207 protein-coding genes, 10 tRNA genes, 1 other RNA gene and 4 pseudogenes (1 of these 222 cut by a window edge) are annotated in these 230,686 nt (G+C 67.3%); 101 read left to right on the top strand and 121 right to left on the bottom strand.

What is annotated here, in order from left to right:
* Positions 1–252: 252 nt before the first annotated feature.
* Positions 253–897: a cupin domain-containing protein gene (locus OXG33_05830; protein ID MCY4113448.1), complete on the top strand. Its 645-nt coding sequence runs from the start codon at positions 253–255 to the stop codon at positions 895–897.
* A gap of 196 nt (positions 898–1,093) precedes the next feature.
* Here OXG33_05830 and OXG33_05835 read toward each other — a convergent pair whose 3' ends face one another.
* The 8 genes from OXG33_05835 to OXG33_05870 all read right to left on the bottom strand — a co-directional run bounded on the left by OXG33_05835 (position 1,094) and on the right by OXG33_05870 (position 8,896).
* Complete coding sequence (locus OXG33_05835) at positions 1,094–2,134, bottom strand: NADP-dependent oxidoreductase (GenBank protein ID MCY4113449.1); 1,041 nt, start codon at positions 2,132–2,134, stop codon at positions 1,094–1,096.
* A gap of 285 nt (positions 2,135–2,419) precedes the next feature.
* On the bottom strand, positions 2,420–3,304 hold the full coding sequence (locus OXG33_05840) for a sugar phosphate isomerase/epimerase (protein MCY4113450.1): 885 nt from the start codon (positions 3,302–3,304) through the stop codon (positions 2,420–2,422).
* Between the two features lie 3 nt (positions 3,305–3,307).
* Complete coding sequence (locus OXG33_05845; GenBank protein ID MCY4113451.1) at positions 3,308–3,997, bottom strand: RraA family protein; 690 nt, start codon at positions 3,995–3,997, stop codon at positions 3,308–3,310.
* Between the two features lie 325 nt (positions 3,998–4,322).
* A complete protein-coding gene (locus OXG33_05850) occupies positions 4,323–5,174 on the bottom strand; it encodes a phytanoyl-CoA dioxygenase family protein (protein ID MCY4113452.1) in 852 nt (283 codons plus the stop codon).
* Between the two features lies 1 nt (position 5,175).
* Complete coding sequence (locus OXG33_05855) at positions 5,176–6,084, bottom strand: phytanoyl-CoA dioxygenase family protein (protein ID MCY4113453.1); 909 nt, start codon at positions 6,082–6,084, stop codon at positions 5,176–5,178.
* The gene (locus OXG33_05860; protein MCY4113454.1) at positions 6,081–6,449 is read right to left on the bottom strand and encodes a hypothetical protein; all 369 of its coding nucleotides are present in this window, start codon (positions 6,447–6,449) and stop codon (positions 6,081–6,083) included. The genes OXG33_05855 and OXG33_05860 overlap by 4 nt, the downstream gene beginning before the upstream one ends.
* Before the next feature lie 196 nt (positions 6,450–6,645).
* The gene (locus OXG33_05865) at positions 6,646–7,551 is read right to left on the bottom strand and encodes a phytanoyl-CoA dioxygenase family protein (protein MCY4113455.1); all 906 of its coding nucleotides are present in this window, start codon (positions 7,549–7,551) and stop codon (positions 6,646–6,648) included.
* A gap of 37 nt (positions 7,552–7,588) precedes the next feature.
* Positions 7,589–8,896 (bottom strand): ArgE/DapE family deacylase, encoded by a 1,308-nt coding sequence (locus OXG33_05870; protein MCY4113456.1) that lies wholly within the window; start codon positions 8,894–8,896, stop codon positions 7,589–7,591.
* A gap of 151 nt (positions 8,897–9,047) precedes the next feature.
* Here OXG33_05870 and OXG33_05875 point away from each other — a divergent pair, with 151 nt between their 5' ends.
* Both OXG33_05875 and OXG33_05880 read left to right on the top strand, forming a co-directional pair.
* Positions 9,048–10,139 carry a sialidase family protein gene (locus OXG33_05875; GenBank protein ID MCY4113457.1) on the top strand — a complete coding sequence of 364 codons (1,092 nt, stop codon included), beginning with the start codon at positions 9,048–9,050 and terminating at the stop codon, positions 10,137–10,139.
* A gap of 317 nt (positions 10,140–10,456) precedes the next feature.
* A complete protein-coding gene (locus tag OXG33_05880; GenBank protein ID MCY4113458.1) occupies positions 10,457–11,209 on the top strand; it encodes an aldolase/citrate lyase family protein in 753 nt (250 codons plus the stop codon).
* A gap of 98 nt (positions 11,210–11,307) precedes the next feature.
* Here OXG33_05880 and OXG33_05885 read toward each other — a convergent pair whose 3' ends face one another.
* Positions 11,308–12,267, bottom strand: a complete 960-nt coding sequence (locus tag OXG33_05885) for a hypothetical protein (protein ID MCY4113459.1) — start codon at positions 12,265–12,267, stop codon at positions 11,308–11,310.
* A 383-nt stretch (positions 12,268–12,650) separates the two neighbouring features.
* On the opposite strand from OXG33_05885, the gene OXG33_05890 reads away from it, so the two are divergent.
* On the top strand, positions 12,651–13,460 hold the full coding sequence (locus OXG33_05890) for a c-type cytochrome (GenBank protein ID MCY4113460.1): 810 nt from the start codon (positions 12,651–12,653) through the stop codon (positions 13,458–13,460).
* A gap of 11 nt (positions 13,461–13,471) precedes the next feature.
* Here the strand turns inward: OXG33_05890 and OXG33_05895 are convergent, their stop codons facing one another.
* The 8 genes and pseudogenes from OXG33_05895 to acs all read right to left on the bottom strand — a co-directional run bounded on the left by OXG33_05895 (position 13,472) and on the right by acs (position 19,787).
* On the bottom strand, positions 13,472–14,536 hold the full coding sequence (locus OXG33_05895; GenBank protein ID MCY4113461.1) for a Gfo/Idh/MocA family oxidoreductase: 1,065 nt from the start codon (positions 14,534–14,536) through the stop codon (positions 13,472–13,474).
* Between the two features lie 75 nt (positions 14,537–14,611).
* Positions 14,612–14,923, bottom strand: a pseudogene (locus tag OXG33_05900) (redoxin domain-containing protein).
* Positions 14,924–14,941: 18 nt separating this feature from the next.
* Positions 14,942–15,712 (bottom strand): excalibur calcium-binding domain-containing protein, encoded by a 771-nt coding sequence (locus tag OXG33_05905; protein MCY4113462.1) that lies wholly within the window; start codon positions 15,710–15,712, stop codon positions 14,942–14,944.
* Positions 15,713–15,781: 69 nt separating this feature from the next.
* Complete coding sequence (locus tag OXG33_05910; GenBank protein ID MCY4113463.1) at positions 15,782–16,339, bottom strand: cytochrome c; 558 nt, start codon at positions 16,337–16,339, stop codon at positions 15,782–15,784.
* Between the two features lie 52 nt (positions 16,340–16,391).
* Positions 16,392–16,706 (bottom strand): annotated as a pseudogene (locus OXG33_05915) (redoxin domain-containing protein).
* A 15-nt stretch (positions 16,707–16,721) separates the two neighbouring features.
* On the bottom strand, positions 16,722–17,066 hold the full coding sequence (locus OXG33_05920) for a hypothetical protein (GenBank protein ID MCY4113464.1): 345 nt from the start codon (positions 17,064–17,066) through the stop codon (positions 16,722–16,724).
* 70 nt (positions 17,067–17,136) lie between these two features.
* The gene (locus tag OXG33_05925) at positions 17,137–17,703 is read right to left on the bottom strand and encodes a cytochrome c (GenBank protein ID MCY4113465.1); all 567 of its coding nucleotides are present in this window, start codon (positions 17,701–17,703) and stop codon (positions 17,137–17,139) included.
* Positions 17,704–17,789: 86 nt separating this feature from the next.
* Complete coding sequence (gene acs, locus OXG33_05930) at positions 17,790–19,787, bottom strand: acetate--CoA ligase (GenBank protein ID MCY4113466.1); 1,998 nt, start codon at positions 19,785–19,787, stop codon at positions 17,790–17,792.
* 143 nt (positions 19,788–19,930) lie between these two features.
* Between acs and OXG33_05935 the strand changes: the two genes are divergently transcribed.
* Genes OXG33_05935 through OXG33_05945 form a run of 3 tightly spaced genes read left to right on the top strand, consistent with a single transcriptional unit; the run spans position 19,931 to position 23,022 of the window.
* Entirely contained in the window at positions 19,931–20,851 is a 921-nt protein-coding gene (locus tag OXG33_05935) for an SMP-30/gluconolactonase/LRE family protein (GenBank protein ID MCY4113467.1), read from the top strand.
* Positions 20,852–20,905: 54 nt separating this feature from the next.
* The gene (locus OXG33_05940) at positions 20,906–21,154 is read left to right on the top strand and encodes a MoaD/ThiS family protein (protein MCY4113468.1); all 249 of its coding nucleotides are present in this window, start codon (positions 20,906–20,908) and stop codon (positions 21,152–21,154) included.
* A 2-nt stretch (positions 21,155–21,156) separates the two neighbouring features.
* Positions 21,157–23,022: an aldehyde ferredoxin oxidoreductase gene (locus OXG33_05945; protein MCY4113469.1), complete on the top strand. Its 1,866-nt coding sequence runs from the start codon at positions 21,157–21,159 to the stop codon at positions 23,020–23,022.
* A 13-nt stretch (positions 23,023–23,035) separates the two neighbouring features.
* Here the strand turns inward: OXG33_05945 and OXG33_05950 are convergent, their stop codons facing one another.
* Positions 23,036–24,004, bottom strand: coding sequence for a L,D-transpeptidase (locus OXG33_05950; protein MCY4113470.1), 969 nt, complete (start codon positions 24,002–24,004; stop codon positions 23,036–23,038).
* 181 nt (positions 24,005–24,185) lie between these two features.
* A complete protein-coding gene (locus OXG33_05955; protein MCY4113471.1) occupies positions 24,186–25,031 on the bottom strand; it encodes a DUF6159 family protein in 846 nt (281 codons plus the stop codon).
* A 396-nt stretch (positions 25,032–25,427) separates the two neighbouring features.
* Here OXG33_05955 and OXG33_05960 point away from each other — a divergent pair, with 396 nt between their 5' ends.
* The 4 genes from OXG33_05960 (at position 25,428) to OXG33_05975 (ending at position 28,930) form a co-directional block, all read left to right on the top strand.
* Positions 25,428–26,282: a hypothetical protein gene (locus OXG33_05960; GenBank protein ID MCY4113472.1), complete on the top strand. Its 855-nt coding sequence runs from the start codon at positions 25,428–25,430 to the stop codon at positions 26,280–26,282.
* A 76-nt stretch (positions 26,283–26,358) separates the two neighbouring features.
* Complete coding sequence (locus OXG33_05965) at positions 26,359–27,342, top strand: ATP-binding cassette domain-containing protein (protein ID MCY4113473.1); 984 nt, start codon at positions 26,359–26,361, stop codon at positions 27,340–27,342.
* Complete coding sequence (locus OXG33_05970) at positions 27,342–28,142, top strand: ABC-2 family transporter protein (protein ID MCY4113474.1); 801 nt, start codon at positions 27,342–27,344, stop codon at positions 28,140–28,142. The genes OXG33_05965 and OXG33_05970 overlap by 1 nt, the downstream gene beginning before the upstream one ends.
* Positions 28,139–28,930: an ABC-2 family transporter protein gene (locus tag OXG33_05975; GenBank protein MCY4113475.1), complete on the top strand. Its 792-nt coding sequence runs from the start codon at positions 28,139–28,141 to the stop codon at positions 28,928–28,930. The genes OXG33_05970 and OXG33_05975 overlap by 4 nt, the downstream gene beginning before the upstream one ends.
* Here the strand turns inward: OXG33_05975 and OXG33_05980 are convergent.
* From OXG33_05980 to moaC, 3 genes are all read right to left on the bottom strand, one after another.
* Positions 28,927–30,621: a DUF4349 domain-containing protein gene (locus OXG33_05980; protein ID MCY4113476.1), complete on the bottom strand. Its 1,695-nt coding sequence runs from the start codon at positions 30,619–30,621 to the stop codon at positions 28,927–28,929. The two genes, OXG33_05975 and OXG33_05980, sit on opposite strands and share 4 nt — an antisense overlap.
* 132 nt (positions 30,622–30,753) lie before the next feature.
* Positions 30,754–33,210 (bottom strand): DNA gyrase subunit A, encoded by a 2,457-nt coding sequence (gene gyrA / locus OXG33_05985; protein ID MCY4113477.1) that lies wholly within the window; start codon positions 33,208–33,210, stop codon positions 30,754–30,756.
* Entirely contained in the window at positions 33,211–33,723 is a 513-nt protein-coding gene (gene moaC / locus OXG33_05990) for a cyclic pyranopterin monophosphate synthase MoaC (protein ID MCY4113478.1), read from the bottom strand.
* A gap of 403 nt (positions 33,724–34,126) precedes the next feature.
* Between moaC and OXG33_05995 the strand changes: the two genes are divergently transcribed.
* From OXG33_05995 to OXG33_06035, 9 genes and pseudogenes are all read left to right on the top strand, one after another.
* Positions 34,127–34,330 carry a hypothetical protein gene (locus OXG33_05995; protein MCY4113479.1) on the top strand — a complete coding sequence of 68 codons (204 nt, stop codon included), beginning with the start codon at positions 34,127–34,129 and terminating at the stop codon, positions 34,328–34,330.
* Between the two features lie 4 nt (positions 34,331–34,334).
* Positions 34,335–35,675 (top strand): annotated as a pseudogene (locus OXG33_06000) (ATP-dependent Clp protease ATP-binding subunit).
* Between the two features lie 294 nt (positions 35,676–35,969).
* Positions 35,970–36,488: pseudogene (locus tag OXG33_06005) on the top strand (AAA family ATPase).
* A 21-nt stretch (positions 36,489–36,509) separates the two neighbouring features.
* Entirely contained in the window at positions 36,510–36,839 is a 330-nt protein-coding gene (locus tag OXG33_06010; protein MCY4113480.1) for a hypothetical protein, read from the top strand.
* A 274-nt stretch (positions 36,840–37,113) separates the two neighbouring features.
* Entirely contained in the window at positions 37,114–37,605 is a 492-nt protein-coding gene (locus OXG33_06015) for a phosphoribosyltransferase family protein (GenBank protein MCY4113481.1), read from the top strand.
* Between the two features lie 97 nt (positions 37,606–37,702).
* A complete protein-coding gene (locus tag OXG33_06020; GenBank protein ID MCY4113482.1) occupies positions 37,703–38,590 on the top strand; it encodes an acetyl-CoA carboxylase carboxyltransferase subunit beta in 888 nt (295 codons plus the stop codon).
* Between the two features lie 12 nt (positions 38,591–38,602).
* Entirely contained in the window at positions 38,603–39,613 is a 1,011-nt protein-coding gene (locus tag OXG33_06025; GenBank protein MCY4113483.1) for an acetyl-CoA carboxylase carboxyltransferase subunit alpha, read from the top strand.
* A 51-nt stretch (positions 39,614–39,664) separates the two neighbouring features.
* Positions 39,665–40,534, top strand: a complete 870-nt coding sequence (locus OXG33_06030) for a metallophosphoesterase family protein (protein MCY4113484.1) — start codon at positions 39,665–39,667, stop codon at positions 40,532–40,534.
* A 120-nt stretch (positions 40,535–40,654) separates the two neighbouring features.
* Positions 40,655–41,428: an SDR family NAD(P)-dependent oxidoreductase gene (locus OXG33_06035; GenBank protein ID MCY4113485.1), complete on the top strand. Its 774-nt coding sequence runs from the start codon at positions 40,655–40,657 to the stop codon at positions 41,426–41,428.
* Here OXG33_06035 and OXG33_06040 read toward each other — a convergent pair.
* Complete coding sequence (locus OXG33_06040; protein MCY4113486.1) at positions 41,425–42,369, bottom strand: aldo/keto reductase; 945 nt, start codon at positions 42,367–42,369, stop codon at positions 41,425–41,427. The two genes, OXG33_06035 and OXG33_06040, sit on opposite strands and share 4 nt — an antisense overlap.
* 122 nt (positions 42,370–42,491) lie before the next feature.
* Here OXG33_06040 and OXG33_06045 point away from each other — a divergent pair, with 122 nt between their 5' ends.
* Positions 42,492–43,418 carry a dihydrodipicolinate synthase family protein gene (locus tag OXG33_06045; protein MCY4113487.1) on the top strand — a complete coding sequence of 309 codons (927 nt, stop codon included), beginning with the start codon at positions 42,492–42,494 and terminating at the stop codon, positions 43,416–43,418.
* 146 nt (positions 43,419–43,564) lie between these two features.
* Here OXG33_06045 and OXG33_06050 read toward each other — a convergent pair whose 3' ends face one another.
* Positions 43,565–43,969, bottom strand: coding sequence for a hypothetical protein (locus OXG33_06050; protein ID MCY4113488.1), 405 nt, complete (start codon positions 43,967–43,969; stop codon positions 43,565–43,567).
* A 206-nt stretch (positions 43,970–44,175) separates the two neighbouring features.
* Between OXG33_06050 and OXG33_06055 the strand changes: the two genes are divergently transcribed.
* Together OXG33_06055 and OXG33_06060 are read left to right on the top strand one after the other, a co-directional pair.
* Complete coding sequence (locus OXG33_06055; protein ID MCY4113489.1) at positions 44,176–44,409, top strand: hypothetical protein; 234 nt, start codon at positions 44,176–44,178, stop codon at positions 44,407–44,409.
* A complete protein-coding gene (locus OXG33_06060) occupies positions 44,406–44,792 on the top strand; it encodes a type II toxin-antitoxin system death-on-curing family toxin (GenBank protein ID MCY4113490.1) in 387 nt (128 codons plus the stop codon). The genes OXG33_06055 and OXG33_06060 overlap by 4 nt, the downstream gene beginning before the upstream one ends.
* A gap of 77 nt (positions 44,793–44,869) precedes the next feature.
* Here OXG33_06060 and OXG33_06065 read toward each other — a convergent pair whose 3' ends face one another.
* The 4 genes from OXG33_06065 to OXG33_06080 all read right to left on the bottom strand — a co-directional run bounded on the left by OXG33_06065 (position 44,870) and on the right by OXG33_06080 (position 49,984).
* Complete coding sequence (locus OXG33_06065; GenBank protein MCY4113491.1) at positions 44,870–45,952, bottom strand: oxygenase MpaB family protein; 1,083 nt, start codon at positions 45,950–45,952, stop codon at positions 44,870–44,872.
* 132 nt (positions 45,953–46,084) lie between these two features.
* Positions 46,085–48,262 carry an MMPL family transporter gene (locus tag OXG33_06070; GenBank protein MCY4113492.1) on the bottom strand — a complete coding sequence of 726 codons (2,178 nt, stop codon included), beginning with the start codon at positions 48,260–48,262 and terminating at the stop codon, positions 46,085–46,087.
* 349 nt (positions 48,263–48,611) lie between these two features.
* A tRNA-Val gene (locus OXG33_06075) sits at positions 48,612–48,685 on the bottom strand.
* Positions 48,686–48,694: 9 nt separating this feature from the next.
* On the bottom strand, positions 48,695–49,984 hold the full coding sequence (locus tag OXG33_06080; protein MCY4113493.1) for a molybdopterin molybdotransferase MoeA: 1,290 nt from the start codon (positions 49,982–49,984) through the stop codon (positions 48,695–48,697).
* A 78-nt stretch (positions 49,985–50,062) separates the two neighbouring features.
* Between OXG33_06080 and OXG33_06085 the strand changes: the two genes are divergently transcribed.
* The 3 genes from OXG33_06085 (at position 50,063) to OXG33_06095 (ending at position 52,427) form a co-directional block, all read left to right on the top strand.
* Positions 50,063–50,500 carry an archease gene (locus tag OXG33_06085; GenBank protein MCY4113494.1) on the top strand — a complete coding sequence of 146 codons (438 nt, stop codon included), beginning with the start codon at positions 50,063–50,065 and terminating at the stop codon, positions 50,498–50,500.
* A 144-nt stretch (positions 50,501–50,644) separates the two neighbouring features.
* A complete protein-coding gene (locus tag OXG33_06090) occupies positions 50,645–52,027 on the top strand; it encodes an RtcB family protein (GenBank protein ID MCY4113495.1) in 1,383 nt (460 codons plus the stop codon).
* Between the two features lie 328 nt (positions 52,028–52,355).
* A tRNA-Asn gene (locus tag OXG33_06095) sits at positions 52,356–52,427 on the top strand.
* Between the two features lie 94 nt (positions 52,428–52,521).
* On the opposite strand, the gene OXG33_06100 is transcribed toward OXG33_06095, so the two are convergent.
* On the bottom strand, positions 52,522–54,069 hold the full coding sequence (locus OXG33_06100) for a beta-N-acetylhexosaminidase (GenBank protein MCY4113496.1): 1,548 nt from the start codon (positions 54,067–54,069) through the stop codon (positions 52,522–52,524).
* 263 nt (positions 54,070–54,332) lie between these two features.
* Between OXG33_06100 and OXG33_06105 the strand changes: the two genes are divergently transcribed.
* Positions 54,333–55,940: a sialidase family protein gene (locus OXG33_06105; GenBank protein ID MCY4113497.1), complete on the top strand. Its 1,608-nt coding sequence runs from the start codon at positions 54,333–54,335 to the stop codon at positions 55,938–55,940.
* Positions 55,941–56,056: 116 nt separating this feature from the next.
* On the opposite strand, the gene OXG33_06110 is transcribed toward OXG33_06105, so the two are convergent.
* From OXG33_06110 to OXG33_06120, 3 genes are all read right to left on the bottom strand, one after another.
* Entirely contained in the window at positions 56,057–58,114 is a 2,058-nt protein-coding gene (locus tag OXG33_06110; protein MCY4113498.1) for an ABC transporter substrate-binding protein, read from the bottom strand.
* A 402-nt stretch (positions 58,115–58,516) separates the two neighbouring features.
* On the bottom strand, positions 58,517–60,490 hold the full coding sequence (locus tag OXG33_06115; protein MCY4113499.1) for an ABC transporter substrate-binding protein: 1,974 nt from the start codon (positions 60,488–60,490) through the stop codon (positions 58,517–58,519).
* Positions 60,491–60,649: 159 nt separating this feature from the next.
* The gene (locus OXG33_06120; protein ID MCY4113500.1) at positions 60,650–61,531 is read right to left on the bottom strand and encodes a sugar phosphate isomerase/epimerase; all 882 of its coding nucleotides are present in this window, start codon (positions 61,529–61,531) and stop codon (positions 60,650–60,652) included.
* Between the two features lie 545 nt (positions 61,532–62,076).
* Here OXG33_06120 and OXG33_06125 point away from each other — a divergent pair.
* Positions 62,077–63,168, top strand: a complete 1,092-nt coding sequence (locus OXG33_06125; protein MCY4113501.1) for an ATP-dependent 6-phosphofructokinase — start codon at positions 62,077–62,079, stop codon at positions 63,166–63,168.
* 27 nt (positions 63,169–63,195) lie between these two features.
* Here the strand turns inward: OXG33_06125 and OXG33_06130 are convergent, their stop codons facing one another.
* Both OXG33_06130 and OXG33_06135 read right to left on the bottom strand, forming a co-directional pair.
* Entirely contained in the window at positions 63,196–63,903 is a 708-nt protein-coding gene (locus OXG33_06130; protein ID MCY4113502.1) for a thymidylate kinase, read from the bottom strand.
* A complete protein-coding gene (locus OXG33_06135) occupies positions 63,900–64,802 on the bottom strand; it encodes a thymidylate kinase (GenBank protein MCY4113503.1) in 903 nt (300 codons plus the stop codon). Before OXG33_06135 ends, OXG33_06130 begins: the two co-directional genes overlap by 4 nt.
* A gap of 104 nt (positions 64,803–64,906) precedes the next feature.
* On the opposite strand from OXG33_06135, the gene OXG33_06140 reads away from it, so the two are divergent.
* The gene (locus tag OXG33_06140) at positions 64,907–66,382 is read left to right on the top strand and encodes a CYTH and CHAD domain-containing protein (GenBank protein ID MCY4113504.1); all 1,476 of its coding nucleotides are present in this window, start codon (positions 64,907–64,909) and stop codon (positions 66,380–66,382) included.
* A gap of 95 nt (positions 66,383–66,477) precedes the next feature.
* Here the strand turns inward: OXG33_06140 and OXG33_06145 are convergent, their stop codons facing one another.
* From OXG33_06145 to OXG33_06170, 6 genes are all read right to left on the bottom strand, one after another.
* Positions 66,478–67,893 (bottom strand): hypothetical protein, encoded by a 1,416-nt coding sequence (locus tag OXG33_06145; protein ID MCY4113505.1) that lies wholly within the window; start codon positions 67,891–67,893, stop codon positions 66,478–66,480.
* Between the two features lie 183 nt (positions 67,894–68,076).
* Positions 68,077–69,501 carry a hypothetical protein gene (locus OXG33_06150; GenBank protein MCY4113506.1) on the bottom strand — a complete coding sequence of 475 codons (1,425 nt, stop codon included), beginning with the start codon at positions 69,499–69,501 and terminating at the stop codon, positions 68,077–68,079.
* 146 nt (positions 69,502–69,647) lie between these two features.
* Positions 69,648–71,114: a sulfatase-like hydrolase/transferase gene (locus tag OXG33_06155; protein ID MCY4113507.1), complete on the bottom strand. Its 1,467-nt coding sequence runs from the start codon at positions 71,112–71,114 to the stop codon at positions 69,648–69,650.
* Between the two features lie 28 nt (positions 71,115–71,142).
* Complete coding sequence (locus OXG33_06160; GenBank protein ID MCY4113508.1) at positions 71,143–72,342, bottom strand: GNAT family N-acetyltransferase; 1,200 nt, start codon at positions 72,340–72,342, stop codon at positions 71,143–71,145.
* 36 nt (positions 72,343–72,378) lie between these two features.
* Complete coding sequence (locus tag OXG33_06165) at positions 72,379–74,157, bottom strand: family 10 glycosylhydrolase (protein ID MCY4113509.1); 1,779 nt, start codon at positions 74,155–74,157, stop codon at positions 72,379–72,381.
* A complete protein-coding gene (locus tag OXG33_06170; GenBank protein ID MCY4113510.1) occupies positions 74,147–75,952 on the bottom strand; it encodes a family 10 glycosylhydrolase in 1,806 nt (601 codons plus the stop codon). Before OXG33_06170 ends, OXG33_06165 begins: the two co-directional genes overlap by 11 nt.
* A gap of 113 nt (positions 75,953–76,065) precedes the next feature.
* On the opposite strand from OXG33_06170, the gene OXG33_06175 reads away from it, so the two are divergent.
* The 3 genes from OXG33_06175 (at position 76,066) to OXG33_06185 (ending at position 77,594) form a co-directional block, all read left to right on the top strand.
* Positions 76,066–77,016 carry a hypothetical protein gene (locus OXG33_06175; protein MCY4113511.1) on the top strand — a complete coding sequence of 317 codons (951 nt, stop codon included), beginning with the start codon at positions 76,066–76,068 and terminating at the stop codon, positions 77,014–77,016.
* A gap of 410 nt (positions 77,017–77,426) precedes the next feature.
* A tRNA-Trp gene (locus tag OXG33_06180) sits at positions 77,427–77,503 on the top strand.
* Positions 77,504–77,506: 3 nt separating this feature from the next.
* A tRNA-Leu gene (locus OXG33_06185) sits at positions 77,507–77,594 on the top strand.
* A 15-nt stretch (positions 77,595–77,609) separates the two neighbouring features.
* Here the strand turns inward: OXG33_06185 and OXG33_06190 are convergent.
* Positions 77,610–77,840 (bottom strand): hypothetical protein, encoded by a 231-nt coding sequence (locus OXG33_06190; GenBank protein MCY4113512.1) that lies wholly within the window; start codon positions 77,838–77,840, stop codon positions 77,610–77,612.
* 57 nt (positions 77,841–77,897) lie between these two features.
* Between OXG33_06190 and pyrF the strand changes: the two genes are divergently transcribed.
* Both pyrF and OXG33_06200 read left to right on the top strand, forming a co-directional pair.
* Positions 77,898–78,773 (top strand): orotidine-5'-phosphate decarboxylase, encoded by an 876-nt coding sequence (gene pyrF / locus OXG33_06195; protein MCY4113513.1) that lies wholly within the window; start codon positions 77,898–77,900, stop codon positions 78,771–78,773.
* Positions 78,770–78,994 carry a DUF951 domain-containing protein gene (locus OXG33_06200; GenBank protein ID MCY4113514.1) on the top strand — a complete coding sequence of 75 codons (225 nt, stop codon included), beginning with the start codon at positions 78,770–78,772 and terminating at the stop codon, positions 78,992–78,994. Before pyrF ends, OXG33_06200 begins: the two co-directional genes overlap by 4 nt.
* Here OXG33_06200 and pheA read toward each other — a convergent pair.
* Positions 78,991–80,109 (bottom strand): prephenate dehydratase, encoded by a 1,119-nt coding sequence (pheA, locus tag OXG33_06205; GenBank protein ID MCY4113515.1) that lies wholly within the window; start codon positions 80,107–80,109, stop codon positions 78,991–78,993. The genes OXG33_06200 and pheA overlap by 4 nt on opposite strands.
* A gap of 102 nt (positions 80,110–80,211) precedes the next feature.
* Positions 80,212–81,387 carry a glycine C-acetyltransferase gene (locus OXG33_06210; GenBank protein MCY4113516.1) on the bottom strand — a complete coding sequence of 392 codons (1,176 nt, stop codon included), beginning with the start codon at positions 81,385–81,387 and terminating at the stop codon, positions 80,212–80,214.
* A gap of 250 nt (positions 81,388–81,637) precedes the next feature.
* On the opposite strand from OXG33_06210, the gene OXG33_06215 reads away from it, so the two are divergent.
* The 5 genes from OXG33_06215 (at position 81,638) to OXG33_06235 (ending at position 86,674) form a co-directional block, all read left to right on the top strand.
* Positions 81,638–82,477, top strand: coding sequence for an inositol monophosphatase (locus tag OXG33_06215; GenBank protein MCY4113517.1), 840 nt, complete (start codon positions 81,638–81,640; stop codon positions 82,475–82,477).
* A gap of 43 nt (positions 82,478–82,520) precedes the next feature.
* On the top strand, positions 82,521–82,820 hold the full coding sequence (locus tag OXG33_06220; protein MCY4113518.1) for a cyclic-di-AMP receptor: 300 nt from the start codon (positions 82,521–82,523) through the stop codon (positions 82,818–82,820).
* A gap of 85 nt (positions 82,821–82,905) precedes the next feature.
* Positions 82,906–83,253, top strand: a complete 348-nt coding sequence (locus tag OXG33_06225) for a hypothetical protein (protein ID MCY4113519.1) — start codon at positions 82,906–82,908, stop codon at positions 83,251–83,253.
* A 74-nt stretch (positions 83,254–83,327) separates the two neighbouring features.
* On the top strand, positions 83,328–84,347 hold the full coding sequence (locus OXG33_06230) for a hypothetical protein (GenBank protein ID MCY4113520.1): 1,020 nt from the start codon (positions 83,328–83,330) through the stop codon (positions 84,345–84,347).
* Between the two features lie 119 nt (positions 84,348–84,466).
* A complete protein-coding gene (locus OXG33_06235; GenBank protein ID MCY4113521.1) occupies positions 84,467–86,674 on the top strand; it encodes a copper resistance protein CopC in 2,208 nt (735 codons plus the stop codon).
* Between the two features lie 166 nt (positions 86,675–86,840).
* Here the strand turns inward: OXG33_06235 and OXG33_06240 are convergent, their stop codons facing one another.
* Entirely contained in the window at positions 86,841–87,641 is an 801-nt protein-coding gene (locus tag OXG33_06240) for a glucose 1-dehydrogenase (GenBank protein MCY4113522.1), read from the bottom strand.
* 58 nt (positions 87,642–87,699) lie between these two features.
* Positions 87,700–87,846 (bottom strand): hypothetical protein, encoded by a 147-nt coding sequence (locus OXG33_06245; protein ID MCY4113523.1) that lies wholly within the window; start codon positions 87,844–87,846, stop codon positions 87,700–87,702.
* On the opposite strand from OXG33_06245, the gene OXG33_06250 reads away from it, so the two are divergent.
* Positions 87,836–88,984: an MFS transporter gene (locus tag OXG33_06250; GenBank protein ID MCY4113524.1), complete on the top strand. Its 1,149-nt coding sequence runs from the start codon at positions 87,836–87,838 to the stop codon at positions 88,982–88,984. The two genes, OXG33_06245 and OXG33_06250, sit on opposite strands and share 11 nt — an antisense overlap.
* A gap of 50 nt (positions 88,985–89,034) precedes the next feature.
* Here the strand turns inward: OXG33_06250 and OXG33_06255 are convergent, their stop codons facing one another.
* Positions 89,035–89,295 carry a hypothetical protein gene (locus OXG33_06255; protein ID MCY4113525.1) on the bottom strand — a complete coding sequence of 87 codons (261 nt, stop codon included), beginning with the start codon at positions 89,293–89,295 and terminating at the stop codon, positions 89,035–89,037.
* A gap of 484 nt (positions 89,296–89,779) precedes the next feature.
* On the opposite strand from OXG33_06255, the gene OXG33_06260 reads away from it, so the two are divergent.
* Both OXG33_06260 and OXG33_06265 read left to right on the top strand, forming a co-directional pair.
* The gene (locus OXG33_06260; GenBank protein MCY4113526.1) at positions 89,780–90,589 is read left to right on the top strand and encodes a hypothetical protein; all 810 of its coding nucleotides are present in this window, start codon (positions 89,780–89,782) and stop codon (positions 90,587–90,589) included.
* A 38-nt stretch (positions 90,590–90,627) separates the two neighbouring features.
* Positions 90,628–91,383: a hypothetical protein gene (locus tag OXG33_06265; protein ID MCY4113527.1), complete on the top strand. Its 756-nt coding sequence runs from the start codon at positions 90,628–90,630 to the stop codon at positions 91,381–91,383.
* A gap of 109 nt (positions 91,384–91,492) precedes the next feature.
* Here the strand turns inward: OXG33_06265 and OXG33_06270 are convergent, their stop codons facing one another.
* Positions 91,493–92,911: a hypothetical protein gene (locus tag OXG33_06270; GenBank protein ID MCY4113528.1), complete on the bottom strand. Its 1,419-nt coding sequence runs from the start codon at positions 92,909–92,911 to the stop codon at positions 91,493–91,495.
* A gap of 290 nt (positions 92,912–93,201) precedes the next feature.
* Positions 93,202–93,795, bottom strand: a complete 594-nt coding sequence (locus OXG33_06275) for an NYN domain-containing protein (protein MCY4113529.1) — start codon at positions 93,793–93,795, stop codon at positions 93,202–93,204.
* A 443-nt stretch (positions 93,796–94,238) separates the two neighbouring features.
* Here OXG33_06275 and OXG33_06280 point away from each other — a divergent pair, with 443 nt between their 5' ends.
* Positions 94,239–95,042, top strand: a complete 804-nt coding sequence (locus OXG33_06280; protein ID MCY4113530.1) for a hypothetical protein — start codon at positions 94,239–94,241, stop codon at positions 95,040–95,042.
* Between the two features lie 525 nt (positions 95,043–95,567).
* Here the strand turns inward: OXG33_06280 and OXG33_06285 are convergent.
* From OXG33_06285 to OXG33_06310, 6 genes are all read right to left on the bottom strand, one after another.
* Positions 95,568–97,220, bottom strand: a complete 1,653-nt coding sequence (locus OXG33_06285; protein MCY4113531.1) for a thiamine pyrophosphate-requiring protein — start codon at positions 97,218–97,220, stop codon at positions 95,568–95,570.
* A 52-nt stretch (positions 97,221–97,272) separates the two neighbouring features.
* The gene (locus tag OXG33_06290) at positions 97,273–98,427 is read right to left on the bottom strand and encodes a Xaa-Pro peptidase family protein (GenBank protein MCY4113532.1); all 1,155 of its coding nucleotides are present in this window, start codon (positions 98,425–98,427) and stop codon (positions 97,273–97,275) included.
* 82 nt (positions 98,428–98,509) lie between these two features.
* Positions 98,510–98,947, bottom strand: a complete 438-nt coding sequence (locus OXG33_06295; GenBank protein MCY4113533.1) for a lipocalin-like domain-containing protein — start codon at positions 98,945–98,947, stop codon at positions 98,510–98,512.
* A gap of 30 nt (positions 98,948–98,977) precedes the next feature.
* Entirely contained in the window at positions 98,978–99,688 is a 711-nt protein-coding gene (locus OXG33_06300) for a hypothetical protein (protein ID MCY4113534.1), read from the bottom strand.
* Between the two features lie 13 nt (positions 99,689–99,701).
* Entirely contained in the window at positions 99,702–100,604 is a 903-nt protein-coding gene (locus OXG33_06305; protein ID MCY4113535.1) for a toast rack family protein, read from the bottom strand.
* A gap of 6 nt (positions 100,605–100,610) precedes the next feature.
* Positions 100,611–101,042, bottom strand: a complete 432-nt coding sequence (locus OXG33_06310; protein MCY4113536.1) for a PspC domain-containing protein — start codon at positions 101,040–101,042, stop codon at positions 100,611–100,613.
* A gap of 133 nt (positions 101,043–101,175) precedes the next feature.
* Here OXG33_06310 and OXG33_06315 point away from each other — a divergent pair, with 133 nt between their 5' ends.
* On the top strand, positions 101,176–101,838 hold the full coding sequence (locus OXG33_06315) for a peptidylprolyl isomerase (GenBank protein MCY4113537.1): 663 nt from the start codon (positions 101,176–101,178) through the stop codon (positions 101,836–101,838).
* A gap of 301 nt (positions 101,839–102,139) precedes the next feature.
* On the top strand, positions 102,140–102,706 hold the full coding sequence (locus tag OXG33_06320) for a peptidylprolyl isomerase (protein ID MCY4113538.1): 567 nt from the start codon (positions 102,140–102,142) through the stop codon (positions 102,704–102,706).
* A gap of 44 nt (positions 102,707–102,750) precedes the next feature.
* Here OXG33_06320 and OXG33_06325 read toward each other — a convergent pair whose 3' ends face one another.
* Entirely contained in the window at positions 102,751–103,680 is a 930-nt protein-coding gene (locus OXG33_06325; protein MCY4113539.1) for a hypothetical protein, read from the bottom strand.
* A gap of 103 nt (positions 103,681–103,783) precedes the next feature.
* Positions 103,784–104,707 carry a hypothetical protein gene (locus OXG33_06330; GenBank protein MCY4113540.1) on the bottom strand — a complete coding sequence of 308 codons (924 nt, stop codon included), beginning with the start codon at positions 104,705–104,707 and terminating at the stop codon, positions 103,784–103,786.
* Between the two features lie 267 nt (positions 104,708–104,974).
* Between OXG33_06330 and OXG33_06335 the strand changes: the two genes are divergently transcribed.
* From OXG33_06335 to OXG33_06345, 3 genes are all read left to right on the top strand, one after another.
* Positions 104,975–105,679 (top strand): HAD family hydrolase, encoded by a 705-nt coding sequence (locus OXG33_06335; protein MCY4113541.1) that lies wholly within the window; start codon positions 104,975–104,977, stop codon positions 105,677–105,679.
* A 13-nt stretch (positions 105,680–105,692) separates the two neighbouring features.
* The gene (locus OXG33_06340) at positions 105,693–107,081 is read left to right on the top strand and encodes a GNAT family N-acetyltransferase (protein ID MCY4113542.1); all 1,389 of its coding nucleotides are present in this window, start codon (positions 105,693–105,695) and stop codon (positions 107,079–107,081) included.
* Positions 107,082–107,194: 113 nt separating this feature from the next.
* Positions 107,195–108,010 (top strand): class I SAM-dependent methyltransferase, encoded by an 816-nt coding sequence (locus OXG33_06345; protein MCY4113543.1) that lies wholly within the window; start codon positions 107,195–107,197, stop codon positions 108,008–108,010.
* Between the two features lie 46 nt (positions 108,011–108,056).
* On the opposite strand, the gene OXG33_06350 is transcribed toward OXG33_06345, so the two are convergent.
* On the bottom strand, positions 108,057–109,247 hold the full coding sequence (locus OXG33_06350; protein MCY4113544.1) for a GNAT family N-acetyltransferase: 1,191 nt from the start codon (positions 109,245–109,247) through the stop codon (positions 108,057–108,059).
* 100 nt (positions 109,248–109,347) lie between these two features.
* Between OXG33_06350 and OXG33_06355 the strand changes: the two genes are divergently transcribed.
* Both OXG33_06355 and OXG33_06360 read left to right on the top strand, forming a co-directional pair.
* Positions 109,348–109,773, top strand: a complete 426-nt coding sequence (locus tag OXG33_06355) for a ribose ABC transporter (protein MCY4113545.1) — start codon at positions 109,348–109,350, stop codon at positions 109,771–109,773.
* 290 nt (positions 109,774–110,063) lie between these two features.
* Positions 110,064–111,062, top strand: a complete 999-nt coding sequence (locus tag OXG33_06360; GenBank protein MCY4113546.1) for a hypothetical protein — start codon at positions 110,064–110,066, stop codon at positions 111,060–111,062.
* A gap of 26 nt (positions 111,063–111,088) precedes the next feature.
* Here OXG33_06360 and OXG33_06365 read toward each other — a convergent pair whose 3' ends face one another.
* Positions 111,089–111,937: a sugar phosphate isomerase/epimerase gene (locus OXG33_06365; protein MCY4113547.1), complete on the bottom strand. Its 849-nt coding sequence runs from the start codon at positions 111,935–111,937 to the stop codon at positions 111,089–111,091.
* Between the two features lie 255 nt (positions 111,938–112,192).
* Here OXG33_06365 and OXG33_06370 point away from each other — a divergent pair, with 255 nt between their 5' ends.
* Both OXG33_06370 and OXG33_06375 read left to right on the top strand, forming a co-directional pair.
* Complete coding sequence (locus OXG33_06370) at positions 112,193–113,128, top strand: aminoglycoside phosphotransferase family protein (GenBank protein MCY4113548.1); 936 nt, start codon at positions 112,193–112,195, stop codon at positions 113,126–113,128.
* 188 nt (positions 113,129–113,316) lie between these two features.
* Positions 113,317–115,053 carry an ABC transporter ATP-binding protein gene (locus OXG33_06375; GenBank protein MCY4113549.1) on the top strand — a complete coding sequence of 579 codons (1,737 nt, stop codon included), beginning with the start codon at positions 113,317–113,319 and terminating at the stop codon, positions 115,051–115,053.
* A 93-nt stretch (positions 115,054–115,146) separates the two neighbouring features.
* On the opposite strand, the gene OXG33_06380 is transcribed toward OXG33_06375, so the two are convergent.
* From OXG33_06380 to OXG33_06410, 7 genes are all read right to left on the bottom strand, one after another.
* Positions 115,147–115,974 carry a methyltransferase domain-containing protein gene (locus OXG33_06380; protein ID MCY4113550.1) on the bottom strand — a complete coding sequence of 276 codons (828 nt, stop codon included), beginning with the start codon at positions 115,972–115,974 and terminating at the stop codon, positions 115,147–115,149.
* A gap of 25 nt (positions 115,975–115,999) precedes the next feature.
* Positions 116,000–116,854, bottom strand: coding sequence for a TauD/TfdA family dioxygenase (locus tag OXG33_06385; GenBank protein MCY4113551.1), 855 nt, complete (start codon positions 116,852–116,854; stop codon positions 116,000–116,002).
* Positions 116,855–116,938: 84 nt separating this feature from the next.
* Positions 116,939–118,234, bottom strand: a complete 1,296-nt coding sequence (locus tag OXG33_06390; GenBank protein MCY4113552.1) for a sialidase family protein — start codon at positions 118,232–118,234, stop codon at positions 116,939–116,941.
* 96 nt (positions 118,235–118,330) lie between these two features.
* The gene (locus tag OXG33_06395; GenBank protein ID MCY4113553.1) at positions 118,331–119,179 is read right to left on the bottom strand and encodes a phytanoyl-CoA dioxygenase family protein; all 849 of its coding nucleotides are present in this window, start codon (positions 119,177–119,179) and stop codon (positions 118,331–118,333) included.
* A 72-nt stretch (positions 119,180–119,251) separates the two neighbouring features.
* The gene (locus OXG33_06400; protein MCY4113554.1) at positions 119,252–119,821 is read right to left on the bottom strand and encodes a GrpB family protein; all 570 of its coding nucleotides are present in this window, start codon (positions 119,819–119,821) and stop codon (positions 119,252–119,254) included.
* The gene (locus tag OXG33_06405; GenBank protein ID MCY4113555.1) at positions 119,814–120,347 is read right to left on the bottom strand and encodes a GrpB family protein; all 534 of its coding nucleotides are present in this window, start codon (positions 120,345–120,347) and stop codon (positions 119,814–119,816) included. The genes OXG33_06400 and OXG33_06405 overlap by 8 nt, the downstream gene beginning before the upstream one ends.
* Positions 120,348–120,387: 40 nt before the next feature.
* Positions 120,388–121,152, bottom strand: coding sequence for a phytanoyl-CoA dioxygenase family protein (locus OXG33_06410; GenBank protein ID MCY4113556.1), 765 nt, complete (start codon positions 121,150–121,152; stop codon positions 120,388–120,390).
* Positions 121,153–121,320: 168 nt separating this feature from the next.
* Here OXG33_06410 and OXG33_06415 point away from each other — a divergent pair, with 168 nt between their 5' ends.
* Positions 121,321–121,965, top strand: coding sequence for a peptidylprolyl isomerase (locus OXG33_06415; GenBank protein MCY4113557.1), 645 nt, complete (start codon positions 121,321–121,323; stop codon positions 121,963–121,965).
* A gap of 141 nt (positions 121,966–122,106) precedes the next feature.
* Here the strand turns inward: OXG33_06415 and OXG33_06420 are convergent.
* Positions 122,107–122,182 (bottom strand) — tRNA-Phe (locus OXG33_06420).
* A gap of 202 nt (positions 122,183–122,384) precedes the next feature.
* Here OXG33_06420 and OXG33_06425 point away from each other — a divergent pair.
* Both OXG33_06425 and OXG33_06430 read left to right on the top strand, forming a co-directional pair.
* Complete coding sequence (locus OXG33_06425; GenBank protein ID MCY4113558.1) at positions 122,385–122,621, top strand: hypothetical protein; 237 nt, start codon at positions 122,385–122,387, stop codon at positions 122,619–122,621.
* A complete protein-coding gene (locus tag OXG33_06430) occupies positions 122,618–122,950 on the top strand; it encodes a hypothetical protein (protein ID MCY4113559.1) in 333 nt (110 codons plus the stop codon). Before OXG33_06425 ends, OXG33_06430 begins: the two co-directional genes overlap by 4 nt.
* A gap of 31 nt (positions 122,951–122,981) precedes the next feature.
* Here the strand turns inward: OXG33_06430 and OXG33_06435 are convergent, their stop codons facing one another.
* From OXG33_06435 to OXG33_06450, 4 genes are all read right to left on the bottom strand, one after another.
* Positions 122,982–124,400, bottom strand: coding sequence for a hypothetical protein (locus OXG33_06435; GenBank protein MCY4113560.1), 1,419 nt, complete (start codon positions 124,398–124,400; stop codon positions 122,982–122,984).
* Positions 124,400–124,738 (bottom strand): hypothetical protein, encoded by a 339-nt coding sequence (locus tag OXG33_06440; GenBank protein MCY4113561.1) that lies wholly within the window; start codon positions 124,736–124,738, stop codon positions 124,400–124,402. The genes OXG33_06435 and OXG33_06440 overlap by 1 nt, the downstream gene beginning before the upstream one ends.
* An 879-nt stretch (positions 124,739–125,617) precedes the next feature.
* Positions 125,618–125,794 (bottom strand): hypothetical protein, encoded by a 177-nt coding sequence (locus OXG33_06445; GenBank protein ID MCY4113562.1) that lies wholly within the window; start codon positions 125,792–125,794, stop codon positions 125,618–125,620.
* Positions 125,795–126,191: 397 nt separating this feature from the next.
* A complete protein-coding gene (locus OXG33_06450; GenBank protein MCY4113563.1) occupies positions 126,192–130,082 on the bottom strand; it encodes a cadherin domain-containing protein in 3,891 nt (1,296 codons plus the stop codon).
* A gap of 288 nt (positions 130,083–130,370) precedes the next feature.
* Between OXG33_06450 and OXG33_06455 the strand changes: the two genes are divergently transcribed.
* On the top strand, positions 130,371–131,057 hold the full coding sequence (locus OXG33_06455; protein ID MCY4113564.1) for a hypothetical protein: 687 nt from the start codon (positions 130,371–130,373) through the stop codon (positions 131,055–131,057).
* Positions 131,058–131,143: 86 nt separating this feature from the next.
* Here OXG33_06455 and OXG33_06460 read toward each other — a convergent pair whose 3' ends face one another.
* From OXG33_06460 to OXG33_06470, 3 genes are all read right to left on the bottom strand, one after another.
* On the bottom strand, positions 131,144–131,290 hold the full coding sequence (locus OXG33_06460; protein MCY4113565.1) for a hypothetical protein: 147 nt from the start codon (positions 131,288–131,290) through the stop codon (positions 131,144–131,146).
* Positions 131,291–131,321: 31 nt separating this feature from the next.
* Positions 131,322–131,397 (bottom strand) — tRNA-Val (locus tag OXG33_06465).
* A gap of 61 nt (positions 131,398–131,458) precedes the next feature.
* Entirely contained in the window at positions 131,459–132,322 is an 864-nt protein-coding gene (locus tag OXG33_06470) for a prohibitin family protein (protein MCY4113566.1), read from the bottom strand.
* 151 nt (positions 132,323–132,473) lie between these two features.
* Between OXG33_06470 and OXG33_06475 the strand changes: the two genes are divergently transcribed.
* Positions 132,474–133,757, top strand: a complete 1,284-nt coding sequence (locus OXG33_06475; GenBank protein ID MCY4113567.1) for a hypothetical protein — start codon at positions 132,474–132,476, stop codon at positions 133,755–133,757.
* Between the two features lie 15 nt (positions 133,758–133,772).
* On the opposite strand, the gene OXG33_06480 is transcribed toward OXG33_06475, so the two are convergent.
* The 5 genes from OXG33_06480 to OXG33_06500 all read right to left on the bottom strand — a co-directional run bounded on the left by OXG33_06480 (position 133,773) and on the right by OXG33_06500 (position 139,838).
* On the bottom strand, positions 133,773–134,030 hold the full coding sequence (locus OXG33_06480) for a ferredoxin family protein (GenBank protein MCY4113568.1): 258 nt from the start codon (positions 134,028–134,030) through the stop codon (positions 133,773–133,775).
* Between the two features lie 127 nt (positions 134,031–134,157).
* A complete protein-coding gene (gene glgP / locus OXG33_06485) occupies positions 134,158–136,740 on the bottom strand; it encodes an alpha-glucan family phosphorylase (GenBank protein MCY4113569.1) in 2,583 nt (860 codons plus the stop codon).
* Positions 136,741–136,837: 97 nt separating this feature from the next.
* The gene (locus OXG33_06490) at positions 136,838–137,500 is read right to left on the bottom strand and encodes a metal-dependent transcriptional regulator (protein ID MCY4113570.1); all 663 of its coding nucleotides are present in this window, start codon (positions 137,498–137,500) and stop codon (positions 136,838–136,840) included.
* Positions 137,501–137,553: 53 nt separating this feature from the next.
* Complete coding sequence (locus OXG33_06495; GenBank protein ID MCY4113571.1) at positions 137,554–138,657, bottom strand: ABC transporter ATP-binding protein; 1,104 nt, start codon at positions 138,655–138,657, stop codon at positions 137,554–137,556.
* A gap of 65 nt (positions 138,658–138,722) precedes the next feature.
* Positions 138,723–139,838, bottom strand: coding sequence for a zinc-binding dehydrogenase (locus tag OXG33_06500; protein ID MCY4113572.1), 1,116 nt, complete (start codon positions 139,836–139,838; stop codon positions 138,723–138,725).
* Between the two features lie 92 nt (positions 139,839–139,930).
* Between OXG33_06500 and OXG33_06505 the strand changes: the two genes are divergently transcribed.
* Positions 139,931–141,706, top strand: coding sequence for an SLC13 family permease (locus OXG33_06505; GenBank protein ID MCY4113573.1), 1,776 nt, complete (start codon positions 139,931–139,933; stop codon positions 141,704–141,706).
* A gap of 3 nt (positions 141,707–141,709) precedes the next feature.
* Here OXG33_06505 and solA read toward each other — a convergent pair whose 3' ends face one another.
* On the bottom strand, positions 141,710–142,858 hold the full coding sequence (gene solA, locus OXG33_06510) for an N-methyl-L-tryptophan oxidase (GenBank protein MCY4113574.1): 1,149 nt from the start codon (positions 142,856–142,858) through the stop codon (positions 141,710–141,712).
* 56 nt (positions 142,859–142,914) lie between these two features.
* Here solA and OXG33_06515 point away from each other — a divergent pair, with 56 nt between their 5' ends.
* A complete protein-coding gene (locus OXG33_06515; GenBank protein ID MCY4113575.1) occupies positions 142,915–143,799 on the top strand; it encodes an MBL fold metallo-hydrolase in 885 nt (294 codons plus the stop codon).
* Here OXG33_06515 and OXG33_06520 read toward each other — a convergent pair.
* From OXG33_06520 to sthA, 6 genes are all read right to left on the bottom strand, one after another.
* Entirely contained in the window at positions 143,796–144,407 is a 612-nt protein-coding gene (locus OXG33_06520; GenBank protein MCY4113576.1) for a hypothetical protein, read from the bottom strand. The genes OXG33_06515 and OXG33_06520 overlap by 4 nt on opposite strands.
* A gap of 33 nt (positions 144,408–144,440) precedes the next feature.
* Positions 144,441–145,334, bottom strand: coding sequence for a polyphosphate kinase 2 (gene ppk2, locus OXG33_06525; GenBank protein MCY4113577.1), 894 nt, complete (start codon positions 145,332–145,334; stop codon positions 144,441–144,443).
* 164 nt (positions 145,335–145,498) lie between these two features.
* Complete coding sequence (locus OXG33_06530; protein MCY4113578.1) at positions 145,499–148,060, bottom strand: hypothetical protein; 2,562 nt, start codon at positions 148,058–148,060, stop codon at positions 145,499–145,501.
* Between the two features lie 245 nt (positions 148,061–148,305).
* On the bottom strand, positions 148,306–148,749 hold the full coding sequence (locus OXG33_06535) for an NUDIX domain-containing protein (protein MCY4113579.1): 444 nt from the start codon (positions 148,747–148,749) through the stop codon (positions 148,306–148,308).
* A gap of 168 nt (positions 148,750–148,917) precedes the next feature.
* A complete protein-coding gene (trpS, locus tag OXG33_06540; GenBank protein ID MCY4113580.1) occupies positions 148,918–149,979 on the bottom strand; it encodes a tryptophan--tRNA ligase in 1,062 nt (353 codons plus the stop codon).
* A gap of 72 nt (positions 149,980–150,051) precedes the next feature.
* Positions 150,052–151,482: a Si-specific NAD(P)(+) transhydrogenase gene (gene sthA, locus OXG33_06545; protein ID MCY4113581.1), complete on the bottom strand. Its 1,431-nt coding sequence runs from the start codon at positions 151,480–151,482 to the stop codon at positions 150,052–150,054.
* Positions 151,483–151,632: 150 nt separating this feature from the next.
* Between sthA and modA the strand changes: the two genes are divergently transcribed.
* The 5 genes from modA to OXG33_06570 all read left to right on the top strand — a co-directional run bounded on the left by modA (position 151,633) and on the right by OXG33_06570 (position 156,197).
* Positions 151,633–152,400, top strand: coding sequence for a molybdate ABC transporter substrate-binding protein (modA, locus tag OXG33_06550; protein MCY4113582.1), 768 nt, complete (start codon positions 151,633–151,635; stop codon positions 152,398–152,400).
* A 22-nt stretch (positions 152,401–152,422) separates the two neighbouring features.
* Positions 152,423–153,229, top strand: a complete 807-nt coding sequence (locus OXG33_06555) for an ABC transporter permease (protein ID MCY4113583.1) — start codon at positions 152,423–152,425, stop codon at positions 153,227–153,229.
* Positions 153,226–154,311, top strand: a complete 1,086-nt coding sequence (locus tag OXG33_06560) for an ABC transporter ATP-binding protein (protein MCY4113584.1) — start codon at positions 153,226–153,228, stop codon at positions 154,309–154,311. Before OXG33_06555 ends, OXG33_06560 begins: the two co-directional genes overlap by 4 nt.
* 74 nt (positions 154,312–154,385) lie before the next feature.
* Entirely contained in the window at positions 154,386–155,471 is a 1,086-nt protein-coding gene (locus OXG33_06565) for a three-Cys-motif partner protein TcmP (GenBank protein ID MCY4113585.1), read from the top strand.
* Positions 155,472–155,474: 3 nt separating this feature from the next.
* The gene (locus OXG33_06570; GenBank protein ID MCY4113586.1) at positions 155,475–156,197 is read left to right on the top strand and encodes a phage Gp37/Gp68 family protein; all 723 of its coding nucleotides are present in this window, start codon (positions 155,475–155,477) and stop codon (positions 156,195–156,197) included.
* Between the two features lie 21 nt (positions 156,198–156,218).
* Here the strand turns inward: OXG33_06570 and OXG33_06575 are convergent, their stop codons facing one another.
* On the bottom strand, positions 156,219–157,301 hold the full coding sequence (locus OXG33_06575) for an LLM class flavin-dependent oxidoreductase (GenBank protein MCY4113587.1): 1,083 nt from the start codon (positions 157,299–157,301) through the stop codon (positions 156,219–156,221).
* Between the two features lie 166 nt (positions 157,302–157,467).
* On the opposite strand from OXG33_06575, the gene OXG33_06580 reads away from it, so the two are divergent.
* Entirely contained in the window at positions 157,468–158,151 is a 684-nt protein-coding gene (locus OXG33_06580) for a DedA family protein (GenBank protein MCY4113588.1), read from the top strand.
* A gap of 10 nt (positions 158,152–158,161) precedes the next feature.
* Here the strand turns inward: OXG33_06580 and OXG33_06585 are convergent, their stop codons facing one another.
* On the bottom strand, positions 158,162–158,542 hold the full coding sequence (locus tag OXG33_06585) for a RidA family protein (protein ID MCY4113589.1): 381 nt from the start codon (positions 158,540–158,542) through the stop codon (positions 158,162–158,164).
* Positions 158,543–158,873: 331 nt separating this feature from the next.
* Here OXG33_06585 and OXG33_06590 point away from each other — a divergent pair, with 331 nt between their 5' ends.
* A complete protein-coding gene (locus OXG33_06590) occupies positions 158,874–160,037 on the top strand; it encodes an amidohydrolase/deacetylase family metallohydrolase (GenBank protein ID MCY4113590.1) in 1,164 nt (387 codons plus the stop codon).
* A gap of 18 nt (positions 160,038–160,055) precedes the next feature.
* Here the strand turns inward: OXG33_06590 and OXG33_06595 are convergent, their stop codons facing one another.
* The 6 genes from OXG33_06595 to OXG33_06620 form a co-directional block, all read right to left on the bottom strand.
* On the bottom strand, positions 160,056–163,445 hold the full coding sequence (locus OXG33_06595; protein MCY4113591.1) for an error-prone DNA polymerase: 3,390 nt from the start codon (positions 163,443–163,445) through the stop codon (positions 160,056–160,058).
* On the bottom strand, positions 163,442–164,998 hold the full coding sequence (locus tag OXG33_06600; GenBank protein ID MCY4113592.1) for a DNA polymerase Y family protein: 1,557 nt from the start codon (positions 164,996–164,998) through the stop codon (positions 163,442–163,444). The genes OXG33_06595 and OXG33_06600 overlap by 4 nt, the downstream gene beginning before the upstream one ends.
* Complete coding sequence (locus OXG33_06605) at positions 164,886–165,689, bottom strand: hypothetical protein (protein ID MCY4113593.1); 804 nt, start codon at positions 165,687–165,689, stop codon at positions 164,886–164,888. The genes OXG33_06600 and OXG33_06605 overlap by 113 nt, the downstream gene beginning before the upstream one ends.
* A gap of 401 nt (positions 165,690–166,090) precedes the next feature.
* Positions 166,091–167,341, bottom strand: a complete 1,251-nt coding sequence (locus tag OXG33_06610; GenBank protein MCY4113594.1) for an ABC transporter permease — start codon at positions 167,339–167,341, stop codon at positions 166,091–166,093.
* Positions 167,338–167,994 carry an ABC transporter ATP-binding protein gene (locus OXG33_06615; GenBank protein ID MCY4113595.1) on the bottom strand — a complete coding sequence of 219 codons (657 nt, stop codon included), beginning with the start codon at positions 167,992–167,994 and terminating at the stop codon, positions 167,338–167,340. The genes OXG33_06610 and OXG33_06615 overlap by 4 nt, the downstream gene beginning before the upstream one ends.
* Before the next feature lie 74 nt (positions 167,995–168,068).
* Positions 168,069–170,918, bottom strand: coding sequence for an efflux RND transporter periplasmic adaptor subunit (locus tag OXG33_06620; GenBank protein ID MCY4113596.1), 2,850 nt, complete (start codon positions 170,916–170,918; stop codon positions 168,069–168,071).
* A 155-nt stretch (positions 170,919–171,073) separates the two neighbouring features.
* Here OXG33_06620 and OXG33_06625 point away from each other — a divergent pair, with 155 nt between their 5' ends.
* Positions 171,074–171,952, top strand: coding sequence for an aldo/keto reductase (locus OXG33_06625; protein MCY4113597.1), 879 nt, complete (start codon positions 171,074–171,076; stop codon positions 171,950–171,952).
* Here the strand turns inward: OXG33_06625 and OXG33_06630 are convergent.
* Positions 171,949–172,872, bottom strand: coding sequence for a hypothetical protein (locus tag OXG33_06630; GenBank protein ID MCY4113598.1), 924 nt, complete (start codon positions 172,870–172,872; stop codon positions 171,949–171,951). The two genes, OXG33_06625 and OXG33_06630, sit on opposite strands and share 4 nt — an antisense overlap.
* Before the next feature lie 225 nt (positions 172,873–173,097).
* Between OXG33_06630 and OXG33_06635 the strand changes: the two genes are divergently transcribed.
* Positions 173,098–174,756, top strand: a complete 1,659-nt coding sequence (locus OXG33_06635) for a thiamine pyrophosphate-binding protein (protein ID MCY4113599.1) — start codon at positions 173,098–173,100, stop codon at positions 174,754–174,756.
* Here the strand turns inward: OXG33_06635 and OXG33_06640 are convergent.
* Positions 174,737–175,819: a zinc-binding dehydrogenase gene (locus OXG33_06640; protein MCY4113600.1), complete on the bottom strand. Its 1,083-nt coding sequence runs from the start codon at positions 175,817–175,819 to the stop codon at positions 174,737–174,739. The two genes, OXG33_06635 and OXG33_06640, sit on opposite strands and share 20 nt — an antisense overlap.
* Before the next feature lie 107 nt (positions 175,820–175,926).
* Between OXG33_06640 and OXG33_06645 the strand changes: the two genes are divergently transcribed.
* The 12 genes from OXG33_06645 to OXG33_06700 all read left to right on the top strand — a co-directional run bounded on the left by OXG33_06645 (position 175,927) and on the right by OXG33_06700 (position 187,566).
* Complete coding sequence (locus tag OXG33_06645; protein MCY4113601.1) at positions 175,927–176,646, top strand: response regulator transcription factor; 720 nt, start codon at positions 175,927–175,929, stop codon at positions 176,644–176,646.
* Positions 176,647–176,657: 11 nt separating this feature from the next.
* Positions 176,658–178,031: an ATP-binding protein gene (locus OXG33_06650; GenBank protein ID MCY4113602.1), complete on the top strand. Its 1,374-nt coding sequence runs from the start codon at positions 176,658–176,660 to the stop codon at positions 178,029–178,031.
* A gap of 147 nt (positions 178,032–178,178) precedes the next feature.
* A complete protein-coding gene (locus OXG33_06655; protein MCY4113603.1) occupies positions 178,179–179,246 on the top strand; it encodes a PstS family phosphate ABC transporter substrate-binding protein in 1,068 nt (355 codons plus the stop codon).
* Positions 179,247–179,485: 239 nt separating this feature from the next.
* Entirely contained in the window at positions 179,486–180,352 is an 867-nt protein-coding gene (gene pstC, locus OXG33_06660) for a phosphate ABC transporter permease subunit PstC (GenBank protein MCY4113604.1), read from the top strand.
* On the top strand, positions 180,349–181,230 hold the full coding sequence (gene pstA / locus OXG33_06665) for a phosphate ABC transporter permease PstA (GenBank protein MCY4113605.1): 882 nt from the start codon (positions 180,349–180,351) through the stop codon (positions 181,228–181,230). Before pstC ends, pstA begins: the two co-directional genes overlap by 4 nt.
* Positions 181,231–181,271: 41 nt before the next feature.
* Positions 181,272–182,081, top strand: coding sequence for a phosphate ABC transporter ATP-binding protein PstB (pstB, locus tag OXG33_06670; GenBank protein MCY4113606.1), 810 nt, complete (start codon positions 181,272–181,274; stop codon positions 182,079–182,081).
* 14 nt (positions 182,082–182,095) lie between these two features.
* Positions 182,096–182,848 (top strand): phosphate signaling complex protein PhoU, encoded by a 753-nt coding sequence (phoU, locus tag OXG33_06675; protein ID MCY4113607.1) that lies wholly within the window; start codon positions 182,096–182,098, stop codon positions 182,846–182,848.
* A gap of 141 nt (positions 182,849–182,989) precedes the next feature.
* Positions 182,990–184,204: a glycosyltransferase gene (locus tag OXG33_06680; GenBank protein ID MCY4113608.1), complete on the top strand. Its 1,215-nt coding sequence runs from the start codon at positions 182,990–182,992 to the stop codon at positions 184,202–184,204.
* Positions 184,205–184,225: 21 nt separating this feature from the next.
* Positions 184,226–185,065 (top strand): sugar phosphate isomerase/epimerase, encoded by an 840-nt coding sequence (locus OXG33_06685; GenBank protein ID MCY4113609.1) that lies wholly within the window; start codon positions 184,226–184,228, stop codon positions 185,063–185,065.
* 108 nt (positions 185,066–185,173) lie between these two features.
* Positions 185,174–185,776 (top strand): hypothetical protein, encoded by a 603-nt coding sequence (locus OXG33_06690; protein MCY4113610.1) that lies wholly within the window; start codon positions 185,174–185,176, stop codon positions 185,774–185,776.
* A 68-nt stretch (positions 185,777–185,844) separates the two neighbouring features.
* A complete protein-coding gene (locus OXG33_06695) occupies positions 185,845–186,828 on the top strand; it encodes a zinc-binding dehydrogenase (GenBank protein MCY4113611.1) in 984 nt (327 codons plus the stop codon).
* A 234-nt stretch (positions 186,829–187,062) separates the two neighbouring features.
* Complete coding sequence (locus OXG33_06700; GenBank protein ID MCY4113612.1) at positions 187,063–187,566, top strand: hypothetical protein; 504 nt, start codon at positions 187,063–187,065, stop codon at positions 187,564–187,566.
* Between the two features lie 249 nt (positions 187,567–187,815).
* Here OXG33_06700 and OXG33_06705 read toward each other — a convergent pair whose 3' ends face one another.
* The 3 genes from OXG33_06705 to gltX form a co-directional block, all read right to left on the bottom strand.
* A complete protein-coding gene (locus tag OXG33_06705; protein ID MCY4113613.1) occupies positions 187,816–188,130 on the bottom strand; it encodes a hypothetical protein in 315 nt (104 codons plus the stop codon).
* 300 nt (positions 188,131–188,430) lie between these two features.
* On the bottom strand, positions 188,431–189,528 hold the full coding sequence (locus OXG33_06710; protein ID MCY4113614.1) for a GNAT family N-acetyltransferase: 1,098 nt from the start codon (positions 189,526–189,528) through the stop codon (positions 188,431–188,433).
* Between the two features lie 7 nt (positions 189,529–189,535).
* Complete coding sequence (gene gltX / locus OXG33_06715; GenBank protein MCY4113615.1) at positions 189,536–190,993, bottom strand: glutamate--tRNA ligase; 1,458 nt, start codon at positions 190,991–190,993, stop codon at positions 189,536–189,538.
* Between the two features lie 426 nt (positions 190,994–191,419).
* Between gltX and OXG33_06720 the strand changes: the two genes are divergently transcribed.
* Positions 191,420–192,250, top strand: coding sequence for a hypothetical protein (locus OXG33_06720; protein ID MCY4113616.1), 831 nt, complete (start codon positions 191,420–191,422; stop codon positions 192,248–192,250).
* An 88-nt stretch (positions 192,251–192,338) separates the two neighbouring features.
* Positions 192,339–192,470 carry a hypothetical protein gene (locus tag OXG33_06725; protein ID MCY4113617.1) on the top strand — a complete coding sequence of 44 codons (132 nt, stop codon included), beginning with the start codon at positions 192,339–192,341 and terminating at the stop codon, positions 192,468–192,470.
* A gap of 174 nt (positions 192,471–192,644) precedes the next feature.
* Here the strand turns inward: OXG33_06725 and OXG33_06730 are convergent, their stop codons facing one another.
* Positions 192,645–193,190 (bottom strand): NUDIX hydrolase, encoded by a 546-nt coding sequence (locus OXG33_06730; GenBank protein MCY4113618.1) that lies wholly within the window; start codon positions 193,188–193,190, stop codon positions 192,645–192,647.
* Complete coding sequence (locus OXG33_06735; GenBank protein MCY4113619.1) at positions 193,187–193,918, bottom strand: HAD-IA family hydrolase; 732 nt, start codon at positions 193,916–193,918, stop codon at positions 193,187–193,189. Before OXG33_06735 ends, OXG33_06730 begins: the two co-directional genes overlap by 4 nt.
* A gap of 65 nt (positions 193,919–193,983) precedes the next feature.
* On the opposite strand from OXG33_06735, the gene OXG33_06740 reads away from it, so the two are divergent.
* From OXG33_06740 to OXG33_06765, 6 genes are all read left to right on the top strand, one after another.
* Positions 193,984–194,057, top strand: a tRNA-Gln gene (locus tag OXG33_06740).
* A 179-nt stretch (positions 194,058–194,236) separates the two neighbouring features.
* Positions 194,237–194,815, top strand: a complete 579-nt coding sequence (locus OXG33_06745; protein ID MCY4113620.1) for a nicotinamidase — start codon at positions 194,237–194,239, stop codon at positions 194,813–194,815.
* A gap of 12 nt (positions 194,816–194,827) precedes the next feature.
* Positions 194,828–196,168, top strand: coding sequence for a nicotinate phosphoribosyltransferase (locus OXG33_06750; protein ID MCY4113621.1), 1,341 nt, complete (start codon positions 194,828–194,830; stop codon positions 196,166–196,168).
* 83 nt (positions 196,169–196,251) lie between these two features.
* Positions 196,252–197,196, top strand: a complete 945-nt coding sequence (locus OXG33_06755; protein MCY4113622.1) for an aldo/keto reductase — start codon at positions 196,252–196,254, stop codon at positions 197,194–197,196.
* Positions 197,197–197,421: 225 nt separating this feature from the next.
* Positions 197,422–198,531: an amidohydrolase family protein gene (locus OXG33_06760; protein ID MCY4113623.1), complete on the top strand. Its 1,110-nt coding sequence runs from the start codon at positions 197,422–197,424 to the stop codon at positions 198,529–198,531.
* Positions 198,532–198,721: 190 nt separating this feature from the next.
* A complete protein-coding gene (locus OXG33_06765) occupies positions 198,722–199,096 on the top strand; it encodes a Rieske (2Fe-2S) protein (GenBank protein MCY4113624.1) in 375 nt (124 codons plus the stop codon).
* Between the two features lie 143 nt (positions 199,097–199,239).
* On the opposite strand, the gene OXG33_06770 is transcribed toward OXG33_06765, so the two are convergent.
* The 3 genes from OXG33_06770 to OXG33_06780 form a co-directional block, all read right to left on the bottom strand.
* Positions 199,240–200,346: a Gfo/Idh/MocA family oxidoreductase gene (locus OXG33_06770; protein ID MCY4113625.1), complete on the bottom strand. Its 1,107-nt coding sequence runs from the start codon at positions 200,344–200,346 to the stop codon at positions 199,240–199,242.
* Positions 200,347–200,416: 70 nt separating this feature from the next.
* Positions 200,417–200,493, bottom strand: a tRNA-Pro gene (locus tag OXG33_06775).
* A 29-nt stretch (positions 200,494–200,522) separates the two neighbouring features.
* Entirely contained in the window at positions 200,523–201,572 is a 1,050-nt protein-coding gene (locus tag OXG33_06780) for a glycosyltransferase family 2 protein (GenBank protein MCY4113626.1), read from the bottom strand.
* A 33-nt stretch (positions 201,573–201,605) separates the two neighbouring features.
* Between OXG33_06780 and OXG33_06785 the strand changes: the two genes are divergently transcribed.
* Positions 201,606–202,508: a PD-(D/E)XK nuclease family protein gene (locus OXG33_06785; GenBank protein ID MCY4113627.1), complete on the top strand. Its 903-nt coding sequence runs from the start codon at positions 201,606–201,608 to the stop codon at positions 202,506–202,508.
* Here OXG33_06785 and secG read toward each other — a convergent pair.
* The 11 genes from secG to OXG33_06840 all read right to left on the bottom strand — a co-directional run bounded on the left by secG (position 202,467) and on the right by OXG33_06840 (position 213,097).
* A complete protein-coding gene (gene secG, locus OXG33_06790) occupies positions 202,467–202,688 on the bottom strand; it encodes a preprotein translocase subunit SecG (GenBank protein ID MCY4113628.1) in 222 nt (73 codons plus the stop codon). The genes OXG33_06785 and secG overlap by 42 nt on opposite strands.
* A 279-nt stretch (positions 202,689–202,967) precedes the next feature.
* Complete coding sequence (pdxA, locus tag OXG33_06795) at positions 202,968–203,948, bottom strand: 4-hydroxythreonine-4-phosphate dehydrogenase PdxA (protein MCY4113629.1); 981 nt, start codon at positions 203,946–203,948, stop codon at positions 202,968–202,970.
* A 141-nt stretch (positions 203,949–204,089) separates the two neighbouring features.
* Positions 204,090–205,304, bottom strand: a complete 1,215-nt coding sequence (locus OXG33_06800; GenBank protein MCY4113630.1) for a hypothetical protein — start codon at positions 205,302–205,304, stop codon at positions 204,090–204,092.
* A 3-nt stretch (positions 205,305–205,307) separates the two neighbouring features.
* Entirely contained in the window at positions 205,308–206,579 is a 1,272-nt protein-coding gene (larA, locus tag OXG33_06805; protein MCY4113631.1) for a nickel-dependent lactate racemase, read from the bottom strand.
* 160 nt (positions 206,580–206,739) lie between these two features.
* Entirely contained in the window at positions 206,740–207,564 is an 825-nt protein-coding gene (locus OXG33_06810; GenBank protein MCY4113632.1) for a fumarylacetoacetate hydrolase family protein, read from the bottom strand.
* Positions 207,565–207,636: 72 nt separating this feature from the next.
* Positions 207,637–208,416, bottom strand: a complete 780-nt coding sequence (locus OXG33_06815) for an alpha/beta hydrolase (protein ID MCY4113633.1) — start codon at positions 208,414–208,416, stop codon at positions 207,637–207,639.
* Positions 208,417–208,513: 97 nt separating this feature from the next.
* On the bottom strand, positions 208,514–208,840 hold the full coding sequence (locus OXG33_06820; GenBank protein MCY4113634.1) for a hypothetical protein: 327 nt from the start codon (positions 208,838–208,840) through the stop codon (positions 208,514–208,516).
* Complete coding sequence (locus OXG33_06825) at positions 208,840–209,088, bottom strand: YtxH domain-containing protein (protein ID MCY4113635.1); 249 nt, start codon at positions 209,086–209,088, stop codon at positions 208,840–208,842. Before OXG33_06825 ends, OXG33_06820 begins: the two co-directional genes overlap by 1 nt.
* A 3-nt stretch (positions 209,089–209,091) precedes the next feature.
* Positions 209,092–209,379, bottom strand: a complete 288-nt coding sequence (locus OXG33_06830; protein ID MCY4113636.1) for a hypothetical protein — start codon at positions 209,377–209,379, stop codon at positions 209,092–209,094.
* A 15-nt stretch (positions 209,380–209,394) separates the two neighbouring features.
* Positions 209,395–211,809 carry a transglutaminaseTgpA domain-containing protein gene (locus tag OXG33_06835; GenBank protein MCY4113637.1) on the bottom strand — a complete coding sequence of 805 codons (2,415 nt, stop codon included), beginning with the start codon at positions 211,807–211,809 and terminating at the stop codon, positions 209,395–209,397.
* 4 nt (positions 211,810–211,813) lie between these two features.
* Positions 211,814–213,097: a DUF58 domain-containing protein gene (locus OXG33_06840; GenBank protein MCY4113638.1), complete on the bottom strand. Its 1,284-nt coding sequence runs from the start codon at positions 213,095–213,097 to the stop codon at positions 211,814–211,816.
* Between the two features lie 192 nt (positions 213,098–213,289).
* Between OXG33_06840 and OXG33_06845 the strand changes: the two genes are divergently transcribed.
* The 4 genes from OXG33_06845 (at position 213,290) to OXG33_06860 (ending at position 215,957) form a co-directional block, all read left to right on the top strand.
* Positions 213,290–213,377 (top strand) — tRNA-Ser (locus OXG33_06845).
* Positions 213,378–213,402: 25 nt separating this feature from the next.
* Positions 213,403–214,557: an amidohydrolase family protein gene (locus OXG33_06850; protein ID MCY4113639.1), complete on the top strand. Its 1,155-nt coding sequence runs from the start codon at positions 213,403–213,405 to the stop codon at positions 214,555–214,557.
* A 54-nt stretch (positions 214,558–214,611) separates the two neighbouring features.
* Positions 214,612–215,700 carry a tRNA 2-thiouridine(34) synthase MnmA gene (mnmA, locus tag OXG33_06855; GenBank protein ID MCY4113640.1) on the top strand — a complete coding sequence of 363 codons (1,089 nt, stop codon included), beginning with the start codon at positions 214,612–214,614 and terminating at the stop codon, positions 215,698–215,700.
* Entirely contained in the window at positions 215,700–215,957 is a 258-nt protein-coding gene (locus OXG33_06860) for a hypothetical protein (protein ID MCY4113641.1), read from the top strand. Before mnmA ends, OXG33_06860 begins: the two co-directional genes overlap by 1 nt.
* On the opposite strand, the gene OXG33_06865 is transcribed toward OXG33_06860, so the two are convergent.
* Together OXG33_06865 and OXG33_06870 are read right to left on the bottom strand one after the other, a co-directional pair.
* On the bottom strand, positions 215,923–216,585 hold the full coding sequence (locus tag OXG33_06865; GenBank protein MCY4113642.1) for a glycosyltransferase family 2 protein: 663 nt from the start codon (positions 216,583–216,585) through the stop codon (positions 215,923–215,925). The two genes, OXG33_06860 and OXG33_06865, sit on opposite strands and share 35 nt — an antisense overlap.
* On the bottom strand, positions 216,582–217,367 hold the full coding sequence (locus OXG33_06870; protein MCY4113643.1) for a glycosyltransferase family 2 protein: 786 nt from the start codon (positions 217,365–217,367) through the stop codon (positions 216,582–216,584). The genes OXG33_06865 and OXG33_06870 overlap by 4 nt, the downstream gene beginning before the upstream one ends.
* An 86-nt stretch (positions 217,368–217,453) precedes the next feature.
* Here OXG33_06870 and OXG33_06875 point away from each other — a divergent pair, with 86 nt between their 5' ends.
* A complete protein-coding gene (locus tag OXG33_06875; GenBank protein MCY4113644.1) occupies positions 217,454–218,275 on the top strand; it encodes a sugar phosphate isomerase/epimerase in 822 nt (273 codons plus the stop codon).
* On the opposite strand, the gene selA is transcribed toward OXG33_06875, so the two are convergent.
* The gene (gene selA / locus OXG33_06880) at positions 218,272–219,627 is read right to left on the bottom strand and encodes an L-seryl-tRNA(Sec) selenium transferase (GenBank protein ID MCY4113645.1); all 1,356 of its coding nucleotides are present in this window, start codon (positions 219,625–219,627) and stop codon (positions 218,272–218,274) included. The genes OXG33_06875 and selA overlap by 4 nt on opposite strands.
* The gene (locus tag OXG33_06885; protein ID MCY4113646.1) at positions 219,617–220,768 is read right to left on the bottom strand and encodes a 2,3-bisphosphoglycerate-independent phosphoglycerate mutase; all 1,152 of its coding nucleotides are present in this window, start codon (positions 220,766–220,768) and stop codon (positions 219,617–219,619) included. The genes selA and OXG33_06885 overlap by 11 nt, the downstream gene beginning before the upstream one ends.
* Positions 220,769–220,940: 172 nt before the next feature.
* Between OXG33_06885 and cysK the strand changes: the two genes are divergently transcribed.
* From cysK to OXG33_06910, 5 genes are all read left to right on the top strand, one after another.
* Positions 220,941–221,870, top strand: a complete 930-nt coding sequence (gene cysK, locus OXG33_06890) for a cysteine synthase A (GenBank protein MCY4113647.1) — start codon at positions 220,941–220,943, stop codon at positions 221,868–221,870.
* Positions 221,871–221,902: 32 nt separating this feature from the next.
* Positions 221,903–221,986 (top strand) — tRNA-Ser (locus OXG33_06895).
* Between the two features lie 380 nt (positions 221,987–222,366).
* A complete protein-coding gene (locus OXG33_06900; GenBank protein ID MCY4113648.1) occupies positions 222,367–223,551 on the top strand; it encodes an iron ABC transporter substrate-binding protein in 1,185 nt (394 codons plus the stop codon).
* A 21-nt stretch (positions 223,552–223,572) separates the two neighbouring features.
* Positions 223,573–225,216 (top strand): iron ABC transporter permease, encoded by a 1,644-nt coding sequence (locus OXG33_06905; GenBank protein ID MCY4113649.1) that lies wholly within the window; start codon positions 223,573–223,575, stop codon positions 225,214–225,216.
* Positions 225,217–225,260: 44 nt separating this feature from the next.
* Positions 225,261–226,580: a DegT/DnrJ/EryC1/StrS family aminotransferase gene (locus OXG33_06910; GenBank protein MCY4113650.1), complete on the top strand. Its 1,320-nt coding sequence runs from the start codon at positions 225,261–225,263 to the stop codon at positions 226,578–226,580.
* On the opposite strand, the gene OXG33_06915 is transcribed toward OXG33_06910, so the two are convergent.
* The 3 genes from OXG33_06915 to OXG33_06925 form a co-directional block, all read right to left on the bottom strand.
* Positions 226,549–227,388, bottom strand: coding sequence for an alpha/beta fold hydrolase (locus OXG33_06915; protein ID MCY4113651.1), 840 nt, complete (start codon positions 227,386–227,388; stop codon positions 226,549–226,551). The two genes, OXG33_06910 and OXG33_06915, sit on opposite strands and share 32 nt — an antisense overlap.
* Complete coding sequence (locus OXG33_06920; protein MCY4113652.1) at positions 227,385–228,452, bottom strand: aminotransferase class I/II-fold pyridoxal phosphate-dependent enzyme; 1,068 nt, start codon at positions 228,450–228,452, stop codon at positions 227,385–227,387. The genes OXG33_06915 and OXG33_06920 overlap by 4 nt, the downstream gene beginning before the upstream one ends.
* Positions 228,453–228,941: 489 nt before the next feature.
* Positions 228,942–229,649, bottom strand: coding sequence for a hypothetical protein (locus OXG33_06925; protein MCY4113653.1), 708 nt, complete (start codon positions 229,647–229,649; stop codon positions 228,942–228,944).
* Positions 229,650–229,982: 333 nt separating this feature from the next.
* On the opposite strand from OXG33_06925, the gene ffs reads away from it, so the two are divergent.
* Positions 229,983–230,243: signal recognition particle sRNA large type (ffs, locus tag OXG33_06930), an RNA gene on the top strand.
* 37 nt (positions 230,244–230,280) lie between these two features.
* Positions 230,281–230,686 carry the 5' end (the start) of a DNA polymerase III subunit gamma/tau gene (gene dnaX, locus OXG33_06935; protein MCY4113654.1) on the top strand. It continues 1,172 nt past the right edge of the window, so only the first 406 of its 1,578 coding nucleotides appear in the window; it begins with the start codon at positions 230,281–230,283; its stop codon lies beyond the right edge, outside the window.

Here is a 230,686-nt window from a genome sequence, read left to right on the forward strand (position 1 = left end):
GGCGGTGCCGAGGCCCTTCCCCACGCGCCCCGCCCCCAATAATTCAAAGGTCTCCTCAGGGAGAGGGCTGGGGTGAGGGGTCTTGCCTCGTCCTCCGCGTCCCCTCCGGCATTTCGGCCGAGAACCTGCCCTCGCGCCCGTCCGGTCCCCTCTCCATCGATGGGAGAGGGTTAGGGTGAGGGTGATCCGACGTGGGGCGCGGGATGTCGAACAATTGTGCGAAGTTCTCCACTTGGAAGGAGCCGCTTAGCCATGCCACTTGAAGTCTTCGACTATCGCCGAGATATCAAGAACGTCGTCATCACGCCCGAAGTCCGCGCGCGCTTTCTGCGCTTCGAGCCGGGCGACGTGGCCACGCGCCACAGCCACGACCTGGGCGCCGAGGTCTTCTTGATCATGCAGGGCCGCGCCGAGTTCGAGATCGAGGGCGAAACCGCGGTCCTGGGGCCGGGCGAGCTGTGCTTCGCCGGTCGGGACGAGATGCACCAGGTGCGCGTCGTCGGCGACGAGCCGGTCATCATGTATCTCTCGGTAACGCCGCATGTCGAGCCGACGCACACCATGTACGCCGAGGACGGATCGCGTCTGCCGCCCAAGTACGGTCATGCGACGAGCGAGGAGCGCGCCGAGCACGATCCGTCCGCGGGGATCTCCACGGCGGACCTTGCCCTCGAGCACTTCCGGGCATCGCGGGAGCTGGCCCGGCTCGCCCGCGAGACCGCCGCCCGCCACGCCGCGCGCACCGCCGAGATCGAGCAGCTGTCGACAACCGGTGACGACGCCGGCGCCAAGGCCATCGTGGACGCCATGTGGCCCGACACCTACGCCACCCTCAGCGCCGTGGCCCGCGTCGAAGTCGCCTGGAACGAGCTCGCCGCGCGCGTGGACTCGGGCTAGCTGCTCTCTCCGCAACGTTTGTTGACGGCAAGCGTCTACCGGCATCGGAATCGAGAATCCGTTCGTGGTGAGCCCTTCGGCAGGCTCAGGACAGGCTCTGTCGAACCACGCCCTTCGACAGGCTCAGAGCCTGCCCTGAGTTAACCGAAGTGGCGAGCGAACGCGGTTCACGGAGCGGTCTAGTGGAGCCGCCCGCTCATTGCGACTCGCGGACCGACACGTCTTCCGAACTCACCCGAACCAGCTGCTTGCCGGTGTTTTCGCCGGTGAACAGCCCCACGAACGCCGCCGGCGCGTTCTCGATGCCCGCCACGATGTTCTCGCGGTAGGTGAGCTGGCCGGTCGTGACCCACTCGGTGAGCGCGGCCATGGCCTCAGGGTCGCGGTCCTCGAAGTCGTTGACCAGGAATCCCTCCATGCGCGCGCGGCGGCTGTGGAGGGTGCGCGAGTGCGGCGGCACCGGCGCAAGCTCTCGGGAGTGGTACTGCGAGATTGCGCCGCAGAGGGCGATGCGGGCGTGGAGATTGATGCGCCGCAGCAGGGCCTCCAGCACCTCGCCGCCCACGTTTTCAAAGATCACGTCGATGCCGTCGGGGCAGGCGCTGGCGAGCCCGTCGTCCAGCGGCTGGGTGCGGTAGTTGATCGCCGCGTCGAAGCCCAGCTCGTTGACCAGGTACATGCACTTGGCGTCGCTGCCGCAGGTGCCCACCACGCGGCAGCCCTGCAGCTTGGCGATCTGCCCGGCGGCGCTGCCCACGGCCCCCGCGGCGCCCGTGACCACCACGGTGTCGCCCGCGCGCGGTCGCGCCACTTCGAGCATGCCGTAGTAGGCCGTCAGGCCGGGCATGCCCAGGATGCCGAGCGCGGTCGAGAGCGGTGCGGCGTTACGGTCGATGATCTCCAGGTGTTCCAGCGTCGTGACGGCGTATTTCTGCCACCCGAACTCACCGCGCACGATCTCGCCCTCGCGCAGTCGCGGGTCGCTGGAAAAGACCACCTCGCCCACGCCCTCGCCGATCATCACCTGGCCGAGGGCAATCGGCTGCCCGCGCAGCGGCCTCCTCCACAGGCGCCCGCGCATGTAGGGATCGACGGAAACGTAGATCGTGCGCACGAACACCTCGCCGGCCGTGGGCCGCGGAATCGGCGACTCGACGATCTCGAAGTCGTCAACCCGCGGCACGCCCGTCGGCCGGCGGGCCAGGACGACCTGGGTGTTGGTTGGGGTGGCTGTCACGGAATGCCCCTCACCCTAGCCCTCTCCCGCAGGGAGAGGGGATAAGACCGGCCCGCCAGCGGTCGCTGGTAGGGAAGTCCCTATAGGAGACCTTGGTGTAGTCCTGCCGGCATTCCGGCGGAGGCCGGAATCCAGTCCGGTTGAATCTGGAGGCGCCTCGGACGCTCGGCGTCGGGCGGGTCGCAGATCCGCCTCCACCGGACTTCCCAAGGGTCTCATCGAGGGAGACGGGACAAGACCTGCGCGAGGCGACTGCTGCATGGAATCCCCAAGCGGCCCGGCAGACTACGCGACGCTCGCCAGACGCCGCTGCAGGTCCACGCCGGCCTCGATCTGGCCCATGAACTCGCGCGTCGACGTGAGCACGGTGCGCCAGTCGGGCTTGGCCGGCACGCAGTCAATCGAGAGGTAGCCCTCGTAGCCAATGGCGTCGAGCACGCGCACGATGTCGCTGAAGTCGAGATGGCCGGTGCCGGGCATCTGGCGATTGCTGTCGGCCAGGTGGATGTGCATGAGGTGCTTGCCCGCGGTCCGCAGCGCCTCCGTGACCGGACCGTCCTCGATGTTGAGGTGGAAGAAGTCGGCCACGATGCCCAGGTGATCCGATCCCACCGCCTCGACCACCGCGACCGCTTCGACGACCGAGTTCATGAACCCGGCGTAGCCCTCGAAGCGATTGACGGGCTCGATGGCCACCGGCACGCCCACGGTCTCGGCGTGAGCCGCGATCTCGCGCGCCGACTGCTCGAACTGATGCCGAAGCTCCGCTAGCGGCCTGGTGGTCACCGGGTACTCGGGCACGAACGACACCGCGCAGATCTCGTATACGGGCGGCTCGTCCAGCGTCGCGCCCAGGTCCAGGCAGCGCTTGGCGTAGTCGACGGCGTAGCGGCGCTTCGACTCATCGCTCGACGCCAAATCGCGCTCCTCGCCCGCGTGCCAGCCGCCCCAGGCCCCGAGCAGCGAGGGAACGCTCAGCCCCAGGTTCCGCGCCTTGTCGACCACGGCGTAGAACAGCGCCTCGTCGATACGGTCGGGTTCGGCGTCCAGGTCGACGCCGTCGTAGCCTGCCTCGGCCACGGCGCCCAGCACCGTGTCCGGGTCCTCCCACACCTGTCCGCCGGGGCTGCTCGCCAGCGTCGCCAGCACCACCGAGTACTTCAGCGCCATGGCTCAGTGCCCCATCTTGGAGAGCGCCTCGTCCACCGAGGCATTCGGCCCGATCAGCGCGTCCATGGCCGCCCGCTCCGTGACGCGCACGTGCTCGATCTGGGCGGGAAGGTCCGCCGCAGCCGCCAGCGGCACGTTGAGCAGGCCGTTCACGTCGCCGTGGATCAGGTCGCCCGGCTCGACCACCATGCCGTCGATCTCGATCGGAATGTCCATCGTGATGCGCCGCGGGTTGCCGTGGGAGACCGACGTGCCCGCCGCGAAGCACGGAAAGCGCATCTCGCGCATTTGGTCAATGTCGCGAATGGCGCCGTCGGTGACGAATGCCACAGCGCCAATGGCGCGGTAGAGCGTGGCGGCATAGTCGCCGAACATTGCGGCGCGCGCCTTGTGCGGGCCGACGTCCTGCACCACGACGATCGCGGGCTTGGGGGCGGCGGCCAGCAGCTCGGCGAACTCCCGCATGCCACGGCCCACCTCGATCGGGCCGGGTCCCGTGGTGTCGATCTGCGCGGTGACGGCGTAGCCCAACGTCACGCCAAGCTCCGGGTAAATGCAGCGCACCTTCGATCCGGCAAAGCCGACCCGGTGGTCGCGCACGCCCAACTCTTCGATGGCGTTCGACACCGTGGGGCTGTCGGCGGCCTTCAGCGCGGCAAAGGTGGTTTCGTCGAGCGGCCCGGATACCGACATGGCGGCTCCCTCGGTGGGCTGGCGCTGCGGGTCGATGCTATGCGCGGCGAAGTGTCAGCGTCAACGTGGGGGGCTTTGGCCAGATTGCTTACCTCAGCACTAGTCGGCCGAGTGCGCCGCCAGTCTTCACCCTCACCCCGACTCTCTCCCATCCAGGGAGAGGGAGCCGGACCGTGACCCGGCCATGGATCCTCCATGAATTTGCGCCCCATCTCTATCACTCCGAGGCTCGGCGAGGAATCTAAGGGGCCGGTAGCGGCCACAACGTCCTTAGATTTCTCACTCCGTTCGAAATGACATGTCCAGTGGCTCGCCGCGGCCCGTCCTAGTACGCCGCGATGTTGAGGACCGCCTGTTCCTCCGGCGTCAGGGCCTCGATCTGCTCCTGGCTCATGCCGCGGAAATGCGTATTCGGCGGGACCCCGGCTTCCTGTCCCCAGAGCTTCCGCTCCTCCAGCGACATTTGCGCGCGCATCTCCGGGGGCATGTAGCGATAGGAGTCGTTGAATCCCTTTACCCACCAGCGTTGGAAGAACAGGATCAGCGAGTAGCGCGGCCCGTCGCCGCGGTTGGTGCCGCCGGTGTGCCACAGGCTGGCGTCCCACATCAGCACCGATCCCGCCGGCGCCTCGGCGATCTTCCATCCGGGCGGCAGCGACACCGAGTCCTCGGGCGGAATCTCGTTCGTGAGGTGAGACCCCGGCCAGACCACCGGCCCGCCGGTCGTCGTGGAGAACTCCGTCAGGGCCCAGGCCGCCTGGATGCCCAGCGCATAGTGCCGCCCGCCCACGAACGGCTTGACCGTGAAATCGCTCCAGTCGGCGTGCAGGTTGCCCCCGAAGCGTTTGTGGTCCTTCTCGCCGGTCGGCATGGGCACGCGAATGGTGACGTCGTGGGCGAACATGTCGTTGCCCAGCACCCGCCGCGCCACCTCAATCGGGGCCGGGTAGCGCAGCGGCAGGCCGTGGAAGTGCCGGTGCTTGGCCTGCGCGTTGAACACCATCCGCAGGTTGGCGCTCTGCAGGCCGTATTTGCGCCCGATGGTCTCTTCGGAGGCCAGCGTCTCCTCGATCGCCGCGACCGAGGAGTCAATTTCGTCCTGCGGCAGCACACGCTCCAGGATGGTGTAGCCGTCGCGCTCGAGCTCGGCTGCGTGCCGCTCGATGTCCCAGCTCATGTCACCAGATGCGCGCGGCGCGCCGATTCCCTCGATCGGTCATGTCGCCGGGCACGCCGTAGCGGTGGCGGTAGCGCGTGCGCTCGATCGCCTCGGGCGTGGCCTTGTTCTCCGGGATGTCGCCCGGCCAGCCCTGGCCGCCCAAGTATTGAAACTCGTCGGACTTGCCGCAGAGCCAGAAATACATCTCGGCGGCGTCCACGCAGTCCCGCATCAGCTCCGAGTGGCGCAAGGTGTCCACCACGAAGTCCGCGAACTCGATGTCGAAGTGCGGCTCCTGGATCCAGTCGCGCCCGGGGTCCTCCGTGCGCCAGTAGTTGTACTTGAGCAGGTTTCGAATCCCGGTCGGCGCCGTGCGCGCCCCGCGCCGGTGCCAGATGTTGTAGGACGTGAGGAAGATCGAGCCCGCCGGCGCGGCGGTCAGCACGCTGCCCTTGATCGCGTCGTAGTGGGCCATGTGCTTCTCGCGCTGGTAAAGGAAGTGCGAGCCCGGCAGCAACTCCGTCGGGCCCATTTCCGGCGGCACGTCCTGCGGGTAGTAGAACACCTGGAGGTAGTTCACCTCCGGGCCATAGCGTGAGCCGCCGTCCCGGTGCCAGTCCTGCGGATGCCGCGGGGCGGTGCCGCGATGGTTCGACATCAGAACGGGCAGCGTGAAGTTGTCGCCGAGCAGCGAGCGCACCGCCCCGGCCGCCGCCGGATTGCAGATCACGTTCTCGATGAACCAATCCTCTTCCAGGATCTCCGAAGGTTCCGAGATCGGATGGTCGTCGAGGTAGGCCATCGCCCGCTGGTTGATCTCGTCCGGCACCACGCCTTCCAGAATCCAGTAGCCGTTGCGGCAGAACCAGATCACGTCGTCGTCGGTCATGGTGGGCGCGCAGGAGTAGGTGCGCTTGGTCAGCGTCATGCGGTCGCCCTCCGTTCCAGGATGAACTCGCAGGACAGCCCGTAGGTGCGGCCCTCGTCCATCAGCAGCGACAGCTCGGGGAACTTGACCACGCGCCAGCCGTCGTTGATGGCATCCAGGACGGTCTTATAGGGCCAATCCTCGGGCGGGGGCAGGGGATAGACCACCTCGCCGTCGCGGATCATGCGCATGCCGACCACGTCCGACACTTCAGAGGTCTTGGCCGCCTGGAGATAGAGCAGGTCCCAGCGCCGCGGCTTCTCCTTGCCGACGGCGTCCTCCAGCTCGCGCAGGCGCTCCTCGGTCAGCCGCCCTTCGCGCAGCTCGTCGATGCACTGCTGAACCATCTGCCGCAGGTCCTTCATCAGCAGACCTCCGCCGTTCGCGCCGTGGCGCTCGCGCCTCCCATCCTAGCTCGCGCGTGCCGCATGTTTTTGGAACCCCTCGGCAACCCTTCGTCGTTCCCGCGGGAGGAAACCTTTGCGAAATCCCTCCGTCATTCCGGCGGAAGCCGGAATCCAGTTCGGTCGAACCTGGAAGTCGGCGGCGGTTACCCCCACCTCATCGGACGCGCCCTGGTGGCCGCTCCCGTCGATCGGTGATGTCGCCCGGCACGCCGTAGCGACGGCGGTATCTGGCACGCTCGTCGGTGCCGGGCTCGGGCTTGGTCAGCAAAATGTCCGCGGGCCACGACTGACCGCCCAGATAGTGAAACTCGTCGATCTTTCCGCAGAGCCAGAAATACATCTCGGCGGCGTCTACGCAATCTCGGACCCCGTCGGCGAACCGCAGCCCGTCGACAACGAAGTCCGCCGACGCGACGTCGAACTCCGGGTTCACGATCCAGTCTCGCTGCGGGTCGGCGGTGCGCCAGTAGTTGTACTTGAGCAAGTGGCGCACGCCGGCCGCCGCCGGCGCCGTGCGGGCCGCCCGGCGGTGCCAGATGTTGTAGGCGGTGATGAAGATCGAACCGGCCGGCCCGGAGGTGAGCACGCCGCCCTTGATCGCCCCGTAGTGCGCCATGTGCTTTTCCCGCTGGTAGAGGAAGTGTGAGCCCGGCAGCAGCTCCGTGGGACCCATCTCCGGCGGCACGTCCTGGGGGTAGTAGAAGACCTGCAGGTAGTTGAGCTCCGGGCCATGGCGTGAGCCGCTGTCCCGGTGCCAATCCTGCGGCTTGGCCGGGCCCCGGCCGCGGTGGTTGGCCATCAGCGTCGGCAGGGCGAAGCCGTCTCCCAGCAGCGAGCGCACCGCCCCGGCGGCTGCGGGGTTGAGAATCACGCCATCGACGAACCAGTCCTCTCGCAGGATTTCAGTGGGTTCCCCCTTCGTGTTCGACGCCAGATAGTCCAGCGCTCGCCGGTTGATCGCGTCCGGCACGGCCGCTTCGAGAATCCAGTAGCCGTTGCGGCAAAACCACACCACGTCCTCATCCGTCATCGCGGGTTCGCAGGAGTGGGTGCGACTCATGCTGGGCGCCTCCGTCCGCTGGAGTTTGCCGCCGAACCTATGATGCGACGCCGCACCACTCGACGATCGCCAGCGCGTAGATCTTGGCGGCGTCGATCAGCTCGTCGATCTCCACGTGCTCGTCGGGACCGTGGGCCACCAGCAGGCTCCCCGGGCCGATGGTGATGGCCGGAATTCCCGCGCGGTTCAGGAACGCCCCGTCGTCGACGGCGGCGAAGCCGTAGTACGGCGCTTCCGTGCCGAACACGCCGGAGTAGGCCGCTTCGAGGGCCTTGCAAATTGGCTCGTCCGGCGACACGTCGAACGGCGGCCACCACAGCAGCCACTCGACCTTGGGTGGGTTGTCCCGCAGCCACGAATCCGTGGCCGCCACGCGCGCGATGTGAGTCTCGATCTCGGCCCTGACGTCCTCCACCGGCTCCTGCGGCGGATGCCAGATGGCGTACTCCACCCGGCTCTCTTCAGAGATCACGAACGGCCCGTTCGGACCGCCCTGCACGAGGCCCGGATAGATCGTGAAGTGCCCCGGTCGCTTGAACATCGGGTGCGACTTGGTTTGGCCCCACTCCTCCTCCAACTGGCGCAAGCCGTCCATGATCAGCTGGGCCTTGTCGATGGAGGACACGCCGATGGCCGCGCCGCCGCCGCCCGCGCGAATCAGCTCGTCGCGCATCGAGGCGTGCACCGCCCGGCCCTTGATCGTCATCGCCATGTAGAGCAGGCCCGGAGAGGCCGGGATGATGCCCAGGCGGTGGGGCGGGCCCGAGGCCTCGGCCACGATCGCCGCATCCGCCGTATAGCCGCGCTCGATGGCCGCGCCGGTGCCGGCCTCGGTGTTCATCATCTCCTCGCCGACGACGAACTCGAGGATCACGTCGCCCTTCGGGTGCAGGCCCGCCTGCAACACCGCGCGCAACGCCGTCAGCGTGGCGGCGTTGCCGCCCTTCATGTCGCACGAGCCGCGCCCCCAGATCTTGCCGTCGATGACCTCGCCGCTCCACGGACCGGCCGTGCTCCAGTTGGCGTCCGGTCCGGGAGGGACCACGTCCACGTGACCGTTGAAGAGCAGCGAGCGGCCACCCCCCACGCCGCGGAGCGTGCCCGCCAGGTTGGCGCGGCCCTCCTCCGCTTCCCACAGATCGGTCTCTAGGCCCGCGGCCTCCATGAGCGGCTGGCAGAACTCGTTCACGCGGGTCTCGCCGCCGCGCGCCGCCTCCTGGTCGATGCCCGGATAGGTCGGATTCACCGACGGAATGCGGACAGTGTCGATGGTCATTTGGACCAGGTCGTCGGCCAGCGCATCCACTTCGGCCAACACACGCTCGCGGATCTGGGGCTCGGTCATCGCGGTGACTCCTCGGCTCAGCATTTCGTTGGCCGCATGGTAAGCGCTTGCCGCGCCTGCGAACGTCGATCTTTGGTCTGAATCAGACGGGTGCGCCGGGCGCTACCATCGACGCCCGGCGATTCCTCCGTGAGCAGAAAGCGAGCGCCACATGGCTGCCAAGACCATGCCCAGCGACCACGAAGCCCGGTGCCGCGGGCGCTACGAGCTGCCCGGCGTGACGATCCAGGTCGAGAACACCATCACGCTGATTCCCGAGCAAGACCGCTTCTGTCCGGCCGGATTCCTGTTCAACCTTCGCGATGGCCGCCTGATCACGGGCAACGTTCCCTCGGAGGACGGCGCGATGACCTGGCGCGCGTCACCGGACGCGGGCCAGACCTGGGAGCCGGCGCCGGCATGGCCGAGTTGGCACGTCTATCAGTTCCCCGACGGCGAGTTGGTCGGCCTCGAGGGCTCCGAAGAGCCCTGGCTCGGCACGACGGATAGATCGGGCGTGTACCTGGGTCGCGCCTTCCGTTCGACCGACGGGGGACAAACGTTTGCCGCGGAGACGGTGGAGATTTCCGGCATTCCGCAGCTCGTCGAAGGTGAGAGCGAGCGCTGGGGATTCCACGTGGACTCCTACGTCGATCACAACATCGTGGCGCTCGGCGACGGCAGCCTGCTGGCTGGCGCGCACGGGCGATTTACGGGCCATCGCAAGTACAGCACCTATGTGGTGCGCTCGACGGACCGAGGACGGAGCTGGCACTTCCGCGCCACGGTGGCGTCGGACCTGACGCCGGACGACCACGTGCGGATCGAGGGCTTCGACGAGCCGGCGCTACTGACCCTGCCGAACGGCGAAGTGCTGTGCTTCATGCGCAGCGGGGGGCGCTACGACGCGCGCTATTCCCCGCTGTACCTGAGCCGCTCGGCGGACGACGGGCGCACCTGGAGCGTGGCCGATCCCATTGCCGACCGCGGTGTCTGGCCCAATGCCTGCCGCCTGGACAACGGTGTGCTGGCGGTGATCTACGGACGTCCGGGCGACTGGCTGGCGTTCAGTCTGGACGATGGCCACACCTGGATCGGGCATTTCTGCCTGCATCTGGGTCCGCAGCCGTGGGACTGTGGCAGCTACGACTGGGTCGAGGCGGTCGCCCCTGACACGCTGCTGGCCGCCTACGGTCGCACCGACCCGAATAACCCTCGCATGAGCGAAGTGTCCGGGACATTCATCACCGTCACCCGCACCTAGCGGAGCCGTCAGCTTGCCCAGTGGCGTCCCGGAAGCGCGCCTGACTAACGCTGCCGGCGGCCGGTGCGCCTGGCTTTTTATTTCGTAGTCGAAGCAACTGCCCGAACGTGCCAAAAAACCCCCGTCCCAAGGTGGGAGCTTGGTGAAACTCCGACCAATTGCGGACGCCCCAGGGCCGAATTGGACGGTTCTAAGTCGGTATCTGGCGTGAATTCCCGCCGTCCACGACATTCGGCACGCGGGCAACATGCAGCGCCCGCATGCCTTACGCTGGCGGCCGCCGGTCCGTCGTTGATCAACCACAAGGACTCGTGAGCATGGCCGAACTTCGACCGAACCGCATCAAGCGCAAGCTCGCCGAGGGCGGGGTGGCAACCGTTCCGGCTGGCGTGAATACGCCCGACATGATCGATCTCATGGGGCCGTGGGGGTTCGACGGCTTCTGGATCGAGGCCGAGCACGGGCCGGTGGACTTCGGAGATATCGCCGACCTCACGCGCGCCTGCGACCTTTGGGGCGTGACGTCGATCGTGCGCGTCAACCGCGTGGAGCCCGGCATCATCTACCGCACCCTCGACCAGGGGGCACAGGGCATCGTGGTGCCGCACGTAAATACGGCGGACGAGGCGCGGCAGATCGTCGACGCCGCCAAGTTCGCGCCCATCGGTCATCGCGGCATGTTCGGCTCGCGCCAGGGCTACGGCGTGGACGACTACCTGAACAAGGCGAACGACGAGACGCTGATCGTGATCCTCGTCGAGGACATTCGCGCGGTCCACAACCTGCCCGAGCTGCTCGAGGTCGACCACATTGACGTGTTCTTCGTCGCGCCTTCCGACCTGGGCCAGAGCATGGGGATTCTCGATAGCACCGCGCCGGAAATTCGCGAGCTGACGGAGAAGACGATCCGCCAGATCACCGCCGCCGGTCGGGTGGCGGGCACGCTGGCCTTTTCGTCGGACGCGGCCCACTGGATCGACGTCGGCGCCCGCTTCCTGCACCCGCCCTGGACGCCCTGGCTGGAGGCTGGGGCGCGGGAGTTTCTCACGAGCGCGGGCAACGCCCCCTAGGGCGGGCGCCGCCGCTCGGAAGCTCCTATCGATTCGCGCACTCGTAGGGGCGGGTTTCAAACCCGCCCGTCCGACCCTCGGTTTGGGGACGTCGGCCGCTACGGCACCCGCGCCGCTGGCCACACCGGGTGCAGGGCATACCAGCTGCGATAGCCGTAGCCGACCATTTCCGTCAGCACATCCGCCATGCGTTGCACGCCTTCCTGCAGGCCGGCGCTCGAGCGGTCGAGGTCGCGCAGGTGGATGGCGCGCCCGAAGTAGCCCTGCACCCTCCCGTCAGGTAGACGCCGGGTAAAGGCGGGCATCAGCGGCGCGCCGCTCATGATGCTCAGCAAGGCGGGTCCCTTGGGGAGAATGGCCGTCTCGCCGCACAGCTGCACGGGCACGCCGTCGCCGATGATTACTCGGTCCGCGGCCAGGCCAACGGCCTCGTTGCGGCGCAGCGCCCGGAGCAGCGGGCGGGCGGCCTCGCGCTCGTCGTGCACCTCGATCTTTGCCTGTCGTCGGATCATCGCGAAGACACGCCCCAGCCAGTGCGGCCGCAGCCGTTCACCGGCGGACGAGATGGGCGCGTGTCGCCGTCTCAGCTCGCGGGCGGCGATCTCAAAGCTCGCGGCGTGCATGCTCACGATGATGGCGCCCCGCCCGGCATCGAGCGCCGCCGCCAGCTCCGACGAGTCGATCTCGACGCGGCGGTGGCGTCGCCACCAATCCGGCCAGAACATGGTGAAGTACTCGACCAGATAGCGGCCGTAGCTGGCGTAGACATCCCCGGCCGCGGCGTGCACCTCTTGCGCCGAGGCCGATGGGCCCATGGCCACGGACAGGTTGGCGCGAAGCTGCCGCGTTCGACGGCTGCCCCAGGCGTACACGCGGCGTCCCAGCCAGGCGGCAGCCGCATCAACTAGGCGCGCGGGCAGGATCGCCACGAGCAACGTGATAGCGAGCAGGAGCGCCGTCGCCGAATAGGACACGACCGTCCCGATCCGCTGCACCCCCTGACCGAGGATGTTGCGAGAGACGATCGCCAGATTCCGCTGCGGAGACTGTTCCGGCACGACCAAAGCGACCTCTGCTGCCTGCTGTGGGCACTTACGTACGGCAACGGCAGAATTTACCAGTCCCGCGCGATACTCTCTCGCCTATGCGCCGCGCGACGAGACTGCAGGACACATTCGCATTGGCCAGACGACGGTTTCCCGAATGTCGGTGACTCGCGCGTTGTGTGACCCGACGCGTGCGTAGATTCGACAGCGGTCGTCGAGACACAGGCAAGCGCCGATCGAATGGTCTGCTGAGCAACTCTCGGAGAGCGGGCTTGGTCGTCGCGTTGGGCTTCCTGTGCCTGGCATGCGGAGAAGCCTCAGCGCCGCCTGTGGCGGCCACGCCAGACGCCTCGCCCGCCACATCTGCGCCCGCGACCGCGCCAACGCCGACGACCATGGCCAGGCTCGCACCGACACCCACGGTCGAGCCTGAGCCAACGCCTATGCCGGAACCCACGCCGACCTCGACACCAGTGCCTACGGCGACGCCCGCGCCGACGCCGGAGCCCACGCCGTCGCCGGAGCCGTCACCCACACCCAGCCCCACGCCGACGCCGGCAGTCACACCAGCGCCGACGCCCACACTCGAAGCCACGGCGGCCCCGGAGCCCACACCGACACCCGAGCCGTCGCCCACGCCAACGCCGGAACCCACCCCCACGCCCGCGCCGACCGCGACACCGACGCCCGAACCTACGCCAACGCCCGAACCCACCCCGACTCCGTCGCCGACGCCAACACCGGTACCCACTCCGACACCGACGCCGGAACCTACGCCGACTCCCGTGCCCCAACCCACGCCGACGCCCACGCCGGAACCGACGCCGACTCCACAGCCCACTCCGACCCCCGTGCCGCAACCCACCCCAACGCCTACGCCCGAGCCCACGCCCACTCCCACCGCGGCGCCAGCCGATCCGGCCTTGGGCGCGACGCTGGTCCGCGCGATTGGCTGCGAGGCGTGCCACAGCGCCGACGGTTCCGACGGCACCGGGCCCACGTGGCAGGGCGTCTACCTCAGCCGGGTCACGCTGGCCGACGGCTCAACGGTCATCGCCGACGACGCCTATCTGCTGCGGGCGATCGTGGACCCCAACGCGGAAGTCGTCGAGGGATACGAAGCGGGCCTGATGCAGGCCGACCTCGACACGTTGCTCTCCCGAGAAGAGCTGCTGGCGATCGTGGCCTATATCAAGTCGCTGTAGCCCCGACCCGCCTACGCGTCGCTGATCGGCAGCGTGATCCGGGCGTTGCCGGCGTGCTGCGAGTGCAGCGCGGCCAGCAGCACTTCGACGACCTGACGCGAGGTGCGACCGTCCATCGAAGGCCGTCCGCCGTGGTGGATCAGCTGCACCATTTCGTCGACGCAACCGGCGATGTGGCCCAGGGTGTACTGGGGTCGGGGAAGGCTGCGCTGATTGAAGTCGCCGCCGTTCTTGACGACGACGGTAGCGTTGCCCGAGTCGTCGACGCGCACGATCCCGGCGGTTCCCAAGACCTCCAGCGAGAATACCTGCGGCATGGTTTTGCACATATTCCAGAAGGCGCGCACGCCGTTGTCGAACTCGACAACCACTGACATCGCGGGGTCGGTGTCGGGGTCGTGGCCGCCGTCGCTGGCATAGCGCGGGGGGTAGTCCTCGAACCCGGCTTCCGCGATCCCGTAGACCGCGGTGGGCGTGCCGCCGGCGAACCATAGGATGGTGTCGAACATGTGGGTGCCGTTGCGGAACAGCATCGCGCGCGGACCGCCCTGATTGGCAACAATTCGTTGCACCTCGCCGATTTCGCCGGACGCGATCACCTCCGCCACCTGCACCCACGGGAACATCCAGCGCCGCGTGTGATCCACCAGCATGGGGACGCCTGCGGCCTCGACGGCGGCGATCATGCGGTCGGCGTCGGCCAGCGTTGAGGCGATGGGCTTTTCGCAGACAATCCCGCGCACGCCGGCGTCGACCGCGTCGACGACGATTTGCGCGTGCCGGTCGTCAGGGGTCGCCACGCTGATCACGTCCAACTGCTCGCGGGCCAGCATTTCGCGGTAGTCGGTGTAGCCGCGCACGTCGGGCAGCGCGTCGCTCCAGGTGCGGTGAAAGTCGTCCAGCTTCTCGGGCACGATGTCGCACACCGCCACCGGCTCCGTGCCGGCGATGTGGTGATAAGCGGCGACGTGCGAATGCGGCATATCGAAGCCGGTGCCCGGTCCCGGCCCTGGCGCGGGGCGCTTGGCCCCGATGCCGGTCAGGCCGACCACGCCGGCTCGCAGCGGATTATTCATGGAGATTTCCGTCGGTGAGACCGGCGGCGATTGTAGGCGCGTGGCCCACGGCGCGCAGCGGGCGCCGCTAGACGCCTACAGCGCGTCGATGGCCGCCAGGATGTCGGCGGATGTGATCAAGTCGTAAACGCCGCTGTAAATCGACTTCCAGGCCACGTTCCCGTCGAGATCGACCAGGAATGCCGATCCCGTGGCGAGGCCGTCGCCGAAGTGATTGAACACGCCGTAGGCCCTGGGCACGTCACCCGCGATGTTGTAGAGCACCGGGAAATCGAGCCCGATTCGCTCAATGATGCCGGCGGTGTCTTCCAGCGAGTCGGTGCTGATGGCCAGGATTTCCACGCCGCGCGATTGGAATTCCTGGTAGTTGTTCTGCAGCTCCACGAGCTGCGTGCGGCAAGCCGTTCACCAGAACGCGCGGTAGAACACCACCACCACCGGCTGCTGTCCCTGGAATGCGCTCAGGGTGTACTGCGGTCCTTGGGCGCTCGGCAGCGAAAAGTCGACGGCGGCTGCCCTGGCGGGGGCCGGTGCTGACGTCGGGGTCGGGGTTGGCTGCGGTGTGGGCGTCGGTTCCGGCGTAGGGGTCGGTTGCGGCGTCGGCGTGGACGCAGCCGTCTCGCAAACCACGCCGTCGCCGTCTCGATCCGTCATGTACTCATACGCGGGATGGTCGCTCCTGACCGGGGCAATCCCGTGCGCGCGCGCTTCGGCGCATGAGATCCGACCGTTGCCGTCGTCGTCATAGAGGTCGAGCGCCGTCGGCGCGGGGGTTGGAGTTGGTGTGGGTTCCGGAGCGGGCGTGGGCGTCGGCTGCGGCGTTGGCGTCGGCGTGGGTTGGGGTGCGGGCGTCGGAGTCGGCGCCGCCGTCGGTGGCGGCGCTGGAGTGGACGTGGGTGCGGGCGCCGGGGTCGAGGTCGGTTCGGGAACAGCCGTGGGCGTTGGCGCCGCGGCGATGACTACTACCGGAGTGGGCGCGGGAGTAGCGGTGGGCGTCGGCGGGCTGGTTGGTGTTGGCGCGGGTGGCGGCGGCGCAGGAGTGTCCGTTGGCGCCGGCGGCGGAGTTGCGGTTGCCGTGGGGGCCACCTCGGCGGCGGGCTCCACGGGCTCGGCGGCTTCGCCGCACGCAGCCAGGACGACCGCCAACGCGACAACAGCAATGATCCCGACGCGCACCCGGATTCTCCCGACGCTACTTCCCTCGAATTCTACGTCGGAGGCGAGGCCATGGTTTGCCGTGGCTGCCTAACAACTGCCCTTTCTAATGAACTCAATGAGCTGACGGATCTCCTCTTCCGTCAGGTCGGAAAACGCCGGCATGCCATTGCCGCCCTCGGCAAGCTGCGAGCGAATGCGGTCCTCCGGCAGGTCCTCTGGAGTGCGGCAGGCAAGCGCCGGGCCGATGCCGCCGCTGAGGTCTTCACCGTGGCAGACGGTGCAGCCCTTGGCGATGAAGACCTGATGTCCGGGGGAAAGATCCTCACGAGGGGGCGGCGTCGGCGTGGGTGTCGGCGTGCCGATCGGGGTCGGTGTCGGGGTTGGAGGGGGTGTGGGAGGTAGCGGGGTGGGCACCTCGTCCGCCGGACGGGCTGTGGGCGAGGGCTCGAGGGGAGGCGCGATTCGACCCGGTGGGACCATGGCCAGCGAGTGGGCGATGACGGGGGTCGGTTCCGGCGTGGGCACAAGGAGTGAAAGGCGGCTCGATTCGCCGCAGGCCACGACGCCAACAAGGATTACGCCGCTCAGCAGCGCACATATGGCGCGCCCGAGGCGCGCGGCTCGGCGAGACCCGGTGACCTTCACTTGCCTGCGACGCTCCGCTGAGCGGAGCGGCTCGGATTGCGGCGCCGTCGCTCTACAGCTCGTCGATGGCCGCCAGGATGTCGCCCGACGTGATCAGGTCGTGAACGCCGCTGTAGATCGACTTCCAGGCCAGGTTTCCGTCAAGGTCGACCAGGAACGCCGACCCGGTGGCGAGACCGTCGCCGTAGAGATTGAAGATCCCGTATTCGCGGGGAACGTTGCCCTCGATGTTGTAGAGCACCGGAAACTGAATGCCGATCCGCTCCACGATGCCGGCGGTGTCTTCGAGCGAGTCCGTGCTGACGGCGAGGATTTCCACGCCGCGCGCCTGAAACTCTTCGTAGTTCTTTTGCAGCTCCACGAGCTGGGTGCGGCAAGTCCCTCACCAGAAGGCGCGGTAGAAGACGACGACCACCGGCTGCTGCCCGGCAAACGAGCTAAGCGTGTACTGCGGGCCCTGGGCGCTCGGCAGCGAGAAGTCCACGGCGGCCGCCCGCGCCGGGGCCGGCGGCGGGGTCGGCGTGGCGGCCGGCTGTGGCGCCTGCGTGGCAGTCGGCTGCGTCGTTGGCGTGGGCGGAGGCGCGGGAGTGTCCGTGGCCGTGGGCAGTGCGGGGGCCGCGGTTGCCGCGGGCGCGGCCTCGGCGGCCGGTTCCGGCGGAGCGGTGGTGTCGCCGCACGCCGCTAGGACCACCGCCAACGCGATGACCGCGACAATTCCGGCTCGCATCATGGCTTTCCCTGCGGGTCGCCCCTCGGATTCTACGCCGAGCGCGCGGCCGCGCATTGTCAATTTGATCTCAGGAACTGCGAATAAACTCGATGAGCTGAACGATTTGCTCTTCGGTCAAGTCGGGAAACGGCGGCATGCCGTTGCCGCCCTCGGCGAGCTGCTGGCGAATGCGCTCCTCGGTTAGATCGTCAACCGTCCGCTCCGCGAGAGCCGGTCCGATGCCGCCGCTCAGGTCTTCGGCGTGGCAGACGGTGCAGCCATTGGCGATGAAGAGTTGATGGCCGGGGGGCAGGTCGCTGGGCGGCGGCTCCGCCGGAGGCGGCGGGGGCGTCACACCCCCGTCCACGGCCGGTGTCGGCGTCTCGATCACGACGGGAGTTGGCGCCGCGAGGGTGATCACCGCCTCTGGCGTGCGCGGGGGCGGCGCCGGGGCCAAGTTAGGTGCGGTCCGTCCCGCTGGGACCATGGCCAGCAGTTGGGCGACGGCCGGGGTCGGTTCAGGGGTGGGCGCGAGACCTGAGAACCTGCCCGATTCGCCGCAGGCCGCGACTACGCCGGCGAGGATGGCGCCGCCCAGAAACGCGCAAATGGCGCCCCCGAGGCGCGCGATTCGTCGGGACCCGATGACTTGCATTGACCTGCGTTGCTCCGCTGAACGGCGCCGCTCCGATCGCGGCGCCGGCGCCATGGTATTACGTCGGGCGGGTTGCTTCAGCGCGGCTATTCCTCGTCGCCCCGCAGGTGTGCCAGCACCGTCAGATCTTCGAGCGTCGTGGTGTCGCCCACCACCTCGCGGCCCGCGGCGATATCGCGCAGCAGCCGGCGCATGATCTTGCCGCTGCGCGTCTTGGGCAGCGCGTCGGCGAACCGCAACTGCTTGGGCCGCGCGAAGCGTCCCAGCTTCTCGCCAACGTGCGCCGTCAGTTCCGCGTGCATCTCGTCCGAGGTGTCGATGCCGCCCCGCAGCGTGACGAATGCGGCGATGGCTTCTCCGGTAATGGGATCCGGCGTGCCAACCACCGCGGATTCGGCCACGGCGGCGTGGCTCACCAGGGCGCTTTCGACTTCCGCCGTGCCGATGCGGTGTCCCGAGACGTTGAGCGTGTCATCGACGCGTCCGATGATCCAGAAATAGCCGTCCGAGTCGCGCACGGCCCCGTCGCCGGTCAGATAGCGACCGGGGAACTTGGCCCAATACTGCTCGATGAAGCGCTCGGCGTCGCCGTGCTCGCCGGGGTGGCCGGCAACGCCCCATCCATCCTTGTAGATGCCGCGCAGCATCCCCGGCCAGGGACGATTCAGCACCAGCAGGCCGCGCGTGCCGTCGGGCAGCGCCTCCCCTTGCTCGTCGACGATCTGTGGCTCCGTGCCTGGGAACGGCAGCGTGGCCGAGCCGGGCTTTTGGGCAATGGCGCCCGGAAGCGGCGTGATCAGGACGCCGCCGGTTTCCGTCTGCCACCACGTATCCACGATGGGGCAGCGCCCGCCGCCGATCACGCGGTGGTACCAGAGCCACGCGTCGGGATTGATTGGCTCGCCGACGGTCCCGAGCAGCCGCAGGCTGGTGAGGTCGTGGGCGTCCGGGTGCTCATCGCCCCAGCGAACGAAGGTACGGATGGCCGTGGGCGCCGTGTAGAGCACCGTGACCTTGTATTTCTCGACAATGGCCCAGAACCGGTCCTCTTTAGGCGCGTTGGGGGCGCCCTCGTAGATCACGCTGGTGGCGCCGTTGCCGAGGATGCCGTAGACGATATAGCTGTGCCCGGTGACCCAGCCGATATCGGCGGTGCACCAGTAGATGTCGTCGTCGCGCAGGTCGAAGATCAACTTGGCCGTGGTGGCGGTATAGACCATGTAGCCCGCCGTGGTGTGCACCACGCCCTTGGGCTTCCCCGTGGTTCCGCTGGTGTACAGGATGTAGAGCGGGTGCTCGGCGGGCAGCTCTTCCGCGGGGCACTCGTCGGACTGACCCGCGATGGCGTCGTCCCACCAGACATCGCGCCCCTCGACCCAGTCGATGTCGTTCTCGCAGCGCCGCAGCACGACGACGTTGCCGACCGACGGGCAGGAGTCGTCTGCCAGGGCCGCGTCCACGTTGGCTTTCAGCGGGATCACGCGACCGCGCCGCCAGCCGCCGTCGGCGGTGATCACCAGCGAGGCGCCGGCGTCGTTCACCCGGTCGCGAATGGCATCCGCGCTGAACCCGCCGAACACGACGCTGTGGACCAGGCCCAGCCGCGCGCACGCCAGCATGGCCACCGGCAGCTCCGGCACCATGGGCATGTAGAGCAGCACGCGGTCGCCGCGCTCCAGGCCAAGCGCGCGCAGGGCGTTGGCAAACCGCTGCACGTCGCGCAGCAGGTCGGCGTAGGTGATGACGCGCGTGTCGCCGGGCTCGCCTTCCCAGTAGAAGGCGACGCGTTCGCCGCGACCGGCGGCCACGTGGCGGTCGACGCAGTTCACGCTGATGTTGGTGGCGCCGTCCACGAACCACTTGGCAAACGGCGGCTCCCACTCCAGCAGCGTCGTCCACGGCTTCATCCACTCGAAGCCGTCCGTGATTTCGCGCCAGAAGGCCTCCGGCTCTTCGAGGCTGCGGCGATACAGCTCGCGGTACTGCTCCATCGAGCCGACGTGCGCGTGCGCGGCGAAGTCCGCCGGCGGCTCAAAGAGCTGGGACGCCTCGGAAGATTGGTGCGAAATCTGGTCGGTTGTCATACGTCATGCCGCCGTGATGGAGAGGCGCCGACAAGAGGCTAGGAGCGCCGCCGAAAGCCTGTCAACCGCTTGCCGTGTCGCGCACCTTGCCTCCCGTCGGGCATCATCGGACCTACACCAATTGGCAACGCGTGAAGGTTGGCATGGCGCACAGTTTCGTCGACGAGAAGCACGCGCTCGCGCTCGAGGATCGCAGCGGGCGGCTGCACGAGCTGCTGGCGCCCGGGGCGCGGTTCGAGCGCATCGCCAGCGGCCTTGGATTCACCGAAGGCCCGGTCTGGCGCGGCGATCATCTGCTCTTGAGTGACATCCCGAACGACCGCATCTGCCGCTGGCGCGAGCTGCCGGAAGGCCCCGAGCTCACCACGTTTCGCGCGGGCAGTGGCTCGACCAACGGACTCACGCTGGACCGCGACGGCAATGTCCTGGCCTGCGCCCACACCGCGCGAGCGGTGCTGCGCTTCGACGCCAACGCGCAGCCGGATCCCATCGCCGCCTATTTCGAGGGACGGCGGCTCAACAGCCCCAACGATCTCGTCGTTCGCCGCAACGGCGACATTTACTTCACCGACCCGCCCTATGGCATCGATTCGCTGGGTCCCGACGCCAAGGAGCAACCGGTAAATGGGGTGTATAGACTTTCGCCGGACGGCTCGATCGCGCTGGCGACCGATCGGTTCGTGCGACCAAACGGGCTGGCCTTTTCGCCCGATGAATCCGTGCTCTACATCGGCGACTCGGGCGGACCGCGCGACGTGTGGGCGTTCGACGTGGAGCAAGACGGGTCGCTGACAAACCCACGGCAGTTCGTGGACATGGACGCGCACTCGGCGCCGAACAATCCGGACGGAATGAAGTGCGACGCGGAAGGCCGGCTGTGGAGCACGGGTCCGGGAGGCGTTTGGGTCGTTGAGCCGGATGGGACCGTGTTGGGGGTGATCGTGACCCCGGCACGCCCTTCGAACCTGGCCTGGGGCGGGCCGGGGTGGAGCACGCTGTTCGTCACCGCGCAGACATCCGTGTATCGCATCGAGACGGCGGTGCGCGGCCGGTCGGTGCCCTAGCGCCGGGTCCGCCGGTGCTGTCGGCGTCAGGCCGGAGGGAGAGGATGGTGCACGATGACGCCGCCGCTTCGTGTGCGTGTGCGACCCTACGCGGACCTTGCCCGCTACTTTCCGGGCACCGGCGCGGTGCGGGAGGTTGACGTGCCGGCGGGAGCCACGATCCAGGATCTCCTCGAACGCTTCGGCGTCGATGCCGAGCCGCGCCTCACGCTTGGCCTGAACGGCGAGCTGGCGCAGCGTGACGCCGCGCTGGCGCCTGGCGACCTGGTCGACATCCTCGTCCCGATGTCGGGCGGCATGTAGTCATGGCACGCTCCGCCGGCTCGACGCGCCGGCGCTTCCTCCGCGTTGATCTGACCACCGGCCGCGTGCGGGTCGAGCGACCCGGGCATGACTTCATGCGGCTGCACATGGGCGGGCGCAACGTCATCGCCCACACGCTGCTTTCGGAAGTCCCACCGGGGATCGACGCGTTCGATTCCGAAAATCGCCTCGTGTTCGCGCTCGGCCCCATCACCGGCGTTTCCGTTCCCGGGGGCAGCCGTCACAGCGTGGGCGCCAAATCGCCGCTCACTGGCCTCTTCGGTGAGTCCGAGGCCGGCGGGTATTGGGGCGCCGAGCTCAAGCGGGCCGGCTGGGACGCCATCATCGTGCAGGGGCGGGCGGCGCATCCGGTATATCTCTGGGTCCACGGCGACGAGGTCGCGCTGCGCGACGCCCGGCCGCTGTGGGGCAAGTTGACTGGACCGGTGGAAGACCGAATCCGGACGGAACTCGCCGACCCACAGGTGCGCGTGGCCCAGATCGGTCCTGCCGGCGAGAACCTCGTGCGATTCGCCTGCGTCGTCCACGACCTGAATGAGGTGGCCGGTCGAACCGGCCTGGGCGCCGTGATGGGATCGAAGAACCTCAAGGCCATTGCCGTGCGCGGCACGCAGCCGGTGTCCGCGGCCGATCCACGGGCGATTGCCGGGGTGGCGCGCTGGGTGGCCCAGGAGACGCTCGCGCCCGGTGGTGAGCACCATCGGCTCCACACGTGGGGCACCGGCGCCATGGTCAAATCCAAGCTGCTGGAGGGCCACCTCGTGGCTCACAACTTCCGCGACGGCCGGCTGCCGGGCGGTGACCAGGTGGACGCCCTGGCCATTCAAGATCTCACCGACCACGAGATGGATCGCTGCTACGCGTGCTCCGTCCGCTGCAAGAAACGCGTCAGGGTCAGGCGTCCCGACCTCGAGGTCGATCCCAAATACGGCGGTCCGGAGTACGAGACGATGGCCGCCATCGGCCCCAACACCGGCGTGGTCGACGTCATGGCCGTCTGCAAGGGCCATGAAATGCTCAACGCGCTGGGCATGGACAGCATTTCCTGCGGCGCGACGATCGCGTGGGCCATGGAGATGGTCGAGCTCGGCCTGCTGGATGAGCACCGGCTCAACGGCGAGACGCTGCGTTTCGGATCCGCCGACGACTTGCTGCGCGTGATCGGCAAGATCGCTAGCCGCGAGGGCGTGGGCGACCTGCTGGCCGAGGGCTCGCTGCGAGCGTCGCGCACTCTCGGCGCGGATGCCGAGGCGAGGGTCGTCCACGTCAAGGGGCTCGAGGTCGCCATGCACGATCCGCGCGCGATGCCCGAGATGCGCCGCAACTACCCGGTCACCCCGACCGGCGGTGACCACACCGGCGCCGCGGGCAAGCGCTCCGGAATTCGCAACACGGTCGGTCTATGCCACTTTCTGCAATACGACGAGGCCACGACCCTGAGCCTGCTGAACGCAGCCACGGGCTGGGACGTCTCACCGGACGAGCTGCACGCGACCTTCGAGCGCGGCGTCACCATGGCGCGGCTCTTCAACCTCCGCGAAGGACTAAAGCCGGAAGACGACCGGCTCCCGGACCGCCTGCACGAGCCGCTGCGACAGGGGCCGCTGTACGACCGTCGGCTCAGCCGGGACACCGTCAGGGACGACGTGAGGGCCTACTATCGCGACCACGGCTGGGACCCGACGACCGGGCGCCCCTATGCCGACACCGTCGAATACCTCGGACTTGGTTCGCTTGCCAAGGCGGCGCAAGCCACGGAGTTCGTCGCGGAGCGCCGCGAGCCGATTCCGGCCGGACGACGGCCCTACGCGCCACAGCCTGAGGAGGTCGGCGCCATAGGCGAATAGGCGGCGGCGAGCGTTAGTGGTGCACGGTCACCGGCGTGCCGTTCGCACAGAAATCCCACGCCCACTGCGAGTCGTGGAGCCGCATGTTCACGCAACCGGCGCTATACACGCTGCCGAACGCGTCATGCCAGTAGGCGTAGTGAAACCCGATCCAGCTTTCGGTGAAATATTGGACGTGCAGCACGTTGGGCACGTCGTACGTCTTGACCGTGCTGCCGTTGGAAATCAACCTCGCGCGCTCGATCCGCCAGAAAATCTCGAAATCGCCGGGCGGGGTGAAGTCCGGTGGCAGCCCGGTTGAGATCAACGCTTCGTATACCGGTTGGTCTTCCGCGAAGAAGGTCGTGACTTGCCGCGTGAGATCGACTTCCGCCCGGCGTTCCGACGGATAAATCGACCGTGTCGGCCAGTGCGCCGCGTCGTAGGGCGGGGCGATCATTGACTGCCTGACGGGGGCCAAGCGTATCCCGCGCGATTCAGCGACGTATACGCCCACTGGATCTTGGACGAGGCCTTGAGACGTATCCCGCCAGATTGAGCGGCTGAAGGCCTGGCGCAATCCGCTGGTGGTCTCAGCGCCCCAAAGAACCGGAAAGCCAAACGCGAAGACACCGCCGCCCTCGCGGAACGGCTCCCAGAACTCAAGATGGACTCCGCGATTCGTCTGCGGAAACCACCACGCGTATTCGTGCGGTTGATCCGCGGACACCTGTTGCAGCGCCCAGGCGGTTCCCAGGTTAAGTGGGGTGACGCCGAGCGGATCGCGCGTCCAGGCGTCGGTTCGCAGCGCGCCGCGCTCGAAGTATTGGATCTGCTCGCGACCGTACGTTAGCGGCTCGGTGATCGGCCATCCTATCGACGACTCGCGGCCGTATTGCAGCCACCAGTCAAGGATTCGGCCGGAAATGTGGTGACCGGTCTCGTGGATGTAGACCACATGGGGGTGGGGCTCAATTGACTCTTCGGCACTGGCCGAAGACACAAGGCCGCCGGCTGCCACGGCGCCACTGCCGGCCGCTAGCGCAAGCAGCCGGCGTCGCCCGATTCGAGGACCCTGCGGCAAGTCCGTCTACTCCTGCAAACTGCGCGGCTGGCCGATCACGGCCAGAACGGCAAAGCCCGGTACAAAATGATAACAGGCTCCGCGAAGGACCGGCTTCCGGCTAGAACGGCCGATAGGGTCGGGCGCCGCTCTGGTATGCCCCGGCCAGCGAGTCGCGCGTGAAGTCCTCGGGCACGCGACCGTCCGCCACGTAGCCGTACAGCGCGGCCTTGAAGATGCCCTCCAGCGCCGTCACGATCGCCAGGGCGAGTCCAACGGTTGCCACGCCCACTGCGATGCCCACCGGAAGACTGACGGCGGCCACCAGGATGGCGGGAAGGGCGCCGATCAGCGCGGCGACGAACCCAAGAATGCCGAAGCCGATGTTCGACGTGACCTGCTCGCCCCACGTGCGCTTGAACAGCGAGCCGGAGCTGCGGATCGCCGCGATCGGACCCAGACCTTCCGCGACGACGATGGGTACCACGAAGTAGGTCAGATACGCCCAAACGCCACCGATCAGCGAGAGCACGATCTGTCCGAGCATGTTGTCGCGCGACTGGCTGCGGAGCACCTGCAGGATCAGACCGACGGTCGCAGAAATGAGCGCCCATCCCAGGATCTGGGGGAGGCGCTTGTTCGCCATGCGCAGGCCGTCGCCGACCGTCGGATCGCCGCCGGCCAGGCGAATCATCGCGGCCCCGATGAGCGCCGAGTTGAAATAGATGACGACGAACGCCAAGAGGAAGTAGGTCACGGCCAGCAGCGCGATGTCCACTTCGGAAGCACCGGACCCGGCCAGGCGGTCCACGGTGCCGAGGCCGGACCCAACGCCCATCATCAGCCCGGCCAGAATCACCAGGGCCACGGTCGACATCACGGGAAACAGCACGAGTTCCCGGTCCTTCTTGAGGACCGCCCAGCTCATCTTGATGAGCTCCCACGTGCGCCCAATGGTTTGGAACATGTCTCAGCCCGCCGTGCGAATCAATTGACTAAGGATAAGACTTCCGACTCGTCATGTGCGATTTGCGGCTGAAATGCAGCGGACCCGGGCGGCGCGAACGCCACCCGGGCCCGCGGTCGTCGCCGCGCCTAGGCCGAGACCTCGGACGCCGATTCGCGACGCAGCCGATGCGTGACAAGCGCCGCTGCGGCCGCGATCGCCAGCACGAGCACCGCCACCTTCTTCTTCACCGCACACCTCCATCGCCGAGCCGCCTGCCGTGGCGGCCAGCAGTCTCCCTCAACCCTACGCCCACGCGCGGCGCGGCACCGTGGCGAAGGGCACATACGCGCCGACGGTTCGCGGTCGGGCGACCCGCTACGCTGCGCACGGCGGCCACGGCCCTGGGAGAACGGCATGCGCGTTGGATCGGGTGACTTCACCTACGACTATGTAGACGGCTGGCTCAAGCTCCCGCCCGACTGGAGCCTGGGCTGGATCGGCAGCATTGCCACGGACCGCTTTGGCCACGTCTTCTGCTTCAATCGCGGCACGCGTCCCATGACGGTGCTTGGTCGTGAAGGCGAGGTCATCGGCCACTGGGGCGACGCGGAGCTCTGCTACGCCCACGGCGTCTTCATGGACCGCCACGAGCGGCTCTGGCTCACCGATCAGCTCGCGCACGTGGTCTGGATCTACGGCACCGACGGCACACTGCAGGGCCGCCTGGGCTACCCGTATGTGACCAGCGAATCCGCCGGATTGTTCAATCAGCCCACGAACACCTTTGTCACCGACGACGGCGAAATCTTCGTCTCCGACGGCTATGGGGATACCAAGTGCCACCGGTTCGATGCCGCCGGACGGCACCTCCTGACCTGGGGCGAACGCGGGACCGGGCCGGGCCAGTTCGCGCTGCCGCACGGCATCTGGGTGACGCGGGACGACCGGGTGCTGGTGGCCGACCGCGAGAACGACCGCATCCAGGTCTTCGATCGCGATGGGGCCTACGTCACCGAATGGGGCGATATCCCGCTGCCGAGCGACTTCTACGTCGACGAGGACCGTGGCGCCATTTTTGTCAGCGAGCTCAATCGCGGCATCACAATCTTCGATTTCGACGGCAAGGTGATCACACGCTGGGCCCAGGAACGCATCCCGCCGGGTCGGATCGGTGGACCGCACGGCATCTGGGTGGACGACCAGGGCGCGATATACGTGGGCGAAGTCGGAGCCGACAGCTACCTGCACAAGTGGGTGCCCGCGCGTTAGCGCACCGGAGCCTCGGCTGACCGGCAAGCCTGGCGTGAGGCGCTAGGCTCGGGAGTCGCCCGCTTCAGGGGTCTGCATGTCCGCCGACATTCGTGTGCGCAACCTGGTCAAGCACTACCAGGTCGCTGATCGTGAGGGCGGCCTGCGTGAGTCCTTGCGCAGCGTCGTGCGACGCCGCCATCGGTCCGTTCGCGCCGTCGACGACATCACCTTCGACGTGCAGCCCGGCGAAATCGTCGGCTTCCTTGGGCCCAACGGCGCGGGGAAGACCACGGCGCTCAAGCTGCTGAGCGGGCTGCTGCATCCGACGGACGGCGAGGCGGCGGTGCTGGGCTTCACGCCGTGGGAACGCCGGCGCGAGTTCCTGTCGCAGATCACGCTTATCATGGGGCAGCGCCAGCAGCTCTACTGGGATCTGCCGGCCCTGGACACATTCCTCGTCAACAAAGCCGTGTTCGGCTTGCAGGACGCCGCCTACCAGGAGTCGGTCGACTTGCTCGTCGATCTGCTGGATCTCGACGAGGTGCTCACCAAGCCCGTGCGTCAGCTCTCCCTTGGCGAGCGAATGAAGGCCGAGCTGGCGGCCGGCCTCTTGCACCGTCCGAGGGTCTTGTTTCTCGACGAGCCGACCATCGGGCTCGACGTCACCATGCAGCAGCGCATCCGCGACTTCGTCACGCGCTACAACGCCACTACCGGCGCCACGATTCTGCTCACCAGCCACTACATGGCCGACGTGAAGGCGCTGGCCGAGCGCGTGGTGGTGATCGACCACGGAAAGCTGCTCTATGACGGCCCGCTCTCCGGTCTGATCGACCGCTACGCCCCCCACAAGACCATCACGCTGCACCTCGAGCGCCCGGTCAATCGTGCGGATGTCTCGGCCTACGGCGAGGTCGTTTCGGCCGACGACGTGCAAGTCAGCGTGCGCACCGACAAGGCGCAGGCAGCCTCGGTGACGGCCCGCATGCTGGCGGAGTTGCCGGTGGCCGACCTGAGCGTCGAGGACCCGCCCCTGGAGTACGTCATCGACCAGGTCTTCCACCGGCGGGAGTCGTGATGCGCTCCCGCACGCTGGCGGGATTCGCGTCGCTGCTGCGCGCAGAGTTGGCGGACCTCTTCCAGTACCGCATCGAGATGTTCCTGTACGGCCTCTGGCAAGTGGTCAACCCCATCATCTACCTGGTCATCTGGTCAACCGTTGTCGGCAGCGGAGACATTGCCGGCTACGACCGCGACGACTTCGTCCTCTACTACCTGGTGTTCATGGCCGTGTCGCACCTCACCCTGGCCATCGAGGTCTACACCATGGCGCCCAGCATCCAGACCGGAAGGCTCTCCCCGCACCTGCTGCGCCCGCTGCATCCCTTCTGGCGCGCGGGGGCTCTCAACATTGCCTACAAGGCCGTGAACCTGATGTTTCTCGTGCCCATCTGGGTCGGGCTGGCGCTGATTCTCCGCCCAGCCTTCGAGCCGGATTGGCTAGGCATTGCGCTCTTCCTGCCGTCCATGGTCATGGCGGCCTCGATCTCGTTCCTCATCGGGTCGTGCTTCGCCATGTTCGCGTTCTGGACCACGCGCTCGATGTCGTTCTGGGATATCTGGATGAGCCTGACCCTCCTGCTCGGCGGCCAGGTTGCGCCCGTGGCCGTGCTTCCCGGCGTGCTGCAGCAGGCCGCCGTGATGCTGCCGATGCGCTACACGGTCGGATTCCCCATCGAGGTGGTGCTGGGACGTGTCCAGGGCGCGGAGCTTGCCGCGGGACTGGCGATCCAGGCCGGATGGACGGTGGCCGCCATGGCGGCCTTTGTCGTGCTCTGGCGAGCCGGCGTCAAGCGCTATGGGGCGGTGGGCGCATGATCGGGCGCCTCGCCCGCATTGCGGGGGCGTACTTTCGCTCGGCGCTGCAGGAGGAGTTTGCCTACCGCGGCGACTTGTTCGGCAACGTCATCCGCAGCGTGCTCAATCTCGGAACCGCCATCGGCGGCGTGATCGTGATCTTTACCCACACCGAGACGCTGGGCGGCTGGACCCTGGGACAGACGCTTTCGCTGCTGGGGATATTCGTGTTCGTCAACGGGTTCGTGGCGATGTTCATGTCGCCGAGCCTCAACCGGGTCGTCGAGGAAGTGCGCGAGGGCACGTTCGACTACGTGCTGATGAAGCCCGTGCCGGCGCTACTTCTGGCCAGCGCGCGGCGCTTTGCCGTCTGGCACGTCTCCGACATCGTGCTCGGGGCCATCGTGCTCGGCGTGGCGCTGGCCGGCCTCGACGTGCGCGCGTCCGGCTGGGGCGTGGTGCTGTTCGTGGCGCTGCTGGCTTGCGGTGTCGCGATCGTCTACGCCATCTGGCTGGCGTTGACCACGCTGGTGTTCTGGTTCGTGCGCGTGGCCAACGTCACCATGATCTTCAACCTGTTCTTCCAGACCGGCCGCTACCCCATCGAGGTCTACCCGTTCTGGCTGCGCCAACTGCTGACCTTCGTATTCCCGGTGGCGTTTGTCACCACGGTGCCGGCGCAGGCCGTGACCGGGCGCGACCCATCGTGGCTGGTATGGGTCGCGCCCGTCATCGCCGTCGTCGCGCTGCTGGCGGCCACGAGATTCTGGCGCTTCGGACTCAGCCGCTACACCAGCGCCTCGAGCTAGGACGCGCGCCGCCGCCGCACCGCGCGCACGCCGGCAATCAGGACTGCCACCACGACCAGGATCGGTCCGCCGATGATGGCGATGGTGAGTCCGGCGTCGGCGGCCCACTGGGCGAAGCGACCCAGCCGATCGACGCTCTCGCGGGCCGTTGAACCGGGGTTCCAGACATCGCGGTCGGCCACGTCCTCCGGCAGCACCGTCAGGAACGTGGTGCTTGTGTTGTCGACGTCGGCGCGGTCCGGCTCGTCGGACGTGATCGTCGTGTCGGTCTGCAGCCGCCCCGAGTCGGCCTCCACCCGCGCCACGTAGGTCACGAGGTCGGACAAGCCTGGGGCAATCCGCGGAAACTCCCACACGATCGTGTTGCGCGCGTCGTCAAATCGTCCGCCGCCGTCGGCGCGTACAAACTGCATGCCGTCGGACAGGCGCTCCTCGAGGCGCACGCTGCGGGCGTCGGTGTTGCCGGAGTTGCGGTACTCCAGGGTGTAGGCCACGTCCCGCCCGACAGGCACGGCGGCCGGACCGTCCTTGAAGATGGCCAGGTCCACGTGGAACGTCAGCGTGGCCTCGACGCGGTTGTTGGCGCCGTCGCTCTCCGGGCTGGATGTCGAGACCTCGGCGCGCGCCTGCATGTCAAGCGCCTCGCTCTCGAGCCTGACGTCGCTGCTGAGGAAGCGCGCCTCGCCCGGGCCGAGCCGGTCGATCGTCCACGACACCGTATGCGCGGCTGCGCTGTAGACGCCGCCGTCACTCGCGGCCAGGAAGATCATGCCCGGGTCCAGCCGATCGACGACCTCCACCTGCTTGAGGTCCACCGTGCCCTCGTTCCACACCGACAGGCTGAGGCTCGTGGAGTCATGCATTCGGAAGTGGCTGGGGACCTCGCGCATCACGATCAAGTCCGCTGCCGGATGCAGGCGCAGCACGATCGTCGCCAGCGAGGTTTGGTTGGTCAGCACGTTGAGCTGGCCCTGAAGCACCTCGATGCGCTCACGCACATCCGTGAGCTCGCGCTGCACCTCAATGGTGTCCTGCACGCTCTGTGCCCGGGTCAGAATGTCCAGCAGCTGCTGCTCCGCGGCGGTGGCGTTGCGCAGCCGGGCGGTCAGGTCGGTGTACTGCGCCGTGACGTCCTGGCTGCGGATGTCCTCGTCGATCACCTCGGCGCCGACATTGCGCAGCGCGGCCAGCGTGGCATCGAAAGTGGCGACGGGCACGCGCACGGTGATGGTGCTCACGCGCCGCGGGTCGTCCTGCTGGATGTTGGATGCGGCGACGAACGCTCCGGAGATGCCCGCCACGATGTCTTCGACCTGGGTCACCGCGTCTGCAAGCTCGGCGACGACGACGCTCAGAGTGCCGGTCCGGATGATCTGGCGCTCGACCACGCCGCTTTCGAGTGACATCGGCGCGCTGTCGAGCGACTGCGGCGCGGCTGCCGCCGGCATTGCCGCCGGTGCCGGCGCGGCCGTCACCATCCGCTCCACCACGACCTCGACCGGCACCTCTTTGATGACCTCGACGGGCACCTCGCGCACGACCATGGCCTCCGATTCGGCAGCCATGGCCATTGCCGGCTCGGCCATCGCTCGGTCGTCGAAGTCAAGCGATTCGGCTGAGCTCTCGGCCTCGCCGCACGCCGTAAGCGCAAAGACGATCAGAACGATGAATGCCGCTCGAAAGCGCTGCATGGAGACTTCCCATCGTGTCGAGACGATCATCCGGTCCTTAAACACTACGCGCAGCGGAAACGAAACGTTCCCTCTCGGCTCAGCGAATTCGCGGACGTAGCCAGCGGGACGGTCCGAGGGCGACCCGATCGGTTAGTCGGAATCTCCGTCGCGGCCGTCCGCCAGCCGAGCCACGTGCAGCAGCTCCACGTCGTCCTTCATGCGCATCACGATCACGCCCGCGGCGGTACGGCTGAGCGGCCGCACTCCCTTTAGGCTGCAGCGAATCACCTGCCCGTCGGACGAAACCAGTACGATCTCCTCGTCCGGGCTGAGCAACGTGCGAGCGTCCGCAACGGGGCCAGTCTTCTCGTTGAGGCCTATCGCGCGCAGGCCTCGTCCGCCAGGGCCTTGAGGACGGTGCAAGAGAAGTCGGAACTCCGACACACGAGTCTTTTTGCCGTAGCCGTTGCGGGTAACCAGCAGCACGTAGGCGTCCTGGCGCGCCAAGTCCATGGCTGCGATCTCATCGTCCTTAGCGAGCCTGATGGCGCGCACCCCGCCGCTCGTGCGGCCGCTGGCGCGCACAGCTTCGAGACGAAATCGAATAGCCATCCCCTGCCGCGTGAAGAACATCACGCTGTCTTCTTCGGTGGCCAGGCGCACCCAGGCCAGCTCGTCGTCGGGATCTACTCTCATGGCCAGCAGGCCGTTACTGCGTACGGTGACGAACTGGGTAAGCGGGCTGCGCTTGACCTTGCCGCGGCGTGTTCCGAACACCAGGTCCTCGCCCGCCTCGAAGTTTGGAATGGCCAGGACGGCCGTGGCCGTTTCGCCCTGCTCGATGGGCAGCAGGTTGATCACGTTGATGCCCTGCGCGTCGCGGCCGTGCTGGGGAATTTCATAAGTCCGCAGCCGGTAGACCTTGCCGCGGTTGGTGAAGAACAGCAGGTAGTCGTGCGAGTTGGTGATTAGGAAGTGCTCGACGATCCCGCCCGCCTTGCTGCGGAAGCCGATGATTCCGCGACCGCCGCGGCCCTGGCGGCGGTAGGCGGTCGCTTGCACTCGCTTGACATAACCATTGGACGACAGCGTAACCAGGCAATCCTCGTCGGCCACCAGGTCGGCGTCCGAGAAATCGCCGCTCGCGCCGGCCAGGATCTCGGTGCGGCGCTCGTCGCCGAAGCGATCCACCACCTCGCGGGTTTCGGTCCGAATGATCTCCCGCACACGGTTGGCGTCGGCCAGGATGTCCTCCAGGTCGGCGATCTCGGCCCGCACGGCCTCAAGCTCATCAAGGATGCGCTGCCGCTCCAGTCGCACCAACCGGCGCAGCTGCATGTCGAGAATCGCGTTGGCCTGCGTCTCGGAAAGTTCGAATCGACGCATGAGCTCGTTTCGTGCGGATTCCGTGTCGGCGGCGGCGCGAATGCACTCGATTACGTCGTCGATGTTGTCCAGCGCGATGACGTAGCCCTCGAGCAGGTGCTCCCGGACGCGAGCCTTTTTGAGATCGAATTCCGTCCGCCGGCGGATCACATCCTTCCGGTGCTCGATGAATAGCTCGATCATGCGCTTGAGCGTCAGCTGCTCGGGCCGACCGTCGACCAGGGCCAGCATGTTGATGCTGAAGGTGGATTGCAGCGACGTGTGCTTGTAGAGCTGGTTGAGCACGGCCGAGGGCCGGGCGTCACGCTTCAACTCGATCACCGCACGCATGCCGTGGCGGTCGGACTCGTCGCGGATGTCCGAGATTCCCTCGATGGTGCTGTTGCGCACCAGGCCCGCGATCCGCTCGATCAGCGTGGCCTTGTTGACCATGTAGGGCAGCTCGGTGACGACCAAGGCCATGCGCTCGCCGCGGACCTCTTCGATCGTGACCCGGGCCCGCACCACCACGCGACCCCGGCCCTGCCGATAGGTGTCCTGGATGTCCTCGGCGCCGACGATGATCGCCGCCGTTGGGAAATCCGGTCCCTTCACGAACTTCATCAGGTCGTCGCGGCTCGTGTCTGGTTCGTCGAGCAGGTGCTGGATCGCCCGGCCCACCTCGCGCAGGTTGTGCGGCGGGATGCTCGTGGCCATCCCGACGGCAATGCCCGTCGAGCCGTTCAGCAACAGATTGGGCACCACGGCCGGCAGGACTTCCGGCATTTCGGCCGTCCCGTCAAAATTCTCGACGAAGTTCACTGTGTCGCGATCGATTTCGTCCAGCATCTCGGCCGACACCGCCGTCAGCCGGGTCTCGGTGTACCGCATGGCGGCAGCCGGATCGCCGTCCACCGAGCCGAAGTTGCCTTGGCCGTCCACGAGCGGGTAGCGCAGCGAAAACGGCTGCGCCATGCGCACCAGCGTGTCGTACAGCGCGCCGTCGCCGTGGGGGTGATATTTCCCCATCGTGTCGCCCACCACGCGCGCCGCCTTGCGAAATCCCGCGTTGGGCGCCGCCCCTAGCTCGTCCATCGAATAGAGGAGCCGGCGTTGCACCGGCTTGAGCCCGTCGCGCACGTCGGGAATGGCGCGCGCCATGATGGTGCTCATGGCGTAGTCGATGTACGAGGCTTCCATCTCCTCGGCGAGCTCGATGGGCATGAGGCGGTCGTCGGTCACTTAGCTCTCCCTCACCGGCTGCTCGGCGGCCTGAAAGTCGCCGCTCGCGCCACCGGACTTTTGTATGAGGCGCACGTCGCGCACGGTCATCGCGCGGTCGACGGCTTTGCACATGTCGTAGACCGTCAGCGCGGCGACGGTGACGGCGGTCAAGGCCTCCATCTCCACGCCCGTGCGGGCAGTGGTGCGCACCGTGGCTTCGATGGCCAGCCCCGGCGGGTCCTCCGCGGGATCGATGGCCAGGTCAATGCCGCTCAGCGGCAGCGGGTGGCACAGCGGAATGAGGTCCGGCGTGCGCTTGGCCGCCATGATCCCGGCCACCCGCGCCACGCCCACGACATCGCCCTTTGGCAACGACGACTCGCGGCCGTCCAACTGCGCGCGAATCATGGCCAGCGTTTCGGGCTGCATCTCGATTCGCGCCGCCGCCACCGCCACGCGGTCGGTCTCTGGTTTTGCGCCGACATCCACCATGCGCGGAGCCCCGGCACCGTCGAAGTGCGTCAGCCCCATGCGTGCTTGGTGGACTCCCTTGGACGCGATGAACCGGCCGAATTCTCCCGGGACCAATTCTATCAGGTTGGCCGCGGAAATCGGCATCGCCCGGCGCTTGGCGGCGGCGCCGCGCACGAGAGCCGGAGGCGACGATTGGCGGCCTGGCGGCGAGCCCATGAATTGTCGGGATTTTGTTGCTGCAAACGCCCCCGTAGGCGGTGCGGGTCACCTTCCCAGGTCCGCATGGCGTAACTCGGAAAGCCGGATGCTCACCGCTGCCGGCGGCCCGAGGGTCGTACGCCCCGCCGCGACGCGGGCGGTCCTAGCGGGCGGCTCGGGAACGCGTGTGGTCGGCAGGCCCGCGTTGACACGCCGACGGCGCGCTACCTAGCATCCGCGTGGGACTCAGGCGATGGCGCACATGCACGACGACACAAACGACCAGACCGATCGCCCACAGGGCGGGTCCATTGTCGGCCAGAGCGGACAGGGCGTTGTCGGCTACGCGCTGGTCGCCGTGGCATTCGTAGTCGTGCTGGTTCTGGTAATGACGACCCTGGGCGATAGCATTGGGGAGGGTCTCGACAGCCTGTTGGAGACCATCTCCCAGCCATTCACGAGCTAGCGGCGTGGAATCAACCCGAGACGAATACGAACCTGTTGAGTACCTGCGGCGCCTGACGACCAAGGGCCGTCGGATTCTCGCCCAGGCGGAGCTCGAGGCGACCAACCTCGGGCACTCGGCCGTGGGCGCCAATCACCTGCTGCTGGCGATTCTCGCCTCGCCGCAGACCGCGGCGGCGCGCATCTTGCGTGAAGCGCAGGTCGACGTGCTCAAGCTGCGCGAGGCGGTGGTGGAGGCCTTGGGTCCCGGGGACGACCAGGATCCCGGCCGGCGACCGCTGGGTCCCGGCGGCCGCAATGCGCTTCGCGCCGCCGCGCTGGAAGCCGAACGCACGGGCGTGCGGTTCATTGGCACCGAACATCTGCTCTTGGGCGTGCTGGCTCACCACGGCCGGTTGGCCGGCGAGAGCCTGCGCCAGGCCGGCGTCGACTTTCGCTCGATTCGCCGACGCATCGAGGCGTCCTATCGTCCCGGTCGCGTGGGAGGCGGCGGGCGGCGAGCCAGTCGCCGCGGGCGCCGCCGGGCCAAGAGCCTGTTGGCCGAGTATGGCCACGACGTCACGCGCGCTGCCGCGAGCGGTGATCTCGATCCGGTTGTCGGTCGACGGGCCGAGATGGACCGCATGATCGAAATCCTGGTGCGACGCACCAAGAACAATCCAGTGTTGGTGGGCGATGCGGGAGTCGGCAAGACGGCCATCGTCGAAGGACTGGCGCACCGTATTCGGGAAGGCGACGTGCCGCCCGACCTGCGCAAGGGCCGCATTGTGGCGCTCGATTTGGCCGCGACCATTGCCGGCACCAAGTATCGCGGTGAGTTCGAGGAACGCGTGCAGGGCGTGATTGCCGAGGCTCGCGGCGATCCCAACGTCATCCTCTTCATCGACGAAGTGCACACCGTCGTCGGCGCGGGCGGCGCCGCGGGTTCGCTCGATGCGGCCAACATGCTCAAGAGCCATCTCGCGCGCGGCGAGCTGCGGCTCATCGGCGCAACCACCTGGCGCGAATACCGCCGCCATATCGCCAACGACAAGAGCTTGACCCGGCGGCTCCAGCCCGTCGATGTCGGCGAGCCTGATGACGAGGCGGCGGTCGCCATCGTGGAGGGCCTGCGACCTGTCTATGAGCAATACCACGGCGTGCAGATCAGCGACGAAGCTCTGGAGGCTTCCGTGAGCATGTCGCGGCGCTACCTGACCGAACGTCAACTTCCCGACAAGGCCATCGACCTGATTGATGAAGCGGCCGCCAAGGCCAAGGTGGCCCGCCTCACCGCCCCCGAGCGCCTGCGGCAACTTGAACGGCGCCTGGACGACTTGGCGTCGACACGGGCTGACCTGGGCGTCGATGGGCAGCCCGAGCAAGTCCTTGAGCTGGCGGCGGCAGAGGCGCAGCTGCGCGAAGAACTGCGCGACGAACGCCGTGCCTGGGAGGCCGAGGCGCGTGCCAATACTCCCATCATCGGTATCCACGAAATCGCCGGCGTCGTGTCGCGCTGGAGCGGCGTCCCCACGCCTACCCTCATCGAGGCCGAAGCCGAGCGCTTCCTGGCCATCGAGTCGATGCTCCAGAAGCGTGTCGTGGGGCAGGACGAGGCGCTCAACGAGCTCGGCCGCTCGCTGCGTCGCGCGGTGGCGGGCATGCGTGATGAGCGCCGTCCCATCGGCTCGTTTCTCATGATCGGCCCCACCGGCGTCGGCAAGACCGAGACGGCCAAGGCCGCGGCTGAATTCGTGAGCGGCGACGAGCACAAACTCGTGCGCGTGGACATGAGCGAGTTTGGCGAGTGGCATGCGGTGTCCCGTCTCGTCGGGTCGCCGCCCGGATACGTGGGGCACGATCAGGCAGGCGAGCTCACCGAGTCCGTGCGCCGCAATCCCTTCTCCGTCGTGCTGTTCGACGACGTGGAGAAAGCGCATCCCCGGACGCTGCACATGATGTTGCAGATCATGGAGGACGGTGTCCTCACCGACGCGAACGGGCGTACGGTCGACTTTCGCAACACCATCATCGTGATGACATCGAACCTTGGCGTGGAGGAGTCGCGCGGGCCGAAGATTGGCTTCGGCTCAGGGCCGACGCAGCAGGCCGGTGAGCGCGCGGCGTTTGAGTCACGCATGCGCGAGCATGCGCGGCGCCATCTCCCGGCGGAGTTTCTCAACCGCATCGACCGGCTGCTGATATTTCACGATCTCGGTGAATCCGAGCTGCGCGAGATCGCGCGACGGCTCCTATCGGCGGCAATCATCCGAGCGCGGGCGGTCGGGCTTGAGTTGCACGTCACGTCCGAGGCCTTGGACTACGTGGTGCGCGTAGCTGCCGACCGGAACCAGGGCGCGCGCCCGGTGCGACAACTCGTGAGCCGCTACGTTGACGAGCCGCTGACCGAGCACGTCGTTGACGGCGACGGCGCCGAGAGGGAATTCGAGCTGCGCGTTGTCGACGGCGAGCCCGCCGTCGTCCAGATCCAGCGGGCCGACGCCGAGGCGGCGCCCGCGCCGCAGGGGTGACCCAGACCGGCGGCGCGTCCGGGGCGGGTCAGGCGCCTCGAAGCTGAAGCCAGTTGGCGAGATGGCCCGGGCTCTCGGGCGCGGGCTTGCGGACATCATCTTCCCGCCCGTCTGCGCCGGGTGCGGAGCGCTTGGCGACGGCATTTGCGACGTTTGCCTTTCTCAGCTCGAACCCCTACCGCGTCCCTGCTGCCGCCAGTGCAATCGGAGGCTGGAACACGGTGACCAGTGCGCCGCATGCCGTCACCAGCAACGGCGAATCGACCAGGTGTTCGTGCGCTATCCGTACGAGACGCCCGTGCGCGATGCGATTCTGCGCCTCAAGTTTCGCAACAAGCGATACCTCGCCGGGGCGCTGGCACGGGTCGCGGCGGAGGCGCTGTCCAGCCCGCCGGATATCGATGCGCTCGTTCCGATTCCGCTGGGTCCCGCGCGAGAACGTGAGCGCGGCTTCAACCAAAGCGCGCTCATCGCGGCTCAATTGACCGAAATGCTGGCGGTGCCGGTGCTGGACCAGCATCTAATCCGCCACCGCGATACGGTTCCCCAGACCTCGCTGGTGCGGGAAGCCCGCTGGCGAAACGTGATTGGCGCGTTCACCTGCCTGCACAACCTGAGCGGCGCCCGTGTGCTGCTCGTCGACGATGTGGCGGCAACCGGAGCAACGCTCGATGCCGCGGCCCGAGCGCTGCGACGTCGCGGCGCGACCTGGGTTGGGGCGGTGGTGGCGGCGCGACCGCCGCCGGATCGCCCGCTCGCGCCATGAAGCCATCTATCCACACCCTGTTGATATACTCCGCGGTCTAACTCCGGGGGGCGTGCGGCCATAACTCTTTGCCGCGACCCGCGTTTCAGACTGTGTGATGCCTGTGCGTGACCTCCTTGCCGGCCGTCGGCGCGGTGGCGTCCCAGCCGATCTCTGGGTCACGTGCCGCAAGTGCGGCGCCATGCATTACCGTCCGGAGTTCGAGGCGGGGCTGCACGTGTGCACCCGCTGCAACTACCACGACCGCCTGACGGTCGGCCAGAGGCTTGATCTCCTCTTGGACGACGCCGAGGGCTTCCGGGAATTGGCGGCGGATGTGCTGACGTCCGATCCGCTCAACTTCTCCAGGCCAAGCGGGCGCTACCCAGACCGCGTGGCCAAAGCCCAGGCTTCCACCGGGCGCTCCGAGGCCGTCGTGTGCGGCGTGGGGCACATCCAGGGCCACGAGGTGGCGGTGGGAGTCATGGAATTCGGCTTCATCGCCGGCAGCATGGGCGGGGCCGCCGGTGAGCGCATCGCCCGGCTCTTCGAGCTTGCTCAGGAACGGCGCATTCCGCTGGTGATGGTGACCTCGTCCGGCGGCGCCCGGCAGGACGAAGGTGTCTTTGCCTTGATGCAGATGGCAAAGACAACCGCCGCCGCCGCGCGTCTTGCCGCTGCCGGGGTGCCCTATATCGCACTCATGGCAGATCCCACCCTGGCCGGCGTGACGGCCAGCTTCGCGGCAGTTGCCGACATCATCATTGGCGAGCCGGGCGCCACGATTCGCTTCGCGGGCTCGCGCGTCGTGCAAGGGACGCTGAGCCGCCGGGCGCAGGCCGACGACCACACCGCCGAGTGGGTGCTTCGGCGTGGCATGCTCGACGCGGTCGTTCCTCGGCGCGACCAGCGCCGCACGATCGGCCGACTCATCGAGCTGTTGGCGCCCGCCCAGGCGTCTCTGCCCGCCGAGGTTGTTGACGCGGCCCGCACGCGGCTGGGCTAGCGAGCGCCGGCCATGCTGGACTTCGAGCGCGACCTCGACGAGTTGCGGAGCCGCATCGCGGAGCTTGAAGCGGAGAGCGATGTGGATTCCGCGTCGGACGTGCTGCGGCAGCTTGAGCTGATGCAGCTCGAGCTTGAGGCGCGTACCGCCGACGTGTTTTCTCGACTGACGCCCTGGCAGCGGGTACAGCTGGCCCGCCATCGCGATCGGCCCCACACGCTTGACTTCATCGAGCGCATGATCGACGGCTTCGTCGAGTTGCACGGCGATCGGCGCCACGGCGACGACATGGCCGTCGTTGGCGGCGTGGGTTCGCTGCACGAGCGGCGGGTCGTGGTGGTCGGTCATCAGAAGGGTCGTGACACTCGCCAGAATGTCGAGCGAAACTTTGGCATGGCCCACCCCGAGGGCTATCGCAAGGCCATCCGGCTATTCAAGCTGGCCGCGCGGTTTGGTCTCCCGGTCATCACCTTGCTCGACACGCCAGGGGCCGGGCCGGCGTTGGAGGATGAGGAGCGTGGCCAGTCGTGGGCCATCGCCGAGAGCATGGCCGTTATGGCGCGTCTGGAGACGCCCATCATCGTCGCGGTCATTGGCGAAGGCGGCAGCGGCGGCGCCCTGGCGATGGGCGTTGGCGATCGCATCTTGATGCTGGAACACGCCATCTACTCCGTGGCCTCGCCGGAGGCCGCGGCCGCGATCATTTGGCGGGACTCGAAGTTCGCGGAGCGCGCCGCCGAAGCCCTTGGACTGACCTCGGATGTGCTCTACGCGGCGGATCTCATCGACCGCATCGTCCCCGAACCGCCCGGCGGCGCCCACCGCGACTACGACGCCACTGCCGAGAATCTCAAGGCGGTGCTCGTCGACGCGCTGGATGAGCTTCAGGCCATCGCGCCCGCCGACCTGGTCGCTGAGCGGTACGCCAAGTTTCGCGCGATGAGCGCCCACGTGGAGTCGACGCCGGACGATGCGGTGGTCGACGGTGCAGGCGTCGTGCCGGAGAACCGTCACGGCCTATAGCCCTTCGACGCGTTGCCGACGGCCCGGACGGCGCCCGCGTATTGAGTTGCCGTGCTAAACGTCCGTCGGACGGCCGTGCTGGCCGGACTCAGTGCCCTCGGGCTGGTGGCTCGCTCGGTCGCGCAAGCGTCCGACGCGGTGGCGGCGCCGGTAGCCGTGCCGCTTGCGCGGCTGCCGCGGGCGCTCGACGGGCTGACGATCCAAGTAGTGTCCGACCTTCATGTGCGCTCGCCGCGCACGCCCAGCTTGAATGCCTTGCGCCGGCTCGCCGGTACCCGCCCGGATTTCCTGTTCGCCTGCGGCGACCTCAGCGACCGGGTTGACGCCGCGCCGTTCGTGGCCGAGGCGCTGGCGGCGATTGAGCCCGTGCACGGCGCCTATGCGGTCTGGGGGAATCACGACCTGTTCGTATCCCGTGCGGCGACCGACCCGGCGTGGATCGGCTATCGCACCCAGCCGCTGGGATTCATACGGCAGGCGTGTCAGGCGCAGGGCGTCACGGTGCTCGACAACGCGCACGCGCGCCACCGGATTGGCGGCGCGGAGTTGGCCATTGTTGGCATCGGTGACGCGACCCATCGGGGCGACGACGCGGCGCGTGCCTTTGATGGTGTCGACGAGGACGCCTTCACCCTTTTGCTGACGCACAATCCCGACGCCGTACCGCGCCTCGGGGAAGCGCGGGTGGACCTCGTGGTGTGCGGGCATACCCACGGCGGGCAAATTGTGCCCCCGCTCATGTCTGCCCCGATGACCAGTACGCGCTCGCCGCTTCCCAGGGCCAGCGGGCTGATGCACATCGACGGCCGGCTCGTGTATATCACTCGTGGGGTCGGCACGGTCGGAATTCCCATGCGAGTGAATGCGCCGGCGGAACTACCGCGGCTGACGCTGGTTCGCGTGGCTGAGCCCGCCCGGTAGGCTTGACGTTGTACTCCGGCCCCTTAGGGGCGCCCCTTGTGGACGCCCGTCCGGCGGTCTTGCACGATCGGTCGCCGGGTGCGTGGTTCACCGAGCGCCGCGGAGAAACAGGAGTCACTGATGGACCTTGGCCTTAATGACCGCGTCGCGCTCGTCACCGGTGGGAGCCGCGGCATTGGCCGGGCGATCGCTCACGGGCTCGCGGCCGAAGGCTGCGACGTGGCCATCGTCGCGCGCGGCGGGGATGACCTGCGCCGCACGGCTGCCGAGATCTCGGCGCTTGGGGTTCGCGCACACTCGCTCTCGCTGGACATGCGCGACGCCGCGGCGCCGGCGCAGGCCGTCGGGCGCACGGTGGCCGAGCTCGGCGGCATCAGCGTATTGGTCAACAACGTCGGCGGCTCGATGGGCGACAGCGACTTTGCGACGGGCACCGACGACCAGTGGTCCGCGACGTTCGACGTCAACCTGAGCGCCGCCGTTCGAGCCAGTCGCGCGGCGGTGCCGCTCATGAAGGCTGCCGGCTGGGGCCGCATCGTGCACATCACGTCCGTCTACGGGCGCGAGGGTGGCGGCCCTCCCGCCTACAACGCCGCGAAGTCGGCGATGAACAGCCTGGCGACGTCGATGGCGCGCGAGTTGGCGCCATTCGGCATCACGGTCAATGCCGTGGCGCCGGGATCGATCGTGTTTCCGGGCGGCGGCTGGGAGCGGCGCCAGCGCCGCGATCCGGAGGGAATCGCGGCGTTCGTCGAGCGCGACATGCCCATGGGACGATTTGGCCGTCCCGAGGAAGTGGCCGCGGTGGTGGCGTTCCTCGCCTCGGAACAGGCCAGTCTCGTCACCGGCGCCTGCATCAACGTAGACGGCGGGCAGTCCCGCTCGAATATCTAGCCCGCGGGGTCCGACGCCTCATCGAGCCGCGCGACCTCCTCCGCCGTCAGTTCCCAGGCGGCGGCGTCGAGGTATGCGTCGAGCTGCTCGGTGGTGTCCGGTCCGGCGATGGCCGTCGCCACCTCGGGACGCGAGATCACCCAACGAATGGCCACCGCGGTTGGGTGGCGACCGTGGGCGGCGCCAATCTCGCGCAGTGCGTCGATGACCCGCTGCGCCCGGTCGGTGAGAACTGATTCCATCTCGTATGGCGGTTGTCGCTCCCACAGCGTGCCCGCAGGGGCCGGCTGCGCCCGTTGCAGGTCGCCACTGAGCACGCCCACGGCCAGCGGCGAGAAGGCCATCACCCCGATGCCGAACTCCCTGCAGAACGGGAACAGCTCTTGCTCGGGATCACGACACAGCAGGCTGTACTGGTTTTGCGTGGTGATGAAGCCGGGCGCGACCGCCCGATCGGCCATCCAGAGCGCCTGGCACGCCTCCCATGCCTGATAGCTGGAGACGCCCCAATAGCGGGTCTTGCCGCTGGCCACGACATCCGTCATGGCTCGCACCGTCTCCTCTAGGGGCGTGGTTTGATCCCGCCAGTGGACGATGTAGATGTCCACGTGGTCGGTCTGGAGCCGGCGCAGGCTGCGGTCGATCTCACGCAAGATGTGGTACCGCGAGCTGCCGATGTCGTTCGGCCCTTCTCCCACGATCGACGTCACCTTGGTGGTGATGACCAGCTCGTCGCGCTGTCCCGGCAGCACACGCCCGAGGACCTGCTCGCCGATTCCGCCCACGTAGGTGTTGGCGCAGTCAATGAAGTTGACGCCTTTGTCGATCGCGTGCCGGATGATGCGCTCCATCAGGTCCTGGTCCGTCATGCCGCGGAATCCGCATCCCAGCGCGATCCGGGACACCTTGAGCCCCGAACGGCCCATGTTCACGTACTCCATCGGGCTCAACTCCTTGCTGGTCACCACCCTGCGGCGGCGATGATGCCACTCTCGGAGCGCCCGTGCGCAGACGACGCCTATAATCAGCCGCCGCCAGCCTGCACCACCGCTTGGACTCCTCGATGACGACGTTTCAGTCCCGTATTCACGGGGTGATTCCGGCGCTGCTGACGCCGCTCCACGCCGACTTCACCGCGGACGAGGCCGCGCTGCGGCGCCTGATCCGGCGCGTCGTCGATGCCGGCTGCCACGGGATCGTGGTGCTGGGGACGACCGGCGAGTTTGCCTCCATCGACGACGCGGATCGCGAGGTGGTCATTCGAGCGGCCGTTGACGAGGTCACTGGCGACGTCCCGGTCATCGTGGCGTGCGGCCAGCCAAACGTGAGACGGACCCATGAGCAGCTTCGCGCGGCCGGCGACTTTGGCGCCGACGGCGTGCTCGTCAATCCGCCGTTCTACTTTGAAATGACGCAGGACGAGCTGGTGGGCTATTTCGACGGCGTCGTGCGCGAGTCCCCCGTTCCCGTGCTGCTCTACAACATCCCGCGCATGACCGGTGTGCCGGCCGATCCGGCAACGCTGCCCCGGCTGCGCGACGTCGGCGTGCAGGGCACCAAGGACAGCTCGGGCTCCGTATCGAATGTAATGAGCTATCTGGCCGCCACCCGCGGTGGTCCCGAATTCCGAGTGATCGTGGGCGGTGACGTGACGTTCCTGCACGCCCTCATTTCCGGCGCGGCGGCCACCACCGGCATGACGCCAAACGTTGCGCCGCAGCTGAACCTGGAAATCTACGAGGCCTGGCGCGTCGGCGACCTCGAGGCTGCGGCGGCCGCACAGAACCGCACCAACGAATTCCTGGAGATCTTTCAGTCCCGGCCGGGGTTCGGCCACGCCGTTGCCAAGGGACTGCTGAGCCGCGTCGGCGTCATGGAGCGGTGGGTGGCGCCGCCGAAGACTTCACTCGACGACGCCCAAATCGCCGCAGCCTTTGAATCGCTCAAGTCCTATTTGCCCGAGTTCGCGCCGACCGCCGTCCCGGCGTAGGGAGACCTCGCCGGTACGTCTCCGTCATTCCGGCGGATGCCGGAATCCAGTCCGGTCGAACCTGAAGCCGCCCTGGGTGCTTGGTGCGGAACCAGATTGAGACTCACTTGTTCAGGACTACACCAAGGTCTCTGTAGGTGGGTCGCTTAGGCTGGCGGTCCCACCGGCGAGCCGTCGTCGCGCCTGCCCCGAATCGGGCCCGGGCGCACCCGCTTGGCGGTCAGCGCGCCGACCGCCGTTGCCGCCTTCGGGGAGGCTCCAGCTTGGCGCACGATCGTGGTGGTGGATTCCAAGACGTGGTGATAGTGCGCGTCGCCCTCGGCCGCGGGCGCCCCGGGCGTGTCGGCCAGCCAGATCTTGGCCAGGCGTTCCGATAGCAGCTCCGCCAGCACGGTGAAGTCTCGTGCCAGCCGCGCCTCGGTGGACTCGGCGGTCGCGGCGGGGGCCGAGTGCCCGCGCCGAACCCGTGAAGCCAGCCAAACCGTGCACGTCCCGACAATCAGTCCGGCGGCGACGCCGCTGACGAGAGCGGCTGCGAGTGAGGCGGTCATGGCGCCAGTCTAAGCGAGCGGAGACCGCGATATGCGCTCATGCTGCCGGTCTCGTAGGGGCGGTTCGCGAAGCGCCCTTCGTGCATTCGTGGGTGGACCCCTCCAGGCGTTGCCCAGTCGATTGCGAAGTGTCCATCTCTGTCAAGACAGTTCTTGACTGGATGCTCGGCTCGGCAGATGCTGAAGACAACCCGTGAGGAGGTTGAATGATGGTTAAGCCGCGCGTGAAGTTCTCTAGCCAGGCCGACCCGGAATTGCTGGCGGCGATGCGTCAGATCGCGCGCAACGACTGCCGCCACTTCCAGGCCGTGTTGGAAGACGCCATGACCCACTACATCGAAAGCCGGGCGAGCCAGCGGGTCCGGCCCGAGGTCATGGCGCACTTCCAGGCGAGCCTTGAAAAGAATCGGCGACTCGGGGAGTTGCTGGGCAAATCGTGACCAGTAACTTTCCGACGGTCGAGGAAGTCGTGGCGATCCATGACATTGCCGTCGACGAATTCGGCGGCTCCTTGGGGCTTCGTGATGCGGGCGCCTTGGAGTCCGCCATCATGCGCCCGCAGCTGGGCTACTACGACGGAGTCCTCGACGAGGCCGCCGCGCTCCTGGAAAGCCTGGCCATGAATCACCCCTTCGTGGACGGCAACAAGCGCACGGCCTTCTTCGCAACCGACACGTTTCTGCGCAAGAACGGCCGTTTCATCGATTGCGACAACGATGAGGCCTACGCCTTCATCATGCAGTTGTTCGCCACGAACTCATTCCGCTTTGCCCAGCTGCGCGAGTGGCTCGAGGAGAAGGTCAGGCCGTTCAGGGAGCCTTGATTGCCGCGCCCGGCCAGCGGGTCTGCCAAGCGTTCCGACCCCGGCACGACGCCTGAGATTGGGTTAGGTCCGGCGGCCTACCATCGGGAGGACTCCTCCGCGTAGACGTGGTCGGGCAGGCGGTAGGTGATGCCGGTCTCGTCAAAATTCGACACGTCGAGCAGGGCCGTCATCTGGTTCTCGTTGCGCAGGCGACCCTTGAACAGCTTGGTCATGACGCGGTTGTATCGACTCTGCATCCGGAACCACCACAGGACGCCCGGCGTGGGATATCGGGGGTATTTGAGGTGGTTGGCGAGTTCGGTGCCGATGAGCGCGCGCGACACCTGGAATATGTACCGGGCAAGCTTCTCCCGGGCGTCCGACTCGGTGATGCCGGCGATGAGCGGCGCTGAGTTGACCAGTGAATGCGCCAGAGCAACGGACTCGTAGTCGGGATCTGGCTCACAAATACCGCCGATTTTGAATAGTTCCAGAGCACTCTGTTCGTCTTGAAATAGAATCGACTCCGGAATGCCCATCAGGTATCCCGAATAGCGCCAGACCTGCATAAAGCTGGCCCGCTCTTCGTCATCGAACTTGGCTCCAAGGCTCTTGAGGTGCTTCAAGAGTCGTGCCGAGAACGCCGTAATGGCATAGCCCACGTGGGCGGCGCTGATGGGGATTCCCCAAGCTTCCGAGCTCCAATCGTCGGAGCCATCCAAGAGCCGTCGGACCATGGCGTGAATGAGCCGAATGCGTACCGAGAGTTTCCAACCGTCGCTATCCCGCTCCATGCCGCCCGGGAAGAAGATTTCGACCATGTGGCGATTGTTCTGTCGCAGTCGCCTGACGCCCTGATCGCGCAGCCTTCCGGTGATGAAGAACGATTTGGCGATGTTGGTGGAGAAGCCTTCGACGAGCGTGCCGCCGACCATTGCCCCCAAGACCAACTGTGAGTTTCGATGAAACATGCGGACTCCAGGGGCAAATCCTTCAAGATCGACCCAATCAGGCACGTTTTCACACGACCGAAAAAACTCCCGCAGCGCGGCCGGCGCCTCACGCAGCGCGCGCTGGTCCCGGCCATCCATTCCGATCTGGATGAACCTGCCCAGCTTGGCTTGCCCCAGGGGAGCAAGCTCGTCCATCATCGCATCGGCTTCCGGGTCGCCGATCAATGTGTGCGCGATGTAGTTGTCGGCTAGCTCTGGCGCTAGTTTTCGAGCCCTTGCATAACCTGCGTGGTAGTCGGAGGGGAATTCCATTTGCGCGTATGCCTCGACCTTAACCCAGGGCCTGCTTGGGGAAAGTCACCCGTCTTCGGCTTCGACTCGCAAGTCTGGAAGCCACCGCAGCCATGACGGCAAATACCAGTTTCCCTTGCCCAGCACCGCCATGCTCGCCGGCACCAATACCGACCGCACCAGCGTCGCGTCGAGCAGCACGGCCACCGCAAGGCCGAATCCGACAAGCTGATTCACCACGGTCTCGCCGGCGGCGAATGCGCCGAATACGGCGACCATGATGAGGGCGGCGCCGGTGATCATGCGGCCCGTGGACTCGAGGCCGTACGCCACGGCCTGCAGGTTGTCCTGGGACTCGTCATAGCGTTCGCGAATTCGGCTGAGCAGGAAGACGTGGTAGTCCATCGAGAGCCCGAAGAGGATGGAAAACAGGAAGAGGGGAATCCAGGCGTCGATCACCTCCGCTTCCTGGAAGCCGAAGAAATCTCGGGCGATCCCCCGCTGAAAGACCAACACCAGCAGACCATATGCGGTGCCGACCGAGAGCAAATTCATAATGATGGCTTTGAGCGGAATCACGATCGACCGGAAGACCAGCATCAGGATGATGAAGCTGGAGCCAAGCACGAACGCGAAGACTACTGGCGTGAACACGTCGACGATGCCGAAGAAGTCGGCGGCCTCGGCGGTTGCGCCCCCTACGTAGACCTCCGCGGGCACCCCTTCGAACGCCCCGGCCACGTGCACGTCGCGGATCGTCGCCATTTTTTCGGTGGCTTCGCGGCTGTTGGGTTTGCCGGGAAATGGCAACGTGAGCAGTGCGAGATCGCCGGCGGCATTGACTTCAGGCTCCGCGGGCGGGACGGGGAAGGCGGGGTCCTCTGCCAGCGACTGTCGGAGGCGCGCGATCGCCGCTTGCACGGCAGGGCTGCCGATGTCTCCGTCGATGACGATCTCGGCGGGGCTGAGAATCCCGGCTGGGCTGACGTCACCGAAGGAAAACTCCTCTTCGAAGACGATGAACGCTTCCCGGGTCTGCGCGCGCTCGGGAAAGGTGTTGACATCGTTGAGCCCGGTCTTGATGCCGAAATAGAACGACGTGAGCACGATCATCGGAATGCCGATGATGAGAATGCTCACCACGGGGAAGCGAGTGACGGCACGGGTGATGGTGATCCAGAAGCCGCGGCCAGTCGTCTCGGTATTCCGCAACGAGAATCGGGACAGGAAGGGAATGGTCAGAAAGTCGACCCGAGGACCAAGGATCGCCAGCAGGGCGGGCAGGAGCGTGAGAGTGGCCGCGAGCGCTGTGACCACCACCAGAATGGCGCCCAGCCCCAGCGACTGGAAGAACGACACCGGCACGATGAACATGCCGATAAGCGCGATCACAACCGTCGTGCCGCTGAACAACACGGTGCGCCCCGCCGTGTCTCCTGCTTTGGCCACGGCCTCGAGTGTGCCGAGCCCCCGACTCAACTCTTCCCTGAAGCGCGACACGATTAGCAGCGAGTAGTCGATGCCCACCGCGAGGCCGATCATCGTGATGATCATAGTGACGAAGAAGATCAACTCAAAGGCCTGCCCGATCACCCCCACGGCGGCAAGCGCCATGGCGATGGCGACAATGGCCATGCCCAGCGGGAGCAGGGTGGCGGCCACGGCGCCGAAGAGCACCAACAGGATGATCAGGGCGATCGGAACGCCGAAGCGTTCGCCTTGCTCAAGGTCGTGCGCGCTCAGCTCGTTGTTCTCAAAGGCCACGCTGGCGTCGCCCCCGATGAGCACACGGAAATCATCCGCCGCGTTGGCTTCCCGGACGACGTGGATGAGCTCCTCGACGTTGGCGGTCGCCTCGTCCGAGTCGCCGGCCAGCGTGTAGTGCATCAGAACGGTCCGTTGGCTGCCGGAAACAAGAATGGAGAGCAGCTGTTCGAGCTGTTCCGGAGGAATGAGGGCGCTGAACGCGACAGCTTGATAGTAGTGGGAAAATGGCTGTCCGCTAATCTGCTGTCCATCTATTCCACCGGAGATTATCTCGCTGCCTAGCGAGACGATATCTTGATGAACCTGATCCACTTTTGCTCGGAATGCGGCATCATCTACTGTCAAAGAATCCGACTGTATAATGACAATTTCGGCCAAGGCTCTGGGGCCGCGCAATCGTTCTTCGAGCAATGCAGCGGCGCGCTCGGATTCGTATCTATCGGCCAGCCGTAAGTCTGTGGTCGTTGCGCTTGCCAAAAGTGTCTGGACCAATATGCCAGCAACAAGGAATAGAGCGCCCCAAATCCCGATAGTTACCCAAGGTCTTCGCGCACTGATGCGAGCGAGAGTTTCAGTCACGTTGGAGACCTCATAAAGCGGATGCTTGCGCCGGATTTGGCGCGGTGCTGCTCGTCGGTCGCGGCCACGTTAGGCGACTCTACCACAGAGCCTCCGAGTTTCCCTATCAGTACAAACTTACCGACGATGTCACGGTCCGCAGCAGATCGGGCGCAAAAGGTCGCAGCCTGGTGATGCATTGGACCACTGCGAATGTTTGGACGTTGGGGCGCTGGAGCGATGCGCAAGGGGCGCTCACGCGCGGAGGTGGGCGCGATAGGACTCGAACCTATGACCTCGCGGATGTGAACCGCGCGCTCTGACCAGCTGAGCTACGCGCCCGTGAGCGAGTCATGGTATCAGCGTGGCCGGTTGGGACAGCAGCAGCATTTCTCGCTCGTCCAGGGCGATCACGGACACCGGATCGCCGGCTTTGATCACGGCGCCTTCGGCTAGCACCGCCAGGCCGTTGCCCTGGGTCATCGAGGTCAGGCGGAACGAATCTTGCTCACCGGCGGGCGCGCACACGAGCTCGTCGCCCTCTCGGCGCACGGTCACCCGCACGTAGGTACGCTTTCCGCTGGAACTGCGCATAGGCTCCAGGGCGCGTGGTTGAACCATGGGATTCACCAGGCGCGAGTGCCCCATCAGCTTGAGCAGCGCGGGACGCACGAACAGCTCGAAGCAGACCATGCTCGACACGGGGTTCCCGGGCAGGCCGATCACGGGCGTGCCGTCGATTTCCCCGAAGGCCAGGGGCTTCCCGGGTCGCATGTTGATCTGCCAGAAGTTCATGCGTCCGGCCGAGGCGATCACGTCTCGCACCAAGTCGTAGTCGCCCATCGACACGCCGCCAATGGTGACCAAGAGGTCGGCGTCGCGGCCATGCCGGATGGCGGCGCGCAGGCCGGCCTCGGTGTCGGGGGCGATCGGGAGGCGCTCGGCAATTGCGCCGTAGCGCCGTGCAAGCGCGGTCAGGCCCCACGCATTGCTATTGCGCACCTGCCCCGGAGCGATCGGATCGCCGACCTCCACGATTTCATCGCCGGTCGGAAGGATTGCGACTCGGGCGCGCGGGTGGACGCGAACCTCGGTGACGTCCACCGAAGCCAGCACGCCGACGTGGGCGGCGTCCAGCAGGCGGCCCTCCGGAGCGACGACATCGCCCTTGGCGACATCGCCCCCGCGCCGTCGAATGTTCTCGCCCGGCTCGGCGGTTTCCAGGACACGAACCTCGCCGTTGGCCTCCCCTGACTCTTGGGCCCAGTGCACGCCGTCCGTGTCCTCGAACGGAAGCACGGCATCGGCGCCCGGCGGAATGGGCGCCCCCGTCATGATCCGCGCCGCGGTTTCCGGCTCGACGTGCACTTCGCCCGCTTGGCCTGCGGCGACCTCACCGACCACGCGCAGCGACACGCCGGCATCCGCCCGCGCACTCGCGACGTCCGCCGCCCGCAGGGCGTATCCGTCAAAGGCCGAGTTGTCGAATCCAGGCACGTCGACCTGGGAGGTCACGTCTTCCGCGGTAACCAGCCCGTGAACCTCGGCGAGACCCAACGAAACCGGGGCCAGCGGCTTCACGGCGGCCAGAATGCGCGTGCGCGCCTCGTCAACGGACAGAAACGTGTCGGTGCCGGGCACTGTCCCAGAGTCTGCGGCTTGCTGCGTCCACCAGTTTAGACCCCGACGCCTCGCCTATGCTTGAGCAAAGGAGCGCACATGCCCGGCAACACAGGATGCGCGCGCGGCCATGCCACATTCGATCACACGGCGGACATCGGGCTCGAGGCGTGGGGGCCGTCATTCGGCGAGGCGCTTGCCGAGGCAGGACTGGGCCTCCAGGCCATCGTGCTTCACGGCGGCACCGTTCGCGCCCGGGATACGCGAACGTTTCGGGTCGCCGCCGAGGATGCGGGCGCACTCGTGGTGGCCTGGCTCAGCGAGCTGCTCTATGCCTTGGATGTTAATGGTTGGCTGTCGGCGAGCTTTGAGGTTTCAGTCGACGAAGGATTCCGGCTCTCCGCCACCGCCCATGGCGAGACGCTTGACGAAGCGCATCATCTACTCGGCGTGGGTGTGAAAGCCGTGAGCTACCACGAGCTGGCCGTGCAGTGTGAATCGGACGCCGTGCGCATCCGGGTGATCGTGGATGTCTAGCCTGAGGTCGCCGTGAGCGCGTCGCGCCGCCGGAAGCGCCCGCGCGGGCGGGGGGCGGGGCCGCCGGCATCGGGCCCCGACGCCTCGCAGCTCGAGCGCCTCGACCAGTTCCGCTGGCAGATTCCGACGAGCTACAAGGCCGGAATGCGAGTGCCGGGCGTCATCTACTCGTCCGAAACCATGCTTCCGACGGTCTTATCCGACAAACCCCTGGAGCAGCTGGCCAACGTCACGTTCCTGCCCGGGATCGTCGGGCACGCCTTGGCCATGCCGGACGTGCATTGGGGCTACGGGTTTCCCGTCGGCGGCGTGGCGGCGACGGATGTGCGCGACGGCGTGATATCGCCGGGAGGCATCGGGTTTGACATCAACTGCGGCGTGCGGCTCATTCGTACGAACCTCACCGAGGGAGAGCTCCGCCCACGTCTCAAGGACGCGCTGGACGCACTGTTCCGCGCCGTGCCTGCCGGCATGGGGACCAAGGGCCGCATCCGCCTGACGCACAAGAACATGGATCGGGTGCTGCGCCGCGGCGCCGCGTGGGCCGTCGACCAAGGGCTCGGCTGGCCCGAGGACCTCGAGGTTGCCGAGGAGGGCGGCGCCCTTGCCGGGGCCGATCCCAAGGCGGTGTCGGCGCGGGCCAAAGAGCGCGGCGCCGGCCAACTCGGCACCCTGGGCTCGGGGAATCACTTCCTGGAGTTGCAGGTCGTCGATGAGGTATTCGATCCATCCGCCGCGTCGGCGCTTGGGATCGAGCAGCCGGGAACCGTCGTCGTCTTCCTGCACACCGGTTCCCGTGGCTGCGGCCACCAGATCTGCCAGGACTACTTGCAGACATTCGCCCAGGCGCCGTCGAGTCGCGCGATCGAGTTGCCCGATCGCCAGCTGGCGTGCGCCCCCTTGCGCTCGCCGGAAGGGCAGGACTACCTGGCGGCCATGGCGTGCGGCGCGAACTTCGCCTGGGCGAATCGACAGGCGATCACGCACTGGACGCGCGAGGCGCTCTCGGGTGTATTTGGCCGCTCGGCGCGATCACTCGGCATGGAGGTGGTGTACGACGTGGCGCACAACATCGCGAAAATCGAAGAGCACGTCGTTGACGGTGAGGTGCGCCGCGTCTGCGTGCACCGCAAGGGCGCCACGCGCGCTTTCCCACCCGGACACCCTGAGCTTCCGAGCAAATACCGGGACGTCGGGCAACCGGTGTTCATCCCTGGCGACATGGGGCGGGCGTCCTATGTGGCCGTCGGCACGGCGGGCGCGATGGAGCAGTCCTTCGGCTCCACCTGTCACGGCGCCGGCCGCGTCCTCAGCCGCTCCGCGGCGCGCCGGCGGCTACGAGGGGTGAACATGGTCGAGCGGCTTGCCGCCTTGGGCGTCGGCGTTCGCGCGCGCAATCCTCGGCTGCTCAGCGAAGAAGCTCCCGACGCCTACAAGAACGTGACCGATGTGACCGCCATCACCCACGGCGCGGGAATCTCCCGCAATGTGGCCCGGCTGCGGCCCGTGGGCGTGATCAAAGGCTAGCGTCGAGGGCGCTGCCAGTGCGCCCGAATCGGCCGGTCGCGACCTGATGGCATCGTCACATATTGGCGGGTGGGCAAGGTCGAATCGCCACCGGCCTCTGCTATAGTCGAATGCAGCGGACGAGGGCGAAGGTGCTTTCAGATGATCAAACGCATCGGTATTCTCACGGCGATCATTGGGGTGGTCGCAGTGGCATTCCGGGCTGTTCGGAAGATGATGGGCGGAGGGGAAGCCGAAGAGGCCGCTTAGGCCGAGACCTCGCTGGCCCACAGCGATCCTGGCGCCCTTCACGGGCGCCACGTTCGTGTGAGCGCCCACCGCACCGCATTCCTCGGTAGCTCAATGGTAGAGCGTGCGGCTGTTAACCGCAGGGTTGCAGGTTCGAGTCCTGCCCGAGGAGCCGATTGCCCGAGCCTGCTTCCTGGTGCCCCACTCGGCTGAATCGCCAGGCGCAATCGACAGTCCTTGGGCGATCCCATGCTTGCGACCTGCTGCTAGTCGAGCGCCCTGAAGTTCACGCCGAGCGCAGCAAGGTGCTCGATGTTGGTGTTCAGCCGCCGGTGAAACCCACCAAGGCTCCGACGGGCTCTAGGCGACCAGGCGACTTCCGACAAGGCCAATGCCCTCGGAAACGTCATGTATTCCACGTGTTCGGGTGTACTGATGAACTCCGTCCAGACGTTGCCCTGAGCGCCGAGGATGTGCCGGGCCTCCCGCTCCGTCAGCTCATCCGGAATTGGTTCGAACCCATACACGGCGTCCAGCGGGATTGGGTGGCCGAAGCGGCCGGCCAGCGGCTCGACGGCGGGATCGCCTTGGTAGTAGTCGAAGTAAACGTAGTCCCTGGGCGTCATGATGACGTCGTGCCCCTGCCGCGCCGCTTCAACGCCGCCGCTCATGCCGCGCCATGACATGACGGTGGCGTTCGGCGCGAGCCCGCCCTCCAGGATTTCATCCCAGCCGATGAGGCGGCGACCGCTGGCATTGAGGAAGGTTTCGATGCGCCTGATGAACCAGCTCTGTAGCTCGTCCTCATCGGCCAGTCCCTCACGCTGGATGACCTCCTGCGCGAGGCGGCTCGCCTGCCACTGATCCTTGGGTACTTCGTCGGCGCCGATGTGAATGTACTCGCTGGGAAACAGCTGCATGACCTCAGTGAGCACGTCTTCCAGGAAGCCAAACGTGGCATCTGAGGGCGAGTAGATGTCTTTCTTGATTCCCCAACTCACCGGCACTTCGAAGGGCCCGGGATGGCACCCGTATTCGGGATAGGCGGCCAATGCGGCCGTGGAATGGCCCGGCATTTCGATCTCGGGAATGACCGTCACAAATCGCTCGGCGGCGTAGTCCAGTACCTCCCGAATCTCATCCTGCGTGTAGAAACCTCCGTGCGGAATGCCGTCACCGCCGTAGGTCTTGAGGTTGTTTCCGATCATCGTCTCGCTTCGCCAAGCACCCACTTCCGTCAAGCGTGGATAGGCGTCGATCTCGATGCGCCAGCCGTGGTCATCCGTCAGATGCCAATGGAAGCGGTTGAACTTGTAGCGTGACATCAGATCGATGAAGCGCTTCACAAACCTGACCTCGAAGAAGTGCCGGCTCACGTCCAGCATCAACCCGCGGTAGCGAAAGCGCGGGTAGTCCAGGACTTCGACGGCGGGAAGGCTCCAATCGACGTCTGGGCGGATGCATTCGTTCTCCACCTCGGGCGGAAGCAATTGCCGGATCGATTGGAACGCGTAGAACAGCGCCGCGGCGTCGGCGGCCTGAATCCGAACGCCGTCGGGGCTCACCGCGAGACGGTAGCCTTCCGGAGGCAGCGACGCGTCCGATGCAATCACAACGTCCGCCGGCCCATGCGATACCACCGGCAGCCCCAGGCCCGTCGTGGCGCGAAGCCGTTGCACTTCTCGCGTGGCAACCGGCTCGAAGCTCGCGTCCGCCAGGTGGATGGTTGTGGAGGGCCCGAGCCGAAATCGTCCCGCGAGAGATCTGATTTCGGCCGGGGCCGGAATGATGGCGATTGCGTCGGGATCGTGCATGACCATCGAGTTTAACCGGCTAGCGGTGCACTCCCCGCAATTCCCACGCGCGGTCGTCTCATCCGGCGGGCGCCCCCGTCGTGAGGACGGGAGGTGTCGCTTGACGGAACCGTCTGTGCCGCTGAATCTGGAGCCTCACGATATCGGTGCTATCGGCCGCGGGCTCGCCTCGTACAGGGGAAGGCAAGGGATCCGGTGAATGCAGAAATGACAGCAAGACCGACGACGCGGCTCGAATCTCGATCCAGACTGGGGGCTCACCGATGATCATCGCCGAACGTCACCCAACGCCTGGGCAGATCAGCATCCTGCCGGATGGCCGCTGCATGAGCGCGTCCACGCGGGGCAAGGTACTGCATTCCTCGCTCGAGTCCGGCGCCTTTGACGACCCATGGGTTCCCGAATTCCTCACCGTCAAGTATGGGCGGGGGCGGCCGATTGAGTGGGAGAGTCGCCAGGTCATCATGGAGCTTCCCATGGGCCTGGGTTGCTGGGAGGGGTGCATTAACTTCGTTGACCGCGAGGGCGCAATCCACCTATTTGGCATGCGGTTCCTGAAGTGGCCCGAAGATCGCGAGGACCCCAAGCTCCACGAGCAGCGCACCGACGTGTACCACGTCGTGTCCCGCGACGGCGGCGCCACGTGGGAGGGACCGGTTCGACTCGACTACGGCGAGGAATTCACCGCGGCGATCATGAACGTCGTCCACTTGACGAACGGTCGAATCGTGCTGCCGCTGGAGTACTTCGACGTCGAACGCGCCGTCGGCAAGTACGTCTCCAAATCGTGTTACTCCGACGACGGCGGACGCACCTGGCGGCATGACTCCACCCACCTGCCGGTCGAGTCCGGCGGCCAGCACAGCCACTCAGGTGCCGTCGAGCCGGTGGTGGCCGAGCTCGACGGCGGCCGCGTGTGGATGCTGATTCGCACGCAACTCGGGTGCTTCTACGAGTCCTTCTCCGACGACGGACGGATCTGGTCGCCGCCCGAGCCCTCGCGCTTCAAGGGGTCCAGCTCGCCCGGCGAGGCCCTGCGACTGCGTGACGGGCGGCTGCTGTTCGTGTGGACGAACGGGATTGGGCCGCCCTTTGCCTCCGACATGCTGGCCGAGTGGACCGAATATCCCACCGAATCCTGGTGCCGCCAGGTATTCAACGTCGCGGTCTCGCACGACAACGGCGCGACGTGGCGCGGCTATCGCGAGATCGTTCGGACGATTGGGCACGAGCCGGACGGCGCACGAGTTGGGTACCCGCGGTTTGCCGAGCTGCCCGAGGGTGATGTCCTGGTGCAGTTCGGCCATCATTCGGGCGGTGAGCGGGCAGACTGCCAGTACGTTTACGTCGACCCCGATCGTCTGGATGAGACCAGCGATCGCGAGGACTTCGACAACGGGCTGGCGGGCTGGTCGTTCACCCGTGCGACAGCCGTGCAAACGGTGACGCTCGATGAAGAGCACGCGCTGCGGCTGCAGTGCGACGGCGAGGGCCTGCTCGGGGCCGAGCGCAACTTCCCCTTCGCCGTGCGCGGCAGATTGAGCTTCGAGTTGCGGCGCGACGCGTCCTCGGCGGGCGTGGACCTGGTGCTCGACGAGACCTATTGGGACCCCAGGGATCGCCGAACGAACGGGGCCATTGACATCGGCCTGGACGCCGACCTCGTGCCCTCCGATTTGTGGGTGCCCGTGACGGTTTCCTGGAATGTCGCCGAGGAGACGGCTGAACTGTCTGTTGGCGACCGGCAGCGCCGGATTCCGATTGAACACGCGCCCTTGGGAATCTGCTATCTCACGTTCTACGGTCGGACGCCCGACGCGGAGAGCGGCGCTACCCTGGTTCGCCGGCTCGAGGCGGTGGTCGAGGACTAGCCCGGAAATTCTGCGGCGACAGCCGAGCCAGCCGGCACGACGCGAAGCGGCGGGGGTGATTCACCCCCGCCGCTTGCGTTGGTGAGCGACCCGTCTACCGGGGCGCTCGCCAGGGCCTACCCGACGTAGTCCCTACCGGACCAGCGCGGGTCGAGCCACACGCGGTGGGTGGGTCTGCGCGCCGGAATCGCGTAGTTGTTCATCCACCACGGTCCGCTCACGCGTCGGTGGTAGAGGAAGAGCAGCGAGTGCTTCCACAACTGTCCGGCGATCATGGTCCCGCGACCATGCAGGTAGCGGGAGATCTCGATCCACGCCTCCTTCAGCGCCGCCTTGTTCGGAGCGTCGAACGCCACCTGATAGAGCGCGTCGATCTCCGGGAAGCAGTCGTGGTGGTAGTTGTAGCCGTTCGGCCAGATGTTGTCGCACCCCATCCGCCGAAACGCATCGCCCACGTCCTGCGAGCCGCCCAGGTTGGCCACGACCATCTCGTTGGCCCCGGTCTCCCACAGGTGCTCGACCACCACGGCGCGGTCGACCCTTTCGAACTCGACCTTCAGGCCCATGTCGAGCCAGTTCGCCATCAGCGCGAGGTCTTGCGGGCGCGGCGCGAACCACCCCAGCCATGTCAGCGTGTCGTCCGTGTTCCAGCCAGACTCCTCGAGCAGGGCCTTGGCCCCCTCCGGGTCGTATGGCAACGCCCGATAGGCGTCCATCGGCACGTCCTGCATGAACCGGATGTGGCTGAAGTGGTAGTCGTCCACGAACAGCGTGCCGGCCATGATGTTGTTGGCGATCGACACGCGATCGGCCCCGATCACCATCGCCTCGGTCATCAGCGAGACGTTCACGTCCGGCCACTTCTCCGCAAAGATTCTGTGGTTGAGGAAAATCAAGCTCGCGAACGGCGATCGCATGGGCTGCGCCTGCATGTGCGGCATGCCGGCCAGGCGCGCATAGGCCTCGACGCTGCTGGTGCGCAGGAAGTCGAGCTCGCCCGCCTCCGTCGCGGCGTCGAGCGCCGACGGGTCGCCATAGCGCACGATGTAGCGGTCCACCCACGGCGCACCGTAGGGATAGTCGTCGTTGCGGCTCAGCTCGGCGAACTGCTGGTCGACGTAGCGCTCGAACTTGAACGGCCCATTGCCGACCGGTTGCAGCGCCATCGTGTCGAACGCCGTGGCCGGTTCCAGCGCCTCATAGATGTGCTTGGGCATGGGCTGCATGGGGTTCGGGCTCGCCCAGAAGGGCTCCTGCACGCCGTCGGTGGTGAGCTGGATCGTCATGTTGTCGATCTTCTTCACCCCGCCGGTGTCTTCGATGTTGTCGGTCGGGTTCTCAGCCCACGCCTTGAACCCCTTCAGCTGTTCGAGCTGCCGGGAGCCATATCCCACGCCCCAGTCGGGGTGCGTGACGATGTGGAACGTGTACATGAAGTCGTCCGCCGTCACCGGCTTGCCGTCATGGAAGGTGAAGCGCTCGTCGAGGTGGAAGATGTAGGACTCTTCCGGCGCCACCTCTTCGAAGGACTTGGCCACGCCATCGCCGAAGCGAGTCTCGAGGCTCGCGAACGGCCCGTCGCCCCAGCTGGCGCCGTGGATCAGTGAGGTGCCGACCTCGACGTTGACGATGGCCTGGTCGCTGGAGATCTGCGTGTAGCTGTTGAAGCTGGCGCCGGCGATCCCGCCGCCCCAGCTGACTCTCAGGTCCCCGCCGTATACCGGCTGACCGGCCTGCACGGACGTTGGACGCTCGACGATCTTCTCTTTCTCAATGACCTTCTCGACCTCGACCGTCACGACCTTCTCGACTTCGACGACCTTCTCGACCTCAACCGTGACGACCTTCTCGACCTCGACCACCTTCTCGATCGTGACTGGAACTTCCTTGATGACCTGCTGAACGATCGCCTGCGTTACGACCTTCTCGACCGGGACTTCCTTGACGACCTCCTTGGTCACCACGGACTCGACCGGGACCTCCTTGACCACTTCCTTGGTCACGATGGTCTCGACCGGGACCTCTTTGATCACTTCCTGGGTGACGATGCGCTCGACGACCTGCGCCTCGCCACATGCCGCGAGCACGGCCGCACCCGCTGCTCCAAATAGACCCGCACTCGCTCCCCGAATGAGGTTTCGGCGGGTCATCATTTTCTTTCCGACTTCAAGCATCTGTAGTCCCTCCCCTGGTTAGGTGCTGTGAAAAAGTCAGTGTCCGACCACGGTCCCAACGGTTATCCGCGTTTGAGTTTGGACCTCCTCCCTTCAGTCAATCGGCGGTTGACCGCGGAACTGTGTGCGTTGGAGGAGTGGTGTACGGGCAAGGCATGACACGTAGGCTTGCCCGGCTTGACCGAAATGGTCACGGTTCGGTCGGATGGCGTGCGGCTTCGCCTGCTCGTCGGATTACGCACATCCAGCATGCACTGGCCCAACGTATGCCCGCACTTTCAGGCACCGTAGTTTAGAAAGCCGAATCTCGTCAACAACGCCGAAGAGCCGGCGGTCATTCGACCGCCGGCTCCTCGATCTGGGCTCATGCCGCCGCGCGGTGCGGCGGCATCGCGGTAGGCGCTACCGTTCTTCCCAGTAGTCGTCCAGCCACACCCGCTCGATCGGCGAGTGCACCGGCATGGCGTAGAACTGCATGTAGAACGCGCCCTGCAGACGCCTGTGATACAGGTTCCGCAGCGAGCCTCGCCATAGCAGCCCGGCCACCATGTTGCCCTTGGAGTGGAGTCGCGTCGCGAATTCGATCCATCGCTCGCGCAGCGCCTCGTTGTTCTCCGCCGCGAACATGTCGGCGTACGCCTCGTCGATCCACGGGCGGTTGATGTTCGAGTGGTTCCAGCCACCGAGCTCGTACACCCGGTCGCTGCACACGCGCAGGCACGCGTCTACCACGGCTTGGTCGCCGCCCATGTTGGCGAGGACCAGGTCGTGCACCCGCTCCTGGTACAGCTTCTCGATCACCGCCGAGCCGTCGACCAGGAAGAACTCAACCTTGATGCCCACCTGCTCCCAGTAGTTCTTGAGTGCCAGGTCCGTCGGCGTCGGCGGCCCCCACTTGATCCACTGAATCTCCTTCTCGGAGTCCCACTGGGCCTCTTCGACCAGAGCGCGCGCCGCGTCCGGGTCGTAGGGCATGGCGCGGAACGTGCCTTCCGGCGGGTCCTGCATCAGCGCCACGTGCTCGAAGATGTAGTCCGAGATGAACAGCGTGCCCGCGTGGAGCTCGTTGTTGATCGTGTCCCGGTCCACCGCCCGCACCATGGCCTCGATCATCAGCGACTGCTGCTCGAGGGTCATGTCCGAGAAGATCTCGGCGCTCTGGTTGAGGAACACGTGCCCGCCGAACGGCGAGCGCTGCGGAAACGGCCGCAGGTGCCCCAGGCTCGCAAGGCGCTGGAAGGCCTCGATGTTGCTCGCCCGGTGGAAGTCCTGCTCGCCGGCCTCCATGGCCGCGTCCAGCGCGTTCCGCTCGCCGTAGCGGACCACGTAGTCGTTGACGTACGGCGTGCCGTAGGCGAAGTCCTTGTGCGCCGTCATGTCGGCGAACTGCTGAGTAACGTAGCGCTCCCAGATCATCGGGCCGTTGCCCAGCGGATTCAGTGCCCGCGTCTCGATCGCCGTCGCCGGGTCGAGACCCGCGTAGTGGTGCCGGGCCATCGGCGGCAGGTGCCAGTCGCGGCTCGCCCACCAAGCCGAATCGGGCCGGTCGATCGCGATCTGCACGGTCATCTCGTCGATCTTCGTCAGACCGGGAACGTCCTCCACGTTGTCCGTGGGGTTCTCGCCCCAGGCCTCGGCGCCCTCGATTCGGCCCCAGGCCTTCTTGTGCTGGCCCGAGCCGTAGTTCTTGTCCAGCCCCATCTTGGCGCCGAACAGCACGTCGTCGGCCGTCAACGGCACCTGGTCGTGCCACGTGACGTCGGGGTTGATGTGGAAGTTGTAGACGCGGGCGCGCTCGACCTCGTCCCAACTGTTGGCCACGCCCTTGTCCCACTCACCCGTCATGGCCGGCGTGTCACCCGGGCCCCAGGTGTCGCCATACCACAGGGGCAGGAACACATAGTCGGTGATGTAGGCCTGCGAGCTGCTGACCTGCTTGAGCGGGTTGAAGATGTCCTGGTGGTTCGGGCCGCTGCCGCTGTGATTCAGCGTGCCGCCGCTGATCGGACCCTCAGGAATCATCATCTCGGCCGTGACTTCCTTGATGACCTCGACTTCCTTCGTCACGATCTTCTCGACCTCGACGGCGACTTCCTTGATGACCTCAACTTCCTTGACGACCTCGGTGGTCACCAGCTTCTCGACCGGAACTTCCTTGACGACTTCCTTGGTCACGACCGTCTCGACCGGAACTTCCTTGACCACTTCCTTGGTCACGACCGTCTCGACCGGGACTTCCTTGATGACTTCCTTGGTCACGACCTGCGTTTCACCGCACGCCGCCAACACGGCTGCCCCGGCTGCGCCAAACATCCCGGCAGCTGCGCCCTTGAGGACGCGCCGTCGCGAGACGCCCGCGCGAATGTGATGGCTCATACGTGTGCCCTCCCCGATTGGCCGGCCTGGCGACGGGACAAAAAACCCACCCCAGCGTATCCGGCGCCTGTCGGTGGACTATACCGCTGCGGATTCTCTCTGGTCCAGAGCGTCAAGCCAGCCGCGCCTTTCGCATCCGCCCCGCGTCCGCGGCTCGATTTAGGGGCTGGAGCAGTCCGCGGTCACCGCCGTTTGGCCGCTCCAGACCAACGCAACTTGCTTCGCGGCGCACGCCACGGATGCCGGCGCGCTGTCGCGCGAGCTCAGCTCAAACGTCCACCGGCCCGTGTAGCCGATCTGGCGAAGCGTGGACACCAGTTCGTCCCAGTCGATGTGGCCGGCGCCCGGCACCCAATGCCGGTCGTCAAGGCCATCGGTGTCCTGCAGGTGTGTCGCAATCAACCGCTCGCCCGCGGCGCGCGCCTCTGACGCCGGATTGAGCCCGTTGACCACCGCGTGACCGGTGTCAAGGCAAATGCCGACCGTCGCCGGATACGGCTCGATCAACGCTCGCAACTGCTCCATCCGGCAGAGCGGGCGCGGGGTGCCGCGCTCCATGAGGTTTTCGCAGGCGATCCGCAGACCCAGGCGATCGGCGATTGGATAGAGCTCGTCGAGCGACCGGCGGGCCGCATCGTTGGCCGCTTCGACGTTGATCGCGTTGGCCGCCTCGTCGTTGTACGCGCTGCCCGTCGGGTGAACCACCACCACCTCACCGCCGAGGTCGGCATAGGGGGCGAGCCATGCGGCGACTTCGTACACCGAGAGGCGCCGCTCGAGTTCATCCACCGCCGCAAGGTTGACCGTCGGGGTAAGCGGCGCGTGCATCGTGGTCGGCTGAACCTTGGCCGCCTCCAATGCCGACCGAGCGTTTCTCCGCATGTCATCGGAAATCAGGGGGCACAGCGGCGGCCAGAACTCGATCGCCTCGAAGCCTGCCGCGGTCACTTCCGCGAGCGCTTGGGTGAGCGTGGTAGTCGGCACTTCGCCCCACATGCTCGTCGCAAGGGAAAACCGGGGAAGTCGTTGGCGTTCGTGCATGAGTCGCATTCCTGAAAACTCCATAGCCGTTATAGCAGCGCCCGTGGCCAGGGCGGGAATTGAACGGGACGAATCTTGTCGAAGGATCAACAACGTTGAGGCTGCGCTTGGCTCGTTGACACCTGGCGTTTGTTGCGGTCCGCTCCGCCCGCGAGCCGACCGGCCTTGGTTTCGACCGAGCCTGGCGACCGCTGGATTCCCAAGATGCCCCGATGCCAACGCGACCAAACCGTAACTGACGGCACTTCGATTCGCAGGGTGCGGTGCGCCAGCACCGATCACGCGCCGCGCGTATCATTCCAGCGCGGTGGTGCGTTGAGGGAAGGCCAACGAATGCTCCGCCAGACCCGGCAGGCAACTGTCATGCCACTGGCGTGCCGCGCCTCTGGCCTACGCCATGGATCGCGCGCCGCCCGGGCCAGGCCCGTCACCGCATCTCTGGGCACGGCGTCCAGCGCAAGTGACCGTCGCGTGGCGAGACCTTGGATGTGGTCGGCAGCGGCCTATCAGGCCTCTGCGTCGGCTAAGGAAAGAGTCGATTGCAGCTGTCGCTGAGAAACGTCGGGATCCTCACGGCGGGCGGCGACAGCCCGGGACTGAACGTGGCCATTCGCGGTGTCGGCAAGACCGCGATTCAACAGTTCGGCATGCGCGTTGTCGGTTTTCGCGATGGATTCCGCGGGCTCATGGAAAACCGGTTCATCGAGCTCAACAACGACAACCTCTCCGGAATCTTGACGCTTGGCGGAACGATGCTCGGGGCAAGCCGCGACAAGCCGCATCGCATGCCCGTAGCCGGGCGCAAGGCGAATATGACCGACATCATGGTCGAGAATTTCGAGAAACATCGCTTGGACGCGCTCGTCTGCCTGGGTGGCGGGGGCACGCAAGCCAGCGCCTACCGGTTGCTTCGCAAGGGTCTGCGGATCGTCACCCTGCCGAAGACCATCGACAATGACGTTGCCGGAACGGATGTGAGCATCGGGTTCAACACGGCGCTGACGATTGCCACCGAGGCCATTGACCGCCTGCACAGCACGGCGCATAGCCATCATCGAATCATCGTCGTGGAGACGATGGGTCACAACACCGGCTGGCTCGCCCTTGGCGCGGGCCTCGCCGCCGGCGCGGACGTGATCCTCATCCCCGAGATTCCCTACGACATCGAGAAGATCGCGGAAGCGATCCGCCGCCGCAGCCTGGGCGGTCGCGGATTCAGCATCGTCGCGGTTTCGGAAGGGGCGCGGCCGCTTGGAAGCTCTTCGGGCAAGGAACGCGGCAACGGCAACGCTGCCGGCGGACGACGCAATGGGCACGGCGACTCACTTGGCGCGCACTCGCAGCAGGTTGCCCGCCAGCTCGAAGAGTTGACCGGGCTGGAATCGCGATTGACGATCTTGGGTCACGTGCAGCGCGGCGGAACGCCATCGCCCTTCGACCGGGTATTGGCCACTCACCTCGGCACCGCCTGCGCGCGATATGTGGCCGATGGCGTCACCGGCAGCATGATCGGCGTGCACGGCGAAGAGGTGGCGCCGGTCGACCTCGCCGACGTTGCCGGCGAACGCAAAACCGTGCCGCTGGATCATCACTGGGTTTCCGCCGCGCGCGACACCGGGGTCGAGCTGGGGGACTAGAAGTCGCTGCCGCGCCGCAGCGCGATCTCAGGCGATGTCCGCGATCACTTCCTCGATGCGCCCGCGGATGGACTCGAAGGTCTGCGTAATTGGTCCGCGCGCGTCCACCACGTCGAAGCTATGGATACCGGCCAGCTCGCGAAGTTGCCGGATCATGTCCGTCTGGTAGGCGATATAGGTCGAATGCGGATCGGTTCCCTTCAGAAAGTCTTGCCCCGATTCCCAGTAGTCGATGTTTCCGGCGTGCAGGGCGCGCGGCAGGAGCTGATCCACATCGACATCGAGATAAATCACTTTGTCAGGGATCGGGGCGAACGAATAGAGCCCGTCCATCCACTCACGCGGCATGCCTCGCACACCCGCCCGCGCGATGAGCGAGTAGAAGTAGCGGTCGGCGAGCACCACCATTCCGGCGCGGGCCGACGGCAGGATCACCCGCTCCAGGCGGTCGCAGAAGTCGGTGGCGTAAAACAGGTTGAGCGTCACGGCGTCCAACCGGTGCCCCGTCTTGGCCCGGTCAATGCCGCGCCCGGCCAGGTCGGAGCGGGTGAGTCCGGTATCCACGGCTGGAACTCCCATGTCCTCCAGCCACTCCTTGATCAGCCGGATATGGGTCGAACGTCCGGCGCCGTCGGGGCCTTCGAAAACGATGATGCGACCCAGCACCTCGCGGTCGTGCCATCCGGTAGGCGGCTCCCCATAGAAGCGCAACACGCGCGCCTGCCGGTTTCTCATCGTCGGGCGCCGAGCGTGTCCAGGTAACGCCCCGTGAGTCCCGATGTCGTGAGGGCGTCCGCCAGGCCGCCGTCTTGAATCTTGAGCGCCCCGCCGACGTGGGGCTCAACAAGCTCGCGGACTTTGTGCTGCTGCTCGGTGGGCGGGGCGGTCGCATCGATGGAGATCAGCCCAAACTCATCAAGCATCCGCTCGTATTCGGTTTGGATCATGCCTTGAAACGCCTGGAACGACCGGTTGAGATCGCTGCTCAGGCCGAGGTCCATGCCGGCTTCGTAGTACTTCAGCCGCGCACGACCGTCCTCGATTCGTCGAATTGCCTCCGGCAATGGAACGTCGAAGTAGAACGCCATGGTCGGCTTCGGGGCGAAGGCGTAGAGGTGGCGCAGCCAAACGGGGTTGACACCGCGGGCGGCGTCACGCGCGAACGCCGTATAGATATAGCGGTCGGCAAGCACCGTGGCCCCGGCCTGGAGCGCCGGGATGATCTGCTCGTGGACCCGGTTTGCCAGGTCCGCGCAGTGGATGAGACTGAACGTCATGGGGGAAAACAAGCGACGCCGTTTTCCTCGGCGCGTGGTACCGCGGACGATCGGCGACGAATTCCACTCGCTGGACACCACCAGCACGCCGCGGCTGGTCAGCCACTTGTGGAGCAGGTCGAGCTGCGTGCTCTTGCCGGAGCCGTCGATCCCTTCCACAACGAACAAGCGCCCCGGAAACGGTCCGGGCTGCATGCCGTCGTCGTCCGACATCACCGGCGCGCGGCGGCTCGACGGCGCGGGTGAGCCACCGTCCGACGGGCCGTCGGCTCCTTCGGCGCTGGCTGCACGCCCCGTGCCTCGGCGACTTCGCGCCACCCATGCCCGCAAGAGGCCAGCGAGTCCGGCGAGTCTCACGGCGTGGTCCTCGAAGGGCGGCGTGGGGCTTATATGATAGTCGGCCCGCGCTGACAGATCGGGGTGCAGAGAGGCTTCGTGCGGTTCATGCTTGAGCTGTGCCGGTGACTCCCAACCGCGTGACGCGCGAGCGTGAGCACAAGCTCGGCATCGACCCGCTCGTCGACCTGAACCTTGACCAAGCGCTGGCCGTATACGTGACGCGCCCGCACGAACCTCGGCAGCTGGTCACGACCTACCACGACACCGCCGATCTGCGACTCCTCCGCTGGGGCTGCACGTTGCGATATCGCGTCGGCGAGGGGTGGCTGGTCAAGCTCCCGGTGCTCGACGACGGCACCGCCCTCGCGCGTGACGAGGTTCGGGTGGACGGCGCGGCCGACGCCCCGCCGCCCCACGCGCTTACGATCGTGCGGCCATTCACTCGCGCGCGTCCGATCATCCCGCTGGTTCGCCTGGAAACGACGCGCCGGTCCACCGATGTGGCCGACCCGCAGGGGCGTCAACTTGCCGAGATCTCCGAGGACGCCGTGACGGCCTATGCCGGCGGCGCGCTGGCCAAGCAGTTTCGGGAAGTTGAAGTTGAGCTGCGTCCAGACGTTTCCGAAGCAGTCGTTCGGGACGTCGTGACACGGCTACAGACGGCCGGCGCCACCGTTCCGATTCGCGTGCCCAAGCTGCGGCGGGCGATCGAGGCCGACGCCGCCGCTTCGCCGGAAGTGACTGTTTCCCGGCTGGGCGTCCACGCCACGGCGGCCGATGTGATTCGGGCCGCGTTCGCCGAGGTCACGAGGCGACTGGTGCTCGCGCTGCCGGGGGTGGTGCTCGACGAAGACCCCGAAGCCGTGCACCAGGCCCGCGTCGCCACCCGTCGCCTGCGCTCCAACATGCGCACGTTTGGACCGCTCTTGGACGAGGCGTGGCGGCGCGCGCTGGGCGACGAGTTGCGCTGGCTGGCCGGGCTCATGCAGCCGATTCGCGACGCCGACGTGATGCTCGAGACGCTCGAGGCGGCGGCTCGCACGCTGGACCCGTCGCGCACGACTCCCGAGCCGGTGCTCGCGCGACTGCTCGTCGAGCGGCAGGGGGCGCGGGAAGAGCTCCTCGCCATGCTCCAAAGCGAGCGTACCGACCAGTTGCTCGATCGCGTGATCGCCGCGTCAGCCTCTCCCCAGGTACGTGACGATGTGCGAGATATGGCGCCGCGCGAACTTCGGTCCCTCGCGCGACGGGCTGAGGAACGCCTGGGCCGCGCGGCGTCAAAGGTTGACGCCGCCACCAGCCCCGACGAGCTGCATCGCATGCGCATCGCGGCCAAGCGCGCGCGCTATGCCGCCGAGGCGGTGGAACGCTTTGGGGGCAAACCGGTGAAGCGCCTGGCGCGCCGTCTCGCCGCGCTCCAGGATGTCCTGGGTGACTACAACGACGCGGTGGTCGCGGCTGAGTGGCTGCGAGCCCGACCCATGGCCGACCCCGCGGCTGCGTTCGAGGCTGGGGAACTGGCGGGCACGCTCGACGCCATGACCCGCGTCCACGCCGGCGGCGTGCCAAGAGCGCTGCGACGAGCGGGTCTGATCTAAGCGCAGCGAAGCTCGGTCGGACGCGGCGAGGGTCGGTGGCCGAGCGCGGTCAGCGCGCGTGTGGCTGCGTTCGCCGCTCCAGCTCTATCGATGGCTCACGGGCGCCGGCGACTCTGAAAGGCCCCGGTGATCAGGACGACCGGAGTCAACGCAACCAGTGTGAGACCCACCCATAGGTCGGCCAATAGCACCGGCCAGCTCCAGCCGCTTGCGAAGAGCTTCCAGACGGACTCCAGTTTGCTCCGTGTTGGCTCGGGCGCGCCGTAGGCTGCGAACTCAAGATCTTGGTCCGGAAACGCCGGTGCTCCGTTGATCCAGAGGGCCCCATCGTCGTATCGATTCACTCTCGTTGCTACAACCCGGAGTTCGGCGTCCGGCTCGACGTCGGCGACGAGCTCTAGTGCCAGCCGCTGGCCCTCGGGCTCGACAATCGCAGGAACAAGATCGACGCCGATCCGTCTCGAGTCCTGCCCCGTGGGCACCGTCAACTGGTACTCGGCCAGCGGCTGGTCGGGGCTATCCAGCCTGGAGACGCGCAGCGACGCGATCCCGGAGTCACGGTCCGGGTCGCGGTGGGCGAGTCTGAAGTCGAGCCTGCCGAGCGGATACGAGGGCATATGCACTTCTTGGACGACGGATTCCTTGGCGCCCAAGCGCAGTCCAAAAGCGTCTGTGTGACTTGGCGCTCGCGCATCGATGAGCAAGGCGCGAAAAACGAATGCGATCGCCAGGACTCCGAGCACGGCGACCACGGTTGCTGACCCAATGAGCGACACACGCCAGCGGCGGCTGGCTCGCCCGGATTGCATTCGAGATCCGTTGTGGCCGCGCAACGCCGTGGCCGCGCTCAGACCAATGAGCAGGGCGCCGCTGAACTCCAGAGTCTCTTCGACAACGATCACCAGTTCGGAAGCGCGGCCCGAGGCGAAGGCCCAGTAGCCCGCCTCTTGGGCGATGGCCACCAGCCAGGCAATCAGGCCAAGGATGAACGGCCCGCGAACCGCCTGAGCACGCAGCTCCCGGCATGCAAAGAGCCCCATCGCGACCAGAAATCCCAAGATCAGCGGGCTGAGTATGAAAACCCAGAGCTGTGTGCCCGCCGAGCCCAGAAACTCCCCGCCGAAGATGGTTCGTCCGATGGGATCCAGGTCCGTCGCGTGGAAATCGGACACCTCTTCCCACGCCAGATACGCGGCCGTGAGCCCCAGTAAGCTCCAGCCGCTGACGGCGAGCCGTCCAGCCGCCTTGCGGCGGCAGACGATGGCATTCGCGAGGGCCAATAGGGCGGCCATCACTAGTGCCACGGCGGAAACCAGGTTGGCCAGGCTCCCGTCCTGCTCGGGATTCAGCTGAGGCGGCAGGGCGTCCGGCGACAACAAAGCCGGGAACGCGAAGCTGAAGAGTTGGGGACCAACGTGTCCGCCCCACCAGAAGACCACCGCGCCCACGAGCAGCAGCCGTCCGGTCCATTCCGTCATCCGCGGGGCCGGGGAGTGGTTGGCACGTCGCATCAGGGCTCTCGACGATCTTCATCTACAGGGCATGGAGCTAACCGCCGGCACCAAAGGTAGTACGGCCGGACCTCTGCGATAGTCCTCCGCACTGCTGCACGACCGTCCCGCCGCTCAATTCGCAGGCGGCATGCCCCGCCGCGCGCAGCAGCCCACCGGCGCTCGGCGACGCGTTGCCGACACCTAGTGGCGACGGATTCCTGAATCGCCTGACCGCCGGCAGGCGGCGGCAACCAGCACAATCGGAAAGCATGTAATCAGCGTTAGCCCCACCACCATGCGGACCAGCGTCGCGGGCCAGCGCCAGCCGGAGGAAAAGCTCTCCCAGACGGCGCCCAGCTTGCTTCGCGTGGGTTCCGCCGGGCCGTAGGCCACGAACTCGAGGTCTTGGTGCCGCGCGGCGGGCTCGCCATTGATCCAGAATCCCCCGTCGGGATACCAGTTCGACTTGGCAACGCCAACCCAGAGTTCGGCGTCGGTATTGATGTCGGCAATCACCGCTACGCGCAATCGGCGGCCCTCGGGCTCGGTCAGCGGTGGCAAGAGATCGATACTCCGCCATTGCGTTCGCACGCCGCTGGGAAACTCCACCGAGCCGACGGCCAATACGCGGTCCGGAAGTTCCGGGCTGGTGACGCGCACGGCCGCTGTGCCCGTTCCGCCGCCCGGATCACGCTGGGCGAGCCGCAGATCGATTCGCCCAATGGGATCAGCCGGCATTCGCAACTCCTGCGCGACCGTTTCCTGTGCGAATAGGCGCAAGTCCAGCGCGTGAAGGCCGCGGACGGCCCCCACGTCGATGAGCAGGACTCTGTACGTGAACACGACGGCCAGAGTGCCGAGCACGACAACGGCAACGAACGATCCGATCAGCGGCGCCCTCCACCGGACGAAATGTGCGTGAGACCGCGTTCGCAGCGCCGCGTCCGCGCGCAGGGACATGGCGGCGCCCAACCCAATCAGCAACGCCCCGCATATCTCCAGCATCTCTTCGATGATGCTCCCCAACACATGGTCCTGGCCGGTGAGCAGGATGTGCTGCGTGGCGTCATAGGCCACAGACAGCAGCCAGGCTCCGGCGCCGAGGACAATTGGCACCCGCGCCGCGGACGCACCCAAGCCACGGCGGACGAACATCCACATCGCGACCGCAAACGCCGCGAGCAGCGGACTGATCAGCGCGATTCGTGCCCACTCCGCGGGACGTCCCTCCACGCCGAATACGTTTCGCAGCACGTCGGCTTGCGCGTCGTTGTGCGTATCGCTCATCTCGCTGACGGCGATGGCCGCGACCAACGCCGCCAGCAGGAACCAGCCGCCAATGGCGACTCGGCCGGCGCCCCGCCGCCAACCCACGAAGGCATTCGTGGCGGCCAGCAGCGCCACGATCAGCAGCGTCGCCGCGGACGCCGAGTTGGCAAAGCCTTCATCCAGCTCCGGGTCAAGCTGCCGCAGCAGACTGTCGGGCGGCAGGAGCGACGGGAATGCCAGGCTGAAGAGCTGTGGCCCCACGTGACCGCCCCACCACAACCCCACCACTGCCACGAGCAGGATCCGCCCAATCCATTCCGCCACCCGCACGGCCGCTTGGTGGTTGGCAAGTCGCATCAGGGCGCTACAAAAGCTCCATGCACGCCGATTGGTTCCTTGGCACGCAATGCCCACGGTATATGAGCGCAATCTGAGCGGTCGTCGGGAGGGCTGCGCGACAGCTCACCCCATCACACGTCGGCGCAGTACGCGTGGGAATTGTCCTAGCGGCCCACGTCCGGCCACTCGACGACCGGTCCCTTGCCCGGCACGAAGGCGCGATGCGGCTGGCCGGCAATCAGGCGCTGTCCGTCGGTGAACCCCTCCGGCCGGTCGGCGAGCGCCTCGATCATTCGCCGACGCCACGGTTCCAAGTCGTGCTCGCCGGATAGGTCGTGCAGCTCATTCGGATCGGCCGCGAGATCGAATAGCAGCTCCTCTGCGGTCTGGCTGTACCAGATGTACTTGTGCGTGGCCGTCACCAGCCAGTGGGTGCCGCTGTCGGTTGTGCGCCAGGTGCTGTGCTCGCCGTGCAAGGCGTCGCGCCACTCGGGCCGCTCGCCGCGCATGAACGGCAGCAGGCTCCGCCCGGTCACGCTCGCTGGAATCGGCACGCCCGCCGCGTCGAGCAGGGTGGGCATCACATCTTGCAGGCCGATCGGAGCGTCGCAGGAGATTCCCGAGGGAAACTCGGCATTCACCTTGCCCCGGCCCGGCTGGGGCGCCATCGCCATGAAGGGGATCCTGGCGGACGCCTCGAACGGCTCGGTCTTTGCGAACAGGTGGTGATCGCCAAGCATCTCGCCGTGATCCGACACGAACATGACGAACGTGTTGGTCAGCAACGAACCGCGAATGGCGTTGAACAGCCGGCCGAGCTGGGCGTCGATCTCGTTGATCAGGCCGTAGTACGCCGCCCGGCAGTAGTGCATGGTCAGTGGATCGAGATGCAGGCGCTGCGAGCCGCCGAGGGGGTCCAGCCCGAGCGACGCGCCGGGCGGCAGGGGATCGACCCAATCCCCGATGACCGGCTGCGGGAGATCGAGCGCGGCGTATCGCTCATAGAAGACGCGTGACGGCGCAAGCGGCGGGTGCGGCGGAAAGAACGAAAGGTTGAGGAAGAACGGCGTCGACGGATCGCGCTTCTCCAGGTACTCCAACGCCCGCGTGACCACCCAGGCCGAGTAGCTCAGGTGCTCCGGCAGGTGCGACGGCCGGCCAACCCAGCTGTTCGAGCCGACGCCGTGAGCGGCTTGCAGTTGATCCTCCGGCACCCGCTCGCGCAGCCAGTCCGCGTAGTCGTTGTCTTCCCCGCCGATGCCGTCGGCCAGCTCCATGGCGTCGAACCCCCAACGCCGCCGCCGCGGTTGCAAGTGCAGCTTGCCGATCAGGCGCGTCTCATATCCCGCCCGGCGCAGCTCGCCGGGCAACGTCGCTTCGGGCTGCCACGTCGAATCTTCGGATCGGTAGTAGAACCCCACCATCCCGCTCACGTCCGCGGACTGCCCCGACATCAGCACGTGGCGCGCCGGGATGCACGACGGCACTTCGCTGTAGCCGCGGGTGAAGTGCGTGCCGGCGCCGCCGATGTAGTCCATGTTGGGCGTCCGCAGCACCGGGTGACCCGCCAGTCCCAGGCAGTCGCCGCGCTGCTGGTCGGTGACGATGAGCAGGATGTTGGGACGGTTCACATCGGACTCCATCGGCTGCCGCGGCCCGCTATGAGTGGTCAATTTCCCAGATTGGCGCGTAGATCGGGAACAGCGCGTCAAGGAGATGCGCGCCGCTGCCGTGCAGCCCGAGCGGCGGTGCCGACGCATGTCCTCCGAAGACCAGTTGCGTCAGCTGGCGGCGGCGGAGCGTCACCGCATCGGGCAAGCGCTCGTCCGTAACTTCGACCTCGCCGTCGCGCACGTGCAGCGACACGGCCTCGCCGGTGTCTTGGCACACCACGCACACTTCGCCGCGGAGGCCCGTCGACCGGCGCCCCAGGTGGTTCCGAACCTGGTGCATCAGCAGACCGAAGTCGTTGACGCGCATCATCTGAAACCCGATGCCGCTGGCCTCCTCCGCCGGCCGCTGCCGCCCCGGCTTGATGGCTTCGACCACGTCGCCCAGGGCGCAAGGCGTCAATGGCAATACGACTTGCAGGTCTTGGTCGGCGGGCCACTCGGCGCGGGCGTGGCGCACCAGCGCCTCCAGCGCCCGGAGGTCGCCCCCACCCTCGACCAGGCCCGGTTTGTTCGTTCCCTGTCCAACCGTGAGGTAGGCAGCCACGTCGTCGCCCTCGAATGCGAGGAGCGTGTGCATCTTGGGCAGGCTAAAAAGCACGGCGTACTCGTCCGGGGACCGGGCGATGCGCAACGGCTCGCGGTCGTGAATCTCGCGGATGGCGCGCAGGTGCTCGTGGTTGCCGGGCTCGTAGACGGTGATCCGGTGGTGGCTGGGCCGTAGCCGCGCGACGTCATCCGCCGCCAGCGTGTACATCCAGCCCTGCGACCCCACGGCCTCCCAGCCCGAATTGCGATAGAACGGGAAGGTCGGCTCGATCGTCCACAGCGCCGATACCGGCCAGCCGCGCTCGACCATGATGCGCACCCCGTCCCGCAGGCAGGCGGTCGCGTAGCCGCGATGCCGATGGTCGGGGTGGGTCACCGTGCCACCGATGATGGCCAGCGTGAAGGCATCCCCGTCGATCACCACGCCCCGCGGCGCCACCGGCACGTGCGCCACCACGGCGCCATCGACGCTCACCACTCGCATGTACTCGCGCCGCGCGCGATCGAAGATCAACGGATAGTCGGTCTGCGTGTTCTGGTCGGAGCCTTCGCGAAACACGCGATTGAGCAGTGCGACCACGCCGTCGAACTCGTCGGCGGCGCACGCCCGCGGTCCGTCCACCACTGGACTGCCGGTCATGCGACATGCCGCCGTTCGAGTTGCCGCATGGCGGAGCTAGCCCGGCGTGGCGTAGGACATGTCCCAGTCGCCGAGCGTCAGCAGGCGCATGGTGGTCGACCCGAGCGACGGCTCGCCCGCGTCGCTCCAGGCCGCAATCTCGTCGCGATGGCCCAGCCGGCGCAGCGCGTCCCAGTAGTCGTTGAACATCACCCGCCCGCCCAGGACCACCGCGTCCCAGGCGAAGAAGTGCGTCACGCCGGCGTCGTAGAGCTGGCGCGCGCCGCGTCGCAATTCGGCTGGGGGCACGTAGCGCGGCATCAGGTTCGGCGCCAGCACGCAGTCGGTGCCGCTCACCAGATTTATGAAAAACTCGATCGACTCCGGGTCGCCCCAGGCTTCGGCGCCGCTGTCGAGGTTCGGCGCCGAGCTGTAGGGAATCACCGTGTCCACCAGGCCTTCCGCGACCCACGTGCGCAGGTCGATGGCGCGGTAGAGGTTCTCCGCTTCGCTGCTCAGCACCACGGCCGAGATCTGGGTCGGGCGCTTGCGCCCCAACTCCTTGTCCGTCGCGTCCAGACCGGTGCGCAGCTCGCGCATGAACGTGGTCAGGAATTCGGCGCGATATCGCAGCCAGCGCTCGTCGCGCTCGTCTAGTGTGCGGGGATCCACGCCGAATTGCGCCTGGAATCCCTCCACCAGCGGTTGCTCGTACTCCAACAGCGGCGGGCGACGATTGAACAGCAGCGCCACGCCGTCGACCGGATAGCTCGCCATTTCGCGCAAGAGTGAGATCACCAGCTCCCGCGTCTCGGGGTAGGCGTACGAGAGGCGCGGCGCCGCATTGCCGTCGCGTGTCACGCAGCGAAGCTCGGGGTGGTCCAGGTAGAACCCTCCGGCGTTCCACGAGTCGTAGATCGGCGCCGCAAAGTGAAAGCCGGCGACGCGGTACGAGGCGTGCAGCTCGATCCCGATGGACTGCGCGGTCTCGGCGGCGATGCGCAGCGGATCGATGCCCTCATCGCGAAAGTGCCGCCAGGCGCGCGCGTGCGTGTGATCCCCGACGCGAATGAAGTCCTCCACGCCGTCGGCCGTCGGCATGTGGCCGATGGCCGACGGATAGAACGTCAGATCGCCGACGGCGCCCTCCCAGTAGATCCGCGCCACATCCGAGTCGGCGAACGGCGCGACCTCGCGCTGGATCTCTTCGACCGTGAGCGGCCCGCCATTCCAGATATAGCCGTGGGCGTCGTTGTGCGCGAACACGCGCCGCCGGTCGGTGCGGGCCTCGTCGGCCAAGTGCGCTTCCACCTCGGCCGGTGACAGCGGAACCAGCTTGATATAGGCGATGTTCGCGGGCGTGCAGACGAACGAGCCGGCCTCGTCACCGGACCCCACGCGGGGGCTGATCTGTCCCAACTCGATCTGCCGATCCGTGAGGTCCGCAATCTTCCAGAAGCGCTCCAGCAGGTGCTCGGCCTGAAACGTGCCCTCGTCGGGATGCGTCGCCAGGTACGTGAACGACGGCTCGCCCGTGAGCCGGGCGCGCAGCGCGCGGCTCTCCCCGTGCGTTTCGGCGTAGACGCCGATCGAAATCGCGTGCCAGCCCGCGACATCGAGGGGATAGGTGACGTCGGGCGCCGCGGTTTCGGGACCGGCCAGCAGCATCGTCCCGGCGCAGGCCTCCGCCGTGAATGGCAGCGCGCGCCAGCGCCGCAAGGCAGGCGCGGGGTTCATGGCGTCGGCGGGCAGGCAGCGGTCGAGGTCCGCCAGATACACCGGCGAACCGGCAAGCCAGCGGTCGGTGTGGCGATCCACGCTCGCGCTACCCGGCATCGGCGTACGCCGTGCTCCAGGCGCCCACGCTTCGCAGGTCGGACGAGATCCAGCCCAACTCCGGCTCGCCGTCGCGGCTCCAGGCCAGCACCTCGTCCACGTGGCCCAGGCGCCGCACCGCGTTCCACATCGGGCGGTAGTTCGCGCGTCCGTGGCCGCCCGCGCAGTCCCAGAAGAACAAGTGCTCGACGCCCGCGCCGTAGATCGTGGCGGCCCGTCGGCGAAAGTCCTCGGGACTCATCCGGCGCGGCATCACGTTCGGCGCCAGCAGGCACGACGTGCCGTCGACCGCATCCAGGAAATAGTCCAGCTCCCGTGCGTCGGACCAGGGCGCCACGGAGCCGCGCGATTCCAAGTCGGAGACGTAGGGAATCAGTGTGTCGACCAGGCCGTCCTGGGCCCAGGTCTTGAGATCGCAGCCAAAGAAGGCGTTGGCGGCCTCGGTGCCTTCGACGACGGCCGACACCGCAATCGGCGTCGACCGCCCCTGCTCGCGGCTTACGTCGTCCATCGCCTGCCGCAGCTCGCGCATGAACTGGGTGAGGACGCGCGAGCGATAGGCCAGCCAGGTTGGATCGCGCTCGTCCAGCTCGCGCGGATCGGCGCCGAACTCGCGCTTGAATCCTTCCACCAACGGCGGCTCGTACTCCACCAGCGGCAGACGCCGATTGAAGAGCGGACACACGCCGTCGATCGGGTATTTCGTCATTTCGCGAAACAGGGAAACCGCGAACTGGCGCACACCCTCGTAGGTGTAGGCCATGATCGGCGTGCGCCGGCCCCGGCGGTCCTCGCCGCGCCACTCGGGGTGGCGGTCGTAGAACGTATCGCCAAAGCTGTTGTGGTCGATCGGCGGCGGGTAGTGGAACCCCGAAACTCGCCAGGCCGCGTGAAACTCCATGCCGAGCTCGTGGGTGTGCTCCACCGCGACGGCAAACGGGTCGATCCCCGCATCGCGGAATATGCGCCAGCTCTCGGCATGGAGCCGGTCGCCGCGGCGATTGAAGTCCTGCACCTCCTCGATCGTCGGGATGTGCGCGATCTTCGAGAAGTAGCGGACCTCGTCGCCGCCCCCGGCTTCCCAATACATGCGGCTGAAGTCGGTGTCGCGATAGGGCTCGATCTCGCGGCGAGTCTCGTCCGCCGTCGTCAGCCGCCAAACCCAATGGGGCCCGTGGGAGTCGTTGTGCGCGAACAGTCGCTTGGTGTCGGCTCGCTGCCGATCCGCCTCGACATCGGCCGCCTCGTCGTCGGTCAGCGGCACGAGCTTGATATACGCCACGTGCACCGCGCCGCAGGCAAACGACGCGTGCTCGTCGCCGGACTTCAGGCGGGCCGCCGGCTGGCCCAGCTCGAGCTGTTGCCCGTCCAGCTCCGCGCATTTCCAAAACAGCTCCGCCACTTCCCGGTGCTCCGGCATGGGCTCGTCCGGATAGTGATCCGCCAGTGAGGGGAGAGTCAGCATCGTCGACACCTGATCGTCGGTGAGCCGAACCTCGAGCTCGCTGTACCGGGCGTGGTGGCCTCCGGCATGGCATCGCACGAGTCCAACCGAAATGGCATGCCAGCCCGACGCTTCGAGCGGATAGGTGACGGTCGGCGCCGCGGTCTGCGGGCCGGCCAGCAGCATCGTGCCTTCCAGGTCGTCGGTGGAGTAGGTTAGCTTGCGCCAGTGCCGCAATGCGGGAACGTCAACCAGAGCCGCTGCCGGCTCGCAGCGGTCCAGGTCCGTCAGGTATACGGGATCGCTGGCGAGCCATCGGTCCGCGTAGCGGTCGTGCTCAACCCCAGCCACGGCACCACCCCCTCCGCCGGCTCGCGCATCGCCCTCGCTCGCGCGGGCCACCAGTTGACGGCGAAGCCTATCAGACGCTATGCCAGCAATGACCCGAACGCATCGGGCCACACATGGGTACTCAGTTTCTCACCGCCGGTGATCTGGTCGTCGAGGTCGTCGACAACGCCGACGCTGCCGACCCTCCAACTCGGGACGACGCTCGCATGGCCGCGATCAAGGACGGCACGTTCGAAGACGGCCCATACCGCTTCGACCGCTACACCGGCTACAACGGCATTCGACAGCTGTTCAGCCGTCACGGCCCGGCGGAGAACATCTTCGGCGTGGGCGGCGGAAGCGGCATGAATTTCGAGTTTGTCTATGACGCCGACGGCTCGTCGTTTCGGCCGCGCTGGATCGATGGGCGACCGGGCGGCGCGCCCACGCCCGGCAGCCTCACGCGCGTGGACGAATCGACGGTCGTGTTGGAGACCCGCGTCCAACAACCGCAACGCGTCGACGTGCAGACCACATTCAAAGTCGTGCCGCCCCACTACGTCGATCTGGAATCCGTGTTGTCGCCACATGCCGGCTCGTTCACCGGCGACTGGGTAGGGCTGTTTTGGGCCTGCTACATCCGGCGGCCCGAGGTCAAGACCACCTACGTTCGCGCGCGGGCGCAGCCGCGGGCGGAGAGCGACTGGACGGCGACGCTGGCCGAGCCGCCGCACGATGCGCGCGCCTTCGCCTCGGAGCGGGAGGCGCAGCTGCTGCCCAACGAGCCAGACGCGGCCGGGCGCCTGCTGCACAACATCCGACCGCTGCGCTACGTCGAGCCCGTGATGTTCGGCCGCTGGCGGAACATGGTGCTGGCCTTGATGCTCCGCTCGGATGACCATCTGCGGTTTGCCATACAGCCGACCGGCGGCGGCCCGCGCAATCCCGCTTGGGACTTCGGCATCGTCATCAAGCAATGTCAGGTTGGCGCGGCGTATCGCTGGAGCGGACGTATGGTCTTCAAGCCGGACAGGGGATCAGACGACATTTGGAGCGAGTATCAGCGCTGGATGCAAGGCGTATAGACCAGTCCAACAACGACGAGGGTAATAGTTTCTATACGTTTCGCTAGAATTGTATTCGTGACGCTCTTATTGAATTGAACATCTCTCAGAGAATTCGAGACTATCTGCGCATGTACAGCGGGATTACCGAACGGGATAAACCATCGGAGGCAACCCTTCATCATTCCCGCGAAGGCGGGAATCCATGCCCCCGACATTTCGAGGTGTCAAACTGAAATATGGATACGTCACCAGTCTTCAATGTGCATTTGAGCAGACAGATTCCGCGACACACAGTCTCCGGGGAATGTCGCCGCCCGCGACGCCGGACGCACCGATCACCACAGGCGATTTCCGCAATACGTCTGACCCTCGCTGGCCTCAATCGCAGACCGCAGCGCGCCGATCCTGTGCTACCGTGAAAGTGGCGGAGGAGTGTAGCTCAGTTGGCTAGAGCAACGGTCTCCAAAACCGTAGGTCGGGGGTTCGAGTCCCTCCACTCCTGCCACGCGCCGAAGTGGCGGAATTGGTAGACGCGCTGGTCTCAAAAACCAGTGAGGTAACTCCTCGTGTCGGTTCGATCCCGACCTTCGGCACCAATACTCGGCCTTGGCCTATGTCGCGGGTTCCGGAATATCCAGGTCCATTCCGGGATAAACCGCCTGCGGATCCTCGTCGTCAAATCGCCACTTATTGCGTTCGAAGATGATCTGCCATTGGTGTTGATCGCCGTACTCACGCTCGGCAATCGTTCGCAGCGTCTCGCGCGGCATCACTTTGACGGTGTGGCGGATCGGCCACTCGCTGGGTGCCGGGGCTTTTCGGAATAGCTTGCGAAGGTCCACCGGCGCGCACCCGCGGCGATTTGATTGGTGGGCGATAGGCTACCATTGCCGATGAGCATGAGTCATCGACCACGGCCGGCGGCCGATCAGTCCCAAGCGCTCCGCGTTTCCACCGACCCACCGGATTTCTCGGCAAGGCTGTGGGCTGAGGCTGAGGCCAAGCAGTCGTGGGTGTGCCTCGGCCTCGATGTCTTGCGCCAGCAGCTGCCGCGGAGCATCCCTCACACCGTCGAAGGCGCTGGCAGATTCCTGCGAAACATTGTTGACGCATCAGTTGAAGATGTGTCGGCCTTCAAGCCTAATCTGCCGTTTTACCTTGCCATGGGATCCGATGGAATCCGATTGCTTACCGACATCATTGAACATATCGATCACCGCGCCATCGTGATCCTCGATGGAAAGTTCGGCGATGTCTCGGACACCATGGAGCAATACGCTCGCGCGGCATTCGATGTGTTCGACGTCGACGCAGTGACCGTCGACGTCTACGGCGGCTGGGACACGGTCGAGCCGATGCTCGTCGATCCGACGCGCGGCGTGTTCGTGTGGACGCGCAGCAGCAATCCCGATGCGGATGCCGTTCAGGGCGGTTCCCAGGACACGGATCCACTGTTCGTGCGCCTGGCCGGCGAAATCCAGTCGCGGGCGGAGTTGGGCAACCTGGGAGCGGTTGTTGGCGCCACCCGGTCCGACGACGTGCGCCGCGTGCGTGCCGCGGCGCCATCCGTCCCGTTGCTCGCGCCCGGCGTCGGCGCCCAAGGCGGTGATTTGGAAGCTGTCGTGCGCGCAGGCTTCGGCGAGGCGCCTGCCGGAGTGCTCATCAACGCCGGGCGCTCCGCGCTCTGGGCCTCAGCCGACGCCGACTACGCGCTCGCGACCCGTGCCGCCGTGCAAGTGCTGCGCGACCGGATCAACGCCGTCCGATCCACGTGACTGAAACAACGTCGCCTGACGTTCCCCAATTCACCGTTGGAGAATCTGTGCGCATGCGCAAGGCGCATCCGTGCGGCGCGGACACCTGGACGGTGAGGCGGGTGGGCGGTGACGTCGGGCTCCGCTGCAACGGCTGCGGTCGCCGGATCTTTCTGGCGCGGCGCGAGCTGACGCGTCGTCTGCATTCCCAACACCGCGCCGGCGCTGCGCGCCCGGGTTAGTCGGGCGCCGGATTGACCGGCCAGGCGCCGAGCACCCGAGCAAGCACGCTCGTCCGCGAGAGCTCGGCAAGCGCCTGCTCCACGTTCGGGTCGTCCGGGTGCCCGGTCAATTCGAGGAAGAACAGGTAGTCGCCGGGCTTGGTGCGGGATGGGCGTGACTGGATGAAGCTCAGATTCACGTCGTGGCTGCGCAGCATGCCCAGCATGTCGTGCAGGGCTCCCACGCGGTCGCGGATGGAAACCAGCAGCGCCGTGCGGTCCCGCCCGGTGCGGCTCGCCGGCCGGCGTGCCAGCACGTAAAACCGGGTGCGGTTGGTGGCAATGTCCTGAATATGCCGCCGGACCACCGTTAAACCATGGGCCTCGGCGGCGGACATCGTTCCGATTGCAGCCGTGCCGGGCTGATCGCTAGCCCGCTGGGCCGCCTCGGACGTGCTGGCCACTTCGTGTCGCGTTGCTGACGGAATCTGGCGCGCCAGCCAATCGCGGCACTGATGCAGCGCCTGAGCGTGGGAATAGACCGTCGCGTAGGTGTCCTCGATGGCCGAGGCGATCAGGTTGTGCGATATGGGCACCACGACTTCGCCGCAAATCGAGACTTCATGCTCTGTAAACAGATCCAGGGTTTCGCCAATCGTTCCGCTGGTTGAGTTTTCTACCGGCACCAGCCCGTATGCCGCATCCTCGCGCTCGACGTGGGCAAACACCTCGCGAAACGAATCCGCCGGCAGGTAGCTGGCGGAACGTCCGAAGTGAGTGCGCGCGGCCTCATGGCTGAAGGTGTAGGCCGGCCCGAGGAACACCACCCGCTCGGGCTCTTCGAGGCTGCGGCAGGCCGAAATGATCTCGCGAAAGATGTCTCGAATGTGCGTCGCGCTCAGGGGACCGGGGTTTTGCGCCGTCACTCGGTCCAGGATCGCGCGCTCACGATCCGGGTCATATGACGGGCTGGAGGCTTCGGCCTTGAGGGCGCCGACGCGGCGGACGACTGCCGCTCGCTCGCTCAGCAGCCGAATCAACCCATCATCCGACGCGTCCACCGCGCGCCGGAGCTCATCGAGCTGATCGGCCACCGCCGGCTGGCCCTCCGTCACAGGTGAGCGGGATTCTAGCACCGGACCTCCTCGACCCGGCCTAGCTCGAAGATCGTCGTGGGACCCACCGTCGCCGATTGACGCATTCCATATTCCGGGACGCAGATACTCGGCACGTGCCCCTCAGTTGAGGCCGAGATCGGCGGCTGCCTCGGCAAAGGCGCGGATGGCCTCGTCCAGGTCGTCGCGGCTGTGGGCGGCGCTCACCATCACGCGCACCCGCGCGGCGTCGCGAGCCACCGTGGGAAACGCCACGCTCTGGACGAATATCCCAAGGCTGCGGAGTTTGTCGCTCAAGGCATGGGCCGTCTCCGCCTCGCCCACGATCACCGGCGTGATCGGCGTCTCGCTGCGTCCCGTGTTCAGTCCGAGGTCCGCCAGGCCGGCCTTGAAATAGCGGGCGTTCTCCCAGAGCCGCTCCACCCGCTGTGTCTCGCGCGAGAGGATGGCGATGGCGGCCCGCGTGGCGCCCACCACGGCCGGCGGATGCGAGGTCGAAAACAGGAATGGCCGAGCGTTATGAATCAGGTAGTCGCGCAGCGTCTGCGAGCCTGCCAGGTAGCCGCCCATCGACCCGATGGCCTTGGACAGCGTGCCCATCTGCACGTGGACGCGTCCCTTGAGGCCGAAGTGATCCACGGTGCCGCGCCCGCCCCGCCCCAGCACGCCGCTGCCGTGGGCGTCGTCCACCATCACCATCGCGCCGAACTCCTCGGCAACCTCCACCAGATCGGGCAGCGGCGCGATGTCGCCGTCCATGCTGAACACGCCGTCGGTCACCACCAGCTTGCGCGGATAGCCCTCGCATTGCCGCAGCTCGGTGCGCAACGAATCTGCGTCGCTGTGCGCGAAGCGGCGAACCGTGGCGCGGCTGAGCCGGCAGGCGTCGATGATGCTGGCGTGGTTCAGCTCGTCGCTGAGGATCACATCGTCGCGCCCCACCAGCGAGGCCACCGCGCCCAGATTGGCGGCGAATCCTGACTGCAGGACCAGCGTCGCTTCCACGCCCTTCCATTCGGCGATCTCTCGCTCCAGCGCCTCGTGGATATCCATCGTCCCGGCGATGGTCCGCACCGCACCGGCGCCCGCGCCAAACTCATCCACCGCGGCCTGGGCGGCGGCGCGCATCTCGGGGTCATTGGCCAGACCGAGATAGTCGTTCGACGACATGTTCAGCAGGTCGTGCCCGCCGATGCGAATCCGCGGACCTTGCGGGGACTCCAGGACGCGCAGGGGCCGCCAGAGGCCCTTGCTGCGGAGGTCTGCGAGCTCTTGATCGGCAAACGTCAGCGGATGCATGGAGTGCGCTCTCGATGCGTGCGGGGCATGGCCGCTAGCGTACCCCGTGCGCGCCATGGTCCAGGGCGCCGTTCGTGGTGAGCCAATCCCGTTGGCGGTGGGTCAGTCGAACCACGGGCTGGTGGGCATGGTCGTCGATTGACCAGCCGTCTATGATGCCGCCGCCAGGCCAATGCCAGAGCAACCCGCCCATGAACACAGCACCCGCGCCCGGCATGATGCCGCTCGGTCGGCGCCACGCCCGGAACTCATGACTGCCGACCCTGCCGCCATGCTCGAGGCCGCCACCCAGGCGGCTCGGGCGGCCGGCGACGAGTTGATGCAGCGGCTGGGCGGCACGATGGACGTCCGCTGGAAGACCTATCAGGGAGAGACAACCGTCGTCACCGACGCGGATATGGCTGCGGACCGCGCCATTCGCGACGTGCTGCTCGCCCAGTTCCCCGACCACGTGATCCTCTCCGAGGAAGTGCCGCACGACGACACTCTCGGGCCCGACGTCTGGGTCATCGACCCGCTGGACGGCACCGACAACTACTCACGCGGCCAGCCGCAGTTTTGCGTCAGCGTGGCGCATGCAACCCACGGGCGGGTCGACGTCGGCGTGGTATTCGATCCGGTCCGCGACGAGCTATTTGCCGCTACCGCCGATGGGCCCGCGCAGTGCAATGGCGCAACGGTGCGCGTCACGGATCGCGACGATCCCGCCGACGCAGCCGTGGCCTGGGCGCAAGCCGGCGCCTCGCCGGAGGACTCGAAGCGTCTGCGTGCGGCGCTGCCGGCGGCGGCCGAGATATTTCATCGCGTTCGGCTGACCGGCAGCGCCGCCCTGGAGATGGCATGGGTGGCGGCGGGCCGCTTTGACGGCGCGCTCTTGGGCAACGTCAAGTGGTGGGACCAGGCAGCGGCGTCGCTGATCGTCGAGCGGGCCGGCGGTCGCGCCACGGATATCTATTGGCGTCCCATGGGTCCCGACAGCCGCCGCTGCGTGTTCAGCAACGGGCGGCTGCACCAGGCCATGATCGAGCTCGCGCATGCGCACGGTTTGCACCTGGCGTTCCCGCCCCCGGATGTTGACCCCTCGATTTAGCCGGTGCTAGCGTCGCGCGCTGCCCGTCCCCCGCTGCTGGCTGATGCTTCCCGAGATCCCGGTTGAACGCATGGTGCTGGCCGTGTTGTCGAACGACGACGCCAACACGGTACAGGCGGCGCTGGTTGAGGACGAGTTCCGCGTCACGCGCATCAACACCACCGGCGGCTTTCTCAGACGCGGCAACGTGACCCTGCTGGTCGGCGTGGCCGAACGCGAGGTCGACTCGGTCATTGAGCACATTCGAGCCAATGCTTCCGCCGAGAGCGACAGTGAGGCAGGCGGCCGCGCCGGCTCCACGATGCTTGTTGTCCTTCCGGTCACCGTGTCCGCACGCGTGTAGCCCCGGAGTCAGCTCGGGGAGCCACTTCGCGACCGCAGTAAGCTTGGCTTATGCGCCTACTCGCTGCCGGTGAGCTTCGACATCCATGACCCTATCCAGCGCCGGTGGGCGAGTGCTCGCGCGCGCGGCGCTGCTTGCCCTGGCCGCGCCCCTGCTGACCGTGCTGCTCGCGCAGGCCATCGGCATCGAGGTTCCGCCCGGTCACGAGGGGCACCGCCACGTGCACCTCGCGACCGGCGACGCGCCGCTGGGGACTGAAACGGAGGCGTCCTCGGGCGAATTCCCCGAGGGTGCCTTTGGTCTGCTCGCGGGCGTACTGCCGGCCCTCCTGGCCACGGCCCTGCTGCCCATCACCTTTCGACGGATCACGCACGCGACCCAACGGGTCTCGGAGTGGTCGCCGCAGGCGGCGCATCCACCTCCTCGGAGCTAGTCGAGTCGTCGACACCCTTCACGGCAGGCGCAATTTTTTGGCGCCGCCGAGCACAGGCACCCAGGAGAAATCAGATGCGATGGATATCCGCGCGCGCCACGGCGCGCGCGCTGGTGGCGGCGGCGGTCCTCACCGCCGCCACGGCCTCGGGCACGTTGGCGCACGAAGGCCGGGAATCGGCCGGCTTCGACGTCGTAGTCGGCTTCCTGAACGAACCCGCCTACGAGGGATACCTCAACGCCGTATTCCTCGAGGTCACCAGAATGGCGAGCGGGCAGGGGGCTCAAGAGCCGCACAAAATGTCGGGAAGCCAGATGCCCGACGTCATGGCCCACGGGGGCATCTTCGTGTCCACGCCATTCGAGGATGGCGACGCCTTCGAATCTGAGATTCCGCACGACCTCGACGGCATGACGATTCCCTACCACAGCCACCTCAATCCCGATATCGCCGGATTGATTGAAGTCACGCGGGACGTACCCGCGGCAAGCCGCGTCGAAATTGAACTACACGCCGACGGCGCCTCGCCGCACATGCTGCGGGTGCAGCCGGGAACCACCGTCGTGTTTCGGAACCGCACCGGCGAGCCCCAGCTCATCGCGAGCGGCATGCATACCGACGAGGCCCACGCCGCCGCCGGCCTGGACGGGCCGGTGACCGGACTGGAGGACACCCTGCAAGTCGAGGTCACCCACGTCGCCACGGGGCAGTCGACGGTCATGGCCCTCGCGCCGCTGTTCGAACACCCCGGCGCGTACACGGCGGACTTCATACCAACGCAACCCGGCGCCTATCGATTCCGGTTCTTTGGAAGCATCGAGGGCCAGCCGTTCGACGAGGCATTCGAGTCGGGCGCGAACACCTTCGACGCCGTGCAGTCCCGCGCGGCCGCGCAGTTTCCCGTCACGCTGCCCAGCGTCCGCGAGCTCGAGGGGGTGGTGCGGACCTCGCGGGCATCGGCCGACGAGGCGCTCGACGCAGCGGCGGGCGCGCGAGTGATCGGCATCGTCGGCATCGCCGTGGGCGCCGTTGGCCTTGTGACCGCCGCCGGCGCGATCGCGCTGGCGATTCGGAGTCGCCGTCGTGGCGCATAGGCTCCGTCATTCCGGCGCAAGCCGGAATCCAGTCCGGTCAAACCCAGGGACGCCATGCCTCCGGTAGGGGCGGGTTTCAAACCCGCCCGCACCGGGCGATGCCGGCGCCTCTCCAACGCATGACGCTGGCGCCGGCCCGACGCTGGACGCTGGCGGTCGTGCTTGCGGCTGTGCTCACCACCGTCGGGCTCATGCCGGTCGCCGCCCATGCCAATCTCGTGCGAGCGATTCCGGCTGCCGGCTCCACGGTAGACACGCCGCCGCAGGTCGTCGCCGCCGAGTTCTCCGAGCGGATCGAGCCGGGTTTCAGCCGCATCGATGTCCTGGATGCCTCCGGGGCGTCGGTGACTGACGACCCCAGCCAGGTCGACCCGTCGAACCGTTCCGCCATGTTGGTGCGCGTGCCGCCGCTCGCCGATGGCACCTACGTCGTGACCTGGCGCACCTTGTCGGTGGTCGACGGTCACGTTATCCGGGGCTCCTACGCCTTCAGCGTGGGCGAGCCCATCGACGCCGACGTGGCGAGCACCCCGGCGTCCGCGCTGGTTCTTAGCCCCGCCGAGCCCGTCCTTCGGGCCGCGCTGCTCGTCGGCGCCATGCTCGTGCTGGCCACCGCGGTGCATGTGCCGCTGATCTTCGCGCCGGCCGCCCGAGCGGTCGGCGTAAGGGCCGCGGGATCCCGCTACGTCGAGCTCGGATGGATTGGATTCGGTCTGGCCGCCGGCGCCCACGTGGGACTGCTGGTGACCCAGGCCGCGAGCCTCGCCGGCGATGCCGAGGCGGACCTGGTCGGCGCCGTCGGCAACGCGCTCGGCTTGGGCCAGTGGGGCACGCTGTGGATCGTCCGGGCCGTCGTGCTCGCCGGGTTGGCCCTGGCCCTGATGCGAGCCGGCCGCGAATCGCGGCCGCTGCGAGCCTGGTTGCCGGTCGCGGCCCTGGCCGCGGCTGTGCTGGTCACAATCTCATTGGGCAGCCACGCGGCGGCGCTCCTCGAGTCCACGACGGCGGCCACCAGCGCCGACGTGCTCCATTTGCTCACCGCCGCTCTTTGGGCCGGCGGCCTCGCCCCGCTGCTTCTGTCGCTCGTGCATGCCCGCCGGACGCTCGACGGCAACCCGCGCCGCCGCCTGCTAGGGGCGCTGCTGGCGCGGTTTTCGACCATCGCCACGATCTCGGTCGGCGCTCTCGTCATCACCGGCGCGTTTGCCACCTGGATTCAGGTCGTCGAGCTGCCGCGCTTGGCGCAAACCGACTACGGCCGCGCGCTGGTGGCCAAGCTCGTGCTCGTGGCGCCGCTCATTGGCCTGGGCGGGGTCAACCTGCTCTGGACGCGGCGTCGACTGAACGAATTGCGGCCCACGGCTGCCGGCCGGTGGGCGCCGCGCCTGGTGGCCGCCGAGGTGCTGCTCGGCGTCGCCGTCGTTGCGGTGGTCGGCCTGCTGACCAGCCTCGAACCCGCGCGCCAGGTCGCGTTGGGCGATGCACGGGGCGTCAATCTGGAGGCCCGCCTTGACGACCTCGAAGTGGCCCTGAGCATTCAGCCGGGAACCCCGGGCCACAACACCGCCACTCTGACGCTTCAGGATCGGGGACAGCCCGTGGTCGACGCCGACATCCAGTTGCAGTTCAAGTTTCTCGACTCGGACATCGGGCAGCGCGATCTGCGTCCCGATCCGGACGCTGACGGCCGCTACGTCGTGGCGGGCGATTTCATTGGCCTCGTCGGGCGCTGGCAGGCGCTGGTCGTTGTCCGGCGCCCCGGCGAGTTCGATGCGCGCGCGCCCTTCCGGTTCGACGTCACGCCCGGCGGTGCAGCGGCAGGCGGCGCGCGGCCACCGGCCGCCGACGACGTGCGCCGCGTGTGGGCCATTGCACTCGCGGGTCTGGGCCTACTGCTCGCCTTCGGCATGCTGCAGCCCATGGCCTGGGCGGACTGGGCGCGACGAGGCGTGACGGTCGCCGGCTTCGGCGCCGGCGCGGTTGGGCTTGCGCTGCTGGTCACCACCCCCGAGTTCACCCCGAGCTCGTTGAGTGCCGTGAACCCCGTGCCGCCCGACCAGACATCCATCGACGCCGGACGCATGCACTTTGAGGCCCACTGCGTCAGTTGCCACGGTCCTGGCGGACAGGGCGACGGACCGCTGGCGGCCGGACTCGATCCGCCGCCGCTGGACTTGACCATTCACGTGCCGCTGCACCCCGATGGCGAGCTCTACGCCTTCATCGAAGCGGGCATTGCCGACACGGCTATGCCGGCGTTCGGGGAGACGTTGACCGTGTTCGACATCTGGAACCTGGTCAACTTTCTCCAGACGCTGCCGCCGTAGCTCAGGCCTTCCAAACCCCTTCGTCATGCCGGCGAACGCCGGAATCCAGGTCCGGCCCCCTCTCCCTGTGGGTTGGCGTGAGGCGAACCGCCCTGTCCGTTATCCCCGCACCGACCGCCGACTTCCGGCTCCCTCTTCCCAGGGAAGAGGCCCGCGGTGAGGGACCCTACTCGTCGTAGTTCCCCGCCCAGGCGCCCTGGGCCATGTACCCGCCGTCGACGCACAGGTATTCGCCGGTGATCAGGCTGGCCTGATCGCTGGCGAGAAACATCGCCGCGTTGGCGATGTCCGCGGGCTGGCCGATGCGACCGATGGGATGCGTGCGCCCCCAGGTTTCCACCATGGCGTCCTCGTCGCCGGCCTCCCGTGCCTGCTGGCGCAGCATGGGCGTATCGATCGAGCCCGGGTTGATGGCCACCACCCGGATGTTCTCCCGCGCATAGTCCAGCGCCATGTTGCGCGTCAGGGAAAGCACCCCGCCTTTCGATGCCGCGTAGGCCGGCACCATCGGTTGCGATTGCAGCCCCTGCACGCTGGCGATGTTGATGACGACGCCCCCGCCGCGCTCGCGCATCGAGGGAATGGCGTATTTCGACATCAGGAAGCAGGCCTTGAGGTTGACGCCGATGATCCGGTCCCAGCCCTCCTCGGTCTCGGCATCGAGCTTGACATAAGAACCCATCGGCTGAATGCCCGCGTTGTTCACCAGCACGTCGACACCGCCGAAGGCCGACACGGCCTGCTCGATGGCCCGCTTGGCGTCCGCGTGACTGCTCACGTCGGCAATCGCGTACTGCGCCGTGCACCCATCGTTTCCCAGGCTGCCGATAAGCGCCGCGGCCGCCGCCTCGTCGATGTCCACCACCGTGACCGACGCGCCGGCCCGCGCGAAGCCCTCGCTCACGCCGCCGCCGATGCCCTGGGCGCCGCCCGTCACCACGACTGATTTCCCGTCGAATGTGCCCACCTGTGCCCGCTCCTTGTGACCCCGCGTGCGGGTCCACGATAGCCCGTGTCGCGCCCGCCTAGAATGCCCGCACGTCCACGCCGGGAGACAGGCTCACGTCCATCATTCCGTCGCTGACCGCCCCACAGCGCATCACGGCGACGCTTTTTGCCGCCCAAGCCGCGTTTTCGGCCGCCGGCATCGCCAGCTTCTCGGTGCTGTCCATCAGCGCGGCGATCCTGGCCGGCAACCCCGCCTATGCGGGAATCCCCGGCGCCGCCATGCTGTTTGGCCGGGCGCTGGCGGCCTATCCCATCGGTTGGCTCATGGATGCCGCTGGGCGTCGGCCCGCGCTTGCGCTTGGCTATTTCACGGGCGTGGCCGGCGCGGTGGTGGGAGCCCTTTCCATCATGGGCGAGTCATACCCGGGGCTGGTTGTCGGAGCCGCAATCTTTGGCATGTCGCGGACGGCCAGCGATCAGTCGCGCTACGTCGCCGCCGAGGTGCATTCGCCGCAGCGCCGCGGGCGCATCATCGGCCGCATCGTCTTCGCCGGCACCATTGGGTCCATCACTGGGCCGCTGATTGTCAAGGCGTCCACGAGCCTGGCCGAGGGCGCCGGGATCGATGAATTCGCCGGGCCGTGGCTGGCCGCCGCCGTACTGGTCGGTGCGGCCGTGGCCCTGGTCCTCACGTTCGTACGACCCGATCCACGCGACATGACCATCGCGTCGCCGCTGGCCGCCGTCACGGCGGGCGGCGGCCTGGACGCGGATGCGCGTCCGTTGCGCGAGATCTTTCGCGCCGTCAACGTCCGGGTGGCCGTGCTCGCCATGCTGGTCGGCCAGCTCGTGATGGTGATGGTGATGACCATCGCGCCCGTGCATCTCCACGATCACGGCCACGTGCCCACCACCATCTCCATTGCCATCGCGGTCCACACCGTGGGCATGTTCGGGCTGGCGGCGCTCACCGGTCGCCTGGTGGACCGCTATGGTCAGATGCCGGTGATCGTGCTTGGCGCGGCCCAGCTGATCGCCGCCAGCGTGCTGACGCCGTTTTCGGCCGACCTGGGCGTGATGCTGCTGGCGATGTTCCTGGTTGGCTACGGCTGGAACATGTGCTTCGTCGCCGGCTCGGCCCTGCTGATCGACGGACTCTCGCCGCACGAGCGTGGCCGAACCCAGGGCGCCGGCGATGCGCTGGCCGCCGTGGCCGCGGCCACCGGCAGCCTGGCGACCGGCCCGGTGTTCAGCGCCGGCGGCATGAGCTGGGTCGGCGTCGCGGCGCTCGCGGGTTCTCTGGTGCTCGTCAGCGTCCTCGCCCGGCGCGGCCTCACGCGGCAGCGAGCGCTCGGGGCTTAGAACCGCCTCCGCTCAGCACAAGGACGATTAGTGGGTCGCAGCCTGCGCCGCTAGCGCAACGTGCGCACGCCGCGCGGCCACCGATAGCGACGCCACTTCTTGCGCGAGTCGTCTTCCTCCACGCGGAAGCGCCGCCGGCGCCGCGGGCGATCGGACCGCCGGTAGGCCACGACGAGATAGATGACGGCCAGGCTGCCGCCGGCGATTGCCGTCCACGCGCTGGGCACGAAATCCGGGTCAGCGACCAGGAAGGCAATACCCGCAGCGCAAAACGGCAAGCTGATGACGGCTGCGGCCTGCCGTCGGCTCATTGGCTGCAGCCACCATGAGGATTCGATGGCTGGGACAGGGGGCGCTGAACTGCTGCTGGCGGGGTGTTCGCCTGCCTCTGCCAAGTCGATTGGCCGGCGGCCCCAGGTTTTCCGGCGCACGAAAAGCAGACCGCGGACCAACATCGACACGCCGGCTCCGGCCAGGATGAACCACATGCCGATCACCAGCGACTGCGTGATGAGCACAGCCGTGCCGAGCGCTACCAGGAAACACGCGGAGGCGGCGCCCAGCCAGCGCGAACGCGGCGGGCCGCGCCGCCTTCTGGGCTCTTCAAACTTCGGGTCACTCAGGGACGGCCCGCCCGGGCCAAGGCTGTCGTGCCACCCGTACGCCATGGGGTCAGAATAGCCGGGGCGCCGTGCCGTCAGGCCGCGTTTGCGCGTGCGTGATGCGCGACTCGCCCCGATCCAGCCGACGACGTCGCCGTAGACTCACCGGCGAGGTTCCTGGGTGAGGCGTTGCATGCGGGTCGTCTGCGTCATCCTGCTCGCGGCGCTGGTGCTGCCGGCCTGCGGCGAGCCGCAGAGCGAGTTCGACCGACTCATCGGGCGATTGTGCGCGCGGTATCAGTCCCCGGAATTCCAAACGGCCATTCTGACCGCGCGGCAAGAGAACGAGATCCTGCGCGATACGGAGTATTGGGCAATCAGAAGCGAATTGGATGCCCTCGGGAAGGGCAGCGCCACTGATTTGGTTACCGGAATGCGGGAGCTCTGCCCGGAGGCCTATTGGGAGTTGCAGTCAGTCACGCAGGGGAGGGACCTGAGCAGCCTCGCCACGCTGGATCGCTTGGCCATGCGCGCCTGCGCGCGCTTGCGGGAGCCGGCGGTGAAGGCCTGGCTGGCCGGCGAGGCGGGCGCGGAAGCGGACGGAGAGTTGGTGGAGGTTTTCCACGCCGGGAGGGATGCGGAGCTCCCCGTATTGCTCGAACCGGAGCTCTGGGTGCATTGTCCCGAGCTGGAGGAACAGATCGAGGCGGCGATTCGGGTCGTGAGCGGAGGTTGGGAGATGATGCGCGCCCGCCTGCAGGCGCGGGAGACGTGCGCGAAGCTGGAGCACGCGCTGGGGCAACGGGAATCGGCGCGGGCCGGGGCCCTGGCGCTGGCCTGGGCGTCGGAGCTGGCGGCCTTGAACAGGGTGGATCGTGTTACGGCGGAGGTAATGCGGGCGGGGCAGCCGCCACTTGATCCTATCGCGGTGCCGGTCCTGCGGCGCGCATTGGAAGAACGCTGCCCGGAGGCGGCCGCGGCGGTGTCGGGCCTGCCGGGGTGAGGGAGTCTCGCCTCGGTGGGAAAATCCTGGGCGTCCTCATGCTGGCTGTGCTGGTGCTGACGGGATGCGGCTTCACCGAGCGAACGTACGACGAATTGGTCGAGCGCTTGTGCGCGCGGCTGGAACAGCTAGGAAATCAGTCGAGCGTCTTGTCCTACGAGCGGCGTGGACAGACCTATGCCTCCTATCTCGGCGACTCCGAACTTCGCGAGATTATCGACGCCCTGGAAGACTTGGCGGATCGTCGCCGCACTCCCAATCACGAGCTGGCGGCGCGCACGAGCTGCCCCGAGGCCTGGTGGCGGTTTGTGTCACTCACGGACGGCGTCGAGCATACGGCCGATATCGAGTTGGATCGCATCGCCGACGGCGTGTGCGAGCGGCTGAGGAACCCGGAGACGGCGGATTGGGTGCGACGCCGATATCGCGCCGAGCCCGACCGCGAGCTGCAGGTGCTCCTGGTCAGGGCGTTGGACCTGGGGCTTGACGAAGAACGTCTCCAGGTCATGCTAAATGCGCACTGCCGAGACATGAGCCTGCTGGCCCTGGTGAGGTGGGCGGTGGCGGACGTCGGCCGAAACACGCGCATGCCGTTCGCTCGGGAACGGGCGCCAGAGACCTGCCGGGCGCTCGAGCAGGCGCTAAGCGAGCCGGAAAGCGCCCGGCCGCGGGTGGTGGCGGAAGTCCTTGAGTCTGAGCGGTGGGAAGCCACCGTGACGACGGAGATGATGCTGATTGCGGTGGCGGCGCGTTGCCCGGACACGGCCGCGGTCATTGACGCGCTTCTGGAATAAGGCGCGCCTTGGGGGATCGACCCTGGAACGCTCTACCGAACGCCCGCTGGATCTGGGATTGGCCCGGAATCCTGCTCCGCAAACCGATTGGGCGTGGCGACATTACGCACTAACCACCGCCACTCGCGGTGGTTTCGGAGTCAGACTCCGAATTCGGTGGCCGGTCGGACCGCCAGATGATGCCGAGGTCCTCGTCCAACGTGGCGATGAAGGGCTCTTGCGTGCTGCGGATGAAACCGGCGGCTACGCGAGGATTCTGCGACGAGTCGTTCAACGAAAACCCGGGGCTGCCTTGCGAAAAGCTCAGATTGGCGCGCACTGTGCCCTGGGAATCGTAGAGCTCGAACGCGGAACCCTGCGGCGTATGCGCCACGCTGGTCCGCAGGGTGCCGGATTCGTCGAACAGCCCCAGCACTCCACCATCGGCGCTGATGCCGAGTGCCGTCCTTGGAATCCCCTGCTCGTCCTGCAAAACGAGCCTGGTGGTGTCGGCCGTGTCGCTCAAGTGCGCGCGCACGGTGCCCTCGGCGTCGGCGAGTTCAAGCGTTGGCCCAGGACCTACGAAGCCCAGGGCGGCGCGGATGGTGCCCGTCTCATCGGAGAAACCCATGACCGATCCATCGTCCGAGACTCCTAGGGATACGCTGAAGCTGTCCTGCGCGTCGAAGAGGAAGAGTGACGAGGCTTCATCACTGCTCTCGAGGACGGAACGAACCTGGCCGCGAGGCCCAAAGAACGACAGGGATGTCTCGAAGGGATTGACCATGAACGCGGCGCGCTGCTCCTCCTCATCGCCCCTCAGGATGACTCCGACCTGGTCCAGATTGGTGAGACCAAAGTCCCCCCGCGCGTTGCCGGCGGCATCGTGGAGCCTGAGGATCGGACCGGTCGGACCGGCGCTCAGCTTCGCGCGCGGGAAGTCTTCCCTATCGGCCAGCACGACTTCGGGAGAGTCATCGCGGACGCCGACGAGCAAGCGCCGGTCGCCCTCTTGATCCCAGAATCGGAGGAAGCCATCGCCGTTTCCGGAGGCGGAGCTGAGCGCAAGCGCCGTCCGGGGGCGCCCCTCGAGGTCGACCATTTCCAGGTGGGGAAGGCCATTCGCGTTGAGCTTCAGCGTGGCGCGGGCGGAACTCGCGGCCAGTCCCGGACCGTTGACCGTAAGCTCCGGCCCGGTGTTCGTCACGCCGATGAACACCTGAGACTCGCCGCTCACATCCGAAACTCGCAATGACGGCCCGGCTTCGTCCATCTGCAGGACGGCGCGTTCGTGGCCGATGTCGTCCACGAGACGGAAGCGGCGGGCGCTGAGCACGGGTTGAACCGCATCAAGCGAGATGGGCGCGTCTTCCAGGGCAAGCACGCGCGGCTCCAGGGCTGCCGCTGCGGCTTCGAGCCGGTCGACTCGCGCGGTGGCGTCGGCAAGCTCCTGCTGCAACCCCACGACTAGCAGGAAGGCGACCGCTGCGAAGGCGATGGCGCCAAGCGGCACGGCCACTAATCCGAAGAGCTGAAGGCGGCGTTTCATCGGTGAACTCCCTCGTTGACGACTTGAGTCTGGTGAGCGGAGCCCGCGCGGGCCCCGGAGCGTCCAGTGTCGCCTGGAACGTACCCTACGGTTCCGACCGCGGTCGCGGTGGCGAGCAATTGCTCACCCAGACGGAGACCCTTGCGGAAACCGGTCGGGGCGGGACTGTGATGCGCCCGTCCGGCTTGACTCCAGCCGCGAATCGAGTTCGGGGCAGGCCCTCCGCCGGCATGACGCAGGGATGACGCAAAGGTCTCCAGACTCGGGTAATTGAGTCGGCGGACGGTTCCCTACATCCGCAGGCGGTCGATCAGCTCCTCATCCAACTCGAATCGCTCGTCGGCGGCCTTGAAGAGATTGGACGAGTACATCGGGCGTCCGTCGCTGCCTTGCCGCGGCCCATGGATCAACCAGGCAATGGAGCCCTCGCTCTTCAGGACCTGCACGGCGGGATAGAGGTCACCGTCGCCGGCGACGAGCGCGACGTGTTGCACGTGCCGTTTGCTGGCGAGCAGCGCCATGTCAAGGCCCAGCAGCAAATCGACCTGCTTCTGCTCGAAGACCGGGTTCCCCCACTCGTCGATGCCGCTCTTGCGGAGATACCCCAACCGCACCTCGAAGCGCGGCAGATAGCGCAGCGCGTCCTCGAAGCGCCGGGAATTCGAATACCGGTCCATTTCCTCCGGCGTTGGGGGGTCGCTCTGATACGGACGGCAGTTGTAGTAGTACGTCCGCAGGACCTCGACCGGATCCGGGCTGTTGTCCTCGATGTGATTCTGAATCTCGTCGACCAGCTTCGTCAGATCGATCCGAACTCCGCCAAACTCGTACTTGAGGACCGACTCCAGGTACGCGCCATCGATAAAAATCGCCAAGCGGGCCATGGGACATGCTCCGTCCATGAAAGGGTTGGGCCTAAGGCCCTCGCCGGTCGATAACCACACGACGTGCGGCGACATTTTCGCTCTGCCGGACCCGGGTCCGCGCCGCGATGCGCGAACCAATCGTCGTTTCCAAGCTGTCGGGCGGATCAACAGATCCGACCCCGCACCGCTTGCGCGGGTGGAATGGCGTTCAGCCGTGCACGCCCAGCCTCAGGGTCGCCGCACTTCAGCCGATATGACTGTAAGCATAGCCACTGTCGCTCGGAAAACCGTGGACGGCGTGCCTCGGTACAAGAGCCGGCGGGCGCGACGGTTTGCCACCCGAGTCAACCTCCGATCGGCGGTGGCGTCTCGCGAAGCGCTCGGCGAAACACCCGATACGCGCGGTATCTCCGCCTGTGTGAGGCTTGGTGGGTATCGGAACAGCCGCGATCGAGGCTTTGATGCGGATTGGCATGGTCACCCTGTGCTCGCTGCGAGGGCAGCGGGACGCAAACCTGGAGAAGATCGAGGCCTTCGCCGAGCAGGCGGCCGCCGCCGGCTGCGACCTGGTGCTCTTCCCCGAATTCTCCGTGCATGGTCCCTGGGTGACCTATGACGCGGACGCCGACCTCGACGACCTGGAGACGCGATCCGAGCCGATTCCCGGTCCCTCGACCGAGCGGCTCGTGCGCATTGCCGCGCGGTTCGAACTGGCAATCGGCGCCGGCATTGCCGAACGCGGGCTCGCGCAAAAGCCGTTCAATGCGTACGTCATCGTTGATGGCGACGGCGTGCGGCACGTCCAGCGCAAGCTGCAACCGACCACCAGCGAGATGGACTTCTATCGAGGCGGCGGCGACGCCATGGCGCCGTTTCAGCTTGGCGAGACGTCGATTGGCGTCACCATCTGCGCCGACAACGAGTCGCCGGCCATCCACGACACGCTCGTGGGTCTCGGCGCTCGCGTCATCATCGAGCCGCACTTCGACTGCATCAAGGATTTCCAGGATGCCGGGGCGTCATGGGACGAAATTCTGAATTTCAACCAGCGCGACACGCTCAAGCGCCGTGCCGAGGACCTGGCCGAACGGCTGGGGGTGTTTGCGCTCTACCTCGACGCCAAGGACCCGCGCGACGACTTCAACGAGCGCCCGGATTGGCCGCACCGGGTCACCGGCAGGGCCGCCGTCTTCGCCCCGGGCGGCGATCTGCTGGCGGCCAACGCCGGCAACGAGGAATCGCTGCTGGTTGTCGATATCCGGTAGGGGCGGGTCTCAGACCCGCCCGCTCGGACACACCGGACGGGCCGGTTGGAAACCGGCCCCTACCGGGGCGTGATCGTGAGACCGTAGGCTGCGGTTATGTTGGCTCTGGCGATCTGATTGTCCGTGGAAGGCCAATCGAGGTGGCCGCGGCGCCGGTCGCCACGGCTTCGTGGTTGTGACTATGCGACGCCGGGCGCGTACTTCATTACGGTCTGCACGCACAACCGCGACGTGCTGTTTGGCCGGATCGCCGCTGACCGCATGGTGTTGAACCGGACGGGCGAGGCCGTGGCGGCATGCTGGGTGGATCTGCCCAAGCACTACGAGCACGACCTTCTGGATGTGTTCGTCGTCATGCCAAACCATATACATGGCATCGTGACCCTCGGCGACGCCCCGACGACGGTAGGGGCGGGTCTCCGACCCGCCCGTTGCAATGGCGGGAATGCCCGCAGGCGTTGGCGATCGCGGACGGGCCGGTTGGAAACCGGCCCCTACCGGGGGCGGAAATCCCGGGTGGGCCGCCTAGCTAATCACGTTCTTGTTCGAAAACGTGATTTCCTCGCTGGTGATGAACTCCAGCAGCGCCGTGTGGCCGTCCTCCGTGGCGCGTCTGGCCCGCTCCAGGGCCGGGCCGACATCGTCCGGCTCGTCCACGCGTTCGGCCCACGCCCCCATGGCCGCCGCCATGTCAGCGTAGTCGCCGCCGATGTCTCGTGTGCGGTACTTCTCGTGCGAGAGCGGCAGATGGCGGGCCTCGATGGCCATCGATGAGTTGTTGAGCACGATGGTCAGAATCGGGATCTTGCAACGCACGGCCGTCTCGATGTCGAGCCCGGTCATCCCGAAGGCGGCGTCGCCCATGTAGTTGACGACGAACTTGTCGGGGGCCGCGAGCTTCGCGCCCAGGCTCAGGCCCAGGCCCGTGCCCAGCCCGTGGGACTTGCCCCAGCCGAGATACGTCCGCGGTCCGCCGGCCTGGTAGAACGGCATGATCTGATCGCGCGGGCTCCCCGAGTCGTGCGTCACGATCGCTTCGTCCGGGTCGACCCGCTGCATGAACTCCCAGATAACCCGATACGGATTGATCGGCTTCGCGTTTGCGGACAGCTTCGGCATCCACTCGCTCAGCCAGCCGCGGCGCAGCTGCTCGATCTCGTCGGCCGGCGCTCCATCGCGGGTATTTGAGCTCCCGCCCAAGAGATCGCGACACGCTTCCGTGAGCCCACGCAGCGCCAGCCGCGCGTCGCCCACGGCCGCCACGTCGACGTCGTAGTCCTTCGCGATGTCGCGCGGGTTGTTGGTCAACTGAACGATGGTTGTCCCGGCCGGAACGGGCATCGACATGATGTGCTTGGTGAAGCTGGTGCCGATCCCGCACACGAGGTCCGCCTGCTGCACGAAGTGCCGCGCGGCCTCGTTCATCACCCCGGAAACGCTGCCCAGGGCCAGCGGGTGCGTCTCGGGAAACGCGCTCTTGCCGGCCATGGTCGTCGCCACGGGCGCGCCGAGCAGCTCCGCGAGCTCGATCAGCTCGCGGCTCGCGCCCGCATAGAGCGCGCCCTGTCCGGCGAGCAGCACCGGATGCCGGGCGTCGAGCAAGGCCTGTGCGGCGCGAATGACGTCGTCCGGATTCGGGGCCGCGACCACGGGTCGCACCGGTCGATAGCTTGCCGGAATGGCGTCGTCGACCTCGGCCTCGGCCACGTCCGCCGGTATTTCGACCATGACGGGTCCACCGGGACCCATTCGCAGCGCGGCAAACGCCCGCCGCATCCTGTCCGCCACGTCCTCAGGCGCGTTCAGGCGCTGGATGGACGTCGTGATCGGGGCATAGGCCCGCACCGAGCTGAACAAGGGGGCCACACCCTCACGGTCCCCCGGCTGGCCCAGCGGCAGCACCAGAATCGGCGACGCGTCGGTGAATGCCGTCGCGATGCCGGAGAAGGCGTTCTCGGCGCCCGGTCCGTACTGCATCGCGAACACGCCGGGCGGATTGCCGTTGGTGACCCGCGAATACCCGTCGGCGATGTCAACGCCCACGCGTTCCTGCCGGCAGATCACCGGGCGGATGCCAACCTCGGCCACCGCTTCGATCACGGGCGTGGTGGGATAGGCGCTGAGGAACTCGATGCCCTCGGCCTGCAGGATGTGGGCAATCGCGAGCGTGGTTTTCATTCGGGGACCTTACGTCGGCACGAGGCAGCCGACGCGTACGCTACCACCGATTTCACACCGGCCACGTGCGCACTGGGATGCTGGAAAGCCGTTCGGGCGCGCCGTCGGTCACCAGCACCGCGTCTTCGATCTTCGCCCCGCCGGTTCCCGGCCGACCCAGGATGGTCTCGAACACCACCACCATGCCGGGCTGGATCACGTCGGTTGAATCGAGCTGAATCTCCGGCAGCTCGTGGACCCAGCAGCCGATGCCGTGGCCCAGCATGCCCGGCGGATGGTCCGGGGTCGGGCGATACAGGCAGTCGCCGAGCCCATTCGCTTCCGCCACGCGCATCCCGGCGCGCGCCACGTCGGCCGCGGCCGTTCCCGGGCGCAGGTCGTCCAGCATCGCTTCGTACATCTGGGCCGTGGCCTCCATGATGTGCCCGACCTCCGGCGACGGGCGGCCGACGGTGGTGACCCGCGAGAGATCGCCGCGGTAGCCGCGATACATCGCCCCGCAGTCCACCTGGACCTGGTCGCCCGCCTGCAGGCTGCGGTCCGTTCGCATGCCCATGCCGTGCGCGACGCTCGCCCCGCTGTAGATCTGCGGGTTGTAGTAGAGGCCGTCGGCCCCCGCCCGCATGAGCGCCTCGTAGACGGCGATTTGGAGCGACCGCTCGTTCACTCCCTCTTGGACGCCGTCCAGAAATGCCCGCCCGCCGTGATCGTTGATCGACATGCAGGTGCGAATCACCTCGATCTCGGCCGGACTCTTGATCTGCGCCACCTCCATGACCAGGCGGGTGGCGTCCACGATCTCGCATTGTGGGTGAGCCGCCTTCAGGCCCAAATAGACCGGAGCGGGCAGATAATCGAAGCCCGCCACGCCGATCCGCGATGCCGTGCGCGGCAGCAGCTCCGGCAGGCTCGACTCGAACTTGTAGGAAATCACCACGTCGTCGACCCACGTCCGCGAGTCCGGATCGTCCCAGAACCCATTCGTCACCAAGACGGCGTCGGGCCGCCCGCCGGGGATCAATAGGAAATACGACACGTCGTGCAGGCCGAGGTCGGGCTCGTAGCCGCCGAGATAGGCCACGGGCCCTTGGCTGTTGCGAACCGAGTACGCCACCAGCGCGTCCAACCCGGCATCGCGCATGCGCGCGGTTACGGCGGCGGCGCGGCGCTCGAATTCAGCTTTGGAGAAGGCCAGCGGATAGCTCACCGAGGGCTCCCCATCTTACGCGTCGGTGCATCGTACGCGCCGACGTGAGTTGGCCGCGGTCGCGAGCGAGCCCTGAGCGGTGCTATTCGATGGCGTGCACGCGCTCCAAGACCAGGTGCGCGGTCTGCTGGACGCCGCCGAGCTCGAAGGGCGGCGTCCGCAGCCGCAGGCGATCGCCCTCAAGCTGATAGAAGCGCTCTTGGTCCGCGCCGCACCAATTCGGAAAGTGGCTGAGCTCGATGTGGTGGACGACGCGATCGGGGTGCACGGTGTAGCGACCGCAGTAGGAGACGTAAGTCTTCATGGCCCGCGCGTACTCGTCGGGCGTGCCTGCGAGACGGTCCTCGGACGCCAGGTTCGGCCGATTGGCGCCCATGATCGTCACCGACATGTAGCCCTCCGGGGTATAGATCAGGTATCCGCTGACGCGCTCCCCATACGGCAGCCGAGTCGCTCCGGACTCCGAGCGCGACTCGTACGACACGAGCCGCCACACCCCAACGATCGACGACTCCGTCATGCGTCGGCGCCCGCTTGCTGATCGGCGCGACTACTTATGTCCGCGCGCCGCTTTCCACGCGGGGAAGCCCTGCATGTTGTCGTCAGTAGGCGGATACACGTCGACGGTGGAGGCGCCGCCCTCGATCAATTCCAGGACGAACTCCTCCTTGAGATCCATTTCCACACCCTCCGCGGCGACTTCCGCGGCAACAATCGGCGGCACAACGGCCGCGCCGTTCGCGTCGCACACGATCCAATCGCCCGGCACAACCGTGCACCCGGCGCAGCGAACCGGCACGTCGTGTCCTATGGGCACCAGGTCGCGCATGTGCGCCGCGCCGTGAATGCCCCGCACGAACACCGGCATCTCCAGTTGCCCGATAGCCTCGGGGTCTCTTACCGCCCCATCCACCACGAACGCCGCACCGCCGCGCTTGGCGACTCGCGTGAGCAGGATGTCGCCCAGCACCCCGGCGCCCAGCTCGCCGCCGGCCTCTGCCACCAGCACCTCGCCGGGCTCGACCGACTCGATCGCCAGACGCTGCGGGTTTTGCGACAAGTCCTCCGGATAGAGATCGGGCCGGTGGGGTGTGTAGCGCAGCGTGCGCGCCCGGCCAACCGCCCGCACGGACGAACCGACCGGGTGCAGCCCGCTGAAATAGACGTTGCGATATCCACGCTGCTGCAGGAGGTGGGTAAGCGTGGCCGTGGACGTGGCGGACAGCAGCTTCTTGACTTCCGAGTCGGGCAAGTTCGTCATGACGGGTGCTCCCTCAGCGAATCTCAACGTGGCTGGCGCCGGCGTCGATGGTGATGTCTAGGCGGTTGGTGGCGCGATCAAAATTGGGCGAAATGTAAACGTCGTCGGACGCTTGCGGAAATCGGCCCTCGTCAATCTGCACGCTGGAAAGCCCGGCGTCGATTTCAATCCGAGCCGCCACTCCGCCGGGCACGGTGATCCGCAGGCTGGCCGCGCCGACCTCGATACTGGCTTCGGTCTTCCGGGCGGCAGCAGGCATCACCAGGTCAATCTCGGCCGCACCGGCCTCAATCTGTAGGTTTCGAAGGCTGAGGTCGCGAAGGTCCAGGTCGATGTCCGCGGCGCCGGCCTCCATGCGGATATCGGTGGGGATCTGCGGCGTGAGATGCAGCGTCCAGTTTTCGGACGGAACCTGCCCGGGAATGAATGAGAATTCCCAACCGGGCGAATTCCTAAGCTTGACGACGCTTCGACCGCCGGATTGACGCGATTCGCTGATCGAGTAAGTGTTGTCGATCGCGCGCGATTCCAGCTCACCGGCGAGCAGTAGCTCGGGCGGCGCCTCGGCGTCGAGCGTCAGCGACCCTGCCCCTACGTTCACTTCGAGTCGCGCCGCGGTGGCTTCGCCAAGGTTCACGGCGATGGCTTCGCGGTGCAGGACCGGTCCCTGGCCGGCGGCCGCCAGACCCCACGCCGCGCCGAATCCGGCGACCAGCACAACCAGAAACGCCGTCGATCCCAGCCAGACCCGCACGCGTGAGAGCGCCAGGCCGGCGCCCACCGCCACCAGCGCAACCGGCCACAAGGACCAGGCGACGGGCCAAAAGTGGTCGGGAAGGACGTCGAAATTCCATAGCAGAGCGACGATCCCGACCAGGATCAGCGCCCCGGCGAAGCCAAATCCGCGTTGGTCCACGCTTGCCTAGCGCCGCTGGTTGAAGATCAAAAGACCGCCAATCGCGATCAAGAGCAATGGCCAGAGTCGCCAGGCGTCAAACCAACCAAACTGGCTCATGAGCGCAGCGGCGCCGATGATGATCAAAGCCGAGCCCACCACAAGCGCGGCGCCGTTGGTGGCGGCGACGTGCCGGGCTGGCGTGCTCGGCTGGCTGCCCTCTGCCTGCTGCGCCGAGGCGTCATCCGGAGCTTCGACGGCGTCGTCCAGCTGTGGCGCGGTCGGCATGACGATCGCCAGGGCCAAATACACGAGCAGCCCCACGCCGCTGGAGAGGAACACGGCCACGACCCAGAGCATGCGGACGATCACCGGGTCCACGCGCAGATACTCCGCCATGCCGCCGGCGACGCCGGTGAGCATGCGATCGACCTGGCTCCGGTAGAGGCGTTGGGTCATGGGGCGTCCTTTGTCAGTGGCGGCCCGGTTCGCAGGAAACAGTTTAGAACTGCCATCGCACGACCGCCCGACGGAAGGTCGAGGGCGCTGCGACAATACGGCCGGCGCGGAGGCGGGTGAAGGAGCGTGGGAAATGTTGCGACTCACACTGGTGGCGTTGCTGCTGGTTGTTGTGGCGGTGGGATGCGGCGAAGCCGAACCCGAGGGATCCAAGACCTACGCGGCCTATCCGGCCATGGACATTCCCGCCGGTGAGCCCTGGGTGATCGTCACCACCAGTCTCGGGCGCATGACGTTTACGCTGTTCGCCGAAGAGGCGCCGTTGGCCGTCAACAGCTTCCTGTTCCTGGCGAACGAGGGCTATTTCGATGGCGTGACCTTCCACCGGCTGATCCCGGGCTTCATGGTGCAGGGCGGTGATCCCACCGGCACGGGGACGGGAGGCCCGGGCTACTCCTTCGAGATCGAGCCGCCGCAGCGGCCCTACGTCCGGGGCGGGCTGGCTATGGCGAACAAGGGCCCGGGCACGTCCAACGGGTCGCAGTTCTTCATCATCCTGGACGATCTCACGGCGCAGGACCGGCTGTCGCCGGACTTCACGCTCTTTGGGCAGATCAAGGAAGGGCACCAGGCATCGTTCGACACGCTGGCCAAGATCGAGGCGGTGCCGGTCGGGACGGCCGCGGACGGTGAGTCGTCGGCGCCGCGGCAGGAGATCACGATTTCGGCGATGAAGACCGGCGTGACGCTCAACTGCTCCGGCGAGGGAGCGATCGGGTTCACCTGCAAGCCGTAAGGCCTCGCTGTTGACGTGGCGTGCTCGGCCGCTGGCGCTGGAGTTCGGCACTGACGTGATCTGACCCCGGAGAAAGGTAAGAGGCGGCTCGCGAACCGCACCTGGCATTGCCCGTCCACCGCATGACCCGCGTGCGACAAAGCCTTGAACGCGCTGCGACAATGCGGCCGGCGCGGAGGCGGGTGAAGGAGCGTGGGAAATGTTGCGACTCGCACTGGTGGCGTTGCTGCTGGTTGTTGTGATGGTGGGATGCGGCGAAGCCGAACCCGAGGGACCCAAGACCTACGCGGCCTATCCGGCCATGGACATTCCCGCCGGTGAGCCCTGGGTGATCGTCACCACCAGCCTGGGGCGCATGACCTTCACGCTATTCGCTGAAGAGGCGCCGCTGGCCGTCAACAGCTTCCTGTTCCTGGCGAACGAGGGCTATTTCGACGGCGTGACCTTCCACCGGCTGATCCCGGGCTTCATGGTGCAGGGCGGCGATCCCACCGGCACGGGGACGGGAGGCCCGGGCTACTCCTTCGAGATCGAGCCGCCGCAGCGGCCCTACGTCCGGGGCGGGCTGGCTATGGCGAACAAGGGCCCGGGCACGTCCAACGGGTCGCAGTTCTTCATCATCCTGGACGATCTCACGGCGCAGGACCGGCTGTCGCCGGACTTCACGCTCTTTGGGCAGATCAAGGAAGGGCACCAGGCATCGTTCGACACGCTGGCCAAGATCGAGGCGGTGCCGGTCGGGACGGCCGCGGACGGCGAGTCGTCGGCGCCGCAGCAGGAGATCACGATTTCGGCGATGAAAACCGGCGTGACGCTCAACTGCTCGGGTGACGGGTCAACCGCGGCTGGATTCAACTGCCGGCCCTGAGCGTCGCAGCGAGGGGCGGGTTTCGAACCCGCCCCGGCGCACTCTCAGCGCACGAACCAGCGGATCGCGTGGCGCGACTCGCTGTCCTGAAAGCGCAGCGTGTAGGGATTGCACAGGCGGCGGATCACGCGGCCGTCACTGCGCAATATCAACCAGCCGAAGTCCCAGGCCCGGGTCGCGTACCGCAGCGGCATTGACGCCCGGACTCTCGGCAGCGGGTGCGTCCCGCCGATGAAGAGCCGTTGCTCCGTGTAGTAGTAGCTCGATCCGACCTGGACGAAGACCTCGTGGTCGACGGCGTCCGATTCAGGTCCGGCTAGGTCCGCACACAGCCCCCGAATCGCGGCCTTCACCTCGCCACCGGCGCCGCAAACGTCGCCCAGCGCCTCCGCCGATCCGTGCGCCATCTCGCCGGCGGCATCGTGCGCCAGAACCTCGGTCCAGTCGTCCCGCACCAGGAAGTCGAAGTGCTCGAAGTCGTAGATGAAGGTGCTGCTCGGGGCGTTGGTGTCGGCATCCCAGCTGTCCAGCACGTGATACTTGGGCATGTCCGGGTGGCTGTCGATCGGCGCCGCGCCGGTCGCGCCGGCGCTGGCCGCCCCGTCGAGATGCGGTCGCGCGATGGCCTGCGTCCCGTCCTGGTTGTAGAGAAAGAACGACATCGACGGCCGCGGGCCAAAGGCGTCCGGCAGGCTCACCGGCTGCCTGAGCGTCATGATGCCCGCCGTCCAGTGGTCCTCGATCAGAAACGTCGTCCGAAACTCGGCCAGCTCGCGCACGATCTCCGGGTTGTCGGACGACGTATCCACATGCTCGTTGTGCCGGAACTCCGTGCCGATGTGAAGGTCGGCGCCCCGCCGGATCGCGTCGGCCAGCGCCTCGAAGCCACCCTCGCGCACTCGCCGCTCGGAGTCGAGCGCCAGCGCCCGCCGCAGCCCGCCCCGCGCACTGCCGGGGGATTGCTCTGCGCCCATCGGGTCACCCTTCTCCGCTTGCCGGATGTGAGGCCGCGAGCCTACACAACCCGAGCCGATGGGGAGAGGCGCGTGAGCCGTCCCAACGAGCGCGTCGGTTTGCTCATACCGTCCAGTCGATTCGCCGTCCAATCGCGCGACCGAACAAATGTGGGACCCAGCGAGAAAACGCCAGCAACGGGCGCGCCAGCAGGGGCACCGGCGGATGCCCATGCTCTGCTCGTCGACGTTCCTCGTCGGTCCAAAGGTCCACGTATAGGCCGTAGGTAGCCGTGATGAGGAATGGCCGCACGATCTTGATGACCACCCACACGAGCGAGGGCAGCATCGCCTTGAACACCGCCCGCGTCCCGTCCGCTTCGTCCAGCGTGAAGGCCAGTGTCGTCAGCACAACCGCCAGCGGCACCGCCGTAGGCGCCGACGACACGATGAACGTGCCGAACACGATGGGGAAGCGGCGTCCGCTCATCCGCCACGACTCGATGGTCGCCAGCGTGGCCGGCAGGTTGCCATGCACCGCGAAGAACGGCGCCAGGAGCGTGCGCGAGTGGATGTAGAGGGCGGCGACGCCAATCAGCACCACCCAGGCCGCCGTCAGGGCCAAGCCCGCCCCGCCTCCGACCGGCGCCTCGTTTCGCTGCCACTCGAACAGATTCAACAGCACGAGGATCGGCGCCCAGAAGATGACCGTGGTGTGCACGTTGGTCCAGAGATAGCGCAGCAGCCACCAGAGCCCCTGCCGCATGGCGTTGATGAAGCCCAGGTTGACGCCGTGGAACCCAGCCGCCACGGCCGTCATCACCACGACCGGCGCGGCGGATGCCGAGATGGCGTTGAGCACGTACAACAGCGCCGATCGGCCGAATCCCTCCGGAATGTCCGATGCCGTCACGTAGGCGGCGACCGCCGCCGGCGCCGCAAAGGCGCTCAGAATCTGGACGTACAACCAGGGGGTTGCCCCCAGGACGCGCAGTCCCCGGCGTGTGTAGTCCAGGGATCCGGTCCAGGTTGCGCTGAGGGTGGACATGCGTCAGCCGATCACGCCGGCCGGGTGCTGATCGGGACTCGAATCCATGCCAACCGTCACCACGGGCTACGCCAAAGGGCCTCATTCCACGCACGATTTTGGCATAGCTGCTCAGGCCGAAATGCCATCGCGGTTACTGCCCGGTTGCGACTGGCTCGGCGATGCCTGGGAGCGCCGCGGCACAACCGGCCAGCCGCTTCAGGCGACCAAGGCAGATATGCTGCGAAAGCCGTTGTGGACTCGAATCGCCTTCCCGCACGACGCCTCATGCCCGATTCACCCATCCAAGCCGTGTTCTTCGACCTCGACGGCACCATGCTCGACCACGACGCGGCCACTCGCGCCGGAGCGCTAGGGATGTTCAGCAGGTACCGAGACCGGCTGACCGGTTCCGACGAGCATCTCCTCCAGCGCTGGGAAAAACTGACGGAACTTCACTTCGATCGCTACCTGCGGGGCGAAACCTCTTATGCGGGCCAGCGGCGGTGGCGGATTCGAGGCTTGTTCGACGTCACACCAAGCGAAATGTCCGACGCCGAAGCCGACGAGGTCTTTTCCGTCTACCGCCGTGCCTATGAAGTGAACTGGGAGCTGTTCCCCGACGTCGTCGACACGCTGGAGGCGTTGCGCAGCTTCCGCCTTGGCGTCATCACCAACGGAGGGTCCGTGCACCAGCGCCAAAAGCTCGAAGGGGTTGGCATCTTGGACCGCTTCGCGGCAGTCGTGGCTTCAGAGGACGAAGGAGTGGCGAAACCCGACTCCGAAATCTTCAAGGTGGCCTGCCAGGCTGTAGGTGCGCCGCCGTCGGCGTGTGTGCACGTGGGCGATCGCTTGGCCGTGGACGCGATCGGGGCCCGCGACGCGGGGCTCACGGGTGTTTGGCTCGACCGACACGATTCGGGTTCTAGACCGCCGGGCGTCATACGAATAACCCGCCTGACCGAACTGCCGGCGCTGATCTTGGAGTCCTAACGCCCGTCACCTCATGTTGCCGCGCACCATTCGAACCAAACGGCTGACCCTGCGACCGCACCGGTCGGATGACTTCGAGGCGATGTGCCGGTATATGACGGCCTTCGCGAGTTCCGAGGACTCTTCCGCGTCGCGCGGAGTCGACCCCGAAGCGGCCGCGCGGGACTGGCTAGAGCGCGCTCAGCGGTATGACTGGCGCACCGAGCCTCACTGGGGCGTGTGGTGCGACGAGGAGCTCATGGGTGGCGTGAGCCTGCGAATCGATGAAGCGAACCGCCGCGCTGAGATCGCCTACGAGGTCGCTAGCGCGCACCGGAATCGCGGCGTTGCAACCGAGGCCGTCCGAGCGGTCATCGAGTCTGCATTCGCTGCCGAACCGGATTTGAACCGCATCACGGCCAGGGCAGACGCGCGCAACCAGCCGTCAATCCGTGTCCTGCACAAGCTGCGCATGCGCTATGAGGGCACATTGCGCGAGCACTTGGCAGCCTCCGGCACCTCCGCGGACGAGGTGCGATACGGGCTCCTGCGGCGCGAATTCGAACGCTCCCCGCGGGCACGCGCCGTTCCCTGGCGCGGCTGGCCGCGCATGGGGATCGATCCGATCCGACTATGGGATCTCCAGCTTGCGGATCTCGTGCACCTGAACACCTACTTCGTCAACACGTTTCTGGGAGACGAACGCGGCAACCCGGGACTTTTGCGCGAGTTTGGGGATCGCCTGTATGCGGCGCTGATGCCGCTGCCTGACGTGGTCGAGCACTTCTCCCAGGCGTCTCCCGCGTTCAGTGCCGGACTGCGCGAGGCGCGGGTAGATGCGTTGGAGCTGTCACCCGAGGAGCTGCGATCCACGCAAGAGGCGGTCCTGCAACGCTGCGCCTGGAACCTGGGCATGGCCAAGTCGCCGTCAACGTGGGATGCGCTGCCGTGGAGCTATTGGGACCCTCGCGAGATTCACGACCGTGTGGACGTCCGCGATCGCGTGGTCCTGGATATTGGCGCGGGCACCGGCCAAGCCACCCTGCGGTGCGCGCCGTACGCCGAGCGGGTGTTCGCGCTGGAGCCTGTCGCCGTGCTGCGTGCATATACCGAGCGGAAGCTGGCCGCGCTCGGATTTCACAACGTCACCACATTGGACGGACTTCTGGAGCGGGTACCGCTGGCGGACGACGCGGTGGACGTGGCGATCCTGACCAATGGGTCGTTCGGTTGGAAGCCGGATGACGAGCTGCGCGAGATCGATCGTGTAGTGAGGCCCGGCGGGACTGCGCTCATGTTGGCGCCGTGCCGACCGAGCGATTCGGACATCTTGGACGGAATCCGTCGCGCGGGCTACGAAGCGTTCGACCTCGAGATGCCGACAATGGGGACGTTCCCGGGCTTCATCAAGCGGTTCGGCTAGTGTTTGCCGTCCGTTGAACCGTCTCGACCACGCGTCCGCGTTGCGCTCGGCCATACCGGTTGATCGCAATGCCAAGCATGCGTGGTGCCAAGGCCTCCGAATCCTGCAACGCCATGACCGCAATTCCTGATCCTTCACCGTACGAGCGGCACGACTCGCTGACGGTTGCGACCTACGACCACCTCGAAATCGTTCACAACCTTGCAGATACCGACTTCTACGTTGACCTTGCATGCCGGTCGGGTGGACCGGTTCTGGAACTGGGGTGTGGAACTGGCGAGGTCCTGTTGCCGATTGCCCGTGCCGGCGTCGAGGTTGTGGGGCTCGATTCCGCGTCGCCAATGCTCGACCGCTGCCACGCCAAGCTAGCCCGTGAATCCGGGAGGGTTCGGCGGCACGTGCAGCTGGTCCACGCCGACATGCGGCGATTCGACCTCGATCGGTCGTTCAACCTCGCAATCGTCCCATTCGGCGGGTTCATGCATCTCCTCACGCGAGACGATCAAACAACGTGCCTCCGCAAGGTCATCGATCACCTCGGGCCTGGTGCCCGACTTGCCATTGACATACCCAGTCGCCAACCGCGCTGTTTTGCCGAGCCTGGGCCTGCGGACTGGCGACTGGACGACGACCTGATATCACTCTCGGACGGCCGGCAAGTCGCACGGTTTTCCCGGTCCGTTGTCCGGGACAAAGGGCAGCAGGTGTTCGACTTCGAAGTCGCATTCGAGGTTATCGGTCAGGACGGCCGTTCGAATCGCGCGGTGGAACGCATGCCGTTGCGGTATACGTCCCCCGCGGAGATTGAGCAGCTTCTCCGCGGCGTAGGGCTGGAATTCGAACACGTCTATGGCGGGTTCGATCACCAGGCATTCGACGCTTGCCGCTCAGCCGATTTCGTCGTCATCGCCCGCTCGGTGCATAGTTGAGGTCGAGGAGTTTAGGAGGCCGGTCGGCAGCCCCCGAGCACCGGCATCAATACCGGTCCGGCCAGAAGCAGTAGCCGTCATTGCGTGGGAAAAGCCCCGCCAGCACATCGTCGGCCGCGCCAGTCGCGCGCGCCTGGCCCATGTCCCGAAGCTCACTAAACGTCCGGTAGCCGAACAGGAGCTGGACGAGACCGAGCCGATCTATCGACAGCTCGGCGGGCGGCGCCGAGCCGCCAAGCGCAAACCGCCCATCGCCGATATCGGTCTTCACGTGGAGCACCTCTGGAACCGGCAAATCGCTGGCGGCTGCCTGAGCGGTGAGTGTCGGCGTGCGCCTCTCCAGCACGGCGCCCAGGTCAACGATGCACGCCATGTAGCCGGCGTTGTCCGGGCGTGTCACCACGGGCGTGCCGCCGCATCGGGTCAGCAGCGGGCCCAGCCCCGTGTCTGGAGGCAGACAAGCCAGCAGGCCTGTCGCGCCGCGCGCTCTGGCCACCTCGGCCAAACCGCCGGCCAGGGCTAATCCGGCGGCGTTATCTCCCGCCACCGCTTCCGACACCACCAGGCAATCGTCCGTCAGCTCGGTGTCGACCACCGCGTAAGCCGCCGGACGTCCCCGCGCGTCACGACTCACCAAGGCTTGCGTCTTTCGGAACCAATCCGAGCCCTGTCTGGGACCTCGCCACGCGCCTTCGCTTCGGACGACCGAGCCGTCGAGCGACCCGTAGGCCGCGTTGCACACCCGGGCGATCGCATCCCAGTCCGAGGTCTGGATGTCTTCGAGCGAAGCGGTTGGACCGTCCGTCTCGAGGGCGTCGAGTTCGATCCGGATTTCGTACTCCGGGCAGACCGTGGCGTAGCCGAAGCGGTGATAGAAGTCCGGAATCCCGAACAACGTGCTGATCGCGTAGCCCCGCTCAGCCGCATACCGCTCGCACATCTCCATCAGGCGCCGCGCATAGCCCTTCATGCGATGCGGCTCGGGCGTCCCCACACCGGCGACGCCGGCGCTGCGAAGCTCCTCGCCCCACGCCCGCACCGTGACGTCGACGACCCAGAGTTGGCTGACCAACTCCCCGTCCGCGTCGAGCCACAGGTGGTCGACGATCTCCTTGGACACCCAGCCGGCGGCCTCGCCGGCATCGTTGAGCGTCACCGGCACGCGCTCGACGAACTCCTTGAGCGCCGTGCCATCATCATCCACGCCGACGGGGTTCGAGCTGGCGCCCGGCGTCATTTCACCTCGAGATTCCGTCGCTTCGCCACTGTTCATGCCGCGGAGCATAGCCGTCTACGTGTGCCACCATGCCGCCGCGCCGACGGTTGAGGACTCCGCTATGTTGAAGGGCATCGACCCGCTCCTGGGGCCGGATTTGCTGCGCGTGCTCGCGGCAATGGGGCACGGCGACGAGGTCGTGATCGCCGATGCCAACTTTCCGGCCGAAGCCAGCGCCCGTCGTCTGGTGCGCCTCGACGGCGTCGACGCCGCGCGCGCCGCCCAGGCGATCTTGTCGGTGCTGCCGCTCGATGAGTACGTGGACGCTCCGGCTGCGGTCATGGCGGTGGTCGGCGACCCGGATGCCGAGTTGCCCATCGTGGACGAGTTCCGCCGCATCGCCGAGGCGGCCCACGGCGCGCCGGTGAGGCTCGAGCGAGTTGAGCGCTTCGCCTTCTACGAGCGGGCGCGGCAGGCCTTCGCGATCGTGGCCACCGGCGAGCGGCGACCCTACGGCAATTTGATCCTGACCAAGGGTGTGCTGTAGCCGGACAGGCTCAGTTCACTCGACGCAATCCGGCATGCAGTTCCATCCGTGACGGCTGGCCTGACATGACGGTTGGCGATACCATCCGCGAATTGGAGATGGCCTGCTGAGCCTCCAGGAGCCTGCCACCGAGTGATTGTGACTGGGCCGCGCGTACCGGCCGGGCGGTACAGATCGGACGGGCCTTCCCAATTGCCGGATGACGCTATTTCGATCAATCACCCACCAAACAGCCTCACGGGATGACAAAGGAGAACTGCCGTATGTTGACCATGTCGAGAAGGTCCGTCATGGCAATTGCGCTGATCGCCGTCATTCTCGGGGCGGCCTGTTCTGAGACCGAAGCGGTTGCGGAGAAAGAGCCTATCGTCTTTAGCGACCTGAACTGGACTAGTGCGCAGTTTCAGAATCGCGTCGCCCAATACATCGTCGAAAAGGGCTATGGCTATCCCACCGAGGTGGTGTTCGGCGCCACGTTGCCGCTGTTGCAGGGACTGCGCCGAGGCGACACCCAGGTCACCATGGAGATCTGGCTGCCGAACCAGGAGGATGCCTGGGTGGAGGCTCTGGCAGCGGGCGACGTCGAATTGGTCGGCGAAAGCCTCGGCCGAGACTGGCAGTCGGCGTTCGTGATCCCTGCATACCTTCAGGAGCAATACCCTGAGTTGGACAGTGTCGAGGATCTGAAAGACGAAAAGTACAAGGCGCTGTTCGCCACGGTCGAAACCCGCGGCAAAGCGCGCCTCGTATCGTGCGTCATAGGCTGGGTATGTGAGGAAATAAACGCCGAGCAGATCGAGGCCTACGGACTTTCCGACCACGTCCATATCGTGAATCCGGGAGACGGAGCCGCGGCGAACGCCGATCTCTACGGCGCATATGAACGAAGGGAACCGTGGCTCGGCTACCAGTGGGGAACGAACGATCCCGCGGCCGAGCTCGACTTGGTCCGATTGAAGGAGCCCGCATACAGCGATGAATGCTGGGCTACGACCAAGGCTTGCGCCTACCGTGAGGCAACGATATCCATTGCCGTGCATCGAGATATTCCCGGTAGGGCGCCGGAAATAATCGAGATGCTCCGGGCCTGGAATCTGAATCTTGAGAGCTACAAAGAAGTCGGCAAATGGCGGCTTGAGAATAGGGATGCGAGTATCAACGAAACAGCCCTCTGGTGGCTGAAGAGCAACGTGAGCGTATGGTCGGGCTGGGTTACGCCCGAGGCCGCCGAAGCCATCAAGTCCGCGCTCGACGCCAATGAAATTCCCGACGGCTGGCCAACTGAATAGCCAGGTCGACGCCGCCCGCTGAACCTCTAAACCAGCAGCGGCGCCAGAAACTGCTGGGCCAGCAGCAATCCCTTGAGCGCGTCGTGCGTGGGATCGGTCCTGGCGCTCCAGAACGGGTCCTCGTGCTCGACGACCAGCGGACCGTCGTAGCCGATCTCCAGTAGCGCGGTGATGTAGGCGGGCCAGTCGATCACGCCGAATCCCGGAATCCGAAAGCGATAGGTTCCCTGGCCGATCCGCCCGCGCTCGACGCCGATGACGCCGAACCGGTAGCGCGCCTCCGGCAGGATTTCGGTGTCCTTGGCGTGCGCGTGGTAGATGCGTGAGCCGAACTCCCGCGCCGCGCGCAAATAGTCGATGCCCAGCCAGGCCAGGTGCGACGGATCGAAGCACAGCCCCAGCGCCTCGTGCGGGACGGCGTGGAAGATTGCCTCCCAATGCGCCGGGGCATAGGCCAGGTTGCGGCCGCCGTCGGCCCAGTTCTCCATCACCAGACGCACGCCAACCCGTTGCGCGTGATCCAGCACCGGCGCCACGCCCTCGGCGAAGAGGCGCACGTTGGCGTCGAACCCCAGGTCCGGCGCCATCTGGTGCCCCAGCCAGGCTATTGAGATGTGCTCGGCGGCGGCGTAGTCCAGCGCCTTTCGGGCCTCGGCCGCTTGCTCGGTCCGTGTCGCCGCGTCGGTGGCGATGGGCTGGCAAACCATGCCCGTGGTGGACGTCGGTTCCAGGCCGTGGCGCTCGCAGATGGCGCGGGCGTCGGGCTGGAACAGCGGCACGTCGATGGCCTGATAGCCGTTCGCCGCGCCCCAGCGCACGAACTCCTCAAACTCGATCGGCGGAAAGTGCCCGTTGTGGAAATAGCCGAGCTTCACGGCGCCCTCGTTCTAGCCCAGAGGTGCGCGATTGTGGGCAGTGCCGCGGGCGATGTCCATGTCGCGATCGCGCCAGCGCAGTTGAGCTATGCGGTCCACGAGTGGTGAGTCTGTGGCCGTGTGGCTCGGGGAGATGTGCCTATCCCCTTCGGTAGCCTGCGGTTGCAGGACCTGGTGTGGGACTCATGAGGAGAGCACGTGAAACCGAATTCGCTCTCGGCGCGCCAGGCGAGTCAGATTCTTGGCGGCGTCGGTGTGTCGGGGCCGATAGGCATCGAGCTGGTTCACGAGCGCAATCACGTCTGGCGACTGGTCTGCCAAGCCGGATCGTTCTTTCTGAAGACACATACAAAGTCCTGGTATGCGGCGCATGGCGACTCGCACGCCTTTCCCGTCATCCACGAGTCTGGCGCCTGGCGATGTCTCGGGGCGCACCGACTCGCAACGCCGGAGGTCGTCGCAGCGGAGATGGGTACTGCCAACCCACTGGGACGACCGTTCCTATTGACGCGCGAGCTGGCCGGGCAGTCGCTGGGCGCCGTTCTGCGAGAGCGCCCTGCATTCAGCGCACCGCTCAGAGCCGTCGGCGACTACCTGCGACGGATGCACGCGATTGCGTTCACGTTTCCTGGCTATGTCTCCAGCGAGCGGGGGCCAACCTCGCCCCTGCAGCCTGGCAAGTGGCGGCACCGCTGCTGGACAGTCGAATCGCGACAGAAACATGCCCGGGACACGCTTGAGGCAGAGGCCGGCGGGCTCTCTGTGGATGTGCGTGGGCGCATGGAACGGGCAATCGACTCCATGCCCGACCGCCTGAGGTCAAGCTACGAGCCGCCCCGCTTCGTCCATGGGGATTGCCACGCCAACACGTTCTTTCTCGTCGAGGACGGCGACGAATGGCATGTCACCGGGACCGTCGATATGGAAGTGGCATCAGCAGGCGACGCTGGTGAGGACCTCATGAAGCTGTGCGTCGAGCTCGCCGCGCTGTTGCCGGCATCCGACCGCTGGTGGGAGGCCTTGTTTGACGGCTATGGCGCCACGCCGGAGTTTGACCACATCAAGCTTCGGCTACTTGGAATGGAGCCTACGGAGTTCGCGTGGATCGACGGGTGGCCAAAGCGCTGGAATGATGTTGCCCAACACATTTTTGACGCCAGATCGTGGAAGCAACTGTTAGATCTGGGATAGCCGCGCCGAGGCGACCGCTCTTTTCCCGCACTTCATTATAGCCCCGGTTTTCCGAATCCTCGGCGGGAATCGGCACTGACGGCGGCGGCGATTGCCGTCACAGTGTTGGGGTCGTGAGGCCGTGGACAACTGAACCCAGAATCGCCGCCAACCTAGAAACATCCAGAGATTCCGAATCGGCCGCCATCGTGCGGCAAGAGCTCCGGCGACGCTGGCGCGCTGTGGCGCTTGCGTCGGGGCTCATGGTGGGTGGCGCGGCCGCCAGCATCGTTCCGGCGCTGCTGGTCGCCGCGCTGATCGATCACGCCCTGCCCGGCGGCGACCTCGGCTTAGCGGCGGTGCTCGCCGCCGGGATGGCCGGAGCGGGCCTCGCGCTGCTCGTTCTGTCGTCTATTGAGAGCTACATGCGGGCCTCGATCGGCGAAGCCGTGTCGCAGCGCCTCCGCCGGAAGGCATTCGACTGCGTCTCGTCCGCCGAACTCGTCGAGCTCGAGCAGATGCCCTCGCAGCAGCTCGTGTTTCGACTCACCAGGTCATGCGGGCGCATCGGCGAGATGTATGTATCGGAGTCGTTGCTCCCCGCGGCCTCTCACACACTGCTGCTGGTCGCCGCGCTGGCGGCCATGTTCGTCATCGCCTGGCCGCTGGGACTCATGGCCGTCGTGGTGATTCCAGTCCTGGCGCTTGGCGTCGGCCGCCTCGGATCACTTTCCACGCGTCTCGACCGAGAGTTCTTTGGGCATCTCGAGCGCGGTCAAGGATTCCTTCAGGAGGTGCTTGCCGGCATTCGCGTGGTCCGCGTGTTCGACGCCACGGCGCACGAGCGCCGGCGATGGCTTGACTGGATCCACGAGCACTGGCGCGCCAAGGCCAAAACGGTCGCCCTGCACGATGTGGTGATTGCCCGCATCGGTCCGGCCGCACAGGCGCTCGTCACCGCGGCGGCATTTGGATTTGGCGCCGTCCTCATCGCCGGCGACCACCTGTCGCTCGGCGGGCTGATCGCGGCGGCGGCGCTGGCGCCTCGGGCCTATGTGTCCGTGCAGCGCCTGCTGACGCTCCAGGGAAACCGGGCGCGCATCGACGCGGAGTATGAGCGCGTGGATGCCCTGTTCGGCCTGGCCCCGGAGCGAGTCGGCGGCAGGACACCGCCGCGGCTGCCGGCGGCTGATTCGGGATCTCGGATTGAGTTTCGGGATGTCACATTCCGCTACGCGCGGGAAGACGCGGGCGTCTTTGGCGTCTCGTTCTCGGTCCAGCCGGGTGAGTTCCTCGGCATCGTGGGGGAAACCGGCAGCGGCAAGTCGACGCTGCTGGATCTCATGGTCGGCTTCTATGCGCCGCATGAGGGAGCGGTGCATGTCGATGGGGTCGACGCGCGCGAGATCGATCTCTCGTGGCTGCGCCGGCAGGTCGGCTTTGTGCCTCAGGAGCCCAAGCTGTGGGACGCGACCATCGCCGACAATATCCGCTACCCGACGGGCACGGCCGGTGACGCGGAGTTGCGGCAGGCGCTGCGGGACGCCCAGCTCGACGACTTCCTCGCCAGACTGCCGCAAGGGCTCGAGACCATTGTTGGCGAGCTGGGCCACGGTATTTCCGCCGGCGAGAGGCAACGGATCGCCATCGCACGAGCGCTGCTGCGCGACCCGCGCCTGCTCATTCTGGACGAAGCCACGGCCTCGTTGGACGCGGCTACCGAGCGAGACCTGCGACTCGCGCTCGCATCGTCACGGCGCGGCCGCACCCTGATCGTCGTCACCCACCGCATCGAAACGGTGATGGGCGCGGATCGAATCGTCGTGATGGACCGCGGCCGGGTGCTGGAGCAGGGGACGCCAGACGAGCTGCTCCAAGCCAGCGGCCGGTTCGCCGGCTTGCGCCGGGCTCAGACAACGGACGAGGCAGCGGATCGGCCGGGCTAGTACAGACCAGGCTCAGCCCAAAGCGCCCCCGTTCTTGCGCCGCTAGCGGCCGGAAGCCCACCTGGCTCCCACGGCGGCTCGCGAGCAATCTCCCTACACGGACGCTTGTTGACCGGCGTCGCGAGGCTTGCTGGCAACGAGAAGATACGAGCCCGGGAGTTTTTGAAGACGCTCCAGATCGTCGCCGAAGCGCCAGGCAGCCGTACTTGGAAACTCTGTCAAGCGTTCAACTCGGAGCCCGGCCTGCGCCACGCTGGTGACGATGTCGCCCAGGGGCCAGGTCCAATCCCACTTCGTCTCAGGGGCGTCTTTGGCGCCGGGGAAATGGCACCACCCTGTGGACGCTTCGGGCCGCCGGTCGAAGTAATCCGCCGCGATTGTGATCGCCCCCTCCCGCACCTCGACGCGGGCGATGACCGGATGCTCCTCGCGCACGATGAGCCGTCCCGAGGGTTTGAGCAGACCGTGGATCGTCGCCGCCCAGCGGTCGAGGTCTGGCAGCCAAACGAGGGCGCCGCCGCCCGTGTAGACGATGTCAAACGACGCCGGGCGGAGCAGATCGCGAGGAAGCGCAAAGACGTCCGCGGCCACGAAGTCAGCCGGTATCCCGGCGGCTGCGGCCTTGGCGGTGGCCAGCTCGACCTGCTTCGAGCTGATGTCGACACCAGTCACCTCGGCGCCGACATTCGCCCACGAGAGCGCCTCTTCCCCGCTCCCGCACTGCAAATGGCACAGCCGCAGTCCCCGGACGTCGCCGGCGGCCTCCCGATCGCGCTTGTCGAGCACTGACCCGCCCTCGGCAAAGAAGTCCGCCGCCGGCCAAATCTTCTGGCGCTTGTCCGCAATTGCGTCCCAGGCGACGCGATTCGCGGCGGTGTAGGGGTTGCCGGGATCGCCGGATCCGTCCGGCACGGTGCTCACGCGAGATGCACCCAGCAGCCGGTGGTCAGACCGGCAGGTCGCCCTGAATCGTGGTGCGGTGCATGTGGCGCGTGTATTTCGGGTCGAATGCCGTGGCTTGGTGCAGGGTGCAGCGGTTGTCCCAAAACACAATGTCGTGCAGCCGCCACACGTGCCGGTAGACGAACTCAGGTTGCGTGGCGTGGTCGTTGAGCTCTTGCAGCAGCGCCTGGCCCTCGGCGTCGTCCATGCCGTCGATCCCGGCAACGAGCGACGGGCTCACGTACAGCGCCTTGCGACCGGTTTCCGGATGCGTGCGCACCAACGGATGTATGGCCGTGGGCACCTTGGCCGCCTGCTCCGCGGTAAGCGTGGGCCGCTCCATTGCGGATTCCTGAAACCGGCGATTGATGAAGTCGGCGTAGGAGTGCCGCAGGCGGAGCCCGCTGATCCGCTCCTTCATTTCGGGCGACAGCGTCTCGTAGGCCGAGTAGAGGTTGGCGTATAGCGTGTCGCCGCCGGTCGGCGGGATTTCTAGCGCGTAGAGCAACGATCCCAGCGAGGGGAGCCGCATGTAGGACAGGTCGCTATGCCACTCGCGCCCCGCGTCTTGCAGCCCGACGGGCACACCGTTCACGTGCTTGTTGGACAGCACCAGGACCTCGGGCTGCTCGGGCAGCAGGAACTGGTTCAACACGTGCAGCTCGAGCTTGCCGAACCGGCCGCTGAACGCCGCGTGGTCCGCCGGCGAGATCTGCTGGTCGCGGATGACTACCACGTTGTGATCCAGTAACGCCCGGTGGATCGTCTGGAACTGCTCGTCGTCGTCCGGCTGTGTGAGATCGGCGCCAATGACTTCGGCGCCGAGGGCGGGCGAAATCGGCCTGACCTCGATCGCCATGGCGCCATCTCGATTTCGGGGAGCCCCCGCGCGTTCCGCGGGAATTGGGGCGCCAATCGTAGCAGCGCCCCGCCGAAATCCGGGCTACCCCGAGGGCGCCGTCAACGGGGCCAGCAGTTCATCGGTGATGTAACGTCCCAGGCCGAAGATCTTGCGATCGGCGTACCACAGGATGCGCTCGCCGCTGTGCTCCGTGACGCTGGCGTACATCGAGAGCCACTTCATGTAGAAGGGAAACACCCCGATGTTCTGCGTGTCGAAGAGCAACTGGGGCTGGCTGAACCAGATTGGCTGGTGGGCGTCGGGCCGGAACTCGCCCACGGCGATGAACTGTGGGCGACGCGCATGAAAGTCGCGTGGTCCGCGGCCGCCGAATCCGTGCCCGTCGTGGTTTTGCAGCATGAGCAGAAACCGGCCGTCGTCCAGCGCAAAGATGGGGCATGGCGAGACGGGATTGAGCATGGGCCGGCCATCGTCGCGATTCAGCAGCGGCTCCGTCGGGCGCCAGGTGACGCCGTCGTCGGTCGAAACCGTGTACCAGATCTGCCCCGTCGCCGTGCGCGCCACGGTGAACAGGCGGCCGTCCGGCAGCAGCACTGCGCTCGGCTCCTCGCAGTATGAGTAGTTCCGCGAGGCCTCCGGCTCGTAGGGCACGGGCACGCGAATGGCCGTGTCGTCGTCTTGCAGCCACGTGATCTCGACGTCGCGCGGATGCGGTGACTCATCGATGTTCTCGAACCGCATGAACTCCGCCTGGCTGTCGCGGCGGGACATGGTGAAGTCGTCCTCGCGGCGCGCGGTCTTGACGTACGAATTCGTCCAGCGGGTGAAGCCGATGATTGGGCGATCCTTCGCGTCGCGGATCGGCTTTTGCCACACCACGCAGTTGGCGCCGATGGAGCGATCCGGATGGTCGTTCGCGCTCGAGCGATAGGGAATCACGACCTCCCCATCGATCCAGGATCGGCCGTCGTCGTCCGAGTACTTGCAGCGCAGAAAGCTAGTCTGATAGCTGTCGCCGATGGCGCGACCGTGGTTGTAGAAGCAGTAGATGCGCCCGCGCCGGCTGATGACCGGAAACCCGAAGGCGCTCACCTGCCCGGGCTTGGCCCCCGGACCGTCGATAACGCCCACCGGCGACCACGTCCGGCCACCGTCGGCGCTGCGTGAGTACGCCACCCGATAGTCGGCCCCGTGCGGTTGGCTGGCTAACGCGAAGATCGCCAACAGGTCGCCGCCCGGCGTGACCTCCACCAGGACGTGGTCCACCGCCTCGATCCAGTACGAGGGCTCCTTGGGCAGATAGAGCACCAGGTCGGGGTCGGTGCGCCGCCAGTCCTCGCTGAAGCACTCGTGGTCGCCAGGGATTGTCTTTGTCATTGATTCACCAATGCCGGCTTGTCGCTGTGGCCGTGCTCACAGCCTAGCGGCATGCGGAGGCAACCGCCTTCGTCGATCGCGGGAGCGGCACGCGGGCTAGCTGCGGGACGGCTCGCTCATCTCCTGGCGGGCCTGGCGGACAAGCTCAGGCAGATGGCCGTCATTGGCCAGCCGCTGCTCCAGGTGCCGCATCCGGCGCGGACCCGCCGTGCGAATCATCACGTCGCCGTACGCTCGCTCGGCCCAGAACCTGACCATCGTCGCAATGTCCTCTCGCAGCTCGTCCACGTCGTCGTCACGGAAGCGCTGGGACATATTGATGGTGAACATGCGCCGGCGGGTTCCGCCGCCGAACGCCGCGTGCTTCAGGTCGTGAATGAACAGCACCATGTCACCCGGTTGCGATTCCAGCGCCACCGCGGGCATGTCGCGGCCCGCGACGCCCAGTTGCTCGTCGACCGTTGCCGACCGACTGCTCGGCATGATCCGCTGCAGCGACTCGGCATAGCCGTCACCGCGATGATGGCTGCCGGGAATCACCCGCAGGCATCCCGAGTCTCGCGTGACGGGATCCAGGTAGAACGCAATCTTGATTGAGCGGTATTTCGAGCCGGCGAACCCGTCCGAGTGCCAGCGCGTGTCGCCCACGTAGAAGTTGCCGTCGCTCCCGTTGTAGTTGTAGTCATCGCCAAGCAACGCGCTGACGACACCGTCCACCCGCGGGTCGTCCAGCAGCGCGCTCAGATATTCGCTCTGGTCGATGAACGGCACCAGGGCCGACCGGCGCTCATGATCGTGCGCCTGTCGGTTGTGGCCGCCGCCGTGATCCGCCCACACCCGTTCAAACTCCTCGGTGATCTTTTCGGCTTCGTGGGCGAAGGCTCCCGGAAAGACCAGGTAGCCGAAGGTCTCGAAGAACGACAATTGCTGGTCGGAGAGCGTCATGGCGCCGACCCTTCATCCAGGCGACCGCACGGAGTCAATTCTAGCGGCGAGCAGGCCATATGGACCGCGGAATCACGCCTCGGTTCTGTCGTCACGCGCTCGCCGCGCCCGCTCCAAGACTCCCTCCACGAACGCCTCTTTCCCCGCCGTGTACTCGCCCCGGCTGTTGGGAAGTCTCCGCGCCAGGCCAAGCTTCAGTTGCTGGTACTCCGCCGCTACGTCCGGATGGCTGCGCACGTACTCGCGGAAGAGCAGCATCGCCTCCCATTGGGGGTGGGTCACCTCGAGCATATGCAGCTGGTGCGTGCGGCGGCCCTGCGCATTGAGCCGACGAAAGAAGTGCCGCCGCGGCATGCCGCGCTCGCCGCGAAACTCCCATCCGATTTCGGCCAACGGCCCGAAGGTGACTCGGGCCTCGTCCCAATCGCGGACCCCGACCAGGATGTCGATGGTCGGCTTTCCAGCCATGCCCGGAATGGCGGTGCTGCCTGCGTGCTCGATGCGCAGGACGTGTTGACCGATGCACGCGGCAATCTCCGCGCGTTCCCGCTCGTACATGGCCGGCCACTCTGGATCGTAGGGAACGACAGCCAGGCGCGTCTCCGCCGGCACGCGAACGATCGGGCGTTTCGCCTCAGCCATCCGTTGTGGGGCAAGTGCCGCGTGCCCGCTCGAGAACTCCCTGGATGAACGGCGCTTTCGCCTCCTGGTAGCCGGGCCCGTCAAGGTTTCTGCGCGCGAGATCAAGTTTGAGGCGTTCGTAATCAGCCGCGGCATTGGGATGGCCGCGGAGGTAGTTGCGAAACGACAGCATGGACTCACACTCCGGGTGCGTCACCTCGAGCATGTGCAGGTGGTGCGTGCGGCGCCCGCTCACGGCGCCCCGGCGAAAATAGTGCCGGCGCGGGATGCCGTGCTCGCCAACGTATCCCCATCCGATGTCGGTTAGCGGCGCAATGGTGATCTTGGCTTCGTCCCAATCGCGCACGCCCACAAGAATGTCAATCGTTGGCTTGGCAGCCAGTCCAGGAATGGACGTGCTGCCAACGTGTTCGATTCGCAGGGTGTGCTGGCCGATACACGCGACAAGCTCCGCGCGCGCCTTCTCATACATGGCTGGCCATTGCGGGTCGTAGGGCTTGAGGACTACACCCTCTTTGATGTGCACCCACTTCCCCCGACCGTTCCTAGACGCGGAGCGTGCCGGCTCAGCCATCGATCCTCGGCACACGCCGGAGGAGATTCTGCTCGGCCGGCGGCAGTGTCCGGTAGAACGACTCCAGCAGCATTGGCGTGTCCTCGTTGGCCTCCAGCCGCAGTTCGCCTTCGAGGTGGTACCAGTCGCGGTTGTAGACGATCACCGCGAAGGGCCGCGGCGCATCGGTTCGATTGGCCGTGCCACGGTGCAGCGTGCGGGCATCGCTGATCAGCACGTCGCCGGCGTGGAGCAGCAGCGGCGCGAGCTCGATCTCCCCCGCCGCGAGCCTGGCCTGCGCCTCGTCGCGCGTGAGGTGCTGGGTGCGTTCGGATGTGCTGTAGGGTCCGTTCTCGAGGGTCATGTCCACGCTCGTGAACCGCACCGAGAGCGTCGGAGGCGGATAGCGCAGGTCCGGCTGCTCGGGAAACAGCGGGCGAATGTCCGAGTGCACCTGCTGGTCTTCGGATCCCGCGATCGGCGTGTCGGTGCCGTAGTAGGCGATGAACATGTCTTCGCCCAGGATGCGTCCGACAATCTCGTTAACCGTGTCGTCGCCAAAGAACGCCGACTGATAAAACGGCGGGGCGAAGGGCAGGCCGATGGCCCAGCGGTTTGCGCGTCGATTTCCCTCGGGGATGCGGGCTGCCACCTGCCCCAGCAGCGGTAGGAACCCCTCATGGAAGGCGTCGATCGCCGGCTTGGGAAAGTGATTGGGTACGACGCAGTGGCCGATGTCCAGGATGTCGGCGACGCACTGATCGATGTCGACGCTCACGAGTTCCCCTCACGCCTGACGGCGTGCCCGGCACGGCCCCAAACCGTAGCGCACGCGGCTGGTCGGCCGGCTCAGCGGGCCATGCATGGCGATAGAGCGGCCAACGCGGCAGAATAGCGGGAGAACCGGCGGTTGGATGCGGAGCGAACGGCAATGTGGCGAGCAATCGTGATTGCGTTGGTCCTGGCGATCGCGGCAGTTGCGGTCGTCGCGTGCGGAGAGCCGGAACCCGAGGGGCCTCCGACGTTCGCCGCCGAGCCGGAGATGACGGTCGAGGAGCTCCGACCCTATAGCGTGGTCATGACCACCAGCCTTGGACGGATGACGTTCAACCTGGTGCCGCAGGAGGCGCCGCGGGCGGTCAATAGCTTCCTGTTCCTGGCCCAGGAGGGCTATTACGACGGCATAACCGTGCATCGCGTGGTGCCGGGCGTGCTCATTGAAACCGGCGACGCCACCGGCACCGGTTCCGGAGACGCGGGCTACACCTACGAGATCGAGCCGCCCCAGCAGCCCTACCGGCGCGGTGATCTGGTCATGGCCAATAACGGCGCGCCGAACTCGAACGGATCGCGCTTCTTCATCATCCTCAATGACCTTTCGGACGCCGAGTTGCCGCCCGACTACACCATCTTCGGACGCGTCAAGGAGAACCACGCGCCGTCGTTAGCGACGCTGGACAAGATCGGAGGCGTGGCGCTGGGGCCGGGACGGGACGGTGAGACGTCGGCGCCGGTGGAGGAGGTCACGATTCAGACCACCAAGATCAACTTCGGCTGTCTTCCCAGCATGACCATCTACAGCGGCTGCTAGCGAGCGCTGACGGGGATCGATTCGCGGGTCGCCTTGGCTCCGTCATTCCGGCGAAAGCCGGAATCCAGGACCCAACTGACATTGCGGCGCGGCGCACAGCGCGCCCTAAGCCCTCCGCGGAGCGGGAGCGCGCGCTATTCCTGGTGGCGAGAGCCAGAATCGAACTGGCGACACATGGATTTTCAGTCCACTGCTCTACCGACTGAGCTATCTCGCCATGCGCACTGTCCCTAAAGGGGCATCGCGCGATGCCGGTGGGCGAGCCTGCACTGTACTACGAGCCTTTCGGCAAAAGATCTTGTTGCAGGCCGTGACTCAGAATGCACTGGCTCGACTCTCGGGCCAATGGAAGCCGACGTGCATGCCGACAGTAGACCTGTTGGGGAGCTGTTGACGGTCGATCTGAGCTGGCCTGTGTCATGGTCGCCGACGCCAATGCTGCAGCGGCCTGCCCCGCCGTTCGTGCGAGCACTTGTAGTGCCGCCGGCATCGTGCTCGTCAGCCTCGCGCTCTTCGCGCTGCTAGCCCCAACGCGACCGTGGACCATGACCGAAATCGTGGACTCGATCGAAGCTCGCGAGCCCGACGCGTGGGACATCACGAAGCGCCGCTTCGACCGCGAAGCTGGCTATCACGGCGAGCGACCCTCAAAGTGACCCACTGCCAACTGGTCACCAATGTCGACCAAGATTCGAGCATCATGCAGACTGCAGCGTTCAATCTCGCGTTCGCCGGTCAGGTTGCGGCGCTCGATCTCACCGCGCAGAACATACTTGGCCGCACGTCACCGACGTCAACTCGGGGGAAGGACTTTCGCGCCGTGGCGGCGAAAATGGCTGCTTCGACCATAACCTTCCTCGACGCCATCGAGGCGGCCATTGACACCGCTAACGTCGACGAACTCGAGGAAGCCGTTCCGCGCATGGCGGATTGGCTTGCCGATTTGGACTCGGTGGGCACCTTAGCCGACGAATTCTGCGATTGACGCGCCGCCCCGTAGCGACTGGGCGCAGTCGCTAGGCTCGTCGTAGAGCCGGGTTTGGCCGCCGGCGGTGTTTCCGCCTGCCCCACGGTGCCCCCGCGGCGTACGCGCTCGCTACGAGCAGCACGGCGGGGGTGAGCGTGACGAGCGTGAGCCCGACGGCGAGCACGGCGAATAGCGCCGGCCAGCGCCAGTCGGACGTCACCAGCCACCAGAGCGCCGCCAGCTTGCTTCGCGTGGGTTCGGGCGCGGTGTAGGCAACGAAGTCGAGGGCAGTGTCGGGCCAGGCCAACGCACCGTTGATCTGTAGTCGCCCGTCGGTCCTGTTGTCCCCGCGCGTCATGGCCATTCGCAGTTCGGCGTCTGGCCCAACGTCGCCGACGACCTCGAGGGCTAGTCTCTGTCCGGCAGGCTCAGCGACGGGCGGAAATAGGTCCACGCTTACCCGTCCGGGCCAGTCGGCAGGCGGAGTCTTCGCAGATCCGTGCGATAGGAGTCGCGCCGGCCCATCTGCGATCTTGAAGACGCGAATACCAACGTCACCCAGACCATCACGAACGGCGACCCGAAGGTCAATGCGTCCAATTGGGGTCGCGGGCATGTGCAGTCCCTGAACGATGGATTCGTGGCGCTTCAGGCTTAGCTCAAACTTGCCGACATTCGCCGGCGGGTGCGCATTGACGATAGGCACTCGAAACACGAACGCGAACGCGAGACTGCCCAGCACGATCACCGCGGCCACCGCCCCGGCTGCTAGGCGGCGGCAGCGGATGCCGCCCGACCTGCGAGCACCTGCCGCGCGATGCCGCATGGCGATGGCCGCACTGCAAGCGATCAGCAAGGCACCGCTGACTTCGAGCGTTTCCTCGGTGATGCTGGCCAGCCCGGGTGCCCGGTACCGGATCAGCAGCGGCCCATGCAGGCCGTCGATCACAATTGCAGCGAGCACCGCTGCGGCTCCAAGGGCGAACGTCCGTCGCGACTCCGGTGGTAAGGCCTTGCGGGCAAACGCCCAAGCTCCAAGCGCGAGCGCAATGATCAACGGCAGCGATAGGAGCGACAAGGCCCACGGCGACTGGTCCAAGTGTGCGCCGAACACGGGTAAATCGGTGCTGTGTGCGTCGGCAATCTCATTCCAGGCAAGCAGGCCAAGCACGACCGCGGGCGCTACCCAACTGCCGACGACGACCCCGCCAGATGCTGTGCGCCAACTGCCGACAGCATTCGCAAGCGCGAGGATTGCGGCTACGGCAAACGTGAAGGCGGAGGCTGCGTTTGCCAGGCTCCCCTCTTGCTCAGGATCCAGCTGCAGTTGCCGGATCACGTCCACTGGCAACCACTCGGGGAAAGCAATGCTGAAGAGCCGCGGCACCAAGATTAGACCCCACAGGAACGCCACCGCGACGAGCAGCAGGCCGCGCGCGGGAATCGGTCGCGGCGGGATGCGCGGCATCAGCCCAGCCACGGCGCAAGCAGCTCGAATCCGACCCGCAGTGCGATGGCCATGATCGCCGCGGACAGGCCCCACGACCGCAGCCGAGCGCGCAGCAATCCGACCACCGCGCCGCCAGTGAGCAGAACAAAGCCCGCTCCTGGCGGGCTGGCCTGCCACAGTTCCCGGCCGACATCCATCGCACGCACTGCCCGCCACGCATCCGGCCAGAGATCAACGCGGCCACCTCCAGGATCGCCGTGCGCCGCCGCCATGCCGTCGGGGTAAGGGTCGGCCCAATTCGCCTCTGCGGTGAGCAGCCAATCTGATGCGCCGGGATTCACGATCTGCAGCTGCAAGCGTCTTCCGCTCGTATCCACCGGCTCGGGGATGGTGAAGCGAGCCGGCCGCTAGCGTCAGTCATCGCCACGGATTCGGCGATCAGCCGTGGCTCGCCACCTCCCGTGTCAAACACGCGCATGTGGGCAGGCATGGACGGTGGCGGGCCGACAGAATAGATCGCAACGGCCCTCAGCGGCGTGGATGGGGCCAATAGCGTCTGTGTGAAGCTCCCGCCTGGCTCGAACGGCCCCAAGGCGAGGTTGGCATCATACGCCGGGAACGCTGGCCAATCGCGCACAGCAGTTCGCAGTGATGCACCGATACCGAGCGCCACCAGCCACGGCAAGACCGCGACTAGCCGTAGCCCCCGAACGCGCCTGGAAGTGCTGGAAATATCTGGTGGCTCGCGAGAGCTGCTTCGGTCGCGGACGCAAGGTTAGCGTCACCGTAGAACTATACGAAGCGCCCATTGCCGCCAATGCCGCCGTCACCCGCGCGGGACGAACCACCGGCGACCGCTCGCGGGATGCCAAAACAGAAGGGAACGTAGCCGATAGGTACTGAAAGGAATGGGCGGTAGGCCGAAGGGGACTGTACTGCAAACCTTCCAGTGGGAAGTCTCCTTGCAGACTAGGGTGACAGAACGGGCGCGGGCGTCCTCGTCGGCGCCCGCTCATCCGAGTGAGGGAGCCGGACTCGTCTCGTCAAGTGAGAGGGCACTGTTCGGCATTCCTCGCGGAGGGACGGTCACCTAGTCCTCGGACGCGGACTATCGGCTCTGAGTTGTCGAGCACGCCGTGGCGGGCGGTCCACAGAAGAATGCGACACACGGAGGCGACCGCTACGCCTTCAGGTGAGTCGAGATCGTTGCCGACGCCCGCCGGGTCGTTAAGGTTCTAGAGCAGCTGCCCGCAGTGAATCCGCAGCAGCAGGGCGAGGGAAAAGGGCGGTCGCCCGCGCGCGCCGGTGGGGTAGACGGGGTGCACATGCGCTGCCAGCCGCGCCCAGGACAGCAGCGCGTCCCATGCGCCGCGGAACGCGATCCCGCCGCGTCTGGCGCGGCTGGCTGTCATACTCCACGTCGGCAAATGAGCGTAGCGGGTGCATCGAGATCCTCACCGGCTATCGGTCACCCCTGAGCATAGGCCCTGCCGACAGGCCGCGACCCGCGACTAAATCAGAGGTTTTCTAAGTTGAAGTCATACGCTGGGATTGCTGACCACTGTCGTTCGGCCGTTGTCAGCGAAAGGCCTGCTGCGAGAGCAAGCAACCATGGACCCAGGATATCCACACCGCCCATTTCAGTGCTGGGCGAAGCTTGAACGTAGTCTCCGAGTGCACAATCCCAGCGTCTTGGCGAACGCAGGCAGCCTTTTACCCCGCCACCGAAGAAATCAACCGCTCGTCCCGCTTGGACTCGGGCGCACAGGTCACTAACGAGGCGTCGATGGCCAATCTTCGCGAGATGCACTAGCCATTGAAGATCAGCGTGGTTGTCGGCCCGCTGCCGATCGCGTTCTTCGGCGTCACCCGGAAACTGTATGACCGGTCCAAGTGTCCTCCGGGCCACTGGTTATCATCGGGGAGGTCGAGCGACCTGGACGTTGCCGACGCCGCTACAGAAACTTCGCCCGACTGGATCGCATGACCGCCCGCGTCATCTTCCGTAAACGCTGTCCAGGCGACTGAGATGCTCGTCAACGGCGAGCCGCCGTTATGCGAGGGCAGCTGCCACGTCAAGTCATAGCGATTCTGGGTCCTCGATCTCCTCGTCGCTTTAAGATTCCTCACCGCGTCCGGCGCTTCGATGGCGTCGGTGACGGTGACGGTGAGGGCCTGGGTGGCGGCGAGAGCCCGGGCACCGCTGCCGCTGGTGGCGGTGACGGTGAGGGTGTAGGTGTTTGAGTCGTCGTTCGTCCCACCCTGCGGATCCTCGAAATCGGGCGCCGCGCTGAACGAGAACACGCCGCCGGCGGTGATCGCGAACAGGGCCGCATCCGTTCCGCTGAGGCTCAGCGTCACGCTGTCGGCCGCGTCGGGATCGGCGGCGACCACCGTGCCCACCGCTGTGGTGTTCTCCGCGAGGCTGAAGATGGCGCTGGACGAGAATGCGGGCGCTTCGTTGACGTTGGTGACGGTGACGGTGAGGGCCTGCGTGGCGGTGAGGGCCCGCTCACCCGCGCCGCCGGTGGCGGTGACGGTGAGGGTGTAACTGTTGGAGTCGTCGTTTGTCCCGCCCTTTGGAGTCTCGAAGTCTGGCGCCCCGCTGAATGAGAGCGCGCCGGCGCTGGTGATGGCGAACAAGGCCGCGTCCGTCCCGCTGAGGGCGAACGTCACGCTGTCCGCGGTGTCGGGGTCGCTGGCAACCACGGTGCCGACGGCTGTCGTGTTCTCCGCAAGGCTGAAGGTGGCGTCGGACGTGAACGTGGGCGCTTCGTTGACGTCGGTGACGGTGACCGTGAGGTCCTGGGTGGCGGTGAGCGCCCGGCCGCCCGCGCCGCCGGTGGCGGTGACGGTGAGGGTGTAGGTATTGGAGTCGTCGTCCGGCCCACCCTTAGGTTCCTCGAAGTTAGGCGCCGTGCTGAACGAGAGCACACCGCCGGTGGTGATGGCGAACAGCGCCGCGTCCGTCCCACTGAGGCTGTACCCCGTCATGCTGTCCGCGGCGTCGGGGTCGCTAGCAACTACGGTGCCGACGGACGTCGTGTTCTCCGCAAGGCTGAAGGTCGCGTCGGACGTGAACGCGGGCGCTTCGTTGACGTCGGTGACGGTGACCGTGAGGTCCTGGGTGGCGGTGAGCGCCCGATCGCCCGCGCCGCCGGTGGCGGTGACCGTAAGCGTGTAGCTGTTGGAGTTGTCGTCCATCCCGCCCTGCGGAGCCTCGAAGTCGGGCGCCGCGCTGAACGAGAGCGCGCCGGCGGTGGTGATCCCGAACAGCGCCGCGTCCGTCCCGCTGAGAGCGAACGTCACGCTGTCCGCCGCGTCGGGGTCGGCGGCGGCGACCGTGCCGACCGCCGTCAGGTTCTCCGCGAGGCTGAAGGTGGCGTCGGACGTGAACGCGGGTGGCTCGTTGACGTCGGTGACGGTGACCGTGAGGTCCTGGGTGGCGGTGAGCGCCCGATCGCCCGCGCCGCCGGTGGCGGTGACCGTAAGCGTGTAGCTGTTGGAGTCGTCGTCCATCCCGCCCTGCGGAGCCTCGAAGTCGGGCGCCGCGCTGAACGTGAGCACGCCGGCGGTGGTGATCCCGAACAGCCCCGCGTCCGTCCCGCTGAGGGTGTACCCCGTGACGCTGTCATCGGCGTCGGGATCGGTGGCGGTGACGGTGCCGACGGCCGTGGTGTGCTCCGGGAGGCTGAAGCTGGCGCTCGACGTGAAGGCGGGCGCCTGGTTCGCGGTCACGGTGACGGTCACCGTGTCCCGGTCGCTGCCGCCCTTGCCGTCGATGACGGTGACCCGGAAGGTCAGCGTGGCCGCGCTCGACGGGGCGGTGAAGGTGGGACCGGCCACCGTGGTATCACTCAACGTGACGGTGGCTCCGGCAGTCTGTTCCCAGCTGTAGGTCAGCGTGTCGCCGGTGTCGGCATCGCTGCTCCCCGAGGCGTCCAGCGTCACCGTCGCGCCGGTGTCCACCGCCTGGTCGGCACCCGCGCTGGCCGTGGGGGCCTGGTTGGCGGCGCCCAGACCCGTCTGGATGCCGTTGTACTTGATGGTGACGCCGCCCGTTTCGACGCCCGAGGCGGGGAAGCTGGCGGCAGTGACACTGACGGTGACCGGCGCATCGCCGCTGGGCGTCACGGTGACGGCCGAGCTCTCGTCGCTGCCGGCCGGGATCTTGACGGAGGACGTGGACAGAGTCCCGCCGGCGACCGCCAGCGTGACCGTCAGGTCGAAGGGCGCCGCCTGGGCGACCGCCACCGTGACTTGGGTGGCCGTCGTCTGTTGCAGCGCCGCCGTGAAGGTGAAGGGGCTGCCGGGGTTATTGGCCAGGAACAGCCCTTCGAGGTCCGTGAGGCCGTCGAACAGGTCGTCCGGCAACGCCGTCAGCCCGTCATTGTTCAACCGCAACGTGGTGAGGCTGGTCAGCCCGTCGAACACGTCCGCCGGCAACGTCGCCAGGGTGCTGTTGTGGTTCAACCGCAGCGTGGTGAGGCTGGTCAGACCGTCAAACACGTCCACCGGCAGTGCCGCCAGGCGGTTGTTGCTCAGCGACAGCGTGGCGAGGGTGGTCAGCCCGTCGAAGACGTCCTCCGGCAACGCCGTCAAGGCGTTGTTGTTCAGATACAACTCTTGCAGGCTGTCGAGCCCATCGAAACCGTCGGCCGGGACGGCGGCGAGCGAGTTGTGGTTCAGTCGCAGCACTTTCAGGCCGGTGAGCTCCCGGAAGTCACGGGCTTGCACGGCGGTGAGGCTCTCGTCTGAGAGATCAAGGGTGCCGGTGATGCCGCGCAGATCGGCGTCCGTCACCTCCGCGCAGGCGCTCCTGCTGGTCAACGCGGCCAGAATCGCGCTGCGCACCGCGGTCGTGCGGTCGCACACGCCCTCGGTGATGGTCACCGTCGCCGACGCCCGGTCGCCCAGGCTGTAGCTCGACCCCTCGGGCAAGGAGATCGTGACCACCAGCGTCTCGCGGGCGCCGTCGTCGATGGCGCTGTCGTCGGTGATGGCGATCGCGATGCTCCCCTGGGTGGCGCCGGTCGCAATCGTGATCGAGCCGGTGGCGGTCCCGCTGTAGTCGCTGCCGTCCCCGTCGACGGTGGCCGTGTCAGCGTCGGCGCCGATGGTGTAGTTGACCGTGAGCGTGGCCTGGGGCGCGGGAGCGGCGGTGACGGTGAGGGTGGCGGTGCCGCCTTCGGCCACCGTCACGTCGGAACTCAAGGACACCGTGGGGGTCGTGAGCGTCGACGCCCGGCCCCAATTGCTCCAGCGAAACCACGTGTTGGGGCTGCCTTCGGAGGGCGCCCGGACCCCGAGCACGGCAAACCAGTACAGCGTTCCGGCGTCCAGCCCGCTGACGGTGGTCGTGTGCGCGGTCCCGGACACGCCCTGTTGCCCCGAGGTGCCCTGGGGCGGGTCGGGCACCGCCACCTGAAACCGTCCGCTCGTGCCGTCGGATTTCACCACGTAGAGCCAATGCACGTCGGTGTTGTCCGCCGCCAGCCAGATCACCGCGATGGAACTCGTCGTGGGCTGCGTCAGGGCGGAGATCTGCGGCGCTTCCCGGGGCGGAATCTGCGCCTGCGCCGACCCGGCCAGAGACGCTCCGGGCAGGCCTGAAAGCTGGGCGAACGCGCCCAGCGCCGCCAGCACCAGGCCCACGGCCACAACCCGGGCAAATCGCCGATGCCCCGAGCCGCAATCCATGCTCCGCCCCCGCTGGTGTGCTCGCACGTTGGGCTACCGAGCACCTCAGGAGGGGCGGACCAGCCCAACCCGGCGTACCGCGCAAACGCATGTAGTTATTAGACGTGCATATTAGCAGTCGGTAATGAAGAAAACTGCACTGCGATCAACCCGCCGAGCTCGGATCCGACCGTGCGTTTCCGGCAGCCGTTCGGGTGTAGGCATTCGTGGCTGCGGGCCCGAGGCTGGCCGGGCTCGCGGCGACCTAGGTGAACGCAACTCCCCGGAGGCGGTCGGATTCCTCTAGACGTGCGGGCGCTGCGGGCCATTGCCCCTTGGATCGTGGCGACTGGCGCGCTGCTGATACTGCTGACTGTGGAGCGTCATTGGCCAGCGTTCCCGGAGTTTGACGGGAACCTCGAGTTCGGGCCGTTTCAGCCTGGCGACAGCCTTTCACAGACTGTGAAGGCCCCGCGAACGCCGCTACGGGCCGTGATGGTCTATCCCATAGGAACACCGCCACCCGGCACGCAGCTCCGGGTGTTTGCGATAGACGATGAGCCGGCGTTGATCGCCGAGTCGATAGCGGCGATTGACCCAGAGGGGCGGCTGCGGTGGGAGATACCGCAGCCCGTCGATACCAGCGGGCGATGGCTGCGGTTACAGATTGTCAATTCACCAGAGTCGCGGCAGACGCTGACTGTGGAGGCCAACTTCTCTGATCCCTATCGTGATGGCGAAGCGGCGGCGCACGGCGACGTTGCTATGGCCGGACAGTTGGATGTGCGAATTGCGGGCTGGCGGTCGATGCGAATATGGGATGTGGCCGTAGAGGTCTGGCAAGCGACTGCGCTAGGCGCGGGGATTGCAGTGCTGACCGGGCTGGTGGCGGTTGGCGCGCTCCGGGCGTGGCTGCGGTCCTTGGCGCTGGCGGTGGCAATAGCGGCGGTTGGGCTGTGCTCCGGATACTGGGCCCTCGCCCCTTGGCCTGGCTGACTGTGGCCCGGGCAAGCGACGACTTCGCGCTAAACGGAGGTATGGCTGTGTGCTTTCCCGCTAGCGCATGCTGCGGAACAGGGCGATCAGCGGTTCAGCGTGCCGATCGTCGAGCGTTGAGCGGGAGCGCGGCGTTCAAGCGGGTCGCGACCGCGCTTGCCGAAGACGCTGTGGTCCAGCCTGTCCAACCAAATCGCGACGGTTTCATCGGGGGAGTGGCAATTGCCCGTCATTGCCGACTCCTGTCGGCGCCGGCCGCATCCTTGGTGGGCGATGCAGGACTCGAACCTGCGACTTCTACGGTGTAAACGTAGCGCTCTCCCAGCTGAGCTAATCGCCCATCGCCGCCGGGTCGAGCCCGGCGGCATCCTACCCTACGGCTCGGACGCTTCCGTCAGCCGCTAGTTCGCCCCGAGCTCCGGGGTTCCCAGGATCACCGGCAGACCCGTTTCCGGATTCGTGGGCACGTACACCACGCTGCCTGAGCCCATCTCGCGCAGCGCCTGGATGTACTTGTCCTGCAGCACCCTGGGAGTGAGCGATTCGTTGATGCGATTGTTGGCTTCGGCGATACCGTTCGCCTCTTCGATCCGGCGCTGGGCCTCTTCCTTGGCCTCGTCGACCCGGAAGCGGCGTTCCTGAATCGCTTGCTCGGCGGCCAGCTTGTTCTCGATGGCCTGGGTAATCACCGCCGGCAGGGTCACGTCGCGCAACAGCACATTTTGGATGGCAACGCCCCGCGGATTGAGCAACTCGTCCAACTGGTCCTGGATGCGGCTGCTGATTTCCTCACGAGCCGTCGTGTAGAGCGCCTCGGCCGTGTATTGGGCCACCACGTCGCGAATCGCGTCGCGAATGGCCGGCCGAACGATGATTTCCTGGTAGACGCCTTCCGGCCCGACGTTATTGCGCACCTCCGGCGCATTGGCGAAGTTGAGCACGAAAAGCGTCGTAATGTCGAGGCCGACCGACAACCCTTCAGAGGTCAGTGTGCGGACGGTCTGATCGGAGGCTCCGACTTCCTCGGCGCGCGAGCTCATCGTGATCGATTGCGTCCGCACGCTGTAGGTGTCCAGCGTTGCCCACGGCAGCTTCAGCAGCAGGCCCTGCGGCTTTGGTTGCGGGTCCACGACGCCGAACGTGTGAATCACGCCGACCTCGCCAACACCCACGAAGCGGATGCTGAACAGCCCGATGATGATCACCGCGATCACCAAGATCACGCCTATGCCAAGGGCTGAATTGCCGTATCTGCGTTGGGCCATGCGGACCTTCCTCTAGCGGCGGTTGGGTGGGAGACGCGGGTTGGCGGTCGCCGGCGCGCCATCCCCGCCTTGATACCATCCATGCGGTCTGTACTCAAGGATACGTCGCACGTTGCCGATTTCCATGCCGCGCCCGTGGTCGCGAAGACGCTTGCTGACCGTCCTCGCGGCCGGAGCCGCTACGCTGGCCTGTGGCGAATCCGGCGACAGGGTGGCGGACGCCGTTACCGTCACCGTGCCTTCCGAGCCGACGCCGACGCAGGCGGCCCCCACGGTCACCGCTGGCGTGCTCACGCCTCGAGTCCTCACGCCGAGTTCCGCCACGCCGAGCCCCGCTACCCCAGCCCCGGTCGCGCCGACTCCGGCGGTCCCGACTCCCGACCCGAATGACCCCGACGCGGCGCTCCGCCGTCTCGAAGGCTATGGCTTTCAGGCCCATATCTATAACCAGGACCGCGACCTCATTGTCAGCAGGACGCTCGACGCCGGATTCAACTGGCTCAAGCAGCAGGTGGAATGGAGCCAGACCGAGCCGATCGAGAAGGGTGGATACGACTGGCGGGAGCTGGACAAGGTTGTGGCCGACATTTCGGCCGCCGGATTGAACCTGCTGCTTAGCGTCGTGCGCGCGCCCGGCTGGGCGCTCGGCGAGGGGGCGCACGGCCCTCCGGCCGATCCCCAGGACTTCGAGGACTTCATGGCCGCCATCTCGTCCCGGTACCGGGGCGCCGTGCAGGCCTATGAGCTGTGGAACGAGGCCAACCTCTCGCGCGAGTGGGGCTATGGACGCATCAACGCCGGAGAGTTCGTGGAGCTGCTCCTGGCCGGCCACCGCGGAGTGCGCGCCGGCGATCCCGACGCCGTGACCATTGGCGGCGCCCTCACGCCCGCCGGCGACGTTGACATTCCCGACCAGCAGGTGCAGGCCGTGGACGATGTGTCATTCCTCCGCCGCATGTATGAGTACAACGATGGCATCGTCCGCGACGGATTCGACGCGTGGGGCATCCACCCGGGGGGATTCAACAATGCTCCGCGCCAGGAGATTGGATCTCCGCGCGGCGACGGCTGGAATGGCCATGCGAGCTTCTACTTCCAGCGCTTCACGCAGCACCGGGCGGTCATGGAGGAGTTCGGCGACGGGGCAAAGCCCATCTGGATCACCGAGTTCGGCTGGTCAACCGCCAATCAGGACCCGGCCTACGGCTACGGCGTCGACAATTCCGAGGCCGATCAAGCGGAGTTTCTTGTCGATGCCCTTCGGCTCGTGCGCGAGCAATACGACTACATCACCCACGCGTTCGTGTGGAATCTCAATTTCCAGTCCGTCGTGGGACCGGAAGACGAGAAGTTCCCCTTCGGCGTCCTGCGCCCCGATGGCACGCCCCGACCCTCATTTGAGGCGCTGGCGGCCATGCACAAGGGCGCCGCGTAGCCGCCGAGCGTCCGGCTACGCGAAATAGTCCGCGTTGATTGCGGTGTAGTGCTCCCACTCCTCGGGCACGTCAAAGTCCGGAAAGATGGCCGTCACGGGGCATACCGGCTCGCAGGCGCCGCAGTCGATGCACTCCACGGGGTCGATGTAGAGCATTTCGGCCGCCTCATGCTCGGGTGCGTCTGGTCCGGGATGGATGCAGTCGACAGGGCAAACGTCCACGCACGAGGCGTCCTTCGTACCGATGCATGGCTCGGCAATTACGTACGTCATCGACGGGGGATTCCTCCTGTGTCGGCGCAAGCGCTGTCCGACCGGTCTGCCGGTCGCAACGGTACCTCAGGGTAAACGCTTGAACGGTCACTCACAAAAGACGCGGCCACTGCGCGGCGCCTGCGCATCAGGTCGCGCCGGCCGTCTCGCTCCAACGAATCAGCCCGGCATCGTACGGCCCGGCCAGCAGAGGATGCCGGGGAATCACCCGGACGGCAATGCCCAGGCGTCCACTTTGGGACAGCACCGCGCGCCCGGTGAACCAGTGGGCGCCGTCCGCCTCCGCGCTCGCATGCTCCGTCACCTCGGCCCGGCCGCCGATCAGTGCTCCGTCGAAGTCCACGTGCCCCACGAACACCTCGACGGTCACGTCGTCGGGACTCAGCCCCGCCAGCGCCACGCGGGTTCGCACGGGCACGACCACGCCCGCGTCGACCTGGCTCGGCCCGTCGGCCTGAACCTCCACGATGTGCACGTGGGGCCACTGCGCCACCACGTGGTCGAGCCAGTGGGCGAGGTCGGTGGCCGCGCCGCCCTGGTGCTCGCTCAGCCGACGGCCAAGCAGGTGCGCGGGGCCATAGAATGACTCGACATAATCTTGGACCATTCGATTCGCGCTGTAGCTCGTCAGCGCCAGGGCCATCGAGCGTCGAGCCATTCGGATCCAGGCAATCGGTGTTTCGCCCGCGCCGACGTCGTAGAACAACGGGGCCACCGTGTGCTCGAGCAGGTCGTAGATGGCTGCGGCGTCGCTCGCGTCCCGTTGCCGTTCGTCGTCAACATCCGCCCGGCCAATCGCCCATCCCGCCTCCGGCGTGTAAGCCTCGTCCCACCACCCATCGAGGACGCTGGCGTTGAGCACGCCGTTGGCTGCCGCCTTCATGCCGCTCGTGCCGCTGGCCTCCTGCGGTGGGATCGGCAGGTTCAGCCACACGTCGCAGCCCTGCACCAGGTCGCGCGCCAGGCCCATGTCGTAGTCCTCCACGAAGACCAGCCGCCCTTCGAATGCCGGATCGCGGCTGATGGCCGTGATTTCGCGCAGCAAGTCCTTGGCCAGATCGTCGTTGGGATGGGCCTTGCCCGCGAAGATGATCTGCACCGGTCGGTGGGAGTTCGCGACGATGGCCTTGAGCCGTTCCACGTCGTGCAGCAGCAGGGTTGGGCGCTTGTAGAGCGCGAAGCGGCGCGCGAACCCAACCGTGAGCACGTCGCTGTGTAGGGCGGCGGAGGCCTGCGCCAACTCGTGCGCCGCGGCTCCTCGATGCTCCGCCTGCGCTCGCAGGCGTCGCCGGACGTTGGCCACCAGACGCTCGCGGCGTTGCGTATGGACCCGCCAAAGCTCGTCGTCGGGAATGGCCGCCAGCCCCTCCTCGATGCCTTGCGGATCGGTGCGCTCGGCCCAATGTCGCCCCATGTAGCGCTGGAGCAGGCCGTTGAGCTCGCGAGATACCCAGGTGCGCAGATGCACCCCATTGGTCACGTGTCCGATCGGAACTTCGCTGACCGGCACGCCCGGCCACAGCCGTTCCCACATCCGACGGCTCACGGTGCCGTGAAGCGCGCTCACGCCGTTGCGCCAGGCGGAACCGCGCATGGCCAGAGTGGTGATGCCGAACGGCTCGCCATCGTCGGCGCCGTTAACCCGTCCCAGGGCCAACGCGTGCTCGACGTCGATGTTCGACGCCTGCAGGTAGGCGCCGGCATGACGCTGCACCTGGTCCGCCGAAAACTCGTCGTGGCCGGCCGCGACCGGGGTGTGCGTGGTGAAGACATTGGTCGCCCGCACAATCTGCATAGCCGCGGCCTGGCTGAGGCCGGTCTGCGCGCGGAGCGCCTGGAATCGCTCGAGAATGAGAAACGCGCTATGGCCCTCATTCAAATGGGCCACGGTCGGCGTGAGATCGAGCGCGTCCAAGGCGCGCATGCCGGCGACGCCCAGCAGCAGCTCCTGCCGAATGCGAATGTCGCTGTCACCGATGTACAGCCGGGACGTCAGCTCACGGTCCGCCGGGCTGTTCTCCGGCGTGTTGGCGTCGAGCAGGATCAGCGGCACACGGCCCACGTCCATCCGCCACAGCCGAACGGCGATCTCACGCCCGTCAATGGGCACCCGGACTGTCAGCGGCTGCCCGTCGCCCGACCGCACCGCGACCACCGGCAGGACCTCCACGTCGTTTTCCGGAAACTGCTCCCGCTGCGCGCCCGAAGGATCGATCGACTGCCGAAAGTACCCCTGGCGATAGAGCATGCCGACGCCGACCAGCGGCACCCCGAGATCGCTGGCGGCCTTGAGCTGATCGCCCGCCAGCACGCCCAGGCCGCCTGAATACAGCGGCACCGATTCCGCCACGCCGAACTCCATGGAGACGTAGGCCACGCGCAGTCCCTCCAGATGCCCGTGCATCTGCTCGAACCACGTGGGGCGCCTCAAATACTGGTCATAGGCTTCGGACACGCGGTCAAGGTCGGCGATGAATATCGGGTCCTCGGCCAGCACTTGCAGCTGGCCCGGGGCTGCTCGGGTGAGCACGGCCACCGGATTCCCCTGCGAGGCGTGCCAGGCTTCGGCGTCGATGCGCCGAAACAGGTCCTGCGCCGCGGGCGTCCACGCCCACCACACGTTGTAGGCCAGATCGCGCAGCCGCTCGAGACGCTGCGGAAGCGCCGGCCGAACGGTAAAGATGCGGCTCGGGCGAACCTCAGCCGTCATGCGCCGGGCGGTTCGTGCCGGAGCAAACGTCGGCGCACTGGCGCGGCGTGCGGCGAACGACGAGGGATCATGGCGCGGGGGCGTTTGGGGCGGGCGCCTACGCCGCCATCACCCACAGATTGTCGGCGACCGTGTCGTCAACCACGGCGGACTGGTCGTCCACCTGAACCACGATGTGCCCCGCCGGCGTGTGCTCGACGACATCGACCACCCGTCCGGGGACGAGTTGCTTCTCTTCGAAATAGCGCAGGAGATTGGTGTCGTCTTCCGCGGGCTCGGAGAGCCGCACGACTCGCACCTTGGAGCCGATTTCGGCCGTCGACAGCTTGAAGAGGTTGCCCACATCGGTCTCTGGGTAGTTGCCTGGGATGGGCAGCCCGTGCGGACACGTGGGCGGATGGCCCAGCGCCTCCGAGATCCGATCCGTGAGCTCGGGCGAGATGGCGTGCTCCAAGCGGTCGGCCTCGTGGTGCACCTCGGCCCAGCCGAGCCCAAGCGTCCGGATCAGCCAGTGCTCGATCAGCCGGTGGCGGCGGGCCAGCTTCTCGGCGGTGCGCTCGCCGCCGAGCGTCAGGAACACCTCGCGTTGCGGAGCGATCCACACGTGACCGTCGCGCACCAGCCGTTCGAGCGACGCCGACACCGTGGGCGCCGATACCGCCAAGCGTTCCGCGAGGCGAGCGGCGATGACGGGCCCGCCCTCGGCGCGCAACCCATAGATCGCTAGCAGATAGTCTTCAGCCGTACTTGTCAGCGCCATAGCCACGCATTCTGCCACGACGGGAATACAGGACTGCGATCAGGGCGAATGGGTTAGGCCGGGCGTCCGCGGGCGGCGGGTGGCGCGAAGGCTGCGCCGGGTTGCCGTCGCGGCGCCACGCCCGCGCGCAGGAAGGCCAGCACGTCGCCGTCGAGCTGGACCCGCGCGCGCGTTCCCGGCGGGGGCAGGAATGTCGGTCCCGCGCGGCACTCCACCGTCAACCCGGAGTCAAAGCGCACCCGCACCAACTGGTCGTGCCCAAAGAAGCGGCGCGATTCAATCACGCCCTGGCCGCTGGGATCCTCGGAGATTTGCAGCGCCTCCGGTCGCACGTAGAGGTCGACCGTTCCAATCATGGGCTCGGGAATCGTCACCGTGCCGAGGTCGCACACCACGGCGCGACCAACGCCCGCGGCCTCGATCACGTTGAACTGGCCGATAAAGTCGGCCACGGCCCGACTGACGGGCTGGCGATATATCTCGTGCGGCGGCGCGATCTGCAGCACGCGGCCGTCAATCATCACGGCCACCCGGTCGGCCAAGCTCAGGGCTTCTTCTTGATCGTGGGTCACGAACACGGCGGTCGTGCCGGACTCACGCAGCACGCGGCGCACGTCATTCCGCAGGTCGTTGCGCAGCGCCGCGTCGAGGTTCGAGAACGGCTCGTCCAGCAGCACCACGCGGGGATTGGGCGCCAGCGCGCGGGCCAAGGCCACGCGCTGCTGCTGCCCGCCGGACAGCTCATACGGCATGCGCGACGCCAGCGCCGAGAGGCCCACAAGGTCCAGCGTCTCGGCAACCCTGGCGGCACGCCCATTCCGCCGCGACAAGCCGAACCCCACGTTCGCCTGCACGTCTAGGTGCGGAAACAACGCATAGTCCTGAAACACCAGGCCAACCCGCCTGCGCTCCGGAGGCACGCTCACGTCGGGTCCCTGCACAGCCGAGCCGCCCAGCACGATCGTCCCGGCGTCTGGCTGATCCAGGCCCGCGATGAGTCGCAGCGTCGTCGTCTTGCCGCAACCGCTCGGTCCCAGCAGCGCCAGGATGGATCCGGCCCTGACGTGGAAGGTCGCGTCGTCCACGGCCGTGGCCGCGCCAAAGCTCTTGCTCAGGCCCTCGCAGTGCAGCGCGATCGGCGGCGCTTCGGGCATCATCCGCGCATCCTAACGCGCAAGCCTTGGCTAATGCCGAATATTAGCTAAGGCGAACCGCGGTCTTCCTAGCCGTGCGGCACCAGGGCGCTGCGCGTGATTCGACCGGAGTCCTGCTGCGCGAAGGCTTCGTTGATGTCGGCCAGCGGGAAGTGATGCGACAGCACCCGGTCGAACGGCAAGCGCGACACGTTGTCCTTCAGAAAATCCAGGGCATGCCGCAGGTCCTGCGACGTGTAGTGCGCCACGCCGATGATCGAGATGCTCCGGAAGACGATCCACGACGGATCGAATTCGGTATGCCAGCCGACGTTGATGTTGCCGATCTCCAGGTATCGCCCACCCGGCGCTGTCATCTGCAGGCCCTCGGGGACCACCCCGGGATGCCCCACCAGCTCCAGCGTCACGTCGGCGCCCAGCCCATCGGTGAGCTCGCGCACGCGGTCCACGCGCTGCTCGGGAGTCTCGAACTCGCGCATGTCCACGATCTCGTCCGCGCCGAAGGATCGGATCAGGTCGATGCGCTCATCCACGCCGTCGATCGCGATGACCTTGGAGGCCCCGTGCGCCTTGGCCACGGCGGCCGCGTAGACGCCCAGTCCGCCGGCGCCCTGGATGGCCACCGTCTCATTGAAGGTCAGGCCGGCGCGGCGCAGACCGGAAATCACCTGCACCAACGCGCAGTTGAGTCCGGCCACCATGTCGTCGGTGAGGTGGTCCGGCACTTTGTACATCGTGTGGTTGGGGTGCAGGTAGTAGTACTGTGCAAACGTGCCTCGGAAGTGCGGCCACTCTTCCAGCCCACCCTGGCGATCATGCTGACGCGTGGGACAAGCATAGGTATGACCCTTGAGGCAGGTGGGGCACTGTAGGTCGGGATAGAGGTATGAGAAGAGAACGCGGTCCCCTTCCTGGAGCGGCTCGCCCACTGAGTCGGTCGTCACGCCCGCGCCCAGGCGGTGGATCCCACCGGTGCCTTCGTGCCCCAAGCATGCCGGCATCGGCCGGCCCATCTTGACCATGTCCATCTCGCCGCGCCAGTAGTGCATGTCCGATCCGCAAATGTTCGCGAGGCTCATCTTGACCACCGCGGCGCCCGGCTCGGGGTCCGGAATTGGAAACTCGCGCAACTCGAAGGGCTTGCGAAAACCCAAGAACGCGGCGGCCACGCCTTTCTCGGCCATTGCCTTCACTCCTCCCGGTCACGGCGGCGGTTCGCGATGCGCGGGCTTTAGCCTATCCCATTCCCTGACCGCGGCATGACGACAGAGGCGACATGACGACCGACGCCTGGATCCTCATCGGCGTGCTGGGCGGCGCCCTGGTGCTCTTTGCCAGCGAACGCGTGCGCCCCGACCTGGTCGGCGTGCTGGCCTTGCTGGCGGTGGCCTTCGCCGGCCTCGTCACGCCGGACCGGGTGTTTAGCGGGTTCGGCAGTCCCGCCGTGATCACGGTGGCGGGAATGTTTGTCCTGAGCGCGGGTCTCGTCGAGGCCCGGGTGCCGGCCGCGATCGCCGCAGGCATTTCGCGCCTAGGTGGCGGCCTGCGCCTGCGCATGGCGCTGCTGGTGCTGATCGTGGGCGTGATGTCGGCCGTGATGAACAACATCGCCGCCACTGTGATCCTGATCCCCGCGGCAACGACCCTCGCGCTCGGCGCGAAGACCTTCCCCTCCAAGCTGCTTATCCCAGTTTCGTTCGGCTCCCTGCTCGGCGGGCTGGTCACCTTGATTGGCACGCCGCCGAACCTGCTTGTCAGCGAGGCGCTCGCGCGGGCCGGCGAGACGCCGTTCGGCATGTTCGACTACGCGCCGACCGGCCTGGCCGTCATGGCGGTCGGGCTGCTCTACCTGCTGCTCGCCGGGCCGCGGCTCATCCCCGCGCGCGAGGGCGCAGACGTCGATCAAGAGATCCAACAGCGACGCGACTTCATGGTCGAGCTCGAGGTGCCGGGCGATTCGGACCTCGCCGGGCGCACGCTGTCGCAGCTGCGCTGGCGGCCTCGTTTCAGTATCGCCGTGGTCGAGATCACCCATCTCGGCGTCCGCAACAGGTTTCCGGGACCGTCCGACGCCATCTATGCCGGCGACCGGCTGATCGTGGAGGGTGAGCTCGAAGCTGTCACCCGCTTTGCCCAATCCGAGCGTTTGCGATTCGCCGGTGAACATTCCGCAGCTTCTCGCGACGACGCGAGCGATGGGATGGCCGTGGTCGAGCTCGTCGCCGGGCCGGCCTTCAGGTTTGCGCACCAAACGGTCGTCCAGATGAACTTCAGGAGACGCTATGGCGGCGTGGTGCTGGGGATTTGGCGCCAGGGCCAGCGATTGGGACGCCCGATCCGCGATGTGCAAATCAGGCCGGGCGACGTGCTGGTGGTCCGAGTCCCCATCGATCGAGTCGACACCTTCGCTCGCTCTCGCGAGTTCATCCTGATCGGTCGTCGACCGGGAAGGCCGGCCGTTCGACCGCACATGGCCGTTGCCGTGCTCATTCTCGGGGCCGTCGTTGGGCTGGCCGCCGCGGGCATCGCGCCCATTGCCGTCACGGCCGCCGCCGGCATCATCTTGATGCTGCTCTTCCGCGTGCTGCCCTACCAGCGTCTCTACACGGCCGTCGATTGGCGCACGATCGTGCTCATCGGCACGCTCATTCCGCTGGGCGACGCCATCACGTCCACCGGGCTCGCCGATCTCGCGGCGCAGTTCGCCGAGGAATATGTGAGCCCCATTGGGCCGCTGGCCGTGCTCGCCGGGCTATTCGTCGCCACCGCCCTGCTGACGCAGCTGATGTCCAACGCGGCCGCCGTCGTGCTCATTGCCCCCGTGGCGCTCGAGATCGCCGCCGGCGCGGGCATCGCCCCGCAACCGGCCCTCATGATGGTGGCCATCTCGGCCTCGACGGCCTTTCTCACGCCCATCGGCCACCAGGCCAACCTGCTCGTCTATAACGCCGGCGGCTACCGCTTCGTCGACTTCCTGAAGGTGGGCGCGCCGCTGACGCTGCTGATCCTCGTCACGTCGCTCATCGTCGTGCCGATCGTGTGGCCGGTCTAACGGCTATTGGGGCGTACCGTTCTCGAAGCGGTCCAGGCGGAACATCTCAATGTCGTGCCGGGATTTGCCGTCCAGCGCCAGCTCAGCCGCAATCTCGCCAACCACCGACGCGAATTTGAACCCGTGTCCCGAACACGCCGACACCAACGTCACGTTCGGGTGTCGCGGGTGGGCATCCATGATGAAGTGGCCGTCCGGCGTGCTGGTGAACATGCAGGTCATCAGCTCCAGCGCGCGGCCGTTGGCGCCTGGAAAGTATGGAGCCAGGCACGTGCGTAACAGCGACTCGTCCGCGTCGTCCGTCGTCCGCGTGAGCTCAGCTGGCGTGACCGCGGTCTGCAGATGGAACATGCGCCCGAGCTTGAGCCCGGGCGGACCGTATCGAGGCAGGCCGTAGAAATACTCCTCGTCGCCCGGCGGTTGCAGCAGCCACACCGGCAGACGGTCCGGCTCGCAAATCGCCGGGTCGTCCGGCTCAAACCATCCGACCACCTGGCGTGTGACTTCCAGCGGCAGGTTCAGGTCCGCCAGCAATTCCGCCATCCACGCTCCGGCTGTGAACACGAGGCGCTCGGCTCGGTAAGCGCCGTGTTCCGTCTGAACCTCGACGCCGTCGGTGGTTGCCTTCCAGCCGGTGATGGCCTCCTGCGTCCGCACTTCCGCCCCGTGCGAGCGAGCCGCAGCCGCGTGCGCCAGAATCGCCCGCTCCGGGAGCAAGAACCCAGCCGACGGATCGTGCACGCCGATCATGTCCTCTGAGAGTCGAATGGCGGGATACCGGTGCTGTACCTCGGAGGCATCGAGCACCTCGTGCGCCAGTCCGAACCGTTCGGCGGCCAACAGCGCGCCGCGCACCACCAGCGCATCGGGGCGCCCCATCGACAATCCGCCTGAGTGGATAAACAGCGTCTCGCCGCTGATTTCCTCGAGCTCGCGCCACAGCGTCTGGGCCCGCTGCACCAGCGGCACGTACCCGGGCGCGTTGTAATACGCGTGCCGCATGATGCGCGTGTAGCCGTGGGAGCTGCCCTGGTCGTGCGCCAGGTCGAACTGCTCCAGCGCCAGGACGCGCACGCCCCGTTGCGCCAGGTGGAAGGCCGTGGCGCTGCCCATGGCGCCCACGCCGACTACGATGACATCCCAATCAGACACGCGGGCAATGCCTCCAGCGCTCACAATCCGCCCGCATTGTGCGAAAGGCCCGGCGTATGAGCCACCCGCTGCGAATCGTGCTGCTGGGCACCGGAACTCCCGATCCGCGACCGCATCGCGGCGGGTCGTCCACCTACGTCGGCGTGGGTGATGCCGGCGTCGTCTTCGATCTGGGACCCGGGGCGACTCGGAATCTCGCGGCCGCGGGCATCGACCTCGCCACGATTGGCCATGTGTTCTTCACCCACCTGCACTTCGACCACTCCACCGACTACCCGCACTTCGCGCTGTCGCGTTGGGACCAGGGCGCCGGACGCGGCGACGACCTCAACGTCTACGGGCCGCGGCCGCTGGAGCGCATGACGGAGCGCCTGTTCGGCCACGACGGCGCCTTTGGTCCTGATCTCGTCGCGCGCATCAACCACCCCATGAGCTTGCAGGCCTACCGCAACCGCGGCGGTGTGATGCCCCGCCGGCGCCCGCGCATTGCGGTTCAGGAACTCGAGGTGGGAGACACGGTCTCAGCCGATGGATGGACGGTTCGCGTGGGGCACGCCCAGCACGCGCAGCCCTATCTCACGTCGCTGGCCTACCGGCTCGACACCGCGGGGGGCTCGGTGGTGATCTCCGGGGACACGCGCCCATTGCCGGAGATTGTCGAGTTGGCGCGCGGGGCGCACACCCTGGTCCACATGGCCATGGAGGTCGACGCCGCGCGCGAACGCTGGCCAGACATTTACGCCGCCTGCACCACGGCCCGCGGCGCAGGCGAGATTGCCGCCGCCGCAGGCGTCCAGCGATTGGTGTTGGTGCACGTCATGACCGAAGCCGATGATCCGTCATATATGAACGCGATGATTGCCGAGGCGCGCGCAGTCTTCAACGGCTGTGTCATCGGCGGCGCCGACGGTCTGGTGCTGGCCTTTCCCGAGCTCGACTAACGCGCGCCGACGACTGCTTCAATGAGCCGCTCGGGCAGCGTGTCCCATGGGCGCGGCTCCACGACCGCGAGCCCTTGGCGCGAGGCCTCCGCGGCAAGCCACTGGCCGAACATCCACTTGGCCTTGGCCTCGGCTTGAAGCTCGTCTTGGCCTCGGCCCACCGCCCTGGTTCCGTGATGAGACGCCAGCGCGATTCGAAGCGATGATTCATCGGGCTCCACGATGAACGCCGCCCGAATCCAGGCCGCGCGTTCGAGCATTGGTGGGCGAGCAAGCAGCGACGGCAAGATGCCGTCGCCCTCGATCACGATGGGCACTTGCTGGTCGACGTGGTTCTCCACAATCGCCTCCAGCGCGGCGGACATGACGTAGCCGACATCGATCAGAGCGGCGCACTGCTCCTCCGGCGTGCTTTTTCGAAAGTCTGGCTGCCTGTCGGCATACAGCGCCTTCGTTCCGCTGGGCAACGTGACATCAGCCCGTTGGAACGCGAGTCGCAGGTCATCGACCATCAACCACGGCACGCCGAGTGCCCGGCCCAAGCGCTCCGCCGCGGTCGTCTTTCCGGCTGCCGAATGCCCCCCGATAAGCAGTACGAGCCAGTCCACCGCGCTCCGCCCGCTAGGAAACCCAGGCGCGAGCTACCAGACTTCGTCCCTGGCGTAGAGCGACTTTGCCGGCCCGATCAGCTTGGGATCGGGCTTCGGTACGCGCCGCTCGACGTCGGGGTCGTACTCCAAGCTCCGCAGCACGAAGCGCATGCAGTTCAGCCGGGCGCGTCTCTTGTCGTCCGACTTCACGACCACCCACGGCGAGGCCTTCGTGTCGGTGCCCGCGAACATCACCTTCTTGGCCTCCGTGAACTCGTCCCACAGCGGCAGCGACCGCATGTCCACGGGGCTCAGCTTCCACTGCTTGAGGCTGTCTTGGGCGCGAGACATGACGCGCCGCAATTGCTCCTCCTGGCTCACCGAGAACCAGAATTTGTACAGGCGCAGGCCCTCGTTGATCAGCATTTGCTCGAAAAGGACGGTATCGCGAAGGAAGCGCACAGTTTCGGCCGGCGAGCAGAAGCCCATCACCGGCTCGACCACCGCCCGGTTGTACCAGGAGCGGTCGAAGAACACGATCTCACCCTCCGAGGGAAGGTGCTGCACGTAACGCTGGAAGTACCACTGGCCGCGCTCCCGCTCGGATGGGGCCGGCAGCGCAACGACCGTGGCGCCACGGGGGTTGAGGTGCTCCATGAAACGCTTGATGGTTCCGCCCTTGCCGGCAGCGTCCCGCCCCTCGAATAGCAGCACGACGCGCTGCCCGGTGTCCTTGACCCACTTCTGCATCTTCAGCAGTTCGACCTGCAGCGCGGCCTTCCGACGTTCGTACGCGCGCCGGCCCATCTTGGTGTCGTAGGGATAGGAGTCGCTGATGATCTCGCGGCGCCCGGCGCGTTCCACCTTCCGCAGGATCTCCTTGGGAATCCCTTTCGTGGGAATCAGGAGACCGGAGTCGTCTCGTACGGCGGTTGCGGTTGCCATGGGAATACCCTATTTGCGCGTCTCGCACCCGTCAATTTCCGCTTCCAACCTTGACTATCAAGGTTGGGCGGGGGCTGCGTCGCGCACCGCCGTGCTGGTCCCGACCGGTGACAGAGTGTCCCGTCGCACCGGCACTGGACCAGGCCGGCCTGGCCGGCCCGCGGCTACAGCGCCGCCAACACCTCGCGCTGGCGTGCCAGCCGCTCCGATCGGGCCGCGGCGAACCGCTTGATGCCGGCGTGGATCGAGTCGGCGTCGAGATTCGCCTCCGCGATCACGTCCGGCTCGGTCCCGCCGGTCAGCCACTGGTTGTCCCAGTCGGACCACAGCGAGTACTCGTCGGTCAGCGGGCCCAGATCGCGCACCGGCGGCACGCGCCGCGTGCCGGTGGATACCACCATCGCGTCATAGCGCGCGCCGGCCGGTATGAGGCGATCGCGATAGTCCTGCGGCTGGCGCGCGAAGAGCTCCTCGCTCACCACGGCGACCACCCGCACGTTCACGCCCTCGGCTTCGAGCTGCGGCAGCACGCGCATTAGGTTGACCGTCGAGTTCGAACCTTGCACGAACACCGTGCCCTGCGGCTCGCTGCCCGCGTCCCAGTCGCGGATCAAATACATCCCCTTGGCTGCCGCCAGCGGATCGGAGTCGGCGAATTCGTTGCGGTCGGCAACCGGAAAGTCTGGCCGCGCCACCTCGATGGTGATGAGCCCAACCTTCGGATCGCGGGCGGCAAGCGACGCCGCCGCGAAGTAGCCCGGCGCCACGTCGTTGTAGTCCCAGAAGCTCAGATTGATCGCCTGGTCGCGCGGGAACAGCTTCCACACCTGCGGCGCAAAGATGCCGAAGTGCGTGCGCGCATCCGCGGCGGTCTCCGGCCCGGAGTGCCCCGCCAGAATGTGCAGTACGCCCATGCGAAACGGGCTGTCCTGGTTCTGCTGGCTCCAGACGCGAGCCGGCAGATACATCAGCGGCGTGAACGCGCCGTAGGTGCCGCTCAGCGCCCACACGCCGGCGTGCCGGTCGGGATCGAGCGACGCCGACTGGCTCACCAGCCCGATCGCCGACGAGGCGTTCCCGGCCTCCTCGATCGGCGCTTTCATGCGCGTGCCCAACGGATTGTCTACCGGGTCGTAGTGCCCCCACAGCGCGCCCTTCTCCACGTTGATCGAGCTGGATAGGTCGGCCGCCAGGGTGATGAAGCGGTTGTCCGTGACGTAGTTGACCCACTTGATCAGTTCGGAAATCGCGCGCCGGGTTCCGGCAACATCGCCCGGCCGCTTGGCCAGCTCGATGTCCAGTGTCGCCGTCTCGCCGGTCAACTCATTGGTGACCTCGACCGACTGCGGCTCCAGCGGAATGTTCTCCGGACACAGCCGCTCGTCCATGAACGGATTGGCCGTCGGGTCGATGCGCAGCGGCAGGTTGTCGTTCAGCGAGTCGCCGATCTCGACCAGCCGATCCGCCAGCCAGTCGCCCAATCCGTTCTGGTTGAGCACCGACATCGCCACGTCGATATTGGTCTTGAACTGGATCAGCCGCTCGCGCTCATCGGCCACCGGACCGTCGCGGATGCCGTCGAACTCCACGCCGTAGCGCCGCTCGAAGGTCTCGGCCAGCGCCACGAAATAGGGCTCGTTCATCTTCAGCTCGTAGGGATGGCTGTGATACCCGATGAGCTGCTCGCCGAACCCGGGAAGGTGGCCGTTGTCGGCCGCCGGCCACCAGCCCTTGGTCGTCGTCCCGACGACGATGATCGGCCGGCGGTCGTTCGGGTCCCACTCTTCCATCGCCCATAGGGCGGCCATGACCTGGTCGTAGTCGTTGCCGTCCTCCAGCGAGATCACGTTCCAGCCGTAGGACGTCCACTGGTCCTCGATCACGTAGCCCTGGGTGAGGGACGGGTCGATGACCCCACCGACGAGCGAATCGTCGATGCCGGCGTTGTTGTAGGACAGGAGCACGCGCAGCCGCTTGCCCACCTGCTGCGCCAGAGCCTGCGTCTTCAGTTCCTGCGCGTGGCCCTCGGTCATGGCGAACTCGCCCTCGAGCGCGATCACCTTCAGCGAATCGTCGGCGCCGACGAAGTCCCAAAAGGCCGCCTTACCCGCCGCCGTGGCCACGCCGATGCCCGACGGCCCGCCGTTCACGTCGTTGGTCAGGTCGGTAGTCTCCGAGTGACCGGCCAGCGAGCGGATGCCGCGAATCTGGGCCTGCGCGAAGAGCGGGTGGTCCTCCAGCCCGTGGTCCTGCAGCAGCGTGTCCAGGGCGCCGCGTCCGCGACGGAATCCCAGCGCGTCGATCGGCAGCATGCCCACGTTGGGGTCGACGGCGTAGCGGTCGTCACCCGTCGCCGCGTGCTTCTGGGCCATGGCCTCGCCCATGATCATCCAGAGCGCATAGGCCGTGGGAATGTTGTGCCCCCCGGCCAGCATGAAGCGGTCGCAGAACGGGTGCTTGGGCCGGCGGTAGTCGTAGCGGAGGGCGCCGTTCTCGGGTCCGCCCAGATGCAGGGCCACGTTGTAGGGCGTATAGGCCAGCGGCCCGCCGAAGTGCCCGGTCTGGGCGTAGTTGCCCAGCAGCACCAGCGTCATGGCGGTCATGAACCCGACGTCTTCAATCCGCTCGCGGTCGTAGGCGGGGACTTTGACCGTGTCGTCGATCGTCACCGTCTGCACCGCGCTCGCGCGGGCGGTGACGCTTTGGCTGCCGTTGCTGTGCGCCATCAATCGCTGCTCCTTGAGAGTGGATGCCGGGGGAGGGGTATCGTCAGTCTTCCCCGGGTGCGCCCGTCACGCGGCGAACGAGGCACGCCGCCTCGATTGCGCCACCCGAAAGGCGCATAAGAGGGTACCCGATACCCCGAGCCTCGATAGCGCGATTCCGCTGCGGCGGAAGAGGTCGCCACACCGTCCGCGAGACGCGCCAGTCACCAGGGCATCGCCGATCTCCAGCGACGCGCTTGGCAGGTTCAGGAGCCCGTCAACAGCTTGCGCAAACCTCGGGGATACAACGGGCCGTCGAGCGGCTGGGAAAGGTCAAGCCACACGGCCTCGATGCGCTTGCCGCTTGACTCCGTTCCGTTGATCAGCTCGGCACGGTAGAGCGACCGGTCCACGAGCTGTGCCTCGAAGAGAAACTCGATCTGGTGCGCGCGCTCACCGTCCCGCTCGAAGATGTTCTCGACAGTGGTCAGATGCCGCACCTGATCGATCTCGGCCGCGATCTCCTCCAGGATTTCCCGCTTCACGGCCTGCGCCGCCCGTTCGCCGAACTCAATCGCGCCGCCGAGCGGTCGGTAGTAGCGACCGCCATCCGGCCCGGTGTACCGCCGCACCAGCAGCCGCGAACCGTCGCGAATGACCGCGAGCGCCACCGGGCGAATGCGAGACTGGGGTTTTCGCTTGTCAGACATCAGTGCGCCATCCGAACCAGTCGGTCGGCCCCGTTGCCGAAATACGGCGGCGGTCCCACCGCCGGGCTCCGGCGTGCCGCTGCGGCGGGTCGGGGGGCACTTTGCCCGTGAAATGCGGACCTGGATTCCGGCCTTCGCCGGAATGACGGACAAATATGCCGCACTACCCTATGGCGCGCCCTCCGGCGGGGGCGGCGGACCATCGCGCAAGTAATCGAGGCTGAGCGCCGTGCGGACCTGCTCCACCAACGCCTCGCCGCGGCGCTTCGTTGCCGCCGTGCCGGCTGCCAGCACGTCGCGCACGTCGTCGGGCCGCGCCGCCCAGTGCTCCCTCCGGTCGCGGATCGGCGCCAAAAGGTCGTTCATGGCTTGGAACAGCCGGTCCTTGACCTCGACGTCCCCCACCCGTCCCGTCCGATAGCGGACTTTCAGGTCGTCCACCTCGTCCGTATTCGGATTGAAGGCGTCGTGATACATGAACACCGGATTTCCCTCCACGGTGCCGGGATCGGTGGCTCGCAGCCGCTTGGGATCGGTGAACATGCTGCGCACCTTGGCCCGCAGCGTTTCTTCCGAGTCCTTGAGGAAGATCGCGTTGCCGGCCGAAGTGCCCATCTTGCCCTTGCCGTCGATGCCGACCAGCCGCGGCACCGCGCCTATCCGCGCCTCGGGTACCACGAACGTGTCCCCAAAGCGCCGGTTGAAGCGGATGGCGACGTCGCGCGTCATCTCGATGTGCGGCAGCTGGTCGTCGCCCACCGGCACCAGGTGGGCCAGCGGCAGCAGGATGTTGGCGATCTGCATCACCGGGTAGTTGAAGAAGGCCACGGGCACCGACTTGGTCGTCGCCTCCAGGTCCGCCAGCTCGGCCTTCAACGTCGGATTGCGTTGCAAATGGCCCAGCCCCAGAAACCAGCTCAGATGCAGCGTCAGCTCGGCGAACTCCGGCACGCCGCTCTCGATGACGAAGTGCGAGATGTCCGGATCCAATCCCACGCCCAGCCAGTCCAGCGTCACTTCCCAAAGTCCCCAGCGAATCCAGGGCAGGTTGTCTGCGTAGTCCGAGACCTGGTAGTCGGCCAGCAGGAAGAACGATTCGTACTCGTCCTGCAGCTCCAACCACTGCGAAAACGCGCCGGCGTAGTGGCCCACGTGGGACGGCCCCGAGGGGCGCAACCCAGTCAGGATGCGGCGTCGCTCGGCGGCGGGGGCGTTGGCAGGCTCCGACATGCGGGGTGACCTCGACGGCGATCAGGGGCAGTCCATAGTGCCACTGCAAGCCGCCGAAACGCGGCGCGGGGACTACCGAATCAGCTTGTTGACCCCATTCAGGCCGGCAACCTTGTAGGCCTCGGCGAACGTGGGATAGTTGAAGATCGTCTCCACGAAGTAGTCGATGGTGCCGCCAAGCTGCATGACGGCTTGGCCGATGTGCAGCAGCTCGCTGGCCTGGTTGCCGAAGATATGGACCCCAAGCACCTTGCGCGTGTCCGGGTCGAACAACAGCTTCAGAATGCCGAAGTCGTCGCCGATGATCGCGCCCCGAGCGATTTCCTTGTACCGGGCCACGCCGCTCTCGTAGGCCGCCCCTTCCATCGTGAGTTCCTCTTCCGTCTTTCCGACCAGGGCGATCTCGGGAATGGTGTAGATGCCGATGGGCAACTCGTCGTCGATGCTGGGGCAGTCCAATCCCAGGGCGTGGCGCGCGGCCAGGCGTCCCTGCTCCGCCGACGTGGACGCCAGCGCGGGCTGTCCGATCACGTCGCCCACGGCGTAGACGTGCTCTAACTCCGTCTGGAAAAACTTGTTGACTTTCACCCGTCCGCGGTCGTCGGCGGCCAGTCCGGCGGCGTCGAGATTCAGCAGTCCCGTGGCGCCGCGGCGTCCGATCGAGTACATCACCACGTCGCTGACCATGCGGGCGCCGGTTTCGAGCACCGTGACCGGACGGCCGCGATTGTCGAACACCACGGTCTCCACCTTATGCCCGAGGCGCATCGTGATGCCGTCCTCGCGCATGCGGAACTTCAGCGCTTCGCCGATTTCCTCGTCGACGATGTCGAGCAGCTCCTTGCGCCCGTCGATCAGCGTCACCGCGACGCCGAGCGTGGCAAATATGCTGGCGTACTCCGTGCCGATGATGCCGCCGCCCACGACGGTCAGCGACTTGGGAATCCTGGGCAGGTCCAGGATCCCGTCGCTGTCGACGACGCGCTCATTGTCGAAGGGAATGTGCGGCGGCCGCGCCGGGCTCGAACCGGTGGCCAAGATGACTTTGTCGGCCCGAACTTCGATGATGGAGTTTTCGGTATGGATCGCGAGCGTGTGGGAGTCAACGAAGTGCGCGACGCCGTTGAGCAGCTCCACGTCGTTGCGCAAGAACCCGTCGCGGACCACGTCCACTTCGGCCTGCACGACCTGCGCCGTGCGCAGCAGCAAATCGTGCATGGTCACGTCGGCCATCACGCGGTAGGACTCGCCGTAGAACGAACGCTGGCCGATGCCGGTGACATGGATCACGGCCTCGCGCAGGGTCTTGGAGGGAATGGTGCCCCGATGGACCGCCTGCCCGCCGACATAGCGTTGGCGATCGACCGCGGCCACGCGTTTGCCGCCCTTGGCGGCCTGGATCGCCGCGCGCCGTCCCGCCGGTCCCGTGCCGATGACCACAATGTCGTAGTGCGGCTTGTCGTTCGACGGGCCGCCGGGGCCAGGGCCTTGAGTGTTCTGCATGCGCACAAACCGTTTGCCGCAACAGTTCCGCAGGCATCGTAGCGTGACAATCGTCGCGGTATCTGTGGCCTCGACTGTGCCGAGTGGGTGGGCGAGTTTGTGACGACGCGTTGGCGCCGTGCGGCGGTCTCGCTGCGTGCACGGCGTGCCGTGGCTGTGACCGGCCTTGCGGTGGTGCTGTTGACCGGCGCCTGCGCCCCGGTTCACCACAACGAAGTCACCGTCTATGCCGCGGCCTCGCTCCGCGATGCGTTCACCGAAATTGCCCAGGCATTTGAGGAGACTCGCTCGAATGCGCACGTGGTGCTCAACTTCGCGGGCTCGCAGGTGCTGCGGGCCCAGATCGAGCGCGGGGCTCCCGCCGAAGTCGTGGCCACGGCGGACGAAGTCCACGCACGGCAGTTGGAGGCGGCCGGTCTGCTGGCGGCCTCGCCACGCACTTTCGCCGAAAACGCGCTCGTGCTCGCCGTGCCCGCCGACAATCCTCGAGGGCTTGGGTCCCTGGCAGATCTCACCGCGCCGGACGTGCGCCTCGTCATGGGCATTGCAGATGTCCCCGTCGGTCGCTATGCCCGCGCCGCGTTGGAGCGCTATGCCGCGGCCATTGGACACGACGCATTCGTGCAAGCCGTGCTTGACAATGTGGTCTCATTCGAGACCAACGTCCGCCACGTGGCGGCGAAGCTGGAGCTGGGCGTGCTTGATGCCGGATTCATCTATACGACCGATGTGCTTGCGTCTGACGGCGCCCTGATCGAGATTCCGCTGCCTCCGGAGGCGGCGATTGCGGCGCCCTATCCGATCGCCGTGACGAAGCGCGGAGCCGACCGAGAGGCTGCGACGGCCTTCGCCGACTTCGTGCACTCGCCCGCCGGCCAGCGCATCCTGGCGGCGCACGGCTTCCGGCCCGCCGGCTGAGACTCGCCGAGGAATCTCCGAAATGCGCCGCGCCCAGTCCATCACGTGGAGCAGGCTTGCCCTGGCCGCGTCAGCCGCGATCCTGGTCGCCTTCATCGGCATCCCCGTGGGCGCATTGATCGCGCGCGGCGTCATCGAAGGCGACGTCCTCGCCGCGCTGCGCAGCCCGGTCGCCATCACCGCGCTCTGGCTCTCGCTGGCCACCTCGGCCATCGCCGTTGCCGTTGCCGTTGTGCTGGGAACGCCGGCGGCCTACCTCCTCGCGCGCCATGCCTTCCCCGGCCGAAGCATCGTCGACACCCTGATCGATCTGCCGGTGGTGCTGCCGCCGGTCGTCGGTGGGCTGGCGCTGCTCGTGGCGCTCGGGCGCCATGGGGTAATCGGCGGTCCGCTGGACGCCGCCGGCGTGGATGTCGCACTTACTACCGGCGCGGTGGTTCTGGCGCAACTCTTCGTTGCCGTGCCCTTCTACATTCGGGCCGCGCGCGCCGGATTCGAGAGCGTCGACCGTCGGCTCGAATCAGTCTCCGCCACGCTTGGCGCCGGCGGATGGCGCACCTTCCGGCGAGTCACGGTGCCCCTCGCGCTGCCGTCGCTCATCGGCGGCGCGGTCATGTGCTGGGCCCGCGCCCTGGGCGAATTCGGCGCCACCATCATGTTCGCCGGCAATGTCTTCGGCCGCACCCAGACGATGCCGCTGGCGATCCTCGAAGCCATTGAGACCGACGTCGACGCCGCGCTGGCCATCGCCATCGTCCTCATCGTCCTGGCCTTCGCCGGGCTGCTGGTATTCAAGGGACTGGCGCGGCTCGGAGGACGGGTCCTGTGATTCGGGCGGACATACGCACAACGGTCGGCGGCTTCGACCTCGCGGTCGACCTCGCCGTGGATCGCGAGATCACCGTGCTCTATGGGCACTCCGGCGCCGGCAAAACACTTACGCTTGAGGCCATCGCCGGACTCCTCACGCCGCGTCAGGGCCGCATCACGCTGCATGACCGGGTCGTATTCGACAGCGCGTCCGGCGTCAACGTGCCGCCGCAACGGCGCGATCTCGGCTATCTGGTGCAGAGCTACGCGCTCTTTCCTCACCTCACCGTCGCGCAGAACATTGCCTATGGCCTCGGCCATGTCCGCCGTTCCGAGCGCCGCGAGCGCGTGGAGCGCTTCGCGCGCATGTTCGGCGTGGACGATCTGCTGCGTCGCCGTCCGGCGCGCATTTCGGGCGGCCAGGCCCAGCGCGTGGCCCTGGCGCGCGCGCTCGTGCGCGAGCCTCGGGTGCTGCTTCTCGATGAGCCATTCGCCGCGGTCGACTCGAGCAACCGCCGCACCATGCGGCGTGAGCTCCGGCAGCTCGCGCAGCGCCTCGATCTCAGCGTGGTCATGGTCACCCACGACCTCACCGAGGCCTACAACGTGGGCGACCGGCTGGCGGTCATCGATCGCGGACGCGTGCTCCAGGCGGGCCCGCGCGACGAGGTCTTCCACCGTCCCGCCACGGCGCGCGCCGCGGAGTTGCTCGGGGTTCAGAACGTCCTGCCCGGACGGGTCGTGGGCGCCGACGGCGACCGAGTACATATCGCCAGTGGGCTCGGCATGGTCGCGGCACAGGCCGACTCCCGTCCCCAATCCGACCACGTCCAACTCGCCGTTCGCGCCGAGCAGATCATCCTCGAGCGGCCCGACCGGCCAACGACCGAGCGCGAGAACCGCTTTCAAGTCACCATCGTGGACGAGGCGGCTTTCGGCTTCTCGCACACGCTGGTCGTGCGAGTCGACGACGTCCCGTCCGGCGCGCCAACGCTAGAGATCGACGTCCCGGCGCACCCCTACCAGGTGCTCAACGTCCCCGCCCGCCGCGACTGGCGCATCCACATCCCACCCGAAGCGGTGCATGTGATCCCAACGTGAATGGCGATCGAGACTCGGAGTGTTCGTGGTTTGTACGGTATAATCGCCACGGAGGCTGTCTTGGTGAGTAGTCGATGTCCGAAGGAACCGTCTGGCCGCTTGAGCCGCATACGGCCGCAAAGCACGAGATTCTCCGCCGGTATCTGGGCGCCTGGTTCGCGATTCTTGGTCGTCAGAACCGACGTTTGGTCTACGTTGATGGATTCTGTGGCCCCGGGCGATACACCGACGGGGAACCTGGGTCGCCACTTGTCGCGGTTGAAGTAGTACAAACTCTTGCGGGCAAGATCGCGGCTAAGCCAGAATTGGTATTCATTGATAACGATGAATTGAGAATTGACAATCTCAAGCTGGAGCTTAGATCTGAAGCTTCGAATAGCTACAATATGCATATCATTTGTGGGGAGTTCAGAGACAAATTCCCCAGGGTGATTAATTCGCTGGTCCGGCGACAACAGCCTACGCCACCTCTCTTCGCGTTTATCGATCCGTTCGGTTTCTCGGGTATCCCATTTGATCTTGTGAGACGAATCCTCAGTTACGAACGTTCCGAAGCGTTTATTCTCCTAAACACAAATGCGTTGCGGAGATTCCTGGAACATTCAAATCATGAGATTCGGATCCATATCGCGGAGACTTTTGGGACATCAGATGTATTTGAAATCTCGACAGCCAGCTTTGATCGTCTTATGGCGCTCCGTGAGCTATATCAAAAGCAGCTCAGCCAACACGCAAAGTTTGTTCGATACTTTGAGATGCTCGATAGCAGTGGCTCCACTATCTACCACCTGTTCTTCGCGACGAACAATCCGCTTGGATTTGAGAAAATGAAGGACGCAATGTGGGCTGTGGATCGAACTGGTGCTTTTCGCTTCTCAGACAGGACTGATCCAAATCAAATGATCCTGTTGGGACCCGACCCGAGCGGCGATCTGGCGGCCACTCTCGCGGAGCGGTTTGGTGGTCAGACGCACGACGCTCAATTGGTCAAGCGTTGGGTGGTGGAGAACTCGATATTCGTGCGCAAGCACGTGACGGCCGCGTTGAGGTATGCGGAACGCAACGGGCAAATAGCCGTAGGCGAGTCCAAGAGCGACGGCAGCCGTCGGAAGCGCAACACCTATCCTGACGGATCAACGATCAAGTTTCGAGATCGCTGAGCCATGACGCAGACTTCTCGCACTGAGTGGACGGACGCCACGTGGAATCCCGTGACGGGGTGCACCCGCACGAGCCCTGGCTGCGACCACTGCTACGCCGAGCGGATGGCCAAGCGGCTGCAGGCGATGGGGAACCCCCGATACACGAACGGGTTCGAGGTGACGTTGCATTGGGACAAGGTGTCCGAGCCGCTGAAGTGGCGGCAGCCGCGCCGCATCTTCGTCAACAGTATGAGCGACCTGTTCCATGACGCGGTTCCGCCGGATTTCGTGCGGGCAGTCTTCGAGACCATGGCGTCCGCCCACTGGCACGAATTCCAGGTACTCACGAAGCGCGCTCGGCGGCTTCCCAAGATCGCGGGCGGCCTCAAGTGGCCTCCCAATGTCTGGCTCGGCGTCTCGGTCGAGTCTCAGGAATATGCCTGGCGCGCCAACCACTTGCGTGGCGTCCCTGCCGCGGTGCGCTTCTTGTCGGTCGAGCCGCTTGTCGGGCCCGTTCAGACTCTGGACTTGGACGGCATCGACTGGGTCATTGTGGGCGGCGAGAGCGGACCCGGCGCCCGGCCAATGGACGCGCATTGGGCGCGCGCGATTCGCGACCAATGTGTGGCTGAATCCGTCCCCTTCTTCTTCAAGCAGTGGGGAGGTGTGAACAAGCACCGCACCGGCCGCGTGCTCGATGGTCGGACGTGGGACGAATTCCCCGTGGCGGTGACAAGAACCTAGCCGCCTAGAACCCGGCCCCCGCTAGCTCGCCCCGTTCAACCGCGGCATCACCTCGTCCACCAGCAGCGTCATCGACTGCACCCATTGGTCGCGCGGCTGCCACTCGTGCGCCATGGCCAGCAGCACGCCGAATCCGCCCACGTCGTCGTACAGCTTCTGCAGCTTGGCGGTGACATCGTCCGGGCTGCCCACGATGAAGACGTTGTCCACCAGATACTCGACCGTCACGTCCGAGTCCGGCATGTCCGTGTCGATCTTCATTGCGTCCAGCATGCGCACCTTCGGCATGATGTGCAGGAAGTAGTTGCGGAAGTCGCGGGCCAGCGTGCCCTCCAGGGCTTCCTTCCGCGCCTTCTCGGTGGTTTCGGCGATGTAGACCTCGCGCGCGATGCGCCATTGCGAGCGGTCGGGCGTTCGACCGGCCTCGAGCGCGCCTTCCTCCACCGATTCCCAGTGCGTCTTGATCACGCGCGTCGGCACCAGGTTGATGCTCATTGGAATCCAGCCGCGCGCGCCCGCCAGCGTCAGCGTGCCGGAGTTCTCCGAAACTCCCGCCACACCGATCGGGGGATGCGGCTTTTGGTAGGGCTCCATGTGCACCCGCAGGCCGATCAGGTCGTCCGGCTCGGGAATGTTGAAGTCCCAGAACGCCGATCGGTAGCGCCCCGGTTTCGGATCGTTCCAGAGCATGAGCACGGTTTCGATGGCTTCGCGCGTCATGGCCCGGTGTTCGCCCGTCTTCGGATCGAAGCCAAACACCTCGAAGTCGCCGGGGAATCCGCCGGATCCAACGCCCCACATGAAGCGGCCCTTGGCCATGTGGTCGAGTTGGGCGATCCGGTGGGCAATCATGAACGGATTGTGGTTGGGCATGCAGGTCACGCCCGTCCCGAACTTCATGCGCTCGGTTTTCGCCAGCGCGTGCGCGATGAAAATGTCCGGCGCGGGGATGTTCTCCCACTGCGTCGTGAAGTGCTCCCCGATCCAGGCCTCGCTATAGCCCAGCTTCTCGAGCGTGATGAGCATGTCGAGATCGTTTTCCAGCGTCTCGGTGACGTTCGACCCCGGAGGGTGCAGGGGCATGGCGAACAGTCCGACGTCCATCGCAACCTCCGTCCCGTGTCGGGTCGGTGCGGGATCACTCTGAGCCGCGATTGTCGGCCAGCAGCGGATACAGCGTCAACGCCACCGCAATTGGTCATGAACGCCCCGGACCGCCGGCGCCCACGTTGCTACCGTGGACAGTGGGACCGCGCACGGTGCGATGCCGATGGCCGAGTGGGTAGCCGAGCAGGGACAGCTGCTGCTGGCCTTGCTCGAAGAGCACCAATACCTCGCGCTGGCCCTCGCCGTCGGTCTGGAGGGAGCAGGCGTGCCGCTGCCGATCTCGGCAGAGGTCGTCGTGGTCACGATGGGCTTTCAGGTCTACCGCGGCGAGGCCAACCCGTGGGCCGTCATGGGCACCGTGGTCGCGTCCGCCACGGTGGGCGTGAGCGTGCAGTATTGGATCGCGCGCGGCATTGGCCGACCGCTGCTGGATCGCTACGGACGCATCCTGCGAATTCGCCCCACGCACCTCGAGCGCCTCGAGCGCTGGTTCGCGCGGCGCGCCTTCCCGGTGGTCGTGATCGGCCGCGTCGTGCCGGCCATTCGCATCATCATTCCCGTCGTGGCCGGGGTCGCGCGCGGCGACTTCCGGCGCTTCGTGCCCGCGGCGGCCGCCGGCATCTCGCTCTGGGCGCCGCTCTACATGGGCATCGGCTGGGCCTTTGGCGAAACCGTGGAGCAGGTGCTGACCACCGTGCTCTCCGACCCATCGCCGGCCGTCATCGCGGCGGCCGGCGTGGGCGGACTCGCCGTCGTCGCCCTGGCGATCCGCTTCCGCCGGCGTCTGGCCCCGCTAGTTGCCCGCCCCGCAGCGCGCCTCACCGAGCGCATCGGGCGGCGCGGCTAGCTTCCGTCCGCTAGTCGAGCACCGCCGTCGCCTCGATCTCCACCAGGCCGCCCGGAAGCGCCAGTTCCACCCCCACGGTCGACCGCGCCGGCTTCGTGTCGCCGAAGTACTCGATGTAGACCTCGTTCATGCCGGCGAAATTGGCGATGTCGGTGATGAACACCGTCACCTTCACCACGTCGTTGAGCGACGCGCCGGCGGCCTCCAGCGCGGTCTTGACGTTCTCGAGCGTCTGCCGTGTCTGCGAGGTGATGTCGTCGCCCACCAGCTTGCCGTCGGCGTCGAGGCCCAGCATGCCGGCGGTCGTCACCACGTTGTTCTTGCGAACCACGAGCGTGTAAGGGGCGATGGGCGCGGACATGCTGTCCGGGTTGATGCGCTGAATTCCCATGGGCGTTCCTTCCGGGCAAATACGCGATGACCGAGGGTACACGGCGCACCGGCCAAACGCCGCCCACTGATCCTGTTGCGCAACCCCTCCACCAGCGGTCGGACACGAGCCGCATCCTCTCCCCGACAGGCCCCTTTTTCCTCTCCGACAGACCCTCTTCCCTCTCCGACAGGCCCTTTTCCCTCTCCGACGGGCCTTGTTCCCTCTCCTGGGGGAGAGGGTTAGGGTGAGGGGAATCCGGCTCGCGGCCTCGGATTCCCGACCACCCGTCGAAACGCGTCCCGGTACGCGACGGCTACCATGGCGTTCCCCGTCAGCCGAGGACCTGCTCGTGTACGACCTCCTGATCTCCGGCGGCACCGTCGTCGACCCGGCGCAGGGCCTCAATCACCGGCGCGACGTGGCGATCACGGGCGGCCACGTGCGCGCGGTCGCCGAGCGCATCGACCCCGCACAGGCTCACCACGTCCTCGATGCCTCGGGACTGCTCGTCACGCCCGGCCTCGTCGACGTTCACGTCCACGTCTACGACGGCGTGAGCCATTACGGCGTCGACGCCGACACCTACGTCCTGCCCAGCGGCGTCACCACCGCCATCGACGCCGGATCGGCCGGCGCCGACACCTTCGAAGGTCTCAGGCGCTACGTGATCGAGGTCTCCGAAACGCGCCTCAAGGCCTGTCTCAACATCTCGACGACGGGTATGGTCTCGCCGGTCGTGGGCGAGCTCGAGGACATCCGGCTCATCGACCCCAAGAGGGCCATCGAGGTCTGCGAGCGCCACAGCGACGTGATCGTCGGCGTCAAGGCCAGGATCAGCGAGAACCTCGCCGGGAACAACGCGCTGCCCGCGCTGCACCGCGCCCGCGAGGCGGCGGACGCCGTGGGGCTGCCGATCATGATCCACCCCAACGCCCCCGTCTGCACCCTGGACGACATCCTCCGCGAGATGAAGGCCGGCGACCTGCTGACCCACTGCTATCACGGGCTGGACGAAGGCGTCCTCGACGACGACGGCCGCGTGCGCGCCTCGGTCCGCGCCGCCGTGAATCGCGGCGTCCACCTTGACGTGGGCCACGGCCAGGGCAGCTTTTCCTGGAGCGTGGCCGAGTCGGCGATGGCGCAGGACCTGGTCCCAAGCACCATCAGCAGCGACCTGCACGCCTACAACTTCGACGGTCCGGTCTTCGACCTGGCCACCACCCTCAGCAAGTTCCTGCACCTGGGCCTGGACCTGCCCGACGCCCTGCGCCGCTGCACTGTCACCCCGGCGGAGATCCTGGGCATGCAGGGACAGATCGGCACCCTGGCGGTCGGCGCACACGCCGACGCCGCGCTCTTCCGGGAGGAGATCGGCGCCCACACCTTCGAGGACGCCCACGGCCAAACCCGCATCGGCGAGCGCCGCCTGGTGCCCGTCAAGGTCGTCAAGGGCGGCAAGGTCATCGATGCCGTCGCCCGCGGCTGGCACGGCCACCAGCATCACCATCACTAGGCGAATCGTGCTGGCGGCTCACGACCAATCACGCGAGGGCGGTGCGCCCAGGCCGTCGCTCGTGGCGGGGTGGCAGGTGTGGGCCATCACCTGCACCGCCCCGTGCTCGTCCTGCATCTCGCCGTAGACCAGCATCACCGGCGAATCCAAAATCGCGCGCTGGTAGCGGGTGAAGACCGACGGGCGAATGATGATGTTGACCAGCCCGGTCTCATCCTCCAGCGACAGGAAGGTGTAGCCGCGCGCGGTGGGCGGGTGTTGGCGGTTGATCACGATGCCGGCCACGGTGACCATGACTCCGGTGCGGGCCTGCTCGCGCAGGGCGTCGGGAACGCCGCTGTCGCCCAGGCCCTGGAACTGCCGCCCGCTGCTCTGCCCGTCGTAGTGATTCCCGGTGCGGCGGGCCCGCTCGCCGTAGCGCCCCACCGCGGGTGGATGCAGCGAGCGGCCTCGACCGCGGCGCGGGCGCGGAATCGGTGGGCGCACGCCGGCCGGAATGGCGACCCGAGGGATGCGCGTCGGCCGCGCCTTGACCGTCGCTGCGCTATCCGGGCGTGCGCGCCGCTTGGCGGCCAGGTCCAACAGGTCGGCGGCGCGCAGCACGCCGGATTGCGCCAGGGCCGGCCGCAGGAACTCCAGGCCGCGCCAGCGGGTCGAAAGGCCGGTGGCGGCGAAGTCCATCCGCACCTGCACCAGCGCGTCGGCCGGCGGCAGCGCCACCGGCTCCTCCAGCTCCGCCACCAGGTTCGGCAGCTCGCCGCCGTGGGCCGCCGGCGCATGGGCCTGCACCTGCCAGAGCGCCGCGCGCCGGTTCAGCCCCAGACCGCGAAATGCCCCCGCCGTGGCCAGCGCTTCCAGGACGTTGATCGGCAACCGCGTCCGGCGGCAGAAGTCTTCCAGGGAGCGATACGGCCCGCGGGCCGACGCCTCATCCAGGCGCTCGCGGTGGGCCTCGCCCAGGCCCTCCACGTACTGATAGCCCATGCGCACCGCGCCGTCCGGCTCCACCATGCACTCGAAGCGGCTGTGCCGGATGTCCACGGGACGCACCGTCACCCCGTGCCGCTGGGCGTCGCCCACCAGGGTGTGCGGGCTGTAGAAGCCCATCGGCTGGCTGTTGAGGATCGCGCAGGTGAACTCCGCGTGGTGGTGCACCTTCAGCCACGCCGAGACGTACACCAGCAGCGCGAAGGCGCAGGAATGCGCCTCGGGAAATCCATAGCCCGCGTAGCCCTCGATCTGGGCGTAGATCTGCTCCGCCGTCGCCGCGGGGATGCCGCTGCGGGTCATGCCTTGCATCAGGTCCTCTTGCAGCGCCTGGATATGCGCCAGGGAGCGCTTGCGGCTCATCGCGCGCCGCAGCGCGTCGGCCTTGGTTGCCGAGAACCCGGCCGCGACCATGGCGATTTGCAGGCACTGCTCCTGGAAGATCGGCAGCCCCAGCGTGCGCTGCAGCACCGATGCCAGGCCGGGCCACACGGGATCGTCCGCCTCCTGCCCCGTGCGTCGCAGGATCCAGCGCCGGTGCATCTTGGTGGTCATCGGTCCGGGCCGGATGATCGCCACCTGCACCACCAGGTCATAGAAGCACCGCGGCCGCGTCTGCGGCAGCACGTGCATCTGGGCGCGGCTTTCCACCTGGAACATGCCGATGGTGTCGGCCGCGCAGATCGCGTCGTAGACCTCGGGGTCGTCGAAGCTGAAGTCCGCCAGCGCCAGGCGCCGGCCGTGCCGCCGTTCGATCAGTCGGAAGGCCCGCTGGATCAGCGTCAGCATGCCCAGCCCCAGCAGGTCGATCTTCAGCAGGCCGGTGTCGGCGCAGTCGTCCTTGTCCCACTGCGCCACGGTGCGCCCCTCCATCGTCGCCGGCTCGATCGGCACCGACCCGTCCAGCGGGTGCGAGGCGATGATCATGCCCCCGGTGTGAATGCCCAGGTGCCGGGGAAAGTCGACGATCTGCCGGCTTAGCTCCAGCAGATCGCGGCCCACGCGGTTAGAGACCTCGCGCGGCACGTCGCCGCCCGCCTGATCGGGATGCGGCATCTCCACGCTGGGATGCCATTGCAGCCGCTCCGCCAACCGGTCCACCTGGGCCTGCGGCAGCCCCAGCGCCTTGCCCACGTCGCGGATGGCCGAGCGCCCGCGAAAGCAGATGACGTTCGCCACCATGGCCGCGCGACGGCGGCCGTAGCGCTCATAGACGTACTGAATGACCCGCTCGCGCTCCTGGTGCTCGATGTCCAGGTCGATGTCGGGCGGCTCGTCCCGGTCCGGCGACATGAACCGCTCGAACATCAGCCCGGCGGCGATGGGGTCGACCATCGAGATGCCGAGGGCGTAGCAGAGGATCGATCCCGGCGCCGAGCCGCGGGTGTTGACCAGGATGTCGTGGCGGTGACAGAAGTCCACCAGGTCGCGCACGGTGAGGAAATAGCCCGCCAGCCGCAGGTCCTTGACGTACCGCAGCTCCCGCCGCACGCGCTCGCACACCGCCTCGTCGAGGTCTGGATAGCGCCGTCGCGCGCCCTCCCAGACCAGGCGCTCCATGTAGCCGTATTCCGACTCGCCGCTGGGCGTGGGAAACGTGGGCAGGCCGTATTCGAGCTTGCGACTCAGGTCGAAGTCGCACATCTCGGCAATGCGCAGCGTGTTGCCGACCGCCTCGGGGACGCCGGCGAACAGCCGCGCCATTTCCGAGGCGGACTTGAGCACGAACTCGTGATTGGGCCGCAGCCGCCGCCCCGCCGTTTCCAGCGTGGCGGTGTGCTTGATGCAGACCAGCACGTCCTGCAGCCGCGCCCGGGATCGGTCGTGGTAGTGGACGTTGTTGGTGGCCGCCAGCGGCAGGCCGGTGCGCCGCGCGACATCGAGCAGTCCGGCGTTGGCCAGGTGTTCCGTTTCGAGTCGATGGTCCTGGAGCTCGAGAAAGAAGCCGCCGGGTTCGAACAGCTCGGCGTAGGTTCCCGCCAGCTCGATGGCCTGGCGGTCGTCGCCATTTAGCGCCGCGTTTGGAATCGCGCCCCGCAGGCAGCCCGACAGCCCAACCAACCCGCGCGTGTGCCGCGCCAGGGTGTCGAGGTCCAGCTCCGCCGTTCCCTTGGGCCGGTCGCGGTGCGCCGCCGTGGCCAGCCGGCAGATGTTGGCGTAGCCCTCCCGGTCACGCGCCAGCAGGGTGAGGTGACGGCCCTCGGACAGGCTGGCTTCCATGCCCACGATGGGACGCAGGCCGTGCTCGCGCGCCGCGTGGGAGAACCGCACCGCGCCGTAGACCCCGTCGTGGTCCGTGATCGCCAGCGCCGTCAGCCCAAGCTCGGCGGCGCGCGCCGCCATTTCCTCGGGATGCGACGCGCCATCGAGAAACGAGAAGTTGCTGTGCGCGTGCAGCTCGGCGTAGGCGGGCTGGGTCAATCGAGCGCTCCCTGGGCAAACCAGCGACCCTGGGCGCGGTCGTGGAAGAGCACCAGGCCGCGGCCGTCGTCCAACTGCACGTGCAGGTAGTCGCGGTCGACGGGTTCCGCCCACCACTCCGTCTGCACCCGCTGCGGTCCGTAGCTGGCGACGACTTTCCTGGTCGCGCCCTCGAGCGTCACCCAGCGGGCGTCGTCGGCTTGGCTGAGGCGCACCGGACGGGGCGGAGCGAAGAGCCGCGTGAGCCCGCGCGCGCCCACCAGGCCGGTCAGCCACACCGCCGGGAGCTTGGATGCCTCGCGCGTGGGGGACTCCTCGACGTAGGCGTCCAGACGGCGGGCGGCCGTGTCGAGCGTGAAGCCGTCGGGACAGAGCGCCATGCGGAACAGCGCGGCGTCGCCCAGTTGCGCCCGCAGCCGGCTGATCGCGTGGTTGGCGCGCGCCACGCGCTCCGACCGGTTGCCGAGCAGCGACCGCTGCGTACCGACGCCAGGCTCTAGATGCCGCACGTCCAGGCTCATGCGCACCACGCCGGGCTGGTGGGATGAAATCTCCGGCATCACCGCGTCGGCTGGCGCGGTGTCGGCCCATGCCTCGAAGCGCCAGCGGGCCGCGTCGCGAAAGGTGGCGGCCGCGGCGGACGGCTCGGGCAGCGGCAGCGCGAACCGTTGCACCCTGCCGTCCGCGCGCTCGATCCGGCCGCCGACCTGCTGCGCCATCAGGTCCCGCTGGGCCAGGCGCGCGGCCAGGCGCTGCGCCAGGGCCTGCAGCGCGAAGGCGAGACGGTCCACGTTGTGCTCTTCCCACTCGAAGTCGACCGCTTCGTGCAGCACGAGCGGCCGCTTCCGTCCGCGCAGGGGCCTGAGCTCCTCGCCGCGGGCTAGCCGCCTTGCTTGCGCGCCCTCGACCCCGTAGCGAGTCCGCACGGCGTTGGCCGGCAGACCGGCGAACGCGCCGATCGTGGCGATGCCCAGCGTCTCCAAGGTGGCCAGCGTCCGCTCGTCCAGCGGCAGCCGCTCCACGGGCTGCTCGGCCAGGTAGGCCCGATCGGAGGTGGCGACGACGGCGACGCCTTCGGCGCCCGCCGTGCGCGCCGCCACCTCAGCCGCCAGGCGTCCCGTCGCCAGCCCGATGTGGGCCGTGTGTCCGGTCGCCGCCGCGACGTCACGGCGCACCCGCGCGCCCAGCGCCGCGTCGGGGCCGTAGAGCGGCTCCAGGCCCGCCGCGTCGGCAAACGCCAGCCCCACGCCTGCGTCCTCCACCAGCGGGGAAAAGCGGTCCAGCACGTCCAGCACCGCCGCGAACGCGCGGGTGTAGCGCGGCGGATCGTCGGGCACGAAGACGCCCCGCGGGCAGCGCTGCGCCGCTTCCTTGACCGCCATGCCCAGCCGCAGCCCCGCGCCGTGGGCGGCGTCGGAAATCTCGATCAGCCGCCGCTGGCTAGCTTGCGGCGCGTAGATCGCCAGCGGCTGCGCCGACCACGCCGGATGCGTCTGCGCTTCCACCGTGGTTCGAAAGCGCGGCATCCAGAGGCAAAGCGTCTTGCGGTCCACCGGACCTCCTGAGAAACGGACAGTCGATGACGAGGCGCCGCGCGCCCGTGCCGCTGCGCGACTTCAGCACCCGGACCTCCAGCGCCAGCCCGATCGGCGCCTGGGTCAGGCGACTGCGCTGCCAGCGCCAGCCGCGGCAGGCCACGCCGAGCCGCAGGGAGGCCAGGTAGGGCAACCCGGTGACGCGCCGGCCGCCGGACGCCGTCACCACCACCAGTCCCGCCGCCCCGCGTCCCGCCAGGTCGGCCAGGTGCGACCAGCGGTTGACCGGCGGCCGGGTGGCCTCCAGGTCCAGCAGCAGGGCCTCGAAGGCGTTGCTGCGCAGCAGCGTGGCGGTCGCCTGCAGCGCCGCGTCGGCGTCCGGCGGACGCACCACCACCAGGCGTGACAGATCGAGGCTCAGGGCCGCGCCCGCGGTGGGAGCGAACGTACCGGGCAGATCGACGTAAGCCGCCAACCCGCCCTGATCGAGCGCGGCGGCCAGGGTCCGTAGCCCCAGCGTCAACGCGCCGCCGCCGCGTGGGCCGGTGAGCTCGCTCACCCGGCCACGGGGAATCCCCGCGAACCCGGTGGCCTGGTCCAGCGCGGGAATGCCGGTGGCAAAGGCGGCGTCCGGTGGACTGACGCCGAACAGGCGGCCGGCGGCGTGCAGCCCCAAGCGCTGCTCGATATCGCGGACGGCGCGCCGCAGCGCGGCGGGACGCTCGCTGTCGGGTAGAGGCAGTGAAGAGCCCTAGGTAGGACGGGACGCCACTATACCAAACAAAAACCGAACAGAAGTAGGACGACCCCAAGCGGCGGTGGGCCAATTTGCGTCCGTCATTCCGGAGGAGGGAGACGTTGCAAATTTCGGTAGGGGCGGGTCTTAGACCCGCCCGGCGCCAAGCTTCCGGTGCGCCTCCAGATTCGACCGAACTGGATTCCGGCCTCCGCCGGAATGACGAAGGGGTTACGGAAAGGTCTCTGGAGGCGGGAATCCATCCCCGCTTGCCCACCGACGAATCGAGGATGCCTGCCGATCACCTCACCCGCATGCGTATCCCCGCTGCCGTGCCGGCCGGCGTTACCACTTCCCGGGAGTCCGGCGCCGCTCTACTCGTACCGCAGCGCCTCGATCGGCCGCAGCCGCGCCGCGCGGTTGGCGGGGTAGATGCCGAACACCAGGCCAATCGCCACCGACACCGCCAGCGCCAGGACCACCGGTTCGGGCGTCAGGTGGCCCTCCAGCGCGCGGCCGCCGATCCTCACGCCGCCCATGTAGGTCGCCAGCAGGCCGCCGATCACGGCCCCCGCGATGCCGCCGCCCAGGCTCACCAGCACGGCCTCGATCAGGAACTGCACCAGGATGTCGCGGCGGCGCGCGCCGATGGCCTTGCGGATGCCGATCTCGCGCGTTCGCTCCGTCACGGACACCAGCATGATGTTCATGATGCCGATGCCGCCGACCAGCAACGAGATGCCCGCAATCGCGCCCAGGAACAGTGTCAGCGTGCCCGTGACTTCGCCCAGCGCCTCGATGATGTCCTGTTGCGTGCGGATGGTGAAGTCGTCCTCGGTCACGTCGTGCCGCAGCCGGAGCAGCGCGCTCACCTCGTTGGTGACCGCCTCGATCGTTGCCTCGTTCTCGTCGGCGAGCGTCACGCTGATCTCGGACACGATGTCGTCGCCCGCCAGCGTGCGCGACGGGCTGATGCGCGTCTGAAGCGTGGTCAGGGGCACCAGCGCCTGGTTGTCGCGGCTCTGGAACGTGGCCTGGCCTGACTCCTCCATCACGGCGATCACGGTGAAGGTCTGGTTGTTGAGCCGCACCGTGGCGCCGATGGGGTTCTGGCCCGGGAACAGCTCGGTGGCAATCGTCTGTCCCAGGGCGATCACGCGCGCGCGTCGCTGTAGGTCGTCGTCGGTGATGAAGCGACCGGCCTGCGGCTGGAAGGTGCGCACCTCGGCGTAGCTTGGCGTCACGCCGATGATCTGCGTCGAGAACGCGTTGCCGCCCGCCACCAGCGATGCGCCCGTGTTGCGCGTGGGGGCGATGTCGACGATGCCCGGTATCGCCGCGTCGCGAATGGCTTCGGCGTCCTCGAAAGTCAGCGTCGGTGACGTGGCGCTCACGTCCACGAACCTGCCGCCGGTCGCCGACTGCACGCCGGGGCTGATGAAGAGCAGGTTGGAACCCGTGCCGCGGATGTTCGCCTCGATGGACGCCTGCGCGCCGGCGCCCAGCGACATCAGCGCGATCACGGCCGCCACGCCGATCACCATGCCCAGCACCGTAAGGCTGGTGCGCAGCTTGTTGGCGGCCAGCGCCCGCAGGGCCAGGCGCACGCCGTCCGCGAGGCTCATGGGCCGCTTTCCGCGCGAGTGGTGAGGTCGTCGGCGGCGACCGTCCCGTCCACCATGCGAATCACCCGCTGGGTGCGCTCGGCGACCGATGCCTCGTGCGTCACGATCAGCGTGGTGATGCGGCGCTCCTCGTTCAGGAGGACGAGCAGCTCCATGATTTCGTTGGCCGTGGCGGTGTCGAGGTTTCCGGTCGGCTCGTCGGCCAGGACCATGCTGGGATTGCCCACCAGGGCGCGCGCGATGGCCACGCGCTGCTGCTGCCCGCCGGAGAGCTCCGACGGCTTGTGGTGCATGCGGTCCTCCAGTCCGACGACGGCCAATGCCTCTTCCGCGCGTTGCCGCCGCTGGCGGTCGCGGGCGTAGAGCAGCGGCATCTCAACCTGCTCCAGCGCCGACATGCGCGCCAGCAGGTTGAACGATTGGAAGACGAAGCCGATCTTGCGGTTGCGGATGGCGGCTAGCGCGTCGTCGGACAGGTCGCCGACCAACTCCCCGTCGAGGAAATAGCTGCCTTCAGTGGGCGCATCCAGGCACCCGAGCAGATTGAGCAGTGTCGATTTACCCGAACCCGAGTGCCCCATGATGGCGACCATTTCGCCTTTGCCGATGTCAAAGGACACGCCGCGGAGGGCGTGCACGTCGATCGAGCCCATGTGATACGTCTTGACGAGGTCCTCGACGCGCACGACCGGAGGTGGGGCGCCGTTCTCCTGGGAACCGGCGTCCACTAGCCGCCGCCCCCGCCCGGACCGCCGCCGCCAGGACCGCGGAAGCCGCCGCCTCCGAACTGCCCGGGTCTGAACTGACCCGGCGTGAAGCCGGCCGGCAGCTGCGGTAGCTGGAATCCGGCAATGGCCGCGCCGGTGAGGACCACGGACTCGCCTTCGACCAGTCCCTCGGTCACCTCGACGAACAGCTCATCTTGCAGCCCGACCGTGACCGGTTGCTGCTGGATGACGCCGTCCGCGCCGAGCACGCTCACGAACGACCGGGGCCCAACCGTCTGGACGGCCTGCCGCGGGATGGCCAGGGCGCCGGGCGACTCGGCCAGCACGATTGAGACGTCGGCGGTGAGTCCACTCAGCAGACGAGGATCGGGCGAGGTGAAGCCGATTTCGACCGGGTACGTCACGAGTCCCTGCGATGCTTCGCCTTGCTGTCCGCGATGGATCACGGTGCCGGCGAAGACCGTGCCGCCGAGCGCCTCGAACTCGAGCCTCACCGATTGGCCCAGCTTGACGAGCCCGATGTCGGACTCATCCACGTTGACGAGCACGTGGATCGACGCCGCCTCGGCCAGGGTCACGACGGTTGCCGGCGCCGCCAGCCCCACTTGACCATTCACGTCGATCACGACTCCAGCAAACGGCGCCACGATGAGCGCATCGGCCAGGTCCTCTCGGGCGGCTGCCAGTCGCCGCTCGGCATCGGTCACGGCAAGTTTGCTTTGCTCAACGTCCAAGGCATCCGGCGGGGCCTGCGCGTCGTCCAGGGCCAACGCGGCTCGGCGCACGGCGTTCTCCGCCCGGAGAATCTCCAGGGCGGACGGTCCCTCCTGAAGTTCGTCCAACCGCGCGTTCGCGTCGGCCAGGGACAGCTCAGCCGCGCGTACGGCCTGTTCGGCGAGGCGGACGTCCGCCGGGTCGGGTCCCGCACGCAACTCGTCCAGACGCAGCCGGGCCGCCTCGAGCGACAGTTGCGCCGACGTCAGGCTCGCTTGCTCACGGAGCAGCTCGGCGGCGTCGGGGTCGGCGAGCAGGTCCTGCAAGCGCGCCTCGGCCGCGGTGACGCTGTGCGAGGCCACCACGATGGCGCTCTCCTGCGCGGCCACGTCGCTGTCCGACGCTCCGGCGCGCAATTCGTCCAATTCAGTCTCGGCGTCCGCGATTGCCTGTCGAGCCTCAACCACCGCGGCTTCCTCCACCGCGATCTCGACCTCGCTCGGTCCTTCGGTCAAGTCGGACAATCGTTCCTGGGCTGACGCCAGCGCCGCTCGCGTGGTCCTCACGGCAGCTGCCTGGGTCGCGATCTCAGTGGCCGACGGCCCCTCGATCAGCTCGCGCTGGTCGTCCTCGGCGTCGCGCAGCGTTCCTTCGGCCAGGGCGACGTTTGCCCGGGCCTCGGCAAGGTCTGCCTCGGTCGGAGCTTCCTGGAGCTCGTCCAACCGACGCTGCGCGGCGGCAAGGGCGCGCTCGCCGGCCGCGATGGCCTCGTTGAGCGCTGCGTAGTCGGGTCCGGCCCGCGCTTCATCGAGCTGTTGGGCGGCGGATTTGAGTCCGGCCTCGGCGGCCCGCACTCGGGCCGCGGCCGCCTCGATCTGATGCTCCGTGTGCTCATCGAATTGCGCCTCGCCGTGCGCCTCGTAGGCCGAAATCAGCGTGGCACTGGCGGACTCGTAGCTCGACTCGGCGCCGGCGATGATCTGGATCTGCTTGGCGGGCGCCTCGGCGGCGTCTCGGCGGGCGCCGTCGAGGGTGGCCTGTGCGGTGGCGATCTGGTCGCGAGCGTCCTGGAGTTCCGACTCCGTCGGCCCGTCCGCCAGCGTGTCCAGCGACGCTTGCGCTTGCAGCAGGCCGGCCTGCGCGCTGTGCACGGCGTTCTCGGCGTCCGTCAGCTCTTCGGGCGTCGGATCGGCCGTCAGCGATGCCAGGTCCTCCTCGGCTTCGGCGAGCGAGGCGCGCGCGGCCTCCACGCTCGCGGCGGCCTCGTTTATTTCGGCCGGTGTGGCGCCCGCGCGCAGCGTGGCCAACTGGTCTTCGGCTTCGGCGTAAGCCGCGCGGGCCGATCGGATCTTGAGCTCCGCATTGACCACGTCGCTCGTGCTCGGGTCTTCCAGAAGCGTGTCCAGCGCGTCCTTCGCGCCGGCGAGGCTCGAACGAGCCGACTCGATCGCGCCTTGGGCGTCGGCCATCTCCCCGACCGCAGGCTCTTCAAGCAACGCCTGAAACCCCAGCTCGGCGCTTGCCAGGCTGGCTTGCGCCGAGGCGATGGCCCCTTCGGCTTCGACCAGATCGAGAGCCGAAGGTCCCGCCTGGAGGTCCTCAAGGTCCTTGACCGTACGGTCATAGTTCATTTGCGCCGAAACCACCGCCGCTTCGGCAGCCGCAATATCCGATGCGCTGACTGGGGCTCGCAGATCCTCGAGCGACGCCTGTGCCTCCTGCGCGTCAAGCTCGGCGCGCTCGACGTCGGCGGCGTCGGCCGGCCGGAGGAGCTTGGCGAGCTGCAGCTCGGCTTGCTGCAGGGAAGATGCGGCGTCGTCCACGGCTCGCTCGAGATCGACGACGTCGAGCTGGGCCAGCACGGTACCCGCGGGCACAAGCTGCCCGGTCTCCACGTGCAACGCCTGGACCGTGCCGGACTGCCCAAATCCCAGCCCGACCGTGTTGCCGAACTCCACGTTGCCGATCACGGCGAGCGTGCTGACCAGGTCCCGGCGCTCGACGCTGGCGGTTATCGGCGGCGCCTCTTCGTCGGCCTGAAATACCTCGAGCCGGATGATCAGGAAGGCGGCGACGCCTCCCGCGACGGCCACGACGAGCAGCGCCACGACGGCCCTGCGAAGCAGACTTGACATGATGGGCCTCAGGCTGGCGGCCGCACGTGCACCGCGACCACGGTGAATCTAGGCTTGCGCCTGTCGTCATCCGGTTGACCGGCTGTGCAGATTTCGTGGATTTTGGGTCCAACCCCGAACGCTGAGCGCACGAAACGCCTGTAGGAGGCGCACCTATGGAGACCCGACGACTCGGCCGCACGGAGCACATGAGCTCGGTGGTCACATTTGGCGCGGTCGCCGTTGGACGCGGCGTGGATCAGGCCGAGGCCGACGCCGCCGTTGATCTCGTCCTCGACCGCGGCGTCAATCACATCGACGTGGCGCCCAGCTACGGCCAGGCCATGGAACGCCTGGCGCCCTCGATGCCGGCCATTCGCGACCGGGTATTCCTGGGCGCCAAGACCGGCGAGCGCGGCTACCAGGACGCCTGGGAGAGCATCCGCTCCTGCCAGCAGCGTCTGGGAGTTGAAGTGTTCGACCTTTTCCAACTCCACAGCGTCAGCACGTTCGAGGACCTGGACGCGGTAACGGCCGACGACGGCGCGCTACAGGCGCTCATTGAGATGCGCGATCAGGGGCTCACGCGCTTCCTCGGCATCACCGGGCACGGACGCGACGCGCCGCGCGTCCACCTGGAAGCGCTGCGGCGGTTCGATTTCGACACGGTTATGTTCCCCGTCTCGCCCGCCATCTATCGCAACGCGGCCTACCGCCGCGACGCCGAGGCGCTCCTGGCGGAAGCCGCCGCGCGGGACGTGGGTGTGCAGACCATCAAGATGCTGGCCCGCGGCGGTTGGGGCGGACGCGAGCGCGAGATCAACGTCTGGTACGACCCGCACCGCGAGCAGCCGGACATCGACCGGTCGCTCTGGTTCGTGCTCTCCCAACCCGTGCACACCGCGCCCAGCACCGGCGACCTGCGCCTCTTGCCCCAGATCCTCGACGCCGCCGAGCGCTTCCGCCCGCTCTCAGCCGCCCAGCAAGCCGAAGCCATCGCCGTCCAGCGCCCACCCATGCCCGAACCGGGACTCGCCATCGACGCCGCGGCTTAGGTCCCCTGCGCCGCGGGCGGGGTGAGCTCGGCTTCGCTGTCGTCGGTGGCGTACATGATCGTTTCGATGGCCTCGCGCAGCGCCTCGCCGGTTGGAAGTGCGGGCGCACCCTCGGGACGTTCAGCGACCGCCGTGTTGGACTCGATGGTCTCCACGATGGCGTCAATGGCCGCGTCCACGTCGTGCCCCGCGACGAACAGGAGTGAGGCGAACGACTGGCCGCCGGCGCGCGCTTCGCGCACCTCGCTGGGGTCGCGTCCGGTGCGCTCGGCTACGACATTGACGATCATCTGGCCCATGCCGACGAAGGGTCTGGCTCCACCCGGCGCGACCGGCGCCTCGCCGTCGATTGCCGCGTTGACGACATTGCGCAGCGCGGCGCGCGGATCGAAGGCGCCTCCAGCCCCGCCGCCAAACCCGCCGCCACCGGCCCCGGCGCTGCCCGGACGAGCGCCACCGGCCTGACCAGCCGGACCGCCTTGAAAGCCGGCCAGGATCTGGTCCACGGCTCGATCGACGACCGCCTCGCGGTCGACGCCCTCAGCCTCGATGATCTCGGCCAGGGTCATGCCGGATTCCTGGAGCGACTGCACCTCTTCCACCGACTTCTCGGCGGCCTCCGCCACAGCGGCAGTCACGGCGTCCGCCAGCCCCGCACCGCCGAACCGGCCCCCAAAAAATCCCGCGCCGCTCGGACGAACGCCGGGACCGTCGCCCTCCGCCGATCGTTCGACCCCGCGCGCTGACTGATCCGCCGGACGCGCCGTCGGAGAAGTAGCACTCGCCGCGTCGCGCGGGGCCGCCGTCGGTTCCACCGTGGCTACCGCCGCCGGGGTGACGCGAGTCGCGGTAATGGTTGGTTCACCCGACTCACCGCACGCGGTCACCATGAGGCCGGTGAGAGCAGCCGTGACCGCCATCGCGGCAGCCCTACTCATCAATCCCGGACGCATTGCAAGGCCTATTTCAAGCATTTCGTCCGAGTCTCGGCATACCGGGTTGAGGTGCGGTCCACGCCGTTTGCAGATTCGATGCAGACCGTATGTGAGGGCGAGCGTGGCGTGAGTTGCGTCGCCATGCACCGCCCATCTACCGTTCCCAGGGCTGGCTCAGGCCTTCATTGTCAGGAGTCCTCCGTGGCGACGATGCGGGGACGGTTTGCGGTCGTCGAGGCGCTGCGCGCCGAGGGCGTCCGCTACGTCTTCGGCAATCCCGGCACCACCGAGAGCCCGCTGATGGACGCGCTGGACCGCGCGCCCGACCTCGAGTACATCCTCGCCGCGCAAGAAGGCGTCGCCATGGGCATGGCCGACGGCTACGCGCGGGCATCGGGCGACGTCCCGTTCGTCAACCTGCACATCGACACCGGTCTCTCCAATGGTCTGAGCCTGCTGTTTAACGCCTACGCCGGTGGGACGCCGCTGGTGCTTTCGTCGGTGAATGCCAGCCTGTCCAAGATGGCCGACTACCGCACCGACCTGGCGGGGCTCACCGCGCAGTTCACGAAATGGGGCGCGGAGGTCACGCATGCGGACCAGATTCCGTCCGTCATGCGGCGCGCATTTACCGAGGCCCGCACGCCGCCCACGGGTCCCACCTTCGTCGGCTTCGCGCCGGAGTCGCTCGATAGCGAAGCCGAGATTTCAACTGCGCCTCGCACCGACACCTTCGTGCGGGCGGGACCCGACCCGCGCGCCGTCGAGGCCGCGGTCACGGCCCTCGCCGACGCCCAGCGCCCTCTGATGGTCGTCGGCGACCGCGTGGCGCAGTTTGACGCCGTCGATGCCGCCGTCGCCGTGGCGGATCGCCTTGGCGCGCGCGTCTACGGCGCCGGGTACACCGAAATGACGTTCCCCACGGGGCATTCGCAATGGATCGGCCAGCTGCCGCCCTACGCTCGGCTCTATCCGGAGCAGTTGCGCGCGGCGGACGTGGTGCTTGCCGTGGGCTGCAAGGTCTTTCACGACTTCTTCGACCTGCCGACGGACGTGCTCGCGCCCGACGCCACCCTCATCCACCTGGACTGCAACGCCAGCGAGATCAACCGCTCCCAGCCCACCGACTTGGGAATCCTGTGCGATCCGCGCGCCGGCCTGGAGGCGCTGGCCGAGGCGCTCGACGCGGCCTTCGACTCAGCCCGAACTGAAGCCGCCCGTGACCGTGCCGGACGCATTGCCGCCGAAACGGCGGCCAAACGCGCCGCCATCCAGGCGGCCCTGCGCGAATGCCGCTCGAGCCGCCCCATGCCGCCCCTGCGCATGATGCACGAGCTGGCGCGGGCGGCACCCGACGACACCGTGATCGTCGACGACTCGATCAGCGCGCGTCCGATTCTCCACGAGGCCTTCGAGTTCAGCCGCCCCGGCAGTATGCACTCCGAGCGCGCCGGCGGCGCCATCGGCTGGGGCATGGGCGCCGCGCTCGGCGTCAAGCTCGCCGAGCCGGATCGCCCAGTGCTCGGCATCATCGGGGACGGCAGCGCCATGCTCTCGGCCCAGGCTCTCTGGACGGCCAGCGCCTACCGGATTCCCGCGGTCTATGTCATCTGCAACAACGGCGGCTACCGCGTGCTGAAGGTGAACCTGCACGCCTATTTCGAGGAAGTGCTGGGCGAGCCGGACCGACCGACCAGCTATCTCGGGATGGACCTGCCGCAGGAATTCGATCTGGGCGCCATCGCCGAGGCCATGGGCGTGGCGTCCGAGCGGATCGAGGACCCCGAGCGCATCGGTCCGGCGTTCCAGCGCGCGCTCGACTCCGGCAAGCCGGCGCTGCTCGACGTCATCATCGACGGAGCGTTGTAGCCGCCTCCACGTCCGGTGCCAACACCACCTTGCCGACGGCTTCGCGCGCCTCGATCATGCGGTGCGCCTCCGCCGCCTGCTCCAGCGGCAGCACGGCCGCTACCACCGGACGCAGCGCGCCCGCAGCGGCCAGCCGCAGCAGGTCTTCCATGATCTCCGGGGCGTGCGCCGCGGCGTTGCTCTTGCCGCCCCAGCCAATGAGCCGGATGTTCTTGGTCCAGAAGGGATAGAAGTCCACGTTCCCGACGCCGCTGAAGCTGTTGGAGCCAAAGCTCACCATGCGCCCGCCCTCGGCCAGACACTCCAGGCTGCGGGTGAACACCTCGCCTCCGACCGACTCCCACACCACGTCGACGCCGCCACCGTCCGTGGCCGCCAGCACCGCGGGCACAAAGTCCTCCGCGCGGTAGTCGATCACCACGTCGGCGCCCAACTCGCGCACCAGCGCCACTTTGGCCGGGCCTCCGGCGGTTGCGATCACCCGCGCACCGAACGACTTGGCCAGTTGCACCGCCAACACGCCCGTCCCGCCCGCCGCCGCGTGGATCAGCACTGTCTCGCCGGCAGTCAGCCCCGCCGCCACCCGCAGCGTGTGATAGGCCACTGGCGCGTAGTTGAAGGCGGCGGCCTCGGCCGGCGTGAAGCCCCCCGGCGCCGCCGTCGGGCCGACCGAACCTTCGGGATTGGGGCGCAGGGCCGCGGCGTCCACCACGCCGTATTCGACGTACGAGCCGGGTCGCAGGCCGCCGACAAGATGCCGCGACCCGAGCGCAACATCAGCAGCCTCAGCGCCAACGGCCACCACCTCACCACACACCGTGCCGCCGCGCACGTAGGGCGGGGCGGTGAGGCCATAGCCGGGCTCCCGCGCCGAGCCGATGCGCCCGCTGCCGCCCTTTCGAATGTGCAGTTGGACATAGTCAACGGACACGGCCAGCACCCGCAGCAGCACTTCGGTCGGGCCCGGCCACGGCACGGGAAGTTGCGTGGGCACAAGTACGTCCGGTGCACCGAACTCGTGATGCACCACCGCGCGCATGTGGCTGGGCAACGACACGGCCACTACCTACGCTTTGGCCACGCGTGAGCCGCGCGACCGTTCGGCCCGATGTGTCGGCAGCGGCAAGATGGGCCTACCATTGCCTGCATGGGTCTCCTGGGTGAACCGCCATCGACACTTCGGACGCCAGCCCGCCACGGGTACTCGTGGTTGACGATGAACCGAGCCTGCGCGCGGCCCTGACCTACAACCTACGCCGGGAGCACTACGCTGTCGAGACCGCCAGCGACGGGGAGGAGGCGCTCGACCTGGCCCTCACCTCGGACCCCGATTTGATCATCCTGGACCTCATGTTGCCGGGCATGGATGGCCTGGATGTCTGCCGGCAGATCCGTCGCCGCAGCTCGGTGCCCATTCTCATGCTCACGGCCAGAGACGATGAGATCGATCGCGTCGTCGGCCTCGAGATCGGCGCTGACGACTATCTGACCAAACCTTTCTCCATGCGCGAGCTCATCGCGCGCACCCGCGCCATGCTGCGGCGCCGGCAGCTGCTCCGCGCGGAAGTTGCCGCGTCCCAGCAGGACGCTCACCTGCTCGAGGCCGCCGGTGTTCGGCTCTCAATCCCCGACCGCGGCGTTGAGGTCGACGGAAGTCCGGTGCAACTCAAGCCCAAGGAGTTCGAGCTGCTGGCCTTTCTCATGCGCCACGCCGGCCACGTCTTCTCCGCCGAGCGGCTCATGGAGCGTGTCTGGGGATATGCGTCGACCAGCGACACGCGCACCGTGGCGGTACACGTGCGCAGCCTCCGCACGCGCATCGAGAACGACCCGTCGAAGCCGCGCCGAATTCAGACGCTTCGCGGCGTCGGCTACAGGTTCGTCCCTTAGGAGAAGTCGGCATGGGGCTTCGCACGCGGCTCGTGCTCGCCGGCGCAAGTGGTGTACTCGGCGGCGTGCTGACCGTATGGATCGCCCTGGCCGTGGGCGGCGCAGGGCCGCCAGGTCTCGCGGCGTGGTCCGTGGCGGGACTCGCCATCGGTCTCGGTGTCGGCGCGGCGCTCACCATGCTCGTCATGCGTATTCCGCTGCGCACGGTCGCGGCCGTGCGGGATGGCCTCGCACGGGCCACCGGCGGGGAGGCCGCGCCGCCCCTGCCGGCTGAGGGAGCCGGCACGGCCGAGCTGGCGCGGGTATTCAACGACGCGGCGCACCTGCTCGAGATTCGGCTTCGCGCGATACGCGTGAGCCACGCGCAGCTCAAGGCGGTCCTCAGCGCCATGGGCGATGGCGTCGTCATCGTGGATGAAGAGGAGGCCGTCGCGCTCATGAATCCCGCGGCCGGTTCGCTCCTCGGCGTCGAATCCGAAAATGCGCCTGGGCGCTCGCTCCCGGACGCCCTTCGCGACCACGAGCTTGTGGCGGTCTGCCAGCGCGCTCGCACCGCCGACGACACGGTGAGCGAGTCGCTGGTCGCGGTTGGACCGCATGGGCGATCCGTTCAGGTCGTCGCCACTCCGATCCGGCTGGGCGACATGCGTCACATCGTCCTGGTGCTGCATGACCTCACGGAAGTTCGGGCCACGGCGGCGGCGCGGCGCGACTTTGTGGCCAACGTTTCTCACGAGCTGCGCACGCCGGTCACGTCGCTCCGGGCCCTGGTCGAGTCGCTGCAGGCGGGCGCGGCGGACGATCCGGAGCTGCGCACGGACTTTCTGCGACGGATCGACGGTGAAATCGACCGGCTGGCCGCCATGACCGCGGAGCTGCTCGATCTTGCCGCCGCCGAGGCCGGCCGCCTGTCCCGCCAGTTCGAGCGGGTCAACCTGGGCGACCTCGTGCGGCAGTCCGCCGAGCGGCTGCGTCCCCAGGCCGAGCGCGGCGGCGTCAGGCTCGACATCGACTCGCCCGGCGCCATGCTCACCGTCAGCGCCGACCCGGAACTGACCGACCGCATGGTGGTAACTCTCTTGCACAACGCCATCAAGTTCACGCCGCCGGGCGGGCGGGTGCGCGTGAGCGTCCAGGCCGAGAACGGCGATGCGGTCGTTCGCGTGCGGGACACCGGCGTCGGCATCGAGCCTGAAGAGCTCCCCCGCGTCTTCGAGCGCTTCTACAAGATCGATCCGTCTCGCGCCGGCGAAGGCGCCGGGCTCGGGCTGGCCATTGCCAAGCACACCGCCCTGCAGCACGGCGGTCGCATTTGGGCCGAGTCGGACGGTCCGAATCGGGGGTCGGTGTTTGCCGTGGCGCTTCCGGTCGCGGGCAAGAATTAAGCGAACGCTAAGCGCGCGCTTAATCCCCGTTTAAGGCCTGCGAGCGTCGCTTTAGGTCGGCCTCGTACCTTGCTCGCAGCGGCTCAATTCTTGCCGCACGTATCGCGGGAGCGAGAGGCGCGAGTGGCCAAGCTGACGAGACGGCGCGTGATTCGAGCATTGGGGGCTGGAGTGCTCGGTGCGGGCGCCGCGGGGGTTCTCGCCGCCTGTGGCGAGCCGGAAGTCGTCACCAAGGAATCTGAGAAGGTCGCAACCAAGGAAGTCGACGTCGAAAAGATCGTCACGGTTCCGGCGCCGGCGAGCCCGATGACGGGAATGATCCTGGCGGACGGGTCGAGCACCGTGGGTCCGGTGACGCAGGCTGTGGCGGAAGAGTTCCGGAGCCAATTCCCTGAGGTTCGGGTGCCGGTGGGCGTGTCCGGCAGCGGCGCGGGCTTCAAGAAGTTCTGCGCGGGTGAGACTGACATTACCAACGCCTCGCGGCCCATCAAGGCGTCGGAAATCGAAACGTGCCAGTCCAACGGCATCGACTTCGTGGAAGTGCCGGTGGCCTTTGACGGGCTGGCCGTGCTGGCGAACCCGGCAAACGACTTCGTGGACTGCCTGACGGTGGACGAGCTGCAGAAGATATGGGAGCCGGCAGCCGAGGACACCGTTACCAGCTGGGCGCAGGTGCGCGACGGCTTTCCGGACGAACCGCTGATCCTCTACGGGCCGGGCGTTGACTCTGGAACCTACGACTACTTCACCGACGCGATCGTGGGTGAGGAAGGCGCGAGCCGGGGCGACTTCACGCCGAGTGAAGACGACAACGTGCTGGTGCAAGGCATCGCGGGCGACCGCAGCGCGACCGGGTTCTTCGGCCTGGCGTACTACGCGGCGAACCAGGACAAGCTGAAGCTCGTGTCGGTGGACGGCGGCGAAGGCTGCGTGGCGCCGACGGCGGAGACCGTAAACACGGGCACATATCAGCCGCTGTCGCGGCCTCTGTTCATCTACATCTCGGCGCCGGCGGCGGAGCGCCCGGAAGTGCAGACGTTCATCGAGTTCTATATGAAGAACGCGGGCACACTCGCGGCCGACGTGGGCTACGTGGAGCTGCCGCCGAACATCTACGACCTGGCCCTGAAGCGCTTCAACGACCGCATCACCGGTTCGATCTTCGAGGGCGAAGGATCCAAGGTCGGCGTCTCGCTCGAAGACCTCCTGAGCTAGCTTCAATTCCCCCGAGCGTTGCGGAACCTCCCCACTCTGCTCGCAGCGCGCCGGCTCCCGCACCCGCGGATGTGCGGGAGCCGGCCAGCCGGGGATTTGGCGTAGCTGTGAGCAACGACCTGTCCCGTATGCTTCGCGCGCGCCTGACTGGACGGAGACCCGTCGCACAGGACGTGAGCACCTCTGCGGGCGCCCCTGACGCTCACTCGCCATTCGCGCCTCGCCGCCGGCGCGCGCTCATGGAGCGGGGCATCCATGGCGTGCTGTTCATCTGTGCCGCGGTGTCAATTCTCACGACCGCCGGCATCATCTTCACGCTGCTCGGCGAGACGCTGGCGTTCTTCCGCGAGGTCCCGGTCATTGATTTCCTCACCGGAACGCGGTGGACCCCGCTGTTCGTTTCGAAGTCCTTCGGCGTTCTGCCGCTGGTCAACGGCACTCTCGTGGTTGCGTTGGTCGCAATCGTCGTGGCCGTCCCGATTGGGCTGATGAGCGCGATCTTCCTCAGCGAATACGCGCCAGCGCGGGTGCGGGCCGCGATCAAGCCGGTGCTGGAGGTTCTCGCAGGAATCCCAACCGTGGTCTACGGATACTTCGCGCTGCTCTTCGTCACCCCCATCTTGCGGGACATATTTCCGCAGACGCAGGTTTTCAACGTGCTCAGCGCGGGCATCGTCATGGGCTTCATGATCCTGCCGATGATGGCGTCCATCAGCGAGGACGCGCTGCGCGTCGTCCCGCGCAGCTTGCGCGAAGGGGCGTACGCCCTCGGCGCCACGAAATTCCAGGTGACGGTACGCGTGGTTGTGCCGGGGGCGCTTTCGGGAATCCTGGCCGCCGTCATCCTATCCGTGTCGCGCGCCATCGGCGAGACCATGATCGTGTCCATCGCCGCCGGGCAGCAGCCGAAGGTCGGCTTTGATCTGCTGTCCTCCATGGAGACCATGACCGCATACATCGTGCAGGTGAGCCTGGGCGACACCCCGCAGGACACCATCGAGTACCGCACGCTGTTTGCCGTGGGCACGCTCTTGTTCCTCATGACGTTCGTGATGAACATCCTGAGCGACTGGATCGTGCGCCGATACCGTGAGGTGTACCAGTGACACCGGACGCGTCCAAGCGCTGGCGTCCGCGCATCCGCCAGCGGAATGCCATCGGGCGCGGGTTTGCCGCGCTGACCATCGTGTCCACCCTGCTTGGCATCGCCATGCTCGTGGCCCTGCTCGTCGATGTCTTCAGCGACGGCGCCGCGCAGGTCGACGGCCATTTCCTGACGAGCTACCCGTCGCGCTTTCCCGAGGATGCCGGGCTGCGCTCCGCTCTCCTGGGCACGTTGTGGTTGATCGTTCTAACGGCCGTTATCGCCTTCCCACTTGGCGTCGGCGCGGCGATTTACCTCGAGGAGTACGCGCCCGACACCTGGCTCACCCGGTTCATCCAGCTCAACATTGCCAACCTGGCCGGAGTTCCATCGGTCGTCTACGGCCTGCTCGGCCTGGGGCTGTTTGTTCGGTGGTTCGCGCTGGGCCGCAGTCTCATGGCCGGAGCCATGACGATGGCGCTCTTGATCCTGCCGCTCATCATCGTCGCGTCGCGCGAAGCGATTCGCGCCGTGCCCGACGGTCAGCGTGAAGCCTCCTACGCGCTTGGCGCGACGCGGTGGCAGACGGTCTTTCGGACCGTGCTGCCGGCAGCCGGTGGGGGAATTTTGACAGGCACAATTCTGGCGTTGGCGCGGGCGATTGGTGAGACTGCGCCACTGATTACGATTGGAGCGCTGACCTATATCGCCTTTGATCCGACTGGCCCGATGGACCTCTTCACCGTCCTCCCAATCCAGATCTTCAACTGGGTCTCGCTGCCGCAGGAGGGATTCAGCGAATTGGCGGCCGGAGGCATTGTGATTCTGCTGATCGTCTTGTTGCTCGCCAACTCGATTGCGCTCTTCATCCGATTCCGACTGCAGCGGAGGTTTGACTGATGGAGGCCAGAACAACGGGAACCCGTAGACCCGACGTCGAGATGAATCCACCGGTGAATGACGCTGCCCCCGCCAACGGCCCCGCCAAGCCCGACGTGCTGGTCACCGAGGACCTGAAGTTCTGGTACGGAAACACGATGGCGCTGTCGGGAATCTCCCTCAACATTCCGCAGCACGAGGTGATGGCCATCATCGGCCCGTCGGGCTGCGGCAAGAGCACCTATCTGCGCTGCCTGAACCGCATGAACGACCTCATTCCGAGTGCGCGTGTCGCGGGGCGCGTCATCTTCGACGGCGAGAACATCTACGCGCGCAACGTGGACCCGGTGCAGATGCGGCGTCGCATCGGCATGGTGTTCCAGAAGCCGAATCCCTTCCCCAAGTCCATCTACGAAAATGTCGCCTACGGCCCCAAGGTCAACGGGTACCGCGGCTCGATGGACGATCTCGTCGAGCACTCGCTGCGCCAGGCGGCGCTCTGGGACGAGGTCAAGGACGACCTCAAGAGGAGCGGCCTCGATCTCTCCGGCGGTCAGCAGCAGCGGCTCTGCATCGCCCGGGCGCTCGCGGTCGAGCCGGACGTGATCCTGATGGACGAGCCCTGCTCGGCGCTCGATCCCATCGCCACGACTCGGATCGAGGACCTCATTCGCGAGCTGCGCGAGAACTACACCATCGTGATCGTTACCCACAACATGCAACAGGCCGCCCGCGTTTCCGACCGCACCGCGTTTTTCATGCTCGATGAGGAAATTGCCGGCTCGCTCGTCGAGGTCGACGAGACCCAACGCCTATTCACTACCCCGTCCGATCAACGCACTGAGGACTACATCACCGGCCGCTTCGGCTAGGGAGGAAGGCGCTCATGCCGCGCCAGGAATACGTCCAGCGTCTGAATGAACTCCAAGACGAAATCCTTCTCGTTGGGTCGATGGTCGACAAGGCGGTCCAGCGCGCCGTCGAAGCCCTGCGAACTCGCGACGCCGCGACAGCCCAGGCGGTGATTGACGCCGACGACGAGATCGATGCGCGTCAAATCCAACTCGAAGAGCACGCCATCGACATCATGGCCACGCAGCAGCCGATGGCCAGCGACCTGCGCCAACTCGTTACCGCCCTCCACGTGGCCGACGAGCTGGAGCGAATGGGCGACTACGCCGAGGGCATCGCCAAGATCACGCTGCTCATGGGCGAGCAGGCGCCCATAAAGCCGCTGATTGACATTCCCCGCATGGCGGACATCGCCCGCGAGATGATGCGCGCCAGCCTCGACGCACTGGTGGCCCGCGACATCGAGGCCGCGTCCGCGGTTTGGCAGCGGGACGACGAAGTCGACGAGCTCTACGAGCAGGTCTACCGCGAACTCGTCACCCATATGATCGCGGACCCGACGAAGATCGAGCGTGCGACCTTTCTGATTTGGGTGGCCCACAACATCGAGCGCATCGCCGACCGCGCCACGAACATCGCCGAGCGTGTGATCTTCGTCAGCACGGGCCAGATCCCCACGCGCGAGGAGTGGTGGGACAAGCGCCTCACCGAGCGCGGCAACGGCAACGGCAACGGCAACGGCGCCGGCGACGGCGCCGATGGCAGGTTTCCACCGGTCGGGGTTTAGCGGGCGGCGCGACGCGATGGCCGACCCGCAGGTGCTGTTCGTCTGCCGGCGCAGCCCCCGTCCGCCATTCCCGCGGAAGCAGGAATCCAAACTCGGCCGACCATGCGTGCACATCTGCCGCCCGCGGACCCGCCGATCTCCGTGACGACCGCACTCTGGCTCGTCGTGGCGCTCTCGCTTACTGCCCTTGGCGCCTGGCTCGTGCTGCTCCTGGCGCGGGGCGGCTTCTGGCGCACGGACGTTCGCCTTCCGGCAGTTGATCTCGCCGCCCAGCCGTCCGAGTGGCCGGACCTCGCCGTCGTCGTGCCGGCGCGCAATGAAAGCGACGTACTGCCCCACACGCTGCCGGCGCTGCTCGCGCAGGACTATCCGGGTGACCTGCACGTCTATTTGGTCGACGACGTAAGCGACGACGCCACCGCCGAGACTGCCCAAGCCATTGCCGTGGGCGTCGGCGCCGCCGACCGCCTGACGGTCATTCGCAACAACCCTAGGCCGCCCGGATGGATGGGAAAGACCTGGGCCATGCACGCGGGCGTACACGCGGCCTTGGGAGGGCGTCCAGACTACTTCCTCCTCACCGATGCCGACATTCGGCACCCGCTGGACTCGGCCCGGTCACTGGTGGCCGCGGCGATTCACCACGACCTCGACCTGGTCTCGCAGATGGCGATGCTCCGCGTCGCTTCCCTCTGGGACCGCCTGCTCATTCCAGCATTCGTCATGTTCTTCGGCATGATCTACCCCTTCCGCCGGTCGAACGATCCAGGAACCGGGACTGCCGCCGCGGCGGGCGGCTGCATGCTCGTTCGAGCCGTCGCGCTTGAACGCGCCGGGGGCATCGAGTCGATTGCCGGAGCCGTCATCGACGACTGCGCCCTGGCTCGCCGCATAAAGGACCACGGTCGGCCGCAGGGCGGACGGATCTGGTTGGGGCTCTCGCGCGAGGTGCGCAGCGTGCGTCGCTACCGAGGCCTGGGCGAGATCTGGTCCATGGTCACGCGCTCGGCGTACGCCCAGTTGGACTTCGCCGCCTGGCGCCTGGCCGGTACGGTGTTGGGGCTGCTCGTGGTGTTCGTGTGGCCGCCGGTCGCCATCATCCTGGGCGCGGTTGCCCTCGCGACCGGCGCAGCCGCCGCTCCGGCCGCGCTGCTCCTGGCGTCGGGATTCGCTGCGTGGGCGCTTATGACCGCATCGCTGGTCCCGATGCTGCGCTGGTATGGCACCCGAACAGTCCTCGCGCTCGCGCTGCCCGTCACCGCCGCCATCTACACGGCTATGACAGTGGACTCGGCCCGCCTTCACTGGTCGGGCCAGGGCGGACGCTGGCGCGGGCGCCGCGTGGGCGGGCGCTAGAATCTAGCGCTCGCCGCCGGAATGCGCCGCATCGTCAAGCTCGCCTACAGCACCTGGGGCATGGCCGACGTCCCCATCGAGGTCGCCGTGCCGCGACTGGCCCGGATGGGCTACGCCGGGCTCGAGCTCACCATCCTGCCCGGCTACACCACGGCCCTCGAACGCCTGGACGCCGCCGCCCGCCAACGCATCCCCGCCTTGCTGCGTGAGCAGGGCATGACGCTCACGGCGCTCGCCGCGCACTCGCGGCTCCTGGATCCCCCGGAATACCTGACCAGCATCACGCGCTTGCGCGAGGCCGTGCATCTGGCCGTCGCGCTTGACCCCGACGACCCGCCACCGATCAACACGCTGCCCGGTGGCGTCCCGTCCGAATGGGATGCCGTGCGCCATCGAGTGGTCGACGAGTACGCCCGACTCGGAGAATACGCCGCCCCTCACGGCGTGTCGCTGGCCATCGAGCCGCACGTCGGAGCGGCGCTCAGCCGGCCGGACCAAGCGCTCTGGTTGATTGAGCGGATTGGCCTGCGCAACGTCGGTCTCAACGTCGACTACAGCCACTTCCAGGCCATTGGCATGAGCGTGGCCGAGGCTGTGCCCCCGCTGGCGCCGCATGCGCTGCACACGCATATCAAGGGTGTGACCGGGCGTTGGCCCAATCACGCGTTCGTCACGCCCGGCGAGGACGACTTTGATCACGCCACCTACCTGCGGACGATGCATGAGTGCGGCTATCGCGGATACGAGACGGTCGAGATCTCGAAGATGGTCGTCGCTCGGCCCGACTATGAGCCGTTCGCGCACGCGCAGCTTGCCTATGACACCCTTGCCGACGCGGCGCGTCGGGCCGGCATTGGCTAGCCGCCTGTAGGCGTCCCTGTCCTCGCAAGGCCACGGCGCTAGCGCCGGCGAGATCGGTGTGGGCTGGTCGAGTGTGAAACGGAGGGTCGGGTGCTAAGGGCCGGACCCATGGCCGCAATTGCGACCCTCGTGCTGATGGTGGCGGCGGTCGTTGTGCTGACTCTGCTCCCAGCGGCCGCCGGCCAGGCTCCTCCGGCGAGCCCGCCGCAGATTACGCCGCAGGCGGCGGAGCAGGCAGAAGCGCCGGAGGAGTCCGACCTCCCGATCGCGCCGGTCAAGCCAATTCCGGCAATCGAGCGTGCGCCCATCGGCATGGGCGTGTCGTTTGCTCTGCTGCTGTATTTGATCGACGCGGACGGTCTGCTGAGCGCCTTGGAGCCGGCGGTGACCTACTTGGACTACGAGGCCGGCCGCGCGGCCCATGGCGACGTCAGCGCGCTGCGAGTCATTGCCACGGCCGGCGCAACTGGCGAGGTGTTTTCCCGGGCCAACACCACGTTCATGGAGTTCCGATTGCCGCGCAGCGGAGTGTTTTACAACCGCTGGCTGCGCGACCTGCTGGCCGAGGGTCGCGATGCCCAGGCAACGCTGATCGAGCGCCAGTTGACCGATGGTTTCGATGCAGCGCCAACCGGTGATACCTACACCGAGCTGGCCGCCAAGTTTCGGACAGCCTCTCGTTTTCGCAACGACCTGGCGGCGCGACCCTAGCCGCCCGCTCGCGCAGACTGCCCGCCCGTGGTTTCATACCGCGACGATCCATCCCGCGAGACCCGAGTATGAAACGATCCGCCAAGCCCGAAGGCAAGTTCAACGTCGTAATCGAAGAGGTCCCGATTCCCGAACCGGGACCGGAACAGGTGCGGATTCGATCCGTCACCAGTCTCATCAGCCGCGGCTCGGAGATCGGCGCTCGCTATACGCGTGAGCACGCCGTGAATCCGGAGTCCATGGGCTATTCGCTCGCCGGGGTGGTGGATGCCGTCGGCGAAGAGGTCACCCACTTGCAGCCCGGCGACCGGGTGGTGTCCCTCGCCCCTCACGCCGAATACGTCGTGCGAGACGCCGTGTACGCCAGGCCCGACGCCCAGAATCAGGTCTACCCGATCGCCGACGGCGTGAGCTTCGAGCAGGCGACCTACTGGCCGCTGCTGGCCGGGGGCGTGACCTGGGTGGATATCGAGGGATTGGCCCGCGACGACCTCGTCGTGGTGGTCGGCCAAGGTCTGGTCGGCAGCCTGATCATGCAGGTGCAGAAGCTAAACGGCACCGGCACGATCGTGGCCATCGACACGCTGGACCTGCGCTGCGAGATGGCGGCCAAGCTGGGCGCGGACATCGTGATCAACGCGGCCAAGGAAGACGCGGTGGCCGCGGTCCAGCGCCTGTCCAACGGCGTCGGCGCCGACACGGTGGTCTATGCCGTCGGCGGCTCGGCCGGTCCCAAGGCGTTCGGACCGGCCATGGACATGGTCGCCCGCGGCGGAACGCTGCACCTTGTCGGGCTCTACGAGGACCAGCCGCTGCCCTTGACCTCGGGCGCGGCGCAAGGTCGGCGAATCATCGGCGGCTACTACCGGCGCGGTCCCGACGCGGCGTCGGCGCGACGCGGCATGGATCTGCTCGCATCCGGCCAGGTCGCACCCGAGCACATGACAACTCACCGCTATCCGTTCGAGCAGGTCGCCGACGCGTTTGACCTCCTCTACAACCGGATCGGCGAGACCCTGGGCGTCGTATTGGAGTTCGACTACAGAGGGTAGTTGGGTGCCCGTCGGTGCCGGCGGTCGCTCCGTCTCCCGTGGGGAGAGGGCTGGGGTGAGGGGACTGTTCCCTCCGTCATTCCGGCGCAGGCCGGAATCCAGTCCGGTCACATCTGGGGCGCGCCGGATGCTTGGCCTCCGGCGGGTCTCGGACCCGCCTCTACCCGACTTGCCCGAGGGTCCGCGTAGACTCAGGCAACCCAGCATCCCCGACTAGGCATCCGGAGACTGGCAATGCTGACCCTGCGCACACAAGCCAAGTCCATTTCGCCGGAACTGTGGCGAGCCGTGGGCGTGGGGCTCGTCGTCGCCGTGCTGTTCTTCGTCGTCGTCGGGCTCGTCACCGGCGCCATCGACACGCCGGTCCTCGAGCGCCAGACGCCGCTGCTGGCGATCGACTACCCGATCTGGGTAGTCAACGCGGCCCTGCTCGGCGCGCTGTCGGGACTCAGCGTCTATGCGCGGTCGCGCCGCATTGACCAGAGCGGCACGGCCATCTTCAGCGGGGGATTCCTGGCGGCGTTCGCCGTGTCCTGTCCCCTGTGCAACGGGCTGCTGGTGGCCGCCTTCGGCACCGCCGGCGTGCTCAACGTCATCGAGCCGGCGCGACCGTTCATCAACGTCGCCACCATGCTCATCCTCACCGCGCTGCTCTTTAGGCGCTGGCGCACGTTCCGCGCCGACTGTGCTGCCTGCGATGTGGCGCCAACGGCCGCGACCGAGCCGCCACGGCCCTAGCTGCCGCCCGGTGGCCCATGCTCGGTGGCCCATGCTCGGTGGCCCATGCTGCGTGCAGCATGGGAGCTGGACCTGCGCTCGGTCCGGTCCCCTCTCCCCGCTGTGGGAGAGGGATAGGGTGAGGGGAATGGCCGGTCCCGCGCTGCGCGCAGCGCGGGCCATCGAAGACTGCGGGCGGCCACTAGGGCCGCCCCTACAGGGAATGACCGTTCGTGTAGGGGCGCCCTTTGTGGGCGCCCGCTTCCCGCGTCAATGCCGGTCCGGCTCGTAGCCCAAGTCTTTCAAACGCTCCCGCGCGAGCTTCAACTCGTCAACGCTGAACAGCGGTCTCCATCGCTCTTGCAACATCAGGACTTCCACGGACATATCCAGTCGCCCCTGCTCGCCAAGTTCGGTTAGCCCCGATCGAACCGGAGAAATGCCGAGCAGTTGCTTTGCCGCAAAGACCCCGCTGTGTCGGCGCATCGCTTGCATGAGGAACATGGGAAAGCTGTGGGACTTGAAATCGGCATAAACGTGGTTCTCGAGTGCTCGATGGAACTCGTCCTCAAGCCTGGTGGTCATTACCTGGCCATTTCGCAATGTCCGACCGCTTGGAAAGCATACTCACGCCGGGCCTGACGCTGCTCGGTGGCCCATGGTGCGAACCCGCTGGCGGCCAGGCTGCGTGCAGCATGGGAGCTGAAATCGCGCTCGGTCCGGTCCGCTCTCCCCACTGCGGGAGAGGGATAGGGTGAGGGGAATAGCCGATCCTGCGCTGGACGCCGCGCGGGCCACCGAAGACTGCGGGCAGCCACTAGGGCTGCCCCTACGGGAAATGACCGTCCGTCTAGGGGCGCTCCTGGTGGGCGTCCGCGTCCCGCGTCAATACCGATCCGGCTCGTAGCAGTAGGCGTCGCTGCGCGGAAACAGCGCCGCCAGCCACGGCAAATCTTCCGGCGCGATCGACACGTCGTCGACTTCGGCGACCTCAACAGCCGACCAATAGCCAAAGAGAAGTTGGGTCAGACGCTCGTGCGGCAGGGCCAGCGCGCGCTCCGGCCCACGGCCGCCGACGTCGACGGCGGTCGTCCCCAACGGCGTTGTGACGCGCACGCGGGATGGGGCCTCGTCGCCACACACCGCCGCCCGCGCGGGCAGCGTCGACTCGATGGCCCGCAGCACCGCATCCTGATCGAGGATGCGCAGCATATAGCCGGAGTCTTGCGGTCGAACCGTTTCCTGCTTGCATTCCATTCGCCGCACATAGGAGCCAAGGCCGACCTCGGGATGCAGCTCGAACCTGATGCTCGACGCCTGCCGCTTTGCGGCCTCGACAGACACCAGCGCAACCAGCGACGGTGCGACTGCCGACTCCGTGAACCCGGCGTCGATGACCTCCACTCCGGTCGAGTCCTCGCGCAGCGCGATGTAACCAACGGAGCGACCGTCCGAGTCAACGGCGATCCACAGGCCCGTCGTGCCCAGGATCGTTGAGCCGTTGCGTAGGCCGATCCAGTCCGCGGGGTCGCGCACGACCGAGCCGTCCAGGCCGGCGTTGACCGCGTTGTAGATATCGGCGACCGCCGGCAGATCGCGTGTGTCCGCCGGCCGCGCACGATGCCGGCCGATCGCTTGCTCGGCGACCTTGGTCTCCACCTCCATAGCAAAGTCGCACCCGATCGTGGCGTAGCCGAACTGCCCGTAGAACCCCGGAATGCCGAATAGCGCGACCGTCGAATAGCCGGCGTCGGTGAGGAGGTCGTGCGCGTGCGCCATCAGCGCGCTGGCGTAGCCGCGGCGGCGGTGGCCTTCCTCTGTGAAGACGTTGGCAATGCCCGCCGTGCGCAGCGTCGCGCCGGCCAGTCGAACCGGCGCCGCCATGACTTCCAATGAACACACCAACTCGTCGTCGAGCTCGGCCCAAACATCGGTGCGCCCCGGCTTCGGCGACGGCGCCTGGTGGAAGCGCAGGCGGCTCATCGGCGGGCTATGCGATCAGCTTCGCCCGTGCGCGTTGCAGGCGAACGAGACATCGTTCGCGGCCGAGCACGGCCATGGTCTCGAACAGCGGCGGAGTGGCGCGCCGGCCGGTCACCGCAATCCGGATGGGCATGAACAGGTCGCCCGTCTTCCAGCCCAGCCGCTCGGCCAGCCCGCGCAGCATGGTCTCGATCGCCCCGATGGTGAACTTCGGCAGCTCGCGCACCAAGCCTTCCACGGTCGCCAGCGCCGCCGCGGTTTCGGCCCTGTCGTGGCGCTTGAATCGCATCAGCTCCACGTCGGGATCGAGGTCGTCGTCGAAGAAGAACCCCATCATGTCCGGCACGTCGCTCAAGTGGCCGATGCGCTCCTGCTCCAGCGCCAGCGCCTGCCGGAAATAGTCCTGCTGCGCGTCGTCCACCTGCAGCCCACCGTCCCGCGCGAACGGCAGCGCGCGATCGGCCAGCGCATCCATGTCGAGTCGACGAAGCCAGACGCCGTTGAAGTGATCCAGCCGCTGCACGTCGTAGACCGCGTCGGCGCGATTGACGCGTTCCAAGCTGAATTCGTCCACCAGATCTTCGAGGCTGAACAGCTCGCGCTCGTCGCCCGGCGACCAGCCGAGAAACACCATGAAGTTGACCACGGCCTCGGGGAGATAGCCCTGCGCCCGATATTCGCCCAGCCACTGCGAACCGTCGCGCTTCGAGAGCTTCTGACGCCGCTTGTTGAGCAGCAGCGGCAGGTGCGCGAAGTTCGGCGGCTCCCATCCGAGCGCCCGATAGAGCAGCACCTGTCGAAATGTGTTGGAGGTGTGGTCGGCGCCGCGCACGACGTGGGTGATCGCCATGGAGCGGTCGTCGGCCACCACGGCCATGTTGTAGAGGGCCGTGCCGTCGCCGCGGGCGATCACGAAGTCCTCGATCTCCGAGGCGTCGGTCTCGAGCGGCCCGAACACCCCGTCCTCGAAGCCCACCGTGCCCGAACCGGAGGCAAAGCGCACCGCGGGCACCACGCCCGCCGCCTGGCGCTCCGCGATCTGGGCGGCGGTCAGGGAGCGACCGTTGCCGCTGTAGCGCGGCGTCTGACCGCGCGCGATTTGCGCCTCGCGCTCGGCCGCGCGCTCCTCGGCGGTCGTGTAGTCGTAGTAGGCCGCGTCCGACCCAAGCAGCGCCTCGATGGCCTCCCGGTGCACGTCGTGGCGCTCGCTCTGTCGATAGGGTCCGTAGGGACCGCCGACGTTCGGGCCTTCGTCCCAGTCGAGGGACAGCCAGCGCAGGCCGTCGTAGATGCCGGCCTCCTTCTGGATATCGCTGCGCTCGCGGTCGGTGTCCTCGACGCGCAGGATGAACGTGCCGCCCGACTGCCGCGCCAGCAGGTAGTTCATCAGCGCCGTGCGCGCGTTGCCGATGTGAATGTCACCGGTCGGACTCGGCGCCATCCGCACCCGCATGCCGGTCGTCATCCTGCGCTCATTCCTCGGAATGGAAAGTGGTGGGATCCGCGCGCCAGCGTACTAAGTGGCTGCCGCCGGGGGACGCTCGCTGCGATCTGGTGGCCGGGGTTTCTATACACGTTCGGGGTTTAACTTCGACGACGAAATAATGGCGCGCAATTGATGACTGCTAGCTGCGCAACTGCTGACCTGGTGGTGGTCGGCCTTGTGCCTGCAGCGGCCATCGCCCTCGACGGCGGCCGGCAGCCATAGGATCGCCATAACGACCCCAAGCACTGTAGATAACTATATGCCTCACTGAAGTCTGGACAGTATCCAGCGACGACACCCCTAAATTGAGTGAAAAAGAATTCAGAAAGGGTTGTGACATGAAGTTCTGCGAGCTACGGTGCCGGTAGGTGAGCAATGGCGCTCACTCGGAGGAAGGAGGCAGCCATGTCTCGCTTCGTACACCTGAGCCGTGTCGGCCGCCGCAGTCTCGGGGCGGTGCTCCTCTTGGCCTGTATGACGGCGCTTGTCATCGCGCCAGATGCCGGGAGCCAGACTCCACCCGGCACCGCCCCGCCCGTGCTCGTCGTGCCTGCTGGAGAGGCGGTCCGAGCTGGTGATGTGGCTCCCGACGACGTGATCCGCTACACGTGGGATGCCCTTGGTCCCATCGGGCGCGAGCAGCTGGGGATCACCTCGCTCGACGATCTGCGCAATATGGTGATTACCGGGCCGCATGTAATCCCCGAGTGGTCAACGCCGAACCTCGACAACAGCAACGTCGAGAATGATCCAGATGCGCCGGTCCCCGACGACGCTCTCTCCGTAACGGTAACTCCAGAGATCAGCTCGGGAAAGGCCTCAACGCTCGGAGACGGGGCTGTCGCAATGGGGATGAATCCGTGCAAGAGCGACACCAAGAAAGCCAACATCGTCCACCGCTCTAGGACTTTCTGGTGCTACACCGGCACGGTAATCGCCGACACCCCGGCACTTCCGCTCCTGAAGACCTGGGTGAATACGGAGTGGCAATGGGAGGGCATCGTCCAGGTGAAGTACTCCGGGACTCCGAAGTACATCAAGAAGACCGCTGGCGGAATTGGTCATGATCGCCTCTGGGACGAGGCGAAGGGCGAGGTCAAGAAGGAGATCTACGTCGACAATGAGCCTGGACCGGATGTCTGCTACAAGTGGAACAGCTACATCCAGAAGCGGCAGTACGGCAACGGGAACACCGGACCGGCACGAGCATGGGCCGGTAGCCAATCGCCCTGTTAGGCCTCGCGAACCAGGATCATTAGCTGAGCATGACCGGGCCGGGGAGACTGGCTGCTCCCCGGCCCGGCGGCATCGAATGAGAGTTGCCATGAAACGCTTCGCGGCCATCCTGCTCATGCTGATTGCCCTACAGACAGCGGCGGTCGTGGATATCGACCTCTCGTGGGAATCGGCGCGTCGCCAATCCGTTGATCTCATTGAGCGCTCCAGCGGGACCTAATGCGAATCGTTCGTCGGCAAAGAGGTAGACCTTGGCGCAATCCAATTGCGGCGTTCGCGAACCGCTCCTCCCCGCACCTTCAGGTCGTCTCTGGGGTCAACCGGACTGGATTCCGGCTCCCCGCCTGCGCGGGAAAGGCTTCGCCGGAATGACGGAGGGGTGACGCAAAGATCGCTAGAGTGGCAACCGCCCCTGCGCGGCAGCGAAGAGCACCGTGTAGTTCATCGAGACGACGGGCTCGCGGCCTTCGAGGATGGCTTGGTGCAGCTCGCGGATGGGCACGCGCTCGATCTCCAGCAGCTCGTTGTCGTCGAGTTGCTGGCGGCCCGGCGTGAGGGTGTGGCCGAAATACATGTGCATCGAGAAGTCGGCCAGCGACGGCACCGGGACATAGCTGCCGAGATGTTCCAGGTGGCCGAGGCGCAGGCCGGTTTCTTCCTCGAACTCGCGGTGGGCGGCGAGGGTGCGGTCCTCGCCTCGGTCGATGTGCCCCGCTGGAAGCTCGCGCACCACGCGGCGCATCGGGTGGCGGTATTGCCGGACGCAGACGGCGCGGTCGGCATCGTCCAGCGCCAGAACGACCACCGCGCCGACCCCGATGCCGAGGTAGGTGTAGGTCATCTCGCGCGCGTCTTCCAGCGAACGGATTTCATCCACCAGCACCGGGAAGCGCCCCCGCCAGGCCACCTGCGACCGGATCGTTTCCCAATCCAGGTTCACGCGGCCCCGTTTTCGCTTGCGGCGATGACGGCGTCCGCGGCGGCCCCAATGGTGTGAACCGTGGGGCAGGCCTGTGCGGGCCGGTTGTGCCAGTTGATCCAGATGGCATCCAGGCCGGCGCCCCACGCGCCCTGGACGTCGGCGTAGAAGCTGTCGCCGATGTGCACGGTTTCGTCGCGCGTGGCCCCGGCGATCTCCAGCGTTCGTTCGAAGAATTCCGCGTCCGGCTTCTCGACGCCGATGAGTCCTGACACTGCCAGCGCGTCGAAGGACTCGCGTAGCTCGAGATGGTCGAGCAGGTCCAACAGCCAGGGCTCCCAGTTGGAGGCCGCCACGAGCTTCAACCCCGCCGCTCGAATCCGGGTCAGGGCTTCGCGGGCGCCGTCGATGGCGTCGTACGACTCGACGGTCGTGAACTCGTCGAACAGCCGCTGGGCCAGCAACGCGGGATCGCTGACGCCCAGGCGTCGGCCCATGGCGGCGTACATGCCCTGCCAGAACGCCCTGGATCGATCGGCGTCGGCGCTGCTGCCGCGCGCGGCCGGATCCCTGATGGCGCGGTCGTACTCCTCGTCGCCAATGCGCCGAACCTCGCTCATCGGCGCCTTCGCCCCAAGCCGCTCAGCCTCCGCCGATATGGTGACGGAGAAGCTGCGTTTGTAGTGCACCAGGGTCTCCCCCACGTCGCAGAGCACGACGCGGTAGGGACCGCGCAGAGGCCGATTCATTCCCCTATGCTAGCCGCGTTGGCTCCATTGCGGGTGCTATGTTCGGCGCTGGGCAAACCCGCTACTGGGGTATCGTCTAGTGGTAGGACGCGCGGCTCTGGACCGTGAAGCGGTGGTTCGAATCCATCTACCCCAGCCACCACGCCAGGGAGACTCTTGCGTAACCGGTCGACATCCCCCGTCCAAGCTCCCGATCACCCTCACCCCCGTATCAAGTACGGGGCAGGCTCTAACCCTCTCCCGTCAAGGGAGAGGGGATAAGGCCCCATCTCCAGGCTGGGCTGAGGGGGCTTTGCAGAGATTGCCTAGTCAGGCCGCATGAACCCGGCTGCGCTGCGAGCCTCCGACGCGCTGCTGATCGTGGACGTGCAGCGGGACTTCTGTCCCGGCGGCGCGCTGGCCGTACCCGACGGCGACGCCGTGGTGCCGGTGCTGAACCAGTGGATCGACGCGGCGCGTGAGGCCGGCGCTGCCGTCTTCGCCTCGCGCGACTGGCATCCGCCCGACCACGTGAGCTTCCAGGAGCAGGGTGGACCGTGGCCGGCGCACTGCGTGGCGGAAACGCCCGGCGCAGGTTTTCACCCCGATCTCGCTCTTCCCGAATCGGCCACCATAATCGACAAGGGAACGGACGCAGGGCATGAGGCCTACTCCGCGTTCGAGGGCACCGAACTGGCCGCGCAGCTTGGCGCCGCCGGCGTCGAGCGGCTATGGGTCGGCGGGCTGGCCCTGGACTACTGCGTGCGCGCCAGCGTGCTCGATGCGCGGCGGATTGCCGGACTGCCGGTCCACGTGATTCTGAATGCCACTCGCGCCGTCGAGGTGCAGCCCGGCGATGGGTCCCGCGCGCTGGACGAGATGCGCTCGGCGGGCGCCGTCACCGAAGCCGTGAGCTAGCCCCGGCGCTCGATGGCCGCGCCTGCCGCCCCCGCGCTCACCACTGATCTCTATCAACTGACCATGCTCCAGGCGTACCTGGAGCACGGCATGCACGCGCCCGCGACGTTCGAGCTATTCACGCGGCGCCTGCCGCCAAATAGGAACTTTCTGATCGCCGACGGCCTGGACGCCGCGCTCGATAATCTCGAACACCTGCGCTTCGATGCCGCGGACATCGAATACCTGGAGTCTCTGGGGCGCTTCTCGGCCGAGTTTCTCAACTATCTGCGGGGATTTCGATTTTCGGGGAGCGTGGACGCCCTGCCCGAGGGCACGCCGTTCTTTGGCAACGAGCCGCTGCTGCGAGTGCACGCGCCGTTGCCCGAGGCTCAGCTCGTCGAGACGCGGCTGCTCAATTTGGTGCAACTGCCCAGCGCGGTGGCTTCCAAGGCGGCGCGCGTGGTGGCGGCGGCGGACGGACGGTCCATCGTCGACTTTGGCTTGCGGCACGCGCACGGCGCCGACGCCTCGCTCGCGGCGTCCCGGGCGGCGTACATCGCCGGCGTGCAGACGACGTCAAACGTGGCGGCGGGGCAGGCCTTTGGCATCCCGGTGGCCGGCACCATGGCGCACAGCTTCGTCCAGGCCCACGACCGCGAGCGCGAGGCGTTTCGGCGCTTTATGGCGACGTTTCCCACCGCGGCTCTGCTGGTCGACACCTACGACGTCCAGGCGGCCGTCGCCACGGTTATCGAGCTTGTGCGTGAGGCTGGCGGCGCAGCGCCGGCGGCTGTCCGGTTGGACTCGGGCGATCTGGCCGCGCACGCCCGTCGGACACGGCGGCAACTCGATGCAGCCGAACTGACCCCAATCCAAATCATCGCCAGCGGCAACCTCGATGAGGGCGAGATCGCGCGCCTCGTCGCGGACGGCGCGCCCATCGACAGCTTTGGCGTCGGCGCGGCGCTGGCCGTCTCCGAGGACGCACCGTGCCTGGACGTGGTCTACAAGCTGGTGGCCTACGACGGACGCGGCCGCATGAAGCTGGCCGCGCAAAAGACTACGCTGCCGGATCCCAAGCAGGTCTTCCGGCAGTTGCAGGGCGGCACCGCGACGCACGATGTCCTCGGGCTCGCCACTGAGCAGGCTGATGGCCAGCCGTTGCTCGAGCCGGTGATGCGCGACGGCAACCGGCTGGCGGCAGGCTGCCGCTCGCTGGAGGAGATTCGCGCCTACACCGAACGCTCGCTCGCAATGCTGCCTCCGCGCATCCGCTCGCTTGCTCCGGCCGCGCCTGACTATCAGGTCGAGATCAGTCCTGCCCTTGGCGAAGCGGCCGAACGCACGCGGCGGCGACTGGAGCATCGCTAGCATTCGCGGCGAGGCGTCCCCGGTTTTCAGGTTTGGCAAGTCGCGCGTAGGCTGAAGTAGTCCAGCTAGCCGAAAGCCTGCCGATGGAATATCGACGTCTCGGTCGCACGGGGCTCGAGGTGTCGCTGGTGTCGCTGGGCACCGGGGGGCCGAGCCGATTTGGGCAAGAACGCGGGACCACCCCCGCGGCGGCGCGGCGGCTGGTGCGGCGCGCGCTCGATCACGGCGTCAACTTTTTCGACACCGCCCAGGATTACGGCGACAGCGAATCGTTGCTGGGACAGGCGCTCGACGGCGTGCCGCGGGATGACTACCTGATCGCCACCAAGTGCACCTACCGCGACGGAGACGAGCGCGTCATTGCAGCGGCGGATGTTTCTCTCGCAATCGATCGGGCCCTAGCCCGCCTCAAGGTGGACGTGATCGACGTCATGCAAATTCACGGCCTGATGGGCGAGCACTACGACGAGGTGATCGAGCGTCACCTCCCGGTGCTCAAGGACGCGCAGGCCGCGGGGAAGATCCGATTCATCGGCGTCACCGAGCGCTTCACCCACGACCCCGCGCACGTCATGCTGCGCCGCGCCATCGCCGACGACCACTTCGACACCCTGATGGTCGGCTACAGCCTGCTGCACCAGGGCGCGGAGCGGCATGTGCTTCCCGCGGCGCAAGCGGCCGACATCGGGGTCATCATCATGATCGCGGTGCGTCGCGCGCTGTCGATCCCCGAGCGCCTGCGCGAGGTAATCGCCGACCTGGTCGAGCGCGGGCAGTTGCCCGCCGACGCGGTGCCGGCCGATGCGCCGCTGGGCTGGCTGGTGCGGGGTGACGTGACGTCGGTGGTGGAGGCCGCCTATCGCTTCGTCCGCGAACACAATGCGGTCGACACGGTGCTCACGGGCACGTCGCGCCCCGAGCACCTCGACGCCAACGTGGCGGCGCTCTTGCGGGGCACGCTGCCGGGGGCCGATCAGCAGCGCCTGCGCGACACATTCGGCCACCTGGAGGAGGCGCTGGGGAACTGACGCCGACGGTGGCGGGTCGGTCAGATTCTTTCGGCATTCCTCCGCTGTAGGCCTTGTCCACCGGAGCCCTCACCCTGGCCCTCTCCCCGAGGGAGAGGGAACCGGACTCGAGCCGCGAAGCGGCAAGAGAACCTTCCTGACCGATGTCACCCGCTACCACGCTGGCATGCGGGCTTGGCGCATCGGCTACCATCGGCTAACCGCACATGTTCGCCGGAGGGCGCCATGGGCGCCGTTGACGTCAAGCCGGAAGCGCCGCCGAGCCCGACTCGTGGTCCGAAGCTGGCGCCGTTCATCGTCGATTGCGACTTGCACCACATCTGGCATGAGATCGACGACATCTTTCCCTATCTCCCGCGGCAGTACGTGGAGCAGATTCGGGACTTTGGTCCGATGCTGCCGAAGCTCAGCTACACCAACGTGCCGAACATCCTGGGCTACCGCTCCGACCTGGAAGTGAGGCGCGACACAAACCTCGCCGAGTTCACGGTGCAGGAGCACCTGGACCCCTACCAGATCGACGTGGCGGTCCTCACGGGCGGCAGCGTCTACGGAGTGGTCGGGATCTCGGACGTGGATTACGCCTCGGCGCTGGCCCGTGCCTTCAACGATTGGACGCTCGACACCTGGGTGTCGGTGGACCCGCGCTATCGCATGACCCTGGCGGTCTGTCCCAACGATCCCGTGCAGGCGGCGGAGGAGATCCGGCGCCTCGGCGACCACCCGGCCGTGGTCGCCGTGATGCTGCCCGCCGGCGCTCGGCATCCATACGGCAACCGCTTCTATCACCCGATCTACGAAGCGGCCGCCGAGCACGGCCTGGCGATGATGACCCACTTCGGCGGTGAGGGCGCCGGCGTCACCAACCCGCCGACCGCCGCGGGGTATCCGTCCTACTACCTCGAGATGCGCATGGCCCGCCCGCAGATCGCCCAGGCGCACGTGGTGAGCCTGGTCTGCGAGGGCGTATTCGAGAAGTTCCCCACCCTCCGCTGGCTATTCATCGAGGTCGACACCTGGTGGATTCCGGGTCTGCTATGGCACTTCGACGCGGATTGGAAGGCCCTGCGCGACACCACGCCGTGGGTCAAGCGCCTGCCCAGCGACTACATCCGCGAGCACGTTCGAGTGGGGACTCAGCCGCTCGAGCAGCCGCCCCGGCGCCAGGATATGGCGAAGTTCCTGGACTGGGCGCACGCCGACGAAATGCTGGTCTACGCCAGCGACTTCCCCCACTGGGATTGGGACGAGCCCCGCGCGGCGGCGGCCCTGATTCCGCGCGATTTGCGCCCGCGCATCTTCGGCGAGACCGCGCGTGAGCTCTTCGGTCTTTAGTTGTGCTTCCCGTGAGCCTTGTTCCCATGTCAGAGCCGCCTCCGTACACGCCGGGGCCGCTCCAGTCCCGTTCGCCCTGAGCGGAGTCCAAGGGCACCGTTCATGGTTCGACAAGCTCACCACGAACGGCGGACAAGCTCACTGTGAACGGGGCCGGTGTTCCCCCGGTGCGTGATTGGAGCCAAGGCCAGTGAGCGTCGCATCTAGCGCGCGACGGCACGTGGTGTGCCGCGTCGACGACTTGCCGCCCGGAAGCCGCCGCGAGGTCCCCGTGGGCGGGGAAAACGGCGTCATGGTCTTCAACGTCGGCGGGCAGTTCTACGCGCTGCGCAATCGCTGCCCCCACTCCGGCGGACCGCTGGGCCGCGGGGTGATTCGACCCCACGTGATCTCGAACGGCGTGGGGCACTTCGACTTCGAGCGCGAGGCCGAGATCCTGAAGTGCCCGTTTCACAACTGGGAGTTCGACATCGCTACCGGCTGCGCGCTCTACGACCCATCAATGCGCGCCAAGACCTATCCGGTCGCCGTGGAGGACGGCAACGTGGTGCTCACGCTCGGGTAGACCAGGCCATTCGCCCTTGCATCGAGTTCGGGGCAGGCGCTGAGCTTGTCGAAGGGCGTCGTTCATGGTTCGACCAGCTCACCACGAGCGGATCGGGGTCTCACACCCGGGCGCGTAGGCGACGCGACTCAACTGCCCAGCAGCTAACCCGTCGGAATCGCCACCTGCTGGATGCGGCCGGTTTCGGCGGCCCGGTAGGCGGCCTGGGTGCATTCGGCGACCCACAGGCCGTCTTCCGGCGCGAGGGGTGACGGCCCTTCGCCCTGGCACGCGCGGAGGAAGGCCTGGACGAGCATCGGATAGACCTCGGTGGTGGCATCGGTGGCGTCGTAGGTCACGGTCTTGAGCGGTGCGCTGGCGTGGACGCCCCGGTGCGACGCCCATTGCAGCGGCACCCCGGCCACCTCTGCGCTCGGATTGAAGCTCAGCCAGCCCTCGCGACCCCAGATCGTGATGTCGCTGTGACGCTGCGACGCATATTCGGCCTTGCTGGTGTAGAAGCCCGCGTTGAGGTTGCCGACCATGCCGTTGTCGAACTCGATAGTCAGGGCCGCCGCGTCCTCGACTGTGATGGGCTCGCCGCCGACGTTCTTGCACATGGCGACGACCGAGGTGAAGTCCGAGCCGCTGACGTATCGCAGCATGTCGAGGTAGTGACAGCCAAGAATGGTCAGATGCCCGCCGCCGCCCTTTTCCTTGGAGAAGAACCAGCCGCCGGCGGCGTGGTCGTACTCAAAGCGATCCGCCGGGTCCTGCTTGATTCGCTCCTGGTCGGCGATGAAGTGGGCTTGGAACGAGAAGAGGTCGCCGAGCAACCCCTCGGACACGATGCGACGGGCTTCCTGGACCACCGGGATCATCCGCGACAAATAGGCGATGCAGAGATGGAGGTTGCGGCTGCGCGCGAGCCGGTAGATCTCGCGGTAGTCCTCAATGTCCACGTAGCCCGGCTTCTCGTGATAGACGTGCACGCCGGCCTCGAGCGCCTGCTTGATGGCGGCTGGCATGCGCCATGGCTCCATCGTGACGAGCGCCGCGTCGGGCTTGAACTGGCGCAACATCCGGTCCAGGTCGGTGTAGGTCGCTTGCAGCTTGGTTCCTGCGCCGTCGCGCACCTCGTCGAACGTCTCGCCCGTGGCGTCGGCGACGGCGACCTCGCCGACCTCGTCGGCGGAGAGCGCGTCGACTAGCTTCTGCCGATGCCAGGACGTGGGCTCGGTGATCAGCGCGACGCGTAGGGGTTCGCTCATGTTCGGGCGCCTCCGTGGTGGGAGCGTCGGTCTCGAGTTGGACATAGCCGACGCGGCGTCAGGCGGTCGGTGGTCGGGGCGGCGAGATTCGAACTCGCGACCTCCTGAACCCCATTCAGGTGCGCTACCAGGCTGCGCCACACCCCGGTGGCAGGAGTCTAGCAGTGGCGCCCAGACTATGAATGCGTGCCAGAAGCGTCGGACACTGAGCCCAGGGCGCGGCGGAGTTGACGGTGACGTCGCCAGATCGAGAGCGGCGACCGCAGGAGTTCCATCACCTCGCGCAGCTCCGACCAGGTGGCGTGTCGGCGCGGCGCATTCGGTGATGGTGTGAGGTGCGCGCGGCTGCGCCAAATGTCGGACAGGCGCATGAGTCCCGCCAGCCGCCCGCGCACGGTGGCCAGGCTGCGCTGCCGCCAGATGGTGATGGGCAGCGACGCGGCGTCGTAGGCCAGGATTAGCGGCAGCCACCGGATCAGCGCTCCAAGCGGATAGTTCTTGGCGATCAGCCAGACCTTGTTCCGGCCCAGGTGATAGGTCTTGAGCGGCGAGTCTTCGGCCCACGTGGCGGAGTGCATGTGGCGAACCCGCGCGGCGGTCACGTATCGAGCTCTCCACCCCAGCCAGCGCGCGCGCCAGGCAAGGTCGACGTCTTCCAAATAGGCGAAGAAGCGCTCGTCGAAACCGCCCGTCGCCTTGAGCAGCTCGCGCCGATACAGCGCCGCCCCGGCGCTGGCCCCGAAGACTTCACCGTCGGCGTCATCCTTCACGGGCGTCCCGGCGCTTCGATCCCACGCGATGCCCAGCGGGTCCAGGCTGATGCCGGCGGAATCGATGACCTCGGGATCGTGCAGATAAACCATGCGGCTGGCGAACATGCCGATGTCCGGGTGCGCCGTCGCGTTGCGCACCAGGCTCGCAAGCCAATCCGGGTCGGGGATCGCGTCGTTGTTGATGGTGGCGACGAGCGGCGCGCGGGCGGCCTCGAAGCCGCGGTTGTTGCCGGCCGCGAATCCGGTGTTTTCTGAAAGCTCCACAAGGCGCACCGATGGGAACGCGTCTCGGACCCAGGCCGTCGTGCCGTCGGTCGAGCCGTTGTCGACCAGAACCACCTCGTGCCGGACGTTCCGCTGTCCGACGATGGCCGGCAGCGATTCGCTCAGCCGATCGCGTCCGTTCCAGGTCACGACGACGACCGAGGCTTCAATGTCGTGCATGGGCGTCATGATTTGTCGCGACCGCTAGACTTCAGGCGGCAGATGCATCCGGCGCCGCTGGTTGGGTTGCGCGTGGCTCCCCCGCTCCGATTTCTCTCGCCTACCAAGTTGCGAACCTATGCGACCTGTCCGCTGCAGTACAGGCATCGCTACGTGGATCGCCTCGAGGCTCCATACACCCCGGCCTCACTGGTTGGCCAGGCCATTCACGAGACGCTGGAGGCGAATTTCCGGGCGAAGAAGCACACGCGTCGCGATTTGTCGTTGGCCGAGGCCCAGGAAATCTACGACCGCGTCTGGGAGCGATTTGCGCCGGGTCCGGCGGACGCCGCCGACCCGGACGATCCGTGGGAGGCGGCCTACGAGTCCGGTCGGTGCGCACTGGAGCACTATCTGACCGAAGCCGCCGCGGCCTTGGCGCCGCATCTTGTCGAGCATCGATTCCGGTTCACGGTCCCCAGCGTGCCATGGCCGGTCGTCGGCACGGTCGATCTGGTGGATCAAAACGGCACGGTCATCGACTTCAAGACCTCCCGCCGGCCCTACGACGCCGCCTATCTCGATGGCGATCTCCAGCTCATGTGTTACGCGATCGGATACGCCGCGTTTCGCGCCGGGTCGCGCGTTCGGCCCGGTGAGCTGCCGTCGCCGTATTTCATTCCTGACGTCCGCGTGGACGTGCTGGTCGTCGCCGATCCGCCGTCGGTGCAGCGCTTGGAGGCGCGCTACGACCGGGAGGACCTGCGCGAGTTCGGGGAGCGTGCCGCGAGCATTGCGGCGGGCATCCAGGACGAGCGCTTCGAGGCATTTTGGCGGGCCCCCGACGCCGCGGAGAACGCGAGCGTCTGCCGGCGGTGCTCCTACGTGGACCGGTGCCCGGACGCGCTGGTGTCGCCCGACGAGCTACTGGAAGCGGACGGCGAGGACGGAGACCAGGAAGAATAAGGCCGAGATCCCGATCGTGAAGTTGAAGAGCACGCGGTCGATCCCGCGGCGCGAGGCGAAGAACGAGCTGTCGCTGCCGCCGAGGGCCGAGCCCACGCCGGCGTTGCGCACCTGCAGCAGCACGACGCCGATCAGAATGACCGCCAAAACCACCTGCGCCGCCTGAAAACCGGAACCCACGGACTTACTCCTGCAAGGGGACTTGCCCTGGATTTACATAATGCCCGGCGCGAGTTGCCCCGAGAGGCCATGTGCCGGTGCACGCGCTCAGCATACCGGAGCGGCTGCGGAGGAGGGGAAATGTGGGTGCGTCATTTCCGCACGCTTGCGGTCACTTCCGCGCCATCGCCGTCATTCCGGCGGAGGCCGGAATCCAGTCCGGTCGGATCTAGGTGCCCACCGGATGCTTGACGTCGGGCGGGTCTGAGACCCGCCCCTACGGCAAACGGCTAGTGCGCGTCAGGCGCCGGCCGCCGTCAGCTTCGCGCGCGACATCTGTGCCGCGACCTTGATGGCGTGGTCCAGGCTGTCTTCGCGCGCCCGTCCTTCGCCCGCGCGGCCATAGGCGGTGCCGTGGTCCACGCTGGTGCGGATGATCGGCATGCCCACCGACACGTTGATGCCGTCGAAGAACCCCGCGGTCTTGACTGCCACGTGGCCCTGGTCGTGGTACATGGCCACGATGCCGTCGAAGCGCCCGTCGATGGCCTTGTTGTAGACCGTGTCGCCCGGCTCGGGGCCGGTCACGTCCATGCCTTCCGCCCGCGCCGCCTCGATGGCGGGCAGGATCTCGTCCGCATCCTCGTCGCCGAACAGCCGGTCCTCGCCGGCGTGGGGGTTGAGCCCGTTGACGGCGATGCGCGGATGCTCGAAGCCGAGCAGTTGCAGCGACTCGTGCAGCAGCCGGATGCAGTGCAGCACGTTGTCGCGCGTCACGCGGTCGATGGCCTCGCGCAGTGAGACGTGCGTGCTGTTGTGAATCACCCGCAGCGACGGCGCCACCAGCAGCATGCGCGTGCCGGGCGTCTCGGTCAGGTCCGCCAGCAGCTCGGTGTGGCCGGCGTAGTGATAGCCGGCGCGGTTGATGGCTTCCTTGTGGATAGGTCCGGTGACGATGGCCGCCGCGCGACCGTCCATGACCAGCTTGGCGGCTTCGATCACGGCCTCGGCGGAGGATCGCCCGCCTTCGACCGTCACCTGCTTGAAGGGCAAGTCGCTCAGGTCCTCGCCCCATGGGTCGTAGACCTCGATCGTGCCGTGCACGTAGGCGGCCGATTCCGGATCCGCGGCAACGACCTTCAGTTCGGAACCGAGAATGCCGGCCATGCGCTCGATCGCCGAGACGCTGCCCACGGCAAGCGGTCGGCACATGGCATAGGTTTCCGACTTGGCCAGGGACTTGATCAGGATCTCCGGTCCGACTCCGGTCGGGTCGCCCATGGTGATGGCGAGGATCGGTCGGTCGGCGTCGGCGGTTGCGTTTGGGATGCGGGGCTCCTTTGACGTGTGCCCTCGAATTCACTCGGCGGCAAGTGTAGTCAGGCGTTCTGGCTCGTGCGCGAGGTAGGTACGACTGGCGGGTCAGGGGCAACCGATCATGCGCAGCGCGTCCACCAGCGCCGTCGGTCCGCCCATCACGCCGGCCTTGGTCACTACCGGCCATCCCGCGCCGGGACCGGACGTGAACACGCCGTAGGGCACGCCCCAGCCAATCTCACCGGCAAGCTCGATGGCTTCCGCCGGGATCGCGGCAAACGCGGCGCGCGCCGTGTCGCCGCCCGAGAGCACCAGGCCGATCGGGTGCGTGCCGCGCCACACGGTGGCCGTGAACTGGCTCACCAGGGCGTGCTGGGCGGCCTGGGCTTCCGGGGATGGCGCCTTGACCGGGATTACGGCGTCCACCAGGGCGGGGCGATCGAGGGACCAACCCGCCCGCACCGTCGCGGCCACCATGATTGAGATGCCGGGTTGCTGGAGAAGCGGAATGGGTTTGACCGCGAGCGTGGCCGCGGCCTCGGCAAACTGCTGCTGCGTGTGCGCCATCGGCGATCCGATGATGGCAAGCGTGCGCGTCGTGCGCGACATCTCGGGGACTGGCTGGGGAAGAGTCGCGGTGCATCGCGCCAGGGACGCGGCCAGGCCCGCCGATCCGGCGCTGACGCGCATGAGATCGGCGGCGTCCATGGCGACCGCCACGCACTCGAGATCGGCGTCCTCGGCGATGTCGGGCAGGATCACGTTCACGCCCGCGTCGCGGGCGCTGCGCAACGCGTCGGCAAGTTCGGTCACATCAGACCGCACGACGTGCGTGGGGATCACACGGCACGTCAACGCAGAAGTGGATTCGATCAAAGTCGGGATATGCGACTCCAGGGCCGGCGTCACGGGGTCTCGTCCGGGCTCCGCCTCGGAGACCGGAGTGCCCCAGAGCGCCAGCGTGCCGGATTCCGTGGTCCGGCCGCCCGACGGAAACGCCGGCGTGTAGACCAGCGTCGAAGCGCCCGTGCCGTCGAGCGCCGCCTGGAGTTCCGTCGCGATATTCCCGCGGAGCAGCGAATCGGTTTTCTTGTAGATCAGGGCGGAGGGGTCGGCCGCGCCGACCGCTCTGCGCACGGCGTCGTAGGCCGCGGCAGCGTCCAAGTGTCGCGACGCCGTGCTCATGGCCGCCGCCTCGGCGTGCGGCGGCCACGAGCCGTCGCGGGTGGAGACCAGGGTCCGGCGACCGGCATTGCGGAACTGCAGCGCCGTGTCCAGGGCGCCGGTCAAGTCGTCGGCGATGATCGCCCACCGAGGCATTGGCTAGTTCGTCAGCGGAAGCGTGTCGGGCGCGTGGGTGAGCACGCCCACGGATGGGTTGGCGCGAGCATCGGCGGCTGCGATTTCGAGCGCCGCCTCGACCGTATCCGCCCGGTCGAACGCCAGGGCGCGGGCGTCCTCGCGCGCCACGCCGTCCGAGACCAGGATCACCCGCGCATGCTCGCGAACGCGCGCCCACGCGGTGGCCAGCGATGCGGCGACCGGGTCGTCGAACTCGCCCTTTTCGTAACGGGTGATGAGCGCGTCGGCCGGGGACGCCGCGTAGTCCAGCATCTCCGGATGCATCACGGCCACGCCCTCGGGGCACGGCGTCACCACGATGATCGTGCCTCCCGGACGCACCAGCATCGCCGCGGGATAGAGGCTCTTGTGCGCCTGCCAAAACTCGATATCGCACGGGTGCGAGCCGGCAATGACGATGTCGAGCCCTGTCGGCGCGGGCACGCCGTAGATGCCCTGGGCGTCCGCCACGGCGCGCCGATAGGCCCCGCGCGTGGTTCCGAAGCGCGCCGTGACGAGCTGGCCGTCGCTGTTGAGCGTGACGTTTAGGACATGGCGCATGCCGGACCGTTCGGCGATGCGCTCCATTTCGCGGCGCACCGGCGTCACCACCTGGCCGAGCAGCGGCTCGACGGCGCGCGCGCTGAACATGTGGGTCGCGGCGGTGGTGGCCGCGCCGGACACGCCCGGCTGCACGATCTTGGCTCCGGCCGAGAACCCGGCGATGTGGTGGGGCACAACCGCGCCGGTGCCGATGACCAGGTCGCGTTCGAACAGCCCGGCGTTCACGTGCACCGGCGTGCCGTCGGGCGTGGTGCCCAGGTCGCGCAGTGGGGCAACCGTGTGGTCGTGCTGGGTGACCTCGACCCGGCTGAGCACCTCGTCGCCGAGCTTGGCGCAAACCTCGTCCGGCGTCATCGGACGGTGCGTCCCCAGGGCGATCATTACCTGCACGGCATCGTCCGGCAGGCCGCCGGCGCGCAGTTCCTCGAGGATCGCCGGTACCAGGAGGTGCGTGGGAGTTTCGCGGGTGATGTCGTCGACCAGGATGAGCGCCGAGCGAGCGTCGCCGGCCTCCGCGCGCAGTCGCGGGCTATCTATAGGGTTTGCCAACGCTTCCCGAATCACGCGCTCCGGATCGGTCGCCGGCGGGGCCGGGTGCGGCGTGAAGACACCGGCCAGCACCGCGTCGTGGTTGACCTGAAAGCGCAGCTCATCCGCGCCGTAGGGAATGGTGACGAAATCGCCTGGCACGGTGCGCCCCGATCCTGTCTCCGCTATGGAGACCCTTGCACGAATGGTCGACATCCCATGCCCAAGCCTCGGATCACCCTCACCCTAACCCTCTCCCATCAAGGGAGATAGGACCGGACCTGCACTCCAAGCTCCACTGGAGGGATTCCGCAAGGGTCTCCTACGCGGCCACCACTGGATTGCGCAGCACGCCGATGTGCTCCAGCTCGATCTCGACCGTGTCGCCGACGGCGAGCGGGCCGACGCCCTCGGGCGTGCCCGTGAAGATGCAGTCGCCGGGTTCCAGCGTGAGCCCCTGCGCCAGGTAGGTGATGAGCGACGCGACGTTGAAGAGCATGTCGGACGTGTTGTTGTCCTGCTTCGTCTCGCCGTTGACGCGCGCCTGGATGCGCAGGTTGTTGGGGTCGATGTCGGTCACGATGCACGGACCCAGCGGCGCGAAGGTATCCAAGCCCTTGCCCATCAGGATGCAACCCATGGCCATTTCGGCGAATTGCAGCTTGCGGGCGCTCACGTCGTTGCCGCAGGTGTAGCCAAGCACGTAGTCGAGCGCCTCGGAGACGTCGACGTTGCGGCAGGTCTTGCCCATGACGACCACAAGCTCCGCCTCGTAGTGGACCTCGCCGAACGGCTCTTCCTGGAGCGCGGGATCGTTGATCGCGTGGCGAAAGCCGTCCGCGCGGGGCAGCACGATGTCGTCCCCTGGGCCGCTGATGGCTGTGCTCGGCTTGATGAAGAGCATCGGCATCTTGGGCACGCCGCTCTCACCGACGGTCTCCATGATGTGTTCCATGTAGTTCAGGCCGACCCCGATGGCCTTGCCCGGCACGATGGGCGCCAGCAGCTTGAGGTCGTCGACCGAACCGACGGATTCGCCAACCGAGTGGTCCCCGAAGATGTCCCCGTCGATCGCGTGGACGGTGCCGTCGTCGTCGAGTGAGCCGTAGCGAGCGCCGGAAGGGTGCGCGTATCGGACGATCCGCATGGTGGTTGACCGATCAGAAGCGAGGGGCAGGCAGCGGTCCGCAGCGTAGCATCGCCCGTGCGTGAAGCCCGGCTACTTCGCGTTTACGAAGTCCAGGATCGCCGCGCGACATTCATCCGGCGCCTCCAGGTGCGGCCAGTGGCCCGCGTGCGCGACGTTGACCTGGGTGGCCTTGGTTGCGCGGGCGGTGAGGATGGCCGCGTCGTCCTCGGTCACGAAGGGGTCGGCGTCGCCGCGCAAGACGAGAATGGGCGCGGTAATCGTGCGGGACGCTTCCAGGTATTCCGCGCCGATCATGGCGCGCAAGCACCCGGCAACCACGTCGGCATCGGTGGTCGCCGCCGCGTCGCACATTGACGACAGGTGCTCGTCGGCCAAGTCTTCGACAAGGCCGCGCGTCAGCCACCGTTTGGCGGCATCGGCATCCCAGCCGCGCATCTTGATCCGCTCGTGCACCGTCCAGAGGCTGTGCACGTCACGGACGAACGCCCCAGACCCGAGCAGGACGAGGCGTGCGACATGGCTGGGATATCGCGCCGCGAAGCACAGGGCGACGAGTCCGCCGTAGTCGTGGGCCACGATCGGAATCGGATCGAGCTGATTGGCCTGGTGCAGCGAGTGGTGCAGCAGCGTCGCGGCGTGCTCGATGTCGCCCGCGAAGCCCTCGGGCGGACTCTCGCCGAAGCCGGGAAACTCGAGCATCAGCGCGCGCCGGTCCTCGGGTAGCCCCTGGGTCACCATCTCCCAGACAACCGCGCCGGGCCCCAGGCCGTGCAGGAATAGGATGGCCGAACCCCGCACGCCCCTGGTTGCCAGATTGATGCGCTGTCCACGCAGTTGGAGCATTGGCATTAGCGAAAATCGCCCATGGCGTCTGTCCCACGCAGTTGGTCATGCGATTTCAATGCGTGCGTCCAGTGATTGTCGGTGTACATGCCGTGATGCCGGGTCACGCCTTGGATGGCGTGTCGATGCCACCCCGCGCTTGGCGCAGCTCCTCTTGCAGGCTTTCCGCGTAGCTCTCGACGGCGGCGCGCACGCGCTCGATCCGGACGATGGACGGCAGCACGCGTTGGCGCGCGGTGGTCTCGACGGTGTCTTGCACGTGCTCCGTCGAGCGCGCGGTGCGCCGCAATCCCTGCTTGATCTTCACGGTGGTCTCGATGATGGCGATTGATCCGACCACGCCGCCCGCGAACAGCGCCAGGAACACCACGCAGCCCTGGATGACCAGGATGATGATGGCAATGTCGCGCGCGACGTCCCATCCGTCCATCAGCGCCGACGCCTTCGTCGTCGACGGGACCGGCCGCGGCGTCGCCGCGACGGCTGATCATGTCGCTCTTTGGTGGCGCCTTCGGCGGCCTCGGCGGCGCGCTGCGCGGCCTCGCGGGCCTTGCGCAACCTGGCGCCCACCTGCGCAATCAGCTCGCTGCCGCGCTGGGGCGCGAGCACCGTGCCAATCGCGCCGCCGACGATGAACCCGAGAGCCACGCCGAGCATGATCCAGGCCATGTCGGGCACGGCCTAGCGCCACTGCCCGCGCAAGAGGTTGAGCGCGCGCCGGGCGACTTGAACGCCGCGCGAGGTCGTGCGCGAGCCGGCGGCGACGGTTTCTTGCACGCTCTCCGCGGTGGCGCGAACGGTGTCGACGGTGTCACGGGCGGAATCGATGATTGGGGTGACCTCGGCGCGAATCGCCGCCAGCATGCGCCACAGCAGCAGGCCGGTGATCGCCAGCATCAGCGCCGCCAGCAGGCCCACGGACGCGAGCACGATGACCGCAATGTCGCGAACGACTTCTAGCGCTTCCACGACCCTGCCCTGCGGCTAGGCGCGCTGAAAGCGCTCCAGGAAACGCGCGGGTTGCACGATGCGCCGGATGAGTCGCTGCCGGATGACCCGCCACGCTTCGTCAACCGCTCGCCTTTCTGCCCGCGTCACACGGTGCTGACTATAGGTGGCCCGCATGTACGCCACGGCCACCGTCTCGGGAGGACTTGCCCCGTCAGCGCCAGCCGCCATGGTGTCGGGGAACAGCCACGCGCCCAAGCGCCGCGACACCTCCTGCGGCGTCTCGGATGCCCCGGCATTGTAGCCAGCGCGGCGCGCGTAGCTCACCATCCGTGCGTAGACTCGCTGCACGCCCGTGCTTGGCTGTTGCAGGCGGTTGCGCGCGAACACGGCGCCCACCGCGGCCAGGACGATCGCCAGCAGCGCGCCCAGGACGATGGCCATGCCAACCAGGACGCCGGCAATGTTGCCGAGCACCTCGCCGAAGGCGTCCTCTTCGTCGGGCTGGACCGCCGAGAAACCTCCACCGGCGGAGCCACTCATCAGCTCGAGATCTTCGAGCAAGTCGTCAAAGGTCGGTCCGAGTCCTCCGATAACGTTGCTTGTGGCGATGCCGTCACCGGCGTCGTCGGTTTGGCGTTCCACCGGCAGGCGGAACCCGGAGGGCTCAAAGGCCACCCAGCCATACCCTGGAAAATAGACCTCGACCCAGGTATGGGCGTGCTCGGGATTCACGAAGAAGCGGTTCGTCGCCGCGTCATAGTCGCCGGCCACGAAGCCATTCACGAGACGAGACGGAATGTCGAGGGCGCGCACCAGGACGGCCATGGTGGACGCGATGTTCACGGCTGAACCGCGCCGCGATTCCGTGAGGAAAAAGTCGGTCGCGTCGCGATCGCCGGGGAGCGGAGGAGCATCGACGGCAAACGGGAAGCGCCGCATGAAGAACTCAATGGCGAGCACGCGGTCGAACGCCGTTTCCCCGGCCTCCGCGAAGCGCTGGGCGAGCGCGAGCACGCGATCCGGCATTTCGGGCAGTTCCAGATACGGCGCGATCCACTCCGGATATTCCGTTGACGCCCCCCGGAGCTGCGCGATCGTCGCCCCGGAGAACGTCGAATCCACCGAATAGACCAGGCGCTGCCCGACGCGACGCGTGGCGCGGATCGAGGCGTAGTCCTCGATCGGTGCGCCGGAGTCGTCCACCTGCGCGAGGTAGCGACGATTTACTCGAATGACGTCGCCGGGCGAATACAGCACTGACGTGGTGAAGTCGAGCATCTCCACGTTGGTCCGCACGGGAATGCGCGCCTCGAGCCCAAACGACTCCGCCAGCGGTGCGCTCGGCTCGCGCTCGGCCAGCTCGCGATACGTGCTGCGCCAGCCCTGTCCGGTGTAGACGTCGAACGTCTGCCCCTTCCAGTAGTTCGGCGATGTCGACTCGATGATCATGCTGCCGCGCGGCTGAAACGGTTGTGGACCGCTCAGCCCCATCGATTCGCGTCCGGCAAGCGCCGCGCCGGCGGGGTTCGAGACCCCGCCGAACAAGCGCTGAATGCCCGTCTCCACGTTGCCCCAGCCGTCGCCCAGGTAGGTCCAAAACGCCTCCGCCACGGGATTGCCGGCCGCCCGAGGCAAGGCCACGGACAGCACCACCACCAAGGCGATCACGACCAAGGCCCACGCGAACACCGTGTTGCCCAGACCGCGTGTGTAGGACGTGCCCGTCGTCGCCCACTTCGACTCCAACGACGTCGTGCGCAAGTGCACGATCAACGCCAGGGCCGCCGAGAGGAACACGACGAACGGGACCCAGTCGGGACCGATGTAGGTCACGTTGATTCCGAGCGCCAGCATGCCCGGGGTCAATGCCCACAGGGCGCTTCGACGTCGAAATGCCATCCAGCCCGCGAAATACCCCATGCCCCAGGCGGCCATGGTCATCCAGAAGAGGAACACCACGTTGTCGCGGCTGACTTGGAACGCAAACGCCGATTGGAACCAGCCCTCGAGCCGGAAATACAGGTCCCGCAACAGCTCCCAGGTCTCGTTGGCCGCGGCGTTGAGGGGCGGCTCGCCGCCGAGGGCCCCCGACTGGCGGAGTTGCACCCACTCCACCGTCTCGCCAAAGAGCGCGGCGAAGTTCCGCACGCCGTCGATGGGGCCGGGAAAGGCCTCCGACGCGACGACATACGCCACGGCCAGGTCGGTGACGACGCCGATCGCCACGATCCAGACCGACGACATGCGCCGAGCGGACAGCCACCACGCGGCCAGAACGGCCACGATGGCCACGGCGAACAGCACGCCCGTTCCGGGCGCCCAGCCAACCAGGTGAATGCTGGCGAGCGGCGCCAGCGTGGCCGCCAGCACCAACCCAAAGGTCAGCAGTGAGCCGGCCGGCAGGGTCGGGAACCGGATGCGGCTGGCGGTCGCGGCGGCCACGCTCATGCGGCTATTGGTAGGCCAGCGACACCGTCGGTCGCCGCTGCCCCTCCGCTGCGGGCCCGCCGTGTCGGCTGGGCTGCACGGTTGAGAACGTTGCACCCTGGGTGACGGTGGTGAAGGAAACCCCGGCGGTTTCGGACCCCTCCTTGAGCCCGGCGTTGGAGGGCGCGTCGTCGAAGGTCGCGGCATCCACGCCGATGGCGATCGGATATACGGCCCGCTGCGCCAGGTGGGTCAGGCTTGCGATCCAGGTCGGGTCCGCGGAAGGCGAGATGGCGACCAGGCTGACCCCGCGGCCGAGAATCGGCGCGGCGCTGGCGAGCACGTCGCCGAAGGGTTGCGTGCCGCGCGCCTGCACGATGGCCAGCGACTCCAGGATTCGCCAGAGCTGCCGCAAGCCCCGTTGCGGCTCGATGATGTAGCGGGTGCCGCGCCCCTCGGCCAGCAGGCCGACGGATTTGCCGTCGCGCACGAACTGGTAGGCGAGCGATGAGACGATCTTGACGCCGTATTCCTCGGTGGACTCGTCACCGTGACCCGCCTGCACCGCGGCGTCCAAATCGAGCGCCACCCATAGGCTGGCGGTCGGCTCGAGGTCAAACTCCTTCACCAGCAGCGTTTCGCGGCGCACCGAGGTCGGCCAGTGGATGCGTTTGAGCGGGTCGCCGGGCTGGAACTCGCGCAGACCGCCGGCGTCCGTCGTTACCTGCTGGGTCCGCATCGAGGAGCGGGCCGCGCCCACCAGCGTTCCGGCGGGCACGGCGACGTCGTGCATCACCGAGATCGGTGGGTAGACCACGATGGTGTTCTCCTGGGCGAGCCGGCGTTCGGCCGTGAAGAGGCCAAACGGGTCGCCGACCGTCACGTCCGCCGGACCGAGCTTGTAGAGCCCGCGTCGACCGGCTTCCCCGTGCGTGCGCCAGCGACGCTTCCCGCGGCTGCCGAGGCTGATCGCGATTGACGCCCGATACCCGGGGAGCTCGGAGTAGTCTTCAACTTCGAGCATGAGGATGGGCAGCCGGCTGCGGCTGCGCAGCTCGAACTCTTCCTCGATGGTGTCGCCAACCGTCGCCCACTGGGTACGGATCTGACGCTGGATGGTGAGCCCGCGCGATGCCAGGCGCGTCCAGAAATAGGACAGCAGCACAATGCTGAGCAGCGCGTACATCAACCAATACGCGATGGGCGACGTGGTCACCAGCGCCACGACGACGAGCAGGCCAAGCAGCACGATGATGACCGGTCGTTGCAGGGTGACCGCGGGTTTAGGCTGGCTGGCCGTGACCGACACGGGGCCCTCCACCGGACGTGGGATGCAAGCAACCTCCGCCCGGATTTGAGGCTGACTCTAGCATGCGCTCAACCGACCGGCGCTACGACGAGCGGCGAAATCGCGGCGCGGCCGGCCCGGCGCATTCGGCGCGTCCATGCAAGGCTCACGAAGCACCCAAGGAGGCGCCCTGCGTCTGGGCTAGACTCCAGCGGAGGGGTGCCCGAGTGGTTGAAGGGGACCGTCTCGAAAACGGTTTGGCGTGTTGAGCGTCACGTGGGTTCGAATCCCACCCTCTCCGCCGGCCCTCCATGGGTAACGCTTCCTTGAGCACTCCAACCCCGTCGCTTGTGATTCGCGCCGGGCGGCTCGTCTGCCCGGCCAGCGGAATCGACGGTCCAGGCGCCGTGACGGTCGCGGGCGACCGCATCGTCGGGGTCGCAATTGACGATCCGGATGCGCCGTCGCCGTCCGCGACCCGCGAGCTTGCGTTTCCGCGCGGCATCCTCCTGCCTGGGCTGATCGATCTCCATGCGCACCCGGGCTGGGGCGACTCCAAGCATGACGTGGACCCCGATCGCTGCCTGCTTGCTCGCGGCACCACGACGGCCATGTCGCAGGGCGATGCCGGCGCGGCCAACTGGCCGGTCTATCGCGACACCGTCATCGACGCGGCGCGGTTGCGGATCAAGCTCGCCATGCATCTGGCATTGCCCGGCGAGTCGGCGCCGCACCCGAGCCACTCAAAGCTCGACGACCTGGACGCGGACGCGTGCGCGCGCGCCGTCCGCGACGGCGGCGATCACATTTGGGGCATCGCCGTCACGACGAACGTTCTCGGCACCGGCGACGTCGATCCGCGCGAGATCCTGGCTCGAGGCATGGCGGCGGCGGAGGCCGTGGGCTGTCCGATCATCTACGGCTCGCGCTACCACGACGATTGGCCGCTGGACGACCAACTCAGGCGCTTGCGGTCCGGCGACATGGTGACCTACTGCTACCACGACGGGCCGGACCGCATCGTGGGTGACGGTCGTGTCCTCGACTGCGTCCACCAGGCGCGGGCCCGCGGGGTGCTGTTCGATACCGGGCACGGGATGAACTCGTTTGTCTACGACGTCGCCGAGGTCGCGCTCGCCGATGGATTCCCACCGGATGCAATTTCAACGGACATTCAACGGCGGCACGTCGGGGCGAGCCCGCCGCACGACCTTCCGCTCGTCATGTCCAAGCTGCGTGCAGCGGGAATGCCGGAAGCCGACATTTGGCCGCGCGTGACCGAACGACCGGCGCAGATCCTGGGCATGGCCGATGAAATTGGCCGCCTGGCGCCGGGCGCCTGCGCGGACCTTGTGGTCCTCGATTGGGCGCCGGCACCCGAACCCCTGGCGGATTGCAAGGGCGTCACACGCGCCGGAGGCCGGTGGCACGCCCGGCTCGTCGTGCGAGGCGGGACCGTCGTGGAGACGACCGGCTCCTAGGCCCGCGCTTCGCGCGCCCCACGCGGCGCTGCTAGCCTCGAATGAACGCGGTGCGTGAGGTCGGATGCGATGGCGCGGGTGCTCGTGGCGATGAGTGGGGGCGTGGACAGCTCCGTCGCCGCCGCGTTGCTTGCTCGCGAGGGCCACGAGGTGGTCGGCGTCACGTTCAACCAGTGGCCGGCGAGCCAGACCCTTCGCAATGCCCGCAGCGGCTGCTGCACGCCCCGGACCATCGATGACGCCCGCCACGTCTGCCAGATCCTCGGCGCGCCGCACTATGTGCTGAACTTCCGCGCCGAGTTCGAGGCGGCCGTAATCGGCCCGTGGTCCCGCGGCTACCTCCGCGGCGAGACGCCGAATCCTTGTGTGACGTGCAATGACCGCGTGCGCTTCCCGGAGCTGATTCGCAAGGCCGACGAGCTGGGCGCCGAATTCGTCGCGACGGGCCACTACGCGCGCGTCGCGAATGGGGCATCGTGGCGTCTGCTCCGCGCCCGCGATTCGGGCAAGGACCAGTCGTACGTGCTGCATATGCTGCAGCAAGACCAGCTGCGACGCGTCCGGCTGCCGCTGGGCGACCTGCGCAAGCCGGACGTCCGCCGAATGGCCGGCGAGTTCGACCTTCCCGTGGCCGACAAGCCCGACAGCCAGGAGATTTGCTTTGTTCCCGACGGCGACTACGCGGCGGTCGTGCGGCGCCAGGGAACCAGCGGCCAGGGCCCGATCGTTGAATCCGATGGACGGGTGGTCGGGCGCCATGACGGCATCGAGAGCGCGACCATCGGGCAGCGCCGGGGACTCGGCCTCGGCGGCGGCGGCGGACGCCGCTACGTGACGGCGATCGACGCCGACCTGAACACGCTTGTGGTCGGTCCGCGCGACGCGGCGATGGTGAGCTCGATATCGGTGCGCGACGTGCGTTGGATCGACGGACCCGCGGCGAGTCCGCCGGCGCACGCCGAGGTGCAGACGCGCTCTCACGCCCGCGCCGCGCGCGCCCGACTCGAGCCGCAATCCGGCTCGACACTGTCGGTCGTGTTCGACGAGCCGGCCTGGGCGCCGGCCCCCGGCCAAGCCGCGGTGTTCTATCGCGGAGACGAGGTGCTGGGCGGCGGGGTGATCGACCGACCGGAGGTGAGCTAATGGCCGATGTCTACTGCCCGAGATGCTTCGACCTTGTCGAAGATGCGCGGGTCTTTTGCGAGACCTGCGGCCAGTTCATCCACGAGCACGCGCCAGCCGATTCACGCGAGTGGGACTCTCGCCCACCGGATCTGTCGCCGGTGGCGCCCGCCGCGACCGAAGCGCCCGTGGTGATCAACCTGCCGGACGAGCACATGCCCGACACCCCGACCGACGAGTCCCCTAGCGACGAAAGCGGTAGCGGAGCAGCGCCCTAACCGCGGCCGGGCCGTCGACCCACCAGCGCAGCTTCTTGGCGGATCGCGCCTCGTAGGAGATTGGCAGTTGCGCGATGCGCTCACCGCTCTTGAGAAACCGCGCCGTGAGCTCGACCTCGAGGTCGAATGAATCCGCGGTCAGCACGACATCCTCCAGCACCTCCCGGCGCCACATCTTGTGGCAGGTTTCCATGTCGCGCACCGAGGCGCCGTAGAGCAGGTTCGTGAGCAGCGTGAGGAAGCGATTCCCGAGCCGGTAGAGCCGCGACTGCGATCCCAACGGTCGGTATCCATAGACGACCCTGGCTTCGCCGCGCAGGATCGGCTGAATCATGGCCAGGAAATCCTGCGGGTTGTACTCCAGGTCGCCGTCGTGAATGACCAGCACGTCCCCGCGGGCCTCGCGCAGCCCTGAGCGCACGGCGGCGCCCTTTCCCCGGTTCTCGCGGTGATTGATGACGCGGATGCCGGGGATGTCGACCGACTCGATCTCAGCCGTCGTCGCATCCGTCGAGCAGTCGTTGACGACGATGATGTCGAGATCGAGGTCCACGGCGACGACTCGGCGCAGCGCTTCGGCGATCGTGGGCGCCTCGTTGTACGCCGGCACGATCACGCTGAGGGTCACCGCAGGCGCCACCGCAGCCGAGCGATATCGACGAACGAGTTCAACACCACCAGGGGGCTGTTACCCGACGAATCGCCGGCCGTGCGCGGATAGTGGTGGACGCCGACCTCGGTGTACGTGTGTCCCGCATGCGTGGCGCGGGCCACGAGCTCGGCTGAGATCACCGCGCCGCGACCGGCGATGAACTCGATGTCCTGCACCACCTCGCGACGAAACAGCTTGAAGCCGCAGTCGATGTCGCGCACCTTGAAACCCATCACCAGCCGCACGACCAGCCCCCAGAGGCGCGCGTTCAGTGACCGGTGCGCCGGATCGGCCCGCTGGATGCGATAGCCCAGCACAAAGCCGTGCGTGCCCAGCGCGTTCACCAAACCCGGTAGGTCCGCTAGCGAAAACTGGCCGTCGCCATCGACGTAGCAGACTAACGGAGCTTGCGCGGCGGCAAAGCCCGAGCGCAGCGCATGGCCATAGCCCAGGTTTGTGGGGTGTTGCACCACGCGCACGCGGTCGTCGCCGGCCGCCGCCTCGCGGGCTCGCTCGGCCGTGCCGTCGCTCGACCCGTCGTCGACGATGAGGATCTCGTAGTCGTCGCCAAGCACGCCGACGTGCTGCTGCGCGTCGGCGATGACCGCGGCAACGTTCTCCGCCTCGTTGTGACACGGAAAAACTACCGAGATTTGCGGCATGGGTTGCCCGGCTGTTGGGGAGGCGGTCGACATTTCCGTTGGCACGTGAGCGACGGCGCGCGGCACGCGCGGCGCTTGGTGATCGACGCCCGCCATCTACCGCCACGCTCCAGGGCGCCGAAACCTACCACACCGCTGCGCCTGACCTGTTCGCTAGGATTGGCGCAGTGCCGATTCCCGGAATGCCTCACGTGCGACTGGCCGTTACGACCTACTCCGCGCCCAAGTGGACCATTGACGAGCATGCGCGGGTCGCCCGTGAGATCGGCTGTGACGGCCTCGAAATTCGGATGCTCGCGGGGCAGCCGCTCACGCCCGATCTCCCCGCCGCCGAACGCCGACGCATCGCCGAGGTGGTCGCAAATGCGGGTCTCGAAATCTGCGTGGTCGGCAGCGACTGCCGCTTGGCGCAGCCGGCAACGCCGCGCGCGTCTGAGGTCGATCGGGCGTCTGGCTTCATCGAATTGGCGCGCGAGTGGGGAGCGCCGGTGGTCCGGGTGTTCGGCGGCGCGCAAAGTGCCGACGCACCGGCCGCCGAGGCGGACGCTTGGGTTGCGGAGGGTCTGCGCGCGGCCGCCGCGCATGCCGCGCCGCACGGAGTACGCGTGGCGTTGGAAACCCACGACGTCTTCAACTCCGCCGTGAGAGTTGGAGGCATCGTGCGCGCGGCGGCGCATCCCAACGCCGCGGTGGTGTGGGACCTGGGGCATCCGCACCGCGCCGGTGAGAGCGTCGCCCAGGCCTGGGACGCCATCGGCCCGTTCGTGGTGCATGTCCACGTCAAGGACATCGTTCGCACCGACGACGAGCGCGAGTGGGAGAGCGTCGTTGCCGGCCGAGGCGAGGTTCCCATCGCCGAGATGCTTGGGGTCCTCCGGCGCGCCGGCTACAGCGGTTACCTATCGACCGAGTGGGAGCCGCGCGACGCGCGAGCGGGCGGTGGGCGCAAGGCCGCCCTGGCGCAGCACGCCGCCCATTTGCGGGGGATCCTGGACGCCGCTTAGCGCGAGAGGTCGAGCAGGATTCGCCGCAGCGGCCGTTCGTCGCGGGGCAGGACCGTGCGCACGTCGAGCCATACGTCGTCGTCGTGGACGCGGGCGATCACCGGCGTGTCCGCGCGGCGCAGTCGCGTGGCCAGCGCTTGCCCGCCGCCCGTGAGTCGAATCGCAAAGCTGCGAAGCACCTGGCCCGGAAGGGAGCCGCCGCCGACCGCCGACTCCGACTTCTCGACGCTAGCGCCGGCGACGCCGCGCGCGAGCCGGCGCGCCCGGGCGCGTAAGTCGATGGGCTGAGCGGAGATCATCTGCCAGACGGGAATGGCGGTCTCGGCTTCGCCCAGGAGGTAGTGCGCGAGCGTGGCCTGGAGCGCCGCCAGCGTCAGCGCGTCGCAGCGCAACGCGCGCGCCAGCGGCCGCCGGGCGATTCGCTCCACGTGGGCGGCATTGCCGGCCGCGATGCCGGCTTGCGGACCTCCCAGCAACTTGTCGCCGGAGAAGGTCACCACGTCGCAGCCCGCGGAAAGCGCATCCTGTACGCGCGGCTCGTTGACCAGGCCGAAGGGCGTCGGATCCAGCAAGGTGCCCGAGCCCAAATCGCCGATGAGCGGCAGGGCGTGCTCGTGGGCGAGGTGCGCCAGCGCCGCAAGATCGGGCGACTCGGTGAATCCGATCTGCGCAAAGTTGCTGCGGTGCACGTGGAGGATCGCCGTGGTGCGATCGCTCAGCGCCTCCGCGTAGTCCTCGAGCCGGGTGCGATTGGTCGTGCCGACGTCGCGCAGCACCGCGCCGCTGGCGGCGAGAATGTCCGGCACGCGGAATCCGCCGCCGATCTCAATTGCCTCGCCGCGGCTCACCAGCACCTCGCCACCCGCGGCCAGCGCCTCCAGCGCCAGAAACGTGGCCCCGGCGTTGTTGTTGAGCACGAGAGCGGCCTGCGCCCCGGTAATCTCGCGCAGGCTCGCGGCCACCGCCGCGCCGCGCCCACCGCGCCGACCCGTGTCGAGATCCATCTCCAGCGCGGCGTATCCCGCCCCCGCCCCTTGAACCGCGGCAAGGGCCCGGTCACTCAACGGCGCACGTCCCAGATTCGTGTGAATGATCACGCCGGTCGCATTGATCACGGGTCGCGGGGCATCGCGCACCAGCAACGCCGCCCGCAGTGCGGCGGCCTCGGCGAGTGCTTCCAGGCTTGGCGCGGCGCCGCCCCGCCCTATGGCGTCGCGGGCAGCGGCGATTTCCGCGCGTGCGGCGGAAACCAGCAGGGCCGGTGGCGCTTCGCCGTGCACGGCCGCCGTCTGCGCAATCCGGTCCACCGACGGCAGGTCCCGCAGGGACGGGCCGTCTGCGCTAGGCGCCATACTTCGCAAGCCGCTGCCCGTGCGCCAGCATGAGCGGCAGGATCGATCGCGCCGGCATGTGCCCCAAGCCCCCGCCGAGGCACGCGGACTCGTTGAACGCGGCGACGTGGTCCGACCTCGCCAGCGACCCCCACAGCATCAGCGGCACCGGGTGCCAGGAATGGGCTCGCAGCTTGGCCGGCGTCGAGTGGTCGCCGGTGACGACGAGCACGTCGGGATTGAGGGCTCGCACTCGCGGCAGCCAGCGGTCGACCGCCTCGATGGCGCGCACCTTGCCGTTGAAGTCGCCATCCTCGCCCAGCGTGTCGGTCTCCTTGATGTGCACAAAGAAGAAGTCGAATGCGTCCCAGGCTTGCTCGAGCTCCGCGATCAGGTTGTCAGGCTCCTCGGTGACCGGGAGCACCTTCATCCCCACCGCGCGCGCAACGCCGCGATACATGGGATAGACGGCCAGGCACGCTGCCCGCAGCTGGTGGCGCGACTCCAGCGACGGCTGGGCCCGATACTGGCCGTAGCCGCGCATGAGCACGAAGTTGGCCGGTTGCTCATTGCCAATGCTTTCGCCGACCTGGTCCACGAATCCGGTCAGGAGCCGGCTGGTGTGCTCCGCCGCGGGATGCAGCGCCTCGGGCGCCAGCGGCGGTACGCCGATCGCCTGCGGGTCGGTTTCGCGCACCCGCGCGTCGAGTCCCTCCCCGCGCAGCACGAGCACGGCGCGGTGGCGCCGCTCGGCGGCGAGCTCGAGGCCGACGCCCGGCGCGTGAATGCCGTTGAGCTTCGCGATAAGCTGCTGGTTCAGCTCGGTTGAGATGCGTCCGGCCCGCCGGTCGGTCACATTGCCGTTGTCATCGAGCGTGCAGAAATTCAACCGCACCGCGAGATCGTGGTCGCCGAGCTCGATGCCGAGCCCAGCGGCCGACAACGCTCCGCGTCCGATGCTGTCGGCGATGGGGTCATAGCCGAAAAGGGCCAAGTGTCCGGGCCCGCTGCCAGGCGTGACGCCGATTTCCATCGGCTGGTGCAGGCCGGTGACGCCCTCGCGCGCCAACTGGTCAAAGTTCGGGGTGCTCGCCGCCTCGAGCTCGGTCGGTCCTCCCGGAGCAAGCGGCAATCCACCAAGGCCGTCGAGGACGATCAGCACTAACTTGGTCGTCGCTGGCTGCGCCAACGAAGACAGTAAGTTGCCCGTGACTGCTCCGCCGGTGGGCCTCCCGTCTCAGAGCTTATCATCGGGCGCGGGCGGCTTGCTGGAAGCTGTGGATAACTTGCGAGGGGCGCCGGTGAATTCAGAAGCTCCCGGGCACACTCCGGGAATTGCGGACAGCGTGGCGGACCTGGTGGGCAATACGCCCCTGGTGCGGCTGGGCCGCGCGGCCGCAGGGCTGTCGGCGCAGGTCGCCGCGAAATGCGAATTTCTCAATCCGGGCGGCAGCGTCAAGGACCGCATCGGACTGGCGATGATCGACGATGCCGAGCGTGAGGGACGCATTGCCCCCGACCGCACGGTGATCGTCGAGCCGACGAGCGGCAACACCGGCATCGCCCTGGCGATGGTGGGCGCCGCCCGCGGCTATCGCGTCATCATCACGCTGCCGGAAACCATGACCATCGAGCGCCGCAATCTGCTGCGCGCCTTTGGCGCGGAGGTAATTCTCACGCCGGGCGCGCAGGGCATGGTCGGCGCCATTGACCGCGCGCAACAGATTGTTGACAGCACCCCCGACGCCTGGATGCCGCAGCAGTTCCGCAACGCCAGCAATCCGGAGGCCCACGCGCGTACCACGGCCGAGGAGATCTGGCGCGATACCGACGGAGCGGTGGACGTGTTCGTTGCCGCCGTCGGCACCGGAGGAACGATCACCGGCACGGCGCGGGCCCTCAAGCAACGCAAGCCGTCGTTGCAATTCGTGGGCGCCGAGCCCGTGGGCAATCCGGTGATCACCAGCGGACGTGCGGGGCCGCATCGCATTGAAGGCATCGGCGCGAATTTCGTGCCCGAGGTGTTCGAGCGCGACCTGGTGGACGAGATCTTGCTCGTCGACGACGCGGTGGCGGAGGAGACGGCTCGACGGCTCGCGTCGGACGAAGGCCTGCTGGTTGGCGCATCGGCCGGAGCCAACGTGTGGGTCGCCCTGCAGGTTGCCGCGCGGCCCGAAAACGAGGGCAAGCTCATCGTCACGGTGCTGTGCGACGGCGGAGACCGCTACCTGACGCACCCGTTGTTCGCCGGTCTGGACGTTTAGGCCCGCCACCCTCGTTGGTAGCATGCCGGCAAGGAGAGGTCGCCTAGAGGCTTAGGGCGCACGCCTGGAAAGCGTGTAGGGGACTCCCCTCGTGGGTTCGAATCCCACCCTCTCCGCCCACCTCGCGGCAGCCGGACGCATCACTCTGCGACGCGCCGCCGTCCGTTTCGGATACGCCGGACGTTGGATTGGCTTCCCCCGGGCCCGCCTGATTCTCCCGTTGAGGCATAGGGCCAGGGAGAGGACCTAGCCCCATGCCTCAGCGGGAGATGGGCGGGGAAGCGACTACACCCGGCGTCACCCCCGCGCTGCGTGCGCAAAAGCTCGCGCCGTCGCCCGAGCAGGCCCACCACGCCGCCTCATGCACGGCCCGGGGACTGGGGGCGATCGCCGGAAACATCTCTTCGTATGCACTTGCATCTGATATTAGGGCATACTAACATCCCGCAATAGGGCCGCCTACTACACACGGCCCTCAGCCTCAGGAGAGGTCCCCATGCCCCTGACCCGACGTGTCCTGCTGCGTGGCGGCGCAGCCGCCACGGCCGCCGCCGCGGTGGTGCCCGTGCTCGCCGCTTGCGGCGAATCCGAGGTGATGACCAAGGAAGTCGTCAAGGAAGTCCCGGTCGAAAAGGTCGTGACGCGGGAGGTCATCAAGGAAGTCCCGGTCGAGAAAATCGTGACGCAGGAGGTCATCAAGGAAGTCGAGGTCGAGCGGGTGGTCACGGTCACCGTGACCGAGCCTCCGAGCGAGGCCCAGCCGCTGATCATTTACTCCGGTCGCAGCGAGTCCCTGGTCGACCCGATCATCCAGCAATTCCGCGCGATGTCCGGCTTGGACGTGCAGGTGAAGTACGCCGGCACGCCGGCGCTCGCCGCGACGTTGCTGGAGGAAGGCGACGCCTCGCCGGCGGACGTGTTCTTTGCCCAAGATCCCGGCGGCCTGGGCGCCGTCGAGTCGATGCTGTCGCCGCTGCCCCAGGAGCTCCTCGCTCGCGTGCCGGCATGGGCACGCTCGCCGGAGGGCCTGTGGACCGGCATTTCAGGCCGTGCGCGTGTGGTCGTGTACAACACCGACCGCCTCAGCCCGACCGACTTGCCTGACGATCTGTGGGGCTTCACCGACCCGAGCTGGCGCGGGCGCCTGGGCTGGCCGCCGACCAACGCCTCGTTTCAGACAATGGTGACCGGCATGCGGACCGTGTGGGGCGACGACCGCGCGCGGGAGTGGCTCGATGCGATGCACGCCAACGAGATCGGGATCTACCCCAAGAACACGCCCATCGTGGCGGCGACGGGGGCGGGCGAGCTGGACGGCGGGTTCGTGAACCACTACTACCTGCACCGGTTCCTTGCGGCGGAGGGTGAGACGTTTGCCGCGCGGAACTACCATCTGCCCGGCGGCGGTCCGGGGTCGCTGGTGATGGTTGCGGGCGCGGGCATCCTTGGCACCGCGGCCAACCGGCCGGCGGCCGAGCAGTTCGTCAACTTCCTGCTCTCGACCGTGGGGCAGCAATATTTCGCGAGCAGCACGTATGAGTACCCCTTGGTCGAGGGTGTGAAAGCGTCGCGCATCCTGACGCCGCTGGCGGACATCAACAAGCCGGCCATCGCGCTGGCGGACCTGGCGGACCTGGAAGGCACGCAGGCCATGCTGCGGGAGGCTGGAATACTGCCCTAAGGCATGGTGTCGATCGCGCGCGTGATTCGCGTTTCCGCGCCCGGCGGACCCATTGGGCGGATGGGCCGCTGGACGCGCGCGCCTGCCGTGATCTGGGTGCCGGCGCTGGCCGTTGGCCTGTTGCTGGCATTGCCGCTGGTGTACCTCTTGATTCGCACGGTGGGCGCGGGCGACGACGCCTGGGCGCTGTTGTTCCGCTGGCGCACGGTCATGATCCTGCTGCGAACCGTCGCGCTGGTCGTCACGGTGACCGCGGGGTCGGTCCTGATCGCGGTGCCGGTGGCCTGGCTCACCGTTCGCAGCAACCTCCCGTGGCCGCGCTTCTGGAGCGTCGTCGCGGCCTTGCCCCTCGTGATTCCCAGCTTCGTCGCGGGGCTGGTGGTCCAGGTGGCGCTCGGCCCGCGCGGAATGCTGCAGCAGGCGCTCGAGCCGATCTTCGGTGTGACCGAGCTTCCCTCGATCTATGGCTTTCCGGGCGCCGCGCTCACGCTAACGCTGCTCAGCTATCCGTACGTCCTGCTGCCCGCGCAATCGAGCTTGCGGCGGCAAGATCCGTCGTTCGAGGACGCCAGCCGATCGCTCGGGCATGGCCGCCGCGCGACCTTTCGCCGCATCACGCTGCCATTGCTTGCGCCGGCCGTGGGGGCCGGTTCATTGCTTGTGGCCCTCTACACGCTCACCGACTTTGGGGCCGTCTCGCTGCTTCGCTTCGAGACCTTCACCTGGGCGATATTCGTGCAGTTCGAGTCGGCCTTCAATCGCGGTCTGGCCGCCGCCCTGTCGCTCGTGCTGGTGGGGCTTGCCGCGGCGATACTCGCCGCGGAGGCGCAGGCGCGTGGACGCGCTCGCTTTCACGGCGTCGGTCCGGGGGTGGCGACCCAGCCGCGTCGCATCCCGCTCGGCCGCTGGATGATCCCGGCCGTTGGCTGCATGGCCGCGCTTGCGACGCTCGCCCTGATCGGGCCCATGGGCGTGCTGGCGTACTGGGTCGGACGAGGCGTGGCGGCCGGCGAAACACTGGTTGGCGTCGGTGATCTGGTGCTGAACTCGCTGCTCGTCGCCGCGCTCGCCGCGTTCGCCGCGGCCGTGGCGTCGCTGCCCGTCGCCGCGCTCGTCGTTCGCTATCCGAGCCGGTTCGCCTGGGCGATTGAACGGGCCACCTATACCGGCTTTGCCTTGCCGGGAGTCGTTGTCGCCATTGCGTTGGTCTTCTTCGCCGTCAACCTTGCGCGACCCCTCTATCAGACGCTGCTGCTGTTGATACTGGCCTATGTCGTGCTGTTCTTCCCGGCCATGCTCGCGGCCGTTCGTGCCGCCCTGGCGCAGGTGCGACCGAGTCTGGAAGAAGCCGCGCGCACGCTCGGTCGGTCGCGCATGGCCACGCTGCTTCAAATCACGCTGCCGTTGATTTGGCCGGGTATCGCCGCCGGTAGCGGCCTGGTGTTCCTGCTCACGATGAAGGAGTTGCCCGCCACCCTGATCCTCGGGCCCATCGGATTCAAGACGCTGGCCACGGCCACGTGGTCGGCGGCCTCGGAGGCCTTCTTTGCGCGCGCGGCCATGACCGCGCTCGTCATTGTCTTCGCCTCCGGCGTGCCGTTGCTGCTGTTGCGGCTGCGCCTGGGGCAGGCGCAGGGGCGGGACCCACCGCCCGCCCGGCAATAGCCGCGAGCGTTGTTGAGGGGCCGGGCCGGTCGTACCATGCAGCCATGCTTGCCCTCTTGGGCGGAAACCCGGTTCGGCCGGACCCGTATCCGGCGTGGCCGGTCTTCGACGAGACCGAGGTCAACGCCGTGGCGGACGTGGTGCGCACCGGCGAATGGGGGCGCCTGGGCAGCCATCGCGTGATCGCCTTCGAGCGCGCGTTCGCCGCCTACCAGGGCGCGGCCTACGGCCTGGCGGTCAACAGCGGCACCAGCGCCCTCGAAATGGGGCTCGAAGCGTTGCGGCTCCCGCGGGGCTCCGAGGTCATCCTCGCGCCGTTCACGTTCATGGCCAGCGCCACCTCGATCCTCAACGCGGGATTGGTGCCGGTCTTCGCCGATATCGACCCGGAGACCTACAACCTGGACCCAGCCTGCATCACGGCGGCGATCACTCCGCGCACCTCGGCAATCATGGCGGTGCACTTCGGCGGGTTGGCCTGTGACATGCAGGCCATTCTCGACATCGCGGCGGCGCACGGATTACGCGTCATCGAGGACGCGGCGCACTCACACGCCGGCACCTGGTGCGATCGGGGCCTGGGGACCATCGGCGACGTGGGGTGCTTCAGCTTTCAGGCCAGCAAGAACCTCAACTCCGGCGAGGGCGGCGCGGTGCTCACCGATGACATCGACATCTTCTCGCGCGCCATCGCCCAGCATGACCTGTGGGGCGGCGGCGTCGAGCAGCGCGGCGGACAGCTCGGACGCGGCAGCCTGGCCACCGGGGAAGGCTGGGACTTCACCGTGTCGGCGGGCGATCGCCGCATCACGCCATTCCAGGCCACGCTGCTCCAGGCGCAACTTGGACGGCTGGAAGATCAGGCGCAGCGGCGCGCGGCCAACGGCAGCTACCTCAACGATCTGCTGGACGACCTTGACGGCATCGGGGTGCGCCGTCTGGACGAATTCGCTACACGTCCGGCGCACCACGTGTATGTCTTCCGTTACCTCCCCGCGGCCTTCCAGGGTCTGAGCCGCGAGCGCTTTGTCGAGGCCATGAACGCGGAGGGCATCCCGGTCGCCAAGGGCTACCGGCAGCCCCTGCATCGCACGGCGCTTTTCGCCGACGTCGACGGCGCCCTGGCGCGGGCCTGGCCGCGCGGCGACGGCACGCCCGACATCGACTACGGCGAGGTCTCGTGCCCGCACGCCGAGCGACTCTGCGCCGACGAGACGCTGTTTTTGGCGCAGAGCGTCTTGCTCGATGAAGAGGCCGGCATGGTGCAGATCGCCGATGCCATCGAGAAGGTCCGCGAGCACGCGGAGGCGCTCATCGCGGCCGACGGCGCCGCTACGCCACGAAGCGATCCGCCCAGCGCATAAGGTCGTTGGCCACGTCCTCCCAGGCCGGTTCGAGCTGGAGCATGTGCGCCCGACCGGGATAGATCATCGGCAGCACGCGATAGCGCGCGCCCAGGCGCCGCGTCACCCACGGAATCATGCCCACATCCTCTGATCCCGACGCGACGAGGACTGGACAGCGAATGGCCGACCGCGGCACATGGGGCGGCCAAAACGCGACCTGGCGCACGAATCGCCGCGGCTCCGGCACCAGATGTGTGATCAAAGCCTCGGCTTCGGACGCCTCCAGGCGGTTGAAGAATATGCGGCGCATGTAGGCGGCATCGGGTCGCGACGGCTCGCTGCGGAGCGGGTGACCGACAAACTTGGGCACTGCTCGCAACGTGTCCCAGCCTCGATGCAGCGAGATGATGCCCAGCGGGCCAGCGCTTGACATAAGGCTGAGACCGGGCGCTTCCCACCCCGCGGCGGCAACCTGGGCGATCAGCCCGCCGGCGCTGTGTCCGACGAGGATTGGCCCCCCGATTTCGCGCGCCGCCTCGATCACGTCGGCGGCGATTTCCCGGACGCCCACGCCGTGAAGCGATCGATGGTCGGCGCCCGGGTGGTGATGCCGCAGCCACACGGCATAGGTGGCGTATCCCTGCGCTGCCAGGTACGGCCCCATCCGCCGCCACATGTGCGCCCCGCCCCAAAGACCGTGAATCAGCAGGAACCGCGAGGGTGCGCGAAGGTCCGTCGGCAGCCACCGCAATGCCCGCAGCGGTCCAACGCGGACCACTTCCTCGCCAGCTGTCGGCTGAAAGAGGTCCGCCGCGCCGGTCGTCAACCGATAGCGCCGGCTGGCGTACGTAGGGCGGCAGCCTCGGCCGCGTCGCGCAAGATCTGCCCGGCCTCCTCGATCGCCTGGGCGTCGACCTGGTGATGCGTGACGAAGCGCAGCCGATGCCCCGGTCGTATGTCGGCGACGCCCAGCCCTTGCGCGCGCGCCCCGTCAACGAATCGCCGCTGATCGAGCAATTCCGGATCGACCCGCACGAAGACCATGTTGGTCGCCACCGGGTAGATCAGGTCCAATCCGGGGATATTGGCCAGCAATTCGCCCAATCGCTGCGCGTTGGCATGGTCGGCCGCCAGTCGCGCGGGACCGTCCCGCAGCGCGATCAAACCGGCCGCGGCCATCACACCGGCCTGCCGCATGGCGCCGCCCAACATCTTCTTGTAGCGCGCCACGCGCTCGATCGTCTCTGCGGAACCCACCACCATCGATCCGAACGGCGCCCCGAGGCCCTTGGAAAGACAGAACTGGACGGTGTCAGCGCCGGCGGTCAGCTCCTCAACGGAAACGCCCTGATCGACGGCGGCGTCGAAGATTCGTGCACCGTCCACATGGACGCGCATGCTCCGTTCGGCGGCGAGCTCAACGATGCCCTGCATGACCTCCGGTCCCCACGACACGCCCCCGCGCACGTTGTGGGTGTTCTCCGTCCAGATCAGCGCGGGCCGGGCCGGCGGAATGGTCGCGGAGTCCAACCGCTCGCGCACCATGTCCGCGTCAAGCACGCCTTCGGTTTCGACCGGCAGCAGCGTGCAGCCCGCGACGACCGCGTAGTTGCCGTTCTCGCCCACCATGTGCGACAGCCCGTCCACGATCACGGTGTCCCCGCGCCCGGTCAGCGCGAGCATGCTGGTCAGGTTGCCCATCGTGCCGCTGGGCACGAAGACCGCCGCCTCGCGGCCGAACATGTCGGCGGACGTGCGCTCCAATTCCAACACGGTGGGGTCTTCGCCCCACTGCTCATCCGCCACCTCGGCCACGGCCATGGCCTCGCGCATGTCGGGCGTGGGAACGGTCTGCGTATCGCTGCGGAGCTCGATGCGGTAGGGGGCCACAGGCGGGACTCCTTCCGGCGGGTCTGCGATTGTAGGCGGTTGCGCACCAGCACCCGCTCTAGACAGTAGACCTCGTTGATCCCGTCACTTCCCGAGGGGTTCCGTCACCTTGCCTACGCAAAAGCTGAGGGTGCCGCGGTCCACAAGATGGGGCCGTGTCTGCGGCGGGGGTGCATCGCGAACGACTCCTGCCTCGCGGAAGTGAACCGCATGCGCGCAGCCAGCTCTGAGGGCAACTCGCTACAGCCGCCTAGGTTCTAGCGGCCACGCCGTACAGCTCTGGCTAGTCGCGCAGTGCGACCATTCCTGGTGACGGGCGCTCGAAAAGTTCGGGGTGCTTGCTAATGCGGGCATCGACTTGATTGCGATGCGGGTGGTGCCCGTCTCTTCGGCGATATAGAACCCTTCGGGCTATCTCTACGACCACGGTGGCGATAGGACAGGGGTTGCCAGCGTCGCTTATGACCGTCGTAATGGCCTCGTGCAGGGTCATGGGGTCGTCGTCGAAGTGGCGCCTGCTGGGGTCACTGTTTGCGTGGCGACCAATAGCCGAAATGTCAGCGTCCACTCACCCGTCGAAGCCGCCGTGACGGATACGACCTGCTTGCCGGCATCAAGGTCGGGATTCCAGAGCACCCCAACTCGCAAGAAAGTCCTATCCCGCCAATCTGCATCGACGATCTCAGTCGATCCCCACCGAAAGGAGTCGTACCTAGTCCCGTCGACGGAATCTACGTCCACACGCCCAAGCCCGTCGACGGTTTCGACCTCAACCGAGAAGCGTCCGGGAACACACCTGTTGGACGACGAGCATTCGGAGTTGTTCTCCAACAGCACGTCCAGTGCCCATAGCCCGTCCGTCAACGTGACGAACTGCGCGTCGGAGCCGGTCCCAGATACCGTGATTGGTAGGGAGAGTTCGCCGGGTGCGGCCGGCTCCGGGGCTGGCGTCGGGCTCGCGGTCACAGCCGCTTCCGCGAGGGCATCGATCTCCTGCTGCATGCGGGACAACTCGGTCTTCACCGCCTCTGAGTTTTCGGCCAGGAAGTCTTCGACTGTCGATAGCCGTTCCGAGTCGGTGCCTCGACCCGGCGTGAAGATCTCGAGGTCGCCGATGCCAGTCGTGGCGGCGAGGCCACCTACGATGGCAACGACTAGCGCCGCCGCGATGGCCGGGCCAATCAATCCGCGTCGCATCGAATGCCGCCTCCACTCTTGCGTCGTCCGTCGTCGGAACGTCCCCAGCGACGCCGGCGGGCTGAACCTGGTGTTGCCGCACCGGGCGCAGTCAGGCTTCCGTGGCGCGCAGTGTAAACGTTTCTTCCTTCGTGGCGGGAAGTGTGAAGTTTTCCTAAGGGAGGCGGCGCAGGATTCGATGGCCGTCGAAACGGCGCGGGGTTTCCAGGGGCGTGCGTACCCCCCTTCCGCAGCGACAGGCGGCACTGGGCATGACGGGCCCAATGGGATTCATGGCCCCTGCCGCCCGGCGCATTGACCCTCCTTGGCGCTCCGCCTACTATCGAGGCGAGGCCGCGCTAGGTGGGGAGCTAGCGGTGCCCTGGAACCGCAATCCGCTACAGCGGGCTGAATACCTGCCTGAGGGTTGCCACCGTCGTGTCTGCCGCCGTTCATCGGTGTTGACGGCTGGGCCTCGTGCGACGAAGACCTCCTAACCCCGTCAGGTCCGAGAGGAAGCAGCGGTACGGAGCCATCTTTGGGTGCCGCGGGATCACCTGGCTCGAGCCGGCGGCGTCGGTAAGGCGGCGGCCGGTGCTCAACGGCAGGGCGCGGCCTCACCCTTAGCCGATTTCGTGACACGATAGACCCCATGACCGATTCGGCGACGCCCGCCTTTCAAGCGCTCTACAACCGCTATCGGCCGCAGCGGTTTGGCGAGCTTGTGGGTCAGCCGCACGTGGTGCGGATATTGCAAAACGCGCTGGCGCACAACCGGCTGAGCCACGCCTACCTTTTCTCGGGAGAGCGCGGCACCGGCAAGACCACCGCCGCGCGCCTGCTGGCGAAGGCGGTCAATTGCCGCGAAGGCGTGCAGCCCGAGCCCTGCGCCGCGTGCGACCACTGCCGCGACATTGCCGCCGGCACATTCGTCGATCTGTTGGAGATGGACGCGGCGTCGCACAGCAGCGTCGACGACGTGCGGCTGCTGCGTGAGCAAACCCAGTTCGCGCCCGCCGGCGGGCGTTACAAGGTCTACATCATCGACGAGATCCACC

The sequence above is a fragment of the Chloroflexota bacterium genome (genome assembly GCA_026708035.1).
Lineage (GTDB): Bacteria > Chloroflexota > UBA11872 > UBA11872 > UBA11872 > JAJECS01.

Bases quoted from the DNA above. Each gene is read 5' to 3' on its own strand.
- OXG33_05830 (MCY4113448.1), top strand. From the start codon at position 253: ATGCCACTTGAAGTCTTCGACTATCGCCGAGATATCAAGAACGTCGTC.
- OXG33_05840 (MCY4113450.1), bottom strand. From the start codon at position 3,304: ATGGCGCTGAAGTACTCGGTGGTGCTGGCGACGCTGGCGAGCAGCCCC.
- OXG33_05845 (MCY4113451.1), bottom strand. From the start codon at position 3,997: ATGTCGGTATCCGGGCCGCTCGACGAAACCACCTTTGCCGCGCTGAAG.
- OXG33_05850 (MCY4113452.1), bottom strand. From the start codon at position 5,174: ATGAGCTGGGACATCGAGCGGCACGCAGCCGAGCTCGAGCGCGACGGC.
- OXG33_05855 (MCY4113453.1), bottom strand. From the start codon at position 6,084: ATGACGCTGACCAAGCGCACCTACTCCTGCGCGCCCACCATGACCGAC.
- OXG33_05860 (MCY4113454.1), bottom strand. From the start codon at position 6,449: ATGAAGGACCTGCGGCAGATGGTTCAGCAGTGCATCGACGAGCTGCGC.
- OXG33_05865 (MCY4113455.1), bottom strand. From the start codon at position 7,551: ATGAGTCGCACCCACTCCTGCGAACCCGCGATGACGGATGAGGACGTG.
- OXG33_05870 (MCY4113456.1), bottom strand. From the start codon at position 8,896: ATGACCGAGCCCCAGATCCGCGAGCGTGTGTTGGCCGAAGTGGATGCG.
- OXG33_05875 (MCY4113457.1), top strand. From the start codon at position 9,048: ATGGCTGCCAAGACCATGCCCAGCGACCACGAAGCCCGGTGCCGCGGG.
- OXG33_05880 (MCY4113458.1), top strand. From the start codon at position 10,457: ATGGCCGAACTTCGACCGAACCGCATCAAGCGCAAGCTCGCCGAGGGC.
- OXG33_05890 (MCY4113460.1), top strand. From the start codon at position 12,651: ATGGCCAGGCTCGCACCGACACCCACGGTCGAGCCTGAGCCAACGCCT.
- OXG33_05895 (MCY4113461.1), bottom strand. From the start codon at position 14,536: ATGAATAATCCGCTGCGAGCCGGCGTGGTCGGCCTGACCGGCATCGGG.
- OXG33_05920 (MCY4113464.1), bottom strand. From the start codon at position 17,066: ATGCGAGCCGGAATTGTCGCGGTCATCGCGTTGGCGGTGGTCCTAGCG.
- OXG33_05925 (MCY4113465.1), bottom strand. From the start codon at position 17,703: ATGCAAGTCATCGGGTCCCGACGAATCGCGCGCCTCGGGGGCGCCATT.
- acs (MCY4113466.1), bottom strand. From the start codon at position 19,787: ATGACAACCGACCAGATTTCGCACCAATCTTCCGAGGCGTCCCAGCTC.
- OXG33_05935 (MCY4113467.1), top strand. From the start codon at position 19,931: ATGGCGCACAGTTTCGTCGACGAGAAGCACGCGCTCGCGCTCGAGGAT.
- OXG33_05940 (MCY4113468.1), top strand. From the start codon at position 20,906: ATGACGCCGCCGCTTCGTGTGCGTGTGCGACCCTACGCGGACCTTGCC.
- OXG33_05945 (MCY4113469.1), top strand. From the start codon at position 21,157: ATGGCACGCTCCGCCGGCTCGACGCGCCGGCGCTTCCTCCGCGTTGAT.
- OXG33_05955 (MCY4113471.1), bottom strand. From the start codon at position 25,031: ATGTTCCAAACCATTGGGCGCACGTGGGAGCTCATCAAGATGAGCTGG.
- OXG33_05960 (MCY4113472.1), top strand. From the start codon at position 25,428: ATGCGCGTTGGATCGGGTGACTTCACCTACGACTATGTAGACGGCTGG.
- OXG33_05965 (MCY4113473.1), top strand. From the start codon at position 26,359: ATGTCCGCCGACATTCGTGTGCGCAACCTGGTCAAGCACTACCAGGTC.
- OXG33_05970 (MCY4113474.1), top strand. From the start codon at position 27,342: ATGCGCTCCCGCACGCTGGCGGGATTCGCGTCGCTGCTGCGCGCAGAG.
- OXG33_05975 (MCY4113475.1), top strand. From the start codon at position 28,139: ATGATCGGGCGCCTCGCCCGCATTGCGGGGGCGTACTTTCGCTCGGCG.
- OXG33_05980 (MCY4113476.1), bottom strand. From the start codon at position 30,621: ATGCAGCGCTTTCGAGCGGCATTCATCGTTCTGATCGTCTTTGCGCTT.
- moaC (MCY4113478.1), bottom strand. From the start codon at position 33,723: ATGGGGCTGACGCACTTCGACGGTGCCGGGGCTCCGCGCATGGTGGAT.
- OXG33_05995 (MCY4113479.1), top strand. From the start codon at position 34,127: ATGCACGACGACACAAACGACCAGACCGATCGCCCACAGGGCGGGTCC.
- OXG33_06020 (MCY4113482.1), top strand. From the start codon at position 37,703: ATGCCTGTGCGTGACCTCCTTGCCGGCCGTCGGCGCGGTGGCGTCCCA.
- OXG33_06025 (MCY4113483.1), top strand. From the start codon at position 38,603: ATGCTGGACTTCGAGCGCGACCTCGACGAGTTGCGGAGCCGCATCGCG.
- OXG33_06035 (MCY4113485.1), top strand. From the start codon at position 40,655: ATGGACCTTGGCCTTAATGACCGCGTCGCGCTCGTCACCGGTGGGAGC.
- OXG33_06040 (MCY4113486.1), bottom strand. From the start codon at position 42,369: ATGGAGTACGTGAACATGGGCCGTTCGGGGCTCAAGGTGTCCCGGATC.
- OXG33_06045 (MCY4113487.1), top strand. From the start codon at position 42,492: ATGACGACGTTTCAGTCCCGTATTCACGGGGTGATTCCGGCGCTGCTG.
- OXG33_06050 (MCY4113488.1), bottom strand. From the start codon at position 43,969: ATGACCGCCTCACTCGCAGCCGCTCTCGTCAGCGGCGTCGCCGCCGGA.
- OXG33_06055 (MCY4113489.1), top strand. From the start codon at position 44,176: ATGATGGTTAAGCCGCGCGTGAAGTTCTCTAGCCAGGCCGACCCGGAA.
- OXG33_06085 (MCY4113494.1), top strand. From the start codon at position 50,063: ATGCCCGGCAACACAGGATGCGCGCGCGGCCATGCCACATTCGATCAC.
- OXG33_06090 (MCY4113495.1), top strand. From the start codon at position 50,645: ATGCGAGTGCCGGGCGTCATCTACTCGTCCGAAACCATGCTTCCGACG.
- OXG33_06100 (MCY4113496.1), bottom strand. From the start codon at position 54,069: ATGCACGATCCCGACGCAATCGCCATCATTCCGGCCCCGGCCGAAATC.
- OXG33_06105 (MCY4113497.1), top strand. From the start codon at position 54,333: ATGATCATCGCCGAACGTCACCCAACGCCTGGGCAGATCAGCATCCTG.
- OXG33_06110 (MCY4113498.1), bottom strand. From the start codon at position 58,114: ATGCTTGAAGTCGGAAAGAAAATGATGACCCGCCGAAACCTCATTCGG.
- OXG33_06115 (MCY4113499.1), bottom strand. From the start codon at position 60,490: ATGAGCCATCACATTCGCGCGGGCGTCTCGCGACGGCGCGTCCTCAAG.
- OXG33_06120 (MCY4113500.1), bottom strand. From the start codon at position 61,531: ATGCACGAACGCCAACGACTTCCCCGGTTTTCCCTTGCGACGAGCATG.
- OXG33_06130 (MCY4113502.1), bottom strand. From the start codon at position 63,903: ATGAGAAACCGGCAGGCGCGCGTGTTGCGCTTCTATGGGGAGCCGCCT.
- OXG33_06145 (MCY4113505.1), bottom strand. From the start codon at position 67,893: ATGCGACGTGCCAACCACTCCCCGGCCCCGCGGATGACGGAATGGACC.
- OXG33_06150 (MCY4113506.1), bottom strand. From the start codon at position 69,501: ATGCGACTTGCCAACCACCAAGCGGCCGTGCGGGTGGCGGAATGGATT.
- OXG33_06160 (MCY4113508.1), bottom strand. From the start codon at position 72,342: ATGACCGGCAGTCCAGTGGTGGACGGACCGCGGGCGTGCGCCGCCGAC.
- OXG33_06165 (MCY4113509.1), bottom strand. From the start codon at position 74,157: ATGCCGGGTAGCGCGAGCGTGGATCGCCACACCGACCGCTGGCTTGCC.
- OXG33_06175 (MCY4113511.1), top strand. From the start codon at position 76,066: ATGGGTACTCAGTTTCTCACCGCCGGTGATCTGGTCGTCGAGGTCGTC.
- pyrF (MCY4113513.1), top strand. From the start codon at position 77,898: ATGAGTCATCGACCACGGCCGGCGGCCGATCAGTCCCAAGCGCTCCGC.
- OXG33_06210 (MCY4113516.1), bottom strand. From the start codon at position 81,387: ATGCATCCGCTGACGTTTGCCGATCAAGAGCTCGCAGACCTCCGCAGC.
- OXG33_06215 (MCY4113517.1), top strand. From the start codon at position 81,638: ATGACTGCCGACCCTGCCGCCATGCTCGAGGCCGCCACCCAGGCGGCT.
- OXG33_06220 (MCY4113518.1), top strand. From the start codon at position 82,521: ATGCTTCCCGAGATCCCGGTTGAACGCATGGTGCTGGCCGTGTTGTCG.
- OXG33_06225 (MCY4113519.1), top strand. From the start codon at position 82,906: ATGACCCTATCCAGCGCCGGTGGGCGAGTGCTCGCGCGCGCGGCGCTG.
- OXG33_06230 (MCY4113520.1), top strand. From the start codon at position 83,328: ATGCGATGGATATCCGCGCGCGCCACGGCGCGCGCGCTGGTGGCGGCG.
- OXG33_06235 (MCY4113521.1), top strand. From the start codon at position 84,467: ATGACGCTGGCGCCGGCCCGACGCTGGACGCTGGCGGTCGTGCTTGCG.
- OXG33_06245 (MCY4113523.1), bottom strand. From the start codon at position 87,846: ATGGACAGCACCGAGAAGCTGGCGATGCCGGCGGCCGAAAACGCGGCT.
- OXG33_06255 (MCY4113525.1), bottom strand. From the start codon at position 89,295: ATGAGCCGACGGCAGGCCGCAGCCGTCATCAGCTTGCCGTTTTGCGCT.
- OXG33_06260 (MCY4113526.1), top strand. From the start codon at position 89,780: ATGCGGGTCGTCTGCGTCATCCTGCTCGCGGCGCTGGTGCTGCCGGCC.
- OXG33_06265 (MCY4113527.1), top strand. From the start codon at position 90,628: ATGCTGGCTGTGCTGGTGCTGACGGGATGCGGCTTCACCGAGCGAACG.
- OXG33_06270 (MCY4113528.1), bottom strand. From the start codon at position 92,911: ATGAAACGCCGCCTTCAGCTCTTCGGATTAGTGGCCGTGCCGCTTGGC.
- OXG33_06275 (MCY4113529.1), bottom strand. From the start codon at position 93,795: ATGGCCCGCTTGGCGATTTTTATCGATGGCGCGTACCTGGAGTCGGTC.
- OXG33_06280 (MCY4113530.1), top strand. From the start codon at position 94,239: ATGCGGATTGGCATGGTCACCCTGTGCTCGCTGCGAGGGCAGCGGGAC.
- OXG33_06285 (MCY4113531.1), bottom strand. From the start codon at position 97,220: ATGAAAACCACGCTCGCGATTGCCCACATCCTGCAGGCCGAGGGCATC.
- OXG33_06295 (MCY4113533.1), bottom strand. From the start codon at position 98,947: ATGACGGAGTCGTCGATCGTTGGGGTGTGGCGGCTCGTGTCGTACGAG.
- OXG33_06300 (MCY4113534.1), bottom strand. From the start codon at position 99,688: ATGACGAACTTGCCCGACTCGGAAGTCAAGAAGCTGCTGTCCGCCACG.
- OXG33_06310 (MCY4113536.1), bottom strand. From the start codon at position 101,042: ATGACCCAACGCCTCTACCGGAGCCAGGTCGATCGCATGCTCACCGGC.
- OXG33_06315 (MCY4113537.1), top strand. From the start codon at position 101,176: ATGTTGCGACTCACACTGGTGGCGTTGCTGCTGGTTGTTGTGGCGGTG.
- OXG33_06320 (MCY4113538.1), top strand. From the start codon at position 102,140: ATGGACATTCCCGCCGGTGAGCCCTGGGTGATCGTCACCACCAGCCTG.
- OXG33_06325 (MCY4113539.1), bottom strand. From the start codon at position 103,680: ATGGGCGCAGAGCAATCCCCCGGCAGTGCGCGGGGCGGGCTGCGGCGG.
- OXG33_06330 (MCY4113540.1), bottom strand. From the start codon at position 104,707: ATGTCCACCCTCAGCGCAACCTGGACCGGATCCCTGGACTACACACGC.
- OXG33_06335 (MCY4113541.1), top strand. From the start codon at position 104,975: ATGCCCGATTCACCCATCCAAGCCGTGTTCTTCGACCTCGACGGCACC.
- OXG33_06340 (MCY4113542.1), top strand. From the start codon at position 105,693: ATGTTGCCGCGCACCATTCGAACCAAACGGCTGACCCTGCGACCGCAC.
- OXG33_06345 (MCY4113543.1), top strand. From the start codon at position 107,195: ATGACCGCAATTCCTGATCCTTCACCGTACGAGCGGCACGACTCGCTG.
- OXG33_06350 (MCY4113544.1), bottom strand. From the start codon at position 109,247: ATGACGCCGGGCGCCAGCTCGAACCCCGTCGGCGTGGATGATGATGGC.
- OXG33_06355 (MCY4113545.1), top strand. From the start codon at position 109,348: ATGTTGAAGGGCATCGACCCGCTCCTGGGGCCGGATTTGCTGCGCGTG.
- OXG33_06360 (MCY4113546.1), top strand. From the start codon at position 110,064: ATGGCAATTGCGCTGATCGCCGTCATTCTCGGGGCGGCCTGTTCTGAG.
- OXG33_06385 (MCY4113551.1), bottom strand. From the start codon at position 116,854: ATGGCGATCGAGGTCAGGCCGATTTCGCCCGCCCTCGGCGCCGAAGTC.
- OXG33_06390 (MCY4113552.1), bottom strand. From the start codon at position 118,234: ATGACAAAGACAATCCCTGGCGACCACGAGTGCTTCAGCGAGGACTGG.
- OXG33_06395 (MCY4113553.1), bottom strand. From the start codon at position 119,179: ATGACGCTCTCCGACCAGCAATTGTCGTTCTTCGAGACCTTCGGCTAC.
- OXG33_06400 (MCY4113554.1), bottom strand. From the start codon at position 119,821: ATGGCTGAGGCGAAACGCCCGATCGTTCGCGTGCCGGCGGAGACGCGC.
- OXG33_06425 (MCY4113558.1), top strand. From the start codon at position 122,385: ATGGTCGCCGACGCCAATGCTGCAGCGGCCTGCCCCGCCGTTCGTGCG.
- OXG33_06435 (MCY4113560.1), bottom strand. From the start codon at position 124,400: ATGCCGCGCATCCCGCCGCGACCGATTCCCGCGCGCGGCCTGCTGCTC.
- OXG33_06445 (MCY4113562.1), bottom strand. From the start codon at position 125,794: ATGACAGCCAGCCGCGCCAGACGCGGCGGGATCGCGTTCCGCGGCGCA.
- OXG33_06450 (MCY4113563.1), bottom strand. From the start codon at position 130,082: ATGGATTGCGGCTCGGGGCATCGGCGATTTGCCCGGGTTGTGGCCGTG.
- OXG33_06460 (MCY4113565.1), bottom strand. From the start codon at position 131,290: ATGACGGGCAATTGCCACTCCCCCGATGAAACCGTCGCGATTTGGTTG.
- OXG33_06470 (MCY4113566.1), bottom strand. From the start codon at position 132,322: ATGGCCCAACGCAGATACGGCAATTCAGCCCTTGGCATAGGCGTGATC.
- OXG33_06480 (MCY4113568.1), bottom strand. From the start codon at position 134,030: ATGACGTACGTAATTGCCGAGCCATGCATCGGTACGAAGGACGCCTCG.
- glgP (MCY4113569.1), bottom strand. From the start codon at position 136,740: ATGACGGCTGAGGTTCGCCCGAGCCGCATCTTTACCGTTCGGCCGGCG.
- OXG33_06490 (MCY4113570.1), bottom strand. From the start codon at position 137,500: ATGGCGCTGACAAGTACGGCTGAAGACTATCTGCTAGCGATCTATGGG.
- OXG33_06495 (MCY4113571.1), bottom strand. From the start codon at position 138,657: ATGATGCCCGAAGCGCCGCCGATCGCGCTGCACTGCGAGGGCCTGAGC.
- OXG33_06500 (MCY4113572.1), bottom strand. From the start codon at position 139,838: ATGGCCGAGAAAGGCGTGGCCGCCGCGTTCTTGGGTTTTCGCAAGCCC.
- OXG33_06505 (MCY4113573.1), top strand. From the start codon at position 139,931: ATGACGACCGACGCCTGGATCCTCATCGGCGTGCTGGGCGGCGCCCTG.
- OXG33_06515 (MCY4113575.1), top strand. From the start codon at position 142,915: ATGAGCCACCCGCTGCGAATCGTGCTGCTGGGCACCGGAACTCCCGAT.
- ppk2 (MCY4113577.1), bottom strand. From the start codon at position 145,334: ATGGCAACCGCAACCGCCGTACGAGACGACTCCGGTCTCCTGATTCCC.
- OXG33_06530 (MCY4113578.1), bottom strand. From the start codon at position 148,060: ATGGCGCACAGCAACGGCAGCCAAAGCGTCACCGCCCGCGCGAGCGCG.
- OXG33_06535 (MCY4113579.1), bottom strand. From the start codon at position 148,749: ATGTCTGACAAGCGAAAACCCCAGTCTCGCATTCGCCCGGTGGCGCTC.
- trpS (MCY4113580.1), bottom strand. From the start codon at position 149,979: ATGTCGGAGCCTGCCAACGCCCCCGCCGCCGAGCGACGCCGCATCCTG.
- sthA (MCY4113581.1), bottom strand. From the start codon at position 151,482: ATGCAGAACACTCAAGGCCCTGGCCCCGGCGGCCCGTCGAACGACAAG.
- OXG33_06555 (MCY4113583.1), top strand. From the start codon at position 152,423: ATGCGCCGCGCCCAGTCCATCACGTGGAGCAGGCTTGCCCTGGCCGCG.
- OXG33_06565 (MCY4113585.1), top strand. From the start codon at position 154,386: ATGTCCGAAGGAACCGTCTGGCCGCTTGAGCCGCATACGGCCGCAAAG.
- OXG33_06570 (MCY4113586.1), top strand. From the start codon at position 155,475: ATGACGCAGACTTCTCGCACTGAGTGGACGGACGCCACGTGGAATCCC.
- OXG33_06575 (MCY4113587.1), bottom strand. From the start codon at position 157,301: ATGGACGTCGGACTGTTCGCCATGCCCCTGCACCCTCCGGGGTCGAAC.
- OXG33_06580 (MCY4113588.1), top strand. From the start codon at position 157,468: ATGGCCGAGTGGGTAGCCGAGCAGGGACAGCTGCTGCTGGCCTTGCTC.
- OXG33_06585 (MCY4113589.1), bottom strand. From the start codon at position 158,542: ATGGGAATTCAGCGCATCAACCCGGACAGCATGTCCGCGCCCATCGCC.
- OXG33_06610 (MCY4113594.1), bottom strand. From the start codon at position 167,341: ATGAGCCTCGCGGACGGCGTGCGCCTGGCCCTGCGGGCGCTGGCCGCC.
- OXG33_06615 (MCY4113595.1), bottom strand. From the start codon at position 167,994: ATGGGCTCGATCGACGTGCACGCCCTCCGCGGCGTGTCCTTTGACATC.
- OXG33_06620 (MCY4113596.1), bottom strand. From the start codon at position 170,918: ATGTCAAGTCTGCTTCGCAGGGCCGTCGTGGCGCTGCTCGTCGTGGCC.
- OXG33_06625 (MCY4113597.1), top strand. From the start codon at position 171,074: ATGGAGACCCGACGACTCGGCCGCACGGAGCACATGAGCTCGGTGGTC.
- OXG33_06630 (MCY4113598.1), bottom strand. From the start codon at position 172,872: ATGGCGGTCACGGCTGCTCTCACCGGCCTCATGGTGACCGCGTGCGGT.
- OXG33_06635 (MCY4113599.1), top strand. From the start codon at position 173,098: ATGCGGGGACGGTTTGCGGTCGTCGAGGCGCTGCGCGCCGAGGGCGTC.
- OXG33_06650 (MCY4113602.1), top strand. From the start codon at position 176,658: ATGGGGCTTCGCACGCGGCTCGTGCTCGCCGGCGCAAGTGGTGTACTC.
- pstC (MCY4113604.1), top strand. From the start codon at position 179,486: ATGGAGCGGGGCATCCATGGCGTGCTGTTCATCTGTGCCGCGGTGTCA.
- pstB (MCY4113606.1), top strand. From the start codon at position 181,272: ATGAATCCACCGGTGAATGACGCTGCCCCCGCCAACGGCCCCGCCAAG.
- phoU (MCY4113607.1), top strand. From the start codon at position 182,096: ATGCCGCGCCAGGAATACGTCCAGCGTCTGAATGAACTCCAAGACGAA.
- OXG33_06685 (MCY4113609.1), top strand. From the start codon at position 184,226: ATGCGCCGCATCGTCAAGCTCGCCTACAGCACCTGGGGCATGGCCGAC.
- OXG33_06690 (MCY4113610.1), top strand. From the start codon at position 185,174: ATGGCCGCAATTGCGACCCTCGTGCTGATGGTGGCGGCGGTCGTTGTG.
- OXG33_06695 (MCY4113611.1), top strand. From the start codon at position 185,845: ATGAAACGATCCGCCAAGCCCGAAGGCAAGTTCAACGTCGTAATCGAA.
- OXG33_06700 (MCY4113612.1), top strand. From the start codon at position 187,063: ATGCTGACCCTGCGCACACAAGCCAAGTCCATTTCGCCGGAACTGTGG.
- OXG33_06705 (MCY4113613.1), bottom strand. From the start codon at position 188,130: ATGACCACCAGGCTTGAGGACGAGTTCCATCGAGCACTCGAGAACCAC.
- OXG33_06710 (MCY4113614.1), bottom strand. From the start codon at position 189,528: ATGAGCCGCCTGCGCTTCCACCAGGCGCCGTCGCCGAAGCCGGGGCGC.
- gltX (MCY4113615.1), bottom strand. From the start codon at position 190,993: ATGACGACCGGCATGCGGGTGCGGATGGCGCCGAGTCCGACCGGTGAC.
- OXG33_06720 (MCY4113616.1), top strand. From the start codon at position 191,420: ATGTCTCGCTTCGTACACCTGAGCCGTGTCGGCCGCCGCAGTCTCGGG.
- OXG33_06725 (MCY4113617.1), top strand. From the start codon at position 192,339: ATGAAACGCTTCGCGGCCATCCTGCTCATGCTGATTGCCCTACAGACA.
- OXG33_06735 (MCY4113619.1), bottom strand. From the start codon at position 193,918: ATGAATCGGCCTCTGCGCGGTCCCTACCGCGTCGTGCTCTGCGACGTG.
- OXG33_06745 (MCY4113620.1), top strand. From the start codon at position 194,237: ATGAACCCGGCTGCGCTGCGAGCCTCCGACGCGCTGCTGATCGTGGAC.
- OXG33_06750 (MCY4113621.1), top strand. From the start codon at position 194,828: ATGGCCGCGCCTGCCGCCCCCGCGCTCACCACTGATCTCTATCAACTG.
- OXG33_06755 (MCY4113622.1), top strand. From the start codon at position 196,252: ATGGAATATCGACGTCTCGGTCGCACGGGGCTCGAGGTGTCGCTGGTG.
- OXG33_06760 (MCY4113623.1), top strand. From the start codon at position 197,422: ATGGGCGCCGTTGACGTCAAGCCGGAAGCGCCGCCGAGCCCGACTCGT.
- OXG33_06770 (MCY4113625.1), bottom strand. From the start codon at position 200,346: ATGAGCGAACCCCTACGCGTCGCGCTGATCACCGAGCCCACGTCCTGG.
- OXG33_06780 (MCY4113626.1), bottom strand. From the start codon at position 201,572: ATGACGCCCATGCACGACATTGAAGCCTCGGTCGTCGTCGTGACCTGG.
- OXG33_06785 (MCY4113627.1), top strand. From the start codon at position 201,606: ATGCATCCGGCGCCGCTGGTTGGGTTGCGCGTGGCTCCCCCGCTCCGA.
- pdxA (MCY4113629.1), bottom strand. From the start codon at position 203,948: ATGGGCGACCCGACCGGAGTCGGACCGGAGATCCTGATCAAGTCCCTG.
- OXG33_06800 (MCY4113630.1), bottom strand. From the start codon at position 205,304: ATGCCTCGGTGGGCGATCATCGCCGACGACTTGACCGGCGCCCTGGAC.
- OXG33_06810 (MCY4113632.1), bottom strand. From the start codon at position 207,564: ATGCGGATCGTCCGATACGCGCACCCTTCCGGCGCTCGCTACGGCTCA.
- OXG33_06815 (MCY4113633.1), bottom strand. From the start codon at position 208,416: ATGCCAATGCTCCAACTGCGTGGACAGCGCATCAATCTGGCAACCAGG.
- OXG33_06820 (MCY4113634.1), bottom strand. From the start codon at position 208,840: ATGGACGGATGGGACGTCGCGCGCGACATTGCCATCATCATCCTGGTC.
- OXG33_06835 (MCY4113637.1), bottom strand. From the start codon at position 211,809: ATGAGCGTGGCCGCCGCGACCGCCAGCCGCATCCGGTTCCCGACCCTG.
- OXG33_06860 (MCY4113641.1), top strand. From the start codon at position 215,700: ATGGCCGATGTCTACTGCCCGAGATGCTTCGACCTTGTCGAAGATGCG.
- OXG33_06870 (MCY4113643.1), bottom strand. From the start codon at position 217,367: ATGGCGGGCGTCGATCACCAAGCGCCGCGCGTGCCGCGCGCCGTCGCT.
- OXG33_06875 (MCY4113644.1), top strand. From the start codon at position 217,454: ATGCCTCACGTGCGACTGGCCGTTACGACCTACTCCGCGCCCAAGTGG.
- selA (MCY4113645.1), bottom strand. From the start codon at position 219,627: ATGGCGCCTAGCGCAGACGGCCCGTCCCTGCGGGACCTGCCGTCGGTG.
- OXG33_06900 (MCY4113648.1), top strand. From the start codon at position 222,367: ATGCCCCTGACCCGACGTGTCCTGCTGCGTGGCGGCGCAGCCGCCACG.
- OXG33_06910 (MCY4113650.1), top strand. From the start codon at position 225,261: ATGCTTGCCCTCTTGGGCGGAAACCCGGTTCGGCCGGACCCGTATCCG.
- OXG33_06925 (MCY4113653.1), bottom strand. From the start codon at position 229,649: ATGCGACGCGGATTGATTGGCCCGGCCATCGCGGCGGCGCTAGTCGTT.